Origin of the sequence: Chryseobacterium capnotolerans (assembly GCF_021278965.1) — a bacterium.
Classification (GTDB): Bacteria; Bacteroidota; Bacteroidia; order Flavobacteriales; family Weeksellaceae; genus Chryseobacterium; species Chryseobacterium capnotolerans.
This window is the reverse complement of the sequence record NZ_CP065589.1, coordinates 3,576,633-3,807,318: the sequence shown is the minus strand read 5'-3', so window position 1 is coordinate 3,807,318 and position 230,686 is coordinate 3,576,633. Positions and strand designations below refer to the sequence as shown.

The window sequence follows — 230,686 nt, the reverse complement described above, 5'->3', positions numbered from 1 at the left end:
TCTTGATAAGATCCAATGAACCGGAGTTGAGGTCCAGAGATAACATCAGTAAATGAATTTTCTTTTCAATACTCTTGGGAAGCTGGTAAGGAACATTTCTGTTGGGCTTTTTATGGTTGTACTTTCTGAAATCAATTTTTGTCTGCTCATTATTTTGTGAAAAGATCGCTGTTGACCAAACTTTTCCATTCAGATAAAAGCTCCTAATCTCAAAATCTTTTTCAATTTTTTCCTGGAAAAATGTGATGAAGAAACTTCCTTTTTGTGATTCTTTCACGATTGAAGTATACATCATACCGGTGGCATTCGGGATAATATTTTCTGCTCTCGGATTTCCGCCAATGGTTTTGATGATGGTTTTATGAAGTTCTACTTCATCTGTATTTTCGGACAGAAAATAATCCGGTACATCTAAACCTGCTTTTTTGGCCTGTTCCAATACCAGAAGCTTGTTTACATCACTATTGCTTTCTTTATTGATATGCTTTTTCGATTCTAAAGTTTTTCTCACATAATCTTCCAGCCAGTGTTGGTATTCATTCATGTTAAGATTAATAGATTCATTTTCATACCGTAGCCGTTTGAAATTTAATCCTCCGGTTCTGTACCATACACTGCTTATTTCATCAAGATAGAATCTATTTCTTTGGCTTAGCATAAGAAGTCTCTTTTGGTGGGTTTTAATTTCAAAAATTTCATCTTCATGTACACGGATGAACCTTTTGTTCATGGCCAGAAGATATTTGATGACTTCATTGGTTGTATTTTCCCTATTTTCAGAAATAATGAGAATCATTTTTTTTGTTTTTTAAGCTTATCAAAAAAATCTTTGGCAATCTTCATAGAGGTTTTCATTCTGGGAAAGCCTATAGCAGCACGGTTTTTATCAATTCTTGCAGAATCGGCGGCATTTAGGTTTGCCTCACTATAGCGCATGAATATTCCGTATATTGTTATGCCATTATTCACATATTGATATTTATCTACCATTTCAGTATAATCCCTGGGAGTACATTCTCCGGATTTTACATATTGTAATAACTCTCTTTTAAAATAATCGTAGTATTTTGTATAAGCCATATGGTTAAGCAGGGTTCCCATAGACATTAATTGACCCTCTCTTCCCAGATGTCCTTTTTTTTGCAAAGATGGATACCCATAATTCTTTAAAGTCCATATTAAAAGCTCTGCATTTTTTTTATCGTTCATTTCAACAGTTTCTTTAATATTCCTATTGTACTGATCTCTTGTAAAAGCAATGCTGAATGAGTCCACTAAAACCGGGTTAAGGCTTCTTTTCCATTGTTGAAACTTTTGTTCCACTTGTAAACTATCTATTCCATATTTTTTATATAACTGGAAAAAATCAGATTCAGGTCTCCAGTAAGGCCCGGTTTGTGCAATAAGTTTATCAAGACTTTTTATTCCTCCAAAATCTTGATGGTATTTATCAGCCATTTTAATATAAGTCTCATATTCTACGAGTCTCTCATTCTGCACAGGAGGATATTTTCTAAAGAGCTCTTTATATTGTTTAATAGTAGCCAGAGTATCTTTATGAATCCTATGAATACTGTCAATGGTATATACTTTATTATAATAATCAATATAATTAAGTTCTCTGTTTTTACACGAAAATAAAAGAAAGATGAGGGTTAATAGTAGAAATTGCAATAATTTGTATACATCATTTTTCATGGAAAGTTTTTTATTAGTTTAGTACTAAAACATGGCTAATATTTGTAATAGAGCATCTTTTATAAACCATAATATGGAAAAAATAGAGGGATAAACCCTCTATAATTCTATGATATTACAATCCGCTGCAATTCTCACCTACAAACATTTTATTGATAAGCTTACCAGCATCAGTGTAAGTCTTTTTATCATAGCATGTTGCATTTTCTGATGTTTCATAACAAAGAGCTCCTTGAACAGCTTTCATATCCTCTCTGTTGATCTTTTTGTTTTCTAGAGAAGAGAAGTCTCTCTTCATTCCAACTAATTTTTTCATTTTTGATAGTTTTTTTGTTTAATAAATAGTCTGCCATATAATCCCTGACATTGGGTGATACATTCTAATGTTTAATTTGCACTGTACACATGCAATTTAAATACAGAATTTTATCAACGTTGATATTTCAAAACTAAAAATAATTACATCACTTTAATGTGATTAAAATTGTATTTTTTTTGTAAAATTTCATCACGGGAAACCCATAATCTGTACAGTAATTAAGGTTATTGTACAGATTTATTGTATCAAATTTGGCAAGGCTTTAATGATGTTTTAGAAAATAGAAAATAGTATAAACTATTGTTAGAAAAGTGAATAAATAACTTAATTGAGTATAGCAAAAAACTCAGAACTATTTTCTATTGTACACAAATGATACGCTAAATACAAATTGTATCATAATATATTAGACTAAGCAAATATTGAATGATAGTAAGGTGGTTTTTTTTGAAAAAACAGATATTTACTTGATAAATGGTTATGTATAATGAATTGAATGAGTAAGAGAGCTTATTGCATGCCCCTATAAACAGTCACAAAATAATTCATGCATCCATAGCAAAAATGCGGTTTATACAGAAAATACTCCTTGAAAGAAAGTATCCAAAGCCATACTCTCATCCAATCCGAATTTCTTTTTCAGACGATATTTGGTCATTCTTACACTTTTAGGTTCCACATTCAGGAGATTGGCTATTTGTTTCGTGTCCATTCCGAGATAGATGTAAGCACAGTATTTTAAGTCCAGCGGGGTAAGTTTCTGTTTGGCTTTTTCATTAATGTTTTTAAAAAAGTCAGGATGAAGTTCCTGAATGGTAAATCGGATCTTTTCAAAATCATTATCCACGCGGTTTTGCTCTTTGACTACCTGGTTGATATTAATATCCGTATCAGAAAGTTGGGTCTGAAGTTGGTAAAGGACTTCATTTTTATGCTCAATATGGAGCTGGCTGGCAAGAACTTCACTTTGGAGTTTCTGCTGTTGTAAGGTAAGAAGTTTCTGTTCTGCTTTTAATCGGGCTTGTTCTTCTTCCTGAAGTTTTACGAGCATTTCAGCTTCATGTTTTTCAGTATTTAATTTTTTCTCTTGTGCTATAGAGTAGCGTAATTTATAATGATAAGAACGGAACATGAAAAATGCACCAATCACCCCAATGATTCCCAATCCAATATAGAGAAACTTTTCTTTCTTCAGACTTGCCGTTTTTTCTGTGAGGGTTTTCAGTTCAGATTCTTTTTTTTGAGACTGGAACTGGGCTTCAAGTCTTTTGGCCGTTTCTGCCTGTCCTTCATTATAAAGAAGACTGTTGTATTCCGTTACCTTAGCTTGATATTCATATGCCTTTTGATAGTTTTTCCGTTTTTCATACAGTTTAGCCAAATCGCTGACTACATTGATCATGACATGGTAATAGACAGGCTGCTGAGTAAGTAAAATCTGCTCAGCTTTTAAAAGATATTGTTCTGATAAGGTATCATTTCCGTCACGTGCAGCAAGATTACTAAGGATTCCTAAGGCCCCTGCCTGAATACCCTGGTTTAATGTGGTATGCTGCGTAAGGGAGAGGATTTCAGCAGTATTTTCCTGGATTTCCTTGCGAATTTCCGGGGTAATTACAGGGGAACTCAGGTTGTAGTTGGCAAGGTTTAATAACGCCATAGCATGAGCGTGGGCAGAAACCTGTCCCGGAAACTGATGATAAAGAGCAACTGCTTTTTTACACATTGCTGTAACAAGCTTCAGATCCTTTAAGTCTCCTGTTTTTTCATAGGGAAAATAATAACAGACAGCCATAGCGGAATACGCTGAGCTCAGCATATTTTTATTCCCTGATTTTTGAGCCAATTCTACAGCCTTTTGAGCATAGATTGTGGCATTCTTAGCATCATTCCATTCAGAATGGATTCCGTATAGAAGGTAATTGAGTTTAGCATTCAGAAGAACTTCTGAGGAGAGCTTTTCAACTTCAGGAAGAGTTTTCTGAATCAGTTTCATCGTATTTTCAGACTCACCCAGGATATTATTATAGTAGATATTTAAATACGCTGCATATAGTGAAGCCGTTTTATCATTTGTTTTTTGTGCAGATGCATTCGCTTCATCAATTAGCTGAGGAACTTTGTCGTATTGTGACTGATTAAGTTTAATAATTCCATCTTGAACTAAAGCTTTTACCTCTTCTGTATAATTATGTTCATTTCTAGCCAATTTTAATTGTTCCTGGACATATTTTTCAGCAGCAGGATATTGGTCACTGACTCTATAATATTCTGTAAGTTCATTATAGATTTTAAATTTTTCCTCAACAGCCGTATTGTCTTTCAATTGATTTTGAAGACCTTCAATAAATGTATTTTGAGCAGGGCAGAGAACGCAGATCAAGAATAAAAAATAAAAAAAAAGTGAACGGCTTTTTCATGAAGTGAAAGTACAAAAATTGCAGACACTTATCAATAATTCATATAAAAAAATGAAATTGGCAATAGTGCTTAAGTGTTTGTAAATTAATTATTTGTGTGGATGTGTAGACACTTTGTAGACACTTTTGTTTTGTGTTGAAGTTGTTTTGTAGGTATCCGAAAAATTAAAGCTTTGTTTTTCTGTTGCAATTTTGAACCAACAAAAAATCAAAAAATATTAATTCAAAAAAACTTTATCATGGACAACAAAACATTATCTATCATCTCATACATTACCATTATTGGATGGTTGATTTCTTTTATATCAGGAAAAGATAAGGCCGATAGTTTATTAAAATACCACCTTAAACAGGCTCTAGGAGCGGTTATTCTTTCTTTTATTTTACCTGTTATTCTAGGGATTTTAATTTCAGTTACTCATATTGGTATGCTGGGAGTATTAGGAGTATTACCATTTGTACTCATGATTATTGGAGCTATTAATGCGGCTAATGAGGTAGAGAAGCCTTTACCATTGATTGGAAAAATAGCCGAAGAACAATTTTCATTTATTGGATAGAACTTCAAATACTTAAAGGGATGGACGATTTTAAACATTTAAAAAGAGAGGGAACGGGCTATCAGGTAAAGCAATATCTTTCATTGCAGCATATTATAGTGATTGCATGGGTTTTAATTTCGATCATTGTGATTGTGAATACCAATTATCTGAAAACGGGAATTATAATGTTGATATTTTCATTACTTCTTACCATTGTTTCGTTCATGCCTCCTGATATTACTTTTGATCCTGTATCAAAGCTTCTTACTATTTCTAATAGAGGATTGAATCGTAAAAAGTTTACTTATGATTTAAATGACTTTGGGGGATTTGAGCTTCAGACTATGTATATAGGTTTTATTCCTTTAGGATGCTATTTGTATGGTAATTTTAAAAATGTGACCCATTTTAAGCGTCCGGTAATATCTCAGTCTTTCAGTAAGAAAACCATGCAGGAAGTGATTAATGAATTGGAAGATGTTAATGAAAAATACAAAACAACACCTATTTAACTTTAAATATTAGAGTATGAAAAAATCATTAATCATTGCAGGAATAATTATTACAGGATTTTCTATGACATCCTGTGATAGACTTGAGAAAATCAAAGAAAAGCTTTCACAGCCTGGAAATAGTAATCAGGTAAATCCTTTTAGTGTTAATTCTGGCGATGAAAATAGAGATATCGTTGCTTTTAATAATAAAGTGGTTAAAATGGATGAAGCTCAGGCAGATTTTATTAAAAATTTTCAGGAATCACTCAGCCAGATGGAAGAATATGTAAAGAGTGTAACGGCAAATCCTCAATATATTGGCATGTCTCCAATATTTACGCCTACCATAACGATGTGGATGAACCAGGATATTAAAGCACCGGATGTATTGGGAAAAGACTATCAGGTTCTTGTTGATAAAATGAAGGATACGGCGGCTCAGCTGGAAGTTCTGAAGAAAGAATTGGAGGCTTATAAAAATGGAGAAGACTGGAAGGATGATAAAGGAAAGAAAATCGCTGAGATCAATGAAAAGGCAAGTAAGTTTATCCAGGAGAACCGAAATGCTGCCAATGAACTGTTTGTGAAACTGTCACCAAAAGCTGATAAGGCAGAAATAGAAGTGCTTAAAGACCATCCACTAAAGGATCATATCATCTACTCAAAAGAAACAATGGAATTTACTCAAAAAATTATTGATGATTCCTATGATATTAAAGATATGAATGCTTACAAACAGAAGTTTAGCCAGCAATATCAGCAAATGGAAACTCTCTATAAACGAAATGTAGATGAAAAAAATTCCATCATCGGAAAAACAGAAAGAGAGCAGTTATACAGCATTTAATAATTCGGTGAGTGACTTTCTTGGAAAAATGAGAATCGTCCAAAGAAGCTTGAATGAAAACAGTACTGAACTGAATAAAAATCTTGATGACCTCGAAAATGAGGCCGGTACTGTGCTTAGCCGCTATAACAATTTTGTAGACTAAGGAATTTATAACCATTAATATTAAGTTGTATGAAAAAGACATTAGGAATTATCATGATCATCATAGGTTTCTGTTTAGCTGTTGTTGTGAAAATAGGTCCTTCCAAAGAAACTTCCTGGCTGTTTGGGTATGGAGAACTGCTTCCATTACTTATTGCGGCGGCCTTTGTAGTTCCGGGATGGGTCATGTATAACAAGAACAGGTAATTTTCTATACCCAAATTGGCTATTCATAATCGTGAAACTGGCTGTACTTTTAATAAATATGTTAATCTGAATTAGCAGGATAAGGGTAATTTTACCGCCCATTTAAAAAAAGAAATGAAGCATGGATTTTGAAACGTTGAAAAAACAGATAGAGGCAGCAGCAAAGAAGGCTTTTTTAGAAATGTCCGAAAAGCACGGAGCTGAAAATATTTACAGTTTTGCATTGTACAGTGATGAGGGGGCAATGACTGTATGTCCCTCTTCCAATACCCTGGAAGCGCTTAAAAATATAGACGAGGATGATGCTGTCTATTTTAAATATGAACCGGCAGAATGGGCGTATGAAATGGAAGGAGCAGATAAAGAATTTAATGATATCTGTACCAGTCTGAGAACAGAGTTAGAGAAATATGAAAATCGATATGAAGATGAGGAGGAATATGGTAAGTGGTTTCATGAGTTTCAGGATAAGCTCTATGATACCTGTATTGTAGTTTTGGAGAAACTTAAAAATGAGAACTTTTTTAGAAATACTATAGGAAAAGATGTTTTCTTGATTTTCACCGTTTCAGATTATGAATTTGAGAAGCAGGATCTGAAAGACATTATTATCCGGTTGAATGATAATGAATATAAAAGTGAATATCTGGATTGGATGGACACCTGGGACAATTAAATTAAGGATGAAGAATAAAAAAACACATTTCATTATATACAATGAAGCGGAGTGAAATAATTGTCTCAGAAACATCCAATCATAAATTTTAAAACAAAATCAGGTTATGGAAGATTTGAAAAAACTCAATATTGAATTAAAAAAATACCTGGAAGAAATCCGAGAGCGGCTTACGGATGATCTTATTGATCTGTTGAATGGAGAACATATCAGTTATCTTGATAATGATGAGAAATCTGATATTAAAGCCTTTTATTTCGAGTATGAATATGAATATTTAGACATTGTATTCTGGGGGGTGGACAGCAAAGGTAAAATAGCTACCAATACCGTTTTTTTACCCACTAAAAAAAGTGCTGGCAATGAAGATGATGATTGGAATGCGCTTATTCCGGAAAAAATATGGACTGCATCCTCAGATTTTCAAGATCATTATGAAGGAGAAGATTTTGATGATATTCTGGATGAATATGATGAGGAAAAGTACAAGATATTTGAACAATGGGTTTTTGATTGCTGGAAGAAAGCATCTGCCCAAACCCAGGTAAAAATGGACGCCTATTTTTCTATTCATGATACCTATTTCAGAACAGATTTAAATACCCTGAAAACAATTAATGAAGATGAAATTGCATTACGATACGAAAATTAATTTCCAACAATAAAATCAAACAAAATATAAAACCAAATTCACTATGAATTCATATCAATTTTATAAGCAGGAAGGAAACCAGTATGTGTTTAGAAATCAACCGGTTTTTATTACTGTATTATGCCTTATATTTTTAATAATAGCAGGGGTAATATTTAATTCTGCCAGAACTTTCAGCTTTATTATCATTGCGGTCGTAGCTCTTATCATTATTAATTTTTTTACCAAGAAATTCATCATCGATATGGACCGAAAGACGATTACCGGAAAGCATACCATTTTTGTTCCGGCCAGAACCTATGATATAAAGGATTTTACCAATTTTCATGTGTTATCTACAAAATATATGGGTTTTATTACTACCAATGTGATATTGTCTATTTATTTTGAAATAGATGGTAAAGAAAAGCATCTGACCGTTGGGCAGGCTCTGACTCAGAAAGGAATCCAAAAGATGGTCAATGAAACTGAAGACATCATGAGAATTAATGATCAGGACCATGAACGTAATAGACCGTTATAAATTTGAAGAGAACGGCAGCGAAATAAGCATGATGCCCAATTACCACTTCCTGTATACCTTAATTTGGTGGCTGGTATTGGGAATTATTGCTCTTCCTGTGATTATCTGTTACTTTATGGATAAGATGTCTTCGGACCAGTTCAAAATTACATTGATGGTTTGGGGAATCTATATGGTCTATTTTCTGTTTGATCTGTTTTTCAGAATTCCAGTAAAATATATTTTTGATAAATCAGACAAATGTATTTATAGGAAGTTGATACTCTCTAAAAAGCTCATGACTTTTGATGAAATGACCTACTTTATCAATGATGAAAGAGGCGGATATTACTATTCTATGGGAAGAAAGCGCCATCAGTTTGTAAAGAACTATAGAATCAGTAATTATTTTTCAGGCTCAAAGAAATCTATTGAAAGAGAAGAGAATTATATAAAAGAAATATTGTGTCCCATCCTGATTGCTGTAGGAATCCCATTCAATGAACATGAATAAAAAAACAAACGAAAAGTAGGGTAGAAGCTACAACCATGATAACTATATGTATAACCATTCCCCTTCACCGGAGGGGTGTCAACTCCAACATTGAATCATTCAGTAAAAGGCTGCGGGCTGTTTCGAAGAAACAGCCCGCAGTTATTATGATAATGCTAACAATTAATTAGCTAAAATTCTCTTTACAGCTTCTTTCACCGCTGCAGCATCAATTTTATACTTCTTCATCAATTCAGCAGGCGTTGCAGATTCTCCGAAAGTATCGTTTACTGCTACAAATTCCTGTCTTGTAGGTCTTCTTCTTGCAAGCATTCCTGCAACAGACTCCCCTAAACCACCAAGGTAGTTGTGCTCTTCAGCCGTTACAATTTTACCTGTTTTTTCAACAGATTTTAAGATGATTTCTTCATCAAGAGGTTTAATCGTGTGGATGTTGATCACCTCACAAGAAATACCTTCTTTCTCAAGTTCATCAGCCGCTACAAGAGATTCCCATACAAGGTGTCCTGTTGCAACAATAGTTACATCAGTACCTTCCTGAAGCATGATCCCTTTTCCGATTTCGAAAGGCATATCTTCAGGGATAAATACAGGAACAGTAGGTCTACCGAATCTTAAATATACAGGACCTTCAAAATCAGCAATCGCAAGAGTAGCCGCTTTTGTCTGGTTGTAGTCACAAGGGTTGATTACAGTCATTCCAGGAAGCATTTTCATCATCCCGATATCTTCCAATACCTGGTGAGTAGCTCCATCTTCTCCTAAGGTAAGACCTGCGTGAGATGCACAGATTTTTACATTTTTTCCAGAATAAGCAATAGATTGACGAATTTGATCATATACTCTTGAAGTAGAGAAGTTTGCGAAAGTTCCGGTAAAAGGAATTTTTCCTGTGATACTAAGACCTGCAGCAATACCCATCATGTTAGCTTCTGCAATACCCACCTGAACAAATCTTTCAGGAGCTTTCTCAATGAATTTCTCCATTTTCAAAGATCCGATAAGGTCAGCACAAAGTGCTACTACATTAGGGTTTTTGTCAGCAAGCTCAGCTAATCCGGCTCCGAATCCTGAACGTGTGTCCTTTTTTTCTGTATATGTATATTTCATTTTTATTTTTATTAATCGAGAGTTTAACTGATGGTTAGAGATTAGTAGTCAGCAGGAGCTTCTAAATACAATTGTTTGAATGCAGTTTCCAATTGTTCATCATTAGGAGCTTTACCATGCCAAGCGTGAGATCCCATCATGAAATCTACTCCAGCACCCATTTCTGTGTGAAGCATGATCGCTACAGGCTTTCCTTTTCCTGTTTCAGCTTTTGCTCTTTCAAGAATACCGATTACTGCTTCAAGGTCGTTACCATTCTTTTCTTCCAAAACAATCCATCCGAAAGCTTCAAGTTTAGCATGAAGATTTCCAAGGCTTAATACATCGTCTGTATCACCATCAATCTGACGTCCGTTGTAGTCGATTGTAGAAATGATGTTATCTACTTTTTTAGCAGCAGCAAACATCAGAGCTTCCCAGATCTGACCCTCCTGAAGTTCACCATCTCCGTGAAGAGTGTAAACAAGAGACTGATCTCCGTCCATTTTTTTACCTAAAGCAGCTCCCAAAGCTACAGAAAGACCTTGTCCTAAAGAACCTGAAGCAATTCTGATTCCTGGAAGACCTTCATGAGTAGTAGGGTGCCCCTGTAATCTTGAATCAAGCTTTCTGAAAGTACTTAGCTCGTGTACTGGGAAGAAATCGAATCTTGCCAAAGTAGAGTAGTACACAGGAGAAATGTGTCCGTTTGATAGATAAAAATGATCTTCATTTTTGCCTTCCATCGTAAAAGGAAGATGATAGTTCATTACCTTTCCATAAAGTGCTGTAAAGTACTCTGTACAGCCTAAGCTTCCTCCCGGGTGTCCTGAATTTACAGCGTGAACCATTCTTAAAATGTCTCTTCTGATCTGTGTAGTAAGAGATTTTAACTCTTCGATACTTTTACTCATTATATCTGATTTATTTGCACGCGAATTTACAATTTTTTACCGGCTTATGGAAATGCAAAAATCTGGATATGAAAACCCGGATTTCGTTTGATTTGAATATTTTCCTGCTTTTAACAGCCTTCGTTGATATAAACAGTAATTTCTGTAACAATATTATTGATAAATTTAAATGTTAACTGAGTTCCTGCATCATAGTCTTCAATATTAAAGTATCCTGCATCTTTAATACGCTTTCCATTATCATCTACCTCCGGACGAACACTAAATATCGGATAGTTCTTGTAAGCAGTAATCAGTTCATCTCTGGTACTTCCAACACCCATTCCGCTTTTGGTTTTAAACTTTTTACTGGTGGTTGTCATTCCTGCAATGGTAACAGCATCAGGTTTTGCTGCTCCGCCATAACCTTGAAAAACTTCAATATTAATAATTTCTCCATTGTATTTTACACTGTTCTTTTGTTGTCCATCAGAAATTTTGATTGTAGTACCTGCAATTTTTTCTGCTTCACTTTTTTCCATAAAGATTTTGTAAGGCCCGATTCTTAAAGTTGACACTTCAAAATTCTCCTGAGCTGCTACAGATCCGAAGGTTAATACAAAGATGAAAAGTGAAATAATTTTTTTCATAGTTTTAATACTGTTTTTTTATTTTAATTTTTACCTTCAAAGATATTGAAATAGATGTCTCTATAAGTGATAAGTACAGAATATTTGAGATAAAATGATGAGCTTTTTGTCATTGAGAATTGAAACAAAGTGCTCTTGTTGATATTTTTCATAATGTTTATTGTTTTTTAAGTATTTATTTTTCAAATCATTAGAATTTATATTGTTTTATGAATAAATAGAGAATAATTGTTTTTTTGTATATGTTTATTGTCTAGATTTATAATTATTTTTAATCAAATAATTTATTTTTTATCCTTTTAATGACTTATTTAAGAGTTAAACAACATAAACAATGAAAATTAAACAATTACTTTATTTAGGGATATTTATTATATCCATTTCTTGGGGGAAAGCCCAGGATTTTTTCACCAAAATTAGTGAAAGGTCTGTTGAGGCTAAACCAGATGACAGGTTGATACAACCAGAAAGATTTCTCACTTACAGATTGGATGTAGCCGGAATGAAAAGCTATTTCCAATCAGTTCCGGAATTGAGAGATAGCGATTTTAAAGATAAAGCTCCCATTATTATTTTGCCTATGCCGGATGGAACAAAAGCAAAATTCAAAATATGGAAATCTTCAGTAATGGCTCCTGAATTAGCAGATAAATTCCCTCAATTAATTACTTTTACAGGGCAAGGGGTTGATGATCAGTATGCTACTGTAAAATTAGATTTTACAGAATTGGGATTTCATGCTCAGATAAAATCTGTGGTGTCAGGAGATATGTATATTGATCCTTATGCAAAAAATGATGTGAATAATTATATCATCTACAAAAAAAACGATTTAATTAATAAGAACCCGATCGTTTGCGGTACTAAAGACGGGAAATCTCAAGCAGAAAAAAAAAACGGACAAAAAAGCGTTACCCCGGGCGTAGGAAATCAAATTAGAATTTTCCGCTTTGCAGTAGCTTGTACAGGTGAATATGCAAAAGCGGCAACCGGACAAGCTTCTCCTACCGTAGCCCAAACTCTGTCTGCTATTGTAACAACTGTAAACAGAGTAAACGGCGTTTATGAGCAGGAGGTGGCAGTAAGACTGGTATTGGTTCCTAATGAGACCAGCCTTATTTTTACAAATCCTGCTACGGATCCTTTTAATGGTAATGATGATTCAGATCTGTTAATTGAGGAAAGCCAGACCCAGATTAATACAATAATTGGAATTAATAGTTATGATATAGGGCATACTTTTAGCACAGGTGGCGGTGGATTGGCTTATTATGGTATATGTGATCCCGATTATAAAGGAAAAGGAATCACAGGGAGAGGTAACCCGGTTGGGGATCCTTATGATATTGATTACGTTGCTCATGAAGTAGGACATCAGTTTTGGGGACCGCATACTTTTAATGCAGTAACAGGAAGCTGTTCCGGCAACCGGGATGCTGATGCTGCCGTAGAACCGGGAAGCGGGATTACGATTATGGCATATGCCGGAATTTGCGGATCTCTGAATAATTTGGCTAACAACAGTATTCCTATTTTTCATACCAACTCATTTCAGTCGATCACTACAGCAGTAGCATCAGCTGAGTGTCCGGTGATAACTCCTGTCAGCAACACTGCTCCTACTGTGAATGCAGGAAGTGATTATACAATTCCTAAAGGAACACCATTTAAGCTTACAGGTTCTGCAACGGATGCTGAAAACAATTCGCTTACTTATTGCTGGGAACAAAATGATATCGGCCCTGAAGGAAATTGGAATGCTCCAACCGGAAATGCTGCTATATTCAGATCATTTATGCCGGTGACTGTTTCCTACAGATATTTTCCAAAACTGACAAGCATTCTCAACAATACGGTATCAAAAGGAGAAATTTTACCATCGTATGGAAGAACAATGGAGTTCAGACTTACTGTGAGAGATAATAATGCAGGTTGTGGAGGGGTAGCCAATGATGATGCAATCATTACGGTTGCTGGAAATTCTGGACCGTTTAAGGTAACTGCACCCAATACGGCGGTAACATGGAGTGCTAACTCTACGCAGACTATAACATGGGATGTAGCCAATACAACCGCTGCTCCGGTAAATTGTACCAATGTAAGTATTTTACTTTCAACGGATGGAGGTCTTACTTATCCAACTACTCTGGTTGCTTCCACTCCAAATGACGGATCCGAAGCTATCACTATTCCTGATGTAAATACAACAACGGCCAGAATTATGGTAGCAGGGGCAGGAAACGTATTTTTTAATATCAATCCTGTTAACTTTACAATCAATAAAAATGTATTGGCTGTAAATGAAATAACCGCAAATAAGGATGCATTTGTCATATATCCTAACCCAGGTAAAGGATTTTTGAATATTAAATTTCCAAATACAAATGAAGTTTACGATGTTACTATATATGATGTAAGTGGAAAACTAGTATTCAGTAAATTGAATAACACACCTGATCACAATAATCTAGGTACTTTTAATGTGGCTCAGCTTATAAAAGGAGATTATTTGATTAAAGTTAAAACAAAAACCTCTGAGAGAACCGTAAAATGGATTAAAGAATAAAGAATACGCAATTCACAAAAAAGGCTGTTTTCAACAAAAGAAAACAGCCTTTTTATTTTTATAAATATCCAAAATATTGGATGCTGAAGTTTTTAATTCTAAACAACTCTTAAATGCTGTTTATCCTTCACCAGCCATAGCCCAATGAAGGTCAGCAACCCATTAAGAACAATAAGCTCCACACCAATTCTGTAATCCGTGTAAGAAGTCACTGCAAAATTGATTAAATAAGTAATGATAGGTGCCAGAATGGTTACCATAAGAATTGAATACTTCCTGGATATTTTGAACTTGGTGAAGATCCCGAAAGCAAAAAGTCCTAATAGAGGGCCATACGTATATCCTGCAATCTCCATAATCAGGTAGACAATAGATTTATCGTTCAAAGCTTTGAATACCATGATAAGGATGAAAAATACGATAGTAAATGTTAAATGCACTTTCATACGAAGGCTTTTCTTCTCCTTTTCAGTTTTGGTTTTATCTTCGTTCAGGTTTAATAAATCTACACAATACGAACTTGTTACCGCAGTTAGAGCTCCATCTGCAGAAGGGAATAATGCAGAGATCAACCCGATAATAAAAATTACGGAAATCATCATTGGAAAGTATCCATTAAGAGATAAAGCAGGGAAAAGGTCATCGCCCATGATATTCTTAATGTTTCCTGCTGCATCTTTAAATCCGAAGATATTGCTCACAGGATCTGTACCTGTTGTTCCGTATTCTGCGCCGTGTTGTAAAGCAAAAAGATAAAGTAATCCTCCTAAAAATAAGAACGCAAGATTTACCAACAGAAGGGTTCCTGCGAAAGTTAACATGTTCTTCTTTGAATTTTTAAGGTTGTCTACAGAGATGTTTTTCTGCATCATTTCCTGATCCAGTCCGGTCATGGCAATCGTAATGAAGATTCCACCCAGAATGGTTTTAAGGAAAAATGTCTTGGAATTAGGATCAAAATTGATGAAATGGGTATAATTTTTCTGTCCTAATATAGTATAAGCTTCCCCAAAAGACAGGTTCAGATTGGATAGAATGTAAACAATACAAGCCACTAAGCTGATAATCATAAAAGAAGTCTGCAAAGTATCCGTAATCACAATCGTTTTTACTCCACCTTCAAAAGTATAGAGAAGAACCATCAGTAAAAGAACCATAGAAGTAACCCAAAAAGGAACACCTAATCCTTCAAGAAGAAAGATCTGCAATACATTTACAACCAGATATAATCTCGCTGTAGCTCCAATGGCTCTTGAGATAATAAAGAAGATAGATCCGATCTTATGGGCCTCCACATTGAATCTTTTTCCCAAATAGGTGTAAATGGAAGTAAGATTCATTTTATAATACAGAGGAAGCAGGATGGCTGCTACAATAAAATAACCAATGAAAAACCCGATGACCATCATGTAATATTCAAAACCTCCATAAATATATTCGGAGCCGGTCATTTTTCCAACGGTTCCCGGAACTGAAATAAAGGTAACCCCACTTAAGCTGGTTCCTATCATTCCGAATGCAACGAGCCACCATTTACTTTTTTTATTACCGATAAAGAAGGACTGGTTGTCAGAATTTCGGCTGGTAAAATAAGAGATCACCAAAAGACCGATAAAATAGATAAAGACAAACAGCAAAAGGACAGTTCCTGGATTCATGCTTAGATTTTAAATTTTAGCAAATATATAAAAAAGAACCATCGTGAATCGTGAATTTTGTTCAGAGGCAATTTTTATGTAATTACTCTTTGGAAGTAAGTTATGATCGTGATAAAACCTATGTTTTTCAGAAAGGCTTGAAGCTGGGAGCTGGAAGAAGGAAGTTATGAAGCTCATACAAGCAATTATTCTAATAATAACGAATGGCAGTTCGCTTCATCAAATAGATTGGAAATCGATTCCGTCTTTGCTTCCTTAAAATATAACAGTATGTTAATTAAATCTTTGCGTTTAATAAAAAACAGAATGTAATCCAGCCTTTGCTAAGTGAAACGCCCTTGCGAACGCTTTTTAGGAATTTAAATAAGGCCCTTGCGAACTCAGCGTTAAAACAAAAAAACCTTCCAGATCTTCTCTGAAAGGTTTGTATTGTAAGGGTGGAAACTGTGATTAATTCACTAAAACATCCTGCAATTCCTCACTCTTCTGGAAACTGGCTTTAGCAAAAGGACAAAGCGGAATGATTTTCTTTCCGTTTTTTCTTGCAAAATCTACAGCAGCCAAAAGCATTTCCTTACCTACTCCTTTCCCGTTGTAGGCTTCTTCCACCTCAGTGTGGTCAATAATAAATCTTTCTTCTCCTGCCCAGGTGTACGTCATCATTCCTGCGCGTCTTCCATCTATGAAAGCTTCAAAACTTCCGTGTTTTTCGTCGTTGTTTTGTTTTACTTCGATCATGTTTTATGAGAATTTAGTTAATATTTCTATATCGTTAGTTAATATTTTATGTACTGGGCATGCATCAGCAATGGTATGGAGTCTTTTCATTTGTTCATCATCCAAAATTCCTTCAAAAGTAATATCTCTTTTGAAGATTGCTTTTTTGGTGAGTGGGTAGTTTTCAAGTTCTACTTCCACATTGATGTTTTCTACGTCCCATTCTTTTCTTTCAATATACATTCTCAGAGTAGCTGCTGTACAGCTAGCCAAAGACGTAGCGAGGATTTCCATAGGATTGAAACCTTTATTTTGTCCGCCTTTATCTAAAGGTTCATCGGTAATAATTGTATTTTCACCTGCCGTTACTTCTGTATAATATTTTGTTTTTCCTAAACTTGCTTTTACCGTTACTGCCATTATTTTTCAGTATTGAATTTATAACTTAATGCTCCAGATGGGCATTGGTCTATCTGTTTTTTTAATTCTTCAGGGGTTGCATTTTGCGCTTTTATCCAAGGTCTGTCTTTTGGATTGTAGACTTTGGGAAGCATTTTTACACATACAGCCGAGTGGATACACTTCTGAGGCTGCCAAATGACAGTAATGTCGCCGTTAGGGTATTCGTGTGTTTCCATATTAATTGTCTTTTAATGATTTTTCGATTCTTCTGTCCGGAATCAGCCATATAAGAGCCACTATATAATAAAAACCTATGGCAATATAAGGATAAAAAAATGAAGTAGCGATTCCCAGAATATAAAAAATGATAGATATATTTTCCTTATATTTTGCGTGTATAGCTTCCTTCAGCTTTGAGTTTTCACCCTCACATCGGATAATAACATTCTCCAGAATGCTGTAGGCGATCGCACATAATACGAGGATAATACCGTAGGTTGCGACCGGATTTTCTGCAAAACCTGTATTGCCAATCCATTCAGTAGCAATAGGCATCATAGAAAGCCAGAATAATAAATGAAGGTTGGCCCAAAGAATACCTCCGTTTACCTTGTTTACAGCCTGAAACATATGATGGTGATTATTCCAGTAGATTCCAACATAAATGAAACTGAAGATATAGGCCAAGAATTTAGGGATAAGAGGTTTAAGGCTCGCCCAGTTGGCTCCTTCAGGTACTTTAAGCTCAAGAACCATGATGGTGATAATGATGGCCAGAACTCCATCACTGAAAGCTTCCAGTCTTCCTTTAGTCATTGTTTTTAATTAGGTTTTTAAAGTTTTCAATCTTTGCTTTCAGTTCATTCAGCATATCAGGATTAATAACTCCGCTTTCAAGATCAAAATTTTCATAGAACTTGGGCAGTGAAAAAGTATCCTTGATATCTGCAGCAAATTGAGGAAAGAATGTTTTAGCTGTATTCATTACATTTCCGCCGCCATATCCTCCAGGAGAAGTACTCATCAGAAGCATCGGTTTGTTTTGAAATACCTTCACATTGATCCTTGATGCCCAGTCGAAAACGTTTTTAAATGCAGCACTGTAAGATCGGTTATGTTCTGCAAGAGAACAGATAATCACATCACATTCTTCAATGACCTTTAAAAAATGATGCGCTTCATCCGGAAACCCTTTCTTTTCAAGATCTACAGAGAAAACAGGCATCGTAAAGTCATTTAGGTCAATCAGGTTGATTTCTTCGTTCTGAAAATCCTTTAAAACAAACTTTACCAATTCCTTGTTAATAGAAGTGGAAGAACTGCTTCCAGCAAATGCTAATATTTTCATGGTTTCTCTTTTTGCTGAGGTTATTTTCTATTTAAAATCGCTTTCGGAAGTGGAACATACTCTTGTTCATCACCCGGAACTAAAGGAAATGCATCATGATTCTGGTCATGCCAGTTCACTTTAGCCTGATCAATTACTTCTTTGTCAGAATTCACAAAGTTCCAGAAGATAAAACGTTCCTCATCGAAAGGCTCTCCACCAAAAAGATAGACCGTTCCGTTTTCGCTCATATCAAACTCACAAAGTTTGGTGTCCTTAGCGATCATCAGTTGTTTAGAACCATAAGAGTTTCCTTCTGTACTTACTGTTCCATCCAGAACATACATGGCCGCTTCTCCATACAGGTCTTTTCCAATGCTGATTTTTTTAGCTTCTTTGGTTTTGATCTCAATGAAAAATAATTTACTGTGTACCGGAACAGGAGATGTTTTTCCAAATGCCTCTCCGGCAATTAATTTATACTGAATACCATCTTCTTCCCAAACCGGAATTTCGTCCGCTTCAATATGGTGAAAAGTAGGTTCAGACTGTTCAAGATGTCTTGGCAGCCCTACCCAGATCTGAAATCCGTGAAGTCTTTTATCACTGTGTCTTAAATATTCAGGGGTTCTTTCAGAATGTACGACTCCTTTCCCGGCAGTCATCCAGTTAACAGCACCCGGTTTGATCTCAAGAGCACTTCCAATACTGTCTCTGTGGAAAATAGAGCCTTCCAGCAGGTAAGTTAACGTAGATAACCCGATATGGGGATGAGGGGGAACATCAAGGTTTTGATAATCCTTTAACTCCGAAGGTCCCATATGATCGATAAAAACAAAAGGGCCTACAGCTCTTTTTTCACGGAAAGGAAGGAGTCTTCCTACCAGAAAGTTCCCGATGTCTGCTGCTTTTTCTTCAATGATAAGTCCAATATTTGACATAATGATGTAATGCTTTTTTAATGTGTTAAATAAATGTTGACCAATTGATCAAGAATTACAATTTATCGTATCCGTCAAATTTTTCATCTACGATACGTTTCCACTCCGGATGCTTTTTAATAAAGGCAAAAACATACGGACAAAATGGAAGAAGCTTTTTACCACTTTCTTCAATATAATTTAATGTTTTCTCTACTACTGCCGCTGCTGCACCTGTTCCTGCTAGTTCCTGATCAGCTTCCGTGTGGATCAATGCAATCTGATGGCTTGTTTCGCGATAATCAATAAAGGCATAATGCCCATTGACTTCTATTTCAAATCTTTTTTCGGCTTTTACAAGAGGGATATTTTCGAATTCGGGTTTCATAATTTTCTGTATTAAACGTTGATAGGTGAAGTTGTAAGAGATTAACATCTTTTGCTTTTACGTGAAAAATCTTGTTAAGAAAACAAACCTTATAGGTTTCAAAAAACTATAAGGTTTATCTCCACACATTACTTAACATTAATCTTTCAAACTTCAACCTGATATAATGATATATAAAGTTAGTAAAAAAAGAACTGATTTAAGATTAAGAAAAATTTAATTCTAGATTCTTAATCTTCAAGATATCCGAATTTTCCGGTATTGAAATCCTCAAATGCCTGCATGATTTCCTCTCTGGTATTCATCACAAAAGGTCCATGAGGGAAAATAGGCTCATTAATAGGTTCTCCACTGATGATTAAAACAACAGAATCATCTTTAGCCTCAATATTGAAGCTTTCTCCTTCATTTTTAAATAATGCAAAATGATCTGCTTTAACAGCTTCTTCTCCATTGATGGTAATATTTCCTTCAATCACTAAAGCAGCGGTGTTGAAGTGGGCAGGAAAATGAAACTCTGCCTTACCTCCGGCTTTCAATTTGGCATTCATCATGTGAATAGGTGTGAAGGTGAATGCAGGACCCTTATTTCCGTTATATTCCCCGGCAATGACTTCTACATACCCATTCTCACCAAGATCCACTTTTTCCATTTTGGAATTTTCAATAGCCTGGTATTTAGGAGTACTCATTTTATCTTTTGCCGGAAGATTTACCCAAAGCTGAACCATTTGAAAGATTCCGCCTTCTTTGGCCCATTCTGTCTCGTGATATTCTTTGTGAAGAACACCTTTGGCAGCTGTCATCCACTGTACATCACCTTCTCCAATGATACCACCGCCTCCGGCACTGTCGTGATGTTCCACTTTACCATTATATGCTATAGTTACTGTTTCAAAACCTCTGTGTGGATGTACTCCTACACCTCTTGGTCTGTCTGAACCATTGAAATGAAATTTTGAATTATAATCAAGCATGATAAACGGGTCTATTCTTTTCATATCTAACCCATGTACACCTGGAATAAAATTATGAACTCTAAAACCGTCACCTACAAAGTGTGCAGGTCTTGGAGATACTACCATTTCTACTTTTTTAGTTGCCATAATATTGTTGATTTTATGTAAACAAAAATACCATACTTATAAGGCAGATGCATTGACCTGTGATAAGTTCGTATCGAAGTAAAAAAATAAATGGTTAAAAGGCTGATAAAGCAATAAACTCTTATCTAGTCCTCTTTGGATTTCATATTCTTTCCATCTGAAATGTGCAGTCTTCTAAACACAAAGCCTGATAAGATCGTTAAAATTCCTACCGTAAGAAAAGTATACCGGAAAGCATTATGAGTTTCACCCTGGATGAGGTCAGAGGTTTCAAATATTTTTAAAACAATCAATCCAAAGGCAATTCCGAAACCTATTGCGAGCTGTTGATTAACTGATATTAATGAGTTACCGCTGCTGGTCTGGAAATTCCTGAGATCTGCAATAGAAATAGTGTTCATAGAGGTGAACTGAATAGAGTTGAAAAAACCAAGAACTGCAATAATAGGGACAAACCAATATAATGAAGTATGAATATTTGGAATAGCCAGCATACAGATCAAGGTTCCGATAATAAAAGTATTGACCATTAAAGTTTGCCGGTAGCCATATTTATCCAGAATTTTAATAACCGATGATTTCCCGAATATAGCAGTTAACGCCATAGGAGCAATGATCCATCCGGAAGTTACGGCAGACTGTTTATAAGCAATCTGGATCATAAGTGGAAGTAATAACGGAACTGAGCTGATTCCGAGCCTTGTGGCTAGATTTCCTACAATTCCCACACGGAAGGTTCTAACCTGAAACAAGTTTAAAGGAAAAATAGGATGCCCTTCTTTTTTTGCATGTTTATAGTAATAATAGAGAAATAAGAAACCGAGGATAAATACAACGAGAACAGGTGTTATATTCTGCATATCTCCAAAAAGTTCCAGCGAAATGGAGAGCAGGAGAGAGGCTGCGGCAAAGATCAAAAATCCTTTAAAATCAAAATCTACATCATCAGACTTATAATCAGGCATGAATTTCAATCCTAAAATAATTCCCAAAAACCCAATTGGGATATTAATGAGGAATATCCAGTGCCATGACAGATAATCTACCATATAACCGCCTACCAGTGGTCCGAGGACAGGACCTATTAAAGCAGGAATAATGGCAAAGTTCATTGCTTTAAGCAGTTCATTCTTGTCAAAGGTTTTAATGAGTGCCAGCTTTCCGACCGGTGTCATCAAGCTTCCTCCAACTCCCTGAATAACCCTTGAGATAACAAGATGAGTAAGGTTTTGAGATAAAGAACAAAATAAAGATCCAAGACTGAATAATATTAATGAAAAAAATAAATACTTTTTTAGTCCCGAAACGATCTGCCAAAAAGCCACTTGCAGGCATAAATACAGCCAATGTCAATACATAACTGATGATGGCATTCTGCATATTCAGCGGGGATTCATGAAGATCCTTGGCAATGGATGGTAGGGAAGTATTCAGGATGGTTGAATCCAGCATCTGCATGAAAATAGCAGTGGCCAGGATCAGGGGAAGAATTTTCTTTATGGATGTCTTTTGAGGGCTTGTTTCTGTCATTTTGTATAGGCTGGAATGCTTCAAAAATTTCCAGGCTTATTTTATTTGAAGAAAATGCTTGCTTTAAGCAGTTCGATTCTTAGATAAAGAAATCCATATAAAATTAAAAAAGTCCTGTGAAATATCACAGGACTTTTTGATTTATTTTTTAGGCTTTTCTACTCCTTTCCATTCATCACCAGCTTTTCTGTACTGGCTCAAGGTAAAGTTTTTGAAATCCTTTGTTTTGTATTCTATATTATCGGCATTTTGTTCAAAAGGCATAATATAATAATATTCAATATCCGTTTTATCCGTCTTGTTTCCTTTTTTACAGTCGGAACATATTTTGAAAATTTATAGCTAGGAAGATATTGTCTCAATCTAGTATAGAATGACTTGTCATCTTTTTCACTTGGAATAATATCTACAATATTCAAATCATCTTTTTTCTTATCTACCCAAAGATAGTACGTCTTTTCTTCTCCTAGGTTTCTGTTGAAAGAGTTGAAAGCAAATAACTCCTTTGGAACCAGTTCTTTGATTTTTTCAGGATCTACTTTGGTATAAAATTGTCCTTTTGATGGATCTACATAGGTTTCAAGGTTGTACATCAGAACAGAGTTGTTCTCAAAATTCTTGTTTTTGAAATATTGATTTAAAGATAATTCTGCTGTAGCTCTAAGTTCTTTATCTCTTTTATCCAGCTTTTTGGTTGGATTCTGAGGGTTTACGTACTTTACAAACTCATATAAAACAACAGGTTTTATATCTTTTAAGTGAGGAAAGGTTTTAAGTTGCTCAGCTTTTACCAGCCAGTAAAACTGTTGGTAATAGTCATCCTTATCAGCATCTTTCACGCTTTTATAAGCTAAAGCAAGCTTTTTTGAGTTCAGATATTTGCCATATTTTCCCTGTCCAAAAGCAAAACTAATGGATAATAAGGCAAATAAAACAGTAAGGTTTCTTCTCATTTTTTTATAATTGATATTTTCGTTTTCCAAATATAATTATTTATTAGATATTATTTTTGATTGTCAGTTAAATTATGCCATATTGTTATTGTTAATTCAAAAAATAATCCCGTATTGCTACAGGATTAATAAATTATTACGAAAAAGTTAGAAATAAGAGGTGGAAGTGGATGGTTTTCTCTTTCACTCCAACTCAATTAATACGAAGTCTCATGCACCTTCACAGCTCTTCCGCTTGGGTCATTCATCTTTTTGAAAGCTTCATCCCATTCCAGAGCGATAGGAGTAGAGCAGGCTACGGATGGAACCGATGGAACTGTTGAGGCCGCAGTTTCACTTGGGAAGTGCTCTTCAAAAATAGTTCTGTATCGGTATTCCTCCTTGTTTTGTGGAGTGTTGAGCGGGAATCTGAATCTTGCGTTAGCCATCATTTCATCTGTAACCTCTTTTTCAGCTACCTCTTTTAAAGTATCAATCCATGAATAGCCTACACCATCTGAAAACTGCTCTTTTTGTCTCCATGCAATAGACGCAGGAAGAATATCTTCAAAGGCTTTTCTTAATACCCATTTTTCAATTTTCCCTTCAGCTGTGTTAATCATTTTATCCTGTGGGTTAACAGCCATGGCAATATCCATAAATTCCTTGTCTAAGAAAGGAACTCTTCCTTCTATTCCCCAGCTCATTAAGGCTTTGTTGGCTCTCAGGCAGTCATACAAGTGAAGTTTTCCAAGTTTTCTTACCGTTTCATCATGGAATTCTTTAGCATTAGGAGCTTTATGGAAATACAGATATCCACCGAACAGCTCATCAGAACCTTCTCCAGATAGTACCATTTTGATACCCATTGATTTGATCACTCTTGCTAAAAGATACATGGGTGTGGAAGCTCTGATAGTTGTTACATCATAAGTTTCCAGATGATAAATAACATCACGTACTGCATCCAATCCTTCCTGAACTGTAAAGTTAACCTCATGGTGCACAGATCCGATATGTTCGGCTGCTTTTTGTGCTGCTGCTAAGTCTGGAGATCCTACCAACCCCACAGCAAAACTGTGTAGTCTTGGGTACCATGCTTCCTGAGTATCACCACTTTCAATTCTTTGTCTTGCAAATTTAGCAGTAATCGCAGAAATAACAGATGAATCCAAACCTCCTGAAAGCAATACCCCATAAGGTACATCACTCATAAGTTGTCTGTGAACAGCATCTTCAAGACCTTTTCTTAGCTGATCAATATCAGTTTTGTTCTCTTTAACATGATCAAAGCTTTCCCATTCTCTGGAGTACCATTGTTGAAGTTCAGCTCCATCTTTACTGTATACAAAATGTCCGGGTAAGAAGGTTTCAATAGTTTTGCATACCCCTTCTAAAGCTTTCAGTTCAGAAGCTACATAATAGTTTCCGTTTTTATCCCATCCCTGATAAAGAGGACAGATTCCCATATGGTCACGGGCAATCAGGTACACTTCATTTTCAGTATCATATAATGCAAATGCGAAAATACCATTTAGTTTTTCCACAAAGTCTTTTCCATATTTTCTGTAGAGAGCAAGAATCACTTCGCAATCTGATTGAGTCTGAAACTCATAATCAGGAAATTCTTCTTTTAGTTCTCTATGGTTGTAGATTTCACCGTTTACAGCTAATACTACTTTTCCGTCTTTTGTAAATAAAGGTTGTTTTCCGGATGTTGGATCTACAATGGCTAGTCTTTCGTGAGAGAACACTACTTTTTCATCCTGAAAAACTCCACTCCAATCCGGTCCTCTGTGACGGATCTTTTTTGACATTTCCAAAACCTGAGGCCTTAATATCTCAGTTTTTTGCTTGGCATCGAATAAACATACAATTCCACACATATTTTTATTATTTATAGTGACAAAAGTAAAAGAGATGTTTATAAATAACAATGAAAAATATGTATAAGTGAAAAATATAAATCAAATAATTTATTTTAAAGAAAAATATTAACTATTTATGGAAATTAGCATGTTTTTGATTGATTTTTTTCGTCGGCTTGAAATTTCTTTACTCTATACGAAATAAAAATGACATATTTCTTAATATATGATAATTTATTATGCGAATTTTAGCCCTTACTTTGTGGCTCGAAATAATTTTTTTTTCATCATTTGTGTTTTTACCTTCTTGCAATTCTCATGCAAGAAGGTTTTGTTTTTATAGGGTTTTAGCAAGCCCTTCATTAGTAATATAAAATCACTAACTATATATGCTATTCATACTTTAAAATGATTTTCCTCTATTAAAAAAGGAAAAGCACCATCAGTCGGTTATGTCTTGAGTAATCGTTTTGTGGAAATTCTCTTTGAGAATAATATATTGGTATCCTTAGGGCTGTATAGAAAACAGATAAGGTTTAGATACAAGCAAAAAATTAAATTCAGTCCTTGTATCCATACTATAAATTGCCGAAAGGTATTTTAACTATAAAATATACCAGCAACATCAAAACGGTTAATCTATAGAGTTAGTAGGAAATAGAGATGAAATGTTACACAATACTTCAAAAAAACAAAAAAACTACCCCTTGGAGTAGTTTTTTATTTGTATTGTATTATAAAGTCAATTAAGAAACTCTTTCAATCAATGCCATGTAGAATCCATCATATCCTTCGCTTGGCATTACCTTCTCATCCTTAATCATTTTAAATCCTGGATTGTTTTTAAGGAATTCTTCTACCTGCAGATTATTTTCAGATGGAAGGATAGAGCATGTAGCATATACCATCTTTCCTCCTTTTTTAAGCATTTTAGAATAATCCTGAAGAATCTGTTGCTGCTCTTTTTGATTCTGTCAATAAAGTCCTGATCAATTTTCCACTTACTGTCCGGATTTCTTTTTAAAACTCCAAGACCAGAACATGGAGCGTCAATCAATAATCTGTCTGCTTTATCATGAAGACGTTTGATCACTTTGTTGTCGGAGATCATACGAGTTTCAATGTTGTGGGCTCCTGCTCTTTTAGCACGACGCTTCAATTCAGCCAGTTTCCATTCGAAAATATCTAGAGCTACGATCTGACCCTTGTTTCTCATTAATGCTGCTAAGTGAAGGGTCTTTCCTCCAGCCCCTGCACAAGCGTCTACCACTCTCTGTCCTTCTTTTACATCAAGAAAATATCCGATTTTCTGAGATGAAGCATCCTGTACTTCAAATAATCCTTCTTTAAAGGCAGTGGTAAGGAAAACATTCTTTTTTTCTTCCAACTGTACCGCATCAGGATAGTTTTTGATAGGGTAGGATACCACTCCTTCATCTGAAAGGTCAGAAATAAGTTCCTTTGTACTCGTTTTTAATGAATTGGTTCTTAAAACAGTAGGTGCCTGCTCATTCAAAGCAATCATTTCTCTTTCCCAGTTAGCACCCAATTCTTTTTCCAGAGTTTCTGCTAACCAGTCCGGAATAGAATGTTCAATTGCTTTGGTAGGAACTGTATTCTTTTTAAGTTTGGTAAGGATATCCGCAATCTTAATTCCGTCAAACTCTTCAAACTTTTTATAATTGGTTTTGCTCCAAAGAAGATAAGCAATGATCAGTTTATAAATATTGTTAGGTTTTACCCCTTCGCCCATATAATATTCAAGGCGTTTTTTCCAACGGATGATATTGTAGAAAATCTCAGAAACAACGGCTCTGTCCTGGCTTCCCCATTTTTTGTTTGCCTTTAAAAGTCTTTCAATAACTTTATCGGCATACTTGTTTTTTTCAAAAAATGTTTCTTGTAAGGCATCGTGAATCCCGATAGCCAAGTTTCTGTGAATAAGTTCCATAAATTTGCTTCGCTGTTTGAATCTGCAAAAATACGAATTAAAGTTGAGAGTTGAGGATTGAGTTGGAGAGTTTGGAAGTGAGAGGGTTTTAGAGTTGGAGAGTTAGAGTATTTAGAGCGAATATCTGATTTGCTATACATATGAATTTTATACCATATACATTTTTAATACAGAGTTCGGTAGGTGCTTTATTATTCCACGTGTTAGATCGATCGCAATGGCGCTTTACTCAGCAATGAATGAGTTGCTACCTTAGCTGAATAAAATGCCTTTGCGGGCAAAAATACAGTGTTAGTCAAAAAACTTTGTGAGCATTAGCGTTTAAAATTGAGACAGAATTATACTTAACAATTAATTTGTGGCATATATTAATCTTTTAAACGCTATTAATAAATTTCGATTCTGAATTTATAAAGACTTTTCTTAAGATTCATATTATTTTACTCGGTTAAGGTGTCTTTTATTCAATGGCAAATGAGCTCTTATTTTGCTTAAATGGAAAAACTTTGCAAATAAAATGTACATGGTTCATCAATATCCTTTATTTCTTTACAGTTAGCTTAATTAACTTTATCTAATTCACTTATTGGTGTGAAATTGATGTGCGTTTATGGTCTGCTATACTGATCTTTACCTCTTGACTTTAACCTTGAAAAAGCCCTACCTTTGCAAAAAATTAAAATATGAGTGATACAGTACTTTGTCCGAAATGCAGCTCTGAGTTTACTTACCCGAGCGATAATATGATGGTATGTTCTCAGTGTTTCTACGAATGGAACCCTGAAGAAGCAGCTTCTGAAGCAGCAAACGAGGGTAAAATATTGGACTCTAACGGGAATGAGCTTCAAGACGGTGATTCTGTAGTGGTGGTTAAAGATCTTCCTGTAAAAGGAGCACCAAAACCGGTAAAAGCTGGAACTAAAGTGAAGAATATCCGTCTAAGGCCGGGAAGCGATCATAATATCGACTGTAAGATTGATGGCTTCGGAGCAATGGCTTTAAAGTCAGAATTTGTGAAGAAAGCTTAATAACTGTTGGCAGCTGGCTTCTGGCTTTTTGCTACGGATACTTTGCTTTTTGATTAAAAGTTTTGAACTGAAAATCATAAAAAAAGGAAAAAATTGGACAGAGTAATCTTTCAATAGACTTAATTGCAAGATTGCTAATGTCCGTCTAAAAGGCAGAAAGAGAAATAACCAATAATTTCCTTATGCTGTGGAAATACAAATGTAAGAAAAAGTTTAATAACTGATTCTTATGTTTGTATTTTTTTTATTGATAAGTGTAAGGAAATGTATGAGTTATGTGTTGTTTTGTGGTAGGGTGAAAGATAAGGGAAGTGAGGTTGCTAAGTCTATACACTGGAAGTAGGCTCTCACCTTCCTCTTCAATTTAAATAAATGAAATGTTGACTGATTCATGTAGTTTATCATCAGTATAAACTACCAGTTCTTTATTCTTTGCTTTAACTTTATTCCAATAATAGTTTCCAGCAAATCTGCTTTCAAGAACTTCAGCTTCAAAACCATTTTCAGAAATTTTTATTCCTTTTGGATAATAGAAAAACTTGGATAGCTGGAAATCTTCTGCTTCATTTTCACTGAAAATATTTACCTCACCAAACAATTTGGCAACATATGAATTGTAAGGATTTTTATAGGTTTCTTCCGGACTATCGTTCTGAATAAGTCTTCCATTTTGAAGGATAACAATCTGATCCAGCCATGGCATAATGTCTTGAAGTTCGTGAGTAGAAATAATCAGAGAAATCTGATGTTCTTTTACATATCTGAACAGTCTTTCTCTAAGTTCAATCTTTCTTGGAAAATCAAGATTACTGAAAGGTTCATCAAGGATCAACAGTTTAGGCATAACGGATAGCGCTCTTGCGATGGCGACTCTTTGCTGCTGTCCGCCGCTTAAATATTTTGGAAGTACATTGGCAAACTCCTGAAGTCCTACAACTTCAAGAAGTTCCATAACGGTTTCTCTTTTCTTTGTTAAATTAATATTCGAAATAAATTTACCTACATTTTCAGCAACTGTGGCATAAGGCATCAGATCAAAATTCTGTGCTACAAACTTCATTTCAGCTTCACCGGGAACAAGATTTCCTTTTGGTCCTAACAGTTTGGCTCCATTAAAAATGATCTCTCCGCTTTCCCAATCAAGCAGTCCGTACACCAAACCCAAAAGAGTAGATTTTCCGCATCCGCTTTCTCCTGCCAAAGCTATAATTTTATTGGCCTCAAATCTTAAATTAAGGTTTTGAAAAAGCGGTTTTTCTTTGGTGTGAGAGAAGAATAAATTGTTTATTTCTAAAAGCATATTACAAATGTAAGGTTTTTATGAAAACATAATTTTTTTTATTATATTAGCGGGAGTAATAAAAATAAATCAAAAATGAGAAAAAAACTGTTTTCGTTAGCTATTCCTGCTTTATTCGTTGCTGCTGTAATGGTTTCTTGTAAAAAGATAAACCGCTTACCAGCGAAAGTAATGAGGTGACTACAACCAAGGATGGTAACCAGTACACTTTGGATACGCTAAACAGTAAAGTTGAATGGAAAGGATATAAAGTATTCAAATCTGAGAATACAAGCCACTTCGGAACAATTAAGTTTGAAAGTGGTGATGTAACAGTGAAGGAAGGAAAACTAGAAAGCGGTAAATTTGTTGCTGATATGAATTCCCTGACCTCTGTAGACTTGAAAGACAGTCCGGATGATATGGGAAAATTAAACGGTCACCTGAAGAGTGGAGATTTCTTTGAAGTGGAAAAATTCCCAACGGCTTCTTATGAAATTACAAAAGTTACTCCTGCTACAGAAGGTGATTATAATACTCTTCTGGATGGTAATTTAACAATTAAAGGGATTACAAAACCAGTTCAGTTTAAAGCGAATGTTTCGGTGAAAGATGGAGATGTAAGTATTGCTACTGAGCCTAAGGATATCAAAAGAGAAGAGTTTGGCGTGAAGTTTCAGGCTCCTGCTGAAAACGGGGTGATTAAAGATGAGGTAACTCTTCAGATCAACGTTAAAGCCTTAGAAAAGAAATAATTTTTTTATTTAAGTGAAATAAGTGATTGAAGTCTGCCTCTCGAAAAAGAGGCAGATTTTTTTATGACGGACCTATTATTCAACTTAAAAGTCGTATTTTTGCAAAACATTTTGAAAGGGTAAAATAATGATAGAAAAGATAGAAGAACTACTGATCGAAGTAAACGGCTTCAATGCTACCTCTAAGGAAGAGATAGAGAACTTCCGTATCAAGTACAACGGTAAAAAAGGAGTTCTGAATGATTTTTTTGAAAAATTTAAAGAAGTTCCTAACGATCAGAAGAAAGAATTCGGACAGAAGATCAATACTTTGAAACAAGCTGTTGCTGTGAAATTGGAGGACCTGAAAACAGCTTCTGCATCTTCTGTTGTGATAGAAAAAGAAGATCTTACTAGACCGGCATTTCCACTAGATCTGGGATCAAGACATCCGATCAACCTGGTTAAAAACAGAATTATTGAAATCTTTAAATCCATTGGATTTGCAGTAGCAGATGGTCCTGAGATTGAAGATGACTGGCATAACTTTACCGCATTGAATCTTCCGGAATATCACCCGGCAAGAGATATGCAGGATACGTTCTTCATTGAGCAGAATCCGGATATTCTTTTGAGAACGCATACTTCTTCTGTACAGACTCGTTATATGGAAGAAAACCAGCCGCCTATCAGGATTTTATCTCCGGGAAGAGTGTTCAGAAATGAAGCAATTTCTTCACGTTCTCACTGTATCTTCCATCAGATTGAAGGATTGTATATTGATGAGAATGTAAGTTTTGCAGACTTAAAGCAAACAATCCAGTTCTTTACTACTGAGCTTTTCGGAAAATCTAAAATCAGAATGAGACCTTCTTATTTCCCATTCACTGAGCCAAGTGCTGAGATTGATGTATATTGGGGATTAAACTCTGAAACTGACTATAGAATTACCAAAGGTACAGGATGGTTAGAAATCATGGGTTGTGGTATGGTAGATCCTGCCGTATTAAAGAATGTAAATATTGATTCTGAGAAATATTCAGGATACGCATTTGGAATGGGTATTGAAAGAATTACCATGCTTCTTTACCAAATGAGTGATATCAGAATGTTCTTCGAAAATGATATAAGATCCTTGGAGCAATTCAAGACATTATAATACAATAAACCTCCGGAGCTCCGGAGGTTTTTGTTTTTAATTACTGACCTAAGAAACAAAACGTAATTAAAAACTGATCTTATTGAAAAATTTACACGTGTCTGTTTCTTATATCCATACTTCGGGTAGGCAAGGGATTCCATCGAAGTATTGACATTGCAGCCTCGTTGCTGCTTCTATTAGTAAGACAATCTTTATTTGATATCTATTACATTTAAAATAAAAAATGTCTGTAAAAAATTACAGACATTGATTCGTTAAAATTGATTATAGGTTTACTTGGTAAACTTTAAGGGATATTTTACATTTTTGTAATCATCAATACTTGCTTTAAGCGACCCTACTGCTAATTCAGCTTTCAAGAGCATTGGCAAGTGGTTGGCATCATTGGAAACCCACATGGTTACCCCTTCTTTTTCTTTGAATACTCTTCCGCTTTTTACAGAAGGAATAATTTTTAAACAATTGATCGTCCCAAATTTTGTTTTTAAATTCTCAGTGCCTATTACTTTAAGCTGAAAAGGAAACATTTCATCATCAATCCATACATTCATGTTGATTACAGTTCCTACTTTCAGCTCATCCGGCCTTTTGCTTCGCAGATAATAGAAACAGGAAAGCATATCCTGAACACCTTTTACAGATTTGATAACCTTTGAACCATTGGCTGGTGTTTTCTTATCTGTTAAGATTAAAGTATTGTTATCATGATTAAAGGCAGTTTCAAAATGCTGGCGATAGCTTCCTTCACGTACGTTTCGAACATAATAGCTGGGCAATCCGCTTGCGCTGTCAATAAAACTTTCATAGAGGTCTTCTACTTTGAAGAAAGCTTTTACGGCACCGGTAGTCTGCCCGGTCCCTTTTACGTATAGATGAGGCTCTCCTTTATACGTGGTCTTTTTAGTCGTAAGGTTAGCGGTTCCGGCATTCAGGAACCCATAATGGATTCTAAGAGTGATGGATTCGCCATCTGCGATGTTATCAATTTGGGCAGAGCCTAAAAAGAATATGAGTACGGCAAAAAGGTTTAAAATTTTCTTCATAACATGACATTTACAAAAACATTGCCAAAATTAAAATCTTAATTGATAGATATTTGACAAATCTCAGCTTTTTATTTAGAATCAATTAAATATGCTTCGCATTAAAATTAGTAAATTTGCAGCTACATGTATAATTAAATTATCTAAATTATGATAACCACTGATATATTGATCATAGGGGCAGGTCCTACAGGACTTTTTGCAGTTTTTGAAGCAGGGCTTTTAAAAATGAAGTGCCATATTATTGACGCACTTCCACAACCAGGAGGGCAATTGGCCGAACTTTATCCGAAGAAACCTATTTTTGATATTCCAGGGTATCCTTCAGTAAACGCTGGAGAATTAGTGGATAATTTGATGGAGCAGATCAAGCAGTTTCAACCAGGATTTACTTTGGGGGAAACAGCAGTTTCTTATACCAAGGTAGATGATGAATGGTTTGAAGTCGTTACTAACAAAGGTACTGTTCATAGATGTAAAGCTATTGCTATTGCAGGTGGATTGGGTACTTTCGAACCTAGAAAACCTACTTTCGAAAATGTAGCTGATTATGAAGAAAAAGGACTTGAATATTTCGTTAAAGAACCTGAGCACTTCAGAAATAAAAAAGTAGTAATCGCCGGAGGGGGAGATTCTGCCCTTGACTGGAGTATTTTCCTTTCTAATGTAGCTAGCGAAGTCACTTTGATCCACAGAAGAAATGAGTTCAGAGGAGCTTTGGATTCTGTAGAAAAAGTTCAGGATCTGAAAAACGAAGGGAAAATCAAGTTGATTACCCCTGCTGAAGTTACTGGTATCAGAGGGGATGGAAAAGTAGAAGCCATCACTGTACAAAAAGATGGTGAAGATGCTTTTGAAATTGAAACAGATTATTTCATTCCATTATTCGGATTGACTCCAAAATTGGGTGAGATCGGAAACTGGGGATTAAATATTGAAAAGAATGCGATTGTGGTAAACAACGCTCTTGATTATCAGACAAACATTGAGGGTATCTACGCAATCGGAGATATCAATACCTATCCGGGTAAATTAAAATTGATCCTTTGTGGTTTCCACGAGGCTACTTTAATGTGTCAAAGTGTTTATAACAGATTGAATCCTGGCAAAAAATTCGTATTAAAATATACTACAGTAAGTGGAGTAGACGGATTTGACGGAAGCCGTAAAGAAGCAGAGAAGGCTGTTGTGAAAAAAATTGACTAATTTTGCAGAATTATGTCAGATATTAATATTAAAATCACCGACAGAGAAGGTGTAACCCACGATGTTATAGCTCCAACGGATATGTCCATGAACTTAATGGAAATTATCCGTTCCTATGAATTGGCTGAAGAAGGTACTATTGGGGTATGTGGTGGAATGGCGATGTGTGCTTCATGCCAGGTTTATGTAATCAATGATCCGGGCTTAGAACCAATGGGAGATGAAGAAGATGCTATGCTTGCTGAAGCTTTCCATGTGAAAGATAATAGCCGATTAGGCTGTCAGCTGCATATTGCAGATGCCATGGAAGGGCTTGAAGTGGAAATTGCTCCTTATCCTTAGAAAATATTTTTTAATCTTCATAAAACCCGTTCGGATTTTCCGAACGGGTTTTGTTTTTATATTTAAACTTTAAACGATTTTTATTTTAGAAAGGAAATTCATCATCATCTTCCTCTTCTTCTTGATGCAACACAAATTCATCATTCCATTCTGGTTTTTTTATAAACTTTAGTTTTAAATCATCATCAAATATTGATTTAGAAACTTCTAATTTGTATCTTTTTCTATTGTTTGATTTTTTCAAAAACTTCATACTCTCCTTCTTCCTCCCAAGGCAAAATAACTTCATGTTTATACCCTCTTGCGGAAAGTAATTCTTTCATATCATTAAATCCCTCTATATAAAAATTATACGGAATATCAAGGATCGTTCTCAACTCTTCAACTAAGGGGTGATTAATCATCAATATTTTGTTAATTTCATCATCCTTTTCTTTGTTTTCATCACTTAAAACTGTAACAATCTTATTTAATGTCTGAGCTGTTTTTTCAAGATTTTTAATTAAGGAGACTTCCTTAACTCTAGTTTGTTCTTCTAGGAATCTTTGAAATAATCCAGCAAATTGGTCTTTTAGATATTTACTTATTTCTGAAGCTGTGTCAAATCCTTTGATGTTATTGTTATTATTCAGGTTTTTAATTTCTTCAATAAATTGATAAACTCTAACATCATCTACATATCTAAAAGATATTTCTTTATCCTTGTTTATTAAGTAGGTTTCATATTCTGCTAAAACATTTTTTTCAATGAAAATGTAGACTTGTTTGTTTTCTTTTAAAGCGGTTCTTAACTCAATCTGAGATATGGAGGAATTATTTCTTTTAGACTCTGATCCAAATCTTCCTCCAATTATGGAAACGAGAATATCAATAGATTTGATTTCTTTATAACAATATTCTTCAAGAGCATCATCTTTTCCATAAGGAATATCACCTTCTTCATTTCTTATAGTTTCATATCCTAAGGTATCTATAAATAGGTCAAGATCAGTTCTAATTTGTTTGAGATCATAAAATGTAGAACTTATAAAAATTCGAGGTTTGGCCATAGTTTTTTATATAATTTTTGAGAAAGTCAAATATAAGAGAAGTATTTTAAATTTCTTCTTTAGAAATCTATTTTCCAACTGTTAGAGACTGATAGTTTCTAATTTTTCAAGCAGATCATCAATATTGTCACTGATGGAGAAGCATATTCTAGTTTACAGTCTTTAAAAAGCCATTATTCACTATATTTTCAATCAAATTGATTAGGTCAATATAAAAGCATCAATATTTAAAATAATAAGTTTTTTATAAAGCCTAAGTTGTACCTAGGTAGTCATTTTGAAGAATTCTTCCAAAGTTTCATAGCTGCAGGAAAGAACAAGTTCTGTAAGATTCCCATGTGAAAGATAATAGCCGATTAGGCTGTCAGCTGCATATTGCAGATGCCATGGAAGGGCTTGAAGTGGAAATTGCTCCTTATCCTTAGAAAATATTTTTTAATCTTAACAAAACCCGTTCGGATTTTCCGAACGGGTTTTGTTTTTATAGTAAATTGAAATTCCGAATAATTTTTATACTTCATCCTTAGAAATCACCTTCCAAACAGTAGGAGCTTCATAATTTTTCATCTTTTCAAGTAAATCATCAATATTTTCGCTGACCAACAGCATATCTTTGTTGACTTGCTTTAAAAATCCTTTATCTACCATATTTTGAATCAGTTGGATCAGATCATTATAAAAACCGTCAATATTTAAAATTCCGATAGGTTTTTTGTGAAGTCCAAGCTGTGCCCAGGTAATCATTTCGAAGAACTCTTCTAAAGTTCCATAACCGCCGGGAAGGACGATGACTCCATCACAGAGATCATTCATTTTGGTCTTTCTTTCATGCATGGTTTCCACGAGAACCAATTCTGTAAGGTTTTTATGGGCAATTTCTTTAGCCTGTAAGAACTGAGGGAGAACGCCGATTACCTTACCATTTTCACTTAAAACACCATTGGCTACCGTTCCCATTAGACCTGTTTCTGAACCGCCATAAATGAGTTGTATATCTTGTTTTGCCAGGGTTTGTCCAAGCAAAAAAGTTTGTTCTTTATAAATATCATCCGACCCGAAACTTGAGCCGCAGAATACTGTTATACTTTTCATATTTAAATGTTTTAAATTAAAAATATCCAAAATCAAAAGACTTTGGATATTGAATATAGTTATTTTACTATTTTATTTCTGAGGAATATTCGCTAAAATATCTTTCAGGAAGCTCCAGAATTTCTGAGCAGATGGAATGTTCGCTTTCTCATCAGGAGAGTGCGCTCCTCTGATGGTGGGTCCGAAACTTACCATTTCCATTTCAGGGTAATTAGCGCCGATGATACCACATTCTAAACCTGCGTGGCAAGCTACTACATGAGGTTTTTCATTGAACTTCTCTGTATAGATCTTTTCCATGATCTGTACAATTTCAGATCCTGGTCTTGGTTTCCATCCTGGATATGAACCGCTGAATACCACATTCATTCCAGCTAATTCTGCTACAGATTTCAATTGTTCTGCTGTAGAATATTTAGAAGAGTCTACTGAAGATCTTGTAAGGTTAAGTATTTTTAATTCACCACCTTTCAATTCAACTCTTGCTACGTTATTAGAAGCTTCTACAAGGTCTGCTACATCCGGGCTCATTCTGTAAACTCCATTGTGAAGAGCTTTTAAAGTAAGGATTACTTTTTTAGAATCACCTTCTGAAATTGCTTTGTCAGAAGAGGTAGAGTTCTCAATATTGATTTGAAGCCCTGCTTCAACAGAAGCAAATTCTTCTAAAATTTCTGTCTTAAGAGCAGTAACTTCCTGAATGAATTCCTGAGCATTTCTTACAGAGATAATAGCTACACCTTCTCTTGGAATAGCATTTCTTAATCCACCTCCGTCAATAGAGATCAGTTCTACATTTTGATTTTCTATTCCTTTGTAAAGAAGTCTTCCCAGAATAATGTTGGCATTTCCGAAACCTTTGTGGATATCCATTCCTGAGTGTCCCCCTTGTAAGCCTTTTACTTCAATTCTTACGATCTGTCCTTTTGGAGCTTCTACAGCATAGTTTTGAGTAATCGTAACGTCTACACCTCCTGCACAGCCGATGTCAATTTCATCATCTTCTTCCGTATCAAGGTTTAATAAGATTTCTCCGGTAAGCTGTCCTGGTTTTAAACCGATAGCCCCTGTCATTCCTGTTTCTTCATCAATCGTAAATAAAGCTTCTAATGCAGGGTGCGGGATATCTGAACTTTCAAGGATAGACATAATAGTAGCGACTCCTAAACCGTTATCTGCTCCTAAAGTAGTTCCTTTTGCTTTTACCCAGTCACCATCAACTTCCATTTTGATTCCTTCTGTTTCAAAATCGAAATTAACGTCGTTGTTTTTTTGGCAAACCATATCCAAATGCGACTGAAGCACAATAGATTTACGATTTTCCATTCCTGCAGTAGCAGGTTTTTTAATAATTACGTTTCCTACTTCATCTACAGTAGTTTCTAAGCCTAAATCTTCACCAAATCCTTTGATGAAGGCAATTACTTTTTCTTCTTTTTTAGATGGTCTTGGAACTGCATTTAATTTGGAGAAATTTTTCCAGATTATTTGCGGTTCTATGTTAGATAATGCCATTGAAATTTATTTTTCTCAAATTTACAAAATAAAAAATGCTTCCGTAGGTTACAGAAGCATTTTTATGAGTTATTAAGTAGGAATAAGTAAGTTTTTGAATGAGCTTATTCACTTTTTGTTGTTAACATCCACATTCTCCATAGATCGGGGTTGTAATAACACTGCCATCTGGTTTTTCAATGGTCAGGGTACCTTCAAAGAGTAAAGCTTCTTCGCCTTTTATCTTTTTACCTTTTACGGAGATTTTATAGCCTTCATTTTCTATTTCTTTGGTCAGTTCTTCATCCACTTCCATATCACTTGAAGAGATCAGATTCATGGCAAGTCTTTTACCATCCAGCTTCATATAAGCTGTTTTTCCGGCATCGTCAGCATAAATATATTTTTCAGCTTCAAAATCAGCTTTGTTCCTTGCAAAATAGCATGAACATTCTTTGATTTCTTCAGGAAATGAAATGGTTTCAATCTGAATTTTCCCAGAAGGAATACTTGCTGTAGCAGAGTCCTTGGCTATGTTTGAAGAATCTGTGGCAGTGTTCGCAGAAACTGTTTCTTTGTCCTTTTTACAGGATACTAAAAGAAATGCAGAAAATAAAATGATTAGGTATTTCATGTGTTTGTGGTTTTGAAATGTTAGCCTCTTGCTCTTTCAAGAAGGGTCATCATTAATAATGAAAGAATTACTAAACTTTCTTCTTCATCATCAATGTCGATTAATCTATCTAATTGGAATCTTCTTCCAAAGAATGAAGGCATTTTTTTTAGTTTGAAATATGCTTTTCCGTCAATACCGGTAACAGTATAAGATGGATTCAGGAAATATCCTGTAAACATTCCGATGATAGGAAGTTCGCCTACTAAGCTATCCCAGAATCTTACCCATGCACTGTCTTCCTGTACTTTGAACTTAGGTTGATCATTGGCATCTAGAATATCGTAGCTTGATTTCCAAAGGGAACGCATTCCTTTTCTGGCTAATCTTCCATAGTTTTTGTTGTCTACAATATCATTTAAAGAATAAGAAGCATTAAAATCAATCCATTGATTGGCTCTGATTCTGAAAAGTTCTTTTGATTTGCTCTCGTCATTGAAAACGATAACGTCTTCTTTCAGTTTGAACATTTTCTGACGTACGTATGCTACGTAATTTCCATTTTTGTCAGTAATGTTGAAGTCACTGGCTAGTGTCGAAATTTTAAACTTGAAATCCAGTGGATAATTTAGGTTGTTAAGTACCATGTGTTAGTTAATTTTTTTCATATTTAATTTAAGCCGCAAATATAGCTGTTTTTTTAGAGTTTCGGAGTATAACGGCCGAATTGGAATCTAAATTGTCATTATGAGACAATCTAAACGTCAAAAGTGAATTCTGCTTTGCAGACGAATAGTGAATGATTGTAGTCTGTAAAGTTGACAAGCGCAGCGAATTGACGATTGACCATTGGCTTTTCAGTATTCTGAAACTCAAAAAACTCCTCTTCAGGATAGATTGTTTTCCTTAAATATTGCTTATTTTTGTAGCTATGGATTATCCAAGTAAAGTGTTGGCAAAGGCAGTTGATGAAATTTCAGGGTTACCTGGAATTGGGAGAAAAACAGCTTTAAGATTGGCATTACATTTATTAAAGCAGCCTAATTCCAGAGCGGTGAGCCTTGGGAATTCCCTGATTAATCTTGTCAACGAAATAAAATACTGTAAAGAGTGTCATAATTTTTCTGATTTTGACATCTGTGAGATCTGCAGCAATGAAAAAAGAAGTGGTGAGTTGATTTGTATTGTAGAGGATGTAAGGGATGTGATTGCTATTGAAAATACAGGTAAATATGGTGGAAAATATCTGATTTTGGGCGGAAAGATTTCTCCGATGGAAGGGGTAGGACCAAGCCAGCTGAATATTCCAAGCATTGAAAGAAAACTGAATGAAGGAAAGGTAAAGGAGTTTATCTTCGCATTGAGTGCTACTATGGAAGGGGATACTACGGCTTATTATATTTATAAAAAGTTTAAAAATTTTAACGTGAATTTTTCAAGCATTGCAAGAGGAATCTCGGTAGGAGATGAATTGGAATATGCAGATGAAATCTCACTGGGAAGATCTATCATCAACAGATTACCTTACAACGAAAAGGATTAATATGAAGCTGTCTATTATTATTGTCAATTATAATGTCACCCAGTTACTCAGAAACTGTCTTTTGTCTATTCAACAATATATAAAAGAAGTGGAGTACGAGGTTATTGTAATAGATAATGCCTCTACAGACAGTTCATGGCGGGATCTTATCTCAGAATTTCCTGAAGTACACTTTATTCCTTCGGAAGCGAACGATGGTTTCTCAAAAGCTAATAATCAGGCGATACAAACTGCGAAAGGAGAATATGTATTACTTTTAAATCCTGATACGGAGTTCGAAGGTTTTTATATGAAGGACCTTTTAGATTTTGCGGATAGCCAGATTGATTTTGGATGCCTGGGAATACGAATGCATGATGCTGAAGGAAATTTTCTGCCGGAAAGCAAACGTTCGGTTCCGGATATGTTCAATTCCTTTGAAAAACTGTTCACCAATTTTAAAAAAAATAATTCTAAATCCTATTATAGAAACGATATAGAAGAATATGCTGTGGCTGAAGTTGAAGTCATGACAGGAGCTTTTTTATTGGTGAAAAAAGAGGTTTATGAAAAGATAGGCGGATTGGATGAATCTTACTTTATGTATGGCGAAGATATTGACCTTTGCTATACTCTAATAAGAAACGGCTATAAAAATTATTATTATGGTAAGGTCTCTATTCTTCATCATAAAGGAGAAAGTACCGTAAAGGATGATGTGTACCTGAGTCGTTTTTATGGTGCTATGCAGATCTTTATTGACAAATATTATAAAGAGTCAAAACCGATGCAGTATTCATTTTTAAAAGCAGGCTTAAAGCTTCGTCATCAGATTGAGAAGATTAAGCTGAAGTAAATAAGTTAGGAGCTGGAAGAGAGAAGCTGTAGGTCATTAATCAATGAAATCTTCTGCTTTTTAACTTCTATAAAATGAGGCTTTATTTATTTCATGGTGTCATTCTGAATACAAACTGAAGGTTTGCGAACGTAGTTCAGAAGTGAAATGAAGAATCTAAATTATATATGGGATTCTTTCACCATGAATATAAGTGGTAATAATTACCCAAGTTAAATATTGAAGACATAATATAATAAAAAAGCAACTCGATCTGAGTTGCTTTTGTTGTATGTAGAAAAATAATCTTCTTATTTAGCTGGTGCAACTGGTGTTGAAACCGGTGCAGTAGTTGTTGAAGAAGCAGGAGCAGATTGTTTTGCCGGAGCTTCTTTTTTAGCTGGTTGCTGTTGAGTAGGAGCCACTTGTGATGGTTTACCCGTGATCACAACACTTAAAAGGATAAGAACGATGATAGTTCCGCCTAGAGTCCATGTTGCTTTTTCCATGAAATCATTGGTTCTTTGTACTCCAAACTGAGCAGAAGATGCCCCTCCGAAAGTACTGGAAAGACCTCCACCTTTTGGGTTTTGAGCCATAACAACAATTACCAATAAAACACTGGCAATCATAATAAGAACCATCAATAGTGTAAATATAGTATCCATTAATTTTGATATCTTTTTGAATGGGCAAATTTAATCTTTTTTTACTGAATGGCAAAAAAGATATCGGTAAATATGGCACAACAAGAAAAAAAATAGAAATTAAACAATGATTTATGCTTAAATAATATCAAAAGGTCTTTGAAAATATAAGTCAGATCAATAGGCATGAAACTTAATCGTAGTGGGAGTGTGATTGTGTAAAGTTTCCAAATCTGTAAAGTGAAGCATAATTAAAAAAGACTATCCCAAATTGAGATAGCCTTTTAATAGAATTGTTTGCTTTTTTATTTAAAGTCAGAATCTTTAGCCTGGTTAAGCTGGTAGGACTGTACTGCCAGATTGATTTCCATCCCGCCCATATTCTGAATAATGGTAAATGGAAGTTTTACTCCTGATACGTCTTTATAATCAGTAAAGCTTGTAGGCATAGAACCTCCTTCACCAGTTTTTATTTCACCCGTTTTTAAACCGGTTTTTACACTGTAATAATAGGTTTGTTTTGGACCCTTTACCACATAAGAGTCTTCATTGTTATATTTTTCGATTCCTGCTAGCTTTAATTCTGTTGATTTAGCAAAAGTAAGCTCTGGGAAAAGTTCCGGTTCTGCCATAGAGGCTTTTTGCTTATCGTTCAAAGGAATTTTTTGCCCCTGTGCTTCAGCATATCCGTCTTTACCATCAAAAACGATTTTCTGGAGGGTATTGCCCATCATTTTCATTTCCATCATCATTTTTCCGCCTTTCCCCTGGATCAGCTTCATGTTCATATCCATTCCCTGAACCTTGGTTGTAGCATCAGCGGTAATGGAAGTCACTTTCTGAACAGCCGCTAAGCCTCCTATTGCACTGATGTACTTATCTGCTACAGAGCCGATCGTTACATTTGCATCCACTTTCTGTGCTGTAGGTTTTGCTACCGGATTGGCTTCTTTATCAAAATATTTTACAGGATAACCTAATTTTTCAAGTCCTTCAGCAATATCAGATGCCTTACCTGCAATGAAAATTCTGCTCTGGTTAGGTAGAATGGTAGCCTTTACCGCATTAGATACATCCGCAGCAGTAACCTTGTCAATAGACTTTAAATAATTGGTATAGAAATCTGCCGGAAGATCCTGAACTTTTTGATTCAGAGCAAATTTTGCTATGGTTTCAGGTTTTTCTAACGACATAATGAAAGAACCCTTCAGTTTGGCCTTGGCATTATCTAATTCCTCTGGCTTAACGGTAGAAATGGCGTTCAATTCATTCATCATTTCCTTAACAGCTTTATCCGTAACTTCATTTCTTACGCTGGTTTCTGCTGAAAAGTCTGGTGAATACTTGCTCGCATTCATGCTGGAATACGCTCCGTATGTAAATCCGTTCTTTTCTCTAAGATTCATGAAAAGTCTTGCTTCACCACCACCACCAAGAATATAGTTGGCCATAGTAGCAGGGAAGTAATTAGGATCTTTCATCTTAAGATTGTTCAGGTTGCTTACAGACAATACAGATTGTACAGCAGAGGGAACATCAACCACATTGATCTCTGTCTTGGCAACATTCGAGGCTGGTTCTAAAGCTGCAAACTTAGTATTTGACTTTTTCCAGTTTCCGAATGCTTTTTCAACCAAAGGTTTGATCTGGTCAAATTTCACATCTCCAACAATGACTAAGTAAGCATTATCAGGAGCGTAGTATTTATTGTAAATGTTTTGAATATCTGTAAGTTGAACCTTGTTGATGGACTCAATAGTTGCAAATTCTCCTCTTGAAGTGTTTTTTCCATACATCAAAGCATTAGAAACTTTTTCAGCAATAGAGGAAGCATTCTTTTCATCGGCTTTTAATCCTTCAATAATTCTTTCTTTCGCATTTTTAACCTCTTCTGCAGAGAATTTTGGATTTACGATAGCATCTGCCATTAATCCCAATACTTCAGGGAAATATTTTGAAAGGGAGTTTGAAGAAGCTCCATTGGAAGAAAAGTTGATATTTGCGCCTAAGAAGTCTACTTTCTTATTGTATTCATCTTTACTAAGGTTGGTTGTCCCATTATCCAGCTGTTCCGCCATAATCATGCTTACTCCCGTTATATTTCCCTCGTTGTAAGGAGGTCTGTCCATCGAAAGTGTGGTATTTACTCTGGGTAGTTTGTTGTTTTCAACTACCATTACAGTTAATCCGTTGTTAAGCTGAAATGTTTTTGGTTTGGCAATGTTGATGGCAGGAGTAGGTCCTGGCTTTGGCATTGCATTAAGATCAATTTTTTGGGCAGAAAGCATTCCTGCAAATAAAAATGCCGCTGCTATATAGGTGAATTGCTTTTTCATGGGTAAATTATTTTTTCTCAGGAACGTAATTGATAATGATTCTTTGGTTAGGATTCAGATACTTTTTAGCTGCATTCTGAATATCTTGTTTGGTGATTGATCTGTAGATATCAATCTCTTTGTTAATAAGATTGGTATTCCCCATCAATACATGGTTCGTTGCTAAAGAAGCGGCAATTCCCTGAATGCTTGAGTTCTGATTCACAAACTGGTTTTCAAACTGATTCTGAATTTTTTGATAATCTTCATCAGAAATTAAAGTAGTCTGAAGTTTTTTAATCTCTGCATCAATATCAGTCTGTAAAGTTTGCTTAGACGTTTGCCCCATTGGGATTGCAAAGAAGGCAAAAATACTGTAATCTTCAAGGCCCTGGTTGAACGCGGCTACCTGAAGTGCTTTTTTATCCTGATCTACTAATTTTTTATATAAAATAGAAGATTTACCATTGCTTAAATAAGAAGAAAGCATGTCTAAAACATAAGCATCTTTTTCTTTATTAGCAGGAGTTCTGTAGGCAAATACATACGCCGGAAGCTGGATGTTAGGATCTGTTGCTGTTACTTCTTTTTCCTGAGTGATCGGAGCGTCTTTAGGGAAGTCTTTTGGATATACTGTTCCTTTTGCAATACCGCCATAATATTCTTCAATCCATTTTTTAGTCTGTTCAGGCTTGATATCTCCAGCAACGACTAAAGTAGCATTGTTCGGAACATAGAATTTCTTATAAAAAGCCTGGAACTCTTCAAGTTTAGCCGCATTCAGATCTTCCATAGACCCAATGGTTGGCCAGTTGTATGGGTGATTGGTAAACAAATTCTTTTGAATTGTAGAGAAAAGATTTCCATAAGGCTGGTTATCCATTCTTAATCTCTTTTCTTCTTTTACCACTTCTCTCTGAGTATCTACTCCTACCTGATTAATAACGGCATGACGCATTCTTTCAGCTTCCATCCATAATCCAAGCTGTTCATTATTGGATGGGAAAGTTTCGTAGTAATAGGTTCTGTCGTTGGTCGTGTTGGCATTGTTTTGTCCTCCGTTTGAAGAAACGATCTTGAACCAATCTCCTCTCTTAATGTTTGGAGTTCCTTCGAATAAAAGATGCTCAAAGAAATGGGCAAAACCGGTTCTTCCCTTTACTTCATCCTTTGCACCAACGTGGTACATTACCCCTGTAGTAACTACCGGAGCCGAGTTATCCTGATGAAGAATTACGTGAAGACCGTTTGGCAAGTCATACTCTTCGAATTTAATTTGCTGTGCATTCAGCATGAGCCCGAAGAAAGCTACGGCAGCAGCCGAAAGAAGTCGCTTTTTCATAAAGTTAGAAATTGTTTATCAATAAGTAGGAAAAGTGAATTAAATGTTACAAAAATGTTGGAAATTGATAGGCTAGTGGTGAATGGTTAATTCGCTTCGCTTGTCAATTTTGATAGACTACAGCCATTCACTATTCACCTGCGAAGCAGAATTGACTATTCACGTTTAAATTATCGTTTGAACAAAAAAACAATAGTGATTTTACTATCCTTATCAGCTTTTACAGACTATCAAAATTGACTATTGACATTTCATAATTTGAATTCTCCTCTGAATACCTTAATTTTGTGTTCCCAAAATTTTTTTGCAGTATGGACTATTTGAAAGGACTCAATGAATCACAATATGAAGCCGTTACCTCTTTACAAGGCCCTCTGATGGTACTTGCAGGAGCTGGTTCCGGAAAAACACGTGTGCTTACCATGCGTATTGCCCACCTTATCCATAATGGAATAGACCCTTTCAATATCCTGGCACTTACCTTTACCAATAAGGCAGCGCGCGAAATGAAAGAACGTATTGCTAAGGTAGTAGGAGACAGTAATGCAAGAAGCCTTTGGATGGGAACATTTCACTCGGTTTTTGCAAGAATTTTAAGAATAGAGGCTCATCTCCTGGGTTATCCTTCCAATTTTACTATTTATGATCAGCAGGATGCCCTGAATGTGATTAAAAAAGTACTGAAGGATATGAATATTGATGCTGATCTTTATAAACCTAAAAAAGTTCAGGCAAGAATTTCGACTTACAAGAACAATCTTATAACGGTAAAAGCTTATTTCAACAATCCGGAACTGATGGAAGCTGATGAAAAAGCCAACATGAAATTTATCGGACAGATTTACCAAAAATATGTAGAAGCATGTTTCAGAAACGGATCGATGGACTTTGACGACCTGTTGTTGAAGACCAACGAATTATTAACTCGTTTTCCTGAGGTGCTGGCGAAATATCAGGACAGATTCAGATATATCATGGTAGATGAGTATCAGGATACGAACCACTCTCAGTATCTTATTGTGAAAGCACTGGCTTCTAAGTTTGAAAATATCTGTGTAGTAGGAGATGATGCCCAGTCTATTTATTCTTTCCGTGGAGCCAATATCTATAATATCCTGAATTTTAAAAAGGATTATCCGGATGCCATTACAGTATCTTTGGAACAAAATTACCGTTCCACACAGAATATTGTAAATGCAGCCAATGTTGTTATTGCTAAAAACTTACAGCAGTTTAAGAAAAATGTTTTCAGTGATAATGAAGAGGGAGACAAAATTAAAATTTACCGTTCCCTTTCTGATGCAGATGAAGCGAACTTTGTCGCTGGAAATATCTGGGAACTTCGTAACCGTGATCAGAGAAAATATAGTGACTTCGCTATTTTATACAGAACCAACTCCCAGACCAGAGCATTTGAAGATGCACTGAGACGTAAAAATATTCCGTACAAGGTATATGGTGGTCTTTCGTTCTACCAAAGAAAAGAGGTTAAAGATTTAATTGGTTATCTGCGACTTTTAATCAATGAAAATGATTCGGAAGCATTGATGAGAATCATTAATTATCCTACCCGAGGAATTGGAGAAACTACACAGAATAAATTGATCGTTTTTGCGGATGCTCAAAATATTGCCGTATCAAAAGTTCTTGATAACCTACCCATGTATGCTCCTCAGCTAGGACTTAATAATGGCGTTTTAAACAAACTGAATGATTTCTGGTCTATGATCAAGGCATTTCAGGTATTGTTAAAAACAGAAACGGCTTACAGTGTGGCTATGGAAGTAGCTAAACGAAGTGGTCTGATCAAGTTTTTGAAAGATGATCAGACTCCGGAAGGGATCTCAAGAGTAGAAAACGTTCAGGAATTAATGAATTCTATGCAAGGGTTTATTGAAGAGCAGATACAGCTGGAAGATGGAGATCCGAGTCTTTCCAATTTCCTTGAAAATATTGCACTTTCTGCAGATACTCAGGATAAGGAACTGGAAGATGATATGGTTTCATTAATGACTATTCACCTTTCCAAAGGTCTTGAATTCCCGGTAGTTCACCTGGTAGGCCTTGAAGAAAACCTTTTCCCAAGCTTTATGAGTTCGGCCACCAGAGAAGATCTTGAAGAAGAGAGACGCTTGTTTTATGTAGCATTAACCAGAGCAGAAAAACAGGTGTTCTTTTCCTATGCCATTTCCCGTTTTCAGTGGGGGAAAATTACAGATGCAGAACCATCACGATTCCTGAGTGAGATTGATGACGAGTATATTGAATTTCTTAATCCTGCGATGGAGAAAAGATTTATCAATAACTCAGGGGTGAAATCCAATATTTTTGATGAACATCCGTCAGAAATAAAATCTTTCAAAAAGGTAGAAAAAAGACGCTTAACAGAGGGGAAGATAATGCGAAACCTGCTCAGGAAGTAAGAAAACTGAAACCGGTAAGCACGGCCAAAATCATCAATCCTAGCGGAGCTTCTTCTCAGGATATTGAAGTAGGGGATAAAGTGAGACATGATCGTTTCGGGATTGGAGAGGTTACTTTCCTGGATGGTACAGATCCTCAGAATATCAAAGCAAAGGTGGTATTCATGCATGAAGGTGAAAAGAATCTTATTCTGAAGTACGCTAAGCTTACAAAAATTTAATCCTAAAAGTTTCTCAAACGGAGATCTATTTTATAAAAATTTAAAACGGTTCCATAAAAAATGGAACCGTTTTTTTATTGGGAATTGCTGCCATGTATTTAAAAAAATAGTAATTTTAAATAAGGGATAGAAAGAAACGATGATCATTTTTTACAAAAACAAAGTCTATTGATTTTGTAGACTAATTAATATGTTTTACATTTGCACCTGCAAAAAACATGAATATCTAATCAAATTGACGAAATGATATGAGAAATAAAAAAACTATTCTTTCTGCTTCTGTTCTCTTTTTTCTGGGAGTTTTTACCTATGGACAAGAGAAAGACAGCAATACAAAAAAAGACAGTACTCAAACCAATAAAGTAGAAGAAGTTGTTATCCTGGGATCCAGAGCAGGTGCAAGATCAAAAGCTGATAGTCCGGTTCCTGTAGATGTATTCAACCTGAAGGAAGCTTCTGTGGTACTTCCACAGTCTAATATCGGACAAATTCTGAATGCCATTGCGCCTTCTTTTACCTCTACCGTTCAAACCAATTCTGATGGAACAGATCATTTGGATCCGGCCCAGCTGAGAGGACTGGGGCCAGACCAGGTATTGGTATTGGTTAACGGAAAAAGAAGACATACTTCTGCATTGGTCAATGTCAACGGAACACCGGGAAGAGGAACTGTAGGAACCGATTTGAATGCTATTCCTTCCTTTGCTCTGAATAGAATAGAAGTCTTAAGAGATGGAGCTGCCGCACAATATGGTTCGGATGCCATCGCAGGGGTAATGAATCTTGAATTAAAAAGAGATACCGGAAAACTAACCGGCCAGATCAGCTATGGTGGAAATTTAACGCCTGCAGCCAATGACCATACCGGAAATTTTGACGGACAGAATATTCAGTTAGACCTGAACTATGGGAATAAAATCGGAACGAAAGGCGGTTTTTTCAATATCACCTGGTCCTCACAGTTCAGAAATCCAACGTATAGAGCAGGAACAGAATCAGGCGCAATCTATAATGCTTATAACGCTATCGAGCAGCGTGCATTGAAAGATGGTGTGAACCTTTCTTCTCTGTTTAGTAATATCAATAATACTCCCAATTCGCAGCAGATTATCGATTATGTTCATCAGTATGCTCAAGGGGTAAACTATTTTACTCCTGGCCAATTGGCTGGTATACAGGGAGCCACTACTATTCAGGATATAAAAGATGGGGCAGGAAATGTTATTCAGAAAGGACTTCAGTCTTTATTAAATTTTGATGTTACTGATCAGGAATTGGCATACAGAGGCCTTACCAGAAAAGATTTTAACATGCAGGTGGGTCAGTCTAAGCTTAATAACCACCAGCTTTTCATTAATGCTGAGGTTCCTGTAAGTGATAACTGGAAAGTGTATACTTTTGGTGGATATAGTTTAAGACATGGTGTTTCCGGAGGATTTTACAGAAGACCGAGAGAAAGCAGAACTTTTACAGGTTTATACCCTAATGGTTATCTGCCACAGATCGGAACTGACATCCAGGATATCTCATTAGCAGCAGGTATTAAAGGAAAATGGGAGGGATGGAATATTGATTTTAGTAATACTTTTGGACAGAACTCTTTTACCTATAATATCAGAAATACGGGGAATACTTCTTTAAGATTTGCTTCTCCTAATGAATTTGATGCAGGTGGATTAAGGTTTACCCAAAATACCATCAATTTAGATTTCTCTAAAAAATATGATGTCCTGGAAGGATTGAATGTGGCATTTGGAGGGGAACACCGCTTTGAAAACTTTAAAATGACGGCAGGTGAAGAAGCATCTTATACCACGTATGATGTCTTGGGAAATCCTTGGAACAATGCTACCCAGCGGCCTACAGATTTCTTTGGAGCTTCTCTTCCGGGAGGTTCTCAGGTATTCAGTGGATTCAGACCTGAAAATGCCGTGAACAAAAACAGACAGTCACTGGCAGCTTACGCAGATGTAGAATTGAACTTTACGAATTGGTTATTGGTGGATGCTGCTGCGAGATATGAAAACTATTCAGATTTTGGATCTACATTTAACTATAAATTGGCTTCAAGAATCAAGGTTGCTCCTAATTTCAATGTGAGGTTTGCGGGATCTACAGGGTTCAGAGCACCATCCATTCACCAGATTTATTATAATGTAACTTCTACATTATTTACTGGAGGTCAGCTTCTTGAAGTAGGAACATACAGCAATGATTCTCAATTGGCCGCACAGCTGAATATCCCAAAACTGAAGCAGGAAACTTCAAAATCTGCCAGTTTAGGTTTTACCTATAAAATTCCATCCGTGAATTTGACCTTCACAGCAGACGGATATTTTACTAAAATTGATAACAGAATCATTCTTACGGATCAGTTTTTAAGAAAAGATGTCCCTACTGATGCTCAAAAAGAGTTTGATAAATTAAATGTGAATGCCGCTCAGTTTTTCACCAATGCTATTGATACGGAAACAAAAGGGTTGGATATTGTTATTGCTCATAATGCAAGATTTTCAGGGGTAAAACTGGATAACAATTTTGCCATCAACCTGAATCAGACTAAACAGGTAGGTGAAATTCACTCTGCAGGACTGCTGAAATCTCCAGCTCTTGAAAAAGTTTATTTCTCTGAAAAATCTAGAATTTATCTGGAAGAGGCTGTGCCTAGAGTGAAAGCAAGTTTATCCCATACACTTACATGGAATGGTGTTAGTTTCTATCTTAGAAATACCTATTTCGGAAAAGTAACCGGAGCAGATGTTCTTGATGCTAATGGAGATGGAATCATTGAATTTAATGAACATCAAACAATAGGAGATAAAATCATTACTGATATTTCTGCGGCCTATCAGTTTACAAAAAATGTAGGACTTACTGTAGGGGTTAATAATCTGTTTGATATTTATCCTACCAAAAATCTACCAGCTTCAAGTAACAACGATCAGTTTATTTACTCACGCTCTACTTCACAATTTGGGCAGAACGGACGGTATGTGTTTACAAGACTTAATTTCAATTTTTAATCAAAATTGAGATGTATAAAAAACGGAACCCATTTTTAGGTTCCGTTTTTTATTATGGTAAAAACTATCATTCTGAATCATCTGTTAAAAGAATCCCCAGACAATAATAAAGATTTCAATAACTTCCTTACTTCCAGGTCTTCAAATCATAGGCCGCTTCCCAGAATTGATACTCCATTCTTGATGCCGTGATAAAGGCTTCTGTCATTTTTTTCTGGTTTCTTCGGTACTATTTTCAGCTATTTTATTGCAGATGGCAATGGCTTCATCCACTGCTATTGAAAATTCTTCTCCGGCATACGTGGCAATCCATTTTTCATACGGGTTGTTCACCGTATTTTGAATCTCGTAAATATAATTTCCAACTTCACGGTAAATCCAGAAACAAGGGAGGACAGCAGCAACAGCAATTTCCACCGATTCCAGAGCTGCAGTACTTCTCAGAAAGTGAATGTAATGATGGCATACCGGTTGTAAAATTCCTTTATCAGTCACCCCAAAGTCTTTGAAGTATGATTCATGCAGAGCATTTTCTACAACGATCGTATTTTCTGCAAAACGCATAAAAGTAAGTACATCCTGAAGATCAGGGATCTTTGCTGCAATAAGGGAAAGTGTTCTTCCAAAGTGTTCCAGATATAAAGAATCCTGAGCCATATAAAAACGGAATTTTTCCTGTGGTAAGCTGCCCGCTGATAATTCTTTGATAAAAGGCATATTCAGGATAGACTGATAGCATTCTTGTATATCATTCCAGGTTGATTCACTCCATTTCATTTTTGATAAGTTTTTGAGGATTAAAAAAGTGGTTCAACGGTCCGTTTCCATGACCTGTCTGCACATCTATTCCGTTTTCTATGGCTTGGTAGATATATTGCTGTCCCAGAGAAACTGCTTCATAAAGTGATTTGCCGTGAGCAATATAGGAAGCAATGGCAGATGAAAGTGTACAGCCTGAACCGTGGGTATTATTGGTATTCAATTTTATTGTTTCAAAAGAATGAAAATTCTCGTGTTCATCATAGAAGAGGGAGGTAATGGTTGAGGTTTCCTGATGACCGCCTTTAAGGAGAATTGTTTTACAACCCAGTTTTTTGATCTTTTTTCCGGCAGTGTATAAATCTTCCAGCGTTTCTACTTTCATATCAGCTAAAATGGAAGCTTCATCCATATTGGGAGTGATGACATCTGCAATGGGAAAAAGTGATGTAGTGAGTGCTGTGATGGTTTCATCTTCAATTAAACGGTGTCCACTGGTAGCAACCATTACAGGGTCAAAGACAATAGGTATTTTAGGGTATACTGCTAATGTGGAAACAATGGTCTCTACAAGTTGAGGCGTATGAACCATTCCTATTTTTATAGCATCAGGAACAATGTCGTCCAGAATTGCTTTTATTTGATCAGCAACAGCTTCTACAGGAATAGGATATATTTTTCGTACTCCTTGTGTATTTTGTACAGGCAAAGCCGTTAACACTGATGTTGAAAAACAGCCTAAAGCAGAAGCTGTTTTAATATCAGCCTGAATGCCGGCACCGCCGCTTCCGTCGAAACCTGCAATAGTTAATACTGAAGGGTATTTGTATTTTTTCATTTTACAATTTCATTTTTTAATTCATATGCTGCTTTTTGAGGATCGGCAGCACTGCATATAGCAGAAACTACAGCAAGACAGTCTGCTCCGGCGCTGATGACAGCTCTAGCGTTTTCAAGGTGAATATTTCCTATTGCGACCAAAGGCTTTTTCGTAATCTGCCTGATTTGAGTAATGCCTTCCAATCCCCATTCTTTAACAGTATCTGTTTTAGTTTTTGTTTTGAAAACAGGGCTTATTCCCAGGTAGTCAGCAACTGTAGTTTGTTCGTTGTAAAGCTGATCCAGGTGTTCTATTGAATAGCCAATTATTTTATTCCCGATCAAAGGCCGTTGTCTTAAATCTTGAGGAGTTGCATCGCTGTTTCCAACATGTATTCCCGCTGGATTTAGTTTTTCAGTAACGGTAATATTATCGTTGATGATAAGAGGAATGCCATATTTATCTGTAATTTCTATAAGCTGTAGGGCCTTTTGAAGGAATACCTCAGTGCTGTCTTTTTTTCACGAAGCTGTATCATGTCCACTCCTCCTAAGATCGCCTGTTCTGCAACTTCCAGAAAGTTTTTCCCCATACAATCTGCTTCAGAAATTACCAGATATAATGAGTAAGGAAAAGTATTTATACTCATGATTTTTCAATTTTTAAATGGCTGGTAAATTCTTCTTCCGTAATGTTGTAGAGTTTATCAATCAAATGAAGCTGAAGACTGCCCGGACCTTTACTCTCACGAACAGCCAGTTCGCCTGCTATTCCCAATAATGACATTGCAGCGGCAGTACCCGTTACCTTATCTTCTGTAATCCCCATAAATGCTCCGATTAATGCCGTTGCAGAACATCCCAGGCCTGTTACTTTGGTCATGAGAGGATGTCCGTTTTTGATCTGTATAGATTGATCTTGGCTCAGAATAATATCTGTTTCGCCCGAAATACATACAATCGTGTTGTATTGATTAACCAGGATTTGTGCGGCATAAACAGCATCATTACTTGCTGCGGTGCTGTCTACACCTTTGGTTGCTGTTGTATTGGTTTTAGCGAGTGCGATAATCTCAGAAGCATTACCTCTTATTACTGTAGGATGGAATTGTAACAGCTGATGCAATATCTGATCGCGAAAAGGAGTCGCTCCTGCACCTACCGGATCAAGTATCCATGGTTTATGGTAAGTTTCAGCAGTTTCAGCAGCTATAAGCATAGATTCAGCCCAGTATTCATCGAGAGTACCAATATTAATAACTACCGAATGGGCTATATTGATCATGTCTTTGATTTCAGAGTGGGCGTGTGCCATAATCGGAGAAGCTCCTGCAGCCAAAAGTGCATTGGCTGTATTGTTCATGACCACATAGTTGGTTATATTATGAACAAGGGGAGACTTTTGTCGTACAAGTTGAACTTGTTCCCAAAGATTTTTTTCCATTGTTATGATTAAAAATAAAAATAGCTTTAGGAAAAAATCCGAAACAAAAGACATCAAGAAATCATGTCATTTTGCTTTTCCCTACGTCGGTATAAGCCGTATCAGGTTCAAAGGGACTCTCTCAATTCTTTTCAGAATACCCCTAAAGCAAAACAAATGTATAAAAATTATAAGAGGAAGCAAAAACCTTTAACAGATTTTGTAGAAAGTATATTATCTCTCTACCAGCTCTTTCACCGGTTCTCCATAATGATCAATTTCTGTTTTGTTAATTTGCAGTAACTGATACCATTTTCTAAAGGCTCCTATAAATACAATAAGCATAAGGACCATTGCTGTCGCCGCTAATGCAGCAAGCAAATACTGTCCTTTGGGAATATAAATAGAAGTTACCTGAATATAACCGGCCCAGAATGTAATAATGGCCATAAACACGCCGGGAATAGCTGAACATAATGCATATTTTCCCCTGTTCATTCTTATCAGCATCGTTGTGCAGACAATAAGTCCACAGGCTGCCAATAGTTGATTACTGATTCCGAATAACGGCCAGATACTGTTTACGTTACCTGTATACACCAGATATCCCCAGGCAAAAGTGAAAAGAAGACTGCTGATAATGATTCCGGGAATCCAGTTTTTATCATTAAATTTTGGAACTACGGATCCCAGCATTTCCTGTAGAAAGAAACGTCCCACCCTTGTTCCTGCATCAATTGCAGTAAGGATAAACACAGCCTCAAACATAATCGCGAAATTATACCAATAGGCCGTCAGCTGATCCATATATGGGATTTTATTGAAGATATGCGCCATCCCCACCGCAAGAGATACGGCACCTCCTGTTCTGCCATAGAGGTCAATTCCTATTTTTTGAGAGTAATAATCTATATCTACGCCGTGTAGAGAAGGATGAGTGGCAAGGAATGAATCATAAGCCTCCTTGGGGGTATTGATGGCAAAATAATCTCCCGGCATCAATGTACAGGCTGCAATAAGTGCCATTAACGCTACAAAACCTTCTACAAGCATGGCCCCGTAGCCTACAAAAAGAATTTCTCTTTCTTTATTCAGCATTTTTGGAGTAGTCCCCGTAGCAATCACAGCATGGAATCCGGAAATCGCTCCACAGGCAATGACAATAAAAATAAAAGGAAGTACCGGTCCTCCTATAATGGGACCTCCACCATTTACAAAAGCTGTGATAGCAGGCATCTGTACAGTAGGATGTATAACAATTACCCCGATAGCCAGCATAATAATAGTTCCTATTTTCAAATAAGTGGAAAGGTAATCCCTTGGAACTAAAAGAAGCCATACTGGTAATACAGAAGCAATAAAGCCATATAAAGGAATGGCGATGGAAATTGTTTTAATATTCCATGAGAATAAATTATTCATAGTTGGATTCTGCATCAGCCCATGACCTCCGATAATTCCGGCAATCAACAGAATACCGCCTAAGATACTTGCAAACAGAACACTGTTCTTTTTATAACGCATAATCAGTCCCATAATGATGGCAATAGGCATGGTAATCACTACGGTAAAAAGAGACCATGAAGCTTCATGCATTGCATTGATGCATGCCAGAGATAGCCCAGCCAGCGTCAGAACCAGGATAAATAGGATCGCAAAACCTGCTACTGTTCCTGTTGCTTTCCCAATTTCTTTTGATGCAATAGTAGCAAGGCTTTGTCCTTTGTGTCTCACGGAAGCAAAAAGGACAACCATATCATGAACTCCACCTCCCAGTACACAGCCTATCAGAATCCATAGCGCGCCGGGAAGATATCCGAACTGTGCAGCGAGAACAGGTCCCACCAATGGTCCAGCCGCTGCAATAGCTGCAAAATGATGTCCAAAGAGTACATTTTTGTTAGTCGCTACATAATCTTTACCGTCTGCAAATTCTACAGCGGGAGTCATATTTTGATCATTAAGTCTGAGAACTTTATTGGCAATAAAAATACCATAGAAGCGGTAAGCTATTGCGAAAATAAGAACAGAGGCAAATATGAGGGTAAGCGCATTGATATTATTTAACGAATCCATATTGCTTATTTTTTTTAATGAATAAATAATTAAAATATTGTTTTATTGTAAATAATTTAAACAATAGCCAAGGTAATTATTTTTCAGGTAAAAAATATGAATATGTATATCAATCTAGCATATTTGTTATTTTATATTAGTTTAAGTATTTTATTTATAGTTATTTGTATTTGTTCAATCTTAGAAAATGTATATTATTTCTTTTGGGAGATAATAAAATCAACCATCTGATCAACCATTTGATCAAGGGCCGCTTTATCAGTTGTAGAAAAACTATGCACACCATTATCAATGATAATTAGAGATGTTTCTACTTTTGCACGTTTAAGTTTTCTGTATAATTTTTTAGATTGGCTTAAAGGAACGATTTTATCTTTGTTCCCCTGGACAATTAAGGTTGGAACACCAGCTTTAGTATAGGTTGCAGGCGAGATGGTTTTTAGATAGTCAATGGCTCTGTCCTGATCTTTTTTTAAATCATATCCTGAGATACCTTTTACCAGGCCTTGTTGTAAGCTAACAATCTTTTTTGAGATCATTCCCACCATAGCTACCGGAATTGTTCCCAATCTGGTATGGAAAAGTTTGTTAAGATCAACAGGTCCGTAATGATCAACCACATAATTTACTTTTGCCGAATAAGAGGAAAGCTCAGGACTTCCTTTGAACATATCATCAGGAGTATAAGCTGCTACTAAAGAAAGATGCGCCCCGGCTGATGCTCCAAACAGACCGATATTGCTGGTATCAAAGTTATATTTTTCAGCATTTTTTCTTACCCATCGTACAGCATCCTTGGTATCTTCTAATGGAAGTGGGAAGTGGGTGTTGTCATTTAGAAGGGTATAATTGATACTGATCACTGCATATTGCTTTTCCATGAGTTTGGCAACCGCTGTTTCAAGATAATTATCAGCGTAAACGGCCTTACTGCCTTCTATCCATCCACCTCCATGAACATAGATTACGACAGGAAGTTTACCCGAAAAACTCTTAGGTGTATACAAATCCAAGGCAAGGGAATCTCCCTTTTTACCTGTTTTGTAGACAATATTCTCAGAAACCATTGCTATATCCGGTAGAAGCGTACTTTTTACCCGGTTAACTTTTTCAGGGGATTGTGAAAATGACTGTGAAAAAGTGATCTGAGAAGAACTTAGAAATAAAATAAAAAACAGGCTTGTAAAAAACCTGTTCATTGATATGTAGTTAAATAATTTCATACTATTTTTTTTGAGGGAATCTTATTTTACTAACTCCTCAAAAAGTTTACCAAAAGTAGAATTCAGATCCTTAGATTTTCCGGGATGAGGTCTGGAAGTTTGTACAACGGCACTTCTCACAGCAGTCAGCCAGCGGAAACGCTCAGGAATATCAAGCAGAGCAATGGGGCCGCCTTCTTTGTCACCATTGGCTATTTTCTGGAAGCTTTCGAGGTTTTGAATGACATCATCATAATCCAGTTTGCTGTGCATCAGCTTGAATTTATCAGGACATAAATAGAATTCTATTCGGATAAATTTTTCCTTTTTGGAAAACATAACCAGTCCGACATTGAAAAATTCTTCTCTCTCAACTTTTGGTACTAAGCGTATTACCGCATATTCATATATTTTATCCTCTTGCATTTTTAGCTTCATTTAAAAAGATTTGAGAATTTTCTAATCGGGTCTTCATGAACTGAAAATAAATTTCACGGATCTCTTCAGGGGTTTCATCCGCATCATTCCAGTGTAACCAGTCTTCAGGAATAGCATTCACAATATCTCTGAAAAGAGTTTCATTCAGTACTTCATGAGCAAACTTATCTGCCTCATCCAGCTTATGGGCTTTAGGGAGAAGAACATGGTCTTTTACATATTTGAAAGGTGTTTTTGCCGCCGCATCAAAATTTTGCCATGAATGATGGAAATAGAACGAAGCTCCATTATCAATGATCCAAAGTTCCTTATGCCACATCAGCATATTCGTGTTTTTAAAGGTACGGTCAATATTAGTAATAAAAGCATCCAGCCATACCACCTTTGAAGCTAAAAGCGGATCAATTTTTACACTCGGATCATAAGTGATAGAGCCTGATAAATAATGTAATCCGAGATTTAATCCCTCGGAAGATTTTAATAAATCCTGTATTTCTTCATCCGCTTCCGTTCTTCCAAAATCAGCATCAAGATTAATAAAAACCAGTTCAGGAATCTTTAATCCTAAAGCTTCCGTAATCCTTCCGCCTATAAACTCAGAGATCAGCATCTTAACTCCATGACCGGCGCCACGGAATTTTAAGACATATTTAAAATCATCATCAGCTTCTGCCAGAGCAGGAAGCGAACCTCCTTCTCTCAATGGCAGAATGTAACGCATCACGGTTACTGTTCTTAAATTCTGCATGAAGCAAAATTAAGCTTATTTTTTAATAGTTTTTTTCATAAATTTCAATTAAAATAAATTGTATTTGTTGTATGAAGCTGATTATTAAAAAAGATATATCACTGGGAAACCCGGAAACGAGGAACTTTCTTGCAGATAGTTTTTATAGTGATACTGAAAATAAACGTCCTTTGGTCATCTTTGTCCATGGGTATAAAGGCTATAAAGATTGGGGAGCCTGGGATTTGATGGCTGAAAAGTTTGCAGAAGCAGGTTTCTTCTTTGTAAAGTTTAATTTTTCTCATAATGGAACTACGGTAGATGATCCTGAGAATTTTGCTGATTTGGAAGCTTTTGGGAATAATAATTATTCTAAAGAATTATCTGATCTTGGAGTTGTTATTGATCATTTTATTCAGGATTCGAATGTAGATGAGGAAAAGATTATTTTGATTGGACATAGCAGGGGAGGAGGGATTTCTATTGTTAAAACTTTTGAGGATGAGAGAATCAATGGGTTGATTACGCTGGCTAGTGTAGATACCTTAGATCGTTTTCCACAAGGTGAGTTGTTTGAAAACTGGAAAAAGGAAGGTGTATACTATGCTTTAAATGGACGTACCAAACAGGAAATGCCTCATTACTATCAGTTTTATGAAGATTACGAAAAGAATGTACACCGTTTTGATGTAGAACGGGCTGCTGAAATGGCTAAAGCGTATATGCTTATCATTCATGGAACGCATGATGAAGCTGTAGACGTAAAACATGCTGAGCATCTTCATATTTTGAATCCAAATTCAGAACTTTTTCTTATCGAAAATGGGAACCACACTTTTGGAGCCAAAGAACCTTGGACAGACTCTGATCTTCCCAAGGATCTGAATTCTGTAACGGAAAAGTGCATTGATTTTTTGACCCAAAATCTAAAATAGAAAATCATTATTATGGAATTTCAACGAGTGAGATTAAAAAATAAAACGAGAAGAAATCACGTTGTAATATAGTAATCACATACTAAATATCATTATGAAAAAAGTTATTATGGGCGCATTAGCGCTAACATTAGCAGGAACTGTTGTTTCTTGTAAAAAAGAAGCTAAAACAGAATCTTCTGTAAGCACAGACTCCTTAGCTACGGTACAACCAAAAGATTCAGTTGTGGCACCAAAGACCGATTCAGCATCGGTTGCAGCTCCTTCAAAGACTGCTGCGGTTGAAATTATTACCAAAAATGATGGAAAGTATCCTCATGATGTCAAATTATTCGAAGACAAGAATTTAACTGAAAGATTGAAAAAATTGGTAGGAAAAGATTATGATGAAATGATAAAAAATTTCAACGTAGAAAGTCCTATCGTATCAGAAGGTGGGATCTATAAACTGCATGGATGTAAACAACATGATTGCCCTGGATATGCTACTTTCGTTTACTATGATTCCAAGAATGATAACCTCAATGTTTCCATCGATAAAAACGGTAAGGCAACTGAGTTTGCAGAAAAGGGTAAAATTACCATTTCAAAAACATTGGATACTAAATAATTATTTAGTGTTCGTTGCAGCAAAAAAGGAGTGAAAATTTTCACTCCTTTTTTTATTGAATATCTTAGGCTTTTACAGCATTCTTTTTATTGATTTCAAAAGGCTTCTGAAGTTTTTCATCGTCATCATCTCACTTGTGGGAGTGAAAACAGTTGCTTTTTCACCTTTTTCAAGAGAAAATTCAGAAGACGCTTTCAATGAGTATATTTTTTTCATTGCTTTAATATCATAAACATCCATCATTGCAAAAGTTTCATTCTTTTTATAATCATCCAGTTCACCCATAGAATGGTCTAAACTGCTGCGGACCTTCATGGTATAAATATTAACCAGAAAATTAAAATCAGAATTATCTTTCAAAATCTCAAGATCTTCCATTTCAGGCTCAAAAGAAATACTGTTTTGAATTATATTTTCTGCTTTTGCTGTTCTAAAATCATAAGCATTGCCATTGCTTAATTCCTGAAATAGATGCATTACTTCTTTATTCATCATTTCTCGGTGGTAAGATTCTACACCTGTTTTGATGTTGTTAATCAGCCACTTTTTATCTTTCGAAAACACTAATGATTTACTGTAAACCCCATAATCTTTCTTAATAGGATAATAAACACAAGATTGTAAAATAACAGCCAGACAAAAGAAGAAAATATATTTTTTCATGAATGCATTCAGATTATTTAATTAAAATCTTCCAGGCTTCTTCAATTTTACTTTCCAGTAATAACTTTTGGGCATCCAGATGAATAGCCGTTTCTGAATAATATTCTCCGGAAGGTAATACTTCAACATTAGCCAGCATTCCCAAATCATTTCCTGTAAATATTTTACTGTATTTGATTGCATCAGGTAAAAGATCAAAACCAATTCCTTTTGTTACTAAGGGTTTAGGGACTTCAAAAAGGCTGTTTTCGTTACTTCTGGAATACCAGTTGCTGCCTAGGCGGGCTACCATATCCAATTTTTCCTGATCCAGATTTCCAGCTTCATTCAGGTATTCTTCTCTGATATGAATCTTCTGAACTTCACAGATGACAAGATTTCCTGCTCCCCCCTGATCGCCTAAAGATTTTACCTCTAAAACTTTGCATTCAAAATTTACAGGGCATTCTTCAATCAGTTTGGGTTTTACCAGATCGGCATCTTTCATAGTCAATCCGGATTTTATAAATTCATTCACTCCTGTTTCGTATTCTGTAGAAGCCAAAGAAATCTGTTGTACAATCGGAAAATTTACAGTTCCAATGACCACTTCCGGTACTTCCAATACATTTTCAAGGGTGTGTTTGGTGGTATTGTCACGCACTCTTCTCGATGGTGAAAAGATCAGAATCGGAGGAACCGTACTGAACATATTGAAAAAACTGAATGGGGATAAGTTATGATTACCGTCTTTATCCACCGTAGAAGCCAATGCAATAGGACGTGGTGAAACCGCTGTCTGCATAATGGTCTGAAGCTGTACGGAGGTTATTTCGGATGGAATTACTGTTTTCATATTTTTTCTTTTTAACACTTGATTGAGCTTAAGTGTTCAAATTATATTAAAAATAAGCTTCGACTCCGTTCAGCTTGACATATTTAATACTAACTGTTTTACAGCATATTTCTAGCGATGCCATGCTGAGCGAAGTCGAAGCATATAATGGTTATATCTTATTTCTAAAGTGTTGGGATAATTTTCCCTGAAACTTCACCGAAACCTACTCTCACACCATCTTTTTCAGCCCAGGCCTTCATGGTAACGGTATCGTTATCTTCAATGAATTTTCTTTCTTCACCGTTGCTTAATGATAAAGGATTTTGGCCTCTCCATGTTAGCTCAAGCATAGAACCGAAAGATTTTGGATCACTTCCTGAAATCGTTCCACTTGCGTACATATCACCAACTTCTACATTACACCCATTTACGGTGTGATGAGCCAGTTGTTGGGTCATATTCCAGTACATGTGTTTATAGTTGCTTTCGCAGATCAGGTTTTGTTCTCCGTTTTCAGGTTGAATATATACTTCAAGGTTGATATCGTAGTTTTTGTCTCCTTCAAATTTCAAATAATCTAAAACTTCAGGGTCCTGTGTAGGAGAAGCTGTTCTGAATGGTTCCAACGCTTCAAGGGTAACTACCCATGGAGAAATAGATGAACCGAAGTTTTTTGCAAGGAATGGTCCTAGTGGAACATATTCCCATGCCTGGATGTCTCTTGCAGACCAGTCGTTGAATACAACCATTCCGAAGATCGCATCTTCAGCATCTTTAATGGAAATACTTTCTCCCATCTCTGTATTTTTGTTGATGATGAAAGCCATTTCCAGTTCAAAATCTAACTGCTTACAAGGTCCGAAAACAGGCTTGTCAGCATCAGCAGGTTTTGTCTGCCCTTTCGGACGATTAATTTCCGTTCCGGAAACAACAATAGAGGAAGCTCTTCCATGATAACCTACCGGTAAATGCTTCCAGTTTGGTAATAATGCATTCGCAGGATCACGGAACATTTTTCCTACATTGGTAGCATGCTCAATGCTGCTGTAGAAGTCTGTATAGTTTGGAATGTGAACAGGCATCATCATTTTTACCTTATCAAGGTCATAGAAAGCCTCTTCAATTGTTTTTTGATCTTTTGACAAAGCAGACCCTTCCTGTAATAATGCCTGGATTTTGGTACGAACTGCATTGGTAACAGGTTTACCCAGTTCAATAAATTCATTGATGGTATAAGCTTCAAAAACGTTATCGTCCAAGCCTTCAATGTCTTCAAAATAGCCAAGATCATAAAGGGTGGCAAGATCAATAACCTGATCTCCGATTCTTGTACAGCATCCGATATATTCTTTGTTGAATACTGCCACTCCGAAAGGAATATTGTGTATAGAAAAATCCGAATTTGAGGAATAGTCTACAAATGATTTCATAAGTTTAGATTTTAGTTAGATTAAAATATCATCCTGAGAAACTTTCCCCCGAATGTTTATTTTGCCTTTTTTGAGTAAGAGGTTTCATCAATCCATCGGTCTCTGGTATTGACATCGATGAGATAGAGAATATTGTCCTGTTGGGTAAGCAATAGTGTTTTTGTAACAGGCATAGGGATCTTTTTGCCTTCCAGCACATCCGCCCGTAAAGAAATGATGTTCTTTTTTCTGACAATATCGCCGGTAAAAACATTGGAACTGCTTTCTCCGGTGGCTTTATCATCAAAAACTTCTACATAGGTGGCGTTGTTCCCTTTAATAACAATAAAATCTCGTTCCGTATGATCGGCTTCATCTTTAATGAAGACAAATTTTTTGTTATCAATATCTACCTTTTCAAGATTCTGATTGATACCTCTTCTTGCTTCAAGTCTGTCCAGAACTGCATTCAGTGATCCATATTGTGCTTTTACACCTAAGGCTCCAAAGAATAAAATTCCAATTAAAAGTTTTCTCATTATGCTGTGTTTTATAAAAAAGTTTTGTCAGAACCTTGCATCCTGACAAAACTAAATATTTTTGGTTGTAAAATTAAAGATTTCCTCTTCTTTCCTGTTCTCTTTCTAATGCTTCGAACAATGCTTTGAAGTTCCCGGCTCCAAAACTCTGTGCACCGTGTCTTTCAATAATTTCGAAGAATAGAGTAGGACGGTCTTCTACAGGCTTAGTAAAGATCTGTAATAGATATCCTTCTTCATCATGATCAATAAGTATACCTAAGTCTTGAAGTTTCTTAAGATCTTCATCAATATGACCCACTCTTTGAGGAACCATATCATAATAAGCTTCTGGTGGAGCTGAAAGGAACTCTACACCGCGCTTTTTAAGTTCAGTTACTGTATGGATAATGTCTTTGGTAGCAACAGCAATGTGCTGTACCCCTTCTCCCTCATAGAAGTCAAGATATTCTTCTACCTGGGATTTCTTTTTACCTTCTGCAGGTTCGTTAATAGGGAATTTCGCATATCCGTTTCCGTTGGACATTACTTTAGACATCAATGCAGAATATTCTGTATTGATCTGTTTGTCATCAAAAGAAAGGATGTTTACAAATCCCATTACTTTTTCATACCATTCTACAGTAGGGATCATTCTGTTCCAGTCTACGTTTCCTACGCAGTGGTCTACATACAATAAACCAGCTTCTTCAGGCTTGTAGTCACTTTCCCATTTCTCATACCCAGGCATGAAAGCTCCGTTGTAATTTTTTCTTTCTACAAACATGTGAACAGTTTCTCCGTACGTATAAATTCCGGACATTTTTACTTCACCGTGCTCATCAGTTAAAGTTACTGGCTCTAAATAAGGTTTTCCACCTCTTTTAGTTGTTTCTTCGAATGCTGCATACGCGTCATCTACCCAAAGTGCCAAAATTTTTACTCCGTCACCATGTTTTTTTACGTGTTCGTTGATAGGAGATTCAGAAGTAAGTCCTGTAGTAAGCACTAATCTGATTTTCCCTTGTTGAAGCACATAAGATGCGCGGTCTCTTACTCCTGTTTCAGGACCCGCATATGCTACAGACTGAAAACCGAAAGCGGTTTTGTAATAATGGGCAGCCTGTTTTGCATTTCCTACATAAAACTCAATATAATCTGTACCGTTGATCGGTAAGAAATTCTCTGCTTGAGCAATCTTCTCGGCAAATGTAAGTGTTGACATATTTTCTCTTTTACTTTTATTTTATTGGTATGCAAATTACAAAATTCTTGGATATAGCGAAAATATTACGGCCGATTCATTGAAGATATTTAACATAAAGTTCAAGAAGTGTTCACTTAAGTATATTTAAGTTTCGTAAGTTTAAAATAACCTGCCTACATTTGTAATACAAAAAACAAGTGAGAAAAAAATATTTCGAACATGAAAGCCGCAGATAATCTCTGCGGCTTTCTTATTTTTAATTGTTATACAGTGGTTTCTATCTTTCTGTTGAGCATTCCGGCATCAGGATTATAATTGTCCCAGATCTTCCAGGTATCATCTATTTTTTTGAAGAAATAAATTTGGGTACTGAGCTGGTTAACAAAATGTTCCTCACCGGTTTCTCCTACTTTAAATAATAAATTCCAGAATTCCTGGGTCTCCAGTATTTTTTTTCGGGTTCATCCGTTACTACATGAATGTCAAAAACTTCATAGTTGGAACGGTTATTCTTGGTGACCAGTTGAAAGTCTTTTTCACAAAGCTCTTTGCTGAACTGTGAAATTCTTTCCAGAAACGGTGAATCATCAAATACCAGATCCTTGAAAAGTTCAGTATTATGATTGGGAAACTCTTTGCAGAACTCAAAAGCCTTGGCACAATAGTCATATACCAACCTGGTCATGAATGACAGTTCATCAGTTCCATCAGATTCTTTCTTTTTATGTCTTACAGAAAGGATATAGTCATTAAGGTCTTTGTAGCCCAGGAAAATGCATATTTTATCCAGGGTTTTTAAGAATCTTAAATCGCTGTGGGTTTTATCCTGATAATCGTTTTCAAAAAAACGCTGTAGGGTAACATGGGAAATCGTATTCCCGATCTCAAACTTTTTACCCCCTTTAAGTTCTTCAGCTTCAGAAAGTTCATCTTTAATGATTTCGGAAAGAATAATATAATGGCTTCTCTTCCATTCACTCACATTCCCCAAAACAGAATTCCTTACCTTCGAATGCTTTACAACTTCTTCTCGTATAGAATTATATATAGTCTTCAATTTCCTCGTTTTAAAAAGAATTTTATCAAAAATACTGCCAGAATATTAAGGCATTTTTATGATTTGCTGGTATAAGTTAAAGATATATTTTTAAATTCTAAATAAAAATTAAAGTTAAAATATGTTATTATTTGATAATCAGTGCTTAAACCTTTCAAAAGCAGCTCTTTCAAGCATCTCTCTGTCATCGGGATGGGCAATGCTAATGAGCTCCTGTGCTCTCTGACGAAGGTTTTTACCATATAGGTAAGCCGTACCATATTCTGTAACCACATAATGAATATGACCTCTTGTAGTCACTACACCTGCTCCTTGCTTCAGAAAAGGAACAATCCTTGACACTCCTTTTTCGTTCTTGCAGTGATCGCAATAATGGGTTTTCCATCTTCACTTAATGCTGCTCCACGCATAAAGTCCATTTGTCCGCCGATGCCGCTATATTGTAAAGTTCCGATAGAGTCGGCACAGACTTGTCCTGTAAGATCAATTTCAATCGCAGAGTTGATGGCTACCAGTTTTTTGTTCTTCATGATATTGATGGGGAAGTTCACCTCACTTACATCTCTGAAAGCAAAAACGGTATTATCGTCCACATAATCATATAGTTTTCTGGTTCCGAAGCAGAAGCTTGTAATGGTTTTATTATCGTTATAGCCTTTGTATTTGTTATTAATAACATCATCCTGAATCAGGTCTATGACCCCATCACTCAGCATTTCTGTATGAATTCCAAGGTCTTTATGGTTATGCAGACATTGTAAAACAGCATCAGGAATGGTTCCGATCCCCATTTGCAGGGTAGAACGGTCTTCGATAAGTTCCGCTACATTTTTCCCTACCAGCATTTCTTCAGGGCCTACTTTAGAACTGTAATCTACAGTATGAAGCTCTACCTCATGCCAAACCAGTTTATGGATTCTGCTGATATGGATCATTCCGTCTCCATGAGTTCTTGGCATTCTTGGGTTTACCATTGCCACAATAGTTTTCGCTGTATCTACGGCTGCTCTTGCAATGTCTACTGAGGTTCCCAATGTACAGAATCCATGTTTGTCAGGTGGAGAAACAGTGATCAGTGCAACATCCAGCGGTAGGATGTTTTTTCTGAATAAGATTGGAATTTCACTTAAAAATACAGGAACAAAGTCCCCTCTATCTGAGTTTACAGCTTCACGAACCGGTGTAGATACGAATAAGGAATTGATAAAAAATTTGTCTTTATACTCCGGTTTTGCAATTTCTATGTTTCCCTGCTGGGTAATAGAAACCATTTCTACATTATCTAATCTGTGTGCCTGTCTTGCCAGTTCGTCAATCAGATAATTCGGAGTGCATGCGCTGCCGTGAAAAAAAACACGGTTACCGCTTTTTATCGTATATATAGCTTCTTCTGCGCTGATATAATTATTCATATTTTATCTTTTTATTATAAAATTCCTGACTAATTCTTATTCATAAATGCCTAACCTCTCTCAAAGATAATCTTTATATCTCTATTTATTTAAAATATTGTAAAGGAGATTAAAAGACTTTTATCATATTAATGAATCATCTAAATGTAATAAAAAAAATAAAGGACCAAATGCATAACATCTGATCCTTCTATAAGGTTTAATTGGATTGTAAAATTCTTAATTGGAAACTTCAGCTGCTATCTGCTGCTTCATGCTTCCGGTTTCAGAGAAACGTAAATGCCAGCTGAAAGCTTCTTCCAGCAGGTGAGGGGTATGCCCTCCACGTTCACAGGCTCTGTCAAAATAAGATTGCAGCTCTTCTCTGTAATCAGGATGAACACAGTTATCAATAATTTTCTGAGCTCTTTCTCTTGGGGCTAATCCTCTTAAGTCAGCTAATCCAACATCGGTAACCAAAATGTCAACATCATGTTCGGTATGGTCTGTGTGAGAAACCATTGGAAGCACATGGGAAATATTATTTCCTTTTGAAGCGGCCTGAGTTACAAAAATACTTAAATAAGCATTTCTGGCAAAGTCTCCGGAACCACCAATTCCGTTCATGATTTTTGTTCCGCCGATATGAGTAGAGTTTACATTTCCATAAATATCAAATTCAATGGCTGTATTGATGGCAATTACTCCCAGTCTTCTGATCAATCCTGGTGTATTGGATATATTCTGAGGTCTTAGAACAAATTTGTCTTTATATTTTGAAAGATTTCCTAATACTCTTTCATAGCAGTCTTTTGAAACGGTAATAGAAGATGCAGAGGCAAAGCTTAATTTACCAGAGTCTATAAGATCAAAGGTGCTGTCCTGAAGAACCTCTGAAAACATCGTTAAGTCATAGAAATTACTGTCTTTAAATCCTGTAAGTACAGCATTCGCTACTTTTCCGATTCCTGCCTGAAGTGGTAATAATCTGTCTGTAAGACGTCCTAACTGAACTTCATTTTCAAAGAAGGCGAGAAGGTGTTTGGCGATGGCTGTTGTTTTCTCATCCGGTTCTGCAATATCAGCAGGGCTGTCTTTCAGGTTAGTAAAAACAATGGCTTCAATTTTATTAGGATCTACAGGAATACTTTTTCTCCCAATTTTATTCCATGGTGCAACGATTGGAATAACATTTCTGTATGGATAATCTTCAGCCTGGTAAATATCGTGGATTCCGTACACTTCTTCCGGGACTTCTGTATTGATTTCGATGATCACTTTTTTAGCCAGAGCAGCAAACGTCACTGAATTTCCTACTGAAGTGGTAGGAACAATACTTCCGTCTCTTTCAATATAAGCAGCTTCTATAACAGCTACGTCAATGCTTTGGAGATTTTTGGTGTGAAGCAATTCAGCACTTTCACTTAAATGCTGGTCGATGAAAAGAATTTCACCTTTATTGATTTTGTTTCTCAAAGTAGGATCTACCTGGAAGGGCATTCTTTTCTTTAAAACATTCGCTTCAGCCAGTTTACCATCGGTACCATGACCTAATGAAGCGCCGGTCATTAAAGTGACTTTAAGGTCTTCTGTTTTTCCTCTTTCTGCGAGTGCCGGCAAAATGGCTTTGCTGTCACCTGCTTTTGTAAAGCCGCTTGACCCGATGGTCATCCCGTCTTTAATCATTTTTACAGCGTTTTCAGCTGTAGTTACCTTTTCGTGTAGACTTTCTAATCTGATTCTTTCTAACATGTAATATTGATTTTTATTAAACCACCATTACTTAGGATGCGATATGAAAAATAATGATGGCCGTATATGTGAACCATACCTTACAAATTTACGAAAAAAGCTGCTTTAAATAAAGGATTTAAAGCAGCTTTTGTATGTATTCAGTAATAGTTTTCCTCAATAACAGGAAAGGCCTTTTTCTGTTTTATTCTAACCATGAAGTTTTATAAGATGGATCTTCCACTTTTAAAGCTTCTTCCGTAATTTTTAAAGGACGGAAAGGGTCTACCATTACCGCATATTCTTCAGTGAATTTTTTACCGATACTTCTTTCCATTGCTCCTGGATGAGGACCATGAACGATTCCTCCCGGATGAAGGGTGAAGTCCATTAAGTCGATATGGTTACGGCTCATAAAATCACCTTCTGTATAGAACAAGACCTCATCAGAATCAATATTGGAATGATTATAAGGAGCTGGAATTGCCTGTGGATGGTAGTCATACATTCTTGCACAGAATGAGCATACTACAAAGTTATGGGCTTCAAAATTCTGGTGAACCGGTGGCGGTTGGTGAATTCTTCCTGTAATAGGTTCAAAGTTTTTGATATTAAATTTATAAGGATAAAAATATCCGTCCCAGCCTACTACATCAAACGGATGTGTTGCATAGATGAAGTCTGTGATCTGGTTTTCTTTCTTTACTTTAATTAAGAATTCTCCTTTTTCATCCTTAGGTTCTTTGAAAACTGGAGCAATAATGTCTCTTTCGCAGAACGGAGAATGTTCCAATAACTGCCCGAATTCATTTCTGTATCTTTTCGGAGTGTAAATAGGAGAGTGGCTTTCCAGTACGAAGAATACTGTATTTTCAGATTGTAATTCCACCTGATAAATAGTTCCTCTCGGAATAATAAGATAATCGCCGGTTACAAATTCAAGATCGCCCACAAATGTTTTCAAAACCCCGGTTCCTTCATGTACGAATAAAAGTTCGTCACATTCTGCATTTTTGTAGAAATAATCCATTGATTTTCTTGGCTTGGCCAGTCCCATTTTCAGGTCGTTATTCATCAAAAGGATCTTACGGCTGTCCATGAAATCATCCTCAGGAGTTACATTCATTCCTTTGAACATTCTTGGCGTAATATTTTTATCCACCGCAATTTTCGGAGTTACATCTTTCGGCTCCCCGATTGATTTGATCTGTGTTGGGCGGTGAATATGGTACAATAGAGAAGAGATCCCATGAAAGCCTTCGGTTCCGAAAAGCTGTTCATAGTAAAATTTATCTTCCGGAGATTTAAAGACTGTATGCCTTTTTTGTGGGATGTTTCCCGATAGATGATATCTCATTTTACTTTCATATGTAGTTTCTCAAATTTAATCATTTTTCATGAATTGGCTCAATCAAATATTTACAGACAAGTTTTGTATTTCAAAAATAATTGTTAGATTTGCCTAACAATTTTAATTTCATGAAGCGAATATTATTTTCTATTACTTTTTTATCCTCGTATTGTTTTGCCCAGGAGACAGACAGTTTAAGTTTAAATCAACCTATAAAAACAGATTCCGCAAGGGTTACAAAAAAAGAGTTTAAGACAAGTACTATTGATGATGTGGTGGTTACCGGAACCATAAAACCGATGAGCAGGTCAAAAAGTCCTGTGGCAGTTGAAATCTACAGTCAGAAATTTTTTCAGAAAAATCCTACTCCAAGTATTTTTGAAGCCATCGCAATGGTCAATGGGGTAAAACCACAATTGAATTGCTCGGTATGTAATACGGGAGATATTCACATAAACGGTCTGGAAGGCCCCTATACTATGATTCTGATAGACGGAATGCCTATTGTAAGCTCACTTTCCACGGTGTATGGATTAAGTGGTATTCCCAACAGTTTGGTAGACAGGATAGAAGTAGTCAAAGGCCCGGCGTCTTCTATTTATGGTTCTGAAGCAATGGGAGGGGTTATTAATATTATTACAAAAAATGCTTTGACAGCTCCAAAACTGAGTGTAGATATGATGACGAGTACCTGGGCTGAGAATAACCTTGACCTTTCTACCAAGTTTAACCTTGGAAAGAATGTTGCTTCATTATTGAGTTTAAATTATTTCAGCTTTAAAGAAAGGATAGATCAGAACAAAGACAATTTTACAGACTCTACTTTACAGGATAGGATTTCTATTTTTAACAAATGGAATTTTAAAAGAAAAGATAACAGGCAGGCTAGTTTTGCGATGAGATATTTATATGAAGACCGTTTTGGGGGTGAAATGCAGTGGAATAAATCTTTCCGTGGAAGTGATGAAGTGTATGGGGAAAGTATTTATACCAACAGAGCTGAGGTTTTCGGGTTGTATGAATGGCCGATGAAAGAACATGTTGTGACTCAGTTTTCTTATAATTATCATGACCAGAATTCATTTTATGGTGCTAATCCCTTCAATGCTTTGCAAAAAGTAGCCTTTGTGCAAACCTATTGGGACAGAAGTTTCGGAAAACATGATATTACCGCAGGGGTAACTTTTAAAAGAACTTTTTATGATGACAATACTCCAGGAACACTGGCATCAGATGGGGTAACGAATGCTCCGATGAAGTCGCCGATTTGGGGAGTGTTTGTTCAGGATCAATGGGAGATTAATGATAAAAATACCTTGTTGTTAGGCTATCGTTATGATTATGATAAGGTACATCATTCTGTACATTCCCCGAGATTTGCTTGGAAGTTTTCCCCGAACCCGTATCATACGCTAAGATTCAATTTCGGAACAGGATTCAGAGTAGTTAATCTTTTTACTGAGGATCATGCAGCATTGACAGGTTCCAGAGAAGTGGTAGTGAAATCAGATTTGCAGCCTGAAAGATCTGTGAACGGAAATTTAAATTATATCTGGAAGATTCCTGTAGGAACAAGAATGGTGAACCTTGATGCATCTGCGTTCTATACCTATTTCAGTAATAAAATTGTTGGTGATTTCGATTCTGATCCGAATAGAATTATATATGATAACCTTCATGGATATGGAATTTCCAGAGGAGCTTCCTTGAACGTAGATTTCAGTTTTGCCTTCCCATTAAGCGTTAATTTGGGAGTAACGTATCTTGATGTCTATCAGAAATACGATGATGCCAATGAAAAAACGCAGCAGCTTCACGCTCCAAAATGGAGTGGAACTTATAATCTGACCTATAAATTTCCTAGTAATCTGACCATAGATTTTACAGGACAGTTGTATGGGCCAATGAGACTTCCTGTTTTACCGAATGATTTCCGTCCTGAGTATTCTCCATTCTATTCGCTGGCTAATATTCAGGTTTCAAAGAGTTTTAAGTCAGGATTTGAAGTCTATTGTGGTATTAAAAATTTATTCAACTTTACTCCTAAAGATCCTCTGATGAGGCCTTTTGACCCGTTTGATAAACATGCTGATGATCCCATCAGCAATCCAAACCATTATACTTTCGATACAGCATACGGCTATGCTCCAATGCAACGTATCAGAGGATTCCTGGGAGTAAAATATACACTAAAATGAGACCTTTTGCTTTATTTTTAATGTTTGTGCCCTGTCTTTATTTGTCTCAGATGAAGACAGGGACTTTTTCTGAGCTGGAGCATCTGCAAAAAGAATCTCCTAAGCCCGTTGTAATCCATCTTTATACAGATTGGTGCTCAGTTTGTAAAATAGAATCTTATCGTTTGAATAAAGATAAAGATCTGGTGGAAATAATGAACGATCACTTTTACCTGATTCATTTTGAGGCTGAAAAAACCAGGGAAAAAATCAGTTTCCAAGGAAAAGAGTTTGAGTACTTATCCAATGGAAATTCGGGTATTCATGAATTAGCCTTGGCATTGTCTAAAAATAAGGAACAGCCTGTATATCCGTTGTGGATTTTTCTGGATAAGAATCAGAATTTAGTATACTATCAGGAAGGATTACTGACTCCTGAAAAAATGAAACAAAAATTGTTGGAGATTTCCGCCTTATAGGATAAGAAACGTTTAAAAATCTATGTTGCTATGTGTTTTAATTTTTTGAACCACATAGCAACATGGATTTTGTACATTATTTTATCGCTTGTGAAATTTCCAATAAAAATTAAAGCTCTTACAGATTATACAGATATTTTTTCATCTGTGAAATTTGTGAAATCCGTGGGAAATATTTTTACTTTATAACCTCAGCGTCTATTAAAACAGCCAGTTGTATGCATGGCTCATCGGACTTGTTGCTCCATGCGTGGTTGGTGCCTCGTTGGATTACGATGTCTCCAGGTTTTAAAAGTGTTTCTCCTTCTTCCATGATCAAATGAAGCTCGCCGGAAAGAATAATAATATAATCTAATGTGGGAGTCTGGTGCATCATGGGATGAGGCTCTCCTTTTTTGAATTCAAATCCTAAATCTTTATCTGGTGGAACAACCACATATCGGAAATAGGTTCCGTTTTTAGGGGTTTGCGGAAAACCAGTGTTTGGAATTGGGGTTTCAAAGCCTAAGCTTGCAGGCATTGTCTGAGTGTTCCATACGTCTGAAATAATCAGCCCGGGGAAATGTTCTACTGCATTTTCAACCTGTTGATCTTCTATAATGATAGATTTTCCGTCTTTAATTCCTGTTACGATGCGTCTTGGTATTTTGTTCATTAGTTATGAATTTTTCATGATAAGTTTATGACCTTGGGTCTGATTGTTTTTAAGGATAGAGTGTGCTTCCAGAACAGTTTCCAAAGAAAGATTGCCTATTATTTTATATTGTGATGGAATGATGATGCTATTTTCAATAAGTTGTGCAATTTCGTCCAGACTGTTTTTGTAGTAATCATACTGCTTAACCATGCTGTACGAATAGTTAGAGATATTCATCATTACAGTTCCTTTGTTGAAGAGAAGTTCATGAGCTTTTTGGGTGACAAGAGCTGTGACATCTACATAAGTTCCATTGATTTTTAATACCTCAGCTGTGATTTCAGCCATATAATTTCCAACCAGATCAATTCCAATATCAAAAGGCAGATGCTGGTTAGCCTTTAATATATTTTCTACAAGATTGTCTTCTTTGTAATTAACAATCTGATGATTTTTTACCCCCAGATTGAGAAGCATTTTTTTATTTTCCTCACTACCAACAGTAGCAATGAAGTTGTCTATATGATGAGCCAATAAAATTTTGATTAAAAAGGAACCTACTCCTCCGGCAGCACCGGTAATAAGAATAGTTTGCTCCGGCTGTAATTTCAGTCTTTTAAAAATTTGCAAGGAAGTCAATCCTGCTGATGGAATAGAAGCTGCCTGTTCAAAGGAAATATTTTTAGGTTTGAGTGAAACGATAGCTTCGGGAACTGAAATATATTCGGCATAAGTACCATTGCTTCCCATAGAACCGCTGCCACAAAATACTTCATCTCCGATGTTAAACTGAGTGACATCAGCTCCTTTTTCTACAACAATTCCTGATAATTCTCTCCCTAAAATGGGTGAACGGATTAATTTTCGTTCCAGTTCATTCTCCAACATTTGGTAATCGATCGGGTTGAAACCACTGGCTTTGATATGAATTAATACTTCATTATTTTTGGGTTGAGGTTTTTCAATAAAACCGTCTTCAAGTTTAAAATTCTTATTTAAAATAACCGCTTTCATATTGTTAATTTGATGTACAAATGTAAAACGGGAATAGTTTATATTTGCTACTAGTTAACAAATGGTTACTAGTTACCTTGATGAAACTATTATGGCAAAAATTATTGAAAACGGAACCGAAAGAGAAGCAACCTGTACTGAGGAATTATTCGCTATGCGGGATAGTCTGGATGTTCTTGGTGGAAAATGGAAATTGATGATCCTTCGTTATCTGACCAACAGAACGGATCAGCAGATTCATTTTAAAAAGCTTGAACGTGGTATTGACGGAATTTCTGCTAAAATGCTGAGTAAGGAATTGAAAGAATTGGAAACAAACCTTCTGATTACAAGAACAATTCAGGATACCAAACCTATTACGGTTACCTATGCGGTTACAGAATATGGAAAATCAGTACTTCCGGTAACAGAGACACTGGTGAACTGGGGGTTGCTTCATAGGGAGAAGGTCAAGAAATCGATGAACTCTTCTGCATCTTAAAAAGGCAATAAAAAATCCTCAGACTACAATAGAGTTGAGGATTTTTGATTATCACAGCTGATTGGTCGAATTATTTTTTATCTAACCAGGTATTGACCAGTTCAGCATGTTCTTCCACCCATTTTTGTGCAGTGGCTTCTTTATTTTTACTGTGTTCCATTTGGATTAAAAGATCAGACATCGTTTCATCATCAAAATGGAGTTTAGAAAAGAATTTTGCCAGTTCCGGATGATCTGTACTAAAGCTTTTTCTCGCATAGGTTTTGATCTGTTCTGCTTCACCAAATATTTTTTTAGGATCGTCAAGAAACTTAAGTTTCATTTTACCAAACATCCAGTGGGGCTGCCATCCTGTTACCACAATCCATTGTTTACGCTGTATAGCGTTCTGTAATTCGGTGATCATGGCAATGGTGGAGGAATTGATTTGTTTGTAATCAAGCTTATAATCAATAATCGCTTTATCTGTTCCTGTCGTCAATCCTGCACCTTTTTCAATCCCGATAATTCTGTGATTGAACTGTTCCTGATGTTGGTTAAGGTCTTCAATAGACTGAATAGGAACATATTCAGGGACTACCAATCCAATGCGGCCATTGTCATAATTGGTTCCAAGATGTGTTAATCCAGGAAATTTAGCCAGCTTTTTAGCGTGGGTGTAAGGAAGCCAGACTCCCATAAAAGGTCGGTATCTTCATTATTCATTGAAGCCAGAATCATATCTGTAGAAGCTTTCTGAATAATGACATGATAGCCCTGCTGGTCCAGAATGGCTTTGGCAACATGAGTCATCGCTACATCTTCAGCCCAGCCATCTACCATTCCTATGGTAATATATTTAGAGTTTTTTATGTTTCCACATGAATGTAATGCAGCCAGTGCGATCATTAAAATGGGAAAAAATAGATATTTTAATTGTTTCATCTTATTGTTTTTTCTTTACAAATCCCTGGGTAATCCTATCGAGGATAATCGCTAAAATAACAACGGAAAGTCCGCTTTCAAATCCAAGTCCGATATCCAGATTATTAATTCCTTCCAAAACTTTTTCTCCTAATCCGCCTGCAGCAATCATTCCGGCAATCACAACCATGGATAATGATAAGAGTATGGTTTGGTTAACCCCTGTTAAAATAGTTTTCATGGCCAGAGGAAGTTCTACTTTAAATAATATCTGACGGTTGGTTGCTCCAAAAGCACGGGCTGCTTCTACAATATCTTTCGGTACAGATTCAATTCCCAATGTTGTTAAACGTACCGCTGGCGGCATAGCAAAAATGATGGTTGCAAAAGCACCGGGTACTTTTCCGATACTGAAAAATAGGACAGCAGGAATCAGGTAAACGAAGGCGGGCATAGTTTGCATTAAATCCAGTAAAGGGCGGATAATTTTTGCTGCGATTTTGTTTTTAGCGGCTAAAATTCCAAGAGGGATAGAAAGAACAAGAGCTGTGATGGTTGCTACGAAGATAAGTGCCAATGTTTCCATCGTTTCTTTCCATAATCCCATCATAAATATCAAACTCAGCCCTGCTGCTGTAACAATGGCAATACCTTTTCCGGCTTTCCATAATGCTAAAAGGGTAATGAAGAGGATAATTACATAAAAAGGAGTGTTTATCAATACCCATTCAATCCCCATGATCGAGGAGTTTCCTATATGCTTTATAACATCAAATACAGGTTTCCCATTTTCTGTGAGCCAATTGATTGCAGTTTCTACATATTGACCTATATCTATAATTTTATTCATCTTATTGGTTGTTTGCGATTTCTTTTAATTCAATGATTTCTTCTTCGTTAAATTTGGTAGCTTCTATGACAAGAGATAATTGGGTAACAAGACCTAAAAATTTATTGTTTTCATCTACAACAGCAATGGCAGATTTACTTCCTGAAATTAAAGGCAGCATTTCTTCTACCGTTACTTCAGGATAAACAGAAGGTACATTACTATTGATAATGGATTCCACCGTAGGTTCTTTCTTTTTGGCAATTCTGACAACGTCGTTAAGCGTTACAAAACCAAGGAATTTGTTTTGGAAATCTACAACAGGTAAGTTTTCTAATCCTGTTGCTCTCATTTTTCTTAAAGCGCCTTCGGGACCGTCTTTCCTAAAACGTACAACGGTTGCTTTATCAAACATTAAAGATCTTGCGGTGATAATTGTTTTACGGTCTACTTTCTCTACAAATGCCTTTACATAGTCACTTGCTGGGTTGGTTAAAATATCCTCAGCACTTCCTATCTGCTCTATAACCCCATCTTTCATAATGACGATACGGTCTCCGATTTTAATGGCTTCATCCAAATCATGGGTAATGAAAACAATGGTTTTTTGTAAAGTGTTTTGCAGTTCCAGCATCTGATCCTGCATTTCAGATTTTATCAAAGGATCAAGTGCCGAGAAAGCTTCATCCATCAACAATACTTCCGGATCATTGGCCAAAGCTCTTGCTAATCCTACTCTTTGCTGCATTCCCCCAGAGAGTTGTGAAGGATATTGGTTTTCGAAACCGTTTAAGCCAACAATATCCAGGGCTTTCTGCGCTTTTTCATCCCGAGAGGCTTTGCTTTCACCTCGGATTTCAAGTCCGAACCCTGCATTATCTAAGATGTTATGATGGGGAAGTAATCCAAATTTTTGAAATACCATGCTCATCTCTGTTCTTCTTACTTCCAGAAGTTCTTTATTGTTTTTACCGGTAATATCATCGTCATTGATATATACTTTACCCGAAGTAGGCTCATTCAGCCTGTTAAGACAACGCAGTAAGGTAGATTTTCCGCTTCCGGACAAACCCATGATAACAAAGAATTCCCCTTCATAGATCTCAAAACTCGCTTTGTTGATTCCTACTGTACAGCCTGTTTTTTCAAGAATTTCCTTTTTGGAAAAACCTTTGTCTAAAAGTTCCTGTGCTTTTTCTTTGTTTTTACCAAAGATAATAGTCAGATCTTCAACTTTAAGTTTTACTTTTCTACTGTTTTCATTTTTTTCCATATTCAGAATTTTTAATTAATAATTGATATACAATCTGGTATATCATTACGTGATTAAACATTTAATCTTTTGGTGTTGTTCTTTGGGTGACGAGTATAAAAAATAATTTGCCAAGCTTATAATGATAAAAGCTTATAACAAAAAAATAAGAGCATAAAGCCCTTAGCCTTATGTTTATTTTAAATATTTCAATAGATTTTACTCTAGAAAAAGAGTGTCTTATGTAAAAATAAATTAATCTTTTACATGAATTCTATAATTAAATTACTGATGAGGTAATAAAAGATATGTGTACAGAACAACTTGAATTCATACATTTCATCAAAATGCAGGCCAGTATAAAAAACCTGTGTATCAGATTTTTACGGCGTTGCAAATTTACGAATTTTATTTTAAATGGATTTTTGGGGACCTAAAAAGCTGGTTTTAAGTTATGTTATGGAACGAAATACTCATGGTAAATTTTCCTTTATCATTAAAGATAAAAGTGGTTTGATAATCCTGATTTTTTGGAGAAAATCCTTACAAAATGATCAATGCAATTACTTCAGCAAAACAGCAATAATGGCTAATAAAGCTGGAAGTGCCTGAACAAAAAGATTTTCTTTGTAGCAGAAACAGCACCATAAATACCCGCTATAGCCACACATCCTAAAAAGAAAAGTGCAATATTATCCTGCCATTGTGGATCTTTAATCAGAAAAGACCAGATAAGCCCGGCAGCCAGAAAACCGTTGTATAATCCCTGATTGGCGGCCAACCCTTTTGTAGGTTTAAACATTTCAGCAGGTAAGGCAGCTTTGAAAACTTCTTTTCCTTTGGTTTCCCATGCGAACATTTCCATCCAAAGAATATAGAGATGTTCCAGTGCAACAACTGCGATCAGAATTTTAGCAACGAGTTCCATGATTTCATATTTTGTCATTGTAAAACTAAAAAAATAAAGTTAAGTTTGAGTATTCAATTCTAAAGATGGATAATTTCAAGGCACATTTAAATAAATTCATTACAGTAACTGACGAAGAGTATCGTTCAGTTTTTTCATTTTTTGAAGTATTGAAGGTGAAGAAAAAACAAAGTCTGATGCTGGAAGGAGAGGTTTGCAGGAATATGTATTTTGTGGTGGAAGGCTGCCTGAGAAAATATTTTATTAATGAAAAAGGAGTAGAGCATACAACACAGTTTGCTATTGAAAACTGGTGGATTACTGATACATTTGCTTATGAAAGACAGTTGCAGACAGATTTCAACATTCAGTCTGTAGAAAAATCTACCATTCTTGTCATTGATTTTAAAAGTCAGGAACTGTTGCTTGAAAAACATCCTGAGATGGAAAAATATTTCAGAATTATCTATCAAAGGGCTTATGCTGCTTCGGAAAGAAAACTCCGCTACCTTACTGAATATTCAAGGGAAGAGTTGTATGTACATTTCAGTACGCTGTATCCCTGGTTTATACAAAGGATTCCTCAATATCTCATCGCTTCATTTCTTGGTTTTACTCCGGAATATTTAAGTGAAATCAAAGCAAAATTACGTTCTTAAACCAGTTTAAGTTTTTTACGGATCAGATATCGGAAATTTGTCATGTGATTAAAAGCTAATGCAATGACAAATACACAAAATCAATTTCCACAGCTATTTTTAAGACTGGCTCTTTCTGTAACGATGCTTTCCGCAGTAGCCGACCGATTCGGATGGTGGAGTGCAGAAAATTCATCATGGGGAAATATGAAGAGTTTTGAAGAATACACAAGATCACTGACCTTTTTCTTCCTGAAGCTTTGAGTACTTTCTCCACGTATGCTGCCACATTTTTTGAAATTCTATTTCCATTATTGCTGATCGTAGGTTTTAAAACCAGAATTGCAGCTTATGGAAGCAGTATTTTATTGCTGATTTTCGCCGTATCAATGACAATTGCATTAGGTTCTAAGGCCCCACTCAATTATTCAGTCTGGGTGGGAAGTGCTGCGGCTCTTTTATTAGCTGTTCAGCAAGGATATTCTTTTAGTATTGATCAATTAACCAAAAAATAAATATAATGAGCGCAAGATTAAATATTGCAACAGTAGATTCAGCAGCGTACAAAGCAATGATGGGATTAGAAGGATATTTACAAACCACTTCTTTAACCCATATTCAGAAGGAATTAATTAAAATCAGAGCTTCACAGATTAATAAATGTGCTTTTTGCCTTGATATGCATACAAAAGATGCTCTTAAATATGGGGAAACACCACAAAGAATCTTCATTTTAGATGGGTGGACAGAAGCCAAGGAGTTTTTTACAGAAGAAGAACAGGTGCTTTTGGCAATGACAGAAGAGATTACATTGATAAGTGACAAAGGATTAACTGAAGAAACCTATCAGAAAGCAAAATCATTTTTTGATAACAATCAGATTGCACAGATTATTATGGCGATTGTGACGATCAATGCATGGAATAGAATTGCTATCAGTACACATATGCCGATAGCAAAATAATGGCAAAGTATGGATGCTGGGGAGTTTGGAATGGGAGATTAATGAAGCCTGCATCATTTACAGACATTTACTTTATTTAATAAACTAGCCTTTCAAAACTGAAAGGCTAGTTTAATGCAAGAAGCAAAGTGAGATTGTAACCCTGTTTTAAGGATTAATTCTAAAATAAATTCTAAAGGTTAGTTTTATTTTTTCAAAACCGGAATTACGTTGTCTCTCTTTTTTAGTATGTTATAGGTTTTAAGCGAGATCTCTATCTTTAGTAAATAGCGACAGGATTCACATTTACCTGAGTAGATCCTACATACAGAGGCTGCCCCAGTACAAATAAAAATTCCCAAACTTTTTGCTTAACCAAAGGACGGCTGTCAATCAGTTCCAGATTATAGATTCCTTTTTTAGCCAGCATATATTGGTTGATGGGAAACTCTTCTTTACTTTTTGGGTTGGGATATACTTCTGAAGCCCAGGTATCACCACCAAAAGCAACAATGCCCTGGTCAGCTAACCATTTTGCAGCTTCCATCCCGATTCCAGGTTCTGTTTCTAAGAACTGTTTGTTGTCTTTACCGATCAGTTCGAGCCATCCCGTATTGAAAAGAATAACATCTCCTTTTCTTAGTGTAAGACCCTGTTTCTTTAAAACAGCTGTGATATCTTCAACAGTAAATTCTGTTCCACCAGGCACAATTGCTTTTCCATAATGTCTCACCATATCAAGGACTATACCTCTGGTGACAAAGGGGGGGACTTTTTCAACACCTAGCTTTTTTACACCTTCTACAGTTACAAAATCAGTTGCTTTATTTCCGTTATAGTAAACGTTATCAATCCCGATATGTCCAATCCCGTTAAGCTGAGTTCCTACGCCTGTCCATCCATTGACTAATTCGTCATTGAATGTAAACTTGTTGGGACCTATACTTTTTCCGCCCTGTTCTCCGGGTTGGATGTTGTATAGATTGAAACTTCTGTGTCTGAAAGCGGGTAAGTTTTTATCAATAGGAACAGCAAGTGCTAATGTTTTACCTTGTTTTACCAATCCAAGTGCTTGTTTTACTACTTCGGGTGTTAATAAATTGGCAGCTCCTATTTCATCCTGAGCTCCGTAAGCAGAAGGATACCATGATTGATCTTCTGGATTAACAAGGATTTGAGCGTTTAATGAAATACTATTTATAGTCAATAAGGTGATTAACCCGAACATTTTGATCAGATTCTTTTTCATTTTTTTATGATGTATAGGGTGAATTAATAAGGGAAGTTGGAAGCTGGAGGAGGAGAGTTGTTGAAGTCTATGAACAACTGGCATTCTGTATATTTAAATATGCTTCCTATTTTATTTTTCTTGGTTGAAAAGAAGGGAAGTTGGAAGAGGGAAGTTTTTGAAGTCCGTAAGCAAGTGATATTTTATTGATCAGATTGTTGTAATGATTTAAATTAACAAACTGTAAGTTAACAATACACGCTAGTATTTTCAACTTCATATTTACATCTTACAGTCTGATAATAATTGGGTTCAAAGGACTGAAAGTTATTAATAACCTCATAGTACTTCTGTCCTCCCTCTTCCAGCTCCCAGCTTATATATTAAATCTCGCTTAAAGCAGAATTGATGAAGTTCAATTCTTCGTGAGAAAGAGTGATATCCATCGCTTTAGCATTTTCAACAGCTTGCTGGGCGTTTCTTGCTCCTGCCAATACTACTGTGATTGCTGGTTGCAGGGTAGTCCATCTTAATACCAGTTGAGAAAGGCTGGCTCCTTTTTCCTGAGCGATAGGTTCAATTTTTTCTAAGAAATTTTTTACTTTATTTAAATCAAACTGAGAGAAATAGCCGTTTCTGTGGTCGTTGTCTTTTAGTTTGTTATCCTTGAAATATTTACCTGTCAAAAGACCTCTTTCCATCGGACTGTAAACGATGATTCCTGAATTGTTTTCTAAAGAATAAGGAACAAGGTCAGTCTCAATAGTACGGTTCAGCATACTGTAAGAAACCTGGTTGCTCGCTAATTGTAAAGTTCTGTTAGCCTCTTCCATTTGGGCTACACTGTAGTTACTTACTCCGGCAGCACGAACTTTTCCTTGTTGGATCAGTAGTTCCATGGCCTCCATAGTCTCGCTGATCGCTGTTGTGCTGTCGGGCCAGTGAAGCTGTAAAAGGTCGATATAATCAGTACCCAGTCTTTTTAAGCTTTCTTCAACTTCTTTAATGATGTTTTCTTTAGAAGCGAATTTATAAACCGGAATTGATTTTCCTTCTTCTTCAGCATCAAAGAAAAATTCTCCTTTTCCGTTGTTGCTTCCGTCCCATACCAAACCAAATTTAGTTAACAACTGGATTTTTGAACGGTCTTTTCCTTTAATGGCTTCACCAATCATTTCTTCACTTAATCCGAAACCGTAAAAAGGAGCCGTGTCAATAGAAGTTACTCCGTGATCCAATGAAGCATGAATAGAGTCAATAGAATCCTGTTTTTCATTACCGCCCCACATATTTCCACCGATGGCAAAAGCTCCGTGAGTAATTGCAGATAGCTCAAGATCGGTGTTTCCTAATTTTCTGTATTCCATTTTTTTGTTTTATTTATTATTGAGTTCTTTTAAAATTGCTTCTCCAACACTCTTGGCAGATTGTGGGTTTTGTCCTGTAATCACTCTTTGATCAGTTACCACATGGTTTTGCCAAAGTCCTGACTTTTCAAATTTTGCCCCTCTTTCTTTTAATTTGTTTTCTAGCAAGAAAGGAACAACATCTGTTAATTGTACTGCAGACTCCTCCTCATTGGTAAAAGCATTGATCTTTTTCCCATCTACCAGATATTTTCCGTTATTCAGTTTGATATTAACTAACCCTGCCGGACCATGGCATACCCCTGCTACAATACCTTTATTTTCATAAATTTTTGAAGCAATATCTGCCAGTTCAGTATTATCTGCCAGATCCCACATGGCTCCGTGTCCCCCTGCATAAAAGATGGCTGAGTAATCTTTTGGATTGATCTGTGATGGTGTTAAAGAATGATCAATCTTGTTTTTGTATTCTTTATTTTCCCAAAACTCTTTATTTACAGGATCTTTTAAATCAAATCCGTCTACGGGTGGAGTTCCGCCTTTCGGACTTACAAAATCAATTTCATAGCCTGCTTTGTGAAGAACCTCCCATGGGTGAGAAACTTCTCCTAAGTAATATCCCGTATCTTCTCCTGTACTGCCTTTTTTGTCATGGCTGGTTACAACGAATAATATTTTCTTTTTCATATTTTTTGATTTTTTGGTCTGTGCCTGTACAAATCCTATGGTAAAGATTGTCAATAGTAAAAACGCTATTTTTTTCATATTTAAATGATATGAGTGAGATATATTTGTGGCTTCTCCTGAAGTTTTTCATCTACTAAAGCTCCGAAAGCCTGAATGTAAGGCTGTTGATTATGTTGATTCAATCCTTCTTGGCTTTTCCAGATTTCATAGAAAACAAATTCGTTTTTATTTTCAATTCCCTGGTGTAGGTTATAAAGCTCACAAGCTTCTTCTTTTCTTGTTTCTATTACCATATTCTGAAGAACTTCCAACACCTCAGTCTGATACTCTTCTTTGGCTTTAATAATTGCGGTAAGGTGAATTTTCATTATACTAATTCTGTTTTTAATTCTTTTTAAATACGTTTTTTACATGGTCTCTGTAAAGCTTCATATCACGCTCTATGTTGGCATTTTTTTCAACATCATGGAAGTGGAAGCTGTCCATTTTTTTTAAGGATACAAAAGCGTTCATTCTATGAAAACCAAATAAAGGTCCCTCATCTACACTTTTTTCATCAAAGAATTCCCCGGGAAGTGTAAACGCAGTTGCAGGAGCATTCCAGCTTGTTGTCAGCATATACTTTCTGCCGCCAAGCATTCCGCCAGTACCATAGTTGATCTCCGGATTGGCAGCATTTCTACCGTCACTCATATAAATACCTTTGGCGTGGCCTGCTGTAAATACTTCATCTATATATTTTTTAAATCCATTCGGAAGCTGAAACCACCAGATTGGAGTATGGTAAATAATATAATCTGCCCAAACAAATTTCTCTACTTCTTCATGCTTGTCATAGCCTTCGCTTATATTGGTGATTTTTACTTCTACGTTCTCAAATTCTTTAAGAACAGCTATTGTATTTTCTGCGATGGTTTGATTATATTTTCCTCCGGAATGTCCGAAATTTTGTCCTCCGTTAATGATTAGTACTTTTTTCATTTTTTTATGATTGTTTAAATTTTACTCTGCAAAGTTAGGAGGGTTGATTGTATAATAAAAATAATATAAATTATAGTAATGTATCAGAATATTTATAGTTTAATTATAGCTTATTATCAATTGTGAATAGTCAGTACGCTTTGCTTGTCAATTTTTAAGGCAAAGGCTGCTTAGTTGTTAAGAAGTATTGACGATTGACTAAGTAAAACAAAAGTTAATTCTTAATAATTGTTATTTCATGGTAAAAAGTCATGCTATATCTGAACTGAAATTCCTGTTCGTCTTGTAAATTTGATTAACAAATTGACAGAGAATGATACAGATAGCAGTTTTCAGTGATGTACATGGGAATCTTCCGGCTTTGGAAGTGGTGTTGAAGGATATTGAACAGAGGGGGATTCATCAGAAATTCTGTTTAGGAGATTTGGTTGATTTTGCCCCTTGGGGAAATGAAGTGATAGAAAAGATGAAGAGACTGAACATTCCCTGTCTGCTGGGAAATCATGATGAAAGAATTGCTTTCGATCTTCCTGTTTTTCCTTTATCTAAACATTCTGAAGAAGAAACAGCGGCAAGATTTATTGCGATAGATCATTCTAAAAAACATATTACAGAAGAGAATAAACAGTTTCTTGCCGAACTTCCTTTTCATTTAAAATTAAATTATAAAATAGGTAAAAAACATTGGAATATCCAATTGGTGCATTCCAGTCTTACGAGCAATGATACTTATTTGTATGAATCTGAAAATGATGAGATTTTTATGAATATGCTTGAAGATTCAAATGCTGATCTGATTGTAATGGGACATACCCATTTATCTTTTACAAAACAGTTTGAAAATAAAAAATGGGCAGTAAATTGTGGTTCCGTAGGACGCTCTAAAGAAGAAAACAGGCTGGCTTCCTATTTAATATTGAATTTAGATGATGAAAAGATCATTCCTGAAATTGTACAGTTAAGTTATCCACTTGAAGAAACTCTTCATGCGATTGAGAAAAGTGGAATTCCTGATTATTATGCTGATTTTTTAAGCAATAAAGAGATATCAATAAGATAATCAATAGAATGTTTTCTTCCTTTTTTTGATTTTTATTTGATTGATTTATAGGTTTTTGTAACTATTCGTACTTTTGCTTGCAGGTAGTCGAACTCATTTTATTCATTAAAATGAGTTCGACTACTTTTATTAAGACATTTTTCATGATTCTCTGAAGGATATTTGCAATAGATTATTAAAATCAAAGTCAAATTAAAATTTAGAAATCATGAGAAAAGCAATTCTTTTTATTTTTTTACTATTATCCGTATTGAGTTTAGCACAATTACAGAAAGTAAAAATAGATACCCTCTTAACGCCCGAAATTGGTGGAATAAAACAAGCTATAGATATTAAAACAAATGATGCAGGTAAACCTGTACTTTTATTTTTATCAGGGGGTCCGGGAAGCTCAATGAGAAAAAATGCGGACTCTTTTACAAGTCTTTTAAAAGATAAATTTACCATCGTTCAATGGGATCAGAGAGATGCCGGAAAAACCCTTGAATTAAATCCTTCTCCCGTTCAGCCATCAGTTGATCTCATGGGAAAAGATACCTATCAGGTTATCAATTTTCTGAGAAGAGAATTAAAACAGGAGAAGATATATCTATTAGGGAGCTCTTGGGGAAATGCTTTAGGTTTTTATATTGTTAGGAATCACCCTGAACTTTTACATGCCTATTTTGCAGTGAATCCAGTTGTCAGTCAATTGACAAGTGAGAAAGAATTGCTTAGTATTTTAAAAGATCACTTTAAAGAGGAGCCTGTTGCCAGTAAAGAATTGGCAAGTGTACACATTCCTTTCAAAGTTGATGAAGACTTATTTTATTTAAGAAAATGGCTTTTTTATAAAGATGGTAAACAGTATGTAACAAGTGACGATTTCAAAAAAGGATTTCTACAGTGGTCAAAAACATGGTCACCTGCGTGGAACGAAGTGATGAACATTGATCTTCCAAAAACCTTAAAAAAAGTAGAATGTCCTATTTATTTTTTTGTTGGGAAAAATGATATTCAAACTTCTACCAGAATTACAACGGAGTACTTTCAAAAAGTAAAAGCACCTAAGAAAGACTTGTTCTTATTTGAAAATTCAGGACATCAGATCCATAAAGATGAACCGGAAAAGTTTCAGAATACAATCATTCAGATAGTAAAATAATCTGAGTTCAGGGAACGGAAATTAACAGGAAGAGTCTGGAGATATAGGAGGGAAGTAAAAGATAGCTTCCCTCTTACGGCTTCCTGATCTTGTTAAGGACAAAAACAGATGAACCTGGATATATACTACCATGAAAATGATTAACTAATTAGTATATTTTGAAATGGTATTAGTATTATAATTATTTTGTAATTTTATATCATAATATTAATAATTAAACCATGGTCAATTTAGAATGGTATCGTACTTTTAAGGCGATCTATAAAACCGGGACACTTACAGGAGCGGCAGACGCCTTATTCATTTCGCAGCCGGGGGTGAGTTTACACTTAAGTTCACTGGAAGCTTATGTCGGATACAAATTATTTGACAGAACGGGTAGAAAAATGATTCCTACGGAGAGAGGAAAAGTATTATTTAATGCCGTAGCAGAACCGCTTACCAAGTTGGAAGATGTAGAGAAAAATTTTCAAAAATCTACAGAAAAGCATACCCCAACGATTAGTGTAGGAATGTGTTTTGAAACCTTTCAAACCACTTTGGAGCAATATGTTTCTTCACTGCCTTTCAATCTGATTATCAGTTTTGGAGAATATCCTGAAATGCTGGATCAGCTGGACAAAGGAATCCTAGATCTTATCATCACTCCCAAAAAAGGGTCTTCACCTAATATACAGCATGAAGCATTTTCTTCTGAACAGATCATTCTTGTAGGGGGAAAAGAAGTAGATACAGATGCGTTTAAAAAAATATTAAAAACAAAGGATATTGAACAGATCGAAGCGTGGCTGAAGAATGAAAAATGGTATGGGACAACCGGAGATATGGAACATCTTTTCCAATTCTGGACTTTAAATTTTGGTCATAAACCGAACTTTCGCCCCAATTATATTGTTCCTAATCTCAATTCTATCATCCGTTGTCTGAAAGGAGGAACAGGATTGGCCGTTGTTCCGGATTTCTTATGCAAGAATGCTATTGAAAGCGGAGAGATTCAGCTCATCTGGGAAGGAAAAAAAAATTAGAAAATACCTTGTATTTTGGATGTAGAAAAAATACTAATTATCAAACGGAAATAGAACATATTAAAGGACTATTCCGCAAGGTAATGGGTAAGTAGAATCATATCGCGCATCTGCAGGCCGTTTTCATAAATCGGGGATGGGTAATTCTCTATAAAAAAATCTTTACGTATCCCTGTTTTTATAAAACCATTTCTTTCATAAAATCTGATTTGCTGAAATCCTGTATCTGAAGTTCCTACACTCAACATTGTATAATGATTCTTAAGAGCTATTTCTTTGGCTTTATGGATTAGAATGCTTCCAAGTCCTTTGTTTCTGTAGCGTTCAATCACTGCAATATTTTTGATCTCAAGTTCCGTATCACTGTTTTTGTACAATGCTATTACTGCAATACTTTTGGTTTCGTCAAGTAAAAGATAGATATCAGATTTGAAGATGTATTGATCAATAGCTTCTTTGGTCTCATCAGCTAGCAATAGCAATTTATAAGGGATTTCTGAATCTTTGGTTATTTTGTTAAAAGTATACTGTTCCATTTGCAGGCTTATATGAAGGATTTAAGAATCATCACTTCCACAAAAATAAGGAAAATTGAGACTAGATTCCAGTCACAGATAGAATTGTAAATGGTTTTTGAGGTTGGAAATCGCAAGGACGCAAAGAAGTTTAAATAATATGTTGTTATTAAGGCGCAAGAAGATCAAAAATCTTTAGCTAGAATGAAACAGCTAATCTTCCACAAATATCACAGATAGCTTATATAGAAGTTCAAAAATCTATGGGGCTAAATCTTTTTCTGAACCACATAGGAGATGCATAGAAAAGTTAGGCGTGAATAATTTTATTCGTGCATTAGTGGCATTAAAATAAACAGCATTCAATTTTATCGCAGATAAAAATCTTGCGCCTTAAAAAGGATGTCGAAAGGAAAAATTTCTTTGCGCCTTTGCGCTTTCCAACCTATTCTCAAACACTCATTAAATAACATTTTTTTAACAAAAAACAGTAAAATTGGTAAGTACAGATTCCGTTTTTTTATTGCAAATTTGTTTAATCACTTTATATTAATAATTAAAATAAAGATTTATGCAAAAGAAAATCTATACAGGACAGCCTGTAGTGACTTTAAATAACGGAGTAGATATTCCTGCTTTAGGCTTTGGAGTATGGCAGATGGAAGACCTGAAAGAATGTGAAAATGCTGTTATCAAAGCTATTCAGACAGGATATAGAATGATTGATACAGCAGCTATTTACCAAAATGAAACGGCAGTAGGAGCAGCGGTAAAAAACAGTGGGGTAGATAGGGACGAATTATTTATTACTTCTAAAGTCTGGGTTCAGGATCATGGATATGAACAAGCGAAGCGTGCATTTCAGAGAACATTAGACAGACTTCAGATGGATTATCTGGATATGTACCTTATTCACTGGCCGTATGGTGATTTCTTGGGAACCTGGAAAGCTTTGGAGGAATTGTATCAGGAAGGAAAGATTAAAGCAATCGGGGTTTGTAATTTTACTATTGAAAAGCTTGAAGAACTAAAAGCCAACTCAACCATTCTTCCGGTTATCAACCAGATCGAGCTGCATCCGGTTTTCCAGCAAAAAGAATTGCAGGTGTATGACAGAGAGAATAATATTATAACACAGCCTTGGAGTCCGCTAGGAAACGGAAATGCAAACCTTTTAAGCAATACTGATCTGAAAGCAATTGCTGAGAAATATGGAAAAACTGTGGCTCAGGTAATTCTGAGATGGCATTTGCAGGAAGGTTTTGTAGTGATTCCAAAATCTGTAACACCATCAAGAATTGAAGAAAACTTTAATGTATTTGATTTTGAACTGACAGAAGATGAAATGAATGTTGTTCGTTCTTTGGATACCGGAAAAAGATTGTTCTTTGATCCGAAAGATCCGGAATGGGAGCAAAAGATGCTGAATTCTGTAGCAGATATTTAAAAAATAAAAGATTAAAATACTTCCCACAGATTGCACAAATTTCACGGATTAAAAATCTGCGTTATCTGTGAGATCTGTGGGAATTTTATTTTCTGTTCAGGAGTGAGTAATGTCATATCCTATTGAAATTGAAACATTCTTGTTTTTTTGTACCTTTTTAAATAAAATCAATTCTTATGTTTTGGCCGGATACAATCAGTAAAAAATTAGGAGTGAAATATCCTATTATTCAGGCTCCGATGTTTGGAGTGAGTACGGTAGAGATGGTGGCAGCAGCAGCCCGTGCTGACTGTCTGGGATCTTTGGCGTTAGCTGACCTTTCAGCAGATGAATCTATTAAACTTATTGGGGAGACAAGGAAATTAACTGATAAGCCTTTTGCTGTTAATATTTTTGCCCATTACATTCCTGAAATAACGGATGAATTAAAAGATAAATTTAGCAAAACTAAGCTGTTTTTAGAGCTGCTAGCGAAGGATAATAATATTGAAATTACGCTGCCTGATCTTGAAGATTTGAATATTAATTCTTATCATGACTTGGTAGATCTTGCTATAGAGGAAAATTGTAAGATTATAAGTTTTACTTTCGGAAATCTGGATACTCAAAGTATTCAGAAGTTGAAAGAGAATGGAATAACACTGATTGGGACCTGCACTTCTGTAAGTGAGGCCCTGCTTTTGGAAAAATCAGGAATAGATATCATTTGTGTACAGGGAACGGAAGCAGGAGGCCATAGGGGAACTTTTGATCCGGAGCATGTTCCGCAGATTGGAGGATTGTCTTTGTTATCCCAGGTGTATGATCAGGTACAAGTTCCACTGATCTATGCAGGGGGAATTTATAATGGAAAAACTTTACAGGCTGTAAAAGAATTGGGAGCTCAGGGATTTCAGGTGGGAAACCTTCTGTTAGCTTCTCAAGAAAGTGCTTTACAGGCTTTTGAAAAAGAAAGACTCAAAAAGGTGAGAGAAGATGAGATTATGTTAACCAAAAGCTTTTCAGGTAGGTATGCCAGAGGAGTTAGAAACAAATATATTGAAACCGTTGAGGATTCTGAGTATATTTTACCTTACCCTTATCAGAATAAACTGACCAATGCCTTGCGTAAAGCTGCAAAATCGAAACAGAATACAGATTTTGTGGGTATTTGGACAGGGCAGTCTATCCATAATTACAGTGAGCTTTCTACTGAGGAAATCCTGAGAAATCTCATATTTCAAGTACAGGGGAACTAATGGCGATTGTAGTATCTTCGGGGTTTAAATACAATTTTAAACTTTAACTATGAAAAAATATTTCTGATGCTTGCAGCATTTTCTGCAATGGTATCGTGCAGCAGCAATGATGATGAAGCACAAACCAATAATGCTTCTATTATTGGAAAATGGTATATCGATAAAGCTGAAAAGTATACATCAGGAAATAAAAAGACGGAAGTTAAAGTTTTCAGTGAGTGTGAGAAAAAAGGTACTCATGAATTCAGAGAAAAGGATATGACTTCCACAACGTTTGCTCCTGAAAATAATAACTGTGTACAAACAGACATTGTTACCAGAACCTATACCTTTGATCCGGTGTCTAAAAAGTTCTGGTATGAAGATGAGAAAGATTTCCCTTATACCATTTCTCAATTAACTCAAACAGATATGGTCTTGGAAGATCATCTTGAAGATATTGATGGTGACGGAATAAAAGATGTGATCAAATTTTATTTTAAAAGAATCAAATAAAAAAGCTGAGCAAAAGGAATTGCTCTTACCTATAGACTATTTTATCTTTTACAAAAAATAACCATGAAAAAAATATTTCTATCTATGGCTATATTTTCTGCCATAGTTTCTTGTAGTGATGATGATACCGTTCCGGAACCAACCATTGTTGGAAAATGGAACATTGGAAGGTCAATAACCTATCAAACCAGTACAGAGAAAACGATAACTCAGGAACCAAACGGTTGTAGTGTACTCAATACGATTGATTTCAGTGAGTATGAGGCAAAATTAGTAAGGTATGCTGCTAAAGATAACAAATGTGTTGAAGATTTTGCTGTTACCATGAAGTATACCTATAATCCCCAGACCAAGAAGATAAAGCTTGAGGATAATATGAATATTTCTAATACGGTTATAGAGTTAACCAAAATGAATATGGTTATTGAACAACGCATAGATATAGACATGGATGGTGTTCCGGATATTATCAAGACCTATTTGACCAAAGTTAAATAAATTAAAAACTCCCTTCAGTTGAAAGGAGTTTTTGTTTTATACAGAAATTTGAGATATTCTTCATTTTCAAATTCTCAAATTAACAGATTTTCAAATTGAATTTACTTCGTCAGATCCAGTCCCCCAAAGTTTCCTGAGCTCATCATCAGATAAACTCCATCGGTTTTATCCAAAGTATTCCAGTATGCGTGAAGGTCATCAGCATTAGTGAAAACTCTTAGACTTTCATTTTTAAACTTTTCTTTAATGAATTCCGGAGAGATAGGTTCCATTCTTTTGATCTTTAAAGCATCTTCAGAATAGAAAACAATCGCTTCATCCAATCCGTCCATAGCGTGATCATATTGCTCTAAAAATGCAGGATTTAAGCTAGAGTAGGTGTGAAGCTCAAGGAAACCATATTTCTTTTCGTTTTTAAACTGTTCTTTAAAAGCTTTTACGGCAGCCTTTACCTTGCTAGGTGCATGGGCAAAGTCTTTATATAATGTTCCTTTATCTTCTCTTTCTACTTTTTCAAGACGTTTAGACGCTCCTTTAAAGCTCATGATGGCTTCATAGAAATCCTCATCCATTATTCCAAGCTGTTGGCAGATGTGTCTTGCACCTTCCATATTCAACAGGTTATGTGCGCCAAAAACAGAAAGCGGAACATCTCCCATTTCAGTTTTTAAATACACTTTTCCATTGCTGATTTCGTATTCAGGAGTTTTGTAAGGAATTTTTCTGAAATAATTTTCAGCATTTTCTACCACCTTCACTACTTCAGCATCTTCTTCATTGTAAACTAAAACACCACCAGGAGTAATGCTTGCTACAAATTTTCTGAACTGCTCGATATAATCATCAAAGGTCTTGAAAACATTGATGTGATCCCAGGCAATTCCACTCATTAAAGCAATATTCGGTTGGTATAATAAAAACTTAGAACGCAGGTCGATAGGAGAAGAAAGGTATTCATCACCTTCCAATACCATAAAATCATTATCCTGAGTCAGTTTTACCATACAGTCGAAACCTTCCAGCTGAGCGCCTACCATGAAGTCTACATCTTTCTGATGGAAATTCAGAACATGCAGAATCATTGAGGTAATGGTTGTTTTCCCGTGAGATCCGGCAATTACGACTCTTGTTTTGTTTTTAGACTGTTCGTATAGAAATTCCGGGTAAGAATATATTTTTAACCCTAATTCTTTTGCCTTTGCCAGTTCAGGATTGTCCTGATGGGCATGCATTCCAAGGATCACAGCATCAATATCCGGAGTGATTTTTTCCGGGAACCAGCCCATTTCCTGAGGTAAGATTCCTTTTTTTTCCAATCTGGATTTTGAGGGTTCAAAAATAGCATCATCTGAACCGGTAACCTGATATCCTTTATCTTTTAATGCGATGGCAAGATTGTGCATGGCGCTTCCGCCAATAGCAATGAAGTGGGTTTTCAATTGTATTTACTGTTTTTTAACATTAGTATTAATGATCTGCTGGAAAGCCTCAATAATATTATTCCAGTTCGTCTGATAATTAGGAATAATCATACTTGCATCCGATTTACTGCCTTCATTGGGGCCTTTTTTAATATTAATCGAAGTAGAGATATTATCGTATAATTTCTTACGGTCTTCCTGTATTCTTCTGAAATTATTTTGGGAAAGAACCTGATCCAGTTTCTTCAGATCTTCATTGGAAATTTTAAAATCCTGTTTGTATTTTTTTCCCTGGCCTTCAAAAGAATAATGTACGTTATTGCCTTTAATAAGCAGGTTTTCATATACAGGAGCAAAGCCGCCACTTTTCGAATAACTGATATCAAAATCCGAATATACTTTTTGGCTGTTGCACGAAACTAATACTATGATGGCGAATAAAATTCCGATTATTCTGTTCATAACTTAATTATTTGAGTCCTTTTGTTCTAATTTTTTAGCTTTAAGTTCTTCATCATAATTGTGTAATAGATTGAAATCTTCAGTCTGCTCAATAGCAGTCATGATCTTCAATAAGATTTCCGGTGCTTTTTCATTATCATAATCAATATCCAGAGGAGCTTTGAATTCCATGGTAGGTTTTACACCGGTTACCTTTACACGAAGTCCTTTTTTATCGAATGCTCTTCTGAATCCGTTGATCTTGATTGGGATCACAATAGGACGCTGGTTTTTGACCAATTTGGCGGTTCCTCTTCGTCCCTGGGCAAAGGCAGATGTAGTTCCCTGAGGAAAGGTAGCTACCCAGCCATTATCCAATGCTTTCATGATATTGTCTACCTCACTCATGTCTACCATTCTGTTGACATTTTTACCCTCTGCTCTCCAGGTTCTTTTTACTGTTACTGCACCGGCGATCTTAAAGATTTTAGGAAGAATACCTTTATTCATGGTTTCTTCTGCCGCCACATAGTAAAAATCGATCTTTGGATTCAGCAGGTAGATCGGGTTCTTAATCGTATTTAAATATCCATTATTTACAGCGCAGAAAGCATGGTACATTGCAGCTACATCAGCAAAATAGGTCTGATGGTTAGATACAAACAATACATTGGAATCCGGAAGATCCACAAGGTGCTCTGTTCCGGTTATTTTTAACTTATTAAAGCCATTAAACCTTCTGTAGGATACGACTCCTAAAATAAAAATAATAAACCTTTTTAAAAAATAAGGTGTTCCGAATGCATCGGTGAATATATTTTTCTTCGCCATTTTTTAATTAAACACGGTAGTGCAAAGTTACATTTTTTTCAGCAACTGGCTGAATTCACTTAATATCATTGCTGTAGCACCCCAGATAATATATCCGTTGAAATTGATGACAGGAACTTCTTGTCCGCCGGCAGTTGGAAGTGCCATAATTTCAGGGGTGTCTGACAGGTTTAAAAAAGAAGTGATCGGAAATTCAATAGTTTCCACCGCTTCAGTCTGCTGGAGAACGAAGAGAGGATTCTTTTTAGTATACGAAATATAGGGATATACATAAAAATTACTAGGTGGAATATAGATTGGAGACATTTCTCTTATAATTCTCACATAATGCTTGTCTATGCCAATTTCTTCGGAGGTTTCACGAACTGCAGTTTCTGCAAAATCCTGATCCATCTCTTCACGTTTTCCACCGGGTAATGAGATCTGTCCGCTATGTCTGTCATGCTCATTAATGGTTCTTTGGATCAAAGGAAAATACCACTCATTGTTTTTAAGATATAATACAATGTTAACGGCTGCAAACTTGGGATTTTTTGCCAATACTTCATCATATGTAAAAACCGGGCGGTAGGGAGGAGAGAATACTCCATGGGCTGGTTCGCCGGGAAGCTCTACACTTTTTATTTTCCTTAATAAATCTTTTCCAAAATTTTCCATAGCTCAAATTTAACAATATATTCCTGAAGAACTAAGCGCCTTAACATTAATTAACCAATGAGGAGGATAATAGTCAATTTTGTTTCTCAAGTAAATGGTTAATATTGGTGGCTGGCTCTTACCTCAACCGGCAACATCAAACATCAATAGTCAATTTTGCTTCGCAAGTGAATGGGGAAAGTGGCTGACTATAAAAATTGACGAGCGCAGCGAATTGACTATTCACCATTGATATTCTATATACCGTATTTCTACGTAACTGAAATCCGTGATGTGTTAAATACCAAAAACCGTTAGCTTAGAAACTGTAAATAGTGACTTTTACAATTTACACTTTGATGGTGGTTTTTCACTTGGATGTAGCGTATACCTTTGTCTTACTATTAACCAATTAATTTTTACTAAGATGAAAAATTTACTTACAGGTGTGTTTACACTAATTGCCATGAGTTTTGGTTTTGCTCAGTCTAATATTGATGTGACTACCCAAATAGGAAACCTGAACGTTGCTACTGTAGACCAGACAGGTCTTTTGAACATGAATTCTTTAACACAGAATGGGAACCGTAATACCGCGGATATTGATCAGGTAGGTATCATCAATATGAATACTGCAGTGAGTAATGGAAACAGAAACTCGATAGATGTAGATCAAATTGGTATCGGAAACTCAAATAATGTGAGCCAGACAGGGAACAGAAATGATGCTTCAACCTGGCAGCTAGGTCTTTTTAATTCAACTCAACAAATTCAGCTTGGAAGAAGAAATGATGCTTCTTCAGTACAAATAGGTCTTGGTAATGGAGTATTTCAATATCAGGACGGTAGAAGAAATGATGCTTCTGCTATTCAGGTAGGTAGTGGTAACATGGCTTATCAAGTCCAAGTAGGAAGAAGAAATGAAGCAGATGCGCTTCAGTTAGGTGCTAATAATCTGCTTGTTCAATATCAGGCTGGTGATGATAACACTGCTAACCACTCTCAATTAGGCAGCAGTAATATCGCCCTTGCAGCTCAGGTAGGTGATGATAACACTGCTGTTGGACTACAGGTAGGTAATGCCAACCAGTTATATCAAGTTCAATTAGGAGATTCTAATACAGCTGTTGATTTTCAGGCAGGTAATGGAAACTTTACTTGGGTAACTCAAACTGGTGATGCTCATGTTCATATTGGTACTCAGGTGGGTAACGGAAACTCAATGATTGTAAATCAATCGAACTAAGTTATTTTTTATAATACTGTAATCTTTAAATTGGAAAGGAGGAGCTACAGGTGTGGGTTCTCCTTTTTGATCTAAAGATTGAAGATCCAGGAAAATCATAACGATATTGATTGATGCCGGATATAAAAATGTTCTTTAATTTAAATATCAATGCCATGTTCACCTTAAAATGGAGTGTTTTAGCTCTTTGTATGGTATTGCCACTGCAGGCTCAGGAAATCGACTGGGATAAGGTCAACAGTAATACAGTCTTTAATCTTATAACCAGACAGAATATGGAGATGAATACCGGTTACTCTTCCAATATTGTTCAGATGGGTGACTATAACAATGCAGAACTTTCTCTTAACAACAAAACCATTATTACTGTAAGTCAGCTAGGTGACTATAACGCTCTTTATTTTATCAATTCATTCACAGATAAGGAAACCAAAGCTGCCATTATTACGCAAGGAAGTAATAATATTATTGATGTTACGGGAAGCAATAGCATTTCAGACGGAATTCAGATCAACGTAAGGGGAGATAATAGAACCGTTTTTATGCGAAATTATTAAAAAACACAAATGATGAAACCCTTATCTATCCTGAGTTTACATACTTTTTTTGTCTTCCTGTTTATATTGGGTTATGGGCAGGAGGATAAAAAAGTAACAGCAAGAATTGAGAGCTCTACACTAGAAAACCAGATCAAAATAAAGGCTGTAGTTGTGAATAATACAGCTGTTTATAAAGAACTAAATTATCTTTTGCTATCGATAAAAAAGGAAATGGAGGAAACCTTTCCAACAATCAGCAAAGTGGTAAGTTTTCTGTAAATCCTAATGAAGTAAAGGTCTTATCTGAGATCAGTGTAAATCTTGAATCAAAAGATGCTTTGAAAGCTTTCCTTTATATCAGAGATGAAGAATCCAAGACTTTAGTAGCAAAAGACAGCCTTGAACTCAATAGTGATCTTTTTAGAAAGAAGACGGCAGCTAAAATAGAAGATGATGCTGTTTATGAACTTAAAGGACTTACCATTGATGAAACCAAAACCAAGGTAGGAAAGGACTTTTATGATATGTTCTACATCCAATACAGCCAGCTTCCTGATAAGAGTTCAAGTGCTATTACGATTTCTGAACTTCCTCTTCGTGGAACAAGCGGTCAGATTAATATCCAGATAGATGAAAAGGTTATTTACAGTTTTATGACCAATCCCGGAGAAGATTATCTAAAAGAACAATTAGCTTTCAGCTTAAAATATATCAAAGAATTTACAGCAAAGAAAAATCTTATAAAAAATGAATTTATCTATTAAAAACGTCCGTCATGAAAACTTTTGTTATTCTATTAATGTGTGTTGCGGGTATTTTCTTAGGGAAATCACAGCAACTCGTTTATAAGCCGGTAAACCCAGCCTTCGGGGGAGATACTTTTAATTATCAATGGCTTTTAAGCTCAGCCAATGCACAGAATCCGTTTGATGAAAAAAACGATTACAGCAACCTGCTTGATAAGGTGAATTCCCTTGATAGTTTTACTCAGAGTCTCAACAGACAAATCCTTAGTGAGCTTTCAAGAAAACTTTTTGATGAGCAGTTTGGAGATGGAAATATAAAACCCGGTAACTACCTTTTTGGATCCCTTTACCTTCAGATTACCAATACCAATCAGGGACTTTTGATTAATATTTTAGATACCGGTACAGGCGATCAGTCCGAGATCGTAATTCCAAAATAAAATAAAAAACTTAAACCAAACTTATCATGAGAACTTACACTTATACCAGAATCTTTTTCTGTAGTTTCATGCTATGTGTCTTACAGGCTTGTAGTTCAATATTCGGCTTACCTTCAGATCCCGAAAAGCCAACAATGGGAGAGGTAACAGCTTCCACTGCAGAACTAAAGAAACTTCCTCTGCCTAAAGAAAAAATAGTGGTAGGGGTTTATAAATTCAGAGATCAGACCGGCCAGTACAAACCTTCTGAAAATGGTAACAACTGGAGTACTGCGGTTCCCCAGGGTACAACAACCATTCTTATTAAAGCACTTGAAGATAGCCGCTGGTTTATTCCTATTGAAAGAGAAAATATAGCCAATCTGCTCAATGAAAGACAAATCATCCGTTCCACACGTCAGGAATATATAAAGGATGCAGATAAAAATACTCAATCACTTCCTCCGCTTCTATACGCCGGAATTCTTTTGGAAGGAGGAGTCATTTCCTATGACAGCAATATCCTTACAGGCGGCCTTGGAGCCCGTTATTTTGGAATTGGGGCTTCCACCCAATACCGCCAGGATAGAATTACCATTTATCTACGAGCCGTTTCCACTCTTAATGGAGAAATTCTTAAAACGGTTTATATTTCCAAAACCATTCTTTCCACCAGTGTAAACGGTAGTGTGTTCAGATATGTAGATACAGAAAGACTGCTGGAGGGTGAAGTTGGATTTACTCAAAACGAACCCATCCAATTGGCCGTTACCGAAGCTATCGAAAAAGCCGTAAAATCTCTTATTATAGAAGGGATTCAGGATAAAATATGGGGAAAAGCCATAGACGATAGTACAGCCGGTTATCAGTCTTTAATTAATGAATATAATAAAGAGCAGGACCATAATGATGGAAGAGTGATCGGTAACAAATATCCTGAAAATTACAGACAAAAAGTTTCAGTCTTTGCCCAGGTGGAAGCTCAGAAGGTTAAAGATGATTATGTAAATCCTAAAATGAATATAGGAGGAAAGGTAGGGTTCAAATATTTTCTGAGTCCCAATTTTAATGTTGAAGTCAATGGGAATTATTTTACCCTTGAAAATGAAAATATTATCAAAAGAAACTACTTCGGTCCTGAAGTGAACCTGGAATACATTCTTTTTCCGAAATACAGATTCAGTCCATACGTGTATGGTGGGGCAGGAGCCTTGTACTCTAAATATAAACCTCAATACAAAGGGCAGTTCGGAGGCGGGATTGAATATATGATCGATCATAATTTTTCATTGAGAGCCTCTGCACAATACGATCTTGGATTTAAAGATGATTGGGAAGGACTTGTTAACGGAAAAAGAAAAGATCAGGCCTTGCGTTTTGGATTGGGAATCAACTTTTACCTTGGAAACAAATAAAAACATGAATTATGAAAACCTTAATCAAAATACTCAGCATATTCCTCCTATTTTTTTGTCTGTTTTCATGTAATGAAGACCTTGTAGAACAAGCTCAGACAGGAATGCTAAAAGGAAAAGTAGTGAAAAGAGGGAGCAATGTACCCCTTGCTAATGTAAAGATCTTTACCAATCCCACAACGCAAACGGTGTTCAGTGGTACTGACGGGTCTTTCGAAATTGCAGCAATGCCGGTAGGTAATTATTCTGTAAAAGCTGAACTTTCAGGATATATTACAAGTTTTCAGTCTGTAAACATGCAGAATCAAAATCAGGTGGTCACCGTAGTATTTGAAATGGATGATGATACTTCATTAAATTCGCCGCCTACCGCACCGCAGCTTCTTAGTCCGATAGATAATGCGGTCAATCAGCCATTAAATGTTGAACTTACCTGGAGCGCAACAGATCCGGATACAGCAGATGTATTAAAATATAGTTTAACAATTAAAAATAATCTTGACACTAATGTGATTCAGGTTAATGATTTGAAAGTGAATCATTATACACTTTCAAATCTGAAGTTTGGTGTAAGTTACTTCTGGCAGGTGTCTGTTTCGGACGGCATTCACCAGCCAGTTTTAAGCCAGACCAGTAAGTTTACAACCAATACGGTTCCGGCTAACCGATATCATTATGTGAGAAAACTGAATGGTAACTTTGTCATCATGTCAAGCGATGAGCAGGGAAATAATTTTCAGTTCACAGATTCTTCTTATAACAGCTGGCGGCCACGGAAAAATAATAATGCAGGTCTCATTGCCTTTCTCAGAACTGAAGGTGGTAGTACCCATATTTACACCGCCAATCCAGATGGATCCAATCCTTTTAAAGTCACTACAGTTCCTGTTGCCGGCTTCAATACCTATGAAATGGATTTTGCCTGGAGTACCAATGGTAAGGAAATTATTTATTCCAACTTTAATAAATTATATAGGATCAATAAAGACGGAAGCGGCCTGATGCTGGTCTATACAACTCCGGACGGAAGTATGATTTCAGAATGTGACTGGAGCTACGACGGAAGTAAAATAGCCATAAAAACCAATGACTATAATGGCTATAATACAAATATATATGTCATAGATATGATGGGAAATATTCTTAAAACGGTATTGTCTGGCGCTGCCGGAGCTAGTGGAGGTCTTAATTTTTCTGTAGACGGGCAGCTTCTTCTTTTTACCAGGGATCTGTCAGGATACCAGGATGGAAGTGGAAATTATCGCCAGCTGGATTCTCATATCTTCATCTATAATTTAACAGATAATACCGTAAATGATATTTCTGCTGAAAGCGAAAAAGTCATGGGAACCAATGATCTGGACCCAAGATTTTCACCCAACAATGCCCAGGTCATCTTTATGAATACCTCCAATGATAATATCTCACAAAGAAACGTGATGGTAATAGATCTGAATAGTAGTTTGACAGACCTTTCAAGATCTACGCTGTTCAGTAACGGCGAAATGCCAGACTATGAGTAGGAGAGGATAGATTACATTTAAAACAAAGAAAGTCAATAGTGAATTTTGCTTCACAAGTGAATAGAGAATTTTTCATGGTATACAAAAATTGACGAGCGAAGCGAATTGTTCATTCACTATTGACTTCTAAAATCTCTATATTAATAATCAGTTGTTTGCCTATCTTTTTATTAATAGGAATTTGGGAGCAGGCAAAAAAAATTCCAGATCTTAGGGTCTGGAATTTTTCAGGTTAATCATTTGGCGAAATTCAATCAGTCTACAATATGATTTTCAATAGCATATTTTACGACGCCCGCAGTGTTTTTTACGTTGAGTTTCAAAAGAATTTTTTTTCGATGTGTTTCTACCGTATTGATACTTATAAATAGTTTTTCAGAGATGTCTTTGCTGCTGAAGCCCTCACAGATTAGCTGGAGTATTTCCATTTCACGGCGGGTAAGAGGATCTCTGATATGGAAATTTCGTTTGTGCTGTTCATTACTAATGAAGCTCAGCATTCTTTCCTTAGCGTGGTCACAAATATAAATTTCGTTCAATAATAAAGCATTAATAGCTTTTAGAAATTCATCATACTTGCAGTTTTTATCCAGATAGCTTTTAATACCTTTATTGAAAAGCTTTCTGATATCTATTACATCATAGCAGCTGCCAATGATGATAATTTTGATATGAGGATGCTCTGTGATGATATTTTCTACAGATTTACATATTTCAGTAAGCATGAGGATGTTGGAACTCATGACAAGCATTTCAGTAGGCTTGTCTTTTAATTGTTTGTAGAGCATTTCTAAGGAATTACAGATATCTATTGTATTGAAAATTTTGCTCTGCATTAGTAATCTTGATAAACCTTCTGTATATAACATGGGTTCGTCAAAAATGGTTAATCTTGGTTTCATCATGGTTTGTTTTATTTATATAAAAATATGAAAAAAACTTAACATAATGAATAAATTTGATAAATAATTTAGATTTTATATGAATATTATAGTAATAAAATGTTATTTTTATTGATTATTTGTTAAATAAATCTCTTTTTGTTGAATTTTGATCCTTAAACTTAGAGTTATTGCAGCTCGATGTTTAATATTAAAGGCGTTTTGGAGTGTTTTTATAAAAATCTTTTTTTTATTTAACTAACACTTTGGGGATATGTTTTACCATGCAGTTAACCGAATTGGCAATAAAACAAAACTCATTGGCTTTATGATGAAGTTCTTGGGCTTTTTCTATCATAGATGGTTCAGAAACGGTGACAATAGGGTATAATGTTACCTCTGTGAAATGTCCGCTGCCATTTGCCGTTTCTTCCATAATCCCAGTAGCTTCATCTATATAATTGGTAACAATAATACCTTCCGCAGAACAAAAATGAAGATACCAAAGCATATGACATGAAGAAAGTGAAGAAAGAAATAGCTCTTCCGGATTGTGTTTTGTTTTATCTCCCCGAAATGCCGGATCAGATGAACCTTCAATAACAACTTTATTGTCTGCTGAAATGGTGTGGCTTCTCTCATAATCTCTATAGCCGCTGGTTCCGGTTCCTTTGTTTCCCGTCCATTGAATAGTGGTTTTGTAGTAATGGTTTTTCATAATTAAAAGATAAAAGATAAAAGATAAAAGATAAAAGATATTGTTATTAAATTCAATAGGGGTGAGTTTTAGTCTACTTGAAATATATAGAATAAATCCAATGATTTTAGCCCAAACTTAAAAAGTATAGGGTGTCTTTACGCTTTAGGCTAAGGTAATAAAAAACCTCTGGTAAAAACCAGAGGCTGTATTAATTCTTAATCAACTTCCTGATGGTGAAACTTCCATTTTCAAAAGTAACTTTAGCCATATAAACTCCTTTAGGTAAATCTGAAACAGATGAACCGGATTCTTTGATGATTTTTATAGCTTTTCCTTCAGAAGAACAGATTTCAATTTGGCTCACTTTCTCCTTTGACTGATAAACCAAATTTTGTTTAACAGGATTTTCAAAAGAAATACTGTTATTCATTTTTTTGATATCTTTTGTAGATAATGTGCCGTTGCTATGGAGGTATTTCACAATGTATCCATTTCCTCTTATGATGATACTGTTATTATTAATAAACATTTCCTCCACATCAGAATCTGTTTGTAAATAATTGTTAAAAATAGGGTCTATTGAACCGTTTTGAGAGAGTTTTGAAATTAAATTATTTGGAGAGCCAGTTCCTCCAAGATAGTAAGAGCCGTCCTTTTCGGTAATACTTTGAATCCATGAACCGCCATTTAAGCCGGAGTTTGTATTTGGAATATAATTAAATGTATTATCAAGTGTTCCATCTGGATTTATTCTTAGAAGCTTATCCTCTGAGTTTAGGGAGAAAAGAATTTTATGGTTACTATCTACATATACAGCACTCGTACCACCATATCCATAGCCATTAATGTCAAGCAATGCTACAGTACCATTGTTTCCAAAATTTGTTATTGGCTGTCCATCTGGATTAAATTTTTGAATAAATCCACCGTCACTGCTGAAGCATATAATATTAGATTGATTGTCTGTCCTTACAAATGTTCTGCCTGCAGGGCTTCCTTTTGTCGCTGCATAACTATTGCTGCCAAAAGAGTTGTCTAAACTTCCATTGGAATTTAATCTGAGAATTACATGCTGATGTTGAACGTTTTGAACGTACTTGATTGCGTGAACAAGGATTTTGTCATTCTGTAAAATAATTCCATGGGAAGCGTAATTTTGGTCAGGGACCAGTGAAGGGACCAGTACAGTACCATTGGTTCCGAAATTGGAATCTAGCTGCCCATTAGGAAGTATTCTTGATATGGTCGCTGCATCAGTATTTGTGAAACCAAAAACTACGAGTTTTCCATCTGTTTGTATTTTAACTTCATTCAGGTAACTATTGTTGGGTAGCGGAACCGTTCCGTTGATTCCAAAGGCTGTATCCAGAACTCCGCTGACTGTAAGTTTTGATAAATAAGATTCAGTAACATTAGGACCTGGGTAATTGTTCACGTTATGAGTAAGGTAAATTTGACCACTAGAATCCTGAACTGTTGACCAGGTAAAGTTACCAGGTAATGTAAATATTCCATTTGATGCAAAGCTTGGATCCTTAGAAATAATCTGTGCAAAAGCACTTTGTACCGCAAAAAGCAGTACTAGAAATAAATTTTTAGTCATTTGTTTTTTATTAATTTTTTATAAGTTTTTTTGTGATATTGTTTCCGTTTTCAAAAGTGACTGTAGCTATATAAATTCCTTTAGGCAAGTCTGAAACAGAAGTGTTGGATTCTTTGGTGACTTTTAGGAGCTTCCCGCTCGCAGAAAAGATTTCAATTTTAGCTACTTTATCCGGGGTTTTATAAACCAGGTTTTGGCTTACAGGATTTTCAAAAGCAATATTGTTATTTCTTTTTTGATTTCTTTAGTGGTAAGTGTTGCGTTGTTTATGATATATTTGACAATATGTGAATTTCCAATTGTAATAATACTGTTGTTATTGACAACCATATCAACAATGCCTGCTAGATTAAGATCTGATTCAGAATAATAACTGAAGCTGGGATCTATATTCCCGTTCTGGGTAAGTCTCGAAATAAATGATGTATGAGGAAAATCTACCTCACCACTTCCGCTGATATAGTAGTAACCATCTTTTTCAGTAATGTTTAATATCCATGCCCCTCCATTAATACCTGAATAGGCAGGCAGATTATAATTAAAAGTAGGGTCATGGGTACCATCCGGATTAATTCTGAACATTTCACCCAGAAGAGTTGAATATACGATCTTATTATTGCTGTCCATCATTACTGCACCTGCAAAGTTTAATCCTGAAGACATCTGTAAAACACCATTATTTCCAAAACCTGTTATGGGATGTCCATCGGGATTGAATTTCTCCATAATTCCACTATTAGTAAGTGTTATGATATTAGATTGGCTGTCAGTCATTACAAATGATCCGTCAGACCATGTACCTTGGGTAAATACAGAGCCGCCGGTTCCAAAAGTAGGATCTATAATTCCGTCATTGCTTAATCTGTACATTCTGTGCTTATAAATCTGTCCATTTGAACTATCAATTCCATGCACAATTATTTTATTGTTTTGAAGTACAATCCCATAAGAACGATCATTCCCATCAGTATACAGAGTGGGGATTGTTGAAGTTCCATTGCTTCCAAAACTAGTATCAGGTAGTCCGTTAGGAAACATCTTTGTTACGTGGGCTCCTGCTTCAGAAAAACCAAGAGTCAAAAGCTTTCCATCAGATAGCTTTTTTAGTTGGCTATTGTTTGCATAATAAGGGAGTTGAATAGTTCCATTACTTCCAAAAGCCGAATCTACAGCTCCGTTTGCAGTGAGCTTAGTTAAAAAAGATTCTCTAAGCCCAGTTGTAGCATTTGCTTTATCATAAGTGAAAAAAATACTGCCATCGGAATTTTGAACAATTCTGGACCATGCCATATTTTCTGTCATAGAATAAATACCGCTGACTGCAAAAGTCTGATCTTTAGAAATAATTTGTGCAAAAGCAGTTTGTACTGCCAGAAGCAGTATTAGAAATAAATTTTTAGTCATTTTGTTTGAGTTTTTATGTTATTGTTTGGAGATTTGTTCTCTTTGTTGTTTTATAGTTATAGTTTTTGAGTAAACGATTGAAAATTATTTTTTAATTCTTTATTATTTTTCTTGAAGTTTCCTTTCCATTGGTAAATCTGATCTTTAGCATATAAACTCCGGTCGGAAGCACTGATACATCTGAGTTATTATCTTTTACAGTATTGAGAAGCCTGCCCTCTGAAGAATAAATCTCTATAGATTGCACAGTCTCTTTTGTCTCATAGACTAAATTTTGCTTCATTGGATTTTCAAACGAAATTCCAGTTTTGCTGGCTTTAGAAAAATCTGCGGTAGTCAAAGTAGTGTTGTTATTTAACAGAAATTTAAAAATCTGGTTTCCTCTTGTTGCAATAATACTTCCATCATTGATAATCATGTTTCCTATAAATAAAGGACCTACTGCATTTTCTGAATAATAATTAAAAGCAGGATCTACAGAGCCTGTTGGAGTAAGTTTGGAAATTACAAAGGTTTCTCCACTTGGACCTGTAATCCCGGAAATATAATAATTTCCATTTCTCTCAAAAAGAGAAAGTGATAAATCTCCATCGTTAAAAGGTGGTTGTGTATTATCAAATATAAAAGAATTATCGCGGCTGCCATTGGGATTGAGTCTGAAAATTTCTTTGTTTATATTAGCACATACAATATAATTATTATTGTCCAAAAAAGCGGAATTGATAGCTCCAGGGCTTGATGGGAATGCTGCAACACCATTGTTTCCAAAAGATGAAAACACCTGTCCGTTGGGATCATATTTTTCTAAGGCGCCATAAGGATATGAATTGCTGCTGCCGGTAAGGCTTATAATATTGGATTGATTATCCAGAAAAACATATTTTGCTTTGGTATTAATGGAACCGCTATTTCCAAAAGTTTGATCTATAGAGCCATTTTCATGTAATCTGTAAACCAGCGAATAATCTAAAAGATGATAATTATTGTCGAAAGCATTGCCGTAGATAATGATTTTGTTGTTCTGTATGTAGAATCCAAAGTTATCTACATTGAGGCTCATTCCGATATAAGGAATTTTAGCTGTTCCATTAGTTCCAAAAGCAGAGTCTATCTGCCCATTGGGAAAAATTCTTGTGATGGCTGTACCGTCTTCATAGAAACCTAGCATAATAAGTTTGCCGTCAGCCTGTTTTTTTAGAGTGGAGGGGTAGCCGGATGAAGCGTAAGGAATACTTACTTCCCCACTGGTTCCGAAAGACGTATTTATTGTTCCGTTGGAGTTCAGCTTAGATAATACAACTTCCGTAGTTGCACTTTGTTTTATATAGGTAAAGTAAAGGCTTCCGTCTGAATCTTGAAGAATGTTAGTGGAATAAGAATGAGATGCTCCTGCAATAGTATATTTCCCATTAGAAGCGAAACTGTTATCATAAGAGATGATTTGGGCAGAAATACCCTGAGCTGCCAAGGCAGCCAGTAATAGATTTTTTTTCATTTTGTTTGAGTTTTCTGTTGTTTTTTCAAATATAATAAAAAAAACCTCCAGTAAAAACTGAAGGTTTTAAATTTTGTCTTAATTAGAAAATTCTATCAATTCTTCTTTTTTGGAATTGTAAATTTTGTATTCTAAATATTTAAAAGAATCCCTTGGTACAATGGTTACCCATTTTTTATACTTCATGAACCATTTCATTTGGATGCTTTTAAGGAGGCCTTTTGTTAAATAGGCTTCTACGAATGGATGTACATGCAGGTAGATTTTTCCTTTCTCTTTCTGCAGGATGTTTCTTAACGTTTCACCCATTCTTTCCACGATCACAATAGGAGCTACAATTTCTCCGTCTTTGTTCGGGTTTTCTTCTTTGGTTTCGATCTGTTTTTCCGGACGGTTTCTTTGTCTGGTAATCTGGATCAGACCAAATTTACTTGGAGGAAGGATTTTGTGGCGGGCTTTGTCGCGCTTCATTTCCTCTTTTAGGTGTTCATAGAGCTCTCTTCTGTGCTCTGAGTTGGGCATGTCGATGAAATCGATCACAATGATACCTCCCATATCGCGGAGGCGGAGCTGTCTGGCAATCTCTGTGGCTGCCATTTTGTTGACTTTAAGAGCGTGTTCTTTATTAACAGCAGTTCCGGTAGTAATATTATTTCCGGAGTTAACGTCTACGACGTGCAGGGCTTCTGTATGTTCAATAACAAGATAAGCACCCTTGGAGCTTGGTATGTTTACATGTTTTCCGAAGCTCTGTTTAAGCTGTTTTTCAACATTGTAATATTCCAGAAGTGGAATATGAGAATCATAAAACTGGACAATGTTTTTCTTTTCAGGGGCAATTACTTCAACGTAATTGGTCATTTCATTTACCATTTGCTCATCATCACAGATGATATTCACGAAATCCTGATTGAAATTGTCTCTTAAAATAGCTGAAGCTTTATCTTCTTCGCTTAAAACTTTAGACGGAACTTTATTTCTCTGGATATTTTTAAAAGTGCTTTCCCATTTCTGAATCAGCTGATTCATATCATTATGAAGGTCGGCCACCTTTTTTCCTTCGGCTACAGTTCTGATAATAACTCCAAAACCTTCAGGCTTAATGCTGTCGATTAGAGTTCTTAATCTTTCTTTTTCCTCAGAACTTTTAATCTTTTTGGAAATCGAAACTTTATTATCGAATGGAATTAAAACCAAAAAACGTCCTGTCAGTGAAACCTGGGTAGAAATCCTTGGGCCTTTTGTAGAAATAGGCTCCTTGGTAATTTGTAAAAGAACAAGATCGTCTTTTGCAATGACTTTGTCTACCGTTCCGTTTTTATCTATTTCGGGCTGTATCTCGAAATTTTTTAAGCTTGAAGAGTTTTGTTTTTTAGAGATCGTATCTTTTAAAAACTTTCTGTAGGTAAGATATTGTGGTCCCAGATCCTGATAATGTAGGAATGCATCCTTGTCATATCCTATATTGACGAATGCTGCATTCAGGTTGGGAGCCAGCTTTTTTACTCTTCCAATAAACAGATCTCCAACTATAAAATCGCTTTTGTCCTCTTGCTCATGAAGTTCACATAGTCTTCCGTCTTCCAGCAGTGCAATCTTTGTAAGATCATCTTCATGCGAAACTATTAGTTCTTTCTTCATTTTGTTATCAGATAAAAATTGTTAAGATTTTAGGAAATTGGTATTGTTCTAGATTAATTCATCTATTAAATATAAGGATTTAGAATGAAAACCATTATATTTTTATTAAAATAATATTTGAAACCATCCGTTTTCCGCGGAATCTTATAGTTGCAAACAAAAATATAGTCAGTGAACTTTAAAAATTTAAAACCACCAACTATATTATTATATTGTAAATCTCGAGAAAAAGAGATTATTTTTTCTTATGTCTGTTCGCTCTTCTTCTTTTCTTTCTTTTGTGAGTCGCAACCTTGTGTCTTTTTCTTTTCTTTCCGCTTGGCATAATTTTAATTTTTTAGTAACTAGTTAATATTCAGTTAATGTTCTTATTTTACTGCAACTTTCGTTTTTACTTTCTCTACAAAAGACTTTGAAGGTTTGAAAGCAGGAATGTTATGAGCAGGAATCTCAATCGCAGTGTTTTTAGAAATATTTCTTCCTGTTTTAGCAGCTCTTGTTTTAATGATAAAAGATCCAAAACCTCTCAGATAAACGTTATCCCCATTATACATAGAAGTTCTGATCTCCTGCATAAAAGCTTCTACAACTTTCTGTGTTTCATTCTTTTCTGTTCCCAACTTATTTGAGATGGTGTTTACCAATTCTGCCTTTGTCATTTCCTTATTTTAATTTTAAATTTTAGGTGTGCAAATTTAGTTAAAAAAATTGAATACTAGCAAATTAGTGGCAAAATATTTTTATTCAAATAGTTGAGCAATTAATGTATATCCTATGTTAACGCAGGTTGATGATAATTTAATAATAAAATAATATTATAGAATTTTGATAAAAATCCACCAGAAATAGAAAAAAATATGAAACACGTAACAGTAAATTTATCAGTGCTTTCTGTTATATGTTTTCCGGATTTTCTAACTCCTACATACTGGAATTGTAGTACCCATTTTCTACACAAAAACGGATAAGATGAAGTTTGGTTTTCAATCCCAGTTTTTCGGTTAGACGGTTGATGTAAGTGTCAATCGTTCTTGTACTCAGGTTTAGTTTTTCTGCAATTTCTTTATTACTGAAACCTTCATAACAGAATCTCATCAGTTGTATCTCAGCCGGTGAAAGCTCTTCCTGTCCTTTCTTTTGCCTGTCCATATATTCCTGTACGGCAAGTGGCTGTTGTTCCCATTCTTTTGAATAGGCCTCATAGTCGAACTCATCAGAAGCGATACTCCCTTTAATGATATCCTTAATAATAGTACTGTTTTTCTGACAGTAATAGAGGTTGGGTATTCTCGACAGAATTTCAGCCATATCCTCCTGGTAAGTTCCGGAATAAGTGATAATAGGCGTTTCTGCGTTGTTTTTCCTTATATATTTAATTGCTTCAATTCCGCTCAATACCGGCATAAACAGTTCTATGATAAATACATCTTCCTGTCTTCTGTAAATTCGGTTCACAAGCTCGTGGCCATTGTTACAGTCGTTCAATAGCATATAGAAAGGATTTTCCATAAGTGTTTTGATCATTATTTTTTTAAAATAAAAATCACTGTCTGCTATAGAAAAACGCACGGTATTAGATAATATTTTACTCATTCTTAATATCGATTTGGCGAATGATATTTAAAATTCAGAGGCCTAATTTATGAAAAACTTATTAAAGTTAAAATTAATATTAATTTAAACCGGGATTTCACGAAACCAGAGCGGGGAAAATACGTATTGTGCATAAAAAAATTTTTTTATACTTTCACAGGCCAAACAAATCGCAAATATATGTCTTCTAACAGGGAAAAAAAATTGAACAAATCTGACGTCAGAACGGGCATTTGGAAGTTTATCCTTTCATTTGTTGTTTTGTCTATGGTATCCTTTAGCTGTTTATATCTCTTCTTCAAGAGCTATGATATACAGCGTGAAGGGATAAGTCGTGAAGCTGAAGCTTATAAAGAATTAATGCGTCGAAGTGATATGCTGAAGGAAAATGTGGATGAAATTTATGAGAAAATGACCCAGCTTGATCTGAACAAGGTGGAAAATGAGGCTTTTCTAAGAACCAATATCATGGATAACGTAGGAAATGTGAAAAGTATTATGGGAAAAGACAGTATCACAAGCTTTAAACATTACTCTACATTAATGAAACAGATCGGGCCTATGCTTACGTTGAAGACCAAGATTATTGGTGTAGAATACAAAAAGAAAACAGTTCTCAGAGATCTGGATGAATGTATGGGCAAAGTGAGCCGTGCCAATAATGAGCTTAGAAAAGATCCTACAAGAAATTTTACAGGAGGTAGAAGAAGATAAAAAGATAAAGATATGCAAGGACAAATTACACTATCTAAAAAGGAAAGGCATTATCAGTTTTTTTATTTAATACTGATGCTTTTAACTGCCATGATATTTCTGGGAGTTATCTTTTTAAAAGGATTTGAATCGCCGTTTTCTGACGAAGATGTAAGAGGAATTCAGAATCTAGAACAAAAGGCTGAGTTTGAACAGCACCAGAAAATAATTCTTCCTATCATGGACAGTGCTTACACCATGATTAGCAAGCTTACTGATGAGGCTCCACAACCTTTTGTGGAAAATAATATCTTTGTGGGGGTTAATGATCTGAATGATTATTTTAAGCGTCATGATAATATTGTTGATATCCGAAAAGATGCTTATCCCCAGATTGCCAAATTCTATAAGATGTACTTTGACGATAAAAAAGTAATCTCCACCACTTCAGAAGATATCAAAAGATTTGAAAAGCAGGTAGAAGAGTGCAGGATAGGATTTAAAGATAAACAGGATAAGATTTATCAACGTCAGAGTGAGTTGAAGGCTCGTACCCAATAAACGAACAATGAATTTAGGAACTATAAATAAAACACATCACAATTATTAACTATGAATTATTTTCAAAAGAACAAAAAGAACATTATTATCGGTGTTATTGCAACATTGCTCATAGCAGCCCTGGTTGCTCTTTGGTTGCAGAAAAAAGTGATCCATTCTGCTGATGATATTGTTGGAGTAGTCTATCCATCTAATTTGTCGGTAGGAGATACCCTTTTATTTGAAGATAAAACCCAGTTTGCAAAAACCAAAAGATGGAATTTTGGAGACGGAACAACTTCTGATAAAAATAGTGGGATTCACTTCTATAATAAACCTGGATATTATCAGGTAAGTTTGATTGTTGACAACAAGTACACCAAATCATTCCCAGTAATGGTTTCTGCAAGAGGTATCAAACAAGCGAAAGACAGTACAAAATCCAAAACAACTATTGAAGCTCAGGTTCAGGCAATGCAGAATGAGAACGTACAGTTCCGTGCTATATCTGATGCGAAAGACTTTGCATGGAAATTTGGAGAGACAGGAAATACGGATGCTAAAGAGAAAATGGCAATCTACGCTTATAAAAAGCCGGGAGATTATGTAGTAACTCTTTACACTGAGCAAAGCCAGGAGCCTATCTACCATCATATCAAAATTCTTCCTGCTTACAACCCTTTGGAACAGGAAGAAGTTTCTGTAGAGGATTCTTACGCAAAAGTTGACAATGATTTCAAATATCATTTACAGCAGATTGCCAACGGAAACAGTTTCAATATGCACTATAACTATCTGTTGAAAACTTATTTGTGTAATAATGAGAATACAGTAGTAAAAGTAAATGACAGTAAAGTAAATAACTTCTACATGTACTGTGCAGGTCTTCAGTTTGATAAAAATACGGTCATTCAGACTGTGAAGGTGAATTTAGATGATACACAGAACTGTGTAACGAAAGTAGATATAAACCAAAGCAAATAATACCATTCGGTTCACCGGATGTACCAATCATAAAAAGATAAAATAGGATGAAAAATAAATTTCCTCTAGCAGCATATTATATAGGATTATCAGTATTACTGACGAGTTGCCAGGTAAAGCTTCCGTCAAAAAAAACACCTGAACCTTCTCAATATGGACAGGTAGATAATTCAACAGTTGTCAACGGTTATCCTAAAAAATCCGTTCCATGGATCGTTATTTCAGACAGATCAAGAAATACGGCTTATTTGGATAAAGATGATGAAAAATCATATAAAGAAGTGAAGTTTCTAGAGCCCTTAATGGTTCTGAAGCATAGAGACGGAATGGTAAAGGTAGCAGAATATGTGCCGGATGCCTTAATGAAAAAAGTCTCCTCAAAATCTATTAAAACCTATGGTTGGATCCATGAATCTGACCTGCTTTTATGGAATCATTCCCTAAAGAGCGAAAAAACAGGATATCCTGTAAGAGTAGCAGTAGTGCCTAATAACAGTGAAGTTATCAGAAATGCTGAAAGATACTACAAAAATGACTCTATTATGGTGTTCAATTCACCAAGCCTTATTGAGGCTGCTAATGTTAAAATTCCTAATGGGCAGATGGTGTATGTTTACAAGCAGGCTGAAAATAATAAAAGATTCCTGGTAGGTAAAAAACCATCTGTAGACATCGACAGCATTGGAAAAGGCCTTTACGGATGGGTGAGTTCCAACGTAATTTCTACATGGGGTGAGCGTTCAGCAATCAAGCTTAAAAATACTACGGGAATTACTGAAACAGAACTTGGAGTACGTGAAGGGTACCCAGGCGCAACAGGTTCAGATGCAGAGAACAGAACGGCTATTCTTCTTACAGATGTAAATAAGAGAAAGCCCCTGGAAAATATCTTTCCGGTAGTTCTGCCTCTCAATGAAACTCCAACTCCGGACTCTAAAACAAAGTATTTTACCAATATTCTTGATTATAGTAAAAATTATGTCTTTAATGTTTTAGGAGAGCCTATCTACTTCGACCGTTATAAAGAGATTACAGATAGAGATAAAAACATTAATATTGTTTTTGCATTGGATATAAGTGCTGGAAATGCACCTTATGCACCTATTGTAAAATCATTATTACAGGATCTTCAGCTTAGATTTGAAAAACCTTCATATTTCAATAATGTAAAATACGGAGTGGTTTTATATAAAAACAACCCTTGTGGTACCAATACAGCAGTTTCTAATCTAAGTGCAGATTACAGTAAGATTACGACGTTTATTGATCAGAAAACGAATGAAATGAACTGTGCCAGCAATAATGGTTATCAACCGGTAGGGGAAGCTCTTACTGCGGCAGGAAATCTTCTTTCCAATGTTCCGGATGAAACCAATATTGTAGTTACTGTAGGAACTTCTGCTAACCAAAGCGGAAACATGTACAGCGTTATTGGTTCCCTTACTCAGGCTCAGGCGAGATTGATTATGTTCCAGACCAGTGCAAGATCTTCAGATACTTACAATGATTTTGTATTAATGGCTGAAAATGTAGTAACCAATACAGCTAAAAATATTGCTGAGCTTAAAAAGCAAAAGATCATCAATCAATCTGATGTTCTTACCAAAAACAATTTCAGCCTGGTAGAAGGTGATGAAGGCTTCTTCTCTTTAGCTTACCCTAAGCAGAGTATGTCTCAGGGATTTGTAATCTTCCCTAAAAAAGGAGATGTAGCAACCCCTGGATTCCTGAAGAAATCAGTAGACAGCCTTATTGCACAGGTTACTTTGGACAATCAGAATGTTGATAAATCCCTAAATGCCTATTTCCACTCCTCTGTAGGGGCAGGAAAAACTGATGTGGATTTGAAATATAAATACTTGTATCCAGGGCTTACCAATCCTGTTTCTGCAGGAATTGCAGCACAGTTGATTAATTATGGAAATCCATTCCTTGTAAAAGGGTATTTACCAAAAGAACTGAAAGAAATTACTCCGAGTATAGAAAAAGGAATCCTTATCTCTGAGTCGGAATTTGATAATCTTAAAGCATTCTATTCGGAAGTATACAGAAATACAGAGCCAGATAAACCAGGCTTCAGTCAGTCAAAAGCGATCAAGGAATATGTAAGACTGTTAAAGAAATACAATCCAACGATCAAATTCCTGGATAAGGGAGATCTTTATGAATTACCAATGTCTTATGCGATTGGAATGAGTACAGGATTTGATCTTTCCGAAGAAGAGATCCTGGCTAAGTATAAGCTTAAAGGATGGAAAAAATCAAAAATAGTTCGTAATGAAACAGTAAGAACTTATTTCCACCACTATAAAGACTTAGCAGAAAGAATGCTGAATCACAGAAATAATCCGGCAGTGAAGATCCAGCAAAACGGACAGACGTTCTATTGGCTGAGCGAGTTCTTTACTCCAACGATGACTCAAACAGAAGCTCCGGAATATACTAAACATTAATGGTTAGTTTTATCATAATAAAAGCAGAAGTAAGCTTACTTCTGCTTTTTTATTGCAGAAATTTCTAATGAGTATTTTCATAGTATTTAAAACAGAAATTTTTCTTCTAACTTTCTGATGTAAAATCTTGAGATAAAATCTTAGACTTTTGAATATATGGGGATCTGTTATTTCTCGTTTAAGTGTAAAAGTCTGTTTTTCTCATTAATTAGGGATAAAGCTTAAAATGCTTTATTAATGCGAGTTATGAGATTGTTTATAAATCCAATGTCGTAGAATTACTACAAAAAGTCGTAGAACTACTACAATTTTTCAAATTTATGGTGAAAAGTTTTTTTTAGCGGAAAAGACCCTTTATATTTGCTACACAATCACTGAATCACAAAATATTACTAACGGTTAAAATTTACAAATCATGGCAGAAAGAAATTCGAGAGGAATCTTAAAATTCAACAACGGAGAAGGTCAGAAATTATTGAAAATGAACTACAGCGTGTCAAGATCTACTGACGTATCAGGACGTGTAGCATCAGACCCTTCTAACGCATTAATCAAGGTTACAGTAGAAGCTACTGAAAAATCAGATATCTTAGAAAGTTTACTGAACGGAAAATATAAGCCAACAGTAGGAGAAATTACTTTCAACAAATCTCACGAAGAAGGAACATTAATCACTTTGAACTGGCAAAATGGATACGTTATCCAACACCAGGTGGAATTTGATGCTGTAGACAGCAACAGTATGTTCATTAGCTTTGTGATAAGTGCTGAGACCATCAGTTATGGTAACTCTGAGTATGCTGGACTTTGGCCAACAAGCTAAAACTACTACACATTATCAACATTCATACAAAAAAAGACTGTCCACTTTGAAGACGGTCTTTTTTTGCCTGACATAAAAAAAATATTGATTAATTATTCATATCTCATTGATATGATGACTATTTCGTAAAATATTGCTATCTTTAATACAAAACTAAACACAAAGCATATGAAAACCGAAACAAAGACAAAGGGTTCTTCTTTCCGTCCATCACAGAATGCTGATGGGATATCTGAAAACCATCATGCAGGGATCAACCGGTTGGTAAAGCTTTCGCTGGTTGTGGAGGGAAAAATTATTAAGTATTACAAACATTTCACGCTTAAGCAAAAAGCGAGTAACCACCACGAATTTAGTCTTACCCTTGCTCATGATGCATTGGGTGACAGGCAAAGCCATACCCTTGAGGAAGCCAATAAATTTTTGGGAAAACGCCTTACCGCGATTATTTCCTATAAAGACATTGATAACAGTCCCGAAAGAAATTTTGTAGGATTGATTACCAAGGTAGGATTCAGCCAGGAAAAAATGAGTCTTGGAAATATTGTGCTTTCAGGATACAGCCCAACCATTCTATTGGATGGTGCTCCGCATATCCAGAGTTTTGGAGGCGCACAGCCCGTTAATATGGGAATCATTGCTGAAGAAGTAATAAAACAGGGAATTGATAAAGGCCGCTTTGATATCAGAGTGGATACCAACGATTATTCTCAGATCATCTACAGCAGCCAATACAACGAGACCCATTATAACTATCTCGCAAGAATGGCGGAAGCCTATGGTGAACAATTTTACTATGACGGAGAAGTGCTTCATTTCGGAAAACTTCCACCTCAAAACAAGCCTATAAAACTGACGTATGGCAGCAATGCTGATGATATCAGGGTAGAGCTAAAAGCTGTTCATACAAAACCGCAATATTACGGCTACAACAGCAGTAAAAATGAAAAACTGACTTCCGGTGAAACTCCAATTAACCATTTGGGAGATCTGGCGAAAACAGCCTACAGCCATAACGATAAAATATATAAAACTCCGGCGCTTCAGGTAGCTCCTATTAAAGCATCCACTCACTTAGACGTGGAGAACTCCCAGAGAAGTACTGCAGGAAGTGAAGCGGTAAGCGTATTTTCCGTTTCAGGTTCTACTACAGTGCCATTCCTTCATCCGGGATGTGTGGTTGATATCCACATGAGAAAACCGGATAGTAATGAAACTTCTTATTTTACCAAGGTGATGGTGACAGAGGTAACTCATGAAATTGATACCATTGGTCACTATAAAGGAAGTTTTGAATCTATAGCAGCAGATACAGGATTTTTACCAAAGCCTGAATTTACAGTACCTATTGCACAGCCTCAGATTGCAACGGTAATTGCCAATGCAGATCCTGAAGGACAGGGAAGAGTACAGGTAAGATTCGACTGGCAGATGAACGATACTACTCATTTTGTGAGAGTAATGACCCCTGATGCAGGAGGAACCGATCAAATTACCCAAAACCGTGGGTATGTAGCCATTCCAGAAGTAGGAGACCAGGTAATGGTGAATTTTGTACACAGTCATCCGGACCGTCCATTTGTAATGGGAGGAATGTTCCATGGTGGAATTGGTCTTGGCGGAGGAGTAGATAACCGGGTAAAATCTATCCAGACAAGAAGCGGGCACAGAATTGTTTTCACAGAAGATGAAAGTATCATCATCACAGATAAAAGCGGTAATGAGATCCATCTGGATACGACAGGAAGCAATATCAATATCACTGCACCGGAAACCATGACCCTGAATTGTAAGAATATGAACATCAATGTAGGTGAAAATATGACAACAACGGTAGGAATGAACAAATCAGACAGCATAGGACTGAATAATACTGAAAGTGTAGGAGCTATGAAGTTTACTTCAGTAATTGGAAATGCAAGCACATTTATTACAGGAAAACTGACAGAGATTATTGAAGGGGATGTGCTTAGCGAAACCAAGAAAGAGAGAAATGAGGTCAGTGAAAAAGATATGAATATTCAATCCGGAAAGTTTGTTCATAAACATGCCCAGGCAGAGGTACAGAACAATAGCGGAGAGAAGTCGAAAGCACATTAACCCATGAGCAGAACGAGAATCGTAAAAGGAACTTATACCAAGATTTCTCAGGAAGGCCATAGCATGTATTCCAATGCCAATATTATAACAAATGCAGGAGGAGCAATAACAGAAGCAGGATTGGAAAACGGGGTAAGTTATGGTGACCCGAAGAAACCTCCTTTTATTGAATTTGAGACAGGGGTTGAATTGTATATTGAATTTGAACCTTTACCTGCTTATAATGGTGAGTTTGGCTTTGACTGGCTTACTACAGATAGCTCTGATAACGTATTGAAAATACAGACCGACGATATAGCGAATTTGGAATTTGTTTATGATGAGGCCAAACAAGAATATGTTTCTACCAGTTCTAGTCCTGATTTAAAAAGTGGGATTAAGAAAGACTATAATAAATTTCCTTTAAAAGTACCTTACTATATTCCTTGGTTAAGCTTAATGAAGCTTAACCAGGAAATAAAGCTTAACATGATCTGTAAGCCAATAAAAGCAGGTGATGATATAAGTAAAGCTGAAATTTCTTTTGGAAAAAATGAGTGTTATGAGGTGGATATTGATGGTAAAAAGAATGAGAATATAAAATATACACCAGACGGAAAACCAAAGGAAATTACCATAAAATGTATAAAAGCTTCCAAAGACGTTGGGATTGTTGCGGTAGACAAGGAAAAAAAAGAAATTGGTAAAATTACAGCGGTTGACAATACCAAAATTTATGATTTATCAGTCAGATTGGTTTGTGTAGTAAAAGATTCTCCAAATAAAGAAACTGAGATTTCCCAATTGATTTCAGATTTTAAGACTGATAAAATAGAAGAGTATTTAAATCAAAATTCTCTTAATCAGGCATTGATAAAGACAACGGTAGAAATAGATAGTAAATATCGTATTGCTTTTGATGAAACAGCCTGGAATGGCACATTTTATAATAAAACAGGGAATTATTTTACTAACAGAAAAGATCCTGCTGGAGGCAAAGTATCATATGTTAATGATGATGGGGAGGAACAAAAAGATGCGGAATATGAACATATTTTGGATAAATTTTTAAGGGAATACAAAACAGCTTTTGAAACTGATGGTAAGAAATTTAAAGGTATTTTACTTTTTATTTCTAATATTAAAAAAGATCCTGCTGATCAAGAAGGAGGGGTAAGCAGAACAAAACCCGTGAATTTTAGAGAAGCCATAGTTTTTGCATCTAATTTGAAAGATAAATCTACGTACGCTCATGAAATTGCTCATGCATTAGGACTAGAACACTATTTTTGGCGAGATCCTGATTATACGAGAAATTTAGATGAGCTTAAGAATAATATTAAGGCAAATGAAAAGGCAATTACAGATAATAAAAATAATATAAAAACCAGTGAAAATAACATAAAGATACTTAATGATAACATAAAAATACATCAGAATAATATAAAAGAATATGAAGCGTACCAAAAAACACATCCTAATTACTATAAAGAAAATCCTAAAGTAGCAAGCTTTGTAAAAGATCAAAAAGAGAAAATTAATAAAGCTAATGAAGACATTAAAAAAGCAAAAGACAACATAAAGGATAATCAGGATACAAATAAAAAAATCGAAAAAGCATTGATAAATCAAAAAAATAATTTAGAGGTTTATAAAAGCAATAAGTATAAATTTAAAGAAAAATCCACTTTGAACATTATGGATTACTCTTCTAAAACAAATATTTATACAAAATGGCAATGGGATATAATGCAGAATGATGTAAAGTCTTATTATGGTTCAACCTCTGAAAATAAATAATTTTATGAAATCAATATTTTCTCTTTTTTTTATATCAATATTTTTTTTCAACTCATGTTGTGCTCAAAAAAAAATTGAAAAGCCACCAAAACCTAATAGTTTGAAATTAAAAGACATAAAACTAACTGAATTACAAAAACCAACTTTTGTTTTAACTTTAGGAAAGTTAAAACAAAATAAAGATAGTTTGTATTGTTGGGAAGTTGATGGTGAATGTAGCATAATTGATGGTAAAATTAGATTATATACTCACAGTATAGCAAGTGGTGATAACGCAAGCGTAACTGAACGCCTTTATGCAGAAGGCGAATTTTTAGAAGGAAAATATCAGGGGATTTGGAAATATTATGATAAGGATGGAAGCGTCATAAAAAAAGAAAATTGGGATAATGGGAATCTGAAATTTAGAAAACAAAATAATAGAATTAACACTTGTGATAATATGAAAGAGTATAAATTTTCTACCATACAATCATCGGGTTACAATTCGATAGAACAGTTTAAAAAAGATTTTTCAATTAAATCAGGAAAATTAACCTGTAAAAATGGGATTATTAAAAGTATGAGATTGATTTTTGAAAATGAAACAACAATTCAATTTGTATCTATTAATGACGGAATTACAACTGGTCATGAAATTCAGATTAAGGAAGATCCAATACCATCAGGAAAGAGTTATTTTTATGATAAAAATGGAAATATAGAAAGAATATCAGACGTAAAAGAAGAACTTTCAGCAGAAAATGGTTATTATTTAGACTATTATTACCCTCAACATAAAGAAAATACTGGAGTTAGAACAATTCCTATTATTAAGTCTGAAGGCCAGATAAAAAACAATTTCAAAATCGGAGAATGGAAATATTATGATATAGAAGGTAAACTAAAACAAACAAAAACTTATTCAATAAAGGACTATGTAGATGTTCGTTTTCCGCACTGCATTTTCAATAAAATAGAACCTTGTTATTAGTTCTTTACTTGAAAATATAATGAAATTAATATAAAATTTACGATCACATATAACCATAAATTATAAGAAAGAGGTTTTTTAAAAGGTAGTTATTAGGGAATTTGGAAATACTACGATAAGAATGGAAATACTATAAAAGAAGAAAAATGGGATAATGGAAATTTAGTGTATAGGAAAGAGTATCAAGAAAAATTTATTCAATAAATATGCTTTTTAGTAGTATCTTTTTATAAGAAAATATAAAAATAAAAAACAGTAATTACGAAAAATCAAATATCATTACATTATGAGTAGGACGAGAATCGTAAAAGGAACTTATACCAAGATTTCTCAGGAAGGACACAGCATGTATTCTAATGAGAATATTATCACCACCGCTGGGTCTGCGATTACTGAAACCGGGGTCAAGGATGGATTAAGTTTTGGAAATCCCTCAATGCCACCTGCCGGAAAAGTGGTGGCTAAATGCATGGTGAAGTTCAGGCCTCATGATAAGTATAAAGATAATCCTGACTTTGGTTTTGACTGGCTAAGAGAAGGGGATTCCGGACAGCTGGGAGACAACTGGTTCGGAGCCGTTATGGGAAAATATTATGAGCCGGATAATGTCACGGTTTTTAAAAACGGGAATAGCTGGAATACCAACTTCCACAAAGATCCTAATATGTATGATAAGAAACTGAAAAGCTATAAAAGCCTTTCTATTTCATGGAAAAAAGTGAATAAAACCCCTTACTTGTATCCAATACCTGTTTTGACATTATTAAAAGGAAAGTCAGCACTGTTAACCCTTAAAATTGAAATTAAAGAGAAACCTCAAAAACTGACTTTTGAATTTAAAGATAAAGATGCAGAAAAATACTTATCTCTTAATCTTAAAGAAATAGGAGTGATTAAGGCAGGAAAATATGATAAATCCAATTATCTGAAAATAACCTGCAAAGAACAGTTCTCCAAAGAACAGTTGCTGTATGTAAAAGCAGATGGTGAGATTTGTGGTGCTTTGTTTATTCATCCCAATTCTGTGGCGCATGTTAAAAAGATTTCTGCGCTTTTTATTTCCGTAAAAACAGATATTAATGATGTTATTAAAGTAGGAAAACCCAAACCTGGCAGTCAGCAGTATTTTACACAATGCCTGAATCAGGCGTTGGTATCTCCAACCATTCAGAATTCCTTTTCTATTGATTGTACGGGAAACCTAATCTATAATGCCTTCAGGTTCAAGTTTTGTAAAAAGATTGACGGGAAGTATTATATAGACAGCTCTAGTGGATTGAGAGACTACCTGGAAGAAAAATTCCGGGATAAATACGGCAGCCAATACGATTCGCATTTCAAAGTCTTTTTTATAGAAGATATATATCCGGGGTGGAAGAATGGTAAAATTGCTTCCTATACCAATGGCTTTTCATTTTTCAATACCACTTTTACAGTTCAGTTTTATACCCATTCAAAAGAAACAGTTGCCCATGAATTAATGCATGCGCTGGGACTTCCCCATACTTTTGATGGAAATGCTCCGGCAAAGTATACCTATGAAGCCTATAAAACAAATAATCTTATGGACTATTGTCATCATATACAAATCCCGAGAATTACTGTTTTTAAGTGGCAATGGAAAGTGTTGAACTCTAAAATTATGCTGTAATGAAAAAAATATTAATTTATTTTTCCATATTATCTTTTGTAATATGCTCCTGCCAGTCTAAAAAAGAAGAAACTCAAAAGAATCACAAAACGAGTACTATGGTTGAAAAATTTGATTTTGCTTTGTTTAAAAAATATCAGGAAAGCAACGGAACATTGGAGCTCAAAAACGGATACACCGTTTTGTCTATGTCTGCTCCGGAAAAGGATGAAGCGGGAACTTTGGAAGAATTACTTCCTAAACCATCATTCCTGTATGTTTACAAAGAATTTTATCCCAATGGGAATCTGAAGAAAAAAGAAACCCATATCAGTGAAACCGTAAAAGTAGAAAAATCCGAATACTATGATAAAGACGGAAATCTTGAAAAAACGGTAGATGAAGATCAGAACTATGGAAAGATCAAATACCAGGATGTACTGAACTTTCTCGATAAAAAGGATACATCACCCTTAAAACAGGAGCAGGGAGATTAAATGATGACGGAACCAATAAATATGATATTGTATACGATCAGGATGTTCCTGTCTGGAATATTTCAATCACTCAGGGAAAAAGACTTACAGAAAAAGAACTATTGGAGATTATGAAAACATCTCCCGGTGAACCTGCTGCCTGGAAACCTGTTGTTTATCAAATGGATGCCAATACCGGTAAAATCATCAGTGAAAAATAATAGTTGAGATCATTACGGAAATATTAATACCAGTAAGCTATGAGTAGGACGAGAATTGTAAAAGGAACTTATACCAAAATATCTCAGGAGGGACACAGTATGTATTCCAGAGAAAATATCATTACTTCTGCCGGAGAATCCGTAACTGAGACAGGGGTAGAAAAAGGGGTAAAATATGGAGACCCCGAAGATTCTCCTAAAAGAAAAGGGAGAATTATTGATATTCTTATGTTTGTCGCTGGAACTACAGATCCGGGAAATACTGAAGGAACGAAACATAAGGCGAATACAAGCTATTGGAAATATATTGATGAAAAGACCAAGCAAGAAACAAAGGAAAGTTTAAATAATTTATGGAATAAAATCAAGGAACTTAAACCTCAATTTACTGATTTGCATATCGAAGGAGACTTTTTCAGCTGGTCTGGTGATAATGATACCAAGGAAAGAATCAAAGCTTCCGAGAGATTATTTGATCTGCTGCTAAGGGTATATCCCGGCTGGAAAAATCAGGAGGTACATTTGCATCTCATTGGTCATTCACATGGTGGTAACGTCATTAATCAGTTTACAGAGCTTATCTCCAGTAAGGATATGATTGCAAAATCCAGTATTTTGAAACCTCGTAAGATTACAGAATTTCCTAAAGAATGGAAAGTTAAAAGTATCACGTATTTATCAACTCCTTTTTTCCAGAAGAAACATCAGTTGAATCATGGAAAATTACATAAAGAATGTAAGATCATTAACGTTCATAATGAGTATGATCTGACCCAACAATTGATTGCAGACTTCAGTTTGACCAATTTAGAAGGCCTATTAAAGTCTTTTCAAATGGAGAAATTTAAAACGGGTATAGAGACATTGAAAGGTGTAAATAACAATACTATTTTAACTTATCTTAAGGGCATAGGTCTTCCCAGCAGCCATAAGAAAAGAGCAGTTCCGGCATGGAAAGAAATGGCAAAAGCTTTTTTGGGAGTAAATATGATGACGAAAGAGTTTATCCTATATATTGATTCTCTAAAAATTGAAAATTCTAATCTGCAAAAAGAAAAAGATTCGTTTATTAGCCTTTTAAATAATCTCTTACGATGGACCTATGATGTCTATAATAATTATAATGCTGGCATAGCAAAAGGGTATGATAAAGTAACATGGGCACAAAATTTAAATCTGACACAAGGGTTGAGGGTTTTAAATATTTTGTTTGACATTAAAAGCAGTCCAAAGGATAGTTATTTACTAAGTTTATTAGCAGGTGTATTTGGAGAAAATAAAGGAATCACTGATAGTATTGACGAAACATCCTGGACACCCAAAAAGCAAACCAAAGGACTGTCCATTATAGATGTACCTATTTTTGAAAGTGATCCCTATAATTCCAGAAATAAGAGAAAAGAATTTGGTGGTTTTTTAAAAGGAGCACAAGGTGCAGTACATGCCCGGGAGCTGGAAGATTTGTTGATGAGGTTATTCAGTCAGTTTATTAAACCCCTTGAATTGAAAAAAATTATTGGCTATATTGATGATGCTGAATATATCGTAACAGGAAATTTAGACGCACAACTTAAAATTTTAAGAGGAAATCTTAGACGATATGATACCTTTGTCACAAGATATTATGCGGGATTAGTTACTGAACAAGATGAAATAACATTTAAGGATGATATTATAAAACGACCGGGTTCGCTAGCATATTTAGCTATGGCATCTCATAGTTTAAGTCATACCCAATTGTGGGGGAAAGTTGAAGAGGGGTTAAAGAATTCTTTCAGTTCTGAAAAGAAAGCGAAATATAACAAGAAATAAATATATGGGAAATAGTAAGAAAAATATTATTATAAGTTTATTGATATTTGTTTTATGTACAATTATTTTGTCTGGCTGGTATATTTTATTACATAGATATGAAGAATTGATAAATGTAAAAAGTATTGGTAAAGTTGTTATAAATGTTGGTCTCATTGGAGCAATTATTCCTGCAGTAATATTTTCTCTCATATATTATCTATCGAAAATTATATTAAATAGGCTATTACTCACTTTCCTGATCTTTATATTGTTCATTTTTTTACTATTTTCAGTCTACTGGCTTACCGTAAATATGGTATTCTATCATATAGATGATTCTAAATCTTTTTTACAATCATTATTGGAAGTATTCTAACATATATGAAAAATATAACACAAATTATTAGTAAAGCGCTATTTGTCTTTTTACTGGCTAATTTACTGATTATTATTTATTTTATATTTAGTTACAGCAGTATTATTGAATCTGTTAATACAGAACTCATTGAAAAAATAATAAAGCAATTTGGCTTGATTATAAGTATTCCCACAACTATTTTATTTGTTCTTATAGATACTATTCTCATAAAAATAATTAAAAAAATATGGGCTTTATATTTGATTCGGGCTATTGCTTTTTTAGGATTACTTTATATAATGTGTCTGATTTTTTCTTTTTATATCATAACAAGTGCTTTAATAGATAATCCTTTGGCTAAATAGTAGAAGTTTTTTAGATAAACAACTTAAAATATTAAGCGGAAATTGCGAAAATATTATGTGGGGTTTACTACAGAACAAGATTAAAAAAGATGTAACTATATGTTGAAATGACCTATCATACTTTGTTATAGAATCTCATAGTTTAAGTCATACCCAATTATAGGGAAGGGCTGAAGAATGGTTAAAAAATTCATTTAGTTCAGGAAAAAATCCTGGATACGAAAAGAAATAGAAATGGACAACATTCGAAAGTTCATATTAATTAGTTTATTGATATTTATTCTATTAACAATAGGAATTACATGTTGGTACATTTTATCTTTAAATTATTTAGAAAAATATGATCTAAAAAATATTATAAAAATAGTTACTCAAATTGGATGCATTGGGGCAATAATTCCTTTTTTAACTATTTCATTAATGTATTATTTTATAATAAAAATAAAAAGTAAACTCTTGCTTTTATTTTTGATGATCATTTTAATTATTTTTTTAATATTTCAGGTATATTGGATTTCTCTAAATTTATTCTTTTATGATATAAAGGGTTCTGAATCTTTTTTACAATCATTATTAGGAGCATTTTAACCGCAAAGTTTATTAATCAATAAAAAATAATTATGAAAAAAATATCATCATCCATTGTTATATTCCTTCTCTTGGCCAATGTGAATTTATATTCACAAAAAGCTGCTGATAAAAACAATTATACATCTCTGATACAAGAAGAAGTGGGGGATCTGAATAATGATAAACGCAATGATAGGATTATGGTAGAAATGGATGTGACAGATGATACCAGACCCGTAAGAGTACAGATATTCCTCTCCCAGCCTAATAAAAAGCTTCAACTGATCGTTTCTTCTACAAAACTTATTGAAAACGAATATCCGGCTTATAAAAATGGGAAACATAATGGTAATGTAATTCCAGATTTTTTTATTGAGGATGGTATATTAAAAATGCTTACTGATATTAATAACCGGAAAAGCAGCTATGAATTCAGACTGAATAAAAATAATTTTGAATTGGTAAAAATATCACGGGTAATATGGGATGGAAAAGATACCACTTTTGAAACGAGAATTGACTTAATAGCCAAAACAAAAATTGAGTATGAACAGGTGACAGGTTCTGAGAAACTCTTAAACAAAAGGAAAAAAGAGATCAAAATCAATGCTTTGCCCAAAATACAGGATTTAAGTTTTTCTGATTTGGAAAAATTTTAAAACTTCCGATCTAATCTGTAATTTGTATTTATTTTGGAAAGCCACTGGAGTGCAATTCTTTCATCCGGGTTATGTAGTTGATGTTAAACAATACAACGCAGAGCTGGTAACGACAAAAGATGAAAAAGAATCAAGGATATGATGAAGCGACCGGGAACAGTACCTTCCCTTCAAAAGCTTAATAAAAAACTAAATGACTATTTCCAAATCAAAAACTATTCTGTTAATAGGATTTATTTTCATATGTTTTAGCCTGGTTATCGGTTGCTATTCAGGTGATCCGAAGAGGGAAGAGAACAATAGAGAGGTAGAAATATTTAATGAGACAGAACTTTATCCGGATCAGAGAACAGCTTATTCTAAAAAAGGAAATACCATTCTATTTTATTCCCCAACTTCAGATCATAGCCTATATTTAACAGCCGACCTGGATAAACATATCCTTACCCTAAAGGACCCGGAAGCAATGAATCTTGCAGGATTATTAAAAATCAATGATTTCAAATATATTGTACCCAAAAAATATGCAGATTTTCACAAATTTGCACTCGGAGCAGCGGGAACAGGCGGTGGAGAATTTTTTACCCATATAGAATTGAATAAACTGGGGCTCATCAAAACCATGGAAATAGATGTTCCGGAAGGTAAAAGCAAATATCTGTATCAGTATAACAAATATGGGCAGCTTTTGAAACTAGCTAAAGAAAGAATGTTGCTAAATAAAGTTTTGTTGGAAAATAGATATGATGAAAAATCAAGATTGATTTTCAGAAAGCAGGACGATGAAAATTTTAAATCAGAGATAACTTGGGTGTATGATAAAAATGGCTATATACAGAAAGAAAATGCCTGGGAGAAAGAGATAGCTCCCAATGGAAATATAATCAAAGATCAAACAAAGACATTTTTCTACGAGTATAACAAACAGGGGCAACTGATAAAAAAATATACCCAAAACCGGAATGATATCATTGATTTTACTTATAACAATGAAAATAAATTGGTGAGTATCCTTGAATATTCAGGAACTATAGATAATGACCACCCGGGAAAAATCATGAATCATTTTGTTAAAAAAACATATACCTATCTTAAAGATGAGGTGATTAATGCGGTAAGTTATGAGTATGATATTATAAATTCAACTGTTTTAGTCAACGGAAAATGGGAGACAATTTCCATGGAAGAACAGAAGAAGCACGCATGGAAAAAATTGAAAGATCAGTCAGCAATTCCTTTACGGATTATGGAAACAAAATATACTTATCAGCCTTCGGAAATCAATATCTCACTTCATCAATATAGTATTTATAGTAACTCCAATGAACAAAAGAAGCCAACCAAACAACTCGTTGATTCAGATTCAATAACTTATAGATGCGATAGTAAAGGGCGGCTCGTTAAAAAAGAAACCTATAATCCTGGTACAAAAGAAATAGAGGTTCAGGAAATTTTCTATTAAAAATATGGGATTATTACGGATTCTTTTACAATTAAAATATTGATTATATTGTACTGCTCATAAGAGAAACCAAAAACCTTTATTAATAAAACCATGTTCTAAATTAAACACTAATGAACAAAATCACCGATCACATAAAATATTTTTCTAAACTATCCGCAGTATTTATCTTCAGCGTATTTAAAATTTATGCCATAGGAATTCTTTCAACCGTTATCACTTTCTCTTTGGGTATTTATATCATGGCTGAAAGTTTAGGCTCATCATTAGGTCATAGTGGAGCTTTTGCCTTTTTGATTGCAACTGTTATGGCAAAACCTTTATCAGCAAGTCTTTTTTACTTGTTAATGGTTGCAGCCCCATTTTGTATTGGTATTTTCTCTACAAAATACGGCATGTCAAGAATTATCAGCAGGCTTGTACAAGACCATTCCAAAACAATTCTGGTTCCTTTTATCGATAAAATTATTAATAAAATTAAAAATACCGAGCCGGTAGTCGTCCGCAACAGTACAGATTATGCATTGGCAAAAGTAAGGCTGTTGAATGAATTCAAAAACAGCTCTGAAAATAAAATCCTTAAACGTGTTTTGGGATATGCCCTGAATAAAGTGAAATTTGATGAACTGAATTTAGGCGATGAAAATGTAGATTTTTATGAAATCATGAAAAATACGCTGATAGAAAAATTACACGAACTGGCAGAACCTTCAGCTATGATTTTTTATATCTATATAGGTCTTCAGTGGTTAAGCCTGATCCTTCTTTATTTTCTGAATATATAAGAGATATTAGGCTGTGGGAGAAGAAATACGGGATTTTATAAGTAGTTTAAAAGCGAGGAAAGGATAAAAACATACGCTTATTACTTCTCTAATTGAAGAATTAACTATCTTTATCACATTTAGAATAAAATATTTAATTTTAGCAAAATAAAAGAACCCTCTTTGGTTTATGAATCACCAGTAATAAAAGTACAGGGTTCAAAGAAAGAAAAGAACATCAAATCATCTGAAAACAATAGGTAAACAGAACGCAAATATTAATATAAGAAAAATTATAAATGGGAGTACTAGTAACCAACGAAACAGTAAAGCAGCTATTTCATATTGCTCAGTCGATAGCGAGGGAAAATTATAATGGCACTTACGGAGGCCCGCATATTTTGCAGGCGCTGATGCATAAAGATATTGGTCTTAATGAATTTTTAAAAAGCATAGATAAAGATCCCGGTTATTTCTACGAATGGGCAGATGTGCGTATTGAAGAATATCCTAAAACCAGTCATCTTCCGGATGAAGTAGGCCAGGATGAAGCCGTAGATACACTTATAGAAGAAGCAGACGATATCCGTTTAAAGCTAGGGTTGGATGAAATTACCCCAATTTGTATCCTTACTGCCATTGTAAAGCCTCAGGTTGTGTTTTCTCTTCAGCAATTGAAGTCATTACCGCTTAGAGAGCATGAAATCTTTAACCTATATAGAAAAGATACTCCATTTACCGTTTCTGAAAATGGGGATTTTGCTTCATTATTTTCCAATGGATCAGATTTTGCAGACGCATCTCTTCCATCCATTAAAAGCTACTGTGTAGACAGAACAGCACAGGCTAGAAAAGGAGACCTTGAAAATATTATCGGTAGAGACAAAGAACTGAGAATGCTGGTAGAAATCCTTTGCCGAAGAAGCAAACCGAATGTAATCATCATTGGAGAACCGGGAGTAGGTAAAACAGCATTGGTAGAAGGGTTTGCTATAGAAATTACAAAAGGAAATGTTCCGGAAATGCTGAAGAACGGAACCCTTTTAGAGTTGGACACTGGAGCTTTATTAGCCGGAACATCTTACAAAGGTGAGATAGAAGACCGTCTGAAAAAAGTAATCAATGAATGCAAAAAAATTGAAAAAGCGATTCTTTTCATTGATGAGATCCATACCCTTTTAGACCCGAAAGGAAGCATCGGAAATGTTGCTAACCTTTTGAAGCCTGAATTGGCAAGAGGGGAAATTACGGTAATCGGTGCTACCACTCAGGAAGAATACAGAAAAATCATTGAGCCGGAACAGGCTTTCAACCGTCGTTTCGAAGTATTAACGGTCAATGAACCGGATGAAAAAACTTGTGTGAAAATGATTGACGTTCTTCTGGAAGGCTATAAAAAACATCACGGAATTGAAGTGGAAAAAACAGCCCTTCCGGAATGTGTACGTCTGGCAAAAAGATATGCTAAAGGTAAAAAATTACCAGATGCAGCCATTGATTTACTAGACAGAACCATGGCAGCCATCAAAATGTTGGATGAGCTTTCTGAAAAAGAACTTGACAGTTGGAAAGAAAGTTATGATGCTATCTTAAAAGAAGAATACCTTGATAATAAAGATAAGGCAGACGAACTGATCTGGACTTATAATTTATTGAGAGACAAAATAAGCCCTATTTTATGGGGATCATTGAGTGAACAGCCTGCTCTGGACAACTCAATGCCGGTAGATCAGATTCAGAAAATCATTGAAGATACCTATGCAGAGCTTTTACAGCATGCTGCGAAAAAAAGAGAAAAAAGTAGACCGTTTGGAACTGGCTGCTGTAATGGCTGCTAAAACCAATATTCCAATCGGAAAAATCCAGGCACAGGAAAAAGAAAAGCTCCTGAATATGGAATCCCTTCTATTAAATAGAGTTGTAGGTCAGGATCATGCATTAAAGATCCTTTCTGATGCTATTGTTGAAAATCGAAGTGGGCTAAACAAACCAGGACAGCCCATTGGATCCTTCTTCCTTCTAGGACCTACCGGAACCGGAAAGACAGAGCTTGCCAAATCAATGGCAGAGCTATTGTTCAACGATGAGAAAGCAATGGTTCGTTTCGATATGTCGGAATTTAAAGAAGAACATTCAGCGGCATTACTTTATGGAGCGCCTCCGGGATATGTAGGATATGAAGAAGGAGGGATGCTGGTTAATAAGATTAGACAACAGCCGTATACTGTGGTTTTGTTTGACGAAATTGAAAAAGCCCACCATTCCGTATTTGATGTATTCCTTCAGATCATGGACGAAGGAAAAGTACACGATAAGCTTGGTAAAGAAGGAGATTTCAGCAATGCTCTGATCTTATTCACTTCTAATATTGGAAGCGAAGAAATTGTAAAGCAGTTTGAAGAAGGGAAAATCCCTGAATCATCTTCACTGATGCAGATTATGTCTAATTCAGGAAGGTTCAGACCGGAATTTTTAGCCAGAATTACAGAGATTATTCCTTTTGCCCCAATCACGGAATCTATTGCTGAAAGAATCTTCAATATTCAGTTAAAATCACTTCATACTTCATTAACGAGACTTGGAATTACTTTAAAAATCAGTGATGATGCAGTCAGGAATCTTGCTCTTGGCGGGTTCAGCAGTAAATATGGAGCCAGACAGATTTCCGGAGTGATCCGTGCACAGCTGGCAAGGCCTATTTCTAAAATGATCGTAAGAGAAGAAGTGAAATCCGGGCAGACCATTCATGTAGACTGGAATAAGGAAGAAGAAAAACTAAGCTGGAAAGTAGATTAGTAAGAAAGTAAATAGTAAAAAGGTAGAATGATATCAATTGGCCTTTTGCTTTATAAATAACAGTAAGATGAAAACAATTGTCAGAAATATCTTTACAGGGATAATGCTTTTGGGAACTGTTGCTATAGTAAACGGACAGTTTCTTGCTGCATCAGATACCTCAGAAAGCAGTGTGAGAAAATACCAGGGAATTATTAACTCCAATAAAGATCTTGTTGAATTTATTGAACAGCTGCTTCTGCAGAAAGGGCTTCCCAAGCATTTAAGAAACTTAGCCCTTATTGAATCCCATTTTGACAAAAATATTACCTCCGGAGCCGGAGCAGTAGGAGTATGGCAGCTGATGACGGCGCATGCCAATCAGTATGGCCTTGCAGAACATCAGCGTACAGATGTGTACAAAAGCACAAAAACAGCAGTTATTTCACTGGCGAATCTGTACAAAAAATATAATAACTGGGTCACAGTGGTCGCTGCTTACAACTGTGGTGAAGGAAATGTTGCCAAAGCTATGCAGGCTGCAGGTTCCAGCCAATACCATGAATTCTACAAATATCTTCCTGCAGAAACCATTAATCATGTGAAAAAATATCTGAATGCTTGCTATGCAACAGGAGAATTGCAGAGTGTGTTAAATAATTACAATTCTGCAAGGATTAACAAAGTGTTTTTTGAAGATGGAAATAGAAAAATACCCAATGAAGCATTATCAGAAACAGAGATCAATGCCGGATTTAGTCTGAATGTAATTGCTGATGAACTGGATGTGGATGTTGATAAAATTCTTGCCTGGAATCCTGGAATTACAGAAGAACTGCATAAAAAAGGAGAAAGTACTTTTTATCTTCCTACTGATCTGATGCCGGATTTTCTTCTCAGAAAGAACAAGATTCTCACCAGATCAATCAAAGAAAGTGCTGGAGCCGGAGCAGGGATACAACCTTAAACAAAGTAACTTTATTAATATGTAACCAAACCACTTGAAGGTTTGGTTATTTTTTTGAATTTTCATGTCTTTTTTATTCTTAATAATGATACGAAATTCAATAAAGTTCTTTATTTCCATAGTAAAGAATAAAATTAATTACAAATGAACATAAGTTTTTAAGCAAAGATTGGTGTGTTTTATTGCCATATTTTATGCTTTTAAGTAAAAGTTAAAGTGTGTTAATTTTTACTTAAAAAGTATTAATATTTCTCATTTAGGTGGAAAATATCCCTTTTAGTCAGTGTTTTATGGTTTTTTGAAAATGCTTTTGTATAGTGCGTTTAAGTGGAGTTATTAAATCCAATGTCGTAGAATTACTACAAAAAGTCGTAGAACTACTACAATTTTTCAGATTTATAGTTAAAAGTTTTTTTCCCGGAAAAAGACCTTCTATATTTGCTATACAATCACTGAATCACAAAATATTATTAACGATTAAAATTTACAAATCATGGCAGAAAGAAATTCGAGAGGAATCTTAAAATTCAACAACGGAGAAGGTCAAAAACTATTAAAGCTGAACTACAGCGTATCAAGATCTACAGACGTATCAGGACGTGTAGCATCAGATCCTTCTAACGCTCTTATCAAAGTTACAGTAGAAGCTACTGAAAAATCAGATATCCTTGAAAGCTTATTGAACGGAAAATATAAGCCAACAGTAGGAGAAATTGTTTTCAACAAATCTCACGAAGAAGGAACATTGATCACTTTGAAATGGGAGAACGGATACGTTATCCAGCACGAAGTAGACTTTGATGCAATCGATAGCAATAGTATGCTAATCAGCTTCGTAATCAGTGCTGAAACTATCGACTACGGTACTTCTCAATACGCTGGACTGTGGCCTTCGGCAGGTAAATAAGCCTATTCATCATCTTAGTAAAAATAAAATTGGTACAGGACAGTGCGCTCGGAAGAGTATGCTGTCCTGTTTTTATATAAGGACAGCATAGATTTTAAGAACTCATTTTTTTCATCAACAGATTTTGTAGATCTAGCCTTATATTTTTTGATTCTGTTGCTGTATAATCAGCAGTTTATTTAATTTTTAATTTAAACACAAGCACTATGTTTCAGGCTGACAAAACAATTAAAGTAGATAGCCCAAAGGCTGATATCAAAGGCAGTAAAGAGCAGTTGAAAAATGCAACGGAAAATGTTGCCGGAAAAGCAGAAGAGAAGCTAAATAAAGCGGGCAGTAAAGTGAAGAAAGCTGTAAAAGCTGGACAACAGGTCATGAGCGATGTACAGGGAGCCAATATGTTTATGAACCAAACTTTTGTTCCGAATAACCCCTCTATCGTTGAAAATAAAGTGTGGGCCAAACAACCTACCTCAAAAATACATAATGCCGAAGCCATTCCTCAAAGTATTATTGCCGGAATCAACCGTGTGGTAAAACTGGATGTGGTCATTGAAGGGCAAATCATCAAGCATTTCAAGCATTTTAAATTGGTACAAAGTGCTACCAAACATCATGAATTTAGCCTTACACTGGCTCATGATACATTGGGGAGTGCAGAAAATCACAATCTTCAGGAAGCACAGAACTTTCTTGGAAAAAGAATTACTGTTGTTTTCAAATATAAAGACATCATACAAGGTGCTGAACGTAATTTTGTAGGCGTAGTCACTGAAGTTGGATTCAGTCAGGAAAAAGGCAGTCTTGGGAATATTGTTCTTAAAGGATATAGCCCGACTGTACTTTTGGATGCAGCTCCTCATATTCAAAGCTTTGGAGGAAGTCAGCCGATCAGTTTGAACAGTATTGCATATCATGTCATCAGTGAAGGATTGGGGCAGAATAAATTTGATTTCAGAGTAGATGCTCAGCATGGAAACGTTTCCTATAGCTCACAATACGAAGAAACCCACTATAATTATCTGGCAAGAATGGCTGAAGCTTACGGAGAACAGTTTTACTATGACGGTGAAGTATTACATTTTGGAAAACTTCCGCCTCAGGAAAAACCTTTGAAACTTACTTATGGCAGCAGTGTGAGTGATATCGCGATCAAAATGAAAGCCCAGCACGTAAGTCCTAGTTTTTATGGGTACAACAGCAGTAAAAACGAAAAAATGACGGGGGAAGTTCAAAGATCAATCATACTTCGGATATTGCAAGACGTGCTTACGAAATTTCAGAAAAAACGTTTACCACTCCATCTTTAAGAGTGGCTCCGATAAAGGCCATATCCTTTATGGATATTGATGCTTCCCAAAAAGGAACTGCCGGAAGTAAGGCTTCAGAAGTTTTTATCACTTCCGGGACTACTACCGTTCCTTTCTTATACCCGGGATGTACTGCAGATATTGAAATGCGTAAATCCGAAAGCAATGAAACTTCTTATTTCACTAAACTGATGATTGTTGAAGTTACCCATGAAGTAGATGCCAGAGGATATTATGATGGTAAATTTGAAGCTATTGCTGCAGATACCGGCTATATTCCACGTCCGGAATTCGAAATACCAAGAGCGGAAGCTCAGTTTGCCAAAGTGGTATCCAATACAGATCCTCAAAATCAGGGAAGAGTTCAGGTACAGTTCGACTGGCAGAACGGACCGGATATTACAGAATTTATCCGTGTGATGTCTCCAGATGCCGGCAGCAGCGATAAAGTAAGCAAAAACCGTGGTTTCATGTCTATTCCTGAAGTAGGAGACCAGGTTATCATCAACTTTGTACACCAGCATCCAGACCGCCCTTTTGTCATGGGAGGAATGTTTCATGGGGGAATTGGTGCCGGAGGAGGTGCTGGGAATAATGTGATGAGCTTTAGTGGAAGAAGCGGAGCCGAGCTGAAATATGATAATGGTGCTGGATCCATGAATCTAAAAGATCAAGGTGGTGCCAATATGTTCTTTGATGGAGCTGGGAATGTGGTACACAATGCTAATAATGACAGTACTAAAACTGTTGGTAATGATAAAACAGATAAAATTGGGAATAATAAGAAATTAGAAGTTGGCTGTGATCATATTGCTGATGTTGGAAATACGCATAAAGTTGAAGTAGGAAAAGGGAAAAGTGTATTTAAAATGGATAATGTCGGAGTTATTGATTTAACCGGAGCTGAAAAAATAACGATTAAAGTGGGAAATAGTAGTATTGAAATATCAAAAACTGCTATTACTGTGAAGGCCGATACTGTGAATATAGAAGGACTTAGTCTTACCAATGTTGGAAAAAAAGCAGGAAATCCAGGAATAGTTATAGATGGTAATGTGACCATTAAAGGAGCTCAAGTAGATATTAATTAATCCTCATCAATAGATTTCCAGTCAGAACGGAAACTGGAATTTTTTTAATTATTAATAATAGAAATCCATTGTATGGAATATAGCAAGTATCAGGTAAAACGGGGAGATTCATTAGAGTCAATAGCGGAAAAATATCAAATGACAGGGAAGGAGCTGTTGGCTTTTCATAATTCATACTCACCAGTGACTCAGCAGTTTTTTGGAAATTATCTGCCCATTCATATTGATACAGTGATAATACCACTGCAAAAAGATAAAGAAGAGAAAAAAAACATTGATTATACATCTTTCGAAAAAAAAGACAGATATAGAGCTGAACAACTGAATATAACAAGAATAGAAGACGAAGTAAAAAGTTATTCTCAGCTTAAAAAAGAATATGAAGTAGATTTTAATTTAACAAATCACCTGGTGAAGGTTAAGCTTTGTGATTTTTTTTATGAGTTTAATCCACCGGCACTATCCCGTGTTTTCGACTTTGTATCCGAAGTAGATTATATCAGAAATGACTGCTTGGTAGAAATCAATACGCTTGGAAGATTCAGTAAAATTGCTGATAAAAATAAGATAAAGAAAAATTGGGAGCAGTTTAAAAAAAATAAACTTAACGAAATTGAATTTATCAAAGTGGTAAAACAAACAAAGCCTCAGGAGTATGTGAAGCTTATTCAGGAAGGTGATTTACAGTTTTCCAGTCAGTATAATGACGAAAAAGATTATAACAGAGATCTTTTTTATCTTACCCTGCTAGATAAGTATCTGTATAATGCAGATGAAAATATGGAATCAGAAGACTATATCTATCAATCACAGCTTTTTCCGGATGTGACTGTCCCTATGAAAGTGAGATATGATGTACTTAAGAAAGATGAAGATCTGATTACCATCAGAAAAGTATGGGAGACGATTGAATCTGAAGAACTGTTGGACAAAGTAACCAAAGGCTATGAAAAATATCATCAGCCCCTTATAAAATATAAATTTTCGGAGTATAAACTTGATATGAGAAATCTGTTTACTTATAATCTGAAAACAAAAACATTAGAGAAAGCAGAGCTGTCAATCATCGAAAATATAGAGAATAATATAAAATCTGAATGTATATTTAATCTGAGAAAAATATAAAAGCATTCATTAATTCTAGAAAGATATGATTTTTATAAAGACATTAAACAATAGTAAAAAGGTAGGGGTTGTAATTTTAACCCTCCTTATTGTGCTGTTGTATTCTTATTTTGTACCGGGTTGGGAATACCTTGCTGACGTAATGCACTCGCCTAATCTTAATATTAACAGTACTTTTCTATATTTTGTACTTTTTCTATTTTACCTGTTTCATGGTATTATTATCTATAAGATTTTAGAGTATATTTTTTCGCCAAAAGGAAGTATCAGGTTTATTGATCAATCTATAAGTATAGATTACAAAAAGAAAAGCTATACACTTCCTAAAAATGAAATAAGAATAGAAGATCATAAAATCCGGTTTCCATTTGAGGGTAATAAAATTACTGTTTCAAGACATCCATTTCAGAGCAGTACACAGGAATACAATGATTTTTTAATGGATCTGAATGGAGATAATGAAAGTAAGATAGGCAATACAGGCGAGCAGGTTCCGGTAAGCTCTTTTTTGATTAAAAATCCTAAAGTTAAATTCATTATTTTCGTTATAATTGGCTTTGCTTTTATGCTATTATTTAGAAATATAATAGCACCTTATAAAAACGATATAGGAATAATAACAAGGACAAAAAATGCATTTTTGGAAATTTTGGTAACACTTCCTTTTCTGTTTTTATATTGTTCTCTGGTATATATCTACTTTTATTTTACCTCAGGAATTAAAGTCATTGAACTAACAAGAGATGCTTTGACTTTTAAAGGTTCTCAACAATTTATTTTACTTAAAAAACAAATTCATGAAGTTCACGTAGTAGAGAATGTGGCGGATCAAAAGGTTTTACGGATATTGTTTTATACAACCGATAAAAACACATATTCATTAAATTTTGTGACACCGAAGTTTGTAAATTCTATTAGTAATTATTGGAAACTCGATGGTTTTTCCCCGGAAATTGCTGTTGGAACAAATAAAAATCAAATAAAGAAAATTTATAAATTATGAGTAGGTATCTTCCTCAGGAAACACATGTAGTTTGTAGCTATCAGATGAATCCCTCTCCAGGAGCATTACTTGTAGATCCTAAAATGTGGAATCGTTCTGTAGTCTATAAATCAGAGAAACAACCCCTGCTTACAGAAGTAGATAAAGTTTTAAAAGATGATTTTGAATGCAAGAGCAATTGGGGGCAGGCTGCAGCATGGTCATTTTTGGTAGCTGGTTTAGCGCTGGGATTAGCTGTAGCATTTTCAATTTGTACTTTTGGGGTAGGAGCTATTGTTTTAGGAGCAGTAGCTGTTGCTGCAACAGTGCTTATAGCATCAAACAGTACAAAATGTAACCCTAACCTTGTAGAATGGATAAACCCTCATTCAAGTGTGAAATTTGAAGGACATAAAGCCCTTACTCAAAAATCATTTCTTAAATGTTCTGCCGGCCCGGGAATTCTTACTCCATTTCTTGATGAAGCAGAAGCAAAGGCTGCAGCAAAAAATGTGGCTTTCAGAAATTGGGGGAGAAGTCAGCTTAACAGCTGTAATCAGTGGCCTTTTCGGATACGGTGTGGGGCTTTCAGCTGGAACTGCGGCTGTTGCTGCCGGTGGTGGATTAGGTGCATTGGGACCAGGTCTTTTTGCAGGTGGAAAAGAAGCTGCGGTAGGAATTATAGGTGCCTATCTTATTTTTCAACCCATTTCTACTTGGGAGGCGCAGGGAATGCAGGGAATATACAGTGGTGATGGTAATACTACTTATGATCAGATGCTGGCATCACGCAAAAGTATGGAAGGTTCCTTTACGGTAGACACTCCTGATGATCCATATATCGGAACATCACAAACTAATGCTGCTGGAGAGTTACTCAATCTTTCTTATGATAAATATCGACAGAATCAGAATGAAAAGTATATCAAAGAGATTATGAATCTGAAGGGTACCCGTGCAGAACGGGAAGCTAGAATAGCAGAAATAGTTGCAGAAATGAAGAAAACCCGATCCGGAGCTCAGGCAGCAGAAGCCATGAAAAGAAAAGGTAGTGGAAAAATTCTTCAAAGAGAAAAAACAAGTAATAAAGGTAATCGAGTAATTAATCAACATCGGGCTGAAACCAATAAAGCAATGAAAGGTCAGGCTGCTGAAGGTTTTGGAGGCACAATAAATGTGGCAGGATTGGTACTTCCTTTACTGGTTTCGCCTCTCACCGAATGGACTTTTAGTGTATTAGCAGATTCGTTTGCAAACCAGTCAGCGGGCGGTGTTACAATCAATGCAGCACAGAATTGATAATAAGATATATCAGGAGAAAGTAAGTAGCTATTAGGAGAAATTCGTTGCAAAATTATTTTACTGATCACAGGAATATGGTTTACCTAGACCTTGTTTGAATTTAAAATCAGAAAATTAATGGAGAAATTACTTTTAAGGCTTCAACACTTAAATAAGGCCAGGCTTTTACAGGATTCACTGAAACATGAGCAGCATAGGTAGAGTTTATATTTTGTAATTTTATTTTTTGAGTGATTTGAACCTGATAAAAGACTTTTAATCTGAAAAAAACGACGCATAATATCCCAATGAAAGACTGCGAGTTTATCTTTCAGGGCCTGGATTTCAAAACAGAACTAAAACTTGCACTGGTATTAATTATTCCGGGATTATGTATCATGTTGGGTGTCCTATTTGGAGGAGAGCTTCTTTTTCCCAATATTCATTTTTTGAAATCGGTTTCTTTTGCGGTTATGCTGACAATTGGAGTATGCATAATCACGCTGAAACAATTGAGCAAATTAGTGAAAGAGAAGACTTGGTTTATCCGTATAAAAGATAATCACTTTCACATTACATTTAGAAATTTGGAATATAGGTTTCAGGCATCAGAAGTTAAGATGATTAAAAATCTTGGCAATGTAGGATTACGTTATCTGACTATTAAAACATTAGATCAAACCATCAAAATAAGAGTAGGAAATACAGGACTGGCTCCCTTTTCATCTCAAAAAGACATTGATGAGCTAGATGCTTTTGTTCAATACATGAAACCCTATATCCATAAAAATTTCAATAAGAAAGAACTCAGAAATATCATCAATACTACCATTATTCCTAACTTTGGAGTGTATGTGGTAAAAGGTGAGCCCATAAAATACTCAATCATCAACAAAATGCAGCCGTGGCAGGTCATTTTATTTATTTTAGGAATTGCCAGTGTGGTGATGACCCTTTTAATGACAACCTTTTTTTATTATATTGATCATAGATAAAAGGATAGCTAATAACATGAAAATTGTATTGTACATTGCTTTTATGGCTTCTTTTGGATGGCTGCTTTTCAGGTTACCGGTACTATATCCAAAAAATAAAGCTTTACGTATTACCGGGTTGGGTATTATTGGCGGTTTTTTGTTTCTCATCGTGGCTTCCCTTTGTTTTTTATTATATGCTGCGAAATTTGATCGTGGAATTCTGATCTACGAAAAACAGCTTTTTAATATTGGTCTGGGTATTATTTCTCTGTTTTTCTACAGTTTCTTTGTATTGCTATTTACAGAAGTTATTCTGGATAATGTACTAATTCGGTTTCATAAGACACATAATGTAGAGAATCTGGATAAGAACCCTGTAAAATTTGTGATCAACAATGCTGACAAAATAAAAATAGGATTCAAACTGATTTTTCTGATGGGCGGATTTCTGGTGTATTATGGAATCTGTTTTAGTGCTTAATATTCAGATATGGGAAGAAAAGAATTCATATTCAACAATGTTCTGCCATTTCACGTAGGCTGGACGATCCTGGTAATTATTCCTTCTATGGTTTTATGGGGAACTTTGTATTATTTCATATTTCATTTCAGTGTTTCTTTGATGGTATTTATTACCCTGTTCTATTGGGGAACTTGCTATTTGATTCTGAAAGCTATTTCTGTAAAAATCACCATCTGGTTTGATCATAATTATCTTTATCTGAAAAAGAATAGCAACAGGTATATAAAATATGCCAAAGCTGATATCATTGGATTCTATTCGTATGATTATGAAACCAAGACACCACAATTAAGGAATTCAAAAATATATTTTAAGATTTTTCTGAGAGATAAACCCAATATTTACCTGCATGATGTAGAGTACAGAATTCGCTATGATGAAGAGAAAGGAGTAGAATTGAACCGGCTTCTGAAGGAAGCTCAAAAAGAGCTGCACTTCACAAAAATTAAAAAGAAAAATAACTTCCAAAACATATATTGGTATTCCAGTCATTAAATGTCGCTTAAGCAAAACCCTTTAAAAATGGTACAGAAAAAGATGAGGTTCGGATGGTTTTTAAATTGCCATAAAGATGATTTTTTAATATAATATTTCTCTTTAAAGTGTAATAATTAATGTTTTTATGATAATTTTTAATTATGGTTAAAATATTTATTAATAATAAGTTGTGTTTGTATTTAACTCCATTGTCGTAGAATTACTACATAAAATCGTAGAACTACTACAATTTTTCAGATTTCCATCCAAAAGCTTTTTTTTCAACTTGAAGGCCTTTATCTTTGTCTTACAATTATTGAATAACAAAAATATTATTAACGATTAAAATTTACAATCATGGCAGAAAGAAACTCAAGAGGAATCTTAAAATTCAACAACGGAGAAGGTCAGAAATTATTAAAAATGAACTACAGCGTATCAAGATCTACTGACGTATCAGGACGTGTAGCTTCAGATCCTTCTAACGCATTAATCAAAGTTACAGTAGAAGCTACTGAAAAATCAGACATCCTTGAAAGCTTATTGAATGGAAAATATAAGCCAACAGTAGGAGAAATTGTTTTCAACAAATCTCACGAAGAAGGAACACTGATCACTTTGAAATGGGAGAACGGATACGTTATCCAGCACGAAGTAGATTTCGACGCAATCGACAGCAACAGTATGTTGATCAGCTTTGTAATCAGTGCTGAAACTATTGACTACGGTACTTCTCAGTACGCAGGTCTTTGGCCATCTGCTGGTAAATAATCCAGTACAACAAAACTTAAAAAAACTAATGGAACAGTATGCTCATAGAGTATACTGTTCTGTTTTTTATCAAATAAACCCTATAAAACTATATGAAAATATTCAGACAAATTCTGTTGATATTTACTCTTACCATGTCATTGATTACCTTGCAGGCACAGAACAGTTCCTCTCTGTACAAAGGAACAGTAAATGAAAAGATGCCGGTAACCCTGTTTATACAATCTGTGGAAAATGGCTGTGGCGGAGATCCTTATTATAACGCGATGTACCGTTATGAAAAAGTTAGCAATTGGCTGCAGCTTAGCGTTACAGAAGGTGTAAAACAACAGTTTGCTATGGTAGAAGAAGGCTTTACGGGGCTGATGATCTTAAAAAAGAAGGAGAAACAATGAACGGAACCTGGATAAGTCCAGACGGAAAAAAGCAAATACCAGTGCAGCTGAAAAAAGTAAGCATAGGTAAAAAAGATATGGAAAGCTACGAGAATAAAATGGAACAGCTGAACTACGAAAACCATGATTGCTAGTAATAGGTAATAGGTAATAGGTAATAGGTAATAGGTAATAGGTAATAGGGGCCTTACTCTAATCTTATCAACCATTATCAATTAGGAACAACTGCCATCATTCCCCTCCTCTGGAGGGGTGTCAAATTGAAGATTTGACGGGGTGGTTCAACTATACTTCTAACATCTTTTACCATTTCCTTTCTATCTCTAACCAGGAATCACACGCTCCGAATCCCAACCTAAAACTAGCAACTTATCCTCCTATTTTCTTATATTTGTTCATTATAGATAATATGGACGCAACACAAGATAAAAGGCTGTTTCTCATCGATGCTTATGCGATGATTTTCAGAGGATATTACGCATTGATCAGAAATCCAAGACTAACCAGTACTGGTTTGGATACTTCCGCCATCTTTGGATTTACCAATTCTTTGATCGAATTGATCAGAAGAGAAAGACCAACTCATTTGGCTGTTGTTTTTGATGTAGGAAGAGCAAGCGTAAGAACTGATGATTTTGCAGACTATAAAGCAAACAGAAGTGAAACTCCTGAAGCCATCAAAATTGCAGTTCCATATATTCACAGAATTCTGGAAGGAATGCATATTCCCATTCTTGGAGTGGAAGGATATGAAGCAGATGATGTAATTGGTACTATTGCCTGCAAAGCAGAAAAAGAAGGCTACACCACTTTTATGGTAACTCCTGATAAAGACTTTGCACAGCTGGTTACAGATAAAATCAAAATTTATAAACCAGGACTAAAAGGAGGAGACATAGAAATCCTTGGTGTAGAAGAAGTAAAAGCTAAGTATGAGATCGAAGATCCTAAACAAGTGATCGATTATTTGGCCATGATGGGAGATGCCGTGGATAATATCCCTGGATTGGAAGGAGTAGGAGAGAAAACGGCTATGAAGTTCCTTAAAGAATACGGCAGCATTGAAAATCTACTGGCTAATACTGATAAGCTTAAAGGCAAGCTGAAAGAAAAGGTTGAAGCCTCTGCAGAACGCGGAATTATGTCTAAAAAACTAGCTACCATTATCTGTGATGCTCCTATAGAATTTCACCAGGAACAATACGATCTTGAAACTCCGGATTTTGAAAAAGTGAAAGAAGTTTTCGAAGAAATTGAGTTCAGAAGACTGTATGAAAACCTTTACAGAGCCTTTGCTCCAGCTGCTGCCGCTGAAACCGTAGTCGTAAGTGAAGTAGAAGTAAAACAGGTCCCATCTGGATCGGAAGTAAAAGGACAAGTGATGCAGCTTGATCTTTTTGCGAATTTCGAAGAGCTAGATCAGGCTACTTCTACAAAATCGTCTATTGAAAATAATGACCATTTGTATCAGTTTATCGACAATCCGAAGGCTCAGAAAAAACTGGTAGACAATCTTGTAAAGCAAAGTGCTGTTTGTTTTGATACAGAAACTACTTCATTAAATGAACTGGAAGCAGAATTAGTAGGAATGAGTTTTTCCTATAAAAAAGGATTAGCCTATTATATCCCTTTATCCGAAAACCGAGAAGAAGTATTGCAAACCCTTGAGATCTTCAGACCGTTTTTTGAAAAAGAAGATTTGCTGAAAATCGCTCACAATCTGAAGTTCGATTATAAAATATTAAAACAGTACGGCATCACTGTGAAAGGAGTGATGTTTGATACGATGATTGCCCATTACCTGTTGAATCCTGACGGAAGACACGGTATGGACTATCTTTCTGAAGTATACCTGAACTATAAACCCGTTTCCATTGAAACCATCATTGGTAAGAAAGGGAAAAAGCAAGGAACATTCAGAGATGCAGATCTTAGGACACAGACAGATTATGCAGCGGAAGATGCCGATGTAACCTTCCAATTGTATGAGTTGTTTGCTCCACAACTGAAAAAAGAAAATCTGGAAGAGCTTTTCTTCAATATTGAAATGCCTTTAATGGAAGTTCTGGCGAAAATGGAACTGGCAGGGATCTCTTTAGATGAAAAATGGCTGGCACAGGAAAGTATAGATCTTGAAAATGACCTGAGAAATCTAGAAAAAACAATTTTTGAACTTTCAGAAGAAGAATTCAATATGAATTCACCAAAGCAGCTGGGAGAAATCCTGTTTGAAAAAATGCAGCTTGATCCCAAAGCTAAAAAGACAAAAACAGGACAATACGCTACTTCGGAAGATGTACTTCAGAAACTAGCTTCAAAGCATGAGATCATCAAACATATCCTGGAATACAGAACCTATCAGAAATTAAAATCAACCTATGTAGATGCATTGCCATCGCAGATTGATAAGCTAGATAATAGAGTACACACCAATTTCTCTCAGACTACAGCCGCAACAGGCCGTCTGGCGAGTGTGAATCCGAACCTTCAGAATATTCCGATCAGAACATTAAGAGGGCAGCAGATTCGTGGAGCCTTTGTTTCCGGAGAAGGGAAGAAGATTATCTCTGCCGATTATTCACAGATCGAACTTCGTCTGATCGCTGAAATTTCAGGAGAAGACAATATGATTAAAGCATTTCAGGACGGAGAAGATATTCACGCTTCCACTGCGGCAAAACTCTTTAAAATTCCTTTGGCTGAAGTTTCAAAAACTCAGAGGAGCCAGGCTAAAACGGTAAACTTCGGAATTATTTACGGACAAGGAGCTTTTGCTTTAGCTGAACAAACCGGATTATCCCGTACAGAAGCTAAGCAGATGATTGAAGCCTATTTCGAAACCTATCCGAAACTGAAGGAATATATGGCAGAGCAGGTGAACAAAGCCCGTCAAATGGGATATGTTGAAACCATTCTGGGAAGAAAACGTCATTTAAAAGATATTAATTCCAATAATTTCGTAGTGAGAGGGCACGCAGAAAGAAACGCGGTAAACGCCCCGGTACAGGGAAGTGCAGCCGATATCGTGAAAATCGCTATGATTAAAATAGACCGTGAATTGGAAGAACAGCAACTCAAAACAAAAATGCTGCTTCAGGTACACGACGAATTGGTATTCGAAGCTCCGGCAGATGAAATTGAGGCCGCTTCAAAACTCATCAAAACCGAAATGGAAAATGCCTTGAAAACGCAAGTTCCGTTATTGGTAGAAATAGGAGTAGGAGATAACTGGCTGGAAGCCCATTAATAGAATAAACTTACTTGAATAATAAAACAAAACTTCTGCTTACGGGCGGAAGTTTTTATTTTTAGTGGTGAAGATTAATTTTTAATAAGTCTGATAATCGCTAAATCATCTGTTGGTTTCATTCCACATTGATGCTCAAGTGTTTTTATTTTTTTGTTGAGCATTTCTTCAGAAGTATCATTTTGAGGAGCTGTCATCAGGTATTCAACGCAGTTTATACTTTCAGAATCAGTTTTCTTCACTTTCGCAAAACTGAGAATTCCATCAGTGGCAATTGAAATATCATCTAAATGTTCAAAAAATATCTTTTGAGTTTGGGAAAGATACCAATCTTCAAAATTTGCATTAAGGTGATAAGCGAAATAGTCTGGTTTATTATCTCTGTCAAATTCTGTAATTTTTCCATTGATACAAACAACCCCGTCACCAAGAGATAGGATGACTCCTTTGTTTTCTGATGAATCATACAGTAAGATAATAAGAGTTGTTAATAGCTCTTTCTCGTCCAGCATAAGATGACTCTTTAGGAATGTCATTTCATTAAACAGACATTTTATAATTTCTTTAAGCTGCTCATCAAGGCTATATTGTACATTTTTTTCATATAATTCTTTATAACCTGTTTCAATGATAATTTTACGCAGAATTTTTCCTACTAATGTGGATGCAAAATGACTTTCCATTGTGGTAGAGCAACCGTCCATTACAGCACATACAATTTTGTTGGAATTTATTTTTTTGATGAGAAGATGATCTTCACAATGGTGAATGTGATAATCACCTATTTGTAAGGAGGAATATATATTCATGAATGTTTGAAAGATATTGCTTTCTCATCAAAAAACCAATTTTTACTTTTTGGATACTTCTTTCAGATTATCTATTTCTTTCTGCATTTTATCCTGCCAGTTTTTACCATTTCTTTTTTCCAGATAAGGATCTACAGTTTCAGCATATTTCCTCTGAGCTTTATTTTCAATTGGGTCAACAATGCAGCCGGTATTTTGATAAGTGATTCCATAATTTTTTCGAATACTATCTATACGGCGAATCGTTTGAGCATCTTGGGGTAATACTGAAAATCCGCCTGCATATTCTATGATGACTTTGTCATTTTTGATATCTCTTTCTGCCTGATGAAGGTAGTTGCTTTCTCTTTCGGAAATTTCTTTTTGTATTTTTACAAAATCATTGATTGATAAATACATGAAAAATAGTAGAACAAGGGCGTTGATGATAGGGAAAACCCGTAGAAATTTGGCCTTGAAGTCTAAATTTTTAAAATCTAGATTGCTTATCAGGTAAGAAAACAGGGCTGTAAATAAGAAAATTACAGCCAGGTATTCTAATCTTGATTCTTTAACGATATAAAAAATATCAAATATCATCGGAAAGTTTATTATATAAGAATTAAATATATAGGCCCCTACAATAACTAGAAGTAGTAGTACATTAACCCATATCAATTTCTTATTCATAATCAGATGATATTAAAATCTTAATACTATTTATTTAAACATCAAACTCAATCTCACCAATATAATACAGTTTGTTTTCTTCGCCATCCACTGAAACAGGATTAGGGATCACAAATCTGCTGGCAAAAACGATTGTATTTACAGGCGTATCCAGACTCAGATCATTAAGCTTTTGCTCTAGAATCGGAAGCCACTGGTCTGCATATGAATATTCCGAGAATTTTTCAATCAATCCTAATCGTTCATCTTCAAAACCATATTCTATAAAGTCATCATCAAACCATTTGATGTTCTGAGACTCTGCAAATTTTGAAACATACTGATCATCATTTTCCTCTTCCAGATAATAATTTTCATCCTCTTCTACAAAAGCATAGAATTCTTCTTCATTTTTAAAATACCCCAGCCAGAAGTGAGAAATTTCTTTGTCCATAATGTATTGTTTGTTGTATTATTTACTATAATTATTTAGAATGAGCTCTTTATGTTATATGTTATCAATCTCTATCAAACTTTCACACGCTCATTTTCTGTTGAAAAAGTAGATTCAACCACTTACTTTTCCATTTGAAAGTGTAATATTACAAAAGTTTTCCGTTACATCTGTTTTTTTAGTAACAGTACACAAAGTCTGGACATCAAAAATAGTTCCGTAAAATTTTTTATTGTACATTTATTCTATCATTAAATCTTGAAAATGGAATTTCTACAGGACCATTATGTGGTTAAGAATGAATTGCTGCTAATTTTTATTTCCGTAGTTCTCGGATTACTGATTGGTGCTGAGCGGGAGTACCGTAACAAATCTGCTGGGCTTCGTACTTTTATTCTGGTCTGCTTTGGAGCCTGTTTATTTACGATCCTTTCCATTAAAATAGGTGTTGCCAATCCGGATCGCCTGGCAGCCAATATCATTACAGGAATAGGTTTTCTGGGAGCTGGAGTTATTTTTAAAGGTGAAAATAAGATTGAAGGGATCACAACAGCTACTACTATTTGGGCTACAGCTTCTATCGGTATGGCTGTAGGCTCAGGGTATGTTTATTTTTCCCTTCTGGGAACAGCTTTAGTGCTTATTATTCTGAGCGCATTAACTTATCTGCAAAGTTTTATAGATAATTACAATAAGATTAGAGAATATAAAGTAGGAGTAACGAATTCAGCAGATTTAAAACATTGTGAAGAGCTTTTTAAAAAACATCATTTAAAGTATGCATTAATCAAGCAGCAATATACACAAGGGAATATCACTGCAACCTGGCGGCTGACAGGGAAGAATACCCATCATGAAGGACTAATAAAAGACTTGGTAGATGATTCAAAAATTATAGCCTATCAGTTTTAGAACAAAGCAAAAAAATAAAGGCCGAAGCCTTTATTTTTATTTTTTCTTGAATATATATAGATCCTTATTAGGTCCATCAATTTCTTTTCCTTCCATATCCAGTTGGATAAGCATATTTTCTCCAACTTTATATTTATAGTTAGCGGTTTTACCTTTTAAAGTGATAATGCTTCCTGTAGCATCCCAAGTGAAAGATCCCTTGTCTTCATTTTTTGATTTTCTCTCAAGATATTCTTCAGTGATGCTGAAAGTCTTATCATTGTTCAGGGTTAATGAAGTTTTGATTCCCGGGCAGTCAGCACATGGAACTGTTGCCTCATAAGTACCATTCCAATCCAAAGCATTTTCAGAAGTGTCACCTTGTGCACTTGTTACTGTGTGAGCTGTACTATCTGTAGCTGTAGGTTGGGCTGTAGCTGCAGAATCCGTAGCTGAAGTTTTGGTGTCTACAGTCTCTTTTTTAGAACAAGAAGCAAGAAATAAAGCCGCTCCGATTCCCAGGATAAGTGTTTTGTTTTTCATCATAATAATTTATTTAAGTTTGTTTTTAAAACTGACAAGTTTTAATCAAAAATTAAGCCAAGGGTCAGTTGGTGAGTTTGAGGGGAAGAGAGTTTGAGAGAAGGGGAGAGATGTCAATAGTCAATTCGATTGGCAATTTTTGTAGAGTATAAATTCACCATTTACTTGCGAAGCAAAATTCACTATTGACATTTCATTTGCGGAGCAAAAACTCAGTACTCACATTTTTACCCCTGTTTTATGGGGCCTATTCCTATTTTTCTTCGTAAATTCGGGCAAAATTTTGATTATGACAAAAAAGATACTTTTATCCGTATTTCTTTTGCCTGCTGCAATGGCATTTGCACAACAATATGGTGGAATGTGGATTCCTACAGAGCTGAATGAAAAGGAAATGAAGGATTTAGGAATGAAAATTTCTGCAAAAGATATTTTCAACCCTCAAAAGCCGAGTATAAAGGATGCTGTGGTACAGTTTAACGGCGGATGTACTGCAGAGATCATCTCTCCGAAAGGATTGTTACTGACTAATCACCACTGTGGATTTGGTCAGATTCAGGCCCATTCTACGGTTCAGAACGACCTTCTTTCAAATGGTTTCTGGGCTAAAAATATGAACGGTGAGCTTCCAAATCCGGGAGTAAAAGTAGATTTTATCGTAGACATTAAAGATGTGAGCTTCCAGATCTTAGAAGGAACAGACCATCTTACAGAGCCTGAGCTTACTAAAAAGATCAACAATAATATTGAGGTTTATAAAAATTCTCAGAAAATAGAATCTTTCCAATCGATTATGATAAAGCCGATGTACTATGGAAACAAGTACTATGCTTATACCATCGAAACTTATAAAGATATCCGTCTTGTGGGGGCACCACCTCAAAGCATCGGAAAATTCGGAAGTGATACAGATAACTGGGTTTGGCCTAGGCACACCGGAGATTTCTCCATGTTCAGAATCTATGCAGACAAAGACAATAAACCTGCTGAGTATTCAAAAGACAACGTACCATACGTTCCAAAACATTATCTACCGGTTTCCATCAAAGATAAAAATGAAAATGATTTCACATTTGTATTCGGATTCCCGGGAAAAACAACAGAATATCTTCCGGCAGTAGCAGTAGAAAAGATCATGAAAGATATTGATCCTGCAAGAATTGCTGTACGTGATGTAGCTTTAAAAACTTTGGACGAGAAAATGCGTGTAGACAATGAAACACGTATTAAATATGCTTCCAAATATGCATCTGTAGCTAATTACTGGAAAAAATGGATCGGTGAAGTGGAAGGATTAAAGAAATCCAATGCTGTTGAGAAAAAAGTAATGTATGAAGGTTCTTTAGTTTCTAAAAATCCTGAAGTTAAAACAACTTTAGACCAGCTGAATAAGCTTTACAATGAGCAGGCTCCTTATGCTTTAAACAACGCATATTACACAGAAGTGGTAAAAAATGCAGAGACTTTGAAGCTGGCAGGAGACTACTATGATTTTGTAACAACTGTAGAAGCTGGAAGAATGGATGAGAAGGAGCTTACAAAGCTAAAAACAAAACTAACTTCTTTCTATAAAGACTATAGCGCAGAACTTGATGCTAAAGTAACCGCAAAACTATTGGCTTTATATACTAATAAAACAGCTCCACAGTTTTTACCAGCCGGATTCAATAAGTATAAGGATGAAAATGCAAACATCCCTGTAGTGGAAGATATGTCTAAAAATTCTATTATTACAGGAAGAACAGCTGTAAACGGAGGAACATTGACTGCAGATATTGATAAGGTATTCTCTAATCAGGATAAGTTGATTAAAACCCTGAAGAAAGATCCAATTTATCAGTTATATGTTTCTATGAAAGAGACATACGCGAAAACAGCTGATCCGCAATATACTTCACTTCAGGCAAAAATTGATGCTTTACAGAAGAAGTTTATGGCTCAGCAGATAGAAACCGATAAAGACAGAAAATTCTTCCCGGATGCTAACTCAACACTTCGTGTAACTTATGGTAAAATAAAAGGATCTGCTCCAAGAGACGCTGTTTCTTACGGATACCAGACTCACCTTGCCGGGGTAATGGAGAAATATATTCCTGGAGATTATGAATTCGACGTTCCTAAGAAACTGATCGAGCTTTACAATAAGAAAGACTTCGGAATCTATAAAGATAAAACAGGTGATGTTCCTGTAGGATTTACCGCAACCAACCATACTACAGGAGGAAACTCAGGAAGCCCGGCACTTGATGCGAACGGAAACCTGATAGGTCTTAACTTCGACAGACAGTGGGAAGGAACGATGAGTGATATCAACTATGATCCGCGTTTCAGCAGAAACATCATGGTAGATACAAAATATATCCTTTTCGTCGTTGAGAAATTTGCAGATGCTAAATGGCTTGTTGATGAAATGAAAGTGATAAAATAATTTTAAAAGTTATACCTTTAAAGAATCTATTTGAATTCATTTCGAATAGATTCTTTTTATTTTTAGGATGAAAGATCAGCTCATTAATCTATTTACAGCTTTTGAAACAGATGATTTCGGAAAAACTTTTCCGCTGAATTACTGTTTACCTGTTTATCATTGTGTTTCCGATGAGAATCTTCCGCATATCAGACAGGTGATTCAATACAAAAACATCAGGCAGTTTGAAGAAGATATAGATTGCCTTTCAAAGCATTTCCAATGGGTAAACTGGCAGGAATTCAAAGATTTTACTTCTGGGAATTTCAAACCTCAGAAAAAGATTGCTTTACTTACTTTTGATGACGGCTTAAGGGAATTCTATGATATTGTTGCGCCCATATTGGAGCGTAAGGGAATTTATGCCTGCAATTTTATAAATCCGGCTTTCATTGATAATCATGATATCATGTTCAGATGCAAAGCAAGCCTGTTAATAGAGGAGTTGGAAAAGCAAAAGAATATACCCCCTGAAATATACAATATCCTTTCTTTGGATAGCCATATAGGAGCAGAAATTTTAAGAAGCGAAATTTTAAAAATCACTTATCAGGAAAGAAATACCTTAGATCTGCTTGCTGAAAAACTTGAATTTGATTTTAAATCCTATTTAAAAGAATACAGACCTTATTTGACTGCTGAAGCATTAGAAAACCTTACCAATAGAGGTTTTGGAATATCTTCTCACAGTTGGGACCATCCAAAATTCGGAACCTTATCTCTGGAACAGCAGATGGAGTCTATCCATAAAACCTTCGTTTATCTAAAGGAAAACAATTTTCTTTATGACAGTTTTGCCTTTCCTTTCACTGATTTCGGGGTGAAAAATAACTTTTTTGAAGAACTTTTTAAAAATAAAGAAATCTACTGCAGTTTTGGAGCAGCAGGAGTTAAACTAGATAGTGTAGAAAGAAATTTTCATAGAATTCCAATGGAAATGGGTGAAAATGCAGAAAGAATACTGAAAAAAGAAATTGCTTATTTCAAATTGAAAAAGCTGATCAATAAAAATAGGATTGTAAGAAAATGATACAACTGAAGACCTTCAATAAAAAAGAACTGGAAAACTTTGTGCTATCTGGTAAATTTAAAGAATATGATTTTCTTCCCATCACAAAGCATCGTGCCTTATCCCATATTCATAATCCAAAAGCAACAGAAGAGCAAACGCTTCTTATTCTGGCTTTTTATAATGATAAATTAGCAGGATATTTAGGATGTTTTCCTGATTATTTTGTACACAATGAAAAACCAATAAGATATGCTTGGCTGAGTACAATCTATGTAAGTGAAAAATTTAGAGGAAAAAGAATCGCAAAAATACTTCTGGAAAAAGCTTTGGAAAGATATGAGGGACATATTGCCATGACCGAATTTACAATAGAAGCAGAAACCTTTTATAATAAGATGGGGGCTTTTGAGTATATTTTCCCTAAAAAAGGAAAACGCTTCTATTTTAAAACAGACTTAGCAACCATTATTCCTGATAAAAGCCTAAGACAAAAGGCCTTAAGCCTTTTTTTTCTCTTTGGACTCTATCGCCAATTCTGTTATTTCGATGAAAAATATTTTGATCAGGAAACCAGGTTTTCGTTTTGAAATTCTTGATCATGTTGATGCAGAAAGTACTCAATTTATGGCGGGCTTTCAAAGCAGGAGAAGTGCAAATGAAATTGATCTTTTTATAAAGAATCCATGGGTTTTGAAAGGTGACAGAAGAAATGAAAAATATCTGTTTTCAAGCTACTCGGAAAATTTTAAATATTTCTGGATAAAAATATATGATCATCAAAATTCTTTAACAGCTTGTTCTTTATTACTTTTAAGGGATGGATATCTTAAAATACCGTACTTGTTTTCCCAATCAGGGATGGCGGGTTTTATTGAATTTTTGAGCTATTTTATAGTTAACAATAAAATAAAAGCATTCACCAGTTACCAGCAGCAGCTTAATAAAGAAATTAAACATTCAAAAATATTTCCAAAGATCTATGAACGTGATTTTGAAAGAAGATATATGTTTCATAAACAGTTTCTTGAGAACCTTCCTGAAGGCTTTAATCCAAATTATCAGGACGGAGACGGTGATTGTATGATGACTTAAATACATTAATGATCATTGATTACTCATTGCTTATTACTTATAAAATAACAACCGCTTGATATCAGTATCAAGCGGTTGTTATTTTTAATGTCCGAAAATATCCTCCAGACTTACCTCTGTAAAGATTCCCATTTTACTTACAGCTTCCATATTCAGGTTTTCTCTTTTTCCGATAATGGCAGTATTAAAATGCACAGATTGAATTTCCGATTGATAAAACTCTCTGATATCGTCAAATTTCAATGCTTGTATCTGTTCATAGATGTCTTTTCTGAAATCATGATAAATACCCAGTTTCTTTAATCTTAAAGTATTGAAGAATATATTGTTTCTGGTTACTCTGGTAGATGCAATTTGTTTTAAAGCTGCATTTTTAGCATTTTCAAACTGGATGGTAACTTCAGGAAGTTCACTCATCAGTTCATTCAGAGTATCAACAGCAGTCATCAGCTTGTCTGGCTGTGTTCCGATATAAGTGCTGATATAATCCGGGTGATTTAATTCTGCACTGGCAGCATAAGAAACATAAGCGGAATAGGCTAAACTTTTGCTCTCACGAATTTCCTGAAACACAATAGAAGATAATCCTCGTCCAAAATATTCATTGAAAACATTTACTTTTCCAAAATAAGCAGGGTTAACCATATTTCCCTTACCCACTTTACTCATTTCCATCTGAACCATGTCGTAATCAATAAAGTATACATTTCCTCCTGTCGCAGGTTCAGGATATTGTTTGGGCTCAGGAATCTGAAGGCTCTCCGTTTCAGTATACTTACCAATATACCCTTTGAAAGCCTCAAAATCTTTTCCATAAAAGAAAATCTGATAAGGATATTTAAACAGCTGTCTCATTCGGTCCGTGAATACTTCAGGTTTACTGCTTTCCAGTTCTTCCTTGGAGATAACATCTGTAAAGCGCGAAGTATTTCCCAATTTGGTATAAGTAGTAAGCGCCGTCATAATTCGGTTTTTATCTTTTTTAACAGCCTGGCGGTTTTCCAGAACCGTTCCTACAAATTGATTGTAAATCTCCTGATCCGGCTGCACGCGGTACATCCACTGCTGCAGAAGGGCGATTCCTTTTTCAATATTCTCCTCCAATCCACTCAGGGAAATTAATAACTGGTTATTGGCTGTCTTAAAATCATTACTGACTCCAATTTTGAAAAATTCCTTTTTCAGATCTTCAGGAGAAAGCTCATCCGTTCCTAAATACTGAAGAAGCTGGGTCGAAATTCCCAATTCACGATCATTATCACTTCCAAAAGGGAAAATAAAATGAACCTGGGCAATATCGTTGTATTTATTTTTTACAAAACTTAATTTCTTTCCTTTGATCTCATCAGTGATAATTTCCTTTTGATAATCAATAAACTCAGGCTTGATATCTTCTGTTGTATCAGATAAGATCTCCTTTAAAAACTCAGATTGTGTGTCACGATTAATCTTAACAGGTGTGATTCCTGGATTATCTACTCTCAATAATTTATCATTAACTCCCTTTTCTTTATTAATGACAACATAATTGTTTTTAAAGAAATCATTGGCAAAGCTGATAATATCTTCCTTGGTGAAACTTGCATATTCATCCATTTCATTCAATTCTTGCTCCCAGCTTATTCCTTTTATATAAATATCGTATAGAGTAGTAGCTAAACCTTCTGCTGTTTCAAGACCTTTCATTCTTTGAAGCTTGAAATCATTAATGATCGCAGGCAGCATCCAATCTGGGAAATCACCTTTCTTGATCAGTTCAATCTCCTCCAGAACCATATTGGTTGCTTCTTGTAGAGTTTGAGTTTCTTTCGGAACAGCTACAATAGAAAAGTAGCCATATTGTTTTAATCCAACGGAGAATGCTTGTGCCCAAAGCATTTTCTGAGTCTGGTTGATATGAAGATCCAATAAACCGGCCTCTCCTCTGTTGCTCAGAATATTCACAACAATATCAGCAAGCATTGCTTCCCTTGTTCCATAGCTATCCGTTCTCCATGCCAATTGAACCCGTGGAGTCGTAGGGCTTTTTACTGTTTTCTCCACAATTTCTGTCATAGGCTGCTCAATGATTGGAGTCTTTTTAGGAAGCTCTCTATAAGGAAGAGTCCCAAAATACTGGTCTACCAATTGAATCGTCTCTTCAAAATCGAAATCTCCCACCAAAACCATCGCATAATTATTCGGAACATAGTATTCATCAAAATACTTATGAATTGCCTTCATAGAAGGGTTTTTCAAATGTTCAGGTTTGCCCAGTGTTGTTTGCTGTCCGTTAGGATGAGTTGGAAAAAGGGCTGCCATCAGCTCATAATTTACCAATCTCGTATCATTATCCTGAGCCCTGTTGAATTCCTCATAAACCGACTCTAGTTCTGTATGGAAAAGGCGAAGAACGATTTCAGAAAATCTTTCTTTTTCTATTTTCAACCATTTTTCAAGTTCATTATTGGGGATATTATTTTTATACACTGTTTCATCAAACCAGGTATGAGCATTGGTTCCTGTTGCTCCTAACGAAGAAATTGCTTTATCATATTCATTGGCAATAGCATACTGGCTGGCTTCCTGGGAAACTTCGTCTATCTTTTTATAGATTTCTTTTTTTTTTTCAGGATCTTGTTCAGCTTTGTGTTCCTCATAAAGTACAGAGATTTGATCCAGAAGTTCTTTTTCTTTCGCCCAGTTTTGAGTCCCAATCTTAGAAGTACCTTTAAACATCATGTGTTCTAGATAGTGAGCCAGTCCTGTGTTGTCTGCAGGATCATTATTGCTGCCTGTTCTTACGGGAATAAAAGTTTGTATCCTTGGTGCATCAAAGTTTTGAGCAAGGAAGACCTTCAGGCCGTTCTTCAAGGTGTAAATTCTTACTTTATTCTTATCGTAGGTTACCGTAGTATATTCGTAGTGGTTTTTATCTGTATGAACCGTTTCTTTATATCTTCTGTCTGTCATATATGAATTCATTTCATCCTTTTATAGTAAGAATGTACTACAAATGTAAGCAATCGAAAAAAAATAGATTCCGCTTTTATGACTATTACATCTATTATTATAGTTGAACAGATGAATCAGGGAAAAGAATACTCATATAATTGCGGTAGTAGGGTATCACTTCATTCAATTTCTTCAGGAGCTATTTCCCGCTATCCACTCATACTCCTCACACTGAGCTGGCCACCCTCAAACCCTCCCACTCTCCAACACATGTTGCGGGGTAACCGTTCCTATCAGGGCTAGGGTAGGGGACGGATTTATAAATGATAGGTAATAGGTAATAGGTAATAGGTAATAGGTAATAGGTAATAGGTAATAGGTAATAGGTAATAGGTAATAGGTAATAGGTAATAGGTTGGCATCCATTAATAGGATTACCTATTATCTATATCGGGCATCTTCCATCATTGCCATCCTTTGTGGATGAGGTGTCAAAAATTCAAAGAATTTTTGACGGGGTGGTAACTTTCCAATATTCATTATTTTCAGTCCTCTGTGAAAATCCATGTCCTCTGTGGGGAAATAAAAAAACACTTCCCTTTAACCATTTTTATAATCTATACTAGAATCTATTATAATAATCCTTCTCCTTATATATATAATATAGTCTCTTTATTTCCCATCTCTCTCTTATTCTTTATTCTCCTTTATGCAATCTTTGTCATCCTGTAAGGATCTAAACAATGCCATACATTATCATTATCATCCAACAAATAGAAGTCTATCAATAGAATAGGAATGAGCTTTAGCCCACTCAAATAAAAAAATTACCTTTTCCTTGGCTTTAGCCAAAACCTATTTTCATTTTTTTTGAAAATCCCACATGTATTATAATATGTATATCTTCCATTACTCATCTATAATAACCTCCCCCATCTCTCTCCAAACAAATGTTTAAAATTTTTCTCTCAAGGTATCAGGGCATTAGGTGTAAAATTTTACGTGAATATGAAATTTATGTTAAGTTTATTTGTTTTGCGTGGTATAATGTTGTTATCTTTGCCCCACTGAAAACGAGAGTATCAGTAAGCGCAGAAGAGCCTTTAGATAGGCAGGAACATTAAGATCTACTAAGATATCAAACGAAAAAAACTTTTAATTTTTATCCAATAAAAGTTGCGAGTTAAAAAAGAGTTTGTATCTTTGCAGTCCCAATTAAGGGAGCGCAGGAGTAGAGAGATTGAGGGTTATGATAGAGGTTAAGGTTACTTAAAAAACTTTAAAATTTTCTTTCAAAACATTTGGTCATTACGAAATAAAGTTTTACTTTTGCACTCGCAAATACGGAGCGACACTGACAGAGAGATTGCTTCGTTACAAAGCGAAAGATATAAAGATCATTGACATACAATATAACAACCAAGTAAGGAAAAACTAAAGCGTTAAAAACTTTGAGTGAGTCAGACAAACATACAATGGAGAGTTTGATCCTGGCTCAGGATGAACGCTAGCGGGAGGCCTAACACATGCAAGCCGAGCGGTAGGGTTTCTTCGGAGACCTGAGAGCGGCGCACGGGTGCGGAACACGTGTGCAACCTGCCTTTATCTGGGGGATAGCCTTTCGAAAGGGAGATTAATACCCCATAATATATTTATCGGCATCGATGAATATTGAAAACTCCGGTGGATAGAGATGGGCACGCGCAAGATTAGATAGTTGGTGAGGTAACGGCTCACCAAGTCTGCGATCTTTAGGGGGCCTGAGAGGGTGATCCCCCACACTGGTACTGAGACACGGACCAGACTCCTACGGGAGGCAGCAGTGAGGAATATTGGACAATGGGTGAGAGCCTGATCCAGCCATCCCGCGTGAAGGACGACGGCCCTATGGGTTGTAAACTTCTTTTGTATAGGGATAAACCTACTCTCGTGAGAGTAGCTGAAGGTACTATACGAATAAGCACCGGCTAACTCCGTGCCAGCAGCCGCGGTAATACGGAGGGTGCAAGCGTTATCCGGATTTATTGGGTTTAAAGGGTCCGTAGGCGGATTTGTAAGTCAGTGGTGAAATCTCACAGCTTAACTGTGAAACTGCCATTGATACTGCAAGTCTTGAGTGTTGTTGAAGTAGCTGGAATAAGTAGTGTAGCGGTGAAATGCATAGATATTACTTAGAACACCAATTGCGAAGGCAGGTTACTAAGCAACAACTGACGCTGATGGACGAAAGCGTGGGGAGCGAACAGGATTAGATACCCTGGTAGTCCACGCCGTAAACGATGCTAACTCGTTTTTGGGCTTTCGGGTTCAGAGACTAAGCGAAAGTGATAAGTTAGCCACCTGGGGAGTACGAACGCAAGTTTGAAACTCAAAGGAATTGACGGGGGCCCGCACAAGCGGTGGATTATGTGGTTTAATTCGATGATACGCGAGGAACCTTACCAAGGCTTAAATGGGAAATGACAGGTTTAGAAATAGACTTTTCTTCGGACATTTTTCAAGGTGCTGCATGGTTGTCGTCAGCTCGTGCCGTGAGGTGTTAGGTTAAGTCCTGCAACGAGCGCAACCCCTGTCACTAGTTGCCATCATTAAGTTGGGGACTCTAGTGAGACTGCCTACGCAAGTAGAGAGGAAGGTGGGGATGACGTCAAATCATCACGGCCCTTACGCCTTGGGCCACACACGTAATACAATGGCCGGTACAGAGGGCAGCTACACAGCGATGTGATGCAAATCTCGAAAGCCGGTCTCAGTTCGGATTGGAGTCTGCAACTCGACTCTATGAAGCTGGAATCGCTAGTAATCGCGCATCAGCCATGGCGCGGTGAATACGTTCCCGGGCCTTGTACACACCGCCCGTCAAGCCATGGAAGTCTGGGGTACCTGAAGTCGGTGACCGTAACAGGAGCTGCCTAGGGTAAAACAGGTAACTAGGGCTAAGTCGTAACAAGGTAGCCGTACCGGAAGGTGCGGCTGGAACATCTCATTTTAGAGCGTCTTCGGACGATAAAAAAATTAGTATCGCAAGATACAGAACTTACTTAAAGTTCCAGCTTTAGTTTTTTGTTTGGTTGAATTATATTAAAAATACAAAACCCACTAGAAATTAGTAAAGGGATTGAGAGAGGCAAAGAAGATAAAAGCAGAGAGAGAACGACGAATAAAAGAGTCTATTATCTATCGGTCTATCATCTTTACGTCTAATAGACAGTCTCGTAGCTCAGCTGGTTAGAGCGCTACACTGATAATGTAGAGGTCGGCAGTTCGAGCCTGCCCGAGACTACTAATTAAAGCGGATGGCGAATAGCTTATGGCTGCTGGCATTTAGCCAATAGCTAGAAGCAAGAAGCACTAGAGGGGAATTAGCTCAGCTGGCTAGAGCGCCTGCCTTGCACGCAGGAGGTCAAGGGTTCGACTCCCTTATTCTCCACAGTTTTGGAAGACTGATTTAAAAGTTACGAATGGAGCCAAAAACAACATTTGTTCATCAGTTGGAAAAGAAGACATTAAGATCATTGACATTAACGGTAAAGACATCACAAAGAGAAAACCGAGCGCATAAAGCGCTTGAGTAACCTAAAAAATAGGAAAGAAATCGTTAAGGGCGTATGGCGGATGCCTAGGCTTTCAGAGGCGAAGAAGGACGTGGTAAGCTGCGAAAAGCTGCGGGGATTGGCACACACGAATTGATCCGCAGATGTCCGAATGGGGCAACCCGGCTGGTTGAAGACCAGTCACCTCGTAAGAGGAGCAAACCCGGAGAACTGAAACATCTAAGTACCCGGAGGAAAAGAAATCGAAGAGATTCCGTAAGTAGTGGCGAGCGAAAGCGGATTAGCCCAAAAGCTAATATATGTTTAATAGAATGTTCTGGAAAGAACAGCCGTAGCGGGTGATAGCCCCGTATATGAAAGGCATATTTGAGTGATAAATGAGTAGGGCGGGACACGTGAAATCCTGTCTGAATATGGGGGGACCATCCTCCAAGGCTAAATACTCCTGAAAGACCGATAGTGAACAAGTACTGTGAAGGAAAGGTGAAAAGCACTTCGAATAGAAGGGTGAAATAGAACCTGAAACCGTACGCCTACAAGCGGTCGGAGCAGCATTAAGCTGTGACGGCGTGCCTTTTGCATAATGAGCCTACGAGTTAATTTTACTAGCGAGGTTAAGGTATTAAGTACCGGAGCCGGAGCGAAAGCGAGTCTGAATAGGGCGTATAGTTAGTAGGATTAGACGCGAAACCTTGTGATCTACCCATGGGCAGGTTGAAGCTCTGGTAACACAGAGTGGAGGACCGAACCGGTTGACGTTGAAAAGTCTTCGGATGACCTGTGGGTAGGGGTGAAAGGCCAATCAAACTGGGAGATAGCTCGTACTCTCCGAAATGCATTTAGGTGCAGCGTCGTATATAAGTTTATTAGAGGTAGAGCTACTGATTGGATGCGGGGGTTTCATCGCCTACCAATTCCTGACAAACTCCGAATGCTAATAAATGTTCTACGGCAGTGAGGGCATGGGTGCTAAGGTCCATGTCCGAGAGGGAAAGAACCCAGACCAACAGCTAAGGTCCCAAAATATATGTTAAGTTGAAGCAACGCGGTTGGACTGCATTGACAGCTAGGATGTTGGCTTGGAAGCAGCCATTCATTTAAAGAGTGCGTAACAGCTCACTAGTCGAGCGGTCCGGCATGGATAATAATCGGGCATAAACATATTACCGAAGCTATGGATTTGTATTTAAGATACATCTGGTAGGAGAGCATTCTATTTGCGCCGAAGCAGTACTGTGAGGTATTGTGGAGCGGATAGAAAAGAAAATGTAGGCATAAGTAACGATAAAGCAGGCGAGAAACCTGCTCACCGAAAGACCAAGGCTTCCTCAGCCATGCTAATCAGCTGAGGGTTAGTCGGGACCTAACGCGAACCCGAAAGGGGTAGTGGATGGACAATGGGTTAATATTCCCATACTTGCTCACGAATAAAGGGGACGGTTGGATGTAGCTGCTGGAGACTGACGGAATAGTCAAGGCCTAGCCTTCGGGCGAAGCTGCTGCAGTGTAATCTGATCCAAGAAAAGCCGAAGTGAAGCAACCCGTACCAAAACCGACACAGGTGGTCGAGGAGAGAATCCTAAGGTGCTCGAGTGAGTCGTGGCTAAGGAACTAGGCAAAATAGTCTCGTAACTTCGGAAGAAGAGACGCCATCAGCAATGGTGGCCGCAGTGAAGAGGCCCAGGCGACTGTTTATCAAAAACACAGGACTCTGCTAAATCGAAAGATGCTGTATAGGGTCTGACACCTGCCCGGTGCTGGAAGGTTAAGGAAGGTGCTTAGGTTTAAACCGAAGGCATTAACTGAAGCCCCAGTAAACGGCGGCCGTAACTATAACGGTCCTAAGGTAGCGAAATTCCTTGTCGGGTAAGTTCCGACCTGCACGAATGGTGTAACGATCTGGGCACTGTCTCAGCCACGAGCTCGGTGAAATTGTAGTATCGGTGAAGATGCCGATTACCCGCAATGGGACGAAAAGACCCTGTGAACCTTTACTATAACTTCGTATTGACTTTGAGTAAGTAATGTGTAGGATAGGTGGGAGGCTTTGAAGCAGGCACGCTAGTGTTTGTGGAGCCGACGTTGAAATACCACCCTTTACTTACTTGGAGCCTAACTTCTTTTAGAAGGACATTGCGTGGTGGGTAGTTTGACTGGGGTGGTCGCCTCCAAAAGAGTAACGGAGGCTTTCAAAGGTACCCTCAGCACGCTTGGTAACCGTGCGTAGAGTGTAATGGCATAAGGGTGCTTGACTGTGAGACCAACAAGTCGATCAGGTGCGAAAGCAGGACATAGTGATCCGGTGGTTCCGTATGGAAGGGCCATCGCTCATAGGATAAAAGGTACTCCGGGGATAACAGGCTAGTCTCCCCCAAGAGCTCACATCGACGGGGAGGTTCGGCACCTCGATGTCGGCTCGTCACATCCTGGGGCTGGAGAAGGTCCCAAGGGTTGGGCTGTTCGCCCATTAAAGTGGCACGCGAGCTGGGTTCAGAACGTCGTGAGACAGTTCGGTCTCTATCTATTGCGGGCGTTAGATGTTTGAGAGGGCTTGATTCTAGTACGAGAGGACCGAATTGAACAAACCTCTGGTGTATCAGTTGTACCGCCAGGTGCACCGCTGAGTAGCTACGTTTGGAAGAGATAAGCACTGAAAGCATATAAGTGCGAAACTCGCCTCAAGATGAGACATCTTTTAAGGGTCGTTGTAGATGACGACGTTGATAGGCTATAGGTGTAAAGACAGTAATGTCATAGCCAAGTAGTACTAATTACCCGTAGATTTATAGCCTATTGGTTGCTGTAATCTAGAATAATATCATATTAAATAGACAAGTACTTTATGCGCAGTAAAGGTTTTGTCTTTGTGAAAGTTTTTATCGCTTAAAAACGCAATTGGCAAAAAGCAATTAGCGATTGGCATACAAGCCAATAGCAATAAGCAATAAGCCAGCTGCTATATACAACCTTTAGGGTGGTTTTAGCGGTGGGGCTCACCTGTTCCCATTCCGAACACAGAAGTTAAGCCCACCAGCGCCGATGGTACTGCTAACGCGGGAGAGTAGGCCGCCGCCAGTTTTTATTTTATTTTTAAAAGTCTCATACAGCAATGTGTGAGACTTTTTTTTTGCTTTATACTTTTTATCCCCAAGGGAAGCAAAGAGAAAATATCAGTAATCAGCAATGAGTAATGAGTAATCAAATGATACTTGTATTCCAGTGTGGCTGCTATTCCTACCACCGGTTTCTTATCCGGTTCTTTGTTCTTTATTCTTTGTTCTTTATTCTTTATTCTTTATTCTTTATTCTTTATTCTATAACAGATATACTCCTGGTATCACTACATCAAACCAATATTTATCATTAATACCTCCTTTCTAGCCCTGATAGCAACGGTTACCCCGCAACAAGAGTTGGAGAGTGGCAGGGTTTGAGGGTGGCCGGCTCAGTGTGAGGAGTATGAGTGGATAGCAGGATTAAGCTCCTGAAATAAAGAATTGATTGAAATTAATTTCCGTAATAAAGGACTTTTCCTCGAATAATTTCAATAAGTTTGTACCAGTTTTCCAAAAAGAATTATAATGTCAGGAAACATTCTGATTATCGATGATGAGATCAAGCTCCTTAAGTTATTAGGAATGATCCTTTCCCAAGAGAATTTTAACGTAAAAGAAGCTTCAACAGCCCGTTCTGCGATGACGATGCTGGAGCAGTATGATTTTGATGTTGTATTAAGTGACGTGAGACTCCCTGATGCATTCGGAGTAGATCTTGTAAAGTCTATTAAAACCAAATATCCACATCTCGAAATTATTCTGATGACGGCATTCGGAAATATTACAGATGCGGTGCAGGCTATGAAAAATGGTGCTTATGATTATCTGGTGAAAGGTGATGATAATGAAAAGATTATTCCTTTGGTATACAAGGCCCTGGAAAAGGTAAAGGACAATAAAACAAGAATTGTTCAGCCATCTGCTTTGGGGAAAGGCTTTGCGCAGATTATTGGTACTTCTCCATTAATACTGCATGCTAAGAAATTGGCTGAAAAAGTAGCATTAACTGATGCCGCAGTACTTTTAACGGGGGAAACCGGAACGGGAAAGGAGGTTTTTGCAAATGCTATTCACGAAGGTAGTGAAAGGAAGAAAAATACTTTTGTTGCGATTAACTGTTCTGCTTTTAGTAAAGAAATTCTGGAAAGTGAACTTTTCGGTCATAAACAAGGAGCTTTTACAGGGGCAATAAAGGATAAGAAAGGATTAATAGAAGAAGCGAATGGCGGAACATTATTTCTTGATGAAATTGGCGAAATGCCCATAGAGCTTCAGGCAAAACTGCTTAGGGTTCTTGAAACCGGTGAGTTTATCAAAATGGGTGAAACCAAAGTTTCTAAATCTGATTTCAGGCTAATTGCTGCAACCAATAGAAATCTGGAAGAGGAAATAAGGCAGGGAAATTTCAGAGAAGATCTGTATTTCAGGCTTAATGTTTTTGAAATTACCCTTCCTGCTTTAAGGGAAAGAAAAGAGGATCTGAAAATGCTGGCGAAGAATTTTGTTGATTTATTTTCAAATAAACTACATCTGGCATCCGTCCAGGTTTTGCCTGAGTATTATAAAGCTCTTGAGAAAAATGACTGGAAAGGGAATATCAGAGAACTTAGAAATGCTGTAGAGCGCAGCTTGATCCTTATGAATGATAATATTCTGGATGCAGAAAGTCTTCCTCATTACTCAGAAAAAACTGTTCCGGAGAGTGATTCTTTAAGTATGAGGTCACTTGAAAAAATTCATATCCAAAAGGTATTGCAATACACGAAAGGGAATAAGGCAGAAGCGGCCAGACTCCTTGAAATAGGAATTGCTACGCTATATCGTAAACTCGACGAATACGGGCTGAAATAAGCCGTTTATCATTTTAATAAAGAGCCTATCATTTTGATAGGCTTTTCTGTTTTTATATAGTTTATGGCATGGGGTTAATGTATTGTATTACAGTCTTTTATTTTATTTATTTATGGTTTGGACTTTCTTTTGGCATATAGTGATTGAATAAAATATTTAAAAATGACAATTTCAAGAAAAACGTTTAAAAAACGGGAGCATTCTACTTTTAGTCTGCTGATTGTATCGTATGTATTGTTTACTCTTTTAACTCTAATAATAAAGATATGATGCTGATAAGTTTAATTCTGCTCTTTGCAGTATTGTTCTGGCTTTTATATAAATCAGTTGAATTTTTTGATAGAATATAACATTATGTGGAGTTTATTTTTCCTTTCAGTACTTGCCTTTGTGTATATCTGTTATGTTTTAATGAAACCTGAAAAATTTTAAAAGACAATGAATACAGAAATTTTAGGCATTATAGCCATGTTTGCTATCACATTAGTTATCGGGATATTTTTAGGTAAATACATCGCTAATGTATATGGATACAAGAAAACCTTTTTAGATCCGGTTTTTCAGCCGATTGAAAAGTTAATTTATAAAATATCGGGAATTAATCCCAACCGCCAGATGAACTGGAAGCAGAATATGTATGCGATGCTGGCGATTAACCTGGTTTGGTTTATTATAGGATTTATACTTCTGATGACTCAGTCCTGGTTACCTTTAAATCCTGATGGAAACCCGAATATGTCACCAGATCTGGCTTTTAATACAACCATTTCATTTTTAGTCAACTGTAATTTACAGCACTATTCGGGAGAAACAGGCGTAAGCTACTTAAGTCAGCTTTATCTAATGTTTTTACAGTTTGTAACGGCTGCAACAGGAATGGCTGCAATGGCTGTTCTTTTCAAAGCCTTTAAAGAAAAAACGGCTACAGAATTAGGTAATTTCTATGATTATTTTACCAAATCAATGATTAGAATTTTACTTCCGATCAGTGTATTGGTTGCTTTAATTCTTTCTATCAATGGAAGTCCGATGACTTTTGAAGGAAAAGATCATATTACAACTCTCGAAGGACAGAAAATAGAGGTTTCCAGAGGACCTGTAGCTGCTTTTGTTGCCATTAAACATTTGGGAACCAATGGGGGTGGTTTCTTTGGAGCCAATTCAGCCCATCCGCTTGAAAATCCTAATTATATAACGAATATGACGGAGATGGTCACTCAGATGATTATTCCTTTTGCATTGGTTTTTGCGTTAGGTTTCTATTTAAAGAAAAGAAAACTATCATGGGTAATATTTACCGTAATGACCGTTGGATTCTTAGCCCTTACCATACCCAATATTGTTAATGAAACAGGAGGAAATCCTTTGATTACAAAAATGGGTGCTGACAGCAGCCTTGGAGCGATGGAAGGAAAAGAAATCCGTTTTGGAAGCGCTGCATCAGGGTATTGGAGTATTGCTACTACGGTAATTTCTACAGGTTCTGTAAATTCTATGCATGACAGTACGATGCCTCTTTCAGGGATGAATGAACTTCTTGCAATGATGATTAACTGTTTCTACGGTGGCTGTGGGGTAGGAATTCTGAACTACTTTATCTTTATCATTCTCGCTGTATTTATCAGTGGTCTGATGGTAGGGAGAACCCCGGAATTTATGGGAAAAAAGATTGAAGCTAAAGAAATGAAAATTGCGATGATCGTAGCTTTATTCCATCCATTCTTAATCCTTGTAGGAACGGCTTTAACAGCTTATCTGCCGGAATTTGGGGCTAAAACATTGAATAACCCTGGCTTCCATGGTTTCAGTGAAATGCTGTATGAATTTACTTCTTCTTCAGCCAATAACGGATCAGGATTCGAAGGGTTGGGAGATAATACCCCTTGGTGGAATATTTCAACAGGAATAGTACTGCTGTTATCCAGATTTATCCCAATTATAGGGCCGATAGCGATTGCAGGATTACTGGCTCAGAAAAAATTTATTCCGGAAAGTTCAGGAACCTTGAAGACAGATACCGCAACATTCGGTTTTATGACGCTGGCGGTTATTCTGCTAATTGCAGCATTATCATTCTTCCCTGCATTAACTCTTGGGCCTATTGCAGAACAGATACAATATTTCTCTAAATAAATTGTGAACATTAAAAATTAAAATCAATAGTCAACCATTAAGGAAGCTGAATTGTTTAAGGAACTAGTCAACTAAAACTTACCGAAACGTTCACTACATAATATTATCCATTTCTAAAACCTTATAATTTGGTTTCACTTGATGGTTATTATTGATTTAATGATATAAACTCTTTCAAAAAAATGAAAAATCAATCACAAACATTGTTTCAAAGAGATTTGGTAAACGAAGCGATTAAACAGTCTTTCGTAAAGCTAAATCCGAAAATTATGTTTAAAAATCCAGTGATGTTCCTGGTGGAGATCGGAACAGTGGTCATGTTTATTGTAAGCATGTTCAGCTTAACTGGTGATAAAACCCAGGGAAGTTTCTCGTATAATTTCTTAGTATTCATTATCTTATTTTTTACGGTCCTATTTGCCAACTTTGCTGAAGCGATTGCGGAGGCAAGAGGAAAGGCACAGGCTGATACGCTTAGAAAAACCCGTGAGGAAACTCCTGCTAAACTGGTTGTTGATAACAAGCCCGGATTTCAGGTAGAAACGGCTTTAAAAATGTCCGCAGAAATGAAACTGGGAGATATTTTCCTTTGTGAAGCGGGAGATCAGATCCCAATGGATGGAGAAATTATTGAAGGATTGGCAACCATTGATGAGTCAGCTATTACAGGAGAAAGCGCTCCGGTGATCCGTGAAGCAGGGGGAGACAAAAGCTCAGTAACAGGAGGAACTAAAGTACTTTCAGACAGAATCAAGGTAAAAGTAACTACTAAACCGGGAGAATCCTTTTTAGATAAAATGATTGCCCTTGTAGAAGGGGCATCAAGACAGAAAACACCTAACGAAATCGCATTAACCATATTATTAGCGGGGTTTACCCTTACTTTTATTATTGTAACCCTAACCTTAAAGCCTTTTGCAGACTACGCGCAGACTCCAATTACTATTGCAGCATTTATCTCACTTTTCGTCTGTCTTATTCCAACAACCATTGGAGGTCTGCTTTCTGCAATTGGGATTGCCGGAATGGATAGAGCATTAAGAGCGAATGTCATCACAAAAAGTGGAAAAGCAGTGGAAACTGCGGGTGATATTGACGTTTTATTGCTTGATAAAACAGGAACAATTACTATCGGGAACCGTAAGGCTACTCAATTTCATCCTACAAACGGAATTAAAATTGAAGATTTTATCAAAGCTTCTGCATTGAGTTCTGTAGCAGATGAAACTCCGGAAGGTAAATCTATTATTGAACTGAGTGCTCTTAAATCTGAAGATTTACTGGTACCTAATCCGACATATATCGATTTTACGGCTGAAACCAGAACTTCAGGGATCGATTTTGAAGAAACAAGGATCAGAAAAGGGGCTTACGATACTATAAAAAAACTGACTGAAAAAGCCGGGAATCTTTTCCCACAGGAAACCCAGGATGCCGTAACCAAAATTTCTGAAAACGGAGGAACACCTTTGGTTGTATCCGTTAATGAAAAAGTATGGGGCGTTATTGAACTTCAGGATATTATTAAAACAGGTATCCAGGAACGTTTCCAAAGACTGAGAAAAATGGGTGTGAAAACGGTAATGGTAACGGGAGATAACCCTTTAACGGCAAAATTTATTGCAGAAAAAGCAGGAGTAGATGATTTTATTGCCGAAGCCAAACCGGAAGATAAAATGAATTACATCAAAAAGGAACAGCAGGAAGGAAAGCTGGTAGCGATGATGGGAGATGGAACGAATGATGCTCCGGCACTGGCTCAGGCTGATGTAGGGGTTGCGATGAATAGTGGAACTCAGGCAGCGAAAGAAGCAGGAAATATGGTAGACCTTGATAATGATCCTACCAAACTGATTGAGATCGTAGAGATTGGAAAACAGTTGCTGATGACCCGTGGAACGTTGACAACCTTCAGTATTGCGAATGATGTTGCAAAATATTTTGCCATTATTCCGGCTCTGTTTATCACCTTTATTCCATCGCTTCAGAAATTGAATATCATGAATCTTCACAGCCCGGAAACAGCCATTTTATCAGCGGTAATTTTCAATGCGGTGATTATTCCCTTCCTGATTCCATTAGCTTTAAAAGGGGTTGCGTATAAGCCTATTGGAGCCAGTGCATTATTGAGAAGGAATCTTTTGATCTATGGTTTGGGAGGGGTTATTGTCCCTTTCATCGGAATCAAAATTATTGATGTATTGATTAGTCTATTCTATTAAAATTTTAAAAATGAAAAATCATATTGTTTCAGCATTCAGATTAAGCCTTGTTATGGCAGCCATTGTAGGAATTTATCTGATTGTTGTATATGCCGGATCAAAAGTATTGCCTACCCAGGGAAATGCAGAGATCATTAATTATAAAGGACAGAAATTCTACGCCAATGTAGGGCAGGAATTTAAATCTGAAAAATATTTCCATGGCCGTCCATCTTCTGTAAATTATAATGCTGCAGGAAGCGGAGGTAGCAATAAAGGTCCAAGCAATGATGAATATCTGGAAACCGTACAGAAGAGAATAGATACTTTGAAATTGCAAAATCCTGAAATGGGAAGTGCTAAAGTACCGGTAGAACTGGTTACGGCTAGTGGAAGTGGTTTGGATCCAGATATTTCAGAAGAGGGAGCTTTATATCAGGCCAAAAGAATTTCCAAAGTGAGAAACCTTTCTGTAGAGAAGATTAATGCCTTAATTAAAGATCAGACTCAGAAACCGTTTTTAGGGCTTTTCGGACCTTCAAAAATTAATGTTTTAAAGCTTAATATCGCTTTAGACCAATTAAAATAAAAATAATCAATTAATCTTGAACGAACCATGTCAAGGTTTTAAACCTTGACATGGTTCTTAATTAAAATAATTGTACAGCAGAATTTAAAATATTGTTAGATACATTATACCATTAAGAATATCGAAAGAATTAAGGATAAGCAAGAAAATCTAAAATTTCAAAATATTACCACTTATCATTCGCTTATAATCCATTTCTTCTTAATTTCTTAATTCTTTCTTAATGGTTAACTTTATCAAAGGAATATACTTTCTGTCCTGTACTCAAATAATTCTAAATTAACGTGAAAAAATATACTATTATAGGATTGCTATTGGGCGTTTTCTTCTCAAAAGCACAAACATCAGATTCATTAAAAACAGAACCTAAAGTTACATTTTCGGCTTATGCGGAACTCTTTTATACTTATGATTTTAATGAGCCGGGAAATCATCTTCGCCAGAATTTTTTATACTCGTACAACAGACATAATGAGGTAAACCTCAACTTGGGGCTTATAAAGGCTAATTATCAAAGTGATCATATCCGGGCGAACCTTGCATTAATGGGCGGAACTTATGCTCAGGATAATATGGCTGCGGAGCAGGAAGCTTTACGATATATCAACGAAGCAAATGTAGGAATTAAAATATCCAAAAATAAAAACCTATGGATTGATGCTGGAATCATGCCTTCTCATATCGGTTGGGAAAGTGCTATAGGAAAAGATAATATTAATCTGACGAGAAGTTTTGCTGCTGAAAATTCGCCTTATTTTGAAACCGGAGCTAAAATCTCTTATACTTCAGACAATGGGAAATGGTTTGTAAGCGGATTAGTATTAAATGGCTGGCAGCGTATTGCCAAAGTAAAAGGAAACCAAAGTATTTCTTTTGGACATCAGGTAACATACAAACCGAATGATAAAATAACTTTGAACAGCAGTTCATTTATTGGGAATGATAAAGCGAAAGATGAGAAAAGAATGCGTTATTTCCATGATTTGTATGGAAGTTTTCAGTTAACAGATCAATTTTCGGCTTTATTAGGATTTGATATCGGTGCTGAGCAGAAGATCAAAGGAAGTGAACAGTATAATATCTGGTACAGCCCGAACGTACAGGCAAAATATCAGGTTAACGATAAATGGGCGCTGGCAGGAAGATTGGAATATTATAACGATAAAAACGGAGTGATTATCAGTACAGGAACGCCTAATGGTTTTCAAACCTTCGGATATTCACTGAATGTAGATTATGCTGTATTTAAAAATGTTGTTTTCCGTACAGAAGCAAGAGGGTTTACTTCTAAGGATGCCATCTTTGCGAAAAATGATGATTTCAGAAAGGGAAATTTCTTCGTTACAACAAGTTTAGCGGTGTGGTTTTAACCAAATGAAAAAGTGTTTAAAATAAAACTAAAAAGAATCAAATCAATGTCATCAGCAAAACATTTTTTAGAACTCATCCAAAAGTCCCGAAAAGGGAAGTTTAAAATTTATATAGGGATGAGTGCGGGTGTTGGGAAGACCTTCCGAATGCTGCAGGAGGCCCATGCTCTCTTACGAAACGGCATTGATGTAAAGATTGGCTATATAGAAACCCATGACCGTGAAGAAACGGTAGCTTTGGTAGACGGAATTCCGGAAATTGGAAGAAAATCAGTCTTTTATAAAGGTAAGAACCTGGAGGAAATGGACCTCCAGGCTATTATCAATGAACATCCGGAGGTGGTTCTTGTAGATGAGCTGGCTCATACCAATGTGGAAGGTTCTAAAAATAAAAAAAGATGGCAGGATGTGCTGGAGATTCTGGATAACGGGATTAATGTCATCAGTGCCATGAATATTCAGCATATTGAAAGCCTTAATGAAGAAGTAAAGAAAATAACAGGCGTTGAAGTGGCTGAGCGTGTACCGGATAAAATCTTAGCTTTAGCTGATGAAGTCGTGAATATCGACCTTACAGCCGATGAACTGCTTACCCGTTTGAAAGAAGGGAAAATCTATAAAAAAGAGAAAATTCAGACCGCCCTCAGTAACTTTTTCCAGAGCGGACATATTCTTCAACTTCGTGAGCTTGCATTGAAAGAAGTAGCAACACACGTAGAAAGGAAAGTAGAAACTGAAATTAAAACTGAGAATTTCAAACCCATCAAATTCCTGGCCTGTATCAGCAGCAATGAGAAGATTGCGAAAACGATCATCAGGAAAACGGCTAGGCTGGCAAGTTACTATAATAGCCCGTGGACGGTTCTCTATATTCAGAAACCTTCTGAGAACCCCGAAAAAATAGCCCTGGACAAGCAGCGGTATTTGATTAATAATTTTAATTTAGCACAAGAATTGGGAGCCAAGGTTGTAAGAATCAAAGAAAGCAGTGTTCATAACGGAATCCTTGAATATGTAATTGCCCATAACATTACCACAGTATGCATCGGGAAACCCCATGCAAAACTCTGGCAGCGTCTGTTCGGGTACAGCTGGATCTACACTTTAATGAACAGGCTGAATGAAAGACAGGTAGATATTATTATTTTATCGTAAAAGTAATGAAATCGCAATGATTTGGAAACACAAGCACCAATAAAGATGACGCGATTGCATATGTCTTTTAAAAAACAGTAAGTATCTTGATATGAAACTTAAAACAAAACTTACCCTAGGCGTTGGCCTTTTATTTTTACTGATCGTCCTGCTTTCAGTCATAGGTTCTGTATATATTAATAAACTGAAATCTGACACAGAAAAGATTCTTACAGCCAATTATAACAGCCTTGAATTTTCTAAAAACATGCTTCTGGCCCTGGATCATATCAGTACAGACAGTGTAGTGGCTATAGCCGATTTTAAGAAGAACAATAAATTGCAGGAAAAAAACCTTACCGAATTTGGGGAAAAGGAAGCTACTCAGAACCTGAACCTTCATTTCAACAGTTATTTAAAAGAACCTACAACCAATAAAGAGAAGCTGATCCGGGAAGATCTGGCCAAAATCATGTCTTTGAATATGAAAGGGATTGAGCGTAAAAGTGACATCGCTATTATTACAGCTGAAAATGCTACTTTTTGGATTGTCAGCCTGGGAACGGTTTGTTTTCTGATTGCTTTTATTCTGTTGTTCAATCTGCCTCAAACCATTGCAGAGCCTATCAATCAGCTAACATTCAGTATCAGACAGATTGCTGATAAAAACTATAATGAAAGAGTTCATTTTAAAGGAAGTGAGGAATTCAACAGCCTTGCAGACTCCTTTAATGTGATGGCAGAAAAGCTTCAGGAATATGAGAGCAGCAGTCTCTCTAAACAGCTGATGGAGAAAAAAAGGATCGAAACCCTGGTGAATAATATGCATGATGCTGTGATTGGTTTAGATGAGAATCATTTTATCTACATGATTAATGATGAAGCTTTAAAAATCACGAATCTCCATAAAGAAGATATTATCGGAAAAACGGCTCATGAAGTAGCTATTAATAACGATCTGATGCGCGAGCTGCTGAAAAATATTGATCATCCGGTAAAAGATCCCATCAAGATTGTTAGAGATAATAAGGAAAATTATTTTGAACAGGATATTGTCCCTATTAATATTGTTAAAACAGGGGAGAAGGAAAAGAAATATATCGGGAAAGTAATTTTACTGAGAAATATTACCCCTTTCAAAGAGTTAGATTTTGCTAAGACCAATTTCATCGCAACCATTTCCCATGAGCTGAAAACTCCGATTTCTGCTATAAAAATGGGTGTACAGTTACTAGGAAACCAAAAATTCGGTGAGTTGAATGAACAGCAGCAGGAATTATTGAAGAGTATCAATGAAGATGGACAGCGGTTGTTGGATATTACTGGTGAACTCCTTAATCTTTCGCAAGTAGAATCCGGAAATATCAGATTAACCGTTGAAAAATGCTCGCCTAAGGAAATTGTACAAACCGCTGTGAAAAATGTTGAAAAACTGGCAGAGCAGAAGAATATTTCAATCCATGCAGAATATCAGTTAGAAGATACAGATTTTGTAACCGCTGATTTTGACAAAACCGTGTGGGTAATGAATAATTTTCTCACCAATGCAGTAAAACATTCTTTCCAGGATGAAGAAATTAAAGTTCTTGTACAAAGGATAGAGGATTTTATCCAGTTTAATATTATTGACACAGGAAGTGGAATTGATGAAAAGTATCACCGTCAGATCTTTGACCGCTATTTTCAGGTTCCGGGAGAACATCAGAACGGAACAGGTCTTGGATTGGCTATTTCTAAGAATTTTATTGAAAAACAGAACGGTGAGATTGGAGTAAGCAGTGCTCTGAATAACGGAAGTACATTTTATTTCAGACTTCCCATTGCTTAAAGTTTTCTATATTTGAATCATCTCAAATATAGAAACGAGAGAGCATATGAAAGAGCATCATTTTTATTCCAGTAAAATTAAAAGCATTATTCTGCTGATTATTTCATCTGTTTTTACGATAGGCCTTTCTCAAATTAACTTCGAAAATGAAAGTCTCTTTGTAATCGTGATACTTTCTCTTGGGATTACTCTTTTCTCATTTGGAATATTGTACTCAATACTGCTGTTGGTACGAACAGAACCCTTATTGACAGTAACTGATAAGCAGATTATTGTTTATAATGTATTAAGAAAGCCTACGTTTATCCGTTTTGACGATGTAGCCTTGTTTTTTATATCGGATGTTCGGCATTATGGGATTAAGACTTCAGAATATATTTATGTGATCATGAAGAAGCCTAAAGAAAATGAGAATGTCATAGATAAGGTGGCTTTAACAGTATTTCCTCATTTAAAAGGAATCCGTTATAGTATTCAGACTGATATTTTGAATGTAAAAGCAAAGGTTCTACTGGAGCTGTTGAATAGCAGAATAAGACCTTATAATTTGTAGGATTGTTAAGATTTTATAAATTTGATTATCAATTCATTGATGGTGAATACGCCAGACTTAAAACTTGATTTAATCAATCGTATCGCTCAATTAAAAGAAGCCAGAATCGTTGAAGAGATTCAGAATATTTTAGATTTTGAATTAGATCAGAACGAATACATTCTTAATGCTTAATGAAGCTCAAAAAGAAAGGGTAGCTGAAGCAAAAGAAGAGTATAAAAACAAAGCATATCTTACTGAAGATAAAGCCAATCAAGATATTGAAGAATGGCTAGGCGAAAAATAAATTGAAAGGTGTGTTATTTCTTATATTTGTGACCAAATTAACAAAATGAAGAAAATCGTAAGTTTATTCGCTGTATTATTCTGTATAACTTTAAGCATTCAACTTTCTGCTCAGACTTTTACTTTAGAACAGCTCGGCGCATTCAACAAATTGGGAATGGCTGATTTTAAAAAGGAAATGAAAAGTCGTAATTATAAATTTTATGACAAAACAGAAGGCTTAGGATTTGTGCTGGCTGAATATGAATCAGCAGACTATCAATCCAAAATCGGAAAGTTTGAATATGAGGACAAATCTGATGACAGGATTGAATATGAATTCATAAATAAAAAGAATATGATGAATATGTGACAATCATTCTGAAGTCCGGATTCAAAGAGACTGAAAAAGGGAAGACGATTACCAAAGATTCTTATGTAGATTATTTTAAAAATAAAGAACACATCAGGTTGGTTACTCCAAAAGATGTAAAGAATTATCGCTATACGATTCTTGTTTTTAAATAAACATATTGATTAAAATACAAAAGGCTGCGAAAACTCTTCGCAGCCTTTTGTATATAGTAGTTTTTATAAGTTTACTCTTTAATGAATTTCTGAACAGAAACTTTATCTTTTAAGAATAGCTTAATCAGATAATTTCCTTTAGGGAGGTCCGAAATATTTATAGAATTTCCTTTTGCCCCCATAGAATTAATAAGTCTGCCAGCTACATCGTAAATTTCAGCTTTAGTTACTTCATCTGGAGATTGGATATACAATATATCTTTTACCGGGTTAGGGTAAATACTGATGGTATTCTTATTATTTTTGACCTCTGAAGTAGCCAAAGTACTTGCAATGGATGTTGTATAGGTATTGGTAACAATAGGAGCGTTGTAATCAAAGTAGATCTTAGCCGTATTACTGAAAGAATCTCCAGTATTCAAGGTGGACTTTGTCTTTATTTTGAAGGCTACATATCCATCATTATTAGCATCATCAAAAGGAAGCTGAATATTTTCAAAAATAAACTCTACGATATTAGGATTTGTTATTCTTGTGACATAATTATGGCTTCCATTCAAAGGAACTAAAGACGAAATATCAAACTTTGAAATGTCAATTTCATCCTTTACTACAATATTTCTGGCATTGGCTGTCCCTGTATTTTCAAATCGGATTAAGTAATGAACATAGTCTCCAACTTGGGTTTGTGCAATAGAAGTTCCTTCAAGACAGGTTTTATCATTAGGATCAAAAGAATTGACAACCGTTTGGTTTAAAGAAAAATTATTGTCAGCTGGCGTTTCATCTGTAGCCCCGTTGATTTGTGCTGTATAATGAAGAATATCTCCACCATTCACTGCAGGAGTTTGTGTAGGTGTATTTAATTTTAGAGTAACTATGATTTCTCTTGTTTCAAAAGGAAGAAGATTGGTGAAATTCCAGTTCAATGTTCCGGAAGATTGAGAGGTGGGTGAAAGCGTAGCACTCATATAATCAGTAATATTCTCATTATAATTAAATACAAGAGTACCTGATTGTGTGGTATTCCCTTTGTTTTTGAAAATAATCTTATATTTTGATTCAAAGCCAGGTGAAGCTGCAGTTACAGGTACAATTACTGTTTCTAAATCATTGTGAACACCATTCGGAGTTATACAGAAATTTTGAATAAATGGACTTGTCTGTTGAGGGAAAGTGGCAGTAATGCTTGAAGGGGAAATAGTAAAGTACGCAGGATTTTCAAGAATAGGAGTCATTGTATGGCTGCCTGGCTGTACTGAAAGAGAAAAATCTCCGGATGTATTGGCAATCATAGTTCCTGTAATTCCACCTCCTGTTATGCTGAACTTTTGGAAAGCTTTGTTGGCATCATTGGCATCACAGCCATTATTATTGGCATCTACTTTGGTATTTCCCTGGATGTTGTAAAATATACCTCCAGGAGTAAATGAACAGTATGAGTTGACAACACACGTATTTGCAGATGGTAATAAAGAAATAATGTTAGGAATTTCAAAATCATCAGCACAGATGTAAACAAGGTTTGGAGTATCTGTGAAGCTTGAAGGATAAATAGAAGTAGAATCGAAGTTATGAATTCCATTTTTAATGAACAATGACTGAAGAAAAGGATTTTTATCACAATAAAAGCTCGTAAGGTTTTTATTTTGTGACAAATCAATGGTGGTAAACTTATTGGTACCTACCCCCAAGGCTTCTAACTTTGGAAAACCACTGAAATCAAGTGTGTTGATTTGGTTTTGTGTAAGGGTCAGAAATTTTAAATTAGGGGTTTGATTTATAGGTATTGTCTGCAGATTATTCACTGCTAAGTTTAAGGAGTTGAGATTCGTATTATTATTCAAATAGATATTCTCAAGTTGACATAGCGACATATTCACTTGATATAAGTTGGTTAGTCCGGATAAATTAATGGAAGCTATCTTACTGTAAAAGATATCCATATCATGTAGCTGGCTGCACCCTTGAAGGTTTAATGATGAAAGAACATAGCATCTGCTAACTTCCAGGTTATATAATAGGGTATTATTACTCAAATCTAAGGTTTGTAATAATGGAAGACCATCTATATCAAGAGAAGTCAGATTGGTAAAGCTTTGTATTCCTTCCATTGAAACGAGGTTGTTGAATAGTTGAGAATAATTAGCCGGAAAATTAATTACTTGGATGTTTAGTTTTGTAATATTGGCTGCTTCAGATAATTGAATTTCTCCATCATGGTTTTTATCAATGATAGTGGGACTATTCATAAGATCATAGGCCAAAAAAGCATTAGGTACATTAGATAGCAGAATACTTTTGAAATTGGCATCAGGAATATTAACAATCTGCGCTTGCAGAGCGGAAAACATAGTCATGAGAAGGACTAAGTAAATTTTTTTCATGGGTTAGTTTAATTTTCAGCAAATGTAAACTTTTAAAGAATTACTTTGATGTTTTTTTTAATGCTATTTTTCTACTTGATTTTGAGTGCTTTATAAGCTTTGAAAACAATAAAGGCTGCGAAAACTCTTCGCAGCCTATTATCATGTAAGTTGGTATGTAAATTCTTTACTGTTTCTCAATCAAATCCAGAAACTGTTGCTCATCCAAAATTTCAATTGTTCCGATATCCTGAGCTTTTTTCAGCTTGCTTCCTGCTTTTTCCCCAACCACAAGATAGTTAAGGTTTTTAGAAACGGCAGAAATATTCTTTCCACCATGATTCTCTACCATTTCTTCAGCTGCTTCTCTGGTAAATAGGGATAATTTACCAGTGAAAAGGAAAGTCTTTCCTTCTAAAACATTAGATAATACTTCATTGGTGCTTTCTCCTTTTTCAAGCTGTACTCCGTAAGATTTCAGGCGCTCAATCATCAATAGGTTTTCAGTGTTTTTGAAAAACTCTTCAATACTTAAAGCGATTTTAGTTCCGATGTCTTCTACCTGGCAAAGTTCTTCTACAGAAGCATTCTTTAATTCCTCAATCGTAGGGAAGTTTTTCACCAGTTTTTTAGCAACTGTTTCTCCTACATGCTTGATCCCAATTCCGTACAATACCTTTTCAAATGGAATTTCCTTAGATTTTTCAATTCCTGTAATGATATTCTGAGCAGATTTCTCCGCCATTCTTTCCAATGGGAGAAGCTGTTCTTTAGTTAAAGCATAGAAATCAGCAGGATTTTCAATCAGTTTTTCTCTGTAAAGCTGTTCGATGGTTTCACTCCCGAGATTATCAATATTTAAAGCCTTTCTGGAAACGTAGTGAATCATTCTTCCTACAACCTGTGGCGGGCAATGAAGTTCGTTTGGACAGAAATGGATAGCCTGGTCCTCAATTTTTACCAGTTCAGTTCCACATTCCGGGCAGTGTTTAATATATTCTATTTCTCTGCTTTCATCAGTTCTTTTATCCGTATTTACCCCAACGATCTTCGGAATAATTTCCCCTCCTTTTTCTACATAGACAAAATCATTTTCATGAAGATCAAGTTTCTTGATGATATCTTCATTATGTAAAGAGGCTCTTTTGACAATCGTTCCTGCTAATAAAACAGGTTTTAAGTTAGCCACAGGAGTAATCGCTCCGGTTCTTCCTACCTGGTAAGAAACGCTTTGAAGCTCGGTTTCTACCTTTTCAGCCTTAAATTTATAAGCCATAGCCCAACGCGGAGATTTGGCAGTATATCCAAGCTGTCTTTGTTGTTGTAAAGAATTAACCTTTAATACAATTCCATCAATTTCAAATGGCAGATTATGACGCTCCGTGTCCCAGAAAGTGATGAATTCCTTTACCTCATCCAGGGTTTTACAAAGTTTTGCCTGTTGTGAGGTTTTGAACCCCCAGCTTTGTGCCTTTTGCAATAATTCCCAATGAGTTTCCGCAGGAGTTTCATCAGAAATATACTGATATAATACAGAAGAAAGAGAACGTTTTCTTACCTCAGCACTATCCTGCATTTTTAAACTTCCACTTGCTGTATTTCTAGGATTCATGAATGGATCTAATCCTTCCTCTTCACGAAGTTGATTAAGCTTATCAAAATTCTTTCTCGTTAAATAAATCTCACCGCGCATAAAGAATTGCGAAGGGAAGTCCCCTTTTAACGTCAATGGAATATCCGAGATGGTACGTACGTTCGGAGTGATTTCATCTCCTTGAAAACCATCACCACGAGTTACAGCTTGGGTAAGTTTCCCGTTTTCATAAAGAATGGAGATAGATGCTCCGTCATACTTTAATTCAGCTACAAATTCTACAGGGTCATCAATAGTTTTAATAATCCTTTTTTCCCAGTCTTCCAGATCATCAAAATCATAAGAATTATCCAGAGAGTACATTCTGAATTTGTGCTGGATGGTAGGGAATACCTTTGTAATGCCGCCTCCTACACGCATTGAAGGTGAGTTTTCATCATAAAACTCAGGGTGCTTGGCTTCCAGATCCTGAAGTTGCTCCAGTAACATGTCAAATTCGTAATCTGTAATGGTAGGAGTATCCAGAAGGTAGTAGCTTTCGTTATGCTGGTGCAGCTCTTTGCGGAGCTGTTCTATTTTTTGTTGAATGTTTTCAGACATCAGGTTTATATCTTTTGAGCAAAAATAACTAAAGTAGTGGAAATTTGAAGCGAAAATTTTAAACGGAAAAGAATACATAAGCATTTTTAAATAGAATTTTCGGCTTTATAAGGATATATACTACAGATCTCTTAGCTGAGTATTAATGCGATTGCGAACGTATACAACTCATCAAAATAAAAGTCTTTGTGAATTCTGCGTTAAAAATATAAAGCTCAGAACCATGACATAATTTCATTTAAAAAATAACGGAATTAAATATTACCGGAAAATTAATAATCCGTAACATGCTTCAATCAACTGATCCTGTACAAAATAAAACAGTTGTTTAAAATTATTTAACATAACGTTCCAATTTAATTAAAAAAATGTTAAAACTCCCTTAAACAGAAGCCTATCAAAGTCAAAATACCTTTGCACATCTAATTTAATGTCATGAGAAAAGTAAAGATTGTACTGGGGTTATTGTTTTTAGGATTAGGAACAATGGCGTATGCACAGACTACGCAGGCTTCCATTGTAGGAAAAGTAACCGGACCGGGAAGTTCCGCTCAGGAAAAAGTGAAAGTGACCATCGTCAATGAATCTACAGGGTTCAGAACGGAAACAGAAACGAACTCAAAAGGGGAATATATCTTTAAGGAGATTCCTCTTGGCGGGCCATATACAGTTATTGTAAATGAAGATAAGAAAGAAGGGTTCAATGTGAACTTTGGTGATCAGGTGACTGTAAACATGGATTTGGGTAATGAAAAGCATATTGAAGAAGTAAGAATTACCGGAAACCTGAAGAACAAGATCGGAAACCTGGGGGCTGCTACAGCGATCTCTGCAAAGAATATCGGTATCCTTCCTGTGAATGGAAGAAATTTTACCAATCTTACGGAACTGTCTCCTCTAAGTGGAAAAGGAGGAAATCTTTCCGGACAGCTGGGATCTTCTACTAACTTTACTATTGACGGAATGACGGCTAAAAATCCAACTTCTGCAGGATCTACAACCAGTCGAAGCGGGGCGCCTTTCTCTATCTCCATTGAAGCAGTACGTGAATTTAAAATTACGACCAACCAATATGATGTAACCTTGGGGAGAAGCGGTGGCGGAACGGTAAGTGCCGTTACCAAATCCGGTACCAATAAATTTTCCGGAAGTGCATGGGAGTATTTAAGAGCCAACTGGCTTTCCAGCCCTTATGACATCAGAGGAAACAAAAGACAGAATGATTTCTCTACTTCTCAGTTCGGATTCTCTTTGGGGGGACCTGTCATCAAAAATAAATTGCACTTTTTCGTAGCATGGGATCATCAGTTAGATTCAAGACCTTTGATTATTGCAGATATCAGGTCTAAGGAGGATGAAAAGAGATTTAATACCACAACAGAAACACTTAATAAGTTTTTAGACATTGCAAGAGCTAAGTATGGAGTAGGAAATACGCCTCAGTTTGGAAGCTTTGATAAAGTAAGAAACTCTGATGCTGCATTTTTACGTTTAGACTGGCAGATCAATGAGAAGCATTTGTTGACATTGAGAAATAATTTCACTTATGATCTCAATAAAAACGGTTTAGGAGATAATACCAGTATCAACTTCTTTGAATCTTACGGGAATGATAAAAACCTTGACAATAGCTTATTATTGACTTTAAGGTCAAACCTAAAGCCTAATTTAACCAATGAATTGAAAGCTCAGTATTTGTATACCTTCCAAAACAGTTATCAAAATGATGAATTAGGAAGACCTGTACCAAGAGCTATTGTAGAAGGAGTGGCATCAAGTGCCGGATCTACAAATATCCAGATCGGCGGACACCGTTTTGCCCAGGAAAGTTTTAGAAATAATGTATTCCAGATCGTAGATAACTTATATTACAATACGGATAAAGTAAAATATACTTTCGGTGCTGATCTCATGTTTACCACTTCAAAATCGGTGTATGGAAGTGAAGTAAACGGAAGATTTCATTTCAAGGATGATCCGGATAAAAAGATAAGCAGTCTTGATAATTTTGATAATCTTAAACCTTACAGGTATTATAGGGAAGTTCCTTTAATGGATGATCCGTCAGTGAGATCTAATATCTGGAATATTGGTGTTTATGGACAATTTCAGACTAAAATAGCCAAAGGATTAGATTTAATGGCTGGTTTGAGGTTAGATTATGGCGGGTATCCAAAAGCAGAGCTCAATCAGAAATTACTTGATGAAATGGGGATCAGAACAGATAATAAGATCAAATCTTTCGTTATCCAGCCAAGATTCCAGTTTGAGTGGAATATCAACGAACAAAATAAAGATTTCCTGAAATTTGGAGCAGGGATATTCTCTTCAGATATCAACAATTATATGATTATCAATAATCTTGTATTTGATGGAAAACACCTTGCTACAGTAGATGTAGATCCTGCAACTGTGGGGCTAACACCGGATTTTAATAGTTATAGAAATAATTACGGTTCAATTCCTACGCTTGCTAAGGAGCAGGTTCCAACCATCAATTATACAGGTAAAGATGCTAAAATTCCAATCGTTTACAAGGCGAATATTTCCTATACCCACTTCTTTAATGATAGATTCAGGGCCGGATTGGCAGCCTACATGGCTTTAGGTAGAAATAACTACTATTATTATGATAGAAACATGGTTGCTAATCCATTCTTTACATTGGATAATGAAGGAGGAAGAGGGGTTTATGTTCCTACCTCTGCGATAAACGGTGCAAAAATTGACTGGAAAGAAGGACGAATCAATAAGAACTTCGGAAGAGTATTGGAATTGGTAAGCGATGGTAAAGTAAACCAGTTCTCGTTTGTATTGGATACCAGCTACCGTTATTGGAAAGATGGAGAGATCACGGCAAGTTATACATGGTCGGATATTAAAGACAATACTTCATACAACGGAAACGTAGCCAATTCAGCAACGCTATCTACAATGGTTCAGGGAGATCCGAGAGATTTAAGAATGTCATATTCTGATAACCAGTTCCGAAATAAAGTAGTTATCTATGGTAACTCACCTACCATTGCAGGATTTACATTAGGAATCAGATATTCAGGAATCGGTGGAACGCGTTTCTCTATGACAGCAGGAGGAAATATTAACGGAGATTTTGTGGATAGCAATGACCTTGCGTATCTCTTCCCGAATATAGCTCAATCTATAATAGATGACCCTAATGTAGGAAAAGCATTGAAAGATTATGTGAGCGAATACAACGGTAAAATTGCAGAACGTAACGGAGGCAAGAACGGATTCTATGGAGTTTGGGATTTACGTATAGCCAAGAAGATAAAATTTGATAAAATCGGAGCATTTGAACTTTCTGTAGATATCTTCAATGTAGCCAATTTGCTTAATAAAGAATGGGGCGTAAATGAATCGTACGGAAATGTCTCAATGTACAGAATTAAAAGTTTTGATCCTGTGACCAAAAGATTTGAATATACAAAAAATGTCAGCGGTAACGGTTTAGCCCCTTTATCAGGGAATCCATACCAGATTCAGATTGGAGCGAAATATAGTTTTTAATCAATAATTATAGTTAGTAGCCACAAAAGACAGCGTTTTTAAGAGACAGTATATAAAATACGCTAGTAAGAGCTTTCTTTTGTGGTTTTATATTTCTTAATAAGTCCCATAATAATTACCTTTATCAAAAGTTTGAGGACTTTGTTTTAATTATCTAAATTATATTATGAAAAATTTTATCTTAGGGTTAGCAGTTTTAAGTACAGTTTTAATGAAAGCACAAACCCAGATCATTGCCCATAGAGGATATTTCCAGGCTCAGCCCCCTACAACTGAAAATTCTATTCAATCATTAGAAAATGCTCAGAAATTAAAAGTTTACGGTTCCGAATTTGATGTGAGAATGACCAAAGACGGAGTATTGGTTATCAATCATGATGAGCACCATGGAAAGATGGAAATCTCTGAAACATCATTCAAGGAATTGGAAGCTTTGAAATTATCAAACGGGGAAAAGTTTCCTACTTTAAAAGATTATCTGAAGCAAGGAAAAAAGATGCTTCCGTAAAACTGATCGTGGAGATCAAGCCGGCAAAAACTCCTGAAATCGAAAATGAGATTACCCAGAAGACCATTAAGATGATTAAAGATATGAAGCTGGAATCTCAAAGTGAATTTATTTCTTTCAGCCTGAATATCTGCAAGGAGATAAAAAAAATAGCCCCAGCATTTAAAGTTCAGTATCTGAACGGAGAGTTGTCACCGGAGCAGATCAAAAAGAAGGTCTTGATGGGATGGATTATCACTACAGTGTTTTCCAGAAAAACCCAACCTGGATTGCTGAAGCTAAAACTTTAGGATTGATCACCAATTCTTGGACAGTAAATGATGCCGCTGTATATGATGAATTGAAAAAGCAGGGAATAGGCTTTGTAACTACAAACATTCCTGAACAGCTTAAAAATAAATAATAGCAAGCAAACAAGAACCAATAATTTTCCAAAGTCTGTCCTTTCAAGGATAGACTTTTTGTTTTATATAAATTCCTGCTCACAAAGATCATGAAATCAATGTATTCAATTGTTTTGACCTTATATTATCTCAGGGCAAGACAATAAAGATACAGTAATAAATAGAATTTCAAAATAGTGTTAAAAATTCTTAATTTCTTAATTGATTAATAGTCAACGGAATGTCTAATATTGTTAAGGAATACTTAATATTTTATTCAATAAACATTTAATAAACGTTAAAGCGTTGTTAAAACCATACTCATAATGTCGGTTTAATTTTGCGCAAACAAAAAGGATATGCGTAAAGAGACACAAAAGTTGTTGGTTTTGTCACTGTTAGGACTATTCAGTGCCAATCTGACGGCTCAGCAGAAAGCAAAAAAGATACGGTTAAAGGACTAGACGAAGTAGTAGTGACTGCTTTGGGTATCAAAAGGCACGACAAGTCTTTAGGGTACTCTACCCAGACTGTTAACTCTGAGGAAATTCTAAGAACTCAGAATAACAACTGGGCACAGGCTTTAGAAGGGAAAGTGGCCGGATTAAAGATTCAGACTGCCGGAGCAGGACCTTTAGGCACAAGCCGTATCACCCTGCGAGGAGACATTTCCATGAGTATGGGAAATAATGATGCTTTGATTGTTGTGGATGGCGTTCCTTTGAGTGGAAAAAAAACAGGGACCGGAACTGCAGCTTATGGAGCAGGCTCAGGTGGTGATTTACCTATTGATTATGGTGATAGTTTCAACAGTATCAATCCTGATGATATAGAATCCATTTCTATCCTTAAAGGGCCTACAGCATCCGCATTATATGGTTCAAGAGGTTCAAGAGGAGCTATTATGATTACCACTAAATCTGGAAAAAGCAAAAAAGGAAAAGTTCAGGTAGCCTTCAATTCTTATTCAAGTTATGATTCCGTACTGAAATGGCCGGATTATCAGTATGAATACGGACAGGGAACTCAGCAGAAAGATAAAAACGGGAATTATTATTATTCTTATGGAGCATCTGCTGATGGAGTGAATACAGGTTCTACGAGTAGTGCCTTCGGACCGAAGTTTGACGGACAGTACTACTTTCAATATGACCCCAATGTAGAGGGACAAAGCCTGGAAAGACAGCTTTGGAGACCTTATAAAAATAACATTAAAGACTTCTGGCAGGTGGGGTCTAATTATTCAAACAGTCTATCAGTAGAGCATTCCAATGAAACTACGGCATTCAGGACATCCCTTAGCTATCTGAAAAATGAATGGATGATGCCTAATACAGGCCTAGACAGATTCAATGTGGCTTTATCATTAGATCATAAACTAAGCAGTAGATTAAAGATAGGAACTAAAGTGAACTTTAGTCAGACGAAAAGTGATAACCTTCCTGCAACAGGATATAACAACCAGTCGATCTCTTATTTTATGATTTTCCAGAATCCAAACGTTGATCTTGCCTGGTACAGACCTATCTGGAAGAAAGGACAAGATCAGGTAGATCAGATTCACCCTTTCAGTTCCTATATTGACAATCCTTATCTGATTGCCTATGAAAATCTGAATGGGACCAATAAAAAAACAATTACAGGAAATATTAATATCAGCTACCAATTGGCTAAAAATCTTGATGTGGCCTATAAAACCGGTTTGGAATGGAACAATGAATTCCGTACTCAAAGAAGACCGTGGAGCTCCGCAAATTATGCTAAAGGGTATTACAGAGAGCAATACATCAGGTATATGGATCTGAATAATGATGTTTTATTGACCTACAAAAACAAATTCGGAAACATCGGATTAACCGCTTCAGCGGGAGGAAACATCAGATATCATGAATATACTATGAATGATTATAGAGGAAATGGCCTTAATAAAGCAGGACTTTATCAGCTTTCTAATGCCACTCAGGTAGAATACAAACTTCCAAAACCTAATGATAATCAGGTAAACAGTGTATATGCATTAGCAAATTTCAGTTATAAAGACATGATCTTCCTGGATGTAACGGCAAGAAATGACTGGAGCAGTACGCTCCCGGCCCATAACAGGTCTTATTTTTACCCGTCTGTATCATCATCCTTTATTTTATCGGATATCTTTAAATTAAAATCAGACAAATTCAACTTCTGGAAACTGAGATTATCATGGTCTAAAGTAGGAAATGATACATATACTTATATGCTTGATAAGTATTACGAGAACAGTGGATTTGTAGGCTCTGTAGAATCACCATTACTTTATCCGAATCCAAACCTGAAACCTGAGATGATTACCAATATTGAAGGAGGTATGGATTTCACCCTTCTTAAAAACAGGTTGACATTTAACTTTACAGCCTATCAGAATAATTCTAAAGATCAGTCGATTATTATCCCAATGCTGCTTGAAACAGGGTATAATAAAAGAATTATCAATGCCGGTGAGCTGAGAAACAGAGGGATTGAAATGACCCTAAATGCTTATCCAATCAAGAATAAAAATTTCTCATGGAGCGTAAATGCCAATTGGTCCATGAACAGAAATAAGATACTATCCCTTCCTGAAGAATATCAAGGAAAACCTTATACCATGGGAAGTGTAGGAGGTGTAGTATTCTACGATGCTGTAGTAGGAGGTTCTTTAGGAGATATGTACGGAGCGGGATTATTGTATTCACCGGACGGACAAGTGATCTATGATGCAAAAGACGGCTTAACAGCTAAGTCAACCGAAATGAAAAAAATAGGAAATGCTTATCCGAAGTGGAGAGCAGGTCTTCAGAACGAATTCAGATACAAAAATATTACAGTGAGTTTTTCATTTGACGGGCAATATAAGGGAATTGCTTACTCACACTCACATCACAAAATGTCCGAGCAAGGAAAACTTGCCCATACCCTTGTAGGAAGAGACAATCCCGGAGGTTTAATTGTTGGGCAGGGAGTTGTTCAAAACCCTGATGGAACCTTTTCTCCAAATACAAAAGGAGTTCCTGTTTCTACTTATTACGGGGATTACTACAGAAGAGCAAACATAGAAACCAATTCTTTTGACACTTCATTCCTTAAGCTGAGGGATGCCAGAATCTCTTATTCTTTCCCGAAATCAATTGTTGAACCTTTAAAACTTACAGATATTACCCTTGCGGTATTCGGAAGAAACCTTTGGATGTGGACGAAGTTTCCTTTATTTGATCCGGAAGCAGCTACTTTGGATGATTCCACCATTACACCAGGAGTTGAGATGGGGCAGCTGCCTCAGGCAAGGACTATTGGGTTTCAGTTAAATGTTAAATTTTAAAATCAGAAAAAAATGAAAAAGATAATCTATATATGTTCATTTCTTACTCTTGTGGGCAGTACTGTTTCTTGTGATAGAAGTCTTGATGAGATCAATAAAGATACCAGTAGAATTAATGTACCAGTTGCCAGTGCTTTGCTGGTTCCTATCCAATACAATATGGCGACGGTAGGGTATAACAGATCCAATGATTTTACCTTTGATATTATGCAGGTTTCTCTGGATTTTCCTAATGAAGGAAACTCATTGAGCCGCTACTATTTAACAGAAAAAACAGGAAATGGTTTCTGGGATAATTCTTACCGATGGCTAAAACAGGTGGATGATCTTAAAAAAGCCTCAATTTCTGAAGGGGATAAAAACTATCAGGCTATTTCAATGGTATTGAATGCATGGATTTATTCCAATCTTACCGATACCTACGGAGATATTCCGTTTTCCGAAGCATCCCAGCTGGATGATAAGGTGATGTATCCGAAATTCGACAGGCAAAAAGATATTTATGTGAAATTATTAGATGATTTGAAAGCAGCCAATGCTCTTTTTATAAGCAATAAAACACTTACAGGAGGAGATATATTCTTTAAAGCAGATTCAGATGTCAATGGAATTACCAATTGGAAAAAATTCTGTAATTCTCTTTCTTTAAGATTATTGACAAGAATTTTAAGCAAAGATGGAGAAGTTAATGTTAGAGAAAGAATCCAGGAGATTGTAAATAACCCTGCAACCTATCCTATTTTTCAAAGTAATGCAGATGGTGTAAAAGTAGATATCACAGGAATTTTCCCACTAATGCCGCCTATCGCAAGACCTCAGGATTTTACAACAGGTAGAGCCGCTTCAGAATTCTTCGTAGAAACATTGAAAGCAAATAATGACCCACGTTTGGCGATGTTCTTCTCTCAGGCAAAAGATCCTAAAACGAATGCTAATCTGGGATATATTGGAGCGCCGTCTGGGTATGCATTTGGAACCGTATTTGGTTACCAGCCATCCAACCTTAACCAAAACCTTGCAAAAGCACCTTTGAAACTTTTAGTGTATCCATATGCAGAACTTCAGTTGACCTTAGCAGAACTGGCATTCAAAGGAATTATCTCAGGAAATGCAAAAACTTACTATGAAAATGGAGTAAAAGCAGCTATCGAACAATGGGGAGCTGTAGTGCCTGCTAACTATTTTGATAACCCGGCAGTAGCATTTGGAACCGGAGATATGAAGAAAATTATGCTTCAGAAATATGTAGCCTTATTCTTTGTAGACCAGCAGCAATGGTTTGAAAAAAGAAGAACCGGCTTTCCGGCACTTCCTAATAATGGTGGTCTTTTAAATGGTGGAAACCTTCCTCAAAGACTAATGTATCCGCCTACCACAAGGGTATTGAATAAAGACAACTACCAGGCAGCAGTGCAGCAGATGGGTGGAGATGACATCAATGTAAAAGTATGGTGGAGCAAATAAGTATAATTAATAAAAAAATAAAAAATGAATATTAATATAAAACTATTAATGCCGTGTATGCTGGTTTCAGTAATGGCTTTTTCTCAGTCTTCCCTTTCAGGATATGTGTATGAAGACAGCAATAAAAATCAAAAGAAAGAAAACCGGGAAAAAGGAATTGAAGGAGTAGCAGTTTCTAATGGTGTTCAGGTGGTATTAACGGATAAAAATGGGCGTTACAGCCTGCCTGTTCAGGAAGATCAGACTATTTTTGTCATCAAACCATCAGGCTACCAAACTGCGTTGAACAGTAATAATCTGCCACAGTTTTACTATCACCATAAACCAAAAGGTTCCCCGGTAGATTTTAAATATAAAGGAGTAGCTCCAACAGGTGAACTTCCTAAAGAATTGAATTTTCCTCTTTATCAGCAGAATGAAAATAAAAACTTTGATATTCTGGTTTTTGGAGATCCTCAGCCTTATACAGAGAAAGAACTGGATTATTTTAAGAGAGGAATCGTAAACGAAGTGAAAAATACCAAAAAGAATGCAGTTTTGGGAATCAGTTTGGGAGATTTGGTAGGAGATAACCTGAGCTTGCAGAAGCCTTATGCTGATGTGATGAAGGAAGTAGGATTGCCTTGGTATAACGTAATGGGAAATCATGATATGAACTATGATGCCAAAGACGATCAACTTTCAGATGAAACCTTTGAATCCAACTTCGGTCCTGCCAATTACTCATTCAACTATGGAAATGTACACTTCATTATCCTTGATGATATTTTGTATCCCGATCCAAGAGATGGAAAAGGCTATTGGGGTGGATTCCGTGAAGATCAGCTTCAGTTCATTGAAAACGATCTGAAATTAGTGGATAAAAGCAAACTGATTGTAGTATCCTTCCATATTCCATTAGAACATCATAATGAAGATAGTTTCAGAAACGCAGACCGTCAGAAATTATTCGATTTCCTCAATCCTTTCCAGAATGTATTGCTTTTATCAGCACATACTCACATCCAACAGCAAATTTTCTATGGAAAAAAGCAGGCTGGAACGGCATCAAAGAATTGCATGAATACAACGTAGGAACTACTTGTGGAGACTGGTATTCCGGAACAGCTGACGAAGCTGGACTTCCTACCTCAACCATGAGAGATGGAACGGCAAAAGGATATTCTTTCATCAGCTTTACCGATAATCAATACAAAGTAAAATATAAAACTGCCGGAAAACCGGAAGATTATCAGATCAAATTATATGTTCCGAAAGTGATTCCGTTTCCATCAAAAACCTCTGCAAAAGTCTTGGCTAACTTCTTTATGGGAAGTAAAAAAGATAAAGTAGAGTACAGAATAGACAATGGGAAATGGGAAGAAATGGAGTATGACGAAACCATAGATCCAAACTTTGCTCTGTCTGTTTTCAAGTGGGATACCACAGAGAAAATCCTACAGGGAAGAAGACCTTCCAATCCTGAATTGTCAAAACATATCTGGGAAGCAGATTTTCCAAAAAAACTAACCCTGGGAAAACATAAAGTTGAGGTTAGAGCCGTAGACATGTACGGAAACCAGTTCTCCACTTCAGAAGAATTTGAAGTACAGAACGCCATCCAGATTCCTTAAGCTTTTCATTTTTTACTATACTTTTTTTAGATGTATAAACCGGTTTATAACGAGCCGGTTTTATTTTTTTTTGAGGCTTAAAGCTTATGGAGAACAACTGAATATCTATTTTTTAGTAAAAAATCAATTAGCCCACTTTATTAATAATACCATCTTCTAATGGCTTTAGCCTAAACTTACCCTTTTCATAAAATTCTTTTTACCTTAGGTAAAATTCAAGGACTCAATATCTATTCAAAACCATTAAAAAACTATTAAATCTCCTTTCTTTCCATTCCATAAAAATGTTCTTTCGTAACTTTGTGTTATAAAAGTATTACTACTATGAATATAAACGGAAAAAATGCCATTGTAACAGGTGGTGGAAGAGGACTAGGGAAAGCTGTAGCACTAGCTTTAGCGAATGAAGGAGTGAACGTTGCCATTACAGGAAGAAACGAAGAAAATCTTAAAAATACAGTTGAAGAAATTCAGAAACTAGGAGTAAATTCTGCATATGCAATATTCTCTATTGATGATGAAGCCGCTGTAAAGGCAGGAATTGAAACTTTAGCTGAGAAATTAGGCGGAGTAGATATCCTTGTCAATAATGCAGGAATCGGAGATTTCGGTACGATTGAAGAGATGCCGTCTGAAACTTGGGAACAGGTGATCAAAACCAATTTATTTGGAGTGTACTATGCAGCTAAAGCCGTTCATCCATTTATGAAAGCTAAAGGAGAAGGAGATATCGTAAACGTTGCTTCTACTGCAGGATTAAAAGGTGGACCAAATATGTCAGCATACGCTGCATCAAAAGCAGCTGTAGTTTCTCTATCTCAGTCGATGATGGCAGAATGGAGAAAACAAAACATCCGTGTAATTACATTGACACCAAGTACCATTGCTTCTGATATGAGTATCCAAGGCGGACTTACAGATGGAAATCCTGATAAGGTTCTACAACCTGAAGACTTCGCAGAATGGGTAAGAGATATCCTGAAAATGAACAGAAGAGCGCTCATCGCAAACGGTTCTATTTTCTCTACAAATCCATAAGATAGTCTAAGGTTTAAAGTTGTCATAATACAACTATTTCAATTTTAAATTATAGGTAAAGAATTCAATAAAAGCGGGCTTTAGTCCGCTTTCTTAATAATATTTCCATTCCAAGGGTTTTAGCCAAAACCTAAAAGAATCTGTGTCATCAGCTCAATCTGCGAGAGATAACAAAATCAATAGAAACCGGCTTTATCCATCCCACAAAACATAAAATCCACCAGCTTTATCCAAAACTTACCCTTTCCATTTTTTTAACCGTAATAACATTAGTATTTTTGCAGCAAATTATTCACATGCAAAATTATTTAGAATTCAATTTCAAGATTTCTCCATTGCAACCTTGGAACGAGATATTAATGGCAGAGCTTATCGAAATAGGTTTTGACAGCTTTACAGAGGAAATTCACGGAATTTTAGGATATATCCAGACCGATTTATTTAATGAAGATCAGCTTAAAGCACTTCCGATCTTTGAAAACGAAAATGTAAAAATTGAGTATTCTTTTGAAGAAATGCCGAACATCAACTGGAACGAAGAGTGGGAAAAAAACTTCTCACCCATTAATATTGATGATAAAGTATTGATCAGAGCAGAATTCCATGAGTCTGTACCGGGAATGCATGAAATTATCATTCAGCCTAAAATGTCATTCGGAACAGGGCATCACCCTACTACACACCTGATGATCCAGCAGATGATGGATATTGATTTCAATGGCAAGAAAGTGTTAGACATGGGATGTGGAACTTCTGTATTGGCAATTTATGCAAAACAACAGGGAGCAGGGGATACCAAAGCAATTGATATTGATGAATGGTCTGTAGAAAACTCAAAAGAAAATGCAGTTAGAAACAGTGTTGAATTAGATATTGAACAGGGAACAGCAGAAAACTTAGGAAGTGAGAATTTCGATATCATTTTGGCTAATATCAACAGAAATATCCTGATTTCAGATATTCCAACATATGTGTCTGTATTGAATGAAGGTGGAAAATTATTGCTTTCCGGACTTTGTTTCTTTGATGTAGATGATATTCTGGAAGTATGCAAGGAAAGTGGTCTTACCCTGAAGAAGCAGCTGCAGAGAGAAGAATGGGTAAGCTTACTGCTTGAAAAATAAAAAACGAAATAACAAATATGAAAACTTTATTGACTGCTTTATTTTTTCTGACAATACAGCTTTTGGCTGCACAGGAAAATGAAGTATATGCAGATGGTGTTTTTAATTTTACTGAAAACAAGAGCCAGAAGATCTTTACAGATTGGACAAGAGTAAGAAAAGAACCGGGTGTTAATGCTCCAATTTTAGATTCACTACAGACCAATCAGCAGATTATGATTCTTAAAAAAGAAGAAGAGATTCCGGCTCTGAAATTGGGAGAAAGAAGTGCCAATTGGTATAAAATCTCCTATCAGAAAGGAGATGCAGTTGCTGAAGGCTATGTCTGGGGAGCTAATCTTTGTGTAGGCTATCGTAATAAAAATGGATATGATTTTCTTTTCGGAATATCAAAGACGGTAAATAAGAAAATCAAGGACTTGAATGAATTTGATAAACAGAATATTGCCGGAATAAAAGTAATGGAAGGAAATGTTTTGATTGATGAGGTTACCTTTGATACTGGGAAAGGAGAAGAGTTAAGTACAGCTTCTTTTGCTATTGAAAGCGGCCATAAGCTGCAGGATGTAGAATTTACTTTAAAAGCAATGGTTTCTGGTGAAGCATGCGGTATTGCAGCCTATGATCAATATGTTCTCTATAAAGACAAGAAACTTATTTTGCTTCCACAATTGATGAATGTAGGAGATGCCGGAGCTTACTATCATAGTGAAGAGTACGTTTTTCCAAATGATAAAGGAGGAATTCCTAATGCATTTATCCTGAAAGTAGAAGATATGGAAACTGATGATCAGGACCGGGAGAAGAAAAAGAAATCTTCGAAAACCTATCTTTGGAATGGGAGCTCTTATAAACTTAAATAATCCTTTTGATTAAAATAAATGAAACCGTTGTCATTGTACAGCGGTTTTTTTGTTCAAAATGTCTCTTTCCCAATTGAAAAAAATCGAATACATTTATCCATATAAAAAACAGAGCCAATGAATGTGTTAGATGATATCCTTCCTATTTTATTTTCGGTGATTGTTGGTGGAATTATTGGGATTGAAAGAGAATATCAATTGAAGTCAGCAGGGCTTCGAACCATGATACTGGTGACGCTGGGAGCCTGCATTTTTACAATGCTTTCTATGAATCTGGGAGAGACAGGAAGTCCGGACCGTATTGCAGCCAATATTATTACAGGAATAGGTTTTGTGGGAGCTGGGGTCATCTTTAAGGAAGATAATAGAGTTTCAGGTCTTACAACGGCTGTTACCATTTGGATCTGTGCTGCTTTGGGAATGACAATAGGAGCAGGGTATTACCAAGAGGCTACAATAGGCTCCATTGTTGTTTTTCTATTACTTATCATGTTCAAATATGTTCAGGATATTATCGATAGGATTAGTACCCGGTATATCTATCAGATTACCCTTACATATGAAGATGGAGTAACAGAAAAATATGAAAATATCTTTAAAGAAAACGGCTTAAAATCAATCAGGGGAAAGCAGGTGAGAAGTGGAGATAAATATACAGCAATCTGGCGGGTACAGGGTACGGCAAGAAATCACAAAGTTTGTACAAAACTTCTTCTGAATGATCCGGGAATAGATGAATTCAAGTTTTAAAAATAAAATAGCCTTTGCATCAGTGTAAGGGCTTTATTTTAATATTAAAGTATACAAAATAAAATAGGACTGGAAAATCCAGCCCTACCCAAACATGATTAAGTGTATAGTTTAGCCATAAATGGCTACAAGGAATATTTGCACAAAAAGATTTTTATTGATGCTTAATCAATGTTTCTTTAAATAATAATTAAAACTAACTTTTATAAGGGTTCCCGGTAAAAGCTTACACATGTAAAAATAGTATGAATTATTATCTTCCTTAGGAAAAGCTAAACTGATCCTGCGAAATCAGCCGGTGAAACGGAATTTTCAAGAGATGAAACGTCTGAGGGTATCCAAAAGAAGAAAAATATCTATTGGGTAATATTCTATAAACAAAAATCCTCACAGCTTTACTGCAAGGATTCTCGATGGGTATGTTTTATTTAGCCGTGTTCTATATTTTTATGCTAAGGATTAGCTTTAACGGCATTATACATCATTGAATCTTTCTGCTGATGAGTATAATCGTATTTATATTGATAAAATGAAGATTCCCAGTCTCCATATCCCACATTAGGAATGATAATGAATTTTTTACCAAAATCATTGGCTGAATTTTTCACGGCAGCCGATCGTTCTGCTTCTGTTTTTTTATCAAATAGAGTAGAGAAATCGGCAAGATTATCACCTAGCAGAAGAACGATATTATAATTTTTGGAGATATTCAATCGTCTGTTTTCTTTACTGCTTTCTTTAGATCGAAGAATAAGATGGGTTTCACTTTGAATCGGATAATTGTATTTTTTGAGATTCTTCAAAGTTCCTGCACGTTCCTGTTCTACACGATTGGTAACATAAAATACTTGCACTCCTTTACTGGCGGCATATTGATAGAAATCCTGAGAGCCGGTAAGCGGGGTTGCGATCCCTTTGGCCGTCCATTCTTCCCATGTTTTCTGATCATAATCTTTTCCCATTTTCGAGCGTTCAACAGCATAATAGGAATTATCTAAAAAGGTCTCGTCAATATCCGAAACAATGGCTAATGGTTTATCCGATTTTTGTGCTAAGGCTTCATCCAGACGAAGTTTTGCAATATTATAGGCCTGCAGGCACAATGCTTCATATTCTGCAGCCCTTTGCTGATAGAATGCAGCATATATTTTTTCCGTCACGTCCAAGATTTTGATAAGGAGCATCTTGAACTGAATTTTTACTAACAGGAGTCACTGTTTTGCATGACAAAGTCAAAGCAAAGGCACAGCTTGCGATAATGAACTTAAAATTTTTCATTGAATTAAAATAGAGAAAACAAAATTATAACAATTTGATTGGTGTGACAACTATTTCTCATGTTTGCTTTTTTAGAAGGTATAATAATCATTAGATTTGGATACTGGATTTATCTATGATCCATTGATGATTAAAAGAAATAAAAAAAATAAAAATTGCGAAATGACTGATATATTTGAAAATTATCTATCCTCAACCGAAGGATTATCAGCAGAAGAAATTAACTTTTCTGCGCAGTTCTTTAAGCCTATCCACCTAAAAAAGGGGGATTTTTTTATTCAAGAGGATGAACCTTGTCGTTATATAGGATTTATAGCTGGTGGAGCAGTAAAAGCATATGCTATCGATAAAGAAGGAAATGAAAATATAACCTGCTTCAAGTTTGAAAATGAATTTGTAACCTCATTTCAGGAGTTTGTGAAGCAGGAAAAGTCCAGAAGGTGTATCAGGGCTATAGAAGATAGTATAGTCTATAGAATAAATTTCCCAGATTATCAACATCTACTGGATAAGGTGGCTGCATGGAATGAAGTTATAAAATTGGTGATGGAAAAGGAGTATATTCAAAAAGAACTTTATCTGCTGAATTACAATAATAGGTCGGCTGTAGATAAATACCGTCATGTCCTTTCAGTTGAACCAATACTTGTCCAGCGTGTAACAACACAGGATCTGGCATCGTATTTAGGGATCACACAACGATCACTTACACGGGCGAAGGGACAAATCCATAAACCTAAGGTGTTATAGGACAAATGTCCTTATGCCGTCCTGATCGGTGCTGTAGATTTGCACAAAAAAACTATGTTACGTCAAATTGCTCCTGAAGTATTTCAGATTCCACTGATGCCGCGAAACAGTATCAATAGCTATATTATCGAAGGTGTACTGGTTGACTCCGGAATAAGGAGTTCATATACTACTATAAAGAAAGTTCTTCAGAAAATCCCCGTTTATCAACATGTGCTGACGCATGCTCATGCAGATCACCAAGGGTGCAGTGATCAGATATGCGTGGAGTTCGACATTCCTTTACGCTGTCATCCCAACGAAGTTTTTAGGACCGAAACAGGTATGGTAACCCAAGACTATCCAATCCCGGAACATTGGGTAGCAATGCTTCAGCAAAAGTATTGGGCAGGGCAGGGACATAAAGTTGACAGGACAATTGCGGAAAATGATAGAATCGGAAATTTTTGGGTAATAGAAACTCCCGGACATTCGGCTGGTCATATCTCTTTATTTCGTGAGCGGGATGGAGTGCTGATTATCGGAGATGTGGCAACCAATATGAATATTCTTACTACAGTAACAGGCCTGAGGCTTCCTCCGAATATGTTTACTTCGGATCAGAAGTGCAATATCAAATCGCTCAAGAAGCTGGCAGAGCTTAATCCTTCCGTTATTTGTTTCGGTCACGGACCAGTATTGCAAAATACAGATCGGAAGTTTGAAAGATTTGTAGCTAAATGCAGTGATATTGTTTAAAAAAAGACCTTGGAGTAATTATGCTTAAAAAAAGAAACATTTCATACTTTTCTTGAACTATAGACTTTATGACCGCAGAAGGATTCGAACCTTTGACCATCCCGATTAAAAAATCGGGATGCTCTATCCTTGTTAATTTAAGTTTTAAAATTAAGAGGATGTATAAAAACAAAAAACCTCATCATAAAATGATGAGGTCTTTGTGAGCGCGAAAGGATTCGAACCTTTGACCGTCTGCTTAGAAGGCAGATGCTCTATCCAGCTGAGCTACGCACCCTTAATTAAAAAAGTCGGGGCGGCAGGATTCGAACCTGCGACCTCCTGGTCCCAAACCAGGCGCGATGACCGGACTACGCTACGCCCCGATAAGGTCATCTTTAATGAATTTTACTTCATTGTTTTAATTGAAAAAAGCAAAATGCTTTCAGGAATTAAAATTAATAAACCCACATCAATTATGAGTCTTTTTGTGAGCGCGAAAGGATTCGAACCTTTGACCGTCTGCTTAGAAGGCAGATGCTCTATCCAGCTGAGCTACGCACCCTTAATTAAAAAAGTCGGGGCGGCAGGATTCGAACCTGCGACCTCCTGGTCCCAAACCAGGCGCGATGACCGGACTACGCTACGCCCCGATTAAAGGTCATCATTAACGAATATTACTTCGTTTTTGCGGTTGCAAAGGTACAATACTTTTTGAAATAAAAAAATAAATTTCAGGATAATTTTTAATTAAATTTCTGAAAAACTTTTTTGTTAACTTTACTTTATTCATAACCATTGATTTAGGTTGTCAGAGGAATTTTATGTTTTTTTTTCACCGTTATGACTTGTCCATAAATTTTATTATTATAATTTAAAAAAAATAGTATTATGAAAACTCAGGACTTTTATAAAATATATCTTCCCGCTCTGGAAAAAGCACTTCAAAATGATGACATCAATGAAGGGTTTTATGTGTCTCGTCCTGAAAAAGGTTGACTAAAAAATGCTAAAACTAGCCATCCTTATGAAATTGAAAAAAGAATTTGAAAAATAAATAAAAGTTTATGATGATCAGCATTATTAATGTTTGGTGATGGTGTAATGGTTTGTATCTGAATCTGTCAATGGAAACCTTAATTAAGAAAGATTTAAAGTTTTATTTTCACCCTCCATTAGTCTCCTCCAGCTTCCTTTATTTCTCCTGAATACCTATATTTGCCACATGAAACGATTAATGTTGATGAGCTTGCTTTTCCCGGCACTTCTATTTTCACAAACAAGCGGAAAAGTAATCAAAATCTCAGATGGAGATACCATAACTGTACTTTTAAAAGGCAATACACAAAAGAAACTTAGATTGGCTGAAGTAGATTGCCCGGAAAGTGGTCAGGCTTTCGGGAAAAATGCCAAGCAATTCACCTCTGCGCAGGTGTTTGGGAAGATAGTTACCTTTAAAGAGACCAGTACGGATCGTTATGGACGCTCTATTGCCAAAATTTATTATGATAATGATAAATACCTTTCGAAAGAAGTAATAAAGGCAGGAATGGGATGGTGGTATTTTTCTTACTCCAAAGATGATTCTTTAGGGAAATTGCAGGAAAAGGCTCAACAAAAGAAGATTGGGCTTTGGCAGGATGTAAAAGCCTTTGCTCCTTGGGAATACAGAAAAATGAAACGGGAGCAATCGAAAAATAAAAAGATACAAGCTGCTAAAACCCAATCAAAAATAAAAGAAACAGTTTAAAATAGAAATGACCTTGGAAATTATTCTGAGGCTTTTTTATGCCCTATAAAATAGCTGAACTGAACACAAATCTAATTTATTATATTTGTGACACAGATACTTATAATACTTAATAGAGTGGGGTGATCTGTACAATTGAAAAATTAAACCATGAGACAGACTGCTATTTTTATCATATCGTTCTTTTTTTGTATACAAAGTTTTGCGGGGCAGGTAAAGACGATTTCTATTGATAGTATTTCAACTTTTTATAATGAATTTAAAACAGAGTCTGAAAAGAATATAGAACTTTGGAATAAGGATCTCTATGGCCCAATCCTTTTAATTGATCCAAAGACAAGAGAGATTTTTGCCAATGAATCTGATGCCAATGATGTTTTAAAATCAGATGGAAGTGTCTATACAGGAGTTTTACCTGATAAGATTAATATTGCGAATACCGCTGTAGACTGGAATGGGAAACGATGGGCGATGATTATGCTTCCGCTTCCTAAAAATAAATATAGCAGAATTGGTTTGCTGGCCCATGAATCTTTTCATCGTATACAGCCATCATTAGGTTTTGAATTAAACAATGTTGAAAACAATCACCTGGATCAGAAGGAAGGTAGAATTTATCTTCGTTTAGAACTTGAAGCCTTGAAAAAAGCAGTACAATCTGTTTCAAAAAAAGAATTACAGGAACACCTTATGAATGCAGTTACTTTCAGGAAATACAGACATAGCATTTATGATGGTTCTAAAGGCAGTGAAAATCTTTTGGAACTTAATGAAGGAATGGCGGAATTTACCGGAATGATAGTGAGTGGTAGAAATAAAACACAGACAGCTGCTTTTTTAGTAGAAGGGATTAGTGATTTTTTTAAGAATGCAACATTTGTACGATCATTTGCTTACCACACAGTGCCTGTTTATGGGTATTTACTTTATAATAAAGATAAAAGCTGGAATAAAAAAATTACGGAAAAAACCGATTTGACGGATTATTTTAGTAAAGCATTCAATATTAAAATCTCTTCTGATTTAAAAAGTATGGTAATCAGATTAACTGATCATTACAACGGTTCAATAATCATTGAAGAAGAAACAAAAAGAGAAGAAAAAAACAAAAAACTTCTTGCTGAATATAAATCCAAATTTATTGACCAGCCTCATCTTGAAATAAAATTCGAAAAGATGAATGTCTCTTTTGATCCAAGAAATATAGTACCGATTGAAGATAAAGGAACCGTTTATCCTAATATCAGAGTCACAGATCAATGGGGAATTCTGACTGTTGAAAATGGAGCATTGATGAGTTCAAACTGGGATAAGATTTCAATTTCTAATCCTATAAAGATAGAAGAGAGAAAAATATCAGGTGATGGCTGGATTCTGGAATTGACTGAGAGATATAGCATCGAGAAAAATGAAGCAAATGCTAACTTTATGCTGGTAAAAAGAAAGATCTTCAGAAGAAATAAAATAAACCATAATCCATAAACAAAAAACCTCACCATAAAAATGATGAGGTTTTTGTGAGCGCGAAAGGATTCGAACCTTTGACCGTCTGCTTAGAAGGCAGATGCTCTATCCAGCTGAGCTACGCACCCTTAGAAGTTGATTCTCGCTTTGTAATAAGCGCATTAAAAAAAGTCGGGGCGGCAGGATTCGAACCTGCGACCTCCTGGTCCCAAACCAGGCGCGATGACCGGACTACGCTACGCCCCGAATATATAAGAGAGCGGAGGGTAAGGGATTCGAACCCTTGCGACACTTTCGCGTCGACAGTTTAGCAAACTGCTCCGTTAACCACTCCGGCAACCCTCCTTTTTGTTTATTTTTTAATGATCGTTGTTCCGTTATTGCGAGTGCAAATATAGAACAGATTTCTTTATTTACCAAATAAAATTCAAGAAAATTTTAACGTATTTTTGAGGTAATAAATTGATAAAAAACCAAACTGATGCGTAAGACATTATATATCATCGGCTTAAGTGCTTTTGTTTTTTCATGTGCTCCTCAAAAAAATATGAAAAAAAATACGTACCAACCGAAAACTCTCGTGGTACAGCCAAAACCTGTAGCTAAAACTCAAACATCGGAAGCTCCAAAACCAAAAGTAGTAAGTGATCATGGAGTAGACTTTTTTACTACTAATATAGCAGACCCTGCAAAAAATGATAATACGGCAAGTTATGGTTCTATTGTATCTGCAAAACCTGCAGGATATAAAGTGGTGAAAACATATTTCCCTGCCATGGCACAGAATTTCAGACAGCGTTATTTGATCATGCATTATACTGTGCTTCCTGATGACAAGTCTATTACTGTTCTTACTCAGCCTGGAGTAAGTGCTCATTATCTGGTAAATAATACAGGAGATAATGAAATCTATCAATTAGTAGATGAAAATAAGAGATCATATCATGCAGGAGTAAGTTCATGGAGGGCAGATAAAAACCTTAATGATACTTCTATAGGAATTGAAATTGTAAATCCGGGCTTCACTACAGATGCTGCAGGCAAAAGAGTTTTCGTTCCTTTCAGTGATGCACAAATAAGAAAAGTAGCAGCGCTGGCAAAAGATATTGTTACAAGATACCAGATCCCGGCAACCAATGTTATTGGCCATGCAGATATTGCCCCTACAAGAAAGCAGGATCCGGGGCCAATGTTTCCATGGAAAAAATTATATGATGAATACCAGATAGGAATGTGGTATGATGAAGCCGCAAAACAAAATTACTTCGATCTTGCACAAACAGAGCTTCCTGCTAAATATAGCGATACAGTCTTTATTTTCTCTATACAGACAGCATTGCAAAAATTTGGTTATGGAATAGAATTGAGCGGAAAATGGGATGATGCTACTAAAAAAACAATTGAAGCTTTCCAGTATCATTTCCGTCCACAAAATTATGACGGAATTATGGATGCCGAAACATGGGCTATACTGCAAGCTTTAAACTTAAAATATTCAGTAAAATAATTCAAATTAAAGCGCATCGGATCGATGCGTTTTTGTTATCTTTAAACGATCAAAAACAGTAAAATATCTGTAATGGAAAATTTCAGAAAAGAAAGTGATCTATTAGGCGAATTGAACGTGCCTTTAGACGCTTATTATGGAGTGCAGACGCAAAGAGCCATCAACAACTTCAAAATCTCAGGACAGCTTTTGTCTTCATATCCGGATTTTATTAAAGGACTGGCTTTCGTAAAAAAAGCAGCCGCAAAGACCAATTATGAATTAGGACTTCTTGATGAAAACCTATATTTCAAGATAGCAGAAGCATGTGATGAGATTGTAGCAGGAAAATATCATGACCAGTTTCCGGTAGATATGATCCAGGGCGGTGCAGGAACTTCAATCAACATGAATGCGAATGAAGTGATTGCGAATATCGTATTGGAAAAATTAGGAAAAAACAAAGGCGAATACGAATTTTGTTCACCCAATGATCATATCAACCTTTCACAATCAACTAACGATGCTTATCCTACAGCTATTAAAATGGGACTGTTACAGATGAATATCGGATTGGTAGAAAGACTGGAGAAGATCATAGCTGCTTTCCGTGCCAAAGGACAAGAGTTTCATGATGTGATCAAAATGGGACGTACTCAGCTTCAGGATGCTGTTCCTATGACCCTAGGACAGGAATTTGAGGCATATGCTGCTACCCTGGAAGAAGATATTTCTAAACTGAACAATAATGCAAGTCTTTTTGTAGAAGTAAATATGGGAGCTACAGCCATTGGAACAGGTTTAAATGCTCCGGTTGGATATGCTACGCTTTGTGCTAAAAACTTAGCTCAGATTACAGGATTCCCGATTGTTTCAGCACCTGACTTGGTGGAAGCTACTCCCGATACCGGATCTTATGTGATCTATTCTTCGGCAACGAAGCGTCTTGCTGTAAAATTATCAAAGATCTGTAATGATTTAAGATTACTTTCATCAGGGCCAAGAGCAGGACTTTTTGAAATCAATCTTCCGCCAATGCAGCCGGGATCATCCATTATGCCTGGTAAAGTAAATCCTGTTATCCCGGAAGTGGTTAACCAGGTTTGCTTTAAAGTATTTGGAAATGATTTAACAGTTACTTTTGCCGCAGAAGCAGGACAGTTACAGCTTAATGTAATGGAACCGGTACTTTCTCATGCGATCATGGAAAATATCAATTTCCTTTGCAATGCATTAGATACTCTTCGTGATAAGTGTGTAGTAGGAATTACTGCCAACAAAGAAGTATGTCTGAACATGGTAAAACACAGCATCGGAATTGTAACAGCATTAAACCCTTATATCGGTTACAAACAATCTACACAGATTGCAAAAGAAGCTTTAGAGACAGGAAAAAGTGTATATAATCTTGTTTTAGAGAAAGGAATTCTTTCTCAGGAAAAACTGGATGAAATCCTTGATCCGAAAAACATGCTGAAGCCACACAATAAATAATATAAAACAATAAGTGATAAATGGTGTTTGTCATCATTTATCACTTATCATTCATCATCTATAAATTACTCCGTGAGGTTTTTAATTATTATTCCTGCCCATAACGAAGAGCAGAACCTCTCATTCACTCTGGATTCTTTACAGCAGCAAAGTAGTAAGGATTTTAAAGTGGTAGTCGTTAATGACGGTTCCATAGACAGTACGCCTGACGTTATCAGGAAATATACAGCTGCTGATTCTCGTTTTGAAACCATTAATCTTCAAAAATCTGAACATCAGCCAGGTTCAAAGGTGGTTCATGCCTTTAAAAATGGCTTGCAAACACAATCAACAGATGAATTTGATATCATTTGTAAGTTCGATGCCGATATTATTCTCCCTGAAAACTATCTGGAAATCGTAGAAAAAGCTTTCATTAATAATCCTGACTATGGATTGGTAGGAGGTTTACTCTATGTAGAGAAAGAAGGGAACTGGGTCTATGAAGGAAATTCCAATAAACATCATGTAAGAGGACCTATGAAAGCGTACCGGAAAGAATGTTTTATTCAGATGGGAGGCTTAAGGGAAACATTAGGATGGGACAATATAGATTCTATTTTGTTAGAACATTTAGGGTGGAAAGAAATAGTCCTGCCTGAACTTCATGTAAGGCTTATTAAAGTAAAAGGAGCTGATTATACTATAAGGCCGGCAGATTATTATGGCCGTTATTTTTATTTTCTAGGATTAAACAGATTCCTGGCTTATATTGCCTCTTCAAAGGAAGCAATGAAAAGCAAATCTCCATCATTTTTCTTTGATATTGTGAAATCCTATGAAAATTGTAAGTCAAAAAAATTAGAACTTAAAATTTCAAAGAAAGAACAAAAAGCAGTCAATGATCAGCGCTGGAGAATGCTGAAGAAGAAATGGTTGAAAATGTAACGGTATAAACTCAATAAATATCAATAGGAATGGGCTTTAACCCATTTGCAAGGAAAAAATAAAAATTCAATTGGCTTTGCCAAAACCTAAAATACCCCAATCAGTTAGTGAAAAAAATAGCTTACATAGAAATAGATACCCATGCAGAAATAGCACAGGCTTTCATGAATATCATGGAAGGATCCCAACATTTCAGTGTAGATTATTATTTTTCAAAAAAAATAAAAGATCAGATCACTGAGACCAGGTCAGGTATTTTTCTGTCTGATAGCTCTATGATTTTAGATCAGCTGAAGGCTAAAGAATATGATCTTGTGATTATTGGAACTGTTCATCGTTTTTTCAATACGTTTTTAGCAATAACAAAGAAATACAACACGGCTGTCATTACACACAATCTCAATTTTACCCAAGCATCAAGGTTTGATTTAATAAAAAGTGTGTTCAAAGGAGATTTCATTTACAGATTAAAGCTGTGGTGGAAAGAAGGATTATTGTATGCTGGTAAAGTATATCAACAATCAAAATCACTGGTAGTATTGGATGAAGCATTGATTTCCGACAGATATCAGTTCCTGCCTCTTTTTTATGCCAGAAACTTTGATAAAACAGAAAATAAATGCCTGACAGTTGTTATTCCTGGTGGAGTTTCTCAGAAGAGGAGAGATTATACCCATATTTTTGAAGCCATTCAGAAGATAAAAACAGGTCAAAAATGTGAATTTATATTCCTTGGGAAAGCAAAGGATCATGAATTGAAAAAGCTGGAACATTTGTCTTCTAATTTACCGGAGAATATTACGGTAACCTATTTTTCAGAAAGGGTTTCTGCGGAGGATTTTGAGAAATGGATGCAGAAGGCAGATATACTCTGGTGTCCCATTCAGCAAGAGTCTGAATTTTTCAGCCTAAAAGAAATATATGGCAAAACCAAGATGACGGGAAATCTGGGAGACGCAATTGCCTATGGAAAACTCGCCGTTTTTCCAGATAATTATCCATCAAATTTGGGTTTCATTTTCCCTGAAAAAGAAAACATCTTTGAACAGCTGAATGTACTTGCCAATACCCATTTTGATTTTCAAAAAAGTTATAGCAGGGCAGAGGTTCAAAAAAGATTAGAACAATTATTGAACGGTCTTATTGCAGGGTAAAAGCAGGTGTTGTTCTATTGCCTTGATCTTCTAAATCTTATTTAAACTTAAAAATACTCTTAATAAACTTCATATTCAGATAATCCTCTATCGGAAAGATCTTTGTGAAATAATTTCCAATATAGATTAATGCTAAAACTACAGCCGGTTTATAAACCAGATTGATAAAATTGCTGTTGAAATTAGGAAGAACAATAGCTACAGTAATAGCCAATGTACAGATAATTGAAACGAAGATCATCTCAATGGTTAATGGTGAAACTTTGAATACAATATAATTAAATGCAATTTTAATGATATTGTAGATCGTGAGTGAAATTGCAGTCGATAAGGCAATACCGATCAGTTTCAGATCAGTGTTTTTAATGAAATAATAGTTCAGTCCGATTGTTAATCCAGCTAATAAAAGCATAACCAGAATGTTGAATCTGTAATATTTTGAAAGTGAAATAATATTACCATTAAACCCAGTTGCGAGATCAATTAAAACTGCAGAGCCCCAGATCCAGATTACAGGTTCATATTCTCTAAGCATAGTTCCGTTTTTGGGCATAAATTCTGTAAGATAAGGGAACCCTACCATAATGCATGAAAATAAAACAGCTCCTAGAAAATAGAGTGATAGAGAAGTTTTCTTATGGAATCGGTCTAATTCTTCCATATCTCCGTCAGCAAGCGTTTTATTGATGATAGGCGCAGAAATATTAAATAATCCCAATTGAGGAATAGAGATCAGTGAAATTAAGGCGTATAAAACAGAGTAGATTCCTACCTCTTCCATTCCCATAAATTCTCCGATCATAAAGCTGTTGATGGCCAGGTAATTTCCAAAAGTTCCTAAAAAACCAAAGAAGCTATAGTTGAAAAATTCTTTCCAGAAACCATTCTTTTTAAAATAGTCCGTATTAAAATCCAGTTGGATCTTTTCCAGTTTATTGCTGTAATAAATATATCCAAAAAGCATTAAAGCGAAGGTTCCGAAGAAGAATGCAAAGGCAATTTTCTGGGACAAAGCAAAATAATAGAATAAGCAAAAGGCCCCCAGATTGGCAATTTTAGGAAGCAGATTGTCAAAAATATTAGAAACAACAATCCTTTTGTAATTGGAGGTGTATTTGTTGAAAATAGCACAAAATGAAAGGATTAGAATTAAGGGGAGAATCATTTCCTTGATCTTCCAGGCTTCTGAATGTCTGAACTTAGGATAGAAAAACGGAAGTATAAAAAATACCACAGTGAAAATAAGGAAATTGATAAAAACGGTAAGCAATGACAGAGACAGCATGTTCTGTTTTTTACCATCTTTTTCTACCTTGTGAAAAAACTTTACATTGGAATAGGAGATTCCCAGAACTACAAAAGGAACCAGCATTTCAGCAGTAGGAAGAATGTAGCGGAGTTTTCCATAAAATTCAAAGTCATTGGGAAAAATAAAAATTGCAGAAACTGTGCCCAGCAAAAAACCAATATAGCCGATAATGGAATATTTGAAGCCTTGTCTCGCTACTACACTCATAAAGTTGTTTTAAGGGTTTTTAGGTATAAAAATAATATTGTTGATGTACTGAGTTTTATTTTTTTCGTCGTTTGTATTTTGTAATAGAATATCTTCTGTAAGGCTTTCTAAGGTAAAGCTGTTCCTGTTCAGGTACTTTACTTCATATCCCCAGTTTTTCACTTCAGAGATTTCATTCCATATGGGTGTTTGGTGATGCCTTTGTTCCATCTCAACCATTAAGGTAGGCATAAACTGTTTGATGGTTTCTTTAGCTCCCGAAAGAGTCTTTATTTCATTGCCTTCAACATCTATTTTAATAAAATCAAGTCTGCTGAAATGTTCTATGGCTGCCCATTCGTCTAGCTTGATAACCTTAACCTTCTCAGTATAGCTTTTCTCTTCGCCTTTTTCTTTGTAAGAAGTATTTAAAGTACCGCGGGAAGCAATGGTTTTCCCGTTGATAATAGGAACTTTGAATTCCGCTATCGTATTTTCGTCAGAAAGTGCCAATGGAAGTACCCGCATCCTTGGAAACAGTCTTTTTAACCTGATGTAAAGCTTTTTATTAGGCTCAAAAGCATAAATATGCTCATGATTCAGCTTATTTTCCAATTGATATAGGAAAGTTCCTACATTGGCACCAATATCCAATATCACAGCGTTTTTAGGAAGGTATTCTTTGATCCATACCAGTTCCGGTTCTACATTGCGTTCCGAAAAATTATCTTTATTAAGATTGTTTAGGGTCTTAAAATATCTTTTTTTATAAAAATCCGGACTTATATATTGTAGCTTTTCTGCAATTTTTTGGTATAAAGACATCCTTGGCTTTTTGACGAACAGCAAAGATAAGCAAAAATGTAAAACTTTTCTTAAAAAATGTTAAATATAATAGGTTGATTTTCAATTGGTAGACTTTGTAGTCTGTTTTATAAGAAGCTGAATCATAATGAATTTTAAATTTGTCACAGAAACGCCTTGTAGGATAGAATGTTGTAAGGCTGTCAGGTGTTTCTCTATTGCCCTTAATCTTTGTTTTGCTAAAAAATAGGGAAGAGTATAGGAAAATTTTGATAAAGGATTATCTTTGTTATTAGCTAATATAATATGAAAAACTCGGATTCTGAAACAATCATTCAGCTATTACAATACTATCAATCTCTTGAAGATAATTTTAACCGTAAAAAGATAGAAGGAATTGAATTCAATTCTTTTAACCTTATCCATTCAGTTTTTGGTATTTCCGAAACAAAGCACACTAAGCTTTTAGCATTTTTTCTTGACCCTGAAGAATCTCATGGGCAAGGAAAGTTGTTTTTAAATAAATTTTTGGAAAAGATAGATGGGCTGCAACTTAATCATCCTATTGACCAATACAAATGGAGAGTTACTACGGAAGATCGAAATGCAGATATTGTGATTAAAGCAATCAGTATCATCGGTTCTGAAAAAATCAGTATTGTCATTGAAAATAAATCCAATGAGGCTGTAGATCAGCATAATCAGCTGTATAGATATTGGTATGAACATATCTATGGTTTTTTTGATCGTGATCTGGAGAAATCACAAGATCGGTCAAAATGCAGGATCATTTACCTTACAAGCGGTTATACAGATAAGTTTGTTTCTGAAATTTCGATCCTAAAACCTGACTTTATCAAGCTGGAGTATCCAATAATCAATAAAGAAAAAGGATTCATTACAAATTGGACTTATTTTGAGGATATAAAAAGTTGGCTTAGAGACTGCATCAACGCAGAATCCTTACATGAAAAGCACCGGTTGAAACTTTATATTGAGGATTATTTACAATTTTGGGATAACACCCGTTTTAAAAACGATTTTTTTATGGAAGGACTTAAAGAAGAGTTGAATAACAATGAAGAAAAATGGAATAGCTTTATAGAAATGTGCCAATATAAAGATGGCTTGATTAAAAATTGGAGTGATGACTTTGCCAAAAAGCTTAGTACATTGGCAGCTGATTCAGGCTGGTGTTTTTATAGAGCAAATAATGATGATCTAAGGTTTAATCTTAATAATGGCTGGAATGATATCGCGTTAGTCTATGAATGGGAAATTGGTTTGACAATATGGAAAGGTGCAGGTGGTAAAATTAAAAAACAGTACAAAGAAAGGTTTTGTGACCTTCTACAGCAGCATTTTAATTTTATAGATGGCACATTGGGGAGAAATGATAATTATATCATGGAGTATTCTCAAAATTCAGAAATGAAATTTGACACATACGAAGAATTTATCTGGAAAGCCAATAACGAAGAAGCAATATTAAAAAACATAAAAGAGGTTTTTGAAGCATTAAGAAATGATCAGGTAGAAAGCCTTTTTAAAGAGATAGATCATGATAACCCTGTTCGGTAATTGAATAGGGTATTATTTTAGTGATTTGTTTTTTAGAATTAATGAAAAGGGGTATTCAGGAAATCATTAAACGGCTTCATAAGCTTGAAAATCTTAGTGAGATTCTTTATCGCATTTTTATCTAAAATCTCTTCGTCTTTGAGCGGGTACACTACAATAAAGTTTTTAAGCTTTAGATATTCCGCCATAGGATCTTCCTTTTCAAAACCCTGAGGGACTTTCTTCAATTTATCATCCTGATCCAACTCAGGGAAATGTTTTTTAAAATCTTTATGATTTAAAATTTTAAGAAAATCATCACCATATAGAGAAATTTCTTTTCTTACTTCTTTCAATACAGAAGATTCAGGCATATAAATTCCACCAGCCAGAAAAGATTTGCCAGGTTCCATATGAAGATAATACCCGCCTTTTTGATTTCCTTTTCCCATTCCCAAAGATGCTCCGAAGTTGGTTTTATAAGGTGACTTGTCCTTTGAGAATCGAGTATCTCTGTAAATTCTGAATAATGATTTTTTACTGTCTATCTTGGCAAGCTCTTCATCAAATTCAGACATTTCCTTTATCAAACCATCTAAAAATTCAATGACATTGGACTGAGATTCCGTATATAGATTTTTATTTTCAGTAAACCAATCACGATTGTTATTTTTGCTTAGTTTCCTAAGAAAATCGAAGGTTTTGGAAGAAATGCTGGCTGACATATTTTGTTGGTGTTTGTTAATTTTATGAATTGCAATCCCAAATTTCATTATCCTGAAATTCGAAAACCTTACTGGGCAACGCTATCCAAATTTACATAAAACTATTCATATCTCAATGCCTCAATAGGATCCAGTTTTGATGCTTTTAGGGCAGGATAGTATCCGAAAAATACACCGGTTACGGCACAAACGATGAATGAAATGATAATAGATGATTCGGTAATGAAGGTTGGCCACGAAAGGAAGAAAGTGACCAGTTCCGAGGTGAGAACACCCAGGATGACGCCCAGAATTCCTCCGGTAATACTGATGAGTACAGCCTCAATCAAAAATTGGTACAAAATATCTTTTCCTCTGGCTCCAATTGACATTCTTAAACCTATTTCTTTAGTTCTTTCAGTGACAGAAACATACATGATATTCATAATCCCGATTCCTCCTACAATAAGTGAAATCCCTGCAATTGCCGAAAGCAGTACAGTCAGAAGCTGGCTGGTAGAACTCATGGTAGAGATCAGTTCCGCCTGGGTTCTTACACTGAAATCGTCGTTACTACCATCAGCCGGCAGCTTATGTTGTTTTCGTAAAATTTCTGAGACCTGATCAGTAGCTTGTTGTGAAGTGTTTGCATTCGTAGAGGAAGCGTAAACAGTCTGTACATAAGTAATTCCTAAAAATCTTCTTTGAACCGTATTAAAAGGGGCAATAATGACATCATCCTGATCCTGCCCGAATGCATTGGATCCTTTTGGAGAAAGAACTCCAATGATTTTCATAGGGACTTTATTGAATCTTATAACACTTCCTATTGGATCTTCTCCGTTGGGGAACAGATTCGTATAAACAGTTTGTCCTATGAGGCAGACTTTATTGGAAGAAGTAACGTCTTTTCTGGTAAAAAGGTTGCCATTGGCTACATTCCAGTCCCTGATCTGAAAATATTCCTCATTGACACCCTGCAATTGAGTAGGCCAGTTATTAGGTCCATTGATGGATTGTCCATTGGTTTGTACAGCCGGAGAAACATAAGAAACATCCGGGGCTCCTTTGGAAATGGCTTCAGCATCCTGCGGCTTTAAGGTTTGTAGTCCGGAAGCTCCTATTCTTGCTCCTCCGGAAACATTCACATTACTGGTAGGCCGAATGGTAATCATATTGGAACCCATTGAAGAAAGCTGGTCGCTGATGCTTTTTTTAGAACCTTCACCAATGGCAGTCATGGCAATTACCGACGCAACACCAATAATGATCCCGAGCATCGTTAAAAATGCACGAAGCTTATTTCTTAAAAGCGCTTTCCAGGCGATTCTAAAGAGATTTGATAGGTTCATTGCAGTAGATTTTTAATGAAAATTATTGATAGTCATCATTGACAGGTAGATTATCAAGGGCTTCTCTGGCTGACTTTATATTATCGTTTTTAATGTCTTTAATTACTTTTCCGTCTCTTAATGTTACAGTTCTGCTGCTAAAAGTGGCAATATCTGGCTCATGGGTTACAAAAACGATGGTTCGTCCCTGTTTATGAAGATCTTGCATGAGTGCCATGATCTCGTACGATGTTCTGGTATCAAGATTTCCGGTAGCTTCATCCGCCAGAATCATAACAGGTTCATTCACTAGGGCACGGGCAATAGCCACTCTTTGCTGCTGTCCGCCGGACATCTGATTAGGAAGATGATCGACTCTGCTTTCTAATTTTACAGCCGTTAAAGCATCTAAGGATCTTTTATGCCTTTCTTCTGTTGAAATTTTAGCGTTATAAAGAAGAGGAAGTTCCACATTTTCCCTTGCCGTAGTTCTGGGAAGAAGATTGTATGCCTGAAATACAAAACCTATTTTTTGATTTCTCAAAACAGCCAGTTCGTCACGGTCAAGATTTTTAACATTGACTCCATCAAGAATATAGTCGCCACTGGAAGGCTTATCCAGGCAGCCCAGAATATTCAGTAAAGTAGATTTTCCTGAACCGCTGCTTCCCATAATGGTTACGAACTCACCTCTCTCTACCGAAAAAGTAACCCCTTTCAGGGCATGAACAATCTCTTCACCCATCCTGAATTCCCTTTTCAGATCCATAATATCAAGAATTTTTTCTGTCATGACTTGTCGTTTTTAGATTTGCCGGATATTGGAACTCCTATTATCTAGGCCCGCTGCCACCTCCTCCTTTATTGTTTCCGCCACCTCTTCTCTGAGGCATGAACGGACTTTTTGCCTGTCCGCCTGAAGATTTTTTAGATAACAATTTGTAGCCTGTAATGATATTGTCATTCTTATCTAAACCTGAAATCACTTGTATTTCGGTATCGCTATCCATTCCGGTTTTAATCTTTTTACGGGACAGAGTACTGTCTTTAGCAAGGACCCATACTCCGGCTTCACTTTTTTTGTCTGCACCTTTTATCCCTTGCTTTTTCCTTTGTCCTTTTTCGTGGGATTTGGCAAATGAGGAGCTGATTTTGTATTTTTGAATAACCAGGCTATCTGGTCTGAAGCTGGTTGCAGCAGCAGGTATTTTCATCACGTTCTCTAAAACCTGTGTGTAAATGGTAATGTTTGCCGTCATTCCTGGTTTTAATTTCAAGCCAGAGTTGTCTGCATTAATGATGGTCGTATAATTGACAACATTCGATGAAACGGTAGGATGGAGCCGGACTTCAGAAACTTCTCCATTGAATATTTCATCAGGAAAAGCATCTACGGTAAAAGTGGCTTTCTGTCCGACCTTTACATTTCCAATGTCAGCTTCATCTACGGAGGCGCGAACTCTCATTTTCGTCAAATCCTTAGCAATACTGAATAGAGTAGGAGTACTGAAGCTGGATGCTACAGTTTGTCCTTCACTCACATTTCTGTTAAGAACTGTGCCATCTATCGGAGAATAAATATTGGTAAGCGACAGGTTTTTGTTGGCAGTGGAAAGTTGAGCGGTTACGGTACCTACTTGTGCTTTGGCCATATTGTATTGATTGGTGGCATTATCATAGTCTGCTTTACTGATAGCTCCCACCTTATAGAGTTGTGACTGTCGGTTGATATTAATTTCGTTATAAGCAAGGTTGCTTTTTGCATTTTGTAGATTAGATTGGTACTGTTCAGATTGAAATTTGAGAAGATCCGGATCTAAAGTCGCTAAAAGCTGTCCCTTTTTTACCGTAGAATTAAAATCTACATAAATATTTTTGATGATTCCTGATACCTGAGTACCTACTGCAACGGTATCTACCGGTTGAATGGTTCCAGTAGCGGTGATGGAGTTTGAAATTTCTCCCATTTCAGGTTTTACCGTTTCCAGTTGGATTTTTATTTCTTTTTCTCTGATGAAGAAAAACCAGGCTGCACCTATAACAATGATGCCGCCTACAACCCAATACAACCATTTTTTATTCTTTGTTTTCATAGTTTATTTTAGATTTATAGGGTTACCTGCATAAAATTCGTAAATCTGTTTATTGAGAACTGCAGTATATTTAGCCTGCAGATAATTTTGAATAGATTGAATGTAAAGCAATCGCTGCTGTTGAAGCTGTACATAATCAATACTGCCTATTTTCATTTGGGCATTTACAATGTCGTAACTCTGTTTGCTGATATTCATTTGTTTGGAAGCAGAATCATATTGCGATACCGCATTTTGCAGATTGATATAAGATTGTTCGATCTGTTGATTGAGAACTGTTTTGGTGTTTTGAAGATCAAGATTAGCCTGTTCTATGGCAATTTTTGATTTTTCAATCTGGGTTTTGTAGATCCTGTTGTTGTAGAGCGGAATTCCAAGGCTTAATCCGATAGGCATATAGAAGTTGTTACCTAATTGATTGAAATAGGATCCGCTCCCATTAGAATAATTGGTTGAAATATTTCCTACCACACTCAGGGTGGGCTGAATAGAAGCCTGGGCCATCTTAAGACTGGTATTGGAGTTTTCCACATTCAATTCTCCATATTTTACTTCAGGACGTTGATTTTGAGCGAGACTTTGAACGTCTTGCAAAGGTTTTAGCTGGTTATCTACAATAATACTGTCTGGTTTTACGATCTGGAAATCATAATTGGTAGGCAATTGTAGAATTTGCTTTAGATTAACAATATTTGTCCGTAAATTATTCTGAGCTGAGGTTAAATTATATTGATCCTGTGCAACCTGTGACTGAATCTGAAGATAATTGAGTTTGGAAAGACTCCCTGCCTTATAAAGCTGATCTCCTTGTTTTAACTGGGTTTGGGTGGTTTTTAAAACGTTTTCCAGAGAAATGAGATTTTCCTCGTTCATTAAAATATTCAGATAGGCTTGAGTGATGTTTAAGGTGATATTATTTTCAGATTCCTGTACAGATAAATCGGCCATCTGAACCAGTAGATTTTTTTGAAGATTCATTATTTTTAATATAATTGGCATGGTAAAGGGTCATAGAAGAATTGGCGCCCATACTTTGGGTTTGTGCTCCGGTGAGATGAAGCCCGTCATTCCCGTTAAGAGAAAAAAGACCTTGTGAAATTGTTCCGTTGAGGTTAGGATATTTTGCTTCTTTAGCCTGAAGCAGATCCTGCTGAGCTGAATTTTTTGAAAGCCTTAATGAATTGATGGAAATATTGTTCTCCTTTGCATATTCAATACAATTATCCAGAGTCCAGCGAGTAGGGTAATTGGGTGTTTGAGCAAATATTTCAAGCGTTATCAATGAGAATATCAAAAAGAAAAATTTGCGTTTCATCGTTTTGTTTTTGAAAATTCATAAATAATCCAGAAAAAATCAATCCAATTTAATAAAAAAAACTAATGTTTAACAAATTTTTAACCTGGAGCTTATTTTATTACGTTTAATTTTTAAAATATTAAAAATATATTAAAAGATTATGAATTTAAGTTTGTATATTTAAAACTTTATTCAAAAACAAGTCAAATATTTATTGTATCTTTGCAAAAATTTTAAAATAGTTAATGAATTTATTTACGGAAACCAATTTAAGTCCTGATATCCTTAAGGCAATTGGCGAACTGGGTTACGAAAGCCCAACAGAAATCCAAAAACAGACTATCCCTTTCATTCTTTCAGATATTCGCGATTTGATCGCACTTGCGCAGACAGGGACAGGCAAAACAGCAGCGTTTTCGCTTCCGATTTTGGATATGATTGACGATACGAGTCGCAAAATCCAATTATTGGTGCTTTGTCCGACACGGGAATTATGTCTTCAGATTTCTAAAGACATAAAGAATTATTCTAAATACATGGACATCAAAACTACTGCAGTTTACGGTGGAAGTAGTATTGTAGATCAGATGAGATCTTTAAAGGATAAGCCACAGATTATTGTGGGAACTCCAGGTAGGGTCATTGACCTTATCAACAGAAAGGCTTTAGACTTTTCTGCGATTCATTGGTTAGTATTAGACGAAGCTGATGAAATGCTTTCTATGGGATTCAAGGATGAATTGGAAACCATTCTAAGCGAAACTCCGGAGACGAAACAAACTTTCTTATTCTCGGCTACGATGAATAAAGAAGTGGAAAGAATTTCCAAAAACTATCTTACAAAACCACACCGTATTTCAGTAGGTTCTATCAACGAAGTGAAGAAGAACATTACACACGAATACTATGTGGTAGGATACCGTCAGAAAAAAGAAGCATTAAAGAGATTAATTGATGCTAACCCGAACCAGTATTCCATTATTTTCTGTAGAACAAGAATGGAAACTCAGGAGGTTGCAGATTTCTTAATGCAGAACGGTTATGCAGCTGATGCCCTTCACGGAGACCTTTCTCAAGCGCAGAGAGATACGGTAATGAAGAAATTCAGATTGAAAAATATCGATATCCTTGTAGCCACAGACGTTGCAGCAAGAGGATTAGATGTAAACTCTCTTACTCACGTTATTCACTTCTCTTTACCTGATGATCCTGAAGTATTCGTTCACAGAAGTGGAAGAACAGGTAGAGCAGGAAAAGACGGTATTTCTATGGCTTTAATCAAGCCTGAGGAAAGCAGAAAGCTGAAGCAAATCAAATCTTCTACTAAAATTGAGATTAACGAAAAGTTTATTCCTACAGGAGAAGATATTATCAAAGCTCAGGTTGGAGGTGTTTTTGAAAAATTATTTACAGAACACGAAGATCTTTTTGAATTTGATGACAGCTTAATCCCGGATCTAAGCAACTTCACGAAAGAAGAATTAGTACACCAGTTGTTACAGTTCCAATTGAAGGACCTTGCTTTATATTACAAAGATAAACACGATCTTGTTGAGCAGAAGTTAAGCAGCAGAGATGATGATTACTCAAGAAGAGACCGTGGGCGTGATAGAGATAGAGACAGAGGTCGCGACAGAGATAGAGGAGAGCGAAGAGACAGAGATCGTGGTGGAAAACCAAGAAGAAAAGATGAAAACATGGTAAGATTCTTCTTCAATCTTGGTAAAAAAGACCATTTAAAGAAACTTGATGTTTTAGATATTATCAACAAAGCTACTGCTGGTGGAAAAACCAAGAAAAGAGCTGAAATCGGAGATATTGAGATTCTTGAGAAATTCTCTTTCTTCGAAGTTGAAAAAACATTCAAAGATAATGTTTTAAGCAACATTCAATCGATGAAATTTAAAGGAAAAGATATGAGAGCTGAAGTAGCGAACTAATCTCTTTTTATACCATACAAAACCGGCAGTAATGTCGGTTTTTTTATTTGGTAATCAGCAGGTAAGCGAATGTTAACAAAACTTAATGTTATATAGTTTCAGGTACAATCCTTTTTTAAGAAATTTGCACTCGAATTATAAATACTAAAAAATGGGAATTGGTAATATTTTCCACGCTTTTCAACCAAAAGATAAAATCTTCTTTGTACTTTTTGAAAAGGTAACTGAAAACCTAGTTGCAATGTCTGAAGAATTCAACGCTGGAATCAAGGATTTCGATCTTAATGACGATTCAATGTTGAAAAAAATGAGTGATTACGAACATAAGAATGACGAACTTACTCACGAAATCTTCGTAGAACTAGGGAAAAAATTTCATCACTCCTTTTGATCGTGAAGATATTCACACGTTGGCAACAGGATTAGATGATATCGCTGATTATATCTACGCTTCTACAAAATATATTTTCTTATACAAGTCTCCTGAGATGAAAGCTTATTCGGATTTCTCTCTATTGATTCACAAAGCATGTCTTGAAATTCAGAATGCAATGAAGAATCTTAAAGGGTTTAAGAATATGGAGCAGGTGAAAGAAGCTTGTATTAAAGTAAACTCTATTGAGAACATTGCAGATGATTTGCTTTCTAACTCAATGGTAGATTTATTTGAAACGAATGATGCTATTAACATTATTAAAGTTTCATCGGTATTGAACTATCTTGAAATCGTAACAGATAAAGCAGAAGATGTTGCCAATACAATTGAGAACATCATGATTAAATACGCCTAAAAGATAACAATACATAGCAAAAAATGGAATTTCCGATTTTACTTGTAGTTATTATTGCGTTGGCGTTAATCTTTGATTATATCAATGGTTTCCATGATGCGGCCAACTCGATTGCAACTATCGTATCTACAAAAGTTTTAACTCCATTCCAGGCTGTACTTTGGGCAGCACTTTGGAACTTTGCAGCTTTCTTTATTGCTGCTTATATCATTGGAGAATTCAAAATTGGTAATACAATTGCCAAAACAGTTAACGAGAATTTTATCACACTTGAAGTTATATTTTCCGGTTTGATGGCAGCTATTGCCTGGAATCTTCTGACTTGGTGGTTTGGAATTCCTTCCTCCTCATCACATACCTTAATCGGAGGATTCTTGGGAGCAGCTTTGATGCATGCTTTTATGATGGATTACCACGATGTAGCTGCAGCACAGCCAGGACTTGGATTCTGGGATACTGCGAAAGAAGCTCTTAACCAGGTTACCCATCAAAGTGTTGTTAAGTTTGATAAAGTAATTCCTATTTTCCTGTTCATTTTCATGGCACCGATCATAGGGATGATTATCTCGATCATTATTACGTTAATTATCGTTCACCTTTATAAAAGATCAAACCCACACAAAGCAGACCAATCTTTTAAAAGACTACAGCTTGCTTCTTCGGCTTTATTCAGCTTAGGACACGGTTTGAATGATGCTCAGAAAGTAATGGGGATCATTGGAGCAGCTTTAATTTATTATCATGTCGAAATGCTTCATGATCCAATCTATTTAAACATTCCTGCTGCTGGACGTTTTGATTATTTTGCACAGCATTATATCTGGGTTCCGCTAGTATCCTTTATTGCGATTGCATTAGGAACTATGAGTGGTGGTTGGAAGATCATCAAAACAATGGGAACAAAGATTACTAAAGTAACTTCATTAGAAGGAGTAAGTGCAGAAACTGCAGGAGCTATTACTTTATTTATCACAGATCACTTTGGTATTCCTGTATCTACAACACACACGATCACAGGTTCTATCATCGGGGTTGGATTAACGAAAAGAATTTCAGCAGTAAGATGGGGTATTACAGTAAGCTTACTTTGGGCTTGGGTATTAACCATTCCAATCTCAGCCTTAGTGGCTGGTATTACTTACCTTGTTGTAACTTTCTTGTCTTAAGACAAAAAATCACAATTATCATATAAACTTTGTCCGTTTGGGCAAAGTTTTTTGTTTTTGAAAGTTGATTTAAAAGAAATTTCGGGCATAGGCCTCAATTAGATTAAATTATGAAAATATTTGTTTTTTTATGCTTTTTAATGTTGCTATCTGCATGTGGAGAACCTGATTGCAATAATGTAAAACAAGCTTTCTATCCTGATGAATATAATTTGATTGTTGGAGCATCAAGTATAGATAACACATGGATTAAAATTACAGGCTATGATCCCATAACAAATAAAAAATCTAATATTATGGTTCATAATAATTGGATCGACGATTACAACGAAGTTGAAACGGGAGATACGATAATGAAGAGAGCAGGAAACTTGGAACTTGCCATTCATAAAAAAGATACTATTATCAGACATGATTGGTATTGTATAGGAAAGCCTTATAAGTAAGTTGAATGCTTATTTAAGCAATATTATCAATTGAAGTAAAAGAAATGCTCTCAGTTAAGTATGCTAGTTTCTTTTATGACAAAAAACTTTGTCCATTTGCACAAAGTTTTTTGTTTTATAAAGCCTCGAAAAATCGTATTTTTGTTCAAATTATAAGATTTTATGGAATTTTTAGACAGATACCAGCAGATTGTTGGGGACGCCATCAATAAGTACACTTTTAAAGATAAACCTACGGAGCTGTATGAGCCGATGAACTATATCATTTCCCACGGTGGAAAACGTCTTCGTCCCATTATGGTGCTGATGGCTTGTGATCTGTTCGGAGGAGACCTGAAGCAGGCAATAAAACCAGCTTTAGCCATCGAGTTTTTCCATAATTTTACCCTGATCCATGATGATATTATGGATGAGGCGCCTTTAAGAAGAAATAAGCCTACAATCCACACTTTGCACGGGATCAATGTGGGAATTCTTTCAGGAGACGGATTAATGCTTAAAGCTTATAAATTCTTTGAAGATCTTGAACCTGAAATTTTCAAGGCTTGTATCAGAATCTTTACTCATACAGGGCTTCTTTTATGTGAAGGACAACAATACGATATCAACTTCGAAACTCAGGAAAATGTAACTTTTGATGATTATATCAGAATGATTACTTATAAAACCGGAGTATTGAGTGCTTCTTCTTTTGAGATCGGAGCTTTAATTGCGAAAGCTGATTTTAAAGACGCAAAAGCGATTTTCAACTTCGGAAAACACATCGGAATAGCATTCCAGATTATGGATGATTATCTGGATGTATTCGGAGATCAGGCGCAGTTTGGTAAAAAGCATGCCGGAGATATCTATGAGAATAAGAAGACCGTTCTTTATCTGTTAGCAAGAGAACATGCTACAGATGAGGAAAGAAAAGAACTGGATTACTGGTATTCTAAAAAAACAGACAATATCGATAAAATCTACGGTGTTGAAAAGATCTTCAGAAGAACAAAAGTGGATGAGAAAGCATTACGTCTGATTGAAAAACACAACGAAATCGGACAAAGCTACCTTCAGAAAATTGATATTCCTGAAGAGAAGAAAAAGCCATTTATTGAGCTTGCCAATTATTTATTAAGAAGAGAAAGCTAAATAAGATTGCAGATGATAGGGAGTAGGTAGCAGAATTACCTGCTGCCTATTACCTGTCAGCTAAAATCAACACAATGAAGTTCAGAACAGAAGTTGATATCCCAAAATCAGAGAAAAAAATAGAAATTGAAGACCGAATATTTTCAATTGGTTCCTGTTTTGCCTCTGAAATGACCGAATTGCTGAAAGATGGCCAACTTCAAACCCTTAATAATCCTTTTGGAACGATTTTTAATCCCTTTTCTATCAATAATGCGGTAAAAAGGCTTCATGATTCAGAGTTTTATATTGAAGATGAACTGATTATCTATAATGAAGAATACATTTCATTGGATCATCACACCAGTTTTGATACCAGGTATATTCACCAGACTCTGGATAAGATTAATGGTAAGATAGAAGTAGGAAATGCCTTTCTTCAGGAAGCAGACTGGATTATTATTACTTACGGATCCTCTTTTATCTACGAGTTTCTTCCAAAACAAAAATTAGTTGCTAACTGCCATAAAATTCCACAAAAGTTCTTTGAGAAGAGATTGTTATCCCATCAGGAACTTACAGGTTCCATTTACAATACCATTCTTGAGCTTAAGGACATTTGCAAAGAGGGCGTTCAGATTTTATTTTCCGTTTCTCCGGTAAGGCATACCAAAGATGGAATGGTGGAGAACCAGTTGAGCAAATCCAAACTAATTACAGCGATTCATGAATCTATTTCTCTATTTGAAGACTGTCATTATCTGCCGGTGTATGAAATTTTAATGGATGACCTCCGGGATTATCGTTTCTATAAAGAAGATATGATTCATCCGAGTACTCAAGCTGTTAATTATATATTTGATAAGTTTGGAGACTCTTATTTTTCAGAGGAAACCAAAGAATTTATCAAAGAAAATTTTAAGATCATGAGAGCATTGGAACATAAAACCAATGATGTGAAAGATCCTAAATTTATAGATTTCAGAGAAAAACTGGATCAGAGAATAGAAAACCAACGGAAAAAAGTAAAACATACTATATTCAAATGATTGATTTTACAAAGATTGATTATTTGAAAACAGGAAATGACAAACAAAGAAGAGTATATGCACTTCTTGCAAGGCATCGTATTTTTGAAAAATTAAAAGAGTATTCACCCATTTTATCAGGAACCATTCCTATTGAAATTGATATTGAAGGAAGTGATCTGGATCTTATTTTTGAGGTAGACTTAAAATTTGAGGAAGATTTTCTGGATGATTTAATGTTGAGTCGGTTTATTCCTTATGATCTAGAAGTGAAATACCCCATTGTAAATGGTGAAAAATGCATTACATTAAATTTTATGTTGGATGGGCTTCCCGTTGAGATTTTCGGACAGAATAAACCTACGATTCAGCAGAATGCCTACCTTCATATGATTGCTGAATATAAAATATTACAGGAAAAAGGAGAAGAATTTAAACAGAAAATAATAGAACTTAAAAAACAAGGAATCAAAACAGAACCAGCTTTCGGAATATTACTGGGTCTTGAAAATCCTTATGAAGATCTATTAAAATTGTAAATAAAATGATTGATACACATACCCATTTATACGCAGAAGAATTTGATGAAGACAGAAAAGAGGCTATTCAAAGAGCTTTAGATAAAGGAATCTCAGAATTTTATCTTCCGGCTATTGATTCCGAATCCCATGAGAAGATGCTGCAGCTGGAAACTGAATATCCCGGACAGATTTTTTCTATGATGGGACTTCATCCTTGCTATGTAAAACCGGAATCCTGGGAAAAAGAATTAGAGATTGTTAAGAATTATCTTGACCAAAGACATTTTCCTGCGATAGGGGAGATTGGAATCGATTTATACTGGGATAAAACAACTCTGGATATTCAGGTAAAAGCTTTTGAACAGCAGATTGATTGGGCCATAGAAAAAGACCTGGCGATTGTGATCCATACCAGAGAAAGTTTTGATGAAACGTTTGAAGTGTTGGAAAGAAAAAAACATCCTAAATTAAGAGGAATCTTCCATTGCTTTTCCGGAAATTTAGAACAGGCACAACATGCGATTGACCTTAATTTCATTTTAGGAATCGGTGGAGTAGTGACTTTTAAAAACGGGAAAATAGATCAGTTTTTAAATGAAGTACCTTTAGATAAAATCGTATTAGAGACAGATTCACCTTATCTGGCACCTGTTCCACACAGAGGAAAAAGGAATGAAAGTTCATATCTTGATCTGGTAGCTGGGAAATTGGTAGATATTTATGGTAAAGACTTCTCTGAAATAGATAGAAGTACTACTGAAAATGCGAAAAAAATGTTCGTCAACAGTTAAAAATATAACAAAGAAAATCCCTCTCAACATAATGAGAGGGAATTTTTTATTTTTTTCTGGTGAAATTCTTATTCTTAGGCTTTTTAAATCCAGTAGAAGGTGTTTCAGAAGTGTTGGGCTTCTTTTTATTTCTATTATTATTGGTAGGTCTGGAGTTACTATTAGGTCGTTGTGATTTCTCTCTACCAGCTGCCATCGGCTTATTATTAGAATCTCTTTTCTGTGCTACAAGATCATCCGTATGGAATGGGTGGTTCTTGATAACAGGAATTTTCTTTCCGATCAGCTTTTCTGTATTTTTCAGATTGAGAAGATCCAGCCCGTCTACAAAAGAAATAGAATTTCCTTCTGCTCCGGCTCTACCTGTTCTACCAATTCTGTGTACATACGTTTCAGAAACATCAGAGAGTTCAAAATTGATAACGAATTTCAGTTCATCAATATCAATTCCTCTTGCAGCAATATCAGTAGCTACCAGAACTCTCGTTTTCCCAGATTTAAAATTATTAAGGGCATTCTGTCTTGCATTTTGAGATTTGTTCCCGTGAATAGCTTCTGCAGAGATATTGTCTTTTTGAAGCTTTCTGGCAATTTTATCAGCGCCATGCTTTGTTCTGGAAAATACCAGTGCAGAATCTGAAATATCATTTTGAAGAATATGAGATAAAAGATTCAGTTTGTTGTCCTTTTCAACAAAGTAAACAGATTGCTGAATAGTATCTGCAGTAGAAGATACAGGGGTAACTTCTACCTTTACAGGATTGTTCAGGATAGAGTTAGCCAATTTTTGGATTTCTCCCGGCATTGTTGCAGAGAAGAACAGGGTCTGTCTTTTTTGCGGTAAAAGCTTGATGATTCTTTTTACATCGTGCACAAATCCCATATCAAGCATTCTGTCTGCTTCATCAAGAACAAATATTTCAAGATTTTTTAAGCTGATAATCCCTTGTGCAATGAAGTCAAGAAGTCTTCCCGGAGTAGCGACCAAAATATCAACCCCTTTTTTTAACGCTGCTTCCTGATTACCCTGTTTTACCCCTCCAAAGATAACAAGCTCTTTTAAGGGAAGATATTTACCGTAAGCATGAATGTTTTCCTCAATCTGAATTGCCAGCTCTCTGGTTGGCGTAAGAATTAAGGCTTTAATATTTTTATTAGGTATTTTATTTTTAGATAGATTCTGTAGAATAGGAATAGCAAAAGCGGCAGTTTTTCCTGTTCCTGTCTGTGCACAGCCTAAAAAGTCTTTGCCTTGTAAAATTTCAGGAATAGATCTTTCCTGAATGGGGGTTGGAGTTGTATATCCTTGTTCCTTGATTGCTTTAGCAATAGGTTCTATTAAGTTTAAGTCTGTAAAATTCAAATGAATTATTTTAAAATTTAAATAAAAATTCCTTCTGTTTGAAAGAATTACATTTTGCAAAGGTACTCTAAATATTTTTAAGAATTTTATCAAGGAGCTTCAAGGTATCATTCTACCTTTTTCCATTCTTGATTGAGTCTTAGATTGAATAAGATTTTATAAAGATTTTTAAGCCCATAGGTTCCTACCAACCCATAATCCTGAATCTTCTTTATTTTTCCAGTATTGTAGACAATTGTAAGGGTAGAGGATGGATTATCAGTTGCGGAGATTGAATAGCTGTCATTGAGGTTTGGAAAATCAATATAATTCAATAGCTCTTCAATAGCAGCAAAGTCAGAAGGTTTTATCTGACTTTTAAAAATCCCTTCATTTTTACCTTTATTTAAATTTCCGATTGCATTAGCAGCTGCTTCTGGATCATTATCATCTATGAAGTTAAAAGCAAGTGCTGTGAATGTAGAAATCTTATTTTTATTGAGCTCTAATTTAAACATGGGGCAGGTTCCGTAGCATGGTCCTGCTTCATAAGAAATCTGTTTAATGGAATACTTTTTCGGCTGGGGATTGTATTCTATGAAATCATCAAATTTATAGGTTAGAATTTTAGATAACATTTTTTCGGGTGTATTAGAAAACATACTGTTATCTTCATAATAGATGTTAATATAGTCCATTCCACCAATTTTGATGACTTTTGGAATGGTAAAATCACGATGACGTCGCATTACATCTTGAAGTACATATCCCGATGCTAGGTCGAAGATTACCTTCACACTGGTATTACATGAGGTCTCTTTTTCTGAGTCCATGGAAGTTTGTATACAGCTTTTATTATCACCTATAAAAAGGAGATCGGTTCTGCCATCATGATTGAAATCCCCTTTGTAAAAACTTTTGTTGACCCCTAAGATTTTTGCTTTTTTCTTAATTTTTTGAGAAATAATTTCATTATCAAAATCTTTAATTGTTTTCAATGTAAATTCAGAGAGAAAATCATCTTTGCTTTTGGAACAGGATCTTATAAAAGACTCAACCTCGGAAATGGTTCCGAGGCTGTCTATTTTTGAAGTATTACTTTGTGAGAAGTAATAGTGATGAATTATAAAAAATAAAACTGTAATTATTTTCTTATCCATGCAGTTGTTTCCAAATAGCATCTTTTAGTTCTACAAGACCTTCTCCGGTAACTCCGGAAAAGAATAGAGGCTGTTTGTTCTCTGGGAATTCGGCTGAAATTTCTTTTTTCAGTTCATCATCCAAAAGATCGGATTTTGAAACGGAAACAATGAAATCTTTATCTAAAAGCTCAGGATTATATTCCTTCAATTCATTTTCCAGAATTTTAAACTCCTGGAAGTGATCTTCAGAATCCGCAGGAATTAAAAACAACAGGATAGAGTTTCTTTCAATATGCCTCAGGAATCTGTGTCCTAATCCTTTTCCTTCCGCTGCTCCTTCTATAATTCCTGGAATATCAGCCATTACGAATGATTTGTAATTTCTGTAATCCACGATTCCAAGGTTAGGAGTCAGGGTTGTAAAGGCGTAGTTAGCAATCTTAGGTTTTGCTGCAGAAACAGAAGCCAGAAGTGTAGATTTTCCGGCATTCGGAAATCCAACCAATCCTACATCGGCTAAAATTTTAAGTTCGAAGACTATATAGCCTTCCTGACCGTCCATTCCGGGTTGAGCATATCTTGGGGTTTGATTGGTAGAAGATTTGAAGAATTCGTTTCCTCTTCCTCCTTTTCCTCCTTCCATCAAGATGATTTCCTGCTTGTCTTCAAGGATTTCACCGATAATTTCTCCTTCTTCATTTTTAGCGATCGTTCCGATGGGAACATCAATATAAATATCAGAACCGTCAGCACCGGTAAGCTGGTTTTTTGCTCCGTTTTCACCACGTTCTGCTTTAATGTGACGGGTGTATCGAAGCGGAAGTAAAGTCCATTCCTGAGCATTTCCTCTCATAATGACGTGTCCACCACGACCTCCGTCACCTCCATCAGGGCCACCTTTAGGAATATATTTTTCACGGCGAAGGTGGGCAGAACCTGCACCTCCGTGTCCGCTTTTACAATGGATCTTTACGTAATCTACAAAGTTAGACATATAGTATTTGTTACGAGTTGCGAGCTACGGGACGAAAATACGTATCCCGTATCCCGAATCTCGATTATTTAATTTTCTCTACTTCAGCGAAAAGTTTTTGAGCAATCTCATCAATTTCTCCTACACCGTTTACTTCAACATATTTTCCTTGTTGTTTGTAAAGCTCTGCTACTTCTGCTGTTTTAGTATAATATTCTTTAATTCTGTTTTCGATGATCTCTACATTGCTGTCGTCTGATCTACCGCTGGTTTCTCCTCTTTTCAGAAGTCTTTCCACCAAAATTTTATCCTCTACAATTAATGAAAGACAGATGTCAATCTCATCATTAAGTTCTTCTTTAACGATTTTTTCCAAAGCTTCTGTCTGAGCAGTAGTTCTTGGATATCCGTCAAAGATAAAACCGTTAGTATCGGTAGGTTTTCTGATCTCATCAATCAGCATATCTGTTGTTACCTGATCCGGAACCAATTCTCCTTTATCGATGTAAGACTTAGCCAGTTTTCCAAGTTCAGTGTCATTTTTCATGTTGTATCTGAAAAGATCACCCGTTGAAACCTGTTTTAAGTTGAATTTTTCGATTAGATTCTGAGCTTGTGTTCCTTTTCCACTTCCTGGAGGGCCGAACAGAACGATGTTTATCATAATGTTGTTTCGCTTCCGGCAATTGGCGGTTCGCTTCTTGCTTTTAGCTTTATTTAGTTAATATTTTACTTTATTTCGATTCAATATTTAAAGCTAAAAGCCAGTAGCTAATAGCTATAGGCATTTAATGATTGATTTGTCCTTCTTCTAGTTGGTACAAATTAGGTAGGTTTCTTCCTAATTCATCATAGTCCAATCCATAACCAAGAACAAATTTATTTGGAATTTCTTTCCCAATATAGTCCAGTTTGAAATCCTTCTTGTAAATCTCAGGTTTCAGTAAGAAACTTGCCAGCTTTACAGATTTAGGACGTTGTGTTTCCTGGAAATATTTGAAAAGACTTTCAACCGTATTTCCTGTATCAACGATATCTTCTACAAGAATGATGTGACGGTCTTTTACATCTTTTGTAAGCTCCATTTTCTGATAAACAATCCCTGTAGATTCAGTTCCTACATAAGAACTCATTTGTAGGAAAGCGATTTCGCATTCCCCAGGATAATATTTTAAAAGATCGGAGAAGAACATGATAACTCCATTCAAAACACCAATGAAAACAGGAACTTCATCTTTGTAATCTTCATAAATTCTTAATGCGGTCTCTTTTACAATTTCCTGAATTTCGGCATCCTTTAAATAAGGAACGAAAGTTTTGTCGTGAACTTTAATACTTTCCATAAAAAATTTTAGTAGTTGGCAAAGTTACGGATTTTAGATTTTTCATTAAAATGTTTTTGTGTTTAATCGTAGATTTGTACTATATTTGATCTTTCAAAACCCATAAATACAGACATGTAGGATATAATTTCTTTCAGATTCAATGAAGCGGTAACTAACGAGTTGCTGGTGTTTAACCTTTATTAAGAAAGAAATCATGATTTTACTGCAAAATATATCCTTTGGGTTTACGGGAGGAAATCTCCTTTTTAATCATATCAATTTAACAATACCATCTCATACCAAATCAGCTTTGGTAGGAAGCAACGGCATGGGAAAATCTACCCTGCTGAAGATCATAGCGAATGTAATACAACCTTTAGAGGGAACTATAAATGTTCAGGGCGAAATTTTCTATGTTCCCCAAATGTTCGGGAACTTTAATCATCTAACCATTGCAGAATGTCTGAATATAGATCAGAAGCTTTTAGCCCTTGAAAAAATTACGAGTGGGGAAGTGGATGAACGGTATTTTGAAACTCTGAATGACGATTGGGATATTGAAGAACGCTGCCAGAACGCATTACAATACTGGAATCTTCAGGATTTTGATTTAAACCAAAAACTAGAAGGCTTAAGTGGCGGGCAGAAGACCAAAGTTTTCCTTGCCGGAATTCAGATCAATCAGCCTGATATCATTATTTTGGATGAACCTACTAATCACCTTGACTTAGAGGGACGAAAACTGCTATATGATCTTATTGAAAAAGTAAATGCTACTGTTTTGATGGTGAGCCACGACAGAACATTACTGAATCTTGCAGATACAATTTTTGAATTAAGCAATCAGGGAATTGCTGCCTATGGCGGGAATTATGATTTCTACTCAGAACAGAAAGAAGTGGAAGAGGAGGCTTTACAAAATGATATTCACGCCAAAGAGCGGGCTCTGAAAAAAGCTAAAGAAAAAGAACGTGAAACCATAGAACGCAAACAGAAGCTTGATGCCCGCGGAAAGCAGAAACAGGAAAAATCAGGAGTAGCCAGAATCATGATGAATACACTTCGGAACAATGCGGAGAAAAATACTTCAAAACTGAAGAGTGTACACACTGAAAAGATTACGGGTATTTCAGGAGACTTGAGGGAATTGCGTTCTTCCGTAAGAAATTCCGATCAGATGAAAGTGAATTTCAATGATTCCGGTTTGCATACCGGGAAAATTTTGATCACAGCTGAAGGTATTAATTTTAGCTATGGAGAAGAAAAGCTCTGGAAAGATAATCTCGATCTTGAAATAAGAAGTGGAGAGAGAATTTCCATTAAAGGAGGCAACGGTTCAGGGAAAACAACCCTTATTAAACTTCTGTTGGGAAACATCCAGCCTTCTGTTGGAAATATTAACCATGCGGAATTCAATAGTATTTATATAGACCAGGAATATTCATTAATTGATGATGAACTGACTTTGTATGATTTTGTACAAACATTCAATGATAGTGCTTTACAGGAATCCGAAGTGAAGACATTACTTTCACGATTTTTGTTCAGTAAGGATACATGGAATAAAAAATGCGGAGTTTTAAGTGGTGGAGAGCGTTTAAGGTTACTTCTGTGCGGACTTTCTATCAGCAATAAAGCTCCGGATATGATCATCCTGGATGAGCCTACCAATAATCTGGATTTGCAGAATGTTGAAATTCTTACCAATTCTATTAAAGATTATAAAGGAACGCTGTTGGTGATCTCACATGATGAAATATTCCTTAAAGAAATAGGGATTGGGAGAGAAGTAATGTTGGAATGATTTATTTCTCGCAGATTTCGCGGATTTATATTTGGAAATTCAATAGGGAGCGGGCTTTACAATAAAAGATTTAAAAATCAAAGGGTTTTAGCCCAAACCTAAAAAATAAACTCCTGGAGATTGCTTCCAGGAGTTTTAAGTTTATAATTTTCAATAATTATTTCTTTGTTTTCTTAATGGCATCCAGATAGATTTTCTTGATACTGTTCTTTTCTTCTTTCTCACTGATGTTCTCAAGTGTTGGAAGAAGAGTAGTATTGTGTGAAGTTTTCAGTTTCAGGATTTCTCCTAACGCAAACGCAGCACTCCAACGAACAACGGTTCCTTCATGTTCTGTGTTTGCGATCAGATTAGTGATGGCCAGATCAAGATTCTCAGGAAATAATTGTGCCGTATTGCCAATCACTTTGGCGCTTTCCCATTTTATTCTGGGAGCTTTCTCCGTAAGGGTATTGGTAACGAATGTGAATACCGTTTCATCTGCAAGGTTAGGATTTTGTTTGGTGGCATATTCCATAGCCTCTATACAGGTTCCTTTGATCGGGTCTTTTGCTTTTTCAGCAAAGGCAATCAGTTCGTCTGTGGGTAGGGACGTATCCATGATCCATTTGCTGATGATCTCTGTTTTTTCCTTTGCTTTAGTGGCTTTGTCTTTAAAAAGTTCTTCTATAGTCATGGTGATTGATTTTAATTTTTCCAGCGTTCTAATTTAGGAATTCCTTTTGAAAATAAACCGGCCAGAAAACCTGGAAAGCCCATATCTTTCATTTTGATTTTTACAAAACTCTGCATTTCTGTTGCTGTAATATTTTCTTGTTTAAACTGTCCTTTTTCGTAGCAATAACCACAATACATTGTACTGATAGAACCATCAGCATTGGTTCCGCCGCCATTAGGTGATTTTTTCAGAGGCATCCCGCAGCTCTGGCAATTTTTGTATACTTTATCCATATTGTATGATATTTTAGACAAAGGTAAATGGGGCAACTGTCAACCCTATGTCAGTCTGATTTTTTTATGCAAAAAGTTTGGAAGCTGGAGGTTGGAAGCGGGGAGTTATGGATGTCGGAAGTAGGAGTGTATAGTCTATCATTTTATTTTAAGAATATCCATTACAAAGATTTGCAGAAGTTATTCGTCTAGCAGAAACCTCCCGCCTCCAGCTTCTTACTTCCAGGCCTCATCACGTCAAAGAATTAATATATTCCTCAAGAGTAAAATGCACTTCTTTTTTAAATGGCTGAGCTGTATTCCTTAAATCCTGAATCTGTAAAACTTTAAAATCCCGATATTCATTTCTTTTCCAGCACCAGGCGATCAGATGCCATTGATTGGTATAAAAACTCATTCCGATAGGTTCAATTTCTCTTTCGCTGGCTTCGGTTGAATTGTTGAGATAGCATATTTTTAAAATTTGCTTATCTATAATAGCATTCTGGATAATAGTCAGATAAT

General features: G+C 35.8%; 201 protein-coding genes, 9 tRNA genes, 3 rRNA genes, 14 pseudogenes and 1 riboswitch (2 of these 228 only partly in view). Of the genes and pseudogenes, 121 read left to right on the top strand and 106 right to left on the bottom strand.

The window, feature by feature from the left end; all coding sequences use genetic code 11:
- From gwsG to H5J24_RS18255, 4 genes are all read right to left on the bottom strand, one after another.
- Positions 1-796: the 5' portion of a grasp-with-spasm system ATP-grasp peptide maturase gene (gene gwsG, locus H5J24_RS18270; RefSeq protein WP_068939675.1), read on the bottom strand. 107 nt of this gene lie to the left of the window's left edge; the window shows 796 of its 903 coding nt (coding positions 1-796); it begins with the start codon at positions 794-796; its stop codon lies off the left edge, out of view.
- Positions 793-1,698 carry a hypothetical protein gene (locus H5J24_RS18265; protein WP_068939672.1) on the bottom strand — a complete coding sequence of 302 codons (906 nt, stop codon included), beginning with the start codon at positions 1,696-1,698 and terminating at the stop codon, positions 793-795. The genes gwsG and H5J24_RS18265 overlap by 4 nt, the downstream gene beginning before the upstream one ends.
- A 115-nt stretch (positions 1,699-1,813) precedes the next feature.
- On the bottom strand, positions 1,814-2,014 hold the full coding sequence (locus H5J24_RS18260; protein WP_068939670.1) for a TIGR04139 family peptide modification target: 201 nt from the start codon (positions 2,012-2,014) through the stop codon (positions 1,814-1,816).
- Between the two features lie 574 nt (positions 2,015-2,588).
- Entirely contained in the window at positions 2,589-4,343 is a 1,755-nt protein-coding gene (locus H5J24_RS18255; RefSeq protein WP_232815754.1) for a helix-turn-helix transcriptional regulator, read from the bottom strand.
- 333 nt (positions 4,344-4,676) lie between these two features.
- Between H5J24_RS18255 and H5J24_RS18250 the strand changes: the two genes are divergently transcribed.
- The 9 genes from H5J24_RS18250 (at position 4,677) to H5J24_RS18210 (ending at position 9,015) form a co-directional block, all read left to right on the top strand.
- Positions 4,677-4,997 (top strand): magnetosome magnetite crystal formation protein family, encoded by a 321-nt coding sequence (locus H5J24_RS18250; protein ID WP_068940127.1) that lies wholly within the window; start codon positions 4,677-4,679, stop codon positions 4,995-4,997.
- 20 nt (positions 4,998-5,017) lie between these two features.
- Positions 5,018-5,491 carry a hypothetical protein gene (locus tag H5J24_RS18245; RefSeq protein WP_068939665.1) on the top strand — a complete coding sequence of 158 codons (474 nt, stop codon included), beginning with the start codon at positions 5,018-5,020 and terminating at the stop codon, positions 5,489-5,491.
- A 16-nt stretch (positions 5,492-5,507) separates the two neighbouring features.
- The gene (locus H5J24_RS18240; RefSeq protein WP_232815753.1) at positions 5,508-6,320 is read left to right on the top strand and encodes a YiiG family protein; all 813 of its coding nucleotides are present in this window, start codon (positions 5,508-5,510) and stop codon (positions 6,318-6,320) included.
- Positions 6,265-6,465 (top strand): hypothetical protein, encoded by a 201-nt coding sequence (locus H5J24_RS18235; protein WP_232815752.1) that lies wholly within the window; start codon positions 6,265-6,267, stop codon positions 6,463-6,465. The genes H5J24_RS18240 and H5J24_RS18235 overlap by 56 nt, the downstream gene beginning before the upstream one ends.
- Before the next feature lie 29 nt (positions 6,466-6,494).
- A complete protein-coding gene (locus tag H5J24_RS18230; protein WP_167386947.1) occupies positions 6,495-6,671 on the top strand; it encodes a hypothetical protein in 177 nt (58 codons plus the stop codon).
- 121 nt (positions 6,672-6,792) lie between these two features.
- Positions 6,793-7,347 carry a DUF4303 domain-containing protein gene (locus H5J24_RS18225; protein WP_068939661.1) on the top strand — a complete coding sequence of 185 codons (555 nt, stop codon included), beginning with the start codon at positions 6,793-6,795 and terminating at the stop codon, positions 7,345-7,347.
- Between the two features lie 106 nt (positions 7,348-7,453).
- The gene (locus H5J24_RS18220) at positions 7,454-7,999 is read left to right on the top strand and encodes a hypothetical protein (protein WP_068939658.1); all 546 of its coding nucleotides are present in this window, start codon (positions 7,454-7,456) and stop codon (positions 7,997-7,999) included.
- A 43-nt stretch (positions 8,000-8,042) separates the two neighbouring features.
- Entirely contained in the window at positions 8,043-8,522 is a 480-nt protein-coding gene (locus H5J24_RS18215) for a hypothetical protein (RefSeq protein WP_068939656.1), read from the top strand.
- Entirely contained in the window at positions 8,500-9,015 is a 516-nt protein-coding gene (locus H5J24_RS18210) for a hypothetical protein (RefSeq protein WP_228407564.1), read from the top strand. Before H5J24_RS18215 ends, H5J24_RS18210 begins: the two co-directional genes overlap by 23 nt.
- Positions 9,016-9,177: 162 nt before the next feature.
- Here H5J24_RS18210 and H5J24_RS18205 read toward each other — a convergent pair whose 3' ends face one another.
- The 3 genes from H5J24_RS18205 to H5J24_RS18195 form a co-directional block, all read right to left on the bottom strand.
- Complete coding sequence (locus H5J24_RS18205) at positions 9,178-10,125, bottom strand: transketolase family protein (RefSeq protein ID WP_068939654.1); 948 nt, start codon at positions 10,123-10,125, stop codon at positions 9,178-9,180.
- Between the two features lie 41 nt (positions 10,126-10,166).
- Positions 10,167-11,021: a transketolase gene (locus H5J24_RS18200; RefSeq protein ID WP_262495838.1), complete on the bottom strand. Its 855-nt coding sequence runs from the start codon at positions 11,019-11,021 to the stop codon at positions 10,167-10,169.
- Between the two features lie 107 nt (positions 11,022-11,128).
- Positions 11,129-11,647, bottom strand: a complete 519-nt coding sequence (locus H5J24_RS18195) for a hypothetical protein (RefSeq protein ID WP_068939652.1) — start codon at positions 11,645-11,647, stop codon at positions 11,129-11,131.
- A gap of 334 nt (positions 11,648-11,981) precedes the next feature.
- Here H5J24_RS18195 and H5J24_RS18190 point away from each other — a divergent pair, with 334 nt between their 5' ends.
- Positions 11,982-14,213, top strand: coding sequence for a reprolysin-like metallopeptidase (locus H5J24_RS18190; RefSeq protein ID WP_068939651.1), 2,232 nt, complete (start codon positions 11,982-11,984; stop codon positions 14,211-14,213).
- Between the two features lie 98 nt (positions 14,214-14,311).
- On the opposite strand, the gene H5J24_RS18185 is transcribed toward H5J24_RS18190, so the two are convergent.
- From H5J24_RS18185 to H5J24_RS18125, 15 genes and pseudogenes are all read right to left on the bottom strand, one after another.
- Positions 14,312-15,871, bottom strand: coding sequence for a sodium:solute symporter (locus H5J24_RS18185; protein WP_068939650.1), 1,560 nt, complete (start codon positions 15,869-15,871; stop codon positions 14,312-14,314).
- A gap of 450 nt (positions 15,872-16,321) precedes the next feature.
- Positions 16,322-16,609: a GNAT family N-acetyltransferase gene (locus H5J24_RS18180; protein ID WP_002984420.1), complete on the bottom strand. Its 288-nt coding sequence runs from the start codon at positions 16,607-16,609 to the stop codon at positions 16,322-16,324.
- A gap of 3 nt (positions 16,610-16,612) precedes the next feature.
- The gene (locus tag H5J24_RS18175; RefSeq protein ID WP_068939649.1) at positions 16,613-17,008 is read right to left on the bottom strand and encodes an OsmC family protein; all 396 of its coding nucleotides are present in this window, start codon (positions 17,006-17,008) and stop codon (positions 16,613-16,615) included.
- The gene (locus H5J24_RS18170; protein ID WP_068939648.1) at positions 17,008-17,226 is read right to left on the bottom strand and encodes a (4Fe-4S)-binding protein; all 219 of its coding nucleotides are present in this window, start codon (positions 17,224-17,226) and stop codon (positions 17,008-17,010) included. The genes H5J24_RS18175 and H5J24_RS18170 overlap by 1 nt, the downstream gene beginning before the upstream one ends.
- Before the next feature lies 1 nt (position 17,227).
- Positions 17,228-17,806, bottom strand: coding sequence for a TMEM175 family protein (locus H5J24_RS18165; RefSeq protein ID WP_068939646.1), 579 nt, complete (start codon positions 17,804-17,806; stop codon positions 17,228-17,230).
- On the bottom strand, positions 17,799-18,338 hold the full coding sequence (locus H5J24_RS18160; protein ID WP_068939644.1) for an NADPH-dependent FMN reductase: 540 nt from the start codon (positions 18,336-18,338) through the stop codon (positions 17,799-17,801). Before H5J24_RS18160 ends, H5J24_RS18165 begins: the two co-directional genes overlap by 8 nt.
- A gap of 20 nt (positions 18,339-18,358) precedes the next feature.
- On the bottom strand, positions 18,359-19,258 hold the full coding sequence (locus H5J24_RS18155) for a pirin family protein (protein WP_068939642.1): 900 nt from the start codon (positions 19,256-19,258) through the stop codon (positions 18,359-18,361).
- Between the two features lie 55 nt (positions 19,259-19,313).
- Positions 19,314-19,625 (bottom strand): GNAT family N-acetyltransferase, encoded by a 312-nt coding sequence (locus H5J24_RS18150; protein ID WP_068940123.1) that lies wholly within the window; start codon positions 19,623-19,625, stop codon positions 19,314-19,316.
- A gap of 230 nt (positions 19,626-19,855) precedes the next feature.
- Positions 19,856-20,731, bottom strand: coding sequence for a pirin family protein (locus tag H5J24_RS18145; protein ID WP_068939640.1), 876 nt, complete (start codon positions 20,729-20,731; stop codon positions 19,856-19,858).
- A 125-nt stretch (positions 20,732-20,856) separates the two neighbouring features.
- Positions 20,857-21,975 (bottom strand): annotated as a pseudogene (locus tag H5J24_RS18140) (MFS transporter); the annotation flags it as partial.
- The gene (locus tag H5J24_RS25700; protein ID WP_283250729.1) at positions 21,875-22,261 is read right to left on the bottom strand and encodes an MFS transporter; all 387 of its coding nucleotides are present in this window, start codon (positions 22,259-22,261) and stop codon (positions 21,875-21,877) included. The gene H5J24_RS25700 and the pseudogene H5J24_RS18140, both read right to left, overlap by 101 nt.
- A 141-nt stretch (positions 22,262-22,402) precedes the next feature.
- Positions 22,403-22,525 carry a hypothetical protein gene (locus H5J24_RS25695; protein ID WP_283250728.1) on the bottom strand — a complete coding sequence of 41 codons (123 nt, stop codon included), beginning with the start codon at positions 22,523-22,525 and terminating at the stop codon, positions 22,403-22,405.
- Positions 22,495-23,244, bottom strand: a complete 750-nt coding sequence (locus H5J24_RS18135; protein WP_232815751.1) for a hypothetical protein — start codon at positions 23,242-23,244, stop codon at positions 22,495-22,497. Before H5J24_RS18135 ends, H5J24_RS25695 begins: the two co-directional genes overlap by 31 nt.
- Before the next feature lie 167 nt (positions 23,245-23,411).
- Positions 23,412-25,079 carry an asparagine synthase B gene (gene asnB, locus H5J24_RS18130; protein ID WP_068939633.1) on the bottom strand — a complete coding sequence of 556 codons (1,668 nt, stop codon included), beginning with the start codon at positions 25,077-25,079 and terminating at the stop codon, positions 23,412-23,414.
- Positions 25,080-25,807: 728 nt separating this feature from the next.
- Positions 25,808-27,012: pseudogene (locus tag H5J24_RS18125) on the bottom strand (RsmB/NOP family class I SAM-dependent RNA methyltransferase).
- A gap of 683 nt (positions 27,013-27,695) precedes the next feature.
- Between H5J24_RS18125 and H5J24_RS18120 the strand changes: the two are divergent.
- Positions 27,696-28,040 (top strand): zinc ribbon domain-containing protein YjdM, encoded by a 345-nt coding sequence (locus H5J24_RS18120; protein WP_027373877.1) that lies wholly within the window; start codon positions 27,696-27,698, stop codon positions 28,038-28,040.
- Positions 28,041-28,404: 364 nt separating this feature from the next.
- Here the strand turns inward: H5J24_RS18120 and H5J24_RS18115 are convergent, their stop codons facing one another.
- On the bottom strand, positions 28,405-29,340 hold the full coding sequence (locus H5J24_RS18115) for a sulfate/molybdate ABC transporter ATP-binding protein (RefSeq protein WP_068939629.1): 936 nt from the start codon (positions 29,338-29,340) through the stop codon (positions 28,405-28,407).
- A gap of 75 nt (positions 29,341-29,415) precedes the next feature.
- Between H5J24_RS18115 and H5J24_RS18110 the strand changes: the two are divergent.
- Together H5J24_RS18110 and pheS are read left to right on the top strand one after the other, a co-directional pair.
- Positions 29,416-30,074, top strand: a pseudogene (locus H5J24_RS18110) (YceI family protein).
- Between the two features lie 127 nt (positions 30,075-30,201).
- On the top strand, positions 30,202-31,212 hold the full coding sequence (gene pheS, locus H5J24_RS18105; RefSeq protein WP_068939625.1) for a phenylalanine--tRNA ligase subunit alpha: 1,011 nt from the start codon (positions 30,202-30,204) through the stop codon (positions 31,210-31,212).
- A 275-nt stretch (positions 31,213-31,487) separates the two neighbouring features.
- Here pheS and H5J24_RS18100 read toward each other — a convergent pair whose 3' ends face one another.
- Positions 31,488-32,258: a DUF3108 domain-containing protein gene (locus H5J24_RS18100; RefSeq protein WP_068939623.1), complete on the bottom strand. Its 771-nt coding sequence runs from the start codon at positions 32,256-32,258 to the stop codon at positions 31,488-31,490.
- A gap of 150 nt (positions 32,259-32,408) precedes the next feature.
- Between H5J24_RS18100 and H5J24_RS18095 the strand changes: the two genes are divergently transcribed.
- Both H5J24_RS18095 and H5J24_RS18090 read left to right on the top strand, forming a co-directional pair.
- The gene (locus H5J24_RS18095; protein WP_068939621.1) at positions 32,409-33,464 is read left to right on the top strand and encodes an NAD(P)/FAD-dependent oxidoreductase; all 1,056 of its coding nucleotides are present in this window, start codon (positions 32,409-32,411) and stop codon (positions 33,462-33,464) included.
- Between the two features lie 12 nt (positions 33,465-33,476).
- Positions 33,477-33,806: a 2Fe-2S iron-sulfur cluster-binding family protein gene (locus H5J24_RS18090; RefSeq protein WP_045493683.1), complete on the top strand. Its 330-nt coding sequence runs from the start codon at positions 33,477-33,479 to the stop codon at positions 33,804-33,806.
- An 85-nt stretch (positions 33,807-33,891) separates the two neighbouring features.
- Here H5J24_RS18090 and H5J24_RS18085 read toward each other — a convergent pair whose 3' ends face one another.
- Both H5J24_RS18085 and H5J24_RS18080 read right to left on the bottom strand, forming a co-directional pair.
- A complete protein-coding gene (locus tag H5J24_RS18085) occupies positions 33,892-34,050 on the bottom strand; it encodes a hypothetical protein (protein WP_232815750.1) in 159 nt (52 codons plus the stop codon).
- On the bottom strand, positions 34,031-34,855 hold the full coding sequence (locus H5J24_RS18080) for a DUF4062 domain-containing protein (protein ID WP_232815749.1): 825 nt from the start codon (positions 34,853-34,855) through the stop codon (positions 34,031-34,033). Before H5J24_RS18080 ends, H5J24_RS18085 begins: the two co-directional genes overlap by 20 nt.
- Positions 34,856-35,190: 335 nt before the next feature.
- Here H5J24_RS18080 and H5J24_RS26245 point away from each other — a divergent pair.
- Positions 35,191-35,280: pseudogene (locus H5J24_RS26245) on the top strand (ferredoxin); the annotation flags it as partial.
- An 85-nt stretch (positions 35,281-35,365) separates the two neighbouring features.
- Here H5J24_RS26245 and H5J24_RS18075 read toward each other — a convergent pair.
- The 4 genes from H5J24_RS18075 to H5J24_RS18060 form a co-directional block, all read right to left on the bottom strand.
- Positions 35,366-35,947 carry an LOG family protein gene (locus H5J24_RS18075; protein WP_068939617.1) on the bottom strand — a complete coding sequence of 194 codons (582 nt, stop codon included), beginning with the start codon at positions 35,945-35,947 and terminating at the stop codon, positions 35,366-35,368.
- A gap of 72 nt (positions 35,948-36,019) precedes the next feature.
- Positions 36,020-37,462, bottom strand: a complete 1,443-nt coding sequence (locus tag H5J24_RS18070; RefSeq protein WP_068939614.1) for an aminoacyl-histidine dipeptidase — start codon at positions 37,460-37,462, stop codon at positions 36,020-36,022.
- A gap of 121 nt (positions 37,463-37,583) precedes the next feature.
- Positions 37,584-38,075 (bottom strand): hypothetical protein, encoded by a 492-nt coding sequence (locus H5J24_RS18065; RefSeq protein ID WP_068939611.1) that lies wholly within the window; start codon positions 38,073-38,075, stop codon positions 37,584-37,586.
- Positions 38,076-38,095: 20 nt separating this feature from the next.
- The gene (locus H5J24_RS18060) at positions 38,096-38,701 is read right to left on the bottom strand and encodes an LURP-one-related/scramblase family protein (RefSeq protein WP_068939609.1); all 606 of its coding nucleotides are present in this window, start codon (positions 38,699-38,701) and stop codon (positions 38,096-38,098) included.
- A 284-nt stretch (positions 38,702-38,985) separates the two neighbouring features.
- Between H5J24_RS18060 and recR the strand changes: the two genes are divergently transcribed.
- Both recR and H5J24_RS18050 read left to right on the top strand, forming a co-directional pair.
- Complete coding sequence (gene recR / locus H5J24_RS18055; protein ID WP_068939607.1) at positions 38,986-39,597, top strand: recombination mediator RecR; 612 nt, start codon at positions 38,986-38,988, stop codon at positions 39,595-39,597.
- A complete protein-coding gene (locus tag H5J24_RS18050) occupies positions 39,593-40,432 on the top strand; it encodes a glycosyltransferase family 2 protein (RefSeq protein WP_096788265.1) in 840 nt (279 codons plus the stop codon). Before recR ends, H5J24_RS18050 begins: the two co-directional genes overlap by 5 nt.
- A gap of 290 nt (positions 40,433-40,722) precedes the next feature.
- Here H5J24_RS18050 and secG read toward each other — a convergent pair whose 3' ends face one another.
- The 3 genes from secG to H5J24_RS18035 form a co-directional block, all read right to left on the bottom strand.
- Positions 40,723-41,079, bottom strand: a complete 357-nt coding sequence (gene secG / locus H5J24_RS18045; protein WP_068939603.1) for a preprotein translocase subunit SecG — start codon at positions 41,077-41,079, stop codon at positions 40,723-40,725.
- Between the two features lie 284 nt (positions 41,080-41,363).
- Positions 41,364-43,394, bottom strand: coding sequence for a M16 family metallopeptidase (locus H5J24_RS18040; protein WP_068939601.1), 2,031 nt, complete (start codon positions 43,392-43,394; stop codon positions 41,364-41,366).
- A gap of 7 nt (positions 43,395-43,401) precedes the next feature.
- Positions 43,402-44,715 carry a M16 family metallopeptidase gene (locus H5J24_RS18035; protein ID WP_068939599.1) on the bottom strand — a complete coding sequence of 438 codons (1,314 nt, stop codon included), beginning with the start codon at positions 44,713-44,715 and terminating at the stop codon, positions 43,402-43,404.
- Positions 44,716-45,026: 311 nt separating this feature from the next.
- On the opposite strand from H5J24_RS18035, the pseudogene H5J24_RS18030 reads away from it, so the two are divergent.
- Positions 45,027-47,359 (top strand): annotated as a pseudogene (locus H5J24_RS18030) (ATP-dependent helicase).
- A 248-nt stretch (positions 47,360-47,607) separates the two neighbouring features.
- Positions 47,608-50,382 (top strand): TonB-dependent receptor plug domain-containing protein, encoded by a 2,775-nt coding sequence (locus H5J24_RS18025; RefSeq protein WP_068939596.1) that lies wholly within the window; start codon positions 47,608-47,610, stop codon positions 50,380-50,382.
- Between the two features lie 204 nt (positions 50,383-50,586).
- On the opposite strand, the gene H5J24_RS18020 is transcribed toward H5J24_RS18025, so the two are convergent.
- From H5J24_RS18020 to H5J24_RS17985, 8 genes and pseudogenes are all read right to left on the bottom strand, one after another.
- Entirely contained in the window at positions 50,587-51,159 is a 573-nt protein-coding gene (locus tag H5J24_RS18020) for a TenA family protein (protein WP_346729923.1), read from the bottom strand.
- Positions 51,146-51,979 (bottom strand): bifunctional hydroxymethylpyrimidine kinase/phosphomethylpyrimidine kinase, encoded by an 834-nt coding sequence (gene thiD / locus H5J24_RS18015; protein ID WP_068939593.1) that lies wholly within the window; start codon positions 51,977-51,979, stop codon positions 51,146-51,148. The genes H5J24_RS18020 and thiD overlap by 14 nt, the downstream gene beginning before the upstream one ends.
- Positions 51,976-52,553: pseudogene (gene thiE, locus H5J24_RS18010) on the bottom strand (thiamine phosphate synthase). Before thiE ends, thiD begins: the two are co-directional and overlap by 4 nt.
- 53 nt (positions 52,554-52,606) lie before the next feature.
- On the bottom strand, positions 52,607-53,404 hold the full coding sequence (thiM, locus tag H5J24_RS18005) for a hydroxyethylthiazole kinase (protein WP_185124643.1): 798 nt from the start codon (positions 53,402-53,404) through the stop codon (positions 52,607-52,609).
- A gap of 61 nt (positions 53,405-53,465) precedes the next feature.
- Positions 53,466-53,558: riboswitch (TPP riboswitch) on the bottom strand.
- A gap of 59 nt (positions 53,559-53,617) precedes the next feature.
- Positions 53,618-55,459: a carbon starvation CstA family protein gene (locus H5J24_RS18000; protein WP_185124642.1), complete on the bottom strand. Its 1,842-nt coding sequence runs from the start codon at positions 55,457-55,459 to the stop codon at positions 53,618-53,620.
- Between the two features lie 194 nt (positions 55,460-55,653).
- Positions 55,654-56,682 (bottom strand): alpha/beta hydrolase, encoded by a 1,029-nt coding sequence (locus tag H5J24_RS17995; protein WP_068939589.1) that lies wholly within the window; start codon positions 56,680-56,682, stop codon positions 55,654-55,656.
- Positions 56,683-56,703: 21 nt separating this feature from the next.
- A complete protein-coding gene (locus H5J24_RS17990; RefSeq protein ID WP_068939587.1) occupies positions 56,704-57,087 on the bottom strand; it encodes a DUF3037 domain-containing protein in 384 nt (127 codons plus the stop codon).
- A complete protein-coding gene (locus tag H5J24_RS17985; protein WP_068939585.1) occupies positions 57,074-57,847 on the bottom strand; it encodes a HipA family kinase in 774 nt (257 codons plus the stop codon). The genes H5J24_RS17990 and H5J24_RS17985 overlap by 14 nt, the downstream gene beginning before the upstream one ends.
- Positions 57,848-57,918: 71 nt before the next feature.
- On the opposite strand from H5J24_RS17985, the gene H5J24_RS17980 reads away from it, so the two are divergent.
- Together H5J24_RS17980 and H5J24_RS17975 are read left to right on the top strand one after the other, a co-directional pair.
- Positions 57,919-58,761 carry an alpha/beta hydrolase family protein gene (locus H5J24_RS17980; protein ID WP_068939582.1) on the top strand — a complete coding sequence of 281 codons (843 nt, stop codon included), beginning with the start codon at positions 57,919-57,921 and terminating at the stop codon, positions 58,759-58,761.
- Between the two features lie 94 nt (positions 58,762-58,855).
- Positions 58,856-59,371 (top strand): Ivy family c-type lysozyme inhibitor, encoded by a 516-nt coding sequence (locus H5J24_RS17975; RefSeq protein ID WP_068939580.1) that lies wholly within the window; start codon positions 58,856-58,858, stop codon positions 59,369-59,371.
- A gap of 72 nt (positions 59,372-59,443) precedes the next feature.
- On the opposite strand, the gene H5J24_RS17970 is transcribed toward H5J24_RS17975, so the two are convergent.
- From H5J24_RS17970 to H5J24_RS17930, 9 genes and pseudogenes are all read right to left on the bottom strand, one after another.
- On the bottom strand, positions 59,444-60,034 hold the full coding sequence (locus H5J24_RS17970) for a hypothetical protein (protein ID WP_232815748.1): 591 nt from the start codon (positions 60,032-60,034) through the stop codon (positions 59,444-59,446).
- A gap of 13 nt (positions 60,035-60,047) precedes the next feature.
- A complete protein-coding gene (locus H5J24_RS17965; RefSeq protein WP_068940118.1) occupies positions 60,048-60,869 on the bottom strand; it encodes a flavin reductase family protein in 822 nt (273 codons plus the stop codon).
- Between the two features lie 164 nt (positions 60,870-61,033).
- Positions 61,034-62,281 (bottom strand): fumarylacetoacetase, encoded by a 1,248-nt coding sequence (gene fahA / locus H5J24_RS17960; RefSeq protein WP_068939576.1) that lies wholly within the window; start codon positions 62,279-62,281, stop codon positions 61,034-61,036.
- 56 nt (positions 62,282-62,337) lie between these two features.
- Entirely contained in the window at positions 62,338-62,799 is a 462-nt protein-coding gene (locus H5J24_RS17955) for a hypothetical protein (RefSeq protein ID WP_068939571.1), read from the bottom strand.
- 73 nt (positions 62,800-62,872) lie between these two features.
- Positions 62,873-64,003, bottom strand: a complete 1,131-nt coding sequence (gene hppD / locus H5J24_RS17950; RefSeq protein ID WP_068939570.1) for a 4-hydroxyphenylpyruvate dioxygenase — start codon at positions 64,001-64,003, stop codon at positions 62,873-62,875.
- Between the two features lie 388 nt (positions 64,004-64,391).
- Positions 64,392-65,042, bottom strand: coding sequence for a hypothetical protein (locus H5J24_RS17945; protein WP_232815747.1), 651 nt, complete (start codon positions 65,040-65,042; stop codon positions 64,392-64,394).
- Between the two features lie 138 nt (positions 65,043-65,180).
- Positions 65,181-66,454: pseudogene (locus H5J24_RS17940) on the bottom strand (acetyl-CoA hydrolase/transferase family protein).
- Positions 66,455-66,673: 219 nt separating this feature from the next.
- Positions 66,674-68,185: a succinyl-CoA:acetate CoA-transferase ScpC gene (gene scpC, locus H5J24_RS17935; RefSeq protein ID WP_068939567.1), complete on the bottom strand. Its 1,512-nt coding sequence runs from the start codon at positions 68,183-68,185 to the stop codon at positions 66,674-66,676.
- Between the two features lie 184 nt (positions 68,186-68,369).
- Complete coding sequence (locus H5J24_RS17930; RefSeq protein ID WP_068939565.1) at positions 68,370-69,521, bottom strand: homogentisate 1,2-dioxygenase; 1,152 nt, start codon at positions 69,519-69,521, stop codon at positions 68,370-68,372.
- A gap of 122 nt (positions 69,522-69,643) precedes the next feature.
- Here H5J24_RS17930 and H5J24_RS17925 point away from each other — a divergent pair, with 122 nt between their 5' ends.
- Together H5J24_RS17925 and H5J24_RS17920 are read left to right on the top strand one after the other, a co-directional pair.
- Positions 69,644-71,713, top strand: a complete 2,070-nt coding sequence (locus H5J24_RS17925; protein WP_185124641.1) for a TonB-dependent receptor plug domain-containing protein — start codon at positions 69,644-69,646, stop codon at positions 71,711-71,713.
- 50 nt (positions 71,714-71,763) lie between these two features.
- Positions 71,764-72,171, top strand: a complete 408-nt coding sequence (locus tag H5J24_RS17920) for a thioredoxin family protein (RefSeq protein WP_228407563.1) — start codon at positions 71,764-71,766, stop codon at positions 72,169-72,171.
- A gap of 178 nt (positions 72,172-72,349) precedes the next feature.
- Here the strand turns inward: H5J24_RS17920 and H5J24_RS17915 are convergent, their stop codons facing one another.
- Together H5J24_RS17915 and H5J24_RS17910 are read right to left on the bottom strand one after the other, a co-directional pair.
- Positions 72,350-72,826 carry a cupin domain-containing protein gene (locus tag H5J24_RS17915; protein ID WP_068939561.1) on the bottom strand — a complete coding sequence of 159 codons (477 nt, stop codon included), beginning with the start codon at positions 72,824-72,826 and terminating at the stop codon, positions 72,350-72,352.
- A 3-nt stretch (positions 72,827-72,829) separates the two neighbouring features.
- Positions 72,830-73,822 carry an NADP-dependent oxidoreductase gene (locus tag H5J24_RS17910; protein ID WP_068939559.1) on the bottom strand — a complete coding sequence of 331 codons (993 nt, stop codon included), beginning with the start codon at positions 73,820-73,822 and terminating at the stop codon, positions 72,830-72,832.
- 91 nt (positions 73,823-73,913) lie between these two features.
- Between H5J24_RS17910 and H5J24_RS17905 the strand changes: the two genes are divergently transcribed.
- Positions 73,914-74,303: a winged helix-turn-helix transcriptional regulator gene (locus H5J24_RS17905; RefSeq protein ID WP_068940114.1), complete on the top strand. Its 390-nt coding sequence runs from the start codon at positions 73,914-73,916 to the stop codon at positions 74,301-74,303.
- A gap of 70 nt (positions 74,304-74,373) precedes the next feature.
- Here H5J24_RS17905 and H5J24_RS17900 read toward each other — a convergent pair.
- The 4 genes and pseudogenes from H5J24_RS17900 to H5J24_RS17885 form a co-directional block, all read right to left on the bottom strand.
- Positions 74,374-75,095 (bottom strand): annotated as a pseudogene (locus tag H5J24_RS17900) (glycine betaine ABC transporter substrate-binding protein).
- Positions 75,096-75,228: 133 nt separating this feature from the next.
- Entirely contained in the window at positions 75,229-76,056 is an 828-nt protein-coding gene (locus H5J24_RS17895) for an ABC transporter permease (RefSeq protein ID WP_228407562.1), read from the bottom strand.
- Position 76,057: 1 nt separating this feature from the next.
- Positions 76,058-77,308, bottom strand: a complete 1,251-nt coding sequence (locus tag H5J24_RS17890; protein ID WP_068939552.1) for a quaternary amine ABC transporter ATP-binding protein — start codon at positions 77,306-77,308, stop codon at positions 76,058-76,060.
- A 542-nt stretch (positions 77,309-77,850) separates the two neighbouring features.
- Positions 77,851-78,215, bottom strand: a pseudogene (locus tag H5J24_RS17885) (DUF1304 domain-containing protein).
- Positions 78,216-78,280: 65 nt separating this feature from the next.
- Here H5J24_RS17885 and H5J24_RS17880 point away from each other — a divergent pair.
- The 4 genes from H5J24_RS17880 (at position 78,281) to H5J24_RS17870 (ending at position 79,796) form a co-directional block, all read left to right on the top strand.
- On the top strand, positions 78,281-78,853 hold the full coding sequence (locus H5J24_RS17880; protein WP_068939550.1) for a Crp/Fnr family transcriptional regulator: 573 nt from the start codon (positions 78,281-78,283) through the stop codon (positions 78,851-78,853).
- Positions 78,854-78,916: 63 nt separating this feature from the next.
- Positions 78,917-79,096, top strand: a complete 180-nt coding sequence (locus tag H5J24_RS26010; protein WP_346729922.1) for a hypothetical protein — start codon at positions 78,917-78,919, stop codon at positions 79,094-79,096.
- Positions 79,093-79,347: a DoxX family membrane protein gene (locus H5J24_RS26005; protein ID WP_346729921.1), complete on the top strand. Its 255-nt coding sequence runs from the start codon at positions 79,093-79,095 to the stop codon at positions 79,345-79,347. Before H5J24_RS26010 ends, H5J24_RS26005 begins: the two co-directional genes overlap by 4 nt.
- Positions 79,348-79,352: 5 nt before the next feature.
- Positions 79,353-79,796, top strand: a complete 444-nt coding sequence (locus H5J24_RS17870) for a carboxymuconolactone decarboxylase family protein (protein WP_068939545.1) — start codon at positions 79,353-79,355, stop codon at positions 79,794-79,796.
- Positions 79,797-80,055: 259 nt separating this feature from the next.
- Here H5J24_RS17870 and H5J24_RS17865 read toward each other — a convergent pair whose 3' ends face one another.
- The 5 genes from H5J24_RS17865 to H5J24_RS17845 all read right to left on the bottom strand — a co-directional run bounded on the left by H5J24_RS17865 (position 80,056) and on the right by H5J24_RS17845 (position 84,038).
- On the bottom strand, positions 80,056-81,024 hold the full coding sequence (locus H5J24_RS17865; RefSeq protein ID WP_096788262.1) for a cyclase family protein: 969 nt from the start codon (positions 81,022-81,024) through the stop codon (positions 80,056-80,058).
- Between the two features lie 362 nt (positions 81,025-81,386).
- A complete protein-coding gene (locus H5J24_RS17860) occupies positions 81,387-82,370 on the bottom strand; it encodes an aldo/keto reductase (RefSeq protein WP_068939543.1) in 984 nt (327 codons plus the stop codon).
- A gap of 9 nt (positions 82,371-82,379) precedes the next feature.
- Positions 82,380-83,135 carry a type 1 glutamine amidotransferase domain-containing protein gene (locus H5J24_RS17855; RefSeq protein ID WP_228407561.1) on the bottom strand — a complete coding sequence of 252 codons (756 nt, stop codon included), beginning with the start codon at positions 83,133-83,135 and terminating at the stop codon, positions 82,380-82,382.
- Between the two features lie 2 nt (positions 83,136-83,137).
- Complete coding sequence (locus H5J24_RS17850) at positions 83,138-83,425, bottom strand: putative quinol monooxygenase (protein ID WP_068939541.1); 288 nt, start codon at positions 83,423-83,425, stop codon at positions 83,138-83,140.
- Positions 83,426-83,441: 16 nt separating this feature from the next.
- Positions 83,442-84,038, bottom strand: a complete 597-nt coding sequence (locus tag H5J24_RS17845; protein WP_232815746.1) for an NAD(P)H-dependent oxidoreductase — start codon at positions 84,036-84,038, stop codon at positions 83,442-83,444.
- Between the two features lie 313 nt (positions 84,039-84,351).
- Between H5J24_RS17845 and H5J24_RS17840 the strand changes: the two genes are divergently transcribed.
- The 3 genes and pseudogenes from H5J24_RS17840 to H5J24_RS17830 all read left to right on the top strand — a co-directional run bounded on the left by H5J24_RS17840 (position 84,352) and on the right by H5J24_RS17830 (position 87,362).
- Complete coding sequence (locus H5J24_RS17840) at positions 84,352-85,098, top strand: metallophosphoesterase family protein (RefSeq protein ID WP_068939538.1); 747 nt, start codon at positions 84,352-84,354, stop codon at positions 85,096-85,098.
- 208 nt (positions 85,099-85,306) lie between these two features.
- On the top strand, positions 85,307-86,242 hold the full coding sequence (locus H5J24_RS17835) for an alpha/beta fold hydrolase (RefSeq protein WP_082810970.1): 936 nt from the start codon (positions 85,307-85,309) through the stop codon (positions 86,240-86,242).
- Between the two features lie 221 nt (positions 86,243-86,463).
- Positions 86,464-87,362: pseudogene (locus tag H5J24_RS17830) on the top strand (LysR family transcriptional regulator).
- Here the strand turns inward: H5J24_RS17830 and H5J24_RS17825 are convergent.
- The gene (locus H5J24_RS17825; protein ID WP_068939532.1) at positions 87,336-87,803 is read right to left on the bottom strand and encodes a GNAT family N-acetyltransferase; all 468 of its coding nucleotides are present in this window, start codon (positions 87,801-87,803) and stop codon (positions 87,336-87,338) included. The pseudogene H5J24_RS17830 and the gene H5J24_RS17825 overlap by 27 nt on opposite strands.
- A gap of 550 nt (positions 87,804-88,353) precedes the next feature.
- On the opposite strand from H5J24_RS17825, the gene H5J24_RS17820 reads away from it, so the two are divergent.
- From H5J24_RS17820 to H5J24_RS17805, 4 genes are all read left to right on the top strand, one after another.
- Positions 88,354-89,229 carry an aldo/keto reductase gene (locus H5J24_RS17820; RefSeq protein ID WP_068939530.1) on the top strand — a complete coding sequence of 292 codons (876 nt, stop codon included), beginning with the start codon at positions 88,354-88,356 and terminating at the stop codon, positions 89,227-89,229.
- A 176-nt stretch (positions 89,230-89,405) separates the two neighbouring features.
- Complete coding sequence (locus tag H5J24_RS17815) at positions 89,406-90,467, top strand: NAD(P)H-dependent flavin oxidoreductase (RefSeq protein WP_068939528.1); 1,062 nt, start codon at positions 89,406-89,408, stop codon at positions 90,465-90,467.
- A gap of 66 nt (positions 90,468-90,533) precedes the next feature.
- Positions 90,534-90,962, top strand: coding sequence for a lipocalin family protein (locus H5J24_RS17810; RefSeq protein ID WP_232815745.1), 429 nt, complete (start codon positions 90,534-90,536; stop codon positions 90,960-90,962).
- A 63-nt stretch (positions 90,963-91,025) separates the two neighbouring features.
- A complete protein-coding gene (locus H5J24_RS17805; protein WP_141395612.1) occupies positions 91,026-91,460 on the top strand; it encodes a lipocalin family protein in 435 nt (144 codons plus the stop codon).
- Positions 91,461-91,561: 101 nt separating this feature from the next.
- Here H5J24_RS17805 and H5J24_RS17800 read toward each other — a convergent pair whose 3' ends face one another.
- From H5J24_RS17800 to H5J24_RS17785, 4 genes are read right to left on the bottom strand one after another with little or no spacing between them, the layout of a single operon-like run.
- Entirely contained in the window at positions 91,562-92,899 is a 1,338-nt protein-coding gene (locus H5J24_RS17800; RefSeq protein ID WP_068939522.1) for a UDP-N-acetylmuramate--L-alanine ligase, read from the bottom strand.
- Positions 92,900-92,905: 6 nt separating this feature from the next.
- Positions 92,906-93,343, bottom strand: a complete 438-nt coding sequence (locus H5J24_RS17795; RefSeq protein ID WP_068939520.1) for a hypothetical protein — start codon at positions 93,341-93,343, stop codon at positions 92,906-92,908.
- 3 nt (positions 93,344-93,346) lie between these two features.
- Positions 93,347-94,153 (bottom strand): lysophospholipid acyltransferase family protein, encoded by an 807-nt coding sequence (locus H5J24_RS17790; protein ID WP_068939518.1) that lies wholly within the window; start codon positions 94,151-94,153, stop codon positions 93,347-93,349.
- A gap of 27 nt (positions 94,154-94,180) precedes the next feature.
- Entirely contained in the window at positions 94,181-94,810 is a 630-nt protein-coding gene (locus tag H5J24_RS17785) for an NUDIX hydrolase (protein WP_068939516.1), read from the bottom strand.
- A 406-nt stretch (positions 94,811-95,216) separates the two neighbouring features.
- Between H5J24_RS17785 and H5J24_RS17780 the strand changes: the two genes are divergently transcribed.
- From H5J24_RS17780 to H5J24_RS17750, 7 genes are all read left to right on the top strand, one after another.
- Positions 95,217-96,035 (top strand): hypothetical protein, encoded by an 819-nt coding sequence (locus H5J24_RS17780; protein ID WP_068939514.1) that lies wholly within the window; start codon positions 95,217-95,219, stop codon positions 96,033-96,035.
- A gap of 113 nt (positions 96,036-96,148) precedes the next feature.
- On the top strand, positions 96,149-96,592 hold the full coding sequence (locus H5J24_RS17775) for a hypothetical protein (RefSeq protein WP_232815744.1): 444 nt from the start codon (positions 96,149-96,151) through the stop codon (positions 96,590-96,592).
- A 9-nt stretch (positions 96,593-96,601) separates the two neighbouring features.
- On the top strand, positions 96,602-96,853 hold the full coding sequence (locus H5J24_RS17770) for a hypothetical protein (protein ID WP_232815743.1): 252 nt from the start codon (positions 96,602-96,604) through the stop codon (positions 96,851-96,853).
- 59 nt (positions 96,854-96,912) lie between these two features.
- Positions 96,913-97,338 (top strand): CsgE family curli-type amyloid fiber assembly protein, encoded by a 426-nt coding sequence (locus tag H5J24_RS17765; protein WP_232815742.1) that lies wholly within the window; start codon positions 96,913-96,915, stop codon positions 97,336-97,338.
- 11 nt (positions 97,339-97,349) lie between these two features.
- The gene (locus H5J24_RS17760; protein ID WP_068939510.1) at positions 97,350-97,760 is read left to right on the top strand and encodes a curli production assembly/transport component CsgF; all 411 of its coding nucleotides are present in this window, start codon (positions 97,350-97,352) and stop codon (positions 97,758-97,760) included.
- Between the two features lie 26 nt (positions 97,761-97,786).
- Entirely contained in the window at positions 97,787-99,154 is a 1,368-nt protein-coding gene (locus tag H5J24_RS17755; RefSeq protein ID WP_068939509.1) for a CsgG/HfaB family protein, read from the top strand.
- Between the two features lie 11 nt (positions 99,155-99,165).
- The gene (locus H5J24_RS17750) at positions 99,166-100,677 is read left to right on the top strand and encodes a carboxypeptidase-like regulatory domain-containing protein (RefSeq protein ID WP_068939507.1); all 1,512 of its coding nucleotides are present in this window, start codon (positions 99,166-99,168) and stop codon (positions 100,675-100,677) included.
- Between the two features lie 254 nt (positions 100,678-100,931).
- Here H5J24_RS17750 and H5J24_RS17745 read toward each other — a convergent pair whose 3' ends face one another.
- From H5J24_RS17745 to H5J24_RS17710, 9 genes are all read right to left on the bottom strand, one after another.
- Positions 100,932-101,579 (bottom strand): response regulator transcription factor, encoded by a 648-nt coding sequence (locus tag H5J24_RS17745; RefSeq protein ID WP_068940099.1) that lies wholly within the window; start codon positions 101,577-101,579, stop codon positions 100,932-100,934.
- Between the two features lie 229 nt (positions 101,580-101,808).
- Entirely contained in the window at positions 101,809-102,276 is a 468-nt protein-coding gene (locus tag H5J24_RS17740; protein WP_068939505.1) for an OsmC family protein, read from the bottom strand.
- 190 nt (positions 102,277-102,466) lie between these two features.
- Positions 102,467-103,861, bottom strand: coding sequence for a T9SS type A sorting domain-containing protein (locus tag H5J24_RS17735; protein ID WP_068939503.1), 1,395 nt, complete (start codon positions 103,859-103,861; stop codon positions 102,467-102,469).
- A gap of 10 nt (positions 103,862-103,871) precedes the next feature.
- Positions 103,872-104,018, bottom strand: coding sequence for a T9SS type A sorting domain-containing protein (locus H5J24_RS26240; RefSeq protein ID WP_429832702.1), 147 nt, complete (start codon positions 104,016-104,018; stop codon positions 103,872-103,874).
- 41 nt (positions 104,019-104,059) lie between these two features.
- A complete protein-coding gene (locus H5J24_RS17730; RefSeq protein WP_232815741.1) occupies positions 104,060-105,265 on the bottom strand; it encodes an NHL repeat-containing protein in 1,206 nt (401 codons plus the stop codon).
- A gap of 91 nt (positions 105,266-105,356) precedes the next feature.
- Positions 105,357-106,760, bottom strand: a complete 1,404-nt coding sequence (locus H5J24_RS17725; RefSeq protein WP_068939497.1) for a T9SS type A sorting domain-containing protein — start codon at positions 106,758-106,760, stop codon at positions 105,357-105,359.
- A 78-nt stretch (positions 106,761-106,838) separates the two neighbouring features.
- Positions 106,839-108,401: an Rne/Rng family ribonuclease gene (locus H5J24_RS17720; RefSeq protein WP_068939494.1), complete on the bottom strand. Its 1,563-nt coding sequence runs from the start codon at positions 108,399-108,401 to the stop codon at positions 106,839-106,841.
- A gap of 368 nt (positions 108,402-108,769) precedes the next feature.
- Complete coding sequence (locus tag H5J24_RS17715) at positions 108,770-109,060, bottom strand: HU family DNA-binding protein (RefSeq protein WP_002984212.1); 291 nt, start codon at positions 109,058-109,060, stop codon at positions 108,770-108,772.
- A gap of 262 nt (positions 109,061-109,322) precedes the next feature.
- Positions 109,323-109,994 carry a response regulator transcription factor gene (locus H5J24_RS17710; RefSeq protein ID WP_068939492.1) on the bottom strand — a complete coding sequence of 224 codons (672 nt, stop codon included), beginning with the start codon at positions 109,992-109,994 and terminating at the stop codon, positions 109,323-109,325.
- Positions 109,995-110,198: 204 nt separating this feature from the next.
- Here H5J24_RS17710 and tssO point away from each other — a divergent pair, with 204 nt between their 5' ends.
- From tssO to polA, 29 genes and pseudogenes are all read left to right on the top strand, one after another.
- Positions 110,199-110,708: a type VI secretion system TssO gene (tssO, locus tag H5J24_RS17705; protein ID WP_228407557.1), complete on the top strand. Its 510-nt coding sequence runs from the start codon at positions 110,199-110,201 to the stop codon at positions 110,706-110,708.
- A 12-nt stretch (positions 110,709-110,720) separates the two neighbouring features.
- Positions 110,721-111,248 (top strand): type VI secretion system transmembrane protein TssO, encoded by a 528-nt coding sequence (locus tag H5J24_RS17700; RefSeq protein ID WP_068939488.1) that lies wholly within the window; start codon positions 110,721-110,723, stop codon positions 111,246-111,248.
- A gap of 51 nt (positions 111,249-111,299) precedes the next feature.
- Positions 111,300-112,211 (top strand): PKD domain-containing protein, encoded by a 912-nt coding sequence (locus H5J24_RS17695; protein WP_068939487.1) that lies wholly within the window; start codon positions 111,300-111,302, stop codon positions 112,209-112,211.
- A 47-nt stretch (positions 112,212-112,258) separates the two neighbouring features.
- On the top strand, positions 112,259-114,664 hold the full coding sequence (gene tssR / locus H5J24_RS17690) for a type VI secretion system protein TssR domain-containing protein (protein WP_068939481.1): 2,406 nt from the start codon (positions 112,259-112,261) through the stop codon (positions 114,662-114,664).
- Between the two features lie 415 nt (positions 114,665-115,079).
- The gene (tssD, locus tag H5J24_RS17685) at positions 115,080-115,487 is read left to right on the top strand and encodes a type VI secretion system tube protein TssD (RefSeq protein WP_068939475.1); all 408 of its coding nucleotides are present in this window, start codon (positions 115,080-115,082) and stop codon (positions 115,485-115,487) included.
- Between the two features lie 168 nt (positions 115,488-115,655).
- Positions 115,656-117,587: a type VI secretion system Vgr family protein gene (locus tag H5J24_RS17680; protein ID WP_068939473.1), complete on the top strand. Its 1,932-nt coding sequence runs from the start codon at positions 115,656-115,658 to the stop codon at positions 117,585-117,587.
- Between the two features lie 63 nt (positions 117,588-117,650).
- Positions 117,651-119,366 carry a hypothetical protein gene (locus H5J24_RS17675; RefSeq protein WP_141395611.1) on the top strand — a complete coding sequence of 572 codons (1,716 nt, stop codon included), beginning with the start codon at positions 117,651-117,653 and terminating at the stop codon, positions 119,364-119,366.
- A gap of 4 nt (positions 119,367-119,370) precedes the next feature.
- Complete coding sequence (locus tag H5J24_RS17670) at positions 119,371-120,339, top strand: toxin-antitoxin system YwqK family antitoxin (protein ID WP_141395610.1); 969 nt, start codon at positions 119,371-119,373, stop codon at positions 120,337-120,339.
- A 286-nt stretch (positions 120,340-120,625) separates the two neighbouring features.
- The gene (locus H5J24_RS17665) at positions 120,626-121,990 is read left to right on the top strand and encodes a zinc metalloprotease (protein ID WP_068939467.1); all 1,365 of its coding nucleotides are present in this window, start codon (positions 120,626-120,628) and stop codon (positions 121,988-121,990) included.
- The gene (locus H5J24_RS17660) at positions 121,990-122,466 is read left to right on the top strand and encodes a hypothetical protein (RefSeq protein ID WP_232815740.1); all 477 of its coding nucleotides are present in this window, start codon (positions 121,990-121,992) and stop codon (positions 122,464-122,466) included. Before H5J24_RS17665 ends, H5J24_RS17660 begins: the two co-directional genes overlap by 1 nt.
- Positions 122,467-122,705: 239 nt before the next feature.
- Positions 122,706-124,478, top strand: coding sequence for a hypothetical protein (locus H5J24_RS17655; protein ID WP_068939460.1), 1,773 nt, complete (start codon positions 122,706-122,708; stop codon positions 124,476-124,478).
- Between the two features lie 363 nt (positions 124,479-124,841).
- Complete coding sequence (locus tag H5J24_RS17650) at positions 124,842-125,183, top strand: hypothetical protein (protein WP_068939456.1); 342 nt, start codon at positions 124,842-124,844, stop codon at positions 125,181-125,183.
- 620 nt (positions 125,184-125,803) lie between these two features.
- Positions 125,804-126,412 (top strand): hypothetical protein, encoded by a 609-nt coding sequence (locus H5J24_RS17645; protein ID WP_068939454.1) that lies wholly within the window; start codon positions 125,804-125,806, stop codon positions 126,410-126,412.
- Between the two features lie 193 nt (positions 126,413-126,605).
- Complete coding sequence (locus tag H5J24_RS17640) at positions 126,606-127,874, top strand: hypothetical protein (RefSeq protein WP_068939452.1); 1,269 nt, start codon at positions 126,606-126,608, stop codon at positions 127,872-127,874.
- Between the two features lie 113 nt (positions 127,875-127,987).
- Positions 127,988-128,659 (top strand): hypothetical protein, encoded by a 672-nt coding sequence (locus H5J24_RS17635; RefSeq protein WP_068939442.1) that lies wholly within the window; start codon positions 127,988-127,990, stop codon positions 128,657-128,659.
- 278 nt (positions 128,660-128,937) lie between these two features.
- A pseudogene (locus H5J24_RS26235) lies at positions 128,938-131,434 on the top strand (ATP-dependent Clp protease ATP-binding subunit).
- 67 nt (positions 131,435-131,501) lie between these two features.
- A complete protein-coding gene (locus H5J24_RS17620) occupies positions 131,502-132,380 on the top strand; it encodes a lytic transglycosylase domain-containing protein (RefSeq protein WP_082810969.1) in 879 nt (292 codons plus the stop codon).
- A 493-nt stretch (positions 132,381-132,873) separates the two neighbouring features.
- The gene (tssD, locus tag H5J24_RS17615) at positions 132,874-133,287 is read left to right on the top strand and encodes a type VI secretion system tube protein TssD (RefSeq protein ID WP_068939439.1); all 414 of its coding nucleotides are present in this window, start codon (positions 132,874-132,876) and stop codon (positions 133,285-133,287) included.
- A gap of 206 nt (positions 133,288-133,493) precedes the next feature.
- A pseudogene (locus H5J24_RS17610) lies at positions 133,494-135,688 on the top strand (type VI secretion system Vgr family protein).
- Between the two features lie 72 nt (positions 135,689-135,760).
- Positions 135,761-136,813, top strand: a complete 1,053-nt coding sequence (locus tag H5J24_RS17605; protein WP_068939435.1) for a LysM peptidoglycan-binding domain-containing protein — start codon at positions 135,761-135,763, stop codon at positions 136,811-136,813.
- 439 nt (positions 136,814-137,252) lie between these two features.
- On the top strand, positions 137,253-137,816 hold the full coding sequence (locus H5J24_RS17600; RefSeq protein ID WP_141395609.1) for a hypothetical protein: 564 nt from the start codon (positions 137,253-137,255) through the stop codon (positions 137,814-137,816).
- 459 nt (positions 137,817-138,275) lie between these two features.
- Positions 138,276-139,094 carry a hypothetical protein gene (locus H5J24_RS17595; RefSeq protein ID WP_232815737.1) on the top strand — a complete coding sequence of 273 codons (819 nt, stop codon included), beginning with the start codon at positions 138,276-138,278 and terminating at the stop codon, positions 139,092-139,094.
- Between the two features lie 290 nt (positions 139,095-139,384).
- The gene (locus H5J24_RS17590) at positions 139,385-140,071 is read left to right on the top strand and encodes a hypothetical protein (protein WP_068939427.1); all 687 of its coding nucleotides are present in this window, start codon (positions 139,385-139,387) and stop codon (positions 140,069-140,071) included.
- A gap of 16 nt (positions 140,072-140,087) precedes the next feature.
- Positions 140,088-140,534, top strand: a complete 447-nt coding sequence (locus H5J24_RS17585; protein ID WP_232815736.1) for a hypothetical protein — start codon at positions 140,088-140,090, stop codon at positions 140,532-140,534.
- A gap of 9 nt (positions 140,535-140,543) precedes the next feature.
- A complete protein-coding gene (locus tag H5J24_RS17580; protein WP_068939423.1) occupies positions 140,544-141,071 on the top strand; it encodes a hypothetical protein in 528 nt (175 codons plus the stop codon).
- 339 nt (positions 141,072-141,410) lie between these two features.
- A complete protein-coding gene (tssD, locus tag H5J24_RS17575; RefSeq protein WP_045493904.1) occupies positions 141,411-141,824 on the top strand; it encodes a type VI secretion system tube protein TssD in 414 nt (137 codons plus the stop codon).
- 92 nt (positions 141,825-141,916) lie between these two features.
- Complete coding sequence (locus tag H5J24_RS17570) at positions 141,917-142,219, top strand: hypothetical protein (RefSeq protein ID WP_232815735.1); 303 nt, start codon at positions 141,917-141,919, stop codon at positions 142,217-142,219.
- Positions 142,216-142,353 carry a hypothetical protein gene (locus H5J24_RS17565; protein ID WP_232815734.1) on the top strand — a complete coding sequence of 46 codons (138 nt, stop codon included), beginning with the start codon at positions 142,216-142,218 and terminating at the stop codon, positions 142,351-142,353. Before H5J24_RS17570 ends, H5J24_RS17565 begins: the two co-directional genes overlap by 4 nt.
- 275 nt (positions 142,354-142,628) lie before the next feature.
- A complete protein-coding gene (gene polA / locus H5J24_RS17560; RefSeq protein ID WP_068939419.1) occupies positions 142,629-145,466 on the top strand; it encodes a DNA polymerase I in 2,838 nt (945 codons plus the stop codon).
- A gap of 74 nt (positions 145,467-145,540) precedes the next feature.
- Here polA and H5J24_RS17555 read toward each other — a convergent pair whose 3' ends face one another.
- The 3 genes from H5J24_RS17555 to H5J24_RS17545 form a co-directional block, all read right to left on the bottom strand.
- Entirely contained in the window at positions 145,541-146,275 is a 735-nt protein-coding gene (locus tag H5J24_RS17555; RefSeq protein ID WP_068939417.1) for a protein phosphatase 2C domain-containing protein, read from the bottom strand.
- A 42-nt stretch (positions 146,276-146,317) separates the two neighbouring features.
- Entirely contained in the window at positions 146,318-146,854 is a 537-nt protein-coding gene (locus tag H5J24_RS17550; RefSeq protein ID WP_068939415.1) for an FEKKY domain-containing protein, read from the bottom strand.
- 124 nt (positions 146,855-146,978) lie between these two features.
- On the bottom strand, positions 146,979-147,377 hold the full coding sequence (locus H5J24_RS17545; protein ID WP_068939412.1) for an immunity 22 family protein: 399 nt from the start codon (positions 147,375-147,377) through the stop codon (positions 146,979-146,981).
- A gap of 264 nt (positions 147,378-147,641) precedes the next feature.
- On the opposite strand from H5J24_RS17545, the gene H5J24_RS17540 reads away from it, so the two are divergent.
- Complete coding sequence (locus H5J24_RS17540; protein WP_068939411.1) at positions 147,642-148,289, top strand: MgtC/SapB family protein; 648 nt, start codon at positions 147,642-147,644, stop codon at positions 148,287-148,289.
- A gap of 36 nt (positions 148,290-148,325) precedes the next feature.
- Here H5J24_RS17540 and H5J24_RS17535 read toward each other — a convergent pair whose 3' ends face one another.
- The gene (locus tag H5J24_RS17535; RefSeq protein ID WP_228407556.1) at positions 148,326-148,814 is read right to left on the bottom strand and encodes a copper resistance protein NlpE; all 489 of its coding nucleotides are present in this window, start codon (positions 148,812-148,814) and stop codon (positions 148,326-148,328) included.
- Between the two features lie 286 nt (positions 148,815-149,100).
- Between H5J24_RS17535 and H5J24_RS17530 the strand changes: the two genes are divergently transcribed.
- The 4 genes from H5J24_RS17530 to H5J24_RS17515 all read left to right on the top strand — a co-directional run bounded on the left by H5J24_RS17530 (position 149,101) and on the right by H5J24_RS17515 (position 153,382).
- Positions 149,101-151,239, top strand: coding sequence for a S46 family peptidase (locus tag H5J24_RS17530; RefSeq protein ID WP_082810968.1), 2,139 nt, complete (start codon positions 149,101-149,103; stop codon positions 151,237-151,239).
- A gap of 67 nt (positions 151,240-151,306) precedes the next feature.
- Complete coding sequence (locus tag H5J24_RS17525) at positions 151,307-152,308, top strand: polysaccharide deacetylase family protein (protein WP_068939410.1); 1,002 nt, start codon at positions 151,307-151,309, stop codon at positions 152,306-152,308.
- On the top strand, positions 152,305-152,877 hold the full coding sequence (locus H5J24_RS17520; protein WP_232815733.1) for a GNAT family N-acetyltransferase: 573 nt from the start codon (positions 152,305-152,307) through the stop codon (positions 152,875-152,877). The genes H5J24_RS17525 and H5J24_RS17520 overlap by 4 nt, the downstream gene beginning before the upstream one ends.
- A complete protein-coding gene (locus H5J24_RS17515; protein ID WP_232815732.1) occupies positions 152,837-153,382 on the top strand; it encodes a hypothetical protein in 546 nt (181 codons plus the stop codon). Before H5J24_RS17520 ends, H5J24_RS17515 begins: the two co-directional genes overlap by 41 nt.
- An 84-nt stretch (positions 153,383-153,466) precedes the next feature.
- On the opposite strand, the gene H5J24_RS17510 is transcribed toward H5J24_RS17515, so the two are convergent.
- On the bottom strand, positions 153,467-156,346 hold the full coding sequence (locus H5J24_RS17510; protein WP_228407555.1) for a M16 family metallopeptidase: 2,880 nt from the start codon (positions 156,344-156,346) through the stop codon (positions 153,467-153,469).
- A gap of 1,442 nt (positions 156,347-157,788) precedes the next feature.
- Here H5J24_RS17510 and H5J24_RS17505 point away from each other — a divergent pair.
- The 16 genes from H5J24_RS17505 (at position 157,789) to H5J24_RS17430 (ending at position 175,377) form a co-directional block, all read left to right on the top strand.
- A 16S ribosomal RNA gene (locus tag H5J24_RS17505) occupies positions 157,789-159,305 on the top strand.
- 220 nt (positions 159,306-159,525) lie between these two features.
- A tRNA-Ile gene (locus tag H5J24_RS17500) sits at positions 159,526-159,599 on the top strand.
- A gap of 73 nt (positions 159,600-159,672) precedes the next feature.
- Positions 159,673-159,746: transfer RNA gene (locus tag H5J24_RS17495), tRNA-Ala, on the top strand.
- 158 nt (positions 159,747-159,904) lie between these two features.
- Positions 159,905-162,661, top strand: a 23S ribosomal RNA gene (locus H5J24_RS17490).
- Between the two features lie 179 nt (positions 162,662-162,840).
- A 5S ribosomal RNA gene (gene rrf, locus H5J24_RS17485) occupies positions 162,841-162,948 on the top strand.
- Together the 16S, 23S and 5S rRNA genes with 2 tRNA genes alongside form the textbook arrangement of a ribosomal RNA operon.
- Before the next feature lie 503 nt (positions 162,949-163,451).
- Positions 163,452-164,777 carry a sigma-54-dependent transcriptional regulator gene (locus H5J24_RS17480; protein WP_068941518.1) on the top strand — a complete coding sequence of 442 codons (1,326 nt, stop codon included), beginning with the start codon at positions 163,452-163,454 and terminating at the stop codon, positions 164,775-164,777.
- A 438-nt stretch (positions 164,778-165,215) separates the two neighbouring features.
- Entirely contained in the window at positions 165,216-166,910 is a 1,695-nt protein-coding gene (gene kdpA, locus H5J24_RS17475; RefSeq protein WP_068941520.1) for a potassium-transporting ATPase subunit KdpA, read from the top strand.
- Between the two features lie 182 nt (positions 166,911-167,092).
- Complete coding sequence (gene kdpB / locus H5J24_RS17470; RefSeq protein WP_068941522.1) at positions 167,093-169,132, top strand: potassium-transporting ATPase subunit KdpB; 2,040 nt, start codon at positions 167,093-167,095, stop codon at positions 169,130-169,132.
- Between the two features lie 10 nt (positions 169,133-169,142).
- Positions 169,143-169,700: a K(+)-transporting ATPase subunit C gene (kdpC, locus tag H5J24_RS17465; RefSeq protein WP_068941524.1), complete on the top strand. Its 558-nt coding sequence runs from the start codon at positions 169,143-169,145 to the stop codon at positions 169,698-169,700.
- 284 nt (positions 169,701-169,984) lie between these two features.
- Positions 169,985-171,070 (top strand): porin, encoded by a 1,086-nt coding sequence (locus H5J24_RS17460; protein ID WP_068941525.1) that lies wholly within the window; start codon positions 169,985-169,987, stop codon positions 171,068-171,070.
- Between the two features lie 45 nt (positions 171,071-171,115).
- Positions 171,116-172,225 carry a histidine kinase gene (locus H5J24_RS17455; RefSeq protein ID WP_068941527.1) on the top strand — a complete coding sequence of 370 codons (1,110 nt, stop codon included), beginning with the start codon at positions 171,116-171,118 and terminating at the stop codon, positions 172,223-172,225.
- Between the two features lie 91 nt (positions 172,226-172,316).
- Positions 172,317-174,032 carry an ATP-binding protein gene (locus H5J24_RS17450; RefSeq protein ID WP_068941529.1) on the top strand — a complete coding sequence of 572 codons (1,716 nt, stop codon included), beginning with the start codon at positions 172,317-172,319 and terminating at the stop codon, positions 174,030-174,032.
- 46 nt (positions 174,033-174,078) lie between these two features.
- On the top strand, positions 174,079-174,585 hold the full coding sequence (locus H5J24_RS17445) for an STM3941 family protein (protein ID WP_068941531.1): 507 nt from the start codon (positions 174,079-174,081) through the stop codon (positions 174,583-174,585).
- Positions 174,586-174,606: 21 nt separating this feature from the next.
- Positions 174,607-174,759: a hypothetical protein gene (locus tag H5J24_RS17440; protein WP_232815731.1), complete on the top strand. Its 153-nt coding sequence runs from the start codon at positions 174,607-174,609 to the stop codon at positions 174,757-174,759.
- A gap of 157 nt (positions 174,760-174,916) precedes the next feature.
- Positions 174,917-175,222: a hypothetical protein gene (locus tag H5J24_RS17435; protein ID WP_232815730.1), complete on the top strand. Its 306-nt coding sequence runs from the start codon at positions 174,917-174,919 to the stop codon at positions 175,220-175,222.
- Positions 175,219-175,377 (top strand): hypothetical protein, encoded by a 159-nt coding sequence (locus tag H5J24_RS17430; protein ID WP_232815729.1) that lies wholly within the window; start codon positions 175,219-175,221, stop codon positions 175,375-175,377. The genes H5J24_RS17435 and H5J24_RS17430 overlap by 4 nt, the downstream gene beginning before the upstream one ends.
- A gap of 71 nt (positions 175,378-175,448) precedes the next feature.
- On the opposite strand, the gene H5J24_RS17425 is transcribed toward H5J24_RS17430, so the two are convergent.
- Both H5J24_RS17425 and ligA read right to left on the bottom strand, forming a co-directional pair.
- Positions 175,449-177,764, bottom strand: coding sequence for a T9SS type A sorting domain-containing protein (locus H5J24_RS17425; protein WP_068941535.1), 2,316 nt, complete (start codon positions 177,762-177,764; stop codon positions 175,449-175,451).
- Positions 177,765-177,930: 166 nt separating this feature from the next.
- Entirely contained in the window at positions 177,931-179,937 is a 2,007-nt protein-coding gene (ligA, locus tag H5J24_RS17420; protein WP_068941537.1) for an NAD-dependent DNA ligase LigA, read from the bottom strand.
- A 435-nt stretch (positions 179,938-180,372) separates the two neighbouring features.
- On the opposite strand from ligA, the gene H5J24_RS17415 reads away from it, so the two are divergent.
- The 10 genes and pseudogenes from H5J24_RS17415 (at position 180,373) to H5J24_RS17370 (ending at position 194,545) form a co-directional block, all read left to right on the top strand.
- Positions 180,373-183,468, top strand: coding sequence for a TonB-dependent receptor (locus H5J24_RS17415; protein WP_068941539.1), 3,096 nt, complete (start codon positions 180,373-180,375; stop codon positions 183,466-183,468).
- A gap of 166 nt (positions 183,469-183,634) precedes the next feature.
- Positions 183,635-183,976 (top strand): glycerophosphodiester phosphodiesterase, encoded by a 342-nt coding sequence (locus H5J24_RS17410; protein ID WP_232815728.1) that lies wholly within the window; start codon positions 183,635-183,637, stop codon positions 183,974-183,976.
- Positions 183,977-183,984: 8 nt separating this feature from the next.
- Positions 183,985-184,266, top strand: coding sequence for a PI-PLC domain-containing protein (locus H5J24_RS17405; protein ID WP_232815727.1), 282 nt, complete (start codon positions 183,985-183,987; stop codon positions 184,264-184,266).
- Between the two features lie 568 nt (positions 184,267-184,834).
- Positions 184,835-187,693, top strand: coding sequence for a SusC/RagA family TonB-linked outer membrane protein (locus H5J24_RS17400; protein WP_232815726.1), 2,859 nt, complete (start codon positions 184,835-184,837; stop codon positions 187,691-187,693).
- Between the two features lie 12 nt (positions 187,694-187,705).
- Positions 187,706-189,157: a SusD/RagB family nutrient-binding outer membrane lipoprotein gene (locus H5J24_RS17395; RefSeq protein WP_068941546.1), complete on the top strand. Its 1,452-nt coding sequence runs from the start codon at positions 187,706-187,708 to the stop codon at positions 189,155-189,157.
- A gap of 48 nt (positions 189,158-189,205) precedes the next feature.
- A pseudogene (locus H5J24_RS17390) lies at positions 189,206-190,770 on the top strand (calcineurin-like phosphoesterase C-terminal domain-containing protein).
- Between the two features lie 324 nt (positions 190,771-191,094).
- Complete coding sequence (locus tag H5J24_RS17385; RefSeq protein WP_068941549.1) at positions 191,095-191,808, top strand: 3-ketoacyl-ACP reductase; 714 nt, start codon at positions 191,095-191,097, stop codon at positions 191,806-191,808.
- A 296-nt stretch (positions 191,809-192,104) separates the two neighbouring features.
- Positions 192,105-192,932, top strand: coding sequence for a 50S ribosomal protein L11 methyltransferase (gene prmA, locus H5J24_RS17380; RefSeq protein WP_068941550.1), 828 nt, complete (start codon positions 192,105-192,107; stop codon positions 192,930-192,932).
- A gap of 17 nt (positions 192,933-192,949) precedes the next feature.
- Positions 192,950-193,795, top strand: coding sequence for an SH3 domain-containing protein (locus tag H5J24_RS17375; RefSeq protein ID WP_068941552.1), 846 nt, complete (start codon positions 192,950-192,952; stop codon positions 193,793-193,795).
- A gap of 117 nt (positions 193,796-193,912) precedes the next feature.
- Positions 193,913-194,545: an MgtC/SapB family protein gene (locus tag H5J24_RS17370; RefSeq protein ID WP_068941554.1), complete on the top strand. Its 633-nt coding sequence runs from the start codon at positions 193,913-193,915 to the stop codon at positions 194,543-194,545.
- Positions 194,546-194,997: 452 nt separating this feature from the next.
- Here H5J24_RS17370 and H5J24_RS17365 read toward each other — a convergent pair whose 3' ends face one another.
- Positions 194,998-195,705, bottom strand: a complete 708-nt coding sequence (locus tag H5J24_RS17365; RefSeq protein WP_232815725.1) for a 5'-nucleotidase, lipoprotein e(P4) family — start codon at positions 195,703-195,705, stop codon at positions 194,998-195,000.
- Positions 195,706-195,919: 214 nt separating this feature from the next.
- Between H5J24_RS17365 and H5J24_RS17360 the strand changes: the two genes are divergently transcribed.
- Positions 195,920-196,573 (top strand): Crp/Fnr family transcriptional regulator, encoded by a 654-nt coding sequence (locus H5J24_RS17360; protein ID WP_228407590.1) that lies wholly within the window; start codon positions 195,920-195,922, stop codon positions 196,571-196,573.
- A gap of 54 nt (positions 196,574-196,627) precedes the next feature.
- Complete coding sequence (locus tag H5J24_RS17355; protein ID WP_068941559.1) at positions 196,628-197,311, top strand: MBL fold metallo-hydrolase; 684 nt, start codon at positions 196,628-196,630, stop codon at positions 197,309-197,311.
- 203 nt (positions 197,312-197,514) lie between these two features.
- Here H5J24_RS17355 and H5J24_RS17350 read toward each other — a convergent pair.
- The 4 genes from H5J24_RS17350 to H5J24_RS17335 all read right to left on the bottom strand — a co-directional run bounded on the left by H5J24_RS17350 (position 197,515) and on the right by H5J24_RS17335 (position 197,943).
- Positions 197,515-197,588: transfer RNA gene (locus H5J24_RS17350), tRNA-Arg, on the bottom strand.
- A 13-nt stretch (positions 197,589-197,601) separates the two neighbouring features.
- Positions 197,602-197,676, bottom strand: a tRNA-Pro gene (locus tag H5J24_RS17345).
- A gap of 105 nt (positions 197,677-197,781) precedes the next feature.
- Positions 197,782-197,855 (bottom strand) — tRNA-Arg (locus H5J24_RS17340).
- A 13-nt stretch (positions 197,856-197,868) separates the two neighbouring features.
- Positions 197,869-197,943: transfer RNA gene (locus tag H5J24_RS17335), tRNA-Pro, on the bottom strand.
- Positions 197,944-198,515: 572 nt separating this feature from the next.
- On the opposite strand from H5J24_RS17335, the gene H5J24_RS17330 reads away from it, so the two are divergent.
- Positions 198,516-199,040: a thermonuclease family protein gene (locus H5J24_RS17330; RefSeq protein ID WP_068941561.1), complete on the top strand. Its 525-nt coding sequence runs from the start codon at positions 198,516-198,518 to the stop codon at positions 199,038-199,040.
- Positions 199,041-199,190: 150 nt separating this feature from the next.
- Positions 199,191-200,522: a hypothetical protein gene (locus tag H5J24_RS17325; RefSeq protein ID WP_232815724.1), complete on the top strand. Its 1,332-nt coding sequence runs from the start codon at positions 199,191-199,193 to the stop codon at positions 200,520-200,522.
- A gap of 36 nt (positions 200,523-200,558) precedes the next feature.
- Here H5J24_RS17325 and H5J24_RS17320 read toward each other — a convergent pair.
- The 3 genes from H5J24_RS17320 to H5J24_RS17310 all read right to left on the bottom strand — a co-directional run bounded on the left by H5J24_RS17320 (position 200,559) and on the right by H5J24_RS17310 (position 200,849).
- Positions 200,559-200,632 (bottom strand) — tRNA-Arg (locus tag H5J24_RS17320).
- A gap of 43 nt (positions 200,633-200,675) precedes the next feature.
- Positions 200,676-200,750 (bottom strand) — tRNA-Pro (locus tag H5J24_RS17315).
- Between the two features lie 14 nt (positions 200,751-200,764).
- A tRNA-Ser gene (locus tag H5J24_RS17310) sits at positions 200,765-200,849 on the bottom strand.
- Positions 200,850-200,985: 136 nt separating this feature from the next.
- Between H5J24_RS17310 and H5J24_RS17305 the strand changes: the two genes are divergently transcribed.
- The 4 genes from H5J24_RS17305 to H5J24_RS17290 all read left to right on the top strand — a co-directional run bounded on the left by H5J24_RS17305 (position 200,986) and on the right by H5J24_RS17290 (position 205,565).
- Positions 200,986-202,011 (top strand): N-acetylmuramoyl-L-alanine amidase, encoded by a 1,026-nt coding sequence (locus H5J24_RS17305; RefSeq protein ID WP_068941566.1) that lies wholly within the window; start codon positions 200,986-200,988, stop codon positions 202,009-202,011.
- Positions 202,012-202,083: 72 nt separating this feature from the next.
- Complete coding sequence (gene aspA, locus H5J24_RS17300; protein ID WP_068941568.1) at positions 202,084-203,484, top strand: aspartate ammonia-lyase; 1,401 nt, start codon at positions 202,084-202,086, stop codon at positions 203,482-203,484.
- A gap of 72 nt (positions 203,485-203,556) precedes the next feature.
- On the top strand, positions 203,557-204,411 hold the full coding sequence (locus tag H5J24_RS17295; RefSeq protein ID WP_068941570.1) for a glycosyltransferase family 2 protein: 855 nt from the start codon (positions 203,557-203,559) through the stop codon (positions 204,409-204,411).
- A gap of 107 nt (positions 204,412-204,518) precedes the next feature.
- Positions 204,519-205,565 (top strand): hypothetical protein, encoded by a 1,047-nt coding sequence (locus H5J24_RS17290; protein WP_068941572.1) that lies wholly within the window; start codon positions 204,519-204,521, stop codon positions 205,563-205,565.
- Between the two features lie 37 nt (positions 205,566-205,602).
- On the opposite strand, the gene H5J24_RS17285 is transcribed toward H5J24_RS17290, so the two are convergent.
- Both H5J24_RS17285 and H5J24_RS17280 read right to left on the bottom strand, forming a co-directional pair.
- Complete coding sequence (locus tag H5J24_RS17285; RefSeq protein WP_068941574.1) at positions 205,603-207,081, bottom strand: lipopolysaccharide biosynthesis protein; 1,479 nt, start codon at positions 207,079-207,081, stop codon at positions 205,603-205,605.
- A 9-nt stretch (positions 207,082-207,090) separates the two neighbouring features.
- Positions 207,091-207,885, bottom strand: a complete 795-nt coding sequence (locus tag H5J24_RS17280; protein ID WP_068941576.1) for an FkbM family methyltransferase — start codon at positions 207,883-207,885, stop codon at positions 207,091-207,093.
- 285 nt (positions 207,886-208,170) lie between these two features.
- Between H5J24_RS17280 and H5J24_RS17275 the strand changes: the two genes are divergently transcribed.
- The gene (locus tag H5J24_RS17275; protein WP_068941579.1) at positions 208,171-209,445 is read left to right on the top strand and encodes a PD-(D/E)XK nuclease family protein; all 1,275 of its coding nucleotides are present in this window, start codon (positions 208,171-208,173) and stop codon (positions 209,443-209,445) included.
- A gap of 38 nt (positions 209,446-209,483) precedes the next feature.
- On the opposite strand, the gene H5J24_RS17270 is transcribed toward H5J24_RS17275, so the two are convergent.
- The 6 genes from H5J24_RS17270 to H5J24_RS17245 form a co-directional block, all read right to left on the bottom strand.
- On the bottom strand, positions 209,484-210,149 hold the full coding sequence (locus H5J24_RS17270; protein WP_068944998.1) for a DUF2461 domain-containing protein: 666 nt from the start codon (positions 210,147-210,149) through the stop codon (positions 209,484-209,486).
- Positions 210,150-210,250: 101 nt separating this feature from the next.
- Positions 210,251-211,480, bottom strand: a complete 1,230-nt coding sequence (locus H5J24_RS17265; protein WP_068941581.1) for an ABC transporter permease — start codon at positions 211,478-211,480, stop codon at positions 210,251-210,253.
- A 22-nt stretch (positions 211,481-211,502) separates the two neighbouring features.
- Entirely contained in the window at positions 211,503-212,252 is a 750-nt protein-coding gene (locus H5J24_RS17260; RefSeq protein WP_068941583.1) for an ABC transporter ATP-binding protein, read from the bottom strand.
- Between the two features lie 40 nt (positions 212,253-212,292).
- A complete protein-coding gene (locus H5J24_RS17255; RefSeq protein ID WP_068941585.1) occupies positions 212,293-213,552 on the bottom strand; it encodes an efflux RND transporter periplasmic adaptor subunit in 1,260 nt (419 codons plus the stop codon).
- A gap of 3 nt (positions 213,553-213,555) precedes the next feature.
- On the bottom strand, positions 213,556-214,500 hold the full coding sequence (locus tag H5J24_RS25690; RefSeq protein ID WP_283250727.1) for a TolC family protein: 945 nt from the start codon (positions 214,498-214,500) through the stop codon (positions 213,556-213,558).
- A complete protein-coding gene (locus H5J24_RS17245; RefSeq protein WP_283250726.1) occupies positions 214,472-214,867 on the bottom strand; it encodes a TolC family protein in 396 nt (131 codons plus the stop codon). Before H5J24_RS17245 ends, H5J24_RS25690 begins: the two co-directional genes overlap by 29 nt.
- 227 nt (positions 214,868-215,094) lie before the next feature.
- On the opposite strand from H5J24_RS17245, the gene H5J24_RS17240 reads away from it, so the two are divergent.
- From H5J24_RS17240 to H5J24_RS17200, 8 genes and pseudogenes are all read left to right on the top strand, one after another.
- Positions 215,095-216,789: a DEAD/DEAH box helicase gene (locus H5J24_RS17240; RefSeq protein ID WP_068941589.1), complete on the top strand. Its 1,695-nt coding sequence runs from the start codon at positions 215,095-215,097 to the stop codon at positions 216,787-216,789.
- A gap of 151 nt (positions 216,790-216,940) precedes the next feature.
- Positions 216,941-217,580, top strand: a pseudogene (locus H5J24_RS26000) (DUF47 domain-containing protein).
- Between the two features lie 23 nt (positions 217,581-217,603).
- Positions 217,604-218,746 (top strand): inorganic phosphate transporter, encoded by a 1,143-nt coding sequence (locus tag H5J24_RS17225; protein ID WP_068941591.1) that lies wholly within the window; start codon positions 217,604-217,606, stop codon positions 218,744-218,746.
- A 110-nt stretch (positions 218,747-218,856) separates the two neighbouring features.
- A complete protein-coding gene (locus H5J24_RS17220; protein WP_068941593.1) occupies positions 218,857-219,192 on the top strand; it encodes a hypothetical protein in 336 nt (111 codons plus the stop codon).
- Positions 219,193-219,354: 162 nt separating this feature from the next.
- Entirely contained in the window at positions 219,355-220,326 is a 972-nt protein-coding gene (locus H5J24_RS17215; protein ID WP_068941595.1) for a polyprenyl synthetase family protein, read from the top strand.
- Between the two features lie 74 nt (positions 220,327-220,400).
- Positions 220,401-221,354, top strand: a complete 954-nt coding sequence (locus H5J24_RS17210) for a GSCFA domain-containing protein (protein WP_068941597.1) — start codon at positions 220,401-220,403, stop codon at positions 221,352-221,354.
- Positions 221,351-221,872, top strand: coding sequence for a DUF4269 domain-containing protein (locus tag H5J24_RS17205; RefSeq protein ID WP_068941598.1), 522 nt, complete (start codon positions 221,351-221,353; stop codon positions 221,870-221,872). Before H5J24_RS17210 ends, H5J24_RS17205 begins: the two co-directional genes overlap by 4 nt.
- 5 nt (positions 221,873-221,877) lie before the next feature.
- Positions 221,878-222,645 carry a TatD family hydrolase gene (locus H5J24_RS17200; protein WP_068941600.1) on the top strand — a complete coding sequence of 256 codons (768 nt, stop codon included), beginning with the start codon at positions 221,878-221,880 and terminating at the stop codon, positions 222,643-222,645.
- 46 nt (positions 222,646-222,691) lie between these two features.
- On the opposite strand, the gene H5J24_RS17195 is transcribed toward H5J24_RS17200, so the two are convergent.
- From H5J24_RS17195 to H5J24_RS17175, 5 genes are all read right to left on the bottom strand, one after another.
- Positions 222,692-224,008 (bottom strand): DEAD/DEAH box helicase, encoded by a 1,317-nt coding sequence (locus H5J24_RS17195; RefSeq protein WP_068941602.1) that lies wholly within the window; start codon positions 224,006-224,008, stop codon positions 222,692-222,694.
- Positions 224,009-224,115: 107 nt separating this feature from the next.
- Complete coding sequence (locus tag H5J24_RS17190) at positions 224,116-225,147, bottom strand: DUF6438 domain-containing protein (RefSeq protein WP_068941605.1); 1,032 nt, start codon at positions 225,145-225,147, stop codon at positions 224,116-224,118.
- The gene (obgE, locus tag H5J24_RS17185) at positions 225,140-226,123 is read right to left on the bottom strand and encodes a GTPase ObgE (protein WP_068941608.1); all 984 of its coding nucleotides are present in this window, start codon (positions 226,121-226,123) and stop codon (positions 225,140-225,142) included. The genes H5J24_RS17190 and obgE overlap by 8 nt, the downstream gene beginning before the upstream one ends.
- A 64-nt stretch (positions 226,124-226,187) precedes the next feature.
- Positions 226,188-226,766, bottom strand: coding sequence for an adenylate kinase (locus tag H5J24_RS17180; RefSeq protein WP_068941610.1), 579 nt, complete (start codon positions 226,764-226,766; stop codon positions 226,188-226,190).
- A gap of 124 nt (positions 226,767-226,890) precedes the next feature.
- A complete protein-coding gene (locus H5J24_RS17175; protein WP_068941612.1) occupies positions 226,891-227,445 on the bottom strand; it encodes a phosphoribosyltransferase in 555 nt (184 codons plus the stop codon).
- A gap of 196 nt (positions 227,446-227,641) precedes the next feature.
- Here H5J24_RS17175 and H5J24_RS17170 point away from each other — a divergent pair, with 196 nt between their 5' ends.
- Positions 227,642-229,231, top strand: a complete 1,590-nt coding sequence (locus tag H5J24_RS17170) for an ABC-F family ATP-binding cassette domain-containing protein (RefSeq protein WP_068941614.1) — start codon at positions 227,642-227,644, stop codon at positions 229,229-229,231.
- A 157-nt stretch (positions 229,232-229,388) separates the two neighbouring features.
- Here the strand turns inward: H5J24_RS17170 and H5J24_RS17165 are convergent, their stop codons facing one another.
- The 3 genes from H5J24_RS17165 to H5J24_RS17155 form a co-directional block, all read right to left on the bottom strand.
- Positions 229,389-229,907 (bottom strand): HEAT repeat domain-containing protein, encoded by a 519-nt coding sequence (locus tag H5J24_RS17165; RefSeq protein ID WP_068941616.1) that lies wholly within the window; start codon positions 229,905-229,907, stop codon positions 229,389-229,391.
- An 11-nt stretch (positions 229,908-229,918) separates the two neighbouring features.
- Positions 229,919-230,182, bottom strand: coding sequence for a zinc ribbon domain-containing protein (locus H5J24_RS17160; RefSeq protein WP_068941618.1), 264 nt, complete (start codon positions 230,180-230,182; stop codon positions 229,919-229,921).
- Between the two features lie 232 nt (positions 230,183-230,414).
- Positions 230,415-230,686, bottom strand: the 3' portion of a protein-coding gene (locus H5J24_RS17155; protein WP_068941621.1) for a helix-turn-helix transcriptional regulator. 409 nt of this gene lie beyond the right edge of the window; the window shows 272 of its 681 coding nt (coding positions 410-681); the start codon falls outside the window, past its right edge; its stop codon occupies positions 230,415-230,417.

What these genes read in the sequence shown, in the direction of transcription:
- H5J24_RS18265 (WP_068939672.1), bottom strand. Translation starts at nt 1,698, where the DNA reads ATGAAAAATGATGTATACAAATTATTGCAATTTCTACTATTAACCCTC.
- H5J24_RS18260 (WP_068939670.1), bottom strand. Translation starts at nt 2,014, where the DNA reads ATGAAAAAATTAGTTGGAATGAAGAGAGACTTCTCTTCTCTAGAAAAC.
- H5J24_RS18250 (WP_068940127.1), top strand. Translation starts at nt 4,677, where the DNA reads ATGGACAACAAAACATTATCTATCATCTCATACATTACCATTATTGGA.
- H5J24_RS18245 (WP_068939665.1), top strand. Translation starts at nt 5,018, where the DNA reads ATGGACGATTTTAAACATTTAAAAAGAGAGGGAACGGGCTATCAGGTA.
- H5J24_RS18240 (WP_232815753.1), top strand. Translation starts at nt 5,508, where the DNA reads ATGAAAAAATCATTAATCATTGCAGGAATAATTATTACAGGATTTTCT.
- H5J24_RS18235 (WP_232815752.1), top strand. Translation starts at nt 6,265, where the DNA reads ATGAAAAAAATTCCATCATCGGAAAAACAGAAAGAGAGCAGTTATACA.
- H5J24_RS18230 (WP_167386947.1), top strand. Translation starts at nt 6,495, where the DNA reads ATGAAAAAGACATTAGGAATTATCATGATCATCATAGGTTTCTGTTTA.
- H5J24_RS18225 (WP_068939661.1), top strand. Translation starts at nt 6,793, where the DNA reads ATGGATTTTGAAACGTTGAAAAAACAGATAGAGGCAGCAGCAAAGAAG.
- H5J24_RS18220 (WP_068939658.1), top strand. Translation starts at nt 7,454, where the DNA reads ATGGAAGATTTGAAAAAACTCAATATTGAATTAAAAAAATACCTGGAA.
- H5J24_RS18215 (WP_068939656.1), top strand. Translation starts at nt 8,043, where the DNA reads ATGAATTCATATCAATTTTATAAGCAGGAAGGAAACCAGTATGTGTTT.
- H5J24_RS18210 (WP_228407564.1), top strand. Translation starts at nt 8,500, where the DNA reads ATGAACGTAATAGACCGTTATAAATTTGAAGAGAACGGCAGCGAAATA.
- H5J24_RS18205 (WP_068939654.1), bottom strand. Translation starts at nt 10,125, where the DNA reads ATGAAATATACATATACAGAAAAAAAGGACACACGTTCAGGATTCGGA.
- H5J24_RS18195 (WP_068939652.1), bottom strand. Translation starts at nt 11,647, where the DNA reads ATGAAAAAAATTATTTCACTTTTCATCTTTGTATTAACCTTCGGATCT.
- H5J24_RS18190 (WP_068939651.1), top strand. Translation starts at nt 11,982, where the DNA reads ATGAAAATTAAACAATTACTTTATTTAGGGATATTTATTATATCCATT.
- H5J24_RS18185 (WP_068939650.1), bottom strand. Translation starts at nt 15,871, where the DNA reads ATGAATCCAGGAACTGTCCTTTTGCTGTTTGTCTTTATCTATTTTATC.
- H5J24_RS18180 (WP_002984420.1), bottom strand. Translation starts at nt 16,609, where the DNA reads ATGATCGAAGTAAAACAAAACAACGACGAAAAACACGGAAGTTTTGAA.
- H5J24_RS18175 (WP_068939649.1), bottom strand. Translation starts at nt 17,008, where the DNA reads ATGGCAGTAACGGTAAAAGCAAGTTTAGGAAAAACAAAATATTATACA.
- H5J24_RS18170 (WP_068939648.1), bottom strand. Translation starts at nt 17,226, where the DNA reads ATGGAAACACACGAATACCCTAACGGCGACATTACTGTCATTTGGCAG.
- H5J24_RS18165 (WP_068939646.1), bottom strand. Translation starts at nt 17,806, where the DNA reads ATGACTAAAGGAAGACTGGAAGCTTTCAGTGATGGAGTTCTGGCCATC.
- H5J24_RS18160 (WP_068939644.1), bottom strand. Translation starts at nt 18,338, where the DNA reads ATGAAAATATTAGCATTTGCTGGAAGCAGTTCTTCCACTTCTATTAAC.
- H5J24_RS18155 (WP_068939642.1), bottom strand. Translation starts at nt 19,258, where the DNA reads ATGTCAAATATTGGACTTATCATTGAAGAAAAAGCAGCAGACATCGGG.
- H5J24_RS18150 (WP_068940123.1), bottom strand. Translation starts at nt 19,625, where the DNA reads ATGAAACCCGAATTCGAAAATATCCCTCTTGTAAAAGCCGAAAAAAGA.
- H5J24_RS18145 (WP_068939640.1), bottom strand. Translation starts at nt 20,731, where the DNA reads ATGGCAACTAAAAAAGTAGAAATGGTAGTATCTCCAAGACCTGCACAC.
- H5J24_RS25700 (WP_283250729.1), bottom strand. Translation starts at nt 22,261, where the DNA reads ATGACAGAAACAAGCCCTCAAAAGACATCCATAAAGAAAATTCTTCCC.
- H5J24_RS25695 (WP_283250728.1), bottom strand. Translation starts at nt 22,525, where the DNA reads ATGCCTTTTGAACAAAATGCCGATAATATAGAATACAAAACAAAGGAT.
- asnB (WP_068939633.1), bottom strand. Translation starts at nt 25,079, where the DNA reads ATGTGTGGAATTGTATGTTTATTCGATGCCAAGCAAAAAACTGAGATA.
- H5J24_RS18120 (WP_027373877.1), top strand. Translation starts at nt 27,696, where the DNA reads ATGAGTGATACAGTACTTTGTCCGAAATGCAGCTCTGAGTTTACTTAC.
- H5J24_RS18115 (WP_068939629.1), bottom strand. Translation starts at nt 29,340, where the DNA reads ATGCTTTTAGAAATAAACAATTTATTCTTCTCTCACACCAAAGAAAAA.
- pheS (WP_068939625.1), top strand. Translation starts at nt 30,202, where the DNA reads ATGATAGAAAAGATAGAAGAACTACTGATCGAAGTAAACGGCTTCAAT.
- H5J24_RS18100 (WP_068939623.1), bottom strand. Translation starts at nt 32,258, where the DNA reads ATGAAGAAAATTTTAAACCTTTTTGCCGTACTCATATTCTTTTTAGGC.
- H5J24_RS18095 (WP_068939621.1), top strand. Translation starts at nt 32,409, where the DNA reads ATGATAACCACTGATATATTGATCATAGGGGCAGGTCCTACAGGACTT.
- H5J24_RS18090 (WP_045493683.1), top strand. Translation starts at nt 33,477, where the DNA reads ATGTCAGATATTAATATTAAAATCACCGACAGAGAAGGTGTAACCCAC.
- H5J24_RS18080 (WP_232815749.1), bottom strand. Translation starts at nt 34,855, where the DNA reads ATGGCCAAACCTCGAATTTTTATAAGTTCTACATTTTATGATCTCAAA.
- H5J24_RS18075 (WP_068939617.1), bottom strand. Translation starts at nt 35,947, where the DNA reads ATGAAAAGTATAACAGTATTCTGCGGCTCAAGTTTCGGGTCGGATGAT.
- H5J24_RS18070 (WP_068939614.1), bottom strand. Translation starts at nt 37,462, where the DNA reads ATGGCATTATCTAACATAGAACCGCAAATAATCTGGAAAAATTTCTCC.
- H5J24_RS18065 (WP_068939611.1), bottom strand. Translation starts at nt 38,075, where the DNA reads ATGAAATACCTAATCATTTTATTTTCTGCATTTCTTTTAGTATCCTGT.
- H5J24_RS18060 (WP_068939609.1), bottom strand. Translation starts at nt 38,701, where the DNA reads ATGGTACTTAACAACCTAAATTATCCACTGGATTTCAAGTTTAAAATT.
- recR (WP_068939607.1), top strand. Translation starts at nt 38,986, where the DNA reads ATGGATTATCCAAGTAAAGTGTTGGCAAAGGCAGTTGATGAAATTTCA.
- secG (WP_068939603.1), bottom strand. Translation starts at nt 41,079, where the DNA reads ATGGATACTATATTTACACTATTGATGGTTCTTATTATGATTGCCAGT.
- H5J24_RS18040 (WP_068939601.1), bottom strand. Translation starts at nt 43,394, where the DNA reads ATGAAAAAGCAATTCACCTATATAGCAGCGGCATTTTTATTTGCAGGA.
- H5J24_RS18035 (WP_068939599.1), bottom strand. Translation starts at nt 44,715, where the DNA reads ATGAAAAAGCGACTTCTTTCGGCTGCTGCCGTAGCTTTCTTCGGGCTC.
- H5J24_RS18025 (WP_068939596.1), top strand. Translation starts at nt 47,608, where the DNA reads ATGAGAAATAAAAAAACTATTCTTTCTGCTTCTGTTCTCTTTTTTCTG.
- H5J24_RS18020 (WP_346729923.1), bottom strand. Translation starts at nt 51,159, where the DNA reads ATGAAATGGAGTGAATCAACCTGGAATGATATACAAGAATGCTATCAG.
- thiD (WP_068939593.1), bottom strand. Translation starts at nt 51,979, where the DNA reads ATGAAAAAATACAAATACCCTTCAGTATTAACTATTGCAGGTTTCGAC.
- thiM (WP_185124643.1), bottom strand. Translation starts at nt 53,404, where the DNA reads ATGGAAAAAAATCTTTGGGAACAAGTTCAACTTGTACGACAAAAGTCT.
- H5J24_RS18000 (WP_185124642.1), bottom strand. Translation starts at nt 55,459, where the DNA reads ATGGATTCGTTAAATAATATCAATGCGCTTACCCTCATATTTGCCTCT.
- H5J24_RS17995 (WP_068939589.1), bottom strand. Translation starts at nt 56,682, where the DNA reads ATGAAATTATTTAACTACATATCAATGAACAGGTTTTTTACAAGCCTG.
- H5J24_RS17990 (WP_068939587.1), bottom strand. Translation starts at nt 57,087, where the DNA reads ATGCAAGAGGATAAAATATATGAATATGCGGTAATACGCTTAGTACCA.
- H5J24_RS17985 (WP_068939585.1), bottom strand. Translation starts at nt 57,847, where the DNA reads ATGCAGAATTTAAGAACAGTAACCGTGATGCGTTACATTCTGCCATTG.
- H5J24_RS17980 (WP_068939582.1), top strand. Translation starts at nt 57,919, where the DNA reads ATGAAGCTGATTATTAAAAAAGATATATCACTGGGAAACCCGGAAACG.
- H5J24_RS17975 (WP_068939580.1), top strand. Translation starts at nt 58,856, where the DNA reads ATGAAAAAAGTTATTATGGGCGCATTAGCGCTAACATTAGCAGGAACT.
- H5J24_RS17970 (WP_232815748.1), bottom strand. Translation starts at nt 60,034, where the DNA reads ATGAAAAAATATATTTTCTTCTTTTGTCTGGCTGTTATTTTACAATCT.
- H5J24_RS17965 (WP_068940118.1), bottom strand. Translation starts at nt 60,869, where the DNA reads ATGAAAACAGTAATTCCATCCGAAATAACCTCCGTACAGCTTCAGACC.
- fahA (WP_068939576.1), bottom strand. Translation starts at nt 62,281, where the DNA reads ATGAAATCATTTGTAGACTATTCCTCAAATTCGGATTTTTCTATACAC.
- H5J24_RS17955 (WP_068939571.1), bottom strand. Translation starts at nt 62,799, where the DNA reads ATGAGAAAACTTTTAATTGGAATTTTATTCTTTGGAGCCTTAGGTGTA.
- hppD (WP_068939570.1), bottom strand. Translation starts at nt 64,003, where the DNA reads ATGTCAACACTTACATTTGCCGAGAAGATTGCTCAAGCAGAGAATTTC.
- scpC (WP_068939567.1), bottom strand. Translation starts at nt 68,185, where the DNA reads ATGTTAGAAAGAATCAGATTAGAAAGTCTACACGAAAAGGTAACTACA.
- H5J24_RS17930 (WP_068939565.1), bottom strand. Translation starts at nt 69,521, where the DNA reads ATGAGATATCATCTATCGGGAAACATCCCACAAAAAAGGCATACAGTC.
- H5J24_RS17925 (WP_185124641.1), top strand. Translation starts at nt 69,644, where the DNA reads ATGAAGCGAATATTATTTTCTATTACTTTTTTATCCTCGTATTGTTTT.
- H5J24_RS17920 (WP_228407563.1), top strand. Translation starts at nt 71,764, where the DNA reads ATGAAGACAGGGACTTTTTCTGAGCTGGAGCATCTGCAAAAAGAATCT.
- H5J24_RS17915 (WP_068939561.1), bottom strand. Translation starts at nt 72,826, where the DNA reads ATGAACAAAATACCAAGACGCATCGTAACAGGAATTAAAGACGGAAAA.
- H5J24_RS17910 (WP_068939559.1), bottom strand. Translation starts at nt 73,822, where the DNA reads ATGAAAGCGGTTATTTTAAATAAGAATTTTAAACTTGAAGACGGTTTT.
- H5J24_RS17905 (WP_068940114.1), top strand. Translation starts at nt 73,914, where the DNA reads ATGGCAAAAATTATTGAAAACGGAACCGAAAGAGAAGCAACCTGTACT.
- H5J24_RS17895 (WP_228407562.1), bottom strand. Translation starts at nt 76,056, where the DNA reads ATGAATAAAATTATAGATATAGGTCAATATGTAGAAACTGCAATCAAT.
- H5J24_RS17890 (WP_068939552.1), bottom strand. Translation starts at nt 77,308, where the DNA reads ATGGAAAAAAATGAAAACAGTAGAAAAGTAAAACTTAAAGTTGAAGAT.
- H5J24_RS17880 (WP_068939550.1), top strand. Translation starts at nt 78,281, where the DNA reads ATGGATAATTTCAAGGCACATTTAAATAAATTCATTACAGTAACTGAC.
- H5J24_RS26010 (WP_346729922.1), top strand. Translation starts at nt 78,917, where the DNA reads ATGACAAATACACAAAATCAATTTCCACAGCTATTTTTAAGACTGGCT.
- H5J24_RS17870 (WP_068939545.1), top strand. Translation starts at nt 79,353, where the DNA reads ATGAGCGCAAGATTAAATATTGCAACAGTAGATTCAGCAGCGTACAAA.
- H5J24_RS17865 (WP_096788262.1), bottom strand. Translation starts at nt 81,024, where the DNA reads ATGAAAAAGAATCTGATCAAAATGTTCGGGTTAATCACCTTATTGACT.
- H5J24_RS17860 (WP_068939543.1), bottom strand. Translation starts at nt 82,370, where the DNA reads ATGGAATACAGAAAATTAGGAAACACCGATCTTGAGCTATCTGCAATT.
- H5J24_RS17855 (WP_228407561.1), bottom strand. Translation starts at nt 83,135, where the DNA reads ATGAAAAAAATAGCGTTTTTACTATTGACAATCTTTACCATAGGATTT.
- H5J24_RS17850 (WP_068939541.1), bottom strand. Translation starts at nt 83,425, where the DNA reads ATGAAAATTCACCTTACCGCAATTATTAAAGCCAAAGAAGAGTATCAG.
- H5J24_RS17845 (WP_232815746.1), bottom strand. Translation starts at nt 84,038, where the DNA reads ATGAAAAAAGTACTAATCATTAACGGAGGACAAAATTTCGGACATTCC.
- H5J24_RS17840 (WP_068939538.1), top strand. Translation starts at nt 84,352, where the DNA reads ATGATACAGATAGCAGTTTTCAGTGATGTACATGGGAATCTTCCGGCT.
- H5J24_RS17835 (WP_082810970.1), top strand. Translation starts at nt 85,307, where the DNA reads ATGAGAAAAGCAATTCTTTTTATTTTTTTACTATTATCCGTATTGAGT.
- H5J24_RS17825 (WP_068939532.1), bottom strand. Translation starts at nt 87,803, where the DNA reads ATGGAACAGTATACTTTTAACAAAATAACCAAAGATTCAGAAATCCCT.
- H5J24_RS17820 (WP_068939530.1), top strand. Translation starts at nt 88,354, where the DNA reads ATGCAAAAGAAAATCTATACAGGACAGCCTGTAGTGACTTTAAATAAC.
- H5J24_RS17815 (WP_068939528.1), top strand. Translation starts at nt 89,406, where the DNA reads ATGTTTTGGCCGGATACAATCAGTAAAAAATTAGGAGTGAAATATCCT.
- H5J24_RS17810 (WP_232815745.1), top strand. Translation starts at nt 90,534, where the DNA reads ATGCTTGCAGCATTTTCTGCAATGGTATCGTGCAGCAGCAATGATGAT.
- H5J24_RS17805 (WP_141395612.1), top strand. Translation starts at nt 91,026, where the DNA reads ATGAAAAAAATATTTCTATCTATGGCTATATTTTCTGCCATAGTTTCT.
- H5J24_RS17795 (WP_068939520.1), bottom strand. Translation starts at nt 93,343, where the DNA reads ATGAACAGAATAATCGGAATTTTATTCGCCATCATAGTATTAGTTTCG.
- H5J24_RS17790 (WP_068939518.1), bottom strand. Translation starts at nt 94,153, where the DNA reads ATGGCGAAGAAAAATATATTCACCGATGCATTCGGAACACCTTATTTT.
- H5J24_RS17785 (WP_068939516.1), bottom strand. Translation starts at nt 94,810, where the DNA reads ATGGAAAATTTTGGAAAAGATTTATTAAGGAAAATAAAAAGTGTAGAG.
- H5J24_RS17780 (WP_068939514.1), top strand. Translation starts at nt 95,217, where the DNA reads ATGAAAAATTTACTTACAGGTGTGTTTACACTAATTGCCATGAGTTTT.
- H5J24_RS17775 (WP_232815744.1), top strand. Translation starts at nt 96,149, where the DNA reads ATGCCGGATATAAAAATGTTCTTTAATTTAAATATCAATGCCATGTTC.
- H5J24_RS17770 (WP_232815743.1), top strand. Translation starts at nt 96,602, where the DNA reads ATGATGAAACCCTTATCTATCCTGAGTTTACATACTTTTTTTGTCTTC.
- H5J24_RS17760 (WP_068939510.1), top strand. Translation starts at nt 97,350, where the DNA reads ATGAAAACTTTTGTTATTCTATTAATGTGTGTTGCGGGTATTTTCTTA.
- H5J24_RS17755 (WP_068939509.1), top strand. Translation starts at nt 97,787, where the DNA reads ATGAGAACTTACACTTATACCAGAATCTTTTTCTGTAGTTTCATGCTA.
- H5J24_RS17750 (WP_068939507.1), top strand. Translation starts at nt 99,166, where the DNA reads ATGAAAACCTTAATCAAAATACTCAGCATATTCCTCCTATTTTTTTGT.
- H5J24_RS17745 (WP_068940099.1), bottom strand. Translation starts at nt 101,579, where the DNA reads ATGAAACCAAGATTAACCATTTTTGACGAACCCATGTTATATACAGAA.
- H5J24_RS17740 (WP_068939505.1), bottom strand. Translation starts at nt 102,276, where the DNA reads ATGAAAAACCATTACTACAAAACCACTATTCAATGGACGGGAAACAAA.
- H5J24_RS17735 (WP_068939503.1), bottom strand. Translation starts at nt 103,861, where the DNA reads ATGACTAAAAATTTATTTCTAGTACTGCTTTTTGCGGTACAAAGTGCT.
- H5J24_RS17730 (WP_232815741.1), bottom strand. Translation starts at nt 105,265, where the DNA reads ATGACTAAAAATTTATTTCTAATACTGCTTCTGGCAGTACAAACTGCT.
- H5J24_RS17725 (WP_068939497.1), bottom strand. Translation starts at nt 106,760, where the DNA reads ATGAAAAAAAATCTATTACTGGCTGCCTTGGCAGCTCAGGGTATTTCT.
- H5J24_RS17720 (WP_068939494.1), bottom strand. Translation starts at nt 108,401, where the DNA reads ATGAAGAAAGAACTAATAGTTTCGCATGAAGATGATCTTACAAAGATT.
- H5J24_RS17715 (WP_002984212.1), bottom strand. Translation starts at nt 109,060, where the DNA reads ATGACAAAGGCAGAATTGGTAAACACCATCTCAAATAAGTTGGGAACA.
- H5J24_RS17710 (WP_068939492.1), bottom strand. Translation starts at nt 109,994, where the DNA reads ATGAGTAAAATATTATCTAATACCGTGCGTTTTTCTATAGCAGACAGT.
- H5J24_RS17700 (WP_068939488.1), top strand. Translation starts at nt 110,721, where the DNA reads ATGCAAGGACAAATTACACTATCTAAAAAGGAAAGGCATTATCAGTTT.
- H5J24_RS17695 (WP_068939487.1), top strand. Translation starts at nt 111,300, where the DNA reads ATGAATTATTTTCAAAAGAACAAAAAGAACATTATTATCGGTGTTATT.
- tssR (WP_068939481.1), top strand. Translation starts at nt 112,259, where the DNA reads ATGAAAAATAAATTTCCTCTAGCAGCATATTATATAGGATTATCAGTA.
- tssD (WP_068939475.1), top strand. Translation starts at nt 115,080, where the DNA reads ATGGCAGAAAGAAATTCGAGAGGAATCTTAAAATTCAACAACGGAGAA.
- H5J24_RS17680 (WP_068939473.1), top strand. Translation starts at nt 115,656, where the DNA reads ATGAAAACCGAAACAAAGACAAAGGGTTCTTCTTTCCGTCCATCACAG.
- H5J24_RS17675 (WP_141395611.1), top strand. Translation starts at nt 117,651, where the DNA reads ATGTATTCCAATGCCAATATTATAACAAATGCAGGAGGAGCAATAACA.
- H5J24_RS17670 (WP_141395610.1), top strand. Translation starts at nt 119,371, where the DNA reads ATGAAATCAATATTTTCTCTTTTTTTTATATCAATATTTTTTTTCAAC.
- H5J24_RS17665 (WP_068939467.1), top strand. Translation starts at nt 120,626, where the DNA reads ATGAGTAGGACGAGAATCGTAAAAGGAACTTATACCAAGATTTCTCAG.
- H5J24_RS17660 (WP_232815740.1), top strand. Translation starts at nt 121,990, where the DNA reads ATGAAAAAAATATTAATTTATTTTTCCATATTATCTTTTGTAATATGC.
- H5J24_RS17655 (WP_068939460.1), top strand. Translation starts at nt 122,706, where the DNA reads ATGAGTAGGACGAGAATTGTAAAAGGAACTTATACCAAAATATCTCAG.
- H5J24_RS17650 (WP_068939456.1), top strand. Translation starts at nt 124,842, where the DNA reads ATGAAAAATATAACACAAATTATTAGTAAAGCGCTATTTGTCTTTTTA.
- H5J24_RS17645 (WP_068939454.1), top strand. Translation starts at nt 125,804, where the DNA reads ATGAAAAAAATATCATCATCCATTGTTATATTCCTTCTCTTGGCCAAT.
- H5J24_RS17640 (WP_068939452.1), top strand. Translation starts at nt 126,606, where the DNA reads ATGACTATTTCCAAATCAAAAACTATTCTGTTAATAGGATTTATTTTC.
- H5J24_RS17635 (WP_068939442.1), top strand. Translation starts at nt 127,988, where the DNA reads ATGAACAAAATCACCGATCACATAAAATATTTTTCTAAACTATCCGCA.
- H5J24_RS17620 (WP_082810969.1), top strand. Translation starts at nt 131,502, where the DNA reads ATGAAAACAATTGTCAGAAATATCTTTACAGGGATAATGCTTTTGGGA.
- tssD (WP_068939439.1), top strand. Translation starts at nt 132,874, where the DNA reads ATGGCAGAAAGAAATTCGAGAGGAATCTTAAAATTCAACAACGGAGAA.
- H5J24_RS17605 (WP_068939435.1), top strand. Translation starts at nt 135,761, where the DNA reads ATGGAATATAGCAAGTATCAGGTAAAACGGGGAGATTCATTAGAGTCA.
- H5J24_RS17600 (WP_141395609.1), top strand. Translation starts at nt 137,253, where the DNA reads ATGGATCTGAATGGAGATAATGAAAGTAAGATAGGCAATACAGGCGAG.
- H5J24_RS17595 (WP_232815737.1), top strand. Translation starts at nt 138,276, where the DNA reads ATGAAGCAGAAGCAAAGGCTGCAGCAAAAAATGTGGCTTTCAGAAATT.
- H5J24_RS17590 (WP_068939427.1), top strand. Translation starts at nt 139,385, where the DNA reads ATGAAAGACTGCGAGTTTATCTTTCAGGGCCTGGATTTCAAAACAGAA.
- H5J24_RS17585 (WP_232815736.1), top strand. Translation starts at nt 140,088, where the DNA reads ATGAAAATTGTATTGTACATTGCTTTTATGGCTTCTTTTGGATGGCTG.
- H5J24_RS17580 (WP_068939423.1), top strand. Translation starts at nt 140,544, where the DNA reads ATGGGAAGAAAAGAATTCATATTCAACAATGTTCTGCCATTTCACGTA.
- tssD (WP_045493904.1), top strand. Translation starts at nt 141,411, where the DNA reads ATGGCAGAAAGAAACTCAAGAGGAATCTTAAAATTCAACAACGGAGAA.
- H5J24_RS17570 (WP_232815735.1), top strand. Translation starts at nt 141,917, where the DNA reads ATGAAAATATTCAGACAAATTCTGTTGATATTTACTCTTACCATGTCA.
- H5J24_RS17565 (WP_232815734.1), top strand. Translation starts at nt 142,216, where the DNA reads ATGAACGGAACCTGGATAAGTCCAGACGGAAAAAAGCAAATACCAGTG.
- polA (WP_068939419.1), top strand. Translation starts at nt 142,629, where the DNA reads ATGGACGCAACACAAGATAAAAGGCTGTTTCTCATCGATGCTTATGCG.
- H5J24_RS17555 (WP_068939417.1), bottom strand. Translation starts at nt 146,275, where the DNA reads ATGAATATATATTCCTCCTTACAAATAGGTGATTATCACATTCACCAT.
- H5J24_RS17550 (WP_068939415.1), bottom strand. Translation starts at nt 146,854, where the DNA reads ATGATATTTGATATTTTTTATATCGTTAAAGAATCAAGATTAGAATAC.
- H5J24_RS17545 (WP_068939412.1), bottom strand. Translation starts at nt 147,377, where the DNA reads ATGGACAAAGAAATTTCTCACTTCTGGCTGGGGTATTTTAAAAATGAA.
- H5J24_RS17540 (WP_068939411.1), top strand. Translation starts at nt 147,642, where the DNA reads ATGGAATTTCTACAGGACCATTATGTGGTTAAGAATGAATTGCTGCTA.
- H5J24_RS17535 (WP_228407556.1), bottom strand. Translation starts at nt 148,814, where the DNA reads ATGATGAAAAACAAAACACTTATCCTGGGAATCGGAGCGGCTTTATTT.
- H5J24_RS17530 (WP_082810968.1), top strand. Translation starts at nt 149,101, where the DNA reads ATGACAAAAAAGATACTTTTATCCGTATTTCTTTTGCCTGCTGCAATG.
- H5J24_RS17525 (WP_068939410.1), top strand. Translation starts at nt 151,307, where the DNA reads ATGAAAGATCAGCTCATTAATCTATTTACAGCTTTTGAAACAGATGAT.
- H5J24_RS17520 (WP_232815733.1), top strand. Translation starts at nt 152,305, where the DNA reads ATGATACAACTGAAGACCTTCAATAAAAAAGAACTGGAAAACTTTGTG.
- H5J24_RS17515 (WP_232815732.1), top strand. Translation starts at nt 152,837, where the DNA reads ATGAAAAATATTTTGATCAGGAAACCAGGTTTTCGTTTTGAAATTCTT.
- H5J24_RS17510 (WP_228407555.1), bottom strand. Translation starts at nt 156,346, where the DNA reads ATGAATTCATATATGACAGACAGAAGATATAAAGAAACGGTTCATACA.
- H5J24_RS17480 (WP_068941518.1), top strand. Translation starts at nt 163,452, where the DNA reads ATGTCAGGAAACATTCTGATTATCGATGATGAGATCAAGCTCCTTAAG.
- kdpA (WP_068941520.1), top strand. Translation starts at nt 165,216, where the DNA reads ATGAATACAGAAATTTTAGGCATTATAGCCATGTTTGCTATCACATTA.
- kdpB (WP_068941522.1), top strand. Translation starts at nt 167,093, where the DNA reads ATGAAAAATCAATCACAAACATTGTTTCAAAGAGATTTGGTAAACGAA.
- kdpC (WP_068941524.1), top strand. Translation starts at nt 169,143, where the DNA reads ATGAAAAATCATATTGTTTCAGCATTCAGATTAAGCCTTGTTATGGCA.
- H5J24_RS17455 (WP_068941527.1), top strand. Translation starts at nt 171,116, where the DNA reads ATGTCATCAGCAAAACATTTTTTAGAACTCATCCAAAAGTCCCGAAAA.
- H5J24_RS17450 (WP_068941529.1), top strand. Translation starts at nt 172,317, where the DNA reads ATGAAACTTAAAACAAAACTTACCCTAGGCGTTGGCCTTTTATTTTTA.
- H5J24_RS17445 (WP_068941531.1), top strand. Translation starts at nt 174,079, where the DNA reads ATGAAAGAGCATCATTTTTATTCCAGTAAAATTAAAAGCATTATTCTG.
- H5J24_RS17435 (WP_232815730.1), top strand. Translation starts at nt 174,917, where the DNA reads ATGAAGAAAATCGTAAGTTTATTCGCTGTATTATTCTGTATAACTTTA.
- H5J24_RS17425 (WP_068941535.1), bottom strand. Translation starts at nt 177,764, where the DNA reads ATGAAAAAAATTTACTTAGTCCTTCTCATGACTATGTTTTCCGCTCTG.
- ligA (WP_068941537.1), bottom strand. Translation starts at nt 179,937, where the DNA reads ATGTCTGAAAACATTCAACAAAAAATAGAACAGCTCCGCAAAGAGCTG.
- H5J24_RS17415 (WP_068941539.1), top strand. Translation starts at nt 180,373, where the DNA reads ATGAGAAAAGTAAAGATTGTACTGGGGTTATTGTTTTTAGGATTAGGA.
- H5J24_RS17410 (WP_232815728.1), top strand. Translation starts at nt 183,635, where the DNA reads ATGAAAAATTTTATCTTAGGGTTAGCAGTTTTAAGTACAGTTTTAATG.
- H5J24_RS17395 (WP_068941546.1), top strand. Translation starts at nt 187,706, where the DNA reads ATGAAAAAGATAATCTATATATGTTCATTTCTTACTCTTGTGGGCAGT.
- H5J24_RS17385 (WP_068941549.1), top strand. Translation starts at nt 191,095, where the DNA reads ATGAATATAAACGGAAAAAATGCCATTGTAACAGGTGGTGGAAGAGGA.
- prmA (WP_068941550.1), top strand. Translation starts at nt 192,105, where the DNA reads ATGCAAAATTATTTAGAATTCAATTTCAAGATTTCTCCATTGCAACCT.
- H5J24_RS17375 (WP_068941552.1), top strand. Translation starts at nt 192,950, where the DNA reads ATGAAAACTTTATTGACTGCTTTATTTTTTCTGACAATACAGCTTTTG.
- H5J24_RS17370 (WP_068941554.1), top strand. Translation starts at nt 193,913, where the DNA reads ATGAATGTGTTAGATGATATCCTTCCTATTTTATTTTCGGTGATTGTT.
- H5J24_RS17355 (WP_068941559.1), top strand. Translation starts at nt 196,628, where the DNA reads ATGTTACGTCAAATTGCTCCTGAAGTATTTCAGATTCCACTGATGCCG.
- H5J24_RS17330 (WP_068941561.1), top strand. Translation starts at nt 198,516, where the DNA reads ATGAAACGATTAATGTTGATGAGCTTGCTTTTCCCGGCACTTCTATTT.
- H5J24_RS17325 (WP_232815724.1), top strand. Translation starts at nt 199,191, where the DNA reads ATGAGACAGACTGCTATTTTTATCATATCGTTCTTTTTTTGTATACAA.
- H5J24_RS17305 (WP_068941566.1), top strand. Translation starts at nt 200,986, where the DNA reads ATGCGTAAGACATTATATATCATCGGCTTAAGTGCTTTTGTTTTTTCA.
- aspA (WP_068941568.1), top strand. Translation starts at nt 202,084, where the DNA reads ATGGAAAATTTCAGAAAAGAAAGTGATCTATTAGGCGAATTGAACGTG.
- H5J24_RS17285 (WP_068941574.1), bottom strand. Translation starts at nt 207,081, where the DNA reads ATGAGTGTAGTAGCGAGACAAGGCTTCAAATATTCCATTATCGGCTAT.
- H5J24_RS17280 (WP_068941576.1), bottom strand. Translation starts at nt 207,885, where the DNA reads ATGTCTTTATACCAAAAAATTGCAGAAAAGCTACAATATATAAGTCCG.
- H5J24_RS17275 (WP_068941579.1), top strand. Translation starts at nt 208,171, where the DNA reads ATGAAAAACTCGGATTCTGAAACAATCATTCAGCTATTACAATACTAT.
- H5J24_RS17270 (WP_068944998.1), bottom strand. Translation starts at nt 210,149, where the DNA reads ATGTCAGCCAGCATTTCTTCCAAAACCTTCGATTTTCTTAGGAAACTA.
- H5J24_RS17265 (WP_068941581.1), bottom strand. Translation starts at nt 211,480, where the DNA reads ATGAACCTATCAAATCTCTTTAGAATCGCCTGGAAAGCGCTTTTAAGA.
- H5J24_RS17260 (WP_068941583.1), bottom strand. Translation starts at nt 212,252, where the DNA reads ATGACAGAAAAAATTCTTGATATTATGGATCTGAAAAGGGAATTCAGG.
- H5J24_RS17255 (WP_068941585.1), bottom strand. Translation starts at nt 213,552, where the DNA reads ATGAAAACAAAGAATAAAAAATGGTTGTATTGGGTTGTAGGCGGCATC.
- H5J24_RS25690 (WP_283250727.1), bottom strand. Translation starts at nt 214,500, where the DNA reads ATGGCCGATTTATCTGTACAGGAATCTGAAAATAATATCACCTTAAAC.
- H5J24_RS17245 (WP_283250726.1), bottom strand. Translation starts at nt 214,867, where the DNA reads ATGAAACGCAAATTTTTCTTTTTGATATTCTCATTGATAACGCTTGAA.
- H5J24_RS17240 (WP_068941589.1), top strand. Translation starts at nt 215,095, where the DNA reads ATGAATTTATTTACGGAAACCAATTTAAGTCCTGATATCCTTAAGGCA.
- H5J24_RS17225 (WP_068941591.1), top strand. Translation starts at nt 217,604, where the DNA reads ATGGAATTTCCGATTTTACTTGTAGTTATTATTGCGTTGGCGTTAATC.
- H5J24_RS17220 (WP_068941593.1), top strand. Translation starts at nt 218,857, where the DNA reads ATGAAAATATTTGTTTTTTTATGCTTTTTAATGTTGCTATCTGCATGT.
- H5J24_RS17215 (WP_068941595.1), top strand. Translation starts at nt 219,355, where the DNA reads ATGGAATTTTTAGACAGATACCAGCAGATTGTTGGGGACGCCATCAAT.
- H5J24_RS17210 (WP_068941597.1), top strand. Translation starts at nt 220,401, where the DNA reads ATGAAGTTCAGAACAGAAGTTGATATCCCAAAATCAGAGAAAAAAATA.
- H5J24_RS17205 (WP_068941598.1), top strand. Translation starts at nt 221,351, where the DNA reads ATGATTGATTTTACAAAGATTGATTATTTGAAAACAGGAAATGACAAA.
- H5J24_RS17200 (WP_068941600.1), top strand. Translation starts at nt 221,878, where the DNA reads ATGATTGATACACATACCCATTTATACGCAGAAGAATTTGATGAAGAC.
- H5J24_RS17190 (WP_068941605.1), bottom strand. Translation starts at nt 225,147, where the DNA reads ATGGATAAGAAAATAATTACAGTTTTATTTTTTATAATTCATCACTAT.
- obgE (WP_068941608.1), bottom strand. Translation starts at nt 226,123, where the DNA reads ATGTCTAACTTTGTAGATTACGTAAAGATCCATTGTAAAAGCGGACAC.
- H5J24_RS17180 (WP_068941610.1), bottom strand. Translation starts at nt 226,766, where the DNA reads ATGATAAACATCGTTCTGTTCGGCCCTCCAGGAAGTGGAAAAGGAACA.
- H5J24_RS17175 (WP_068941612.1), bottom strand. Translation starts at nt 227,445, where the DNA reads ATGGAAAGTATTAAAGTTCACGACAAAACTTTCGTTCCTTATTTAAAG.
- H5J24_RS17170 (WP_068941614.1), top strand. Translation starts at nt 227,642, where the DNA reads ATGATTTTACTGCAAAATATATCCTTTGGGTTTACGGGAGGAAATCTC.
- H5J24_RS17165 (WP_068941616.1), bottom strand. Translation starts at nt 229,907, where the DNA reads ATGACTATAGAAGAACTTTTTAAAGACAAAGCCACTAAAGCAAAGGAA.
- H5J24_RS17160 (WP_068941618.1), bottom strand. Translation starts at nt 230,182, where the DNA reads ATGGATAAAGTATACAAAAATTGCCAGAGCTGCGGGATGCCTCTGAAA.